The sequence below is a fragment of the Neobacillus cucumis genome (genome assembly GCF_016908975.1).
GTDB lineage: Bacteria > Bacillota > Bacilli > Bacillales > Cytobacillaceae > Neobacillus > Neobacillus cucumis.
The window spans coordinates 230687-430685 of record NZ_JAFBEX010000001.1 but is presented as its reverse complement, the minus strand read 5'-3'; the positions used below and the strand labels follow the sequence as shown (position 1 = coordinate 430685).

At 38.9% G+C, this 199999-nt stretch carries 193 protein-coding genes, 13 tRNA genes, 2 rRNA genes, 5 pseudogenes and 2 riboswitches (1 of these 215 only partly in view); of the genes and pseudogenes, 146 read left to right on the top strand and 67 right to left on the bottom strand.

Annotated elements, in window-relative coordinates:
- The 15 genes from JOC76_RS02080 to JOC76_RS02010 form a co-directional block, all read left to right on the top strand.
- Positions 1-95: ribosomal RNA gene (locus JOC76_RS02080) — 23S ribosomal RNA — on the top strand; the annotation flags it as partial.
- Positions 96-293: 198 nt separating this feature from the next.
- Positions 294-409, top strand: a 5S ribosomal RNA gene (gene rrf, locus JOC76_RS02075).
- 40 nt (positions 410-449) lie between these two features.
- Positions 450-524, top strand: a tRNA-Glu gene (locus JOC76_RS02070).
- Between the two features lie 36 nt (positions 525-560).
- A tRNA-Val gene (locus JOC76_RS02065) sits at positions 561-636 on the top strand.
- Between the two features lie 38 nt (positions 637-674).
- Positions 675-751 (top strand) — tRNA-Arg (locus JOC76_RS02060).
- A 7-nt stretch (positions 752-758) separates the two neighbouring features.
- Positions 759-835: transfer RNA gene (locus JOC76_RS02055), tRNA-Pro, on the top strand.
- A gap of 23 nt (positions 836-858) precedes the next feature.
- Positions 859-935 (top strand) — tRNA-Met (locus JOC76_RS02050).
- 14 nt (positions 936-949) lie between these two features.
- Positions 950-1042: transfer RNA gene (locus tag JOC76_RS02045), tRNA-Ser, on the top strand.
- A 257-nt stretch (positions 1043-1299) separates the two neighbouring features.
- Positions 1300-1373, top strand: a tRNA-Met gene (locus JOC76_RS02040).
- A 3-nt stretch (positions 1374-1376) separates the two neighbouring features.
- A tRNA-Asp gene (locus JOC76_RS02035) sits at positions 1377-1453 on the top strand.
- A 41-nt stretch (positions 1454-1494) separates the two neighbouring features.
- Positions 1495-1570 (top strand) — tRNA-His (locus JOC76_RS02030).
- A gap of 16 nt (positions 1571-1586) precedes the next feature.
- A tRNA-Gln gene (locus JOC76_RS02025) sits at positions 1587-1661 on the top strand.
- A 7-nt stretch (positions 1662-1668) separates the two neighbouring features.
- Positions 1669-1742 (top strand) — tRNA-Cys (locus tag JOC76_RS02020).
- Positions 1743-1751: 9 nt separating this feature from the next.
- Positions 1752-1825, top strand: a tRNA-Gly gene (locus tag JOC76_RS02015).
- Between the two features lie 4 nt (positions 1826-1829).
- A tRNA-Ile gene (locus JOC76_RS02010) sits at positions 1830-1903 on the top strand.
- A 305-nt stretch (positions 1904-2208) separates the two neighbouring features.
- Here the strand turns inward: JOC76_RS02010 and JOC76_RS02005 are convergent.
- Complete coding sequence (locus JOC76_RS02005) at positions 2209-3174, bottom strand: LacI family DNA-binding transcriptional regulator (RefSeq protein WP_205175668.1); 966 nt, start codon at positions 3172-3174, stop codon at positions 2209-2211.
- 331 nt (positions 3175-3505) lie between these two features.
- On the opposite strand from JOC76_RS02005, the gene desA reads away from it, so the two are divergent.
- Positions 3506-4537 carry a Delta(5) desaturase DesA gene (desA, locus tag JOC76_RS02000; protein WP_205175666.1) on the top strand — a complete coding sequence of 344 codons (1032 nt, stop codon included), beginning with the start codon at positions 3506-3508 and terminating at the stop codon, positions 4535-4537.
- A 72-nt stretch (positions 4538-4609) separates the two neighbouring features.
- On the top strand, positions 4610-5128 hold the full coding sequence (locus JOC76_RS01995; RefSeq protein ID WP_205175664.1) for a response regulator: 519 nt from the start codon (positions 4610-4612) through the stop codon (positions 5126-5128).
- Positions 5129-5326: 198 nt separating this feature from the next.
- Here the strand turns inward: JOC76_RS01995 and JOC76_RS01990 are convergent, their stop codons facing one another.
- From JOC76_RS01990 to JOC76_RS01975, 4 genes are all read right to left on the bottom strand, one after another.
- Positions 5327-5518 carry a hypothetical protein gene (locus JOC76_RS01990; RefSeq protein ID WP_239557474.1) on the bottom strand — a complete coding sequence of 64 codons (192 nt, stop codon included), beginning with the start codon at positions 5516-5518 and terminating at the stop codon, positions 5327-5329.
- 114 nt (positions 5519-5632) lie between these two features.
- Complete coding sequence (locus JOC76_RS01985; RefSeq protein ID WP_205175662.1) at positions 5633-6835, bottom strand: MFS transporter; 1203 nt, start codon at positions 6833-6835, stop codon at positions 5633-5635.
- Between the two features lie 12 nt (positions 6836-6847).
- Positions 6848-7231 (bottom strand): MarR family winged helix-turn-helix transcriptional regulator, encoded by a 384-nt coding sequence (locus JOC76_RS01980; protein ID WP_205175736.1) that lies wholly within the window; start codon positions 7229-7231, stop codon positions 6848-6850.
- Positions 7232-7405: 174 nt separating this feature from the next.
- Complete coding sequence (locus JOC76_RS01975) at positions 7406-7993, bottom strand: guanylate kinase (RefSeq protein WP_205175660.1); 588 nt, start codon at positions 7991-7993, stop codon at positions 7406-7408.
- Between the two features lie 433 nt (positions 7994-8426).
- On the opposite strand from JOC76_RS01975, the gene JOC76_RS01970 reads away from it, so the two are divergent.
- The 4 genes from JOC76_RS01970 (at position 8427) to JOC76_RS01955 (ending at position 11138) form a co-directional block, all read left to right on the top strand.
- Positions 8427-9062: a hypothetical protein gene (locus JOC76_RS01970; protein WP_205175658.1), complete on the top strand. Its 636-nt coding sequence runs from the start codon at positions 8427-8429 to the stop codon at positions 9060-9062.
- Positions 9063-9202: 140 nt separating this feature from the next.
- The gene (locus JOC76_RS01965; protein WP_205175656.1) at positions 9203-10168 is read left to right on the top strand and encodes a quinone oxidoreductase family protein; all 966 of its coding nucleotides are present in this window, start codon (positions 9203-9205) and stop codon (positions 10166-10168) included.
- Positions 10169-10183: 15 nt separating this feature from the next.
- Positions 10184-11026: an MBL fold metallo-hydrolase gene (locus JOC76_RS01960; RefSeq protein WP_205175654.1), complete on the top strand. Its 843-nt coding sequence runs from the start codon at positions 10184-10186 to the stop codon at positions 11024-11026.
- Positions 11001-11138: a hypothetical protein gene (locus JOC76_RS01955; protein WP_205175652.1), complete on the top strand. Its 138-nt coding sequence runs from the start codon at positions 11001-11003 to the stop codon at positions 11136-11138. The genes JOC76_RS01960 and JOC76_RS01955 overlap by 26 nt, the downstream gene beginning before the upstream one ends.
- Positions 11139-11190: 52 nt before the next feature.
- Here JOC76_RS01955 and JOC76_RS01950 read toward each other — a convergent pair whose 3' ends face one another.
- Entirely contained in the window at positions 11191-11943 is a 753-nt protein-coding gene (locus JOC76_RS01950) for a class I SAM-dependent methyltransferase (protein WP_205175650.1), read from the bottom strand.
- A 168-nt stretch (positions 11944-12111) separates the two neighbouring features.
- Between JOC76_RS01950 and JOC76_RS01945 the strand changes: the two genes are divergently transcribed.
- Positions 12112-12492, top strand: coding sequence for a TerB family tellurite resistance protein (locus tag JOC76_RS01945; RefSeq protein ID WP_205175648.1), 381 nt, complete (start codon positions 12112-12114; stop codon positions 12490-12492).
- 38 nt (positions 12493-12530) lie between these two features.
- Here the strand turns inward: JOC76_RS01945 and JOC76_RS01940 are convergent, their stop codons facing one another.
- Positions 12531-12686, bottom strand: coding sequence for a hypothetical protein (locus tag JOC76_RS01940; protein WP_205175646.1), 156 nt, complete (start codon positions 12684-12686; stop codon positions 12531-12533).
- A gap of 184 nt (positions 12687-12870) precedes the next feature.
- Between JOC76_RS01940 and JOC76_RS01935 the strand changes: the two genes are divergently transcribed.
- The gene (locus JOC76_RS01935) at positions 12871-14421 is read left to right on the top strand and encodes a bifunctional GNAT family N-acetyltransferase/carbon-nitrogen hydrolase family protein (protein ID WP_205175645.1); all 1551 of its coding nucleotides are present in this window, start codon (positions 12871-12873) and stop codon (positions 14419-14421) included.
- Positions 14422-14623: 202 nt separating this feature from the next.
- The gene (locus JOC76_RS01930; RefSeq protein WP_205175644.1) at positions 14624-16189 is read left to right on the top strand and encodes a catalase; all 1566 of its coding nucleotides are present in this window, start codon (positions 14624-14626) and stop codon (positions 16187-16189) included.
- A 57-nt stretch (positions 16190-16246) separates the two neighbouring features.
- Here JOC76_RS01930 and JOC76_RS01925 read toward each other — a convergent pair whose 3' ends face one another.
- Complete coding sequence (locus JOC76_RS01925) at positions 16247-16438, bottom strand: hypothetical protein (protein ID WP_205175643.1); 192 nt, start codon at positions 16436-16438, stop codon at positions 16247-16249.
- A 191-nt stretch (positions 16439-16629) separates the two neighbouring features.
- Here JOC76_RS01925 and JOC76_RS01920 point away from each other — a divergent pair, with 191 nt between their 5' ends.
- A complete protein-coding gene (locus JOC76_RS01920; protein ID WP_205175642.1) occupies positions 16630-17304 on the top strand; it encodes a DUF421 domain-containing protein in 675 nt (224 codons plus the stop codon).
- 47 nt (positions 17305-17351) lie between these two features.
- On the opposite strand, the gene JOC76_RS01915 is transcribed toward JOC76_RS01920, so the two are convergent.
- Together JOC76_RS01915 and JOC76_RS01910 are read right to left on the bottom strand one after the other, a co-directional pair.
- Positions 17352-18716: a S8 family peptidase gene (locus tag JOC76_RS01915; RefSeq protein ID WP_205175641.1), complete on the bottom strand. Its 1365-nt coding sequence runs from the start codon at positions 18714-18716 to the stop codon at positions 17352-17354.
- A 96-nt stretch (positions 18717-18812) separates the two neighbouring features.
- Positions 18813-19736: a PD-(D/E)XK nuclease family protein gene (locus JOC76_RS01910; RefSeq protein WP_205175640.1), complete on the bottom strand. Its 924-nt coding sequence runs from the start codon at positions 19734-19736 to the stop codon at positions 18813-18815.
- Positions 19737-19850: 114 nt separating this feature from the next.
- Between JOC76_RS01910 and JOC76_RS01905 the strand changes: the two genes are divergently transcribed.
- Positions 19851-20441 (top strand): MOSC domain-containing protein, encoded by a 591-nt coding sequence (locus JOC76_RS01905; RefSeq protein ID WP_307784676.1) that lies wholly within the window; start codon positions 19851-19853, stop codon positions 20439-20441.
- A 71-nt stretch (positions 20442-20512) separates the two neighbouring features.
- Here the strand turns inward: JOC76_RS01905 and JOC76_RS01900 are convergent, their stop codons facing one another.
- On the bottom strand, positions 20513-21217 hold the full coding sequence (locus JOC76_RS01900) for a DUF421 domain-containing protein (RefSeq protein WP_205175734.1): 705 nt from the start codon (positions 21215-21217) through the stop codon (positions 20513-20515).
- A 683-nt stretch (positions 21218-21900) separates the two neighbouring features.
- On the opposite strand from JOC76_RS01900, the gene JOC76_RS01895 reads away from it, so the two are divergent.
- On the top strand, positions 21901-22071 hold the full coding sequence (locus tag JOC76_RS01895) for a hypothetical protein (RefSeq protein WP_205175639.1): 171 nt from the start codon (positions 21901-21903) through the stop codon (positions 22069-22071).
- An 89-nt stretch (positions 22072-22160) separates the two neighbouring features.
- Here the strand turns inward: JOC76_RS01895 and JOC76_RS01890 are convergent, their stop codons facing one another.
- Positions 22161-22589 carry a DUF1284 domain-containing protein gene (locus JOC76_RS01890; protein WP_372441888.1) on the bottom strand — a complete coding sequence of 143 codons (429 nt, stop codon included), beginning with the start codon at positions 22587-22589 and terminating at the stop codon, positions 22161-22163.
- Between the two features lie 155 nt (positions 22590-22744).
- Between JOC76_RS01890 and JOC76_RS01885 the strand changes: the two genes are divergently transcribed.
- Both JOC76_RS01885 and JOC76_RS01880 read left to right on the top strand, forming a co-directional pair.
- Positions 22745-23284: a CcdC protein domain-containing protein gene (locus JOC76_RS01885; RefSeq protein ID WP_205175637.1), complete on the top strand. Its 540-nt coding sequence runs from the start codon at positions 22745-22747 to the stop codon at positions 23282-23284.
- 288 nt (positions 23285-23572) lie between these two features.
- Entirely contained in the window at positions 23573-25882 is a 2310-nt protein-coding gene (locus JOC76_RS01880; protein ID WP_205175635.1) for a YhgE/Pip domain-containing protein, read from the top strand.
- Between the two features lie 92 nt (positions 25883-25974).
- Here JOC76_RS01880 and JOC76_RS01875 read toward each other — a convergent pair whose 3' ends face one another.
- A complete protein-coding gene (locus JOC76_RS01875; RefSeq protein WP_205175633.1) occupies positions 25975-28650 on the bottom strand; it encodes a glycoside hydrolase family 3 N-terminal domain-containing protein in 2676 nt (891 codons plus the stop codon).
- A gap of 406 nt (positions 28651-29056) precedes the next feature.
- On the opposite strand from JOC76_RS01875, the gene JOC76_RS01870 reads away from it, so the two are divergent.
- The 5 genes from JOC76_RS01870 (at position 29057) to hpaB (ending at position 34850) form a co-directional block, all read left to right on the top strand.
- Complete coding sequence (locus JOC76_RS01870; protein ID WP_205175631.1) at positions 29057-30052, top strand: LacI family DNA-binding transcriptional regulator; 996 nt, start codon at positions 29057-29059, stop codon at positions 30050-30052.
- 1 nt (position 30053) lies between these two features.
- Positions 30054-30245 (top strand): RuvC family protein, encoded by a 192-nt coding sequence (locus tag JOC76_RS01865; protein ID WP_205175629.1) that lies wholly within the window; start codon positions 30054-30056, stop codon positions 30243-30245.
- Positions 30227-31675, top strand: a complete 1449-nt coding sequence (locus JOC76_RS01860) for a sucrose-specific PTS transporter subunit IIBC (protein ID WP_205175627.1) — start codon at positions 30227-30229, stop codon at positions 31673-31675. Before JOC76_RS01865 ends, JOC76_RS01860 begins: the two co-directional genes overlap by 19 nt.
- A gap of 61 nt (positions 31676-31736) precedes the next feature.
- A complete protein-coding gene (locus JOC76_RS01855) occupies positions 31737-33206 on the top strand; it encodes a glycoside hydrolase family 32 protein (RefSeq protein WP_205175625.1) in 1470 nt (489 codons plus the stop codon).
- 201 nt (positions 33207-33407) lie between these two features.
- On the top strand, positions 33408-34850 hold the full coding sequence (hpaB, locus tag JOC76_RS01850) for a 4-hydroxyphenylacetate 3-monooxygenase, oxygenase component (RefSeq protein WP_205175623.1): 1443 nt from the start codon (positions 33408-33410) through the stop codon (positions 34848-34850).
- Positions 34851-34915: 65 nt separating this feature from the next.
- Here hpaB and JOC76_RS01845 read toward each other — a convergent pair whose 3' ends face one another.
- From JOC76_RS01845 to JOC76_RS01830, 4 genes are all read right to left on the bottom strand, one after another.
- Entirely contained in the window at positions 34916-35698 is a 783-nt protein-coding gene (locus JOC76_RS01845; RefSeq protein WP_205175732.1) for an ABC transporter permease, read from the bottom strand.
- Positions 35699-35756: 58 nt separating this feature from the next.
- Positions 35757-36530: an ABC transporter ATP-binding protein gene (locus tag JOC76_RS01840; protein WP_205175621.1), complete on the bottom strand. Its 774-nt coding sequence runs from the start codon at positions 36528-36530 to the stop codon at positions 35757-35759.
- 170 nt (positions 36531-36700) lie between these two features.
- Entirely contained in the window at positions 36701-37720 is a 1020-nt protein-coding gene (locus JOC76_RS01835; RefSeq protein ID WP_205175619.1) for an ABC transporter substrate-binding protein, read from the bottom strand.
- Positions 37721-37733: 13 nt separating this feature from the next.
- Positions 37734-39191 (bottom strand): aryl-sulfate sulfotransferase, encoded by a 1458-nt coding sequence (locus JOC76_RS01830; protein WP_205175617.1) that lies wholly within the window; start codon positions 39189-39191, stop codon positions 37734-37736.
- A 443-nt stretch (positions 39192-39634) separates the two neighbouring features.
- On the opposite strand from JOC76_RS01830, the gene fabF reads away from it, so the two are divergent.
- From fabF to JOC76_RS01805, 5 genes are all read left to right on the top strand, one after another.
- Positions 39635-40879, top strand: a complete 1245-nt coding sequence (gene fabF / locus JOC76_RS01825) for a beta-ketoacyl-ACP synthase II (RefSeq protein WP_205175731.1) — start codon at positions 39635-39637, stop codon at positions 40877-40879.
- A gap of 206 nt (positions 40880-41085) precedes the next feature.
- A complete protein-coding gene (trpB, locus tag JOC76_RS01820) occupies positions 41086-42255 on the top strand; it encodes a tryptophan synthase subunit beta (RefSeq protein ID WP_205175616.1) in 1170 nt (389 codons plus the stop codon).
- Positions 42256-42328: 73 nt separating this feature from the next.
- Positions 42329-42407, top strand: a riboswitch (ZMP/ZTP riboswitch).
- A gap of 148 nt (positions 42408-42555) precedes the next feature.
- Positions 42556-43755, top strand: coding sequence for a phosphoglycerate dehydrogenase (locus JOC76_RS01815; protein WP_205175614.1), 1200 nt, complete (start codon positions 42556-42558; stop codon positions 43753-43755).
- 398 nt (positions 43756-44153) lie between these two features.
- On the top strand, positions 44154-44600 hold the full coding sequence (locus tag JOC76_RS01810) for a YaiI/YqxD family protein (RefSeq protein ID WP_205175612.1): 447 nt from the start codon (positions 44154-44156) through the stop codon (positions 44598-44600).
- 191 nt (positions 44601-44791) lie between these two features.
- A riboswitch (cyclic di-GMP riboswitch) is annotated at positions 44792-44879 on the top strand.
- Positions 44880-44912: 33 nt separating this feature from the next.
- The gene (locus tag JOC76_RS01805) at positions 44913-45785 is read left to right on the top strand and encodes an amidase (protein ID WP_205175610.1); all 873 of its coding nucleotides are present in this window, start codon (positions 44913-44915) and stop codon (positions 45783-45785) included.
- 70 nt (positions 45786-45855) lie between these two features.
- On the opposite strand, the gene JOC76_RS01800 is transcribed toward JOC76_RS01805, so the two are convergent.
- From JOC76_RS01800 to JOC76_RS01785, 4 genes are all read right to left on the bottom strand, one after another.
- Complete coding sequence (locus JOC76_RS01800) at positions 45856-47058, bottom strand: glycerophosphodiester phosphodiesterase (protein ID WP_205175608.1); 1203 nt, start codon at positions 47056-47058, stop codon at positions 45856-45858.
- A 733-nt stretch (positions 47059-47791) separates the two neighbouring features.
- Positions 47792-49321, bottom strand: coding sequence for an alkyl hydroperoxide reductase subunit F (gene ahpF / locus JOC76_RS01795; RefSeq protein ID WP_205175607.1), 1530 nt, complete (start codon positions 49319-49321; stop codon positions 47792-47794).
- 218 nt (positions 49322-49539) lie between these two features.
- Complete coding sequence (gene ahpC / locus JOC76_RS01790; protein ID WP_205175606.1) at positions 49540-50103, bottom strand: alkyl hydroperoxide reductase subunit C; 564 nt, start codon at positions 50101-50103, stop codon at positions 49540-49542.
- A 313-nt stretch (positions 50104-50416) separates the two neighbouring features.
- Positions 50417-51589 carry an MFS transporter gene (locus JOC76_RS01785; RefSeq protein WP_205175605.1) on the bottom strand — a complete coding sequence of 391 codons (1173 nt, stop codon included), beginning with the start codon at positions 51587-51589 and terminating at the stop codon, positions 50417-50419.
- Positions 51590-51733: 144 nt separating this feature from the next.
- Here JOC76_RS01785 and JOC76_RS01780 point away from each other — a divergent pair, with 144 nt between their 5' ends.
- The 7 genes from JOC76_RS01780 (at position 51734) to JOC76_RS01750 (ending at position 59166) form a co-directional block, all read left to right on the top strand.
- Complete coding sequence (locus JOC76_RS01780; protein WP_205175604.1) at positions 51734-52378, top strand: hypothetical protein; 645 nt, start codon at positions 51734-51736, stop codon at positions 52376-52378.
- Entirely contained in the window at positions 52378-54078 is a 1701-nt protein-coding gene (locus JOC76_RS01775; RefSeq protein WP_205175603.1) for a GMC family oxidoreductase N-terminal domain-containing protein, read from the top strand. The genes JOC76_RS01780 and JOC76_RS01775 overlap by 1 nt, the downstream gene beginning before the upstream one ends.
- 76 nt (positions 54079-54154) lie before the next feature.
- Positions 54155-54682: a DUF3231 family protein gene (locus tag JOC76_RS01770; protein ID WP_205175600.1), complete on the top strand. Its 528-nt coding sequence runs from the start codon at positions 54155-54157 to the stop codon at positions 54680-54682.
- A gap of 214 nt (positions 54683-54896) precedes the next feature.
- A complete protein-coding gene (locus JOC76_RS01765; protein WP_205175598.1) occupies positions 54897-56459 on the top strand; it encodes a spore germination protein in 1563 nt (520 codons plus the stop codon).
- Positions 56456-57661: a Ger(x)C family spore germination protein gene (locus tag JOC76_RS01760; RefSeq protein ID WP_205175596.1), complete on the top strand. Its 1206-nt coding sequence runs from the start codon at positions 56456-56458 to the stop codon at positions 57659-57661. Before JOC76_RS01765 ends, JOC76_RS01760 begins: the two co-directional genes overlap by 4 nt.
- Positions 57658-58782, top strand: a complete 1125-nt coding sequence (locus JOC76_RS01755; protein WP_205175595.1) for a GerAB/ArcD/ProY family transporter — start codon at positions 57658-57660, stop codon at positions 58780-58782. The genes JOC76_RS01760 and JOC76_RS01755 overlap by 4 nt, the downstream gene beginning before the upstream one ends.
- A gap of 192 nt (positions 58783-58974) precedes the next feature.
- Entirely contained in the window at positions 58975-59166 is a 192-nt protein-coding gene (locus tag JOC76_RS01750) for a hypothetical protein (protein WP_205175593.1), read from the top strand.
- 318 nt (positions 59167-59484) lie between these two features.
- Here JOC76_RS01750 and JOC76_RS01745 read toward each other — a convergent pair whose 3' ends face one another.
- From JOC76_RS01745 to cysT, 4 genes are read right to left on the bottom strand one after another with little or no spacing between them, the layout of a single operon-like run.
- On the bottom strand, positions 59485-60549 hold the full coding sequence (locus tag JOC76_RS01745) for a sulfate ABC transporter substrate-binding protein (protein ID WP_205175591.1): 1065 nt from the start codon (positions 60547-60549) through the stop codon (positions 59485-59487).
- 22 nt (positions 60550-60571) lie between these two features.
- Positions 60572-61651: a sulfate/molybdate ABC transporter ATP-binding protein gene (locus JOC76_RS01740; RefSeq protein WP_205175589.1), complete on the bottom strand. Its 1080-nt coding sequence runs from the start codon at positions 61649-61651 to the stop codon at positions 60572-60574.
- Positions 61641-62450, bottom strand: coding sequence for a sulfate ABC transporter permease subunit (locus JOC76_RS01735; protein ID WP_205175587.1), 810 nt, complete (start codon positions 62448-62450; stop codon positions 61641-61643). The genes JOC76_RS01740 and JOC76_RS01735 overlap by 11 nt, the downstream gene beginning before the upstream one ends.
- Positions 62447-63253: a sulfate ABC transporter permease subunit CysT gene (cysT, locus tag JOC76_RS01730; RefSeq protein ID WP_205175585.1), complete on the bottom strand. Its 807-nt coding sequence runs from the start codon at positions 63251-63253 to the stop codon at positions 62447-62449. Before cysT ends, JOC76_RS01735 begins: the two co-directional genes overlap by 4 nt.
- A gap of 412 nt (positions 63254-63665) precedes the next feature.
- On the opposite strand from cysT, the gene JOC76_RS01725 reads away from it, so the two are divergent.
- Positions 63666-63827 carry a hypothetical protein gene (locus JOC76_RS01725; protein ID WP_205175583.1) on the top strand — a complete coding sequence of 54 codons (162 nt, stop codon included), beginning with the start codon at positions 63666-63668 and terminating at the stop codon, positions 63825-63827.
- 82 nt (positions 63828-63909) lie between these two features.
- Here JOC76_RS01725 and JOC76_RS01720 read toward each other — a convergent pair whose 3' ends face one another.
- Together JOC76_RS01720 and JOC76_RS01715 are read right to left on the bottom strand one after the other, a co-directional pair.
- The gene (locus tag JOC76_RS01720) at positions 63910-64545 is read right to left on the bottom strand and encodes a histidine phosphatase family protein (protein ID WP_205175581.1); all 636 of its coding nucleotides are present in this window, start codon (positions 64543-64545) and stop codon (positions 63910-63912) included.
- Between the two features lie 354 nt (positions 64546-64899).
- The gene (locus JOC76_RS01715) at positions 64900-65685 is read right to left on the bottom strand and encodes a HipA family kinase (protein WP_205175579.1); all 786 of its coding nucleotides are present in this window, start codon (positions 65683-65685) and stop codon (positions 64900-64902) included.
- A gap of 264 nt (positions 65686-65949) precedes the next feature.
- Here JOC76_RS01715 and JOC76_RS01710 point away from each other — a divergent pair, with 264 nt between their 5' ends.
- From JOC76_RS01710 to JOC76_RS01680, 7 genes are all read left to right on the top strand, one after another.
- Complete coding sequence (locus tag JOC76_RS01710) at positions 65950-66339, top strand: GntR family transcriptional regulator (protein WP_205175576.1); 390 nt, start codon at positions 65950-65952, stop codon at positions 66337-66339.
- A complete protein-coding gene (locus JOC76_RS01705; protein ID WP_205175573.1) occupies positions 66332-67234 on the top strand; it encodes an ABC transporter ATP-binding protein in 903 nt (300 codons plus the stop codon). The genes JOC76_RS01710 and JOC76_RS01705 overlap by 8 nt, the downstream gene beginning before the upstream one ends.
- Positions 67209-69161, top strand: a complete 1953-nt coding sequence (locus JOC76_RS01700; RefSeq protein ID WP_205175571.1) for a DUF6449 domain-containing protein — start codon at positions 67209-67211, stop codon at positions 69159-69161. Before JOC76_RS01705 ends, JOC76_RS01700 begins: the two co-directional genes overlap by 26 nt.
- A gap of 12 nt (positions 69162-69173) precedes the next feature.
- The gene (locus tag JOC76_RS01695) at positions 69174-69680 is read left to right on the top strand and encodes an RNA polymerase sigma factor (protein WP_205175569.1); all 507 of its coding nucleotides are present in this window, start codon (positions 69174-69176) and stop codon (positions 69678-69680) included.
- A gap of 309 nt (positions 69681-69989) precedes the next feature.
- Positions 69990-70451, top strand: a complete 462-nt coding sequence (locus tag JOC76_RS01690; protein ID WP_205175568.1) for a hypothetical protein — start codon at positions 69990-69992, stop codon at positions 70449-70451.
- A gap of 240 nt (positions 70452-70691) precedes the next feature.
- Positions 70692-71231 (top strand): hypothetical protein, encoded by a 540-nt coding sequence (locus tag JOC76_RS01685; protein ID WP_205175567.1) that lies wholly within the window; start codon positions 70692-70694, stop codon positions 71229-71231.
- Between the two features lie 27 nt (positions 71232-71258).
- Positions 71259-71399, top strand: coding sequence for a hypothetical protein (locus JOC76_RS01680; protein ID WP_205175566.1), 141 nt, complete (start codon positions 71259-71261; stop codon positions 71397-71399).
- Positions 71400-71484: 85 nt separating this feature from the next.
- Here JOC76_RS01680 and JOC76_RS01675 read toward each other — a convergent pair whose 3' ends face one another.
- The 3 genes and pseudogenes from JOC76_RS01675 to JOC76_RS01665 form a co-directional block, all read right to left on the bottom strand.
- Positions 71485-71748, bottom strand: a complete 264-nt coding sequence (locus tag JOC76_RS01675) for a hypothetical protein (RefSeq protein WP_205175565.1) — start codon at positions 71746-71748, stop codon at positions 71485-71487.
- Positions 71749-72572: 824 nt separating this feature from the next.
- Positions 72573-73460 (bottom strand): annotated as a pseudogene (locus tag JOC76_RS01670) (CPBP family intramembrane glutamic endopeptidase).
- 64 nt (positions 73461-73524) lie between these two features.
- Entirely contained in the window at positions 73525-74022 is a 498-nt protein-coding gene (locus tag JOC76_RS01665) for a cytochrome c biogenesis protein CcdC (RefSeq protein ID WP_205175564.1), read from the bottom strand.
- Positions 74023-74238: 216 nt separating this feature from the next.
- Here JOC76_RS01665 and JOC76_RS01660 point away from each other — a divergent pair, with 216 nt between their 5' ends.
- From JOC76_RS01660 to acpP, 4 genes are all read left to right on the top strand, one after another.
- Positions 74239-75360, top strand: coding sequence for a sensor histidine kinase (locus JOC76_RS01660; protein WP_205175563.1), 1122 nt, complete (start codon positions 74239-74241; stop codon positions 75358-75360).
- 34 nt (positions 75361-75394) lie between these two features.
- On the top strand, positions 75395-76051 hold the full coding sequence (locus tag JOC76_RS01655; RefSeq protein ID WP_205175562.1) for a response regulator transcription factor: 657 nt from the start codon (positions 75395-75397) through the stop codon (positions 76049-76051).
- 154 nt (positions 76052-76205) lie between these two features.
- The gene (locus tag JOC76_RS01650; RefSeq protein ID WP_239557472.1) at positions 76206-77774 is read left to right on the top strand and encodes a flavin monoamine oxidase family protein; all 1569 of its coding nucleotides are present in this window, start codon (positions 76206-76208) and stop codon (positions 77772-77774) included.
- Positions 77775-78029: 255 nt separating this feature from the next.
- Positions 78030-78257, top strand: coding sequence for an acyl carrier protein (gene acpP, locus JOC76_RS01645; RefSeq protein ID WP_205175557.1), 228 nt, complete (start codon positions 78030-78032; stop codon positions 78255-78257).
- 221 nt (positions 78258-78478) lie between these two features.
- On the opposite strand, the gene JOC76_RS01640 is transcribed toward acpP, so the two are convergent.
- The 3 genes from JOC76_RS01640 to JOC76_RS30370 all read right to left on the bottom strand — a co-directional run bounded on the left by JOC76_RS01640 (position 78479) and on the right by JOC76_RS30370 (position 79403).
- Positions 78479-78631 carry a hypothetical protein gene (locus JOC76_RS01640; RefSeq protein WP_205175555.1) on the bottom strand — a complete coding sequence of 51 codons (153 nt, stop codon included), beginning with the start codon at positions 78629-78631 and terminating at the stop codon, positions 78479-78481.
- A gap of 225 nt (positions 78632-78856) precedes the next feature.
- Positions 78857-79000, bottom strand: coding sequence for a hypothetical protein (locus JOC76_RS01635; protein ID WP_205175553.1), 144 nt, complete (start codon positions 78998-79000; stop codon positions 78857-78859).
- Positions 79001-79271: 271 nt separating this feature from the next.
- The gene (locus tag JOC76_RS30370; RefSeq protein ID WP_275591314.1) at positions 79272-79403 is read right to left on the bottom strand and encodes a hypothetical protein; all 132 of its coding nucleotides are present in this window, start codon (positions 79401-79403) and stop codon (positions 79272-79274) included.
- Between the two features lie 422 nt (positions 79404-79825).
- Between JOC76_RS30370 and spo0A the strand changes: the two genes are divergently transcribed.
- The gene (gene spo0A, locus JOC76_RS01630) at positions 79826-80593 is read left to right on the top strand and encodes a sporulation transcription factor Spo0A (protein WP_239557471.1); all 768 of its coding nucleotides are present in this window, start codon (positions 79826-79828) and stop codon (positions 80591-80593) included.
- A 155-nt stretch (positions 80594-80748) separates the two neighbouring features.
- Positions 80749-81375, top strand: a complete 627-nt coding sequence (locus JOC76_RS01625; RefSeq protein ID WP_205175549.1) for a metal-dependent hydrolase — start codon at positions 80749-80751, stop codon at positions 81373-81375.
- A gap of 120 nt (positions 81376-81495) precedes the next feature.
- Here JOC76_RS01625 and JOC76_RS01620 read toward each other — a convergent pair whose 3' ends face one another.
- On the bottom strand, positions 81496-82050 hold the full coding sequence (locus tag JOC76_RS01620) for a hypothetical protein (RefSeq protein ID WP_205175547.1): 555 nt from the start codon (positions 82048-82050) through the stop codon (positions 81496-81498).
- A gap of 149 nt (positions 82051-82199) precedes the next feature.
- Between JOC76_RS01620 and JOC76_RS01615 the strand changes: the two genes are divergently transcribed.
- The 5 genes from JOC76_RS01615 (at position 82200) to JOC76_RS01595 (ending at position 84589) form a co-directional block, all read left to right on the top strand.
- On the top strand, positions 82200-82859 hold the full coding sequence (locus tag JOC76_RS01615) for a DUF429 domain-containing protein (RefSeq protein ID WP_205175545.1): 660 nt from the start codon (positions 82200-82202) through the stop codon (positions 82857-82859).
- Positions 82860-83051: 192 nt separating this feature from the next.
- Positions 83052-83447 (top strand): transcriptional regulator SpxA, encoded by a 396-nt coding sequence (gene spxA / locus JOC76_RS01610; RefSeq protein ID WP_205175543.1) that lies wholly within the window; start codon positions 83052-83054, stop codon positions 83445-83447.
- A gap of 17 nt (positions 83448-83464) precedes the next feature.
- Positions 83465-83599, top strand: coding sequence for a BA3454 family stress response protein (locus JOC76_RS01605; protein WP_205175541.1), 135 nt, complete (start codon positions 83465-83467; stop codon positions 83597-83599).
- Positions 83600-83758: 159 nt separating this feature from the next.
- Positions 83759-84172 (top strand): RrF2 family transcriptional regulator, encoded by a 414-nt coding sequence (locus JOC76_RS01600; protein WP_205175539.1) that lies wholly within the window; start codon positions 83759-83761, stop codon positions 84170-84172.
- Between the two features lie 105 nt (positions 84173-84277).
- Positions 84278-84589, top strand: a complete 312-nt coding sequence (locus JOC76_RS01595) for an IDEAL domain-containing protein (protein ID WP_205175537.1) — start codon at positions 84278-84280, stop codon at positions 84587-84589.
- Between the two features lie 67 nt (positions 84590-84656).
- Here JOC76_RS01595 and JOC76_RS01590 read toward each other — a convergent pair whose 3' ends face one another.
- The 5 genes from JOC76_RS01590 to JOC76_RS01570 form a co-directional block, all read right to left on the bottom strand.
- Positions 84657-85859: a CynX/NimT family MFS transporter gene (locus JOC76_RS01590; protein WP_205175535.1), complete on the bottom strand. Its 1203-nt coding sequence runs from the start codon at positions 85857-85859 to the stop codon at positions 84657-84659.
- A gap of 87 nt (positions 85860-85946) precedes the next feature.
- Positions 85947-86519 carry a 5' nucleotidase, NT5C type gene (locus JOC76_RS01585; protein WP_205175533.1) on the bottom strand — a complete coding sequence of 191 codons (573 nt, stop codon included), beginning with the start codon at positions 86517-86519 and terminating at the stop codon, positions 85947-85949.
- 520 nt (positions 86520-87039) lie between these two features.
- Positions 87040-88128 (bottom strand): bifunctional diaminohydroxyphosphoribosylaminopyrimidine deaminase/5-amino-6-(5-phosphoribosylamino)uracil reductase RibD, encoded by a 1089-nt coding sequence (ribD, locus tag JOC76_RS01580; protein ID WP_205175531.1) that lies wholly within the window; start codon positions 88126-88128, stop codon positions 87040-87042.
- A 65-nt stretch (positions 88129-88193) separates the two neighbouring features.
- The gene (locus JOC76_RS01575) at positions 88194-88925 is read right to left on the bottom strand and encodes a GTP cyclohydrolase II (RefSeq protein ID WP_205175529.1); all 732 of its coding nucleotides are present in this window, start codon (positions 88923-88925) and stop codon (positions 88194-88196) included.
- A 34-nt stretch (positions 88926-88959) separates the two neighbouring features.
- Complete coding sequence (locus JOC76_RS01570; protein WP_205175527.1) at positions 88960-90057, bottom strand: FAD-dependent monooxygenase; 1098 nt, start codon at positions 90055-90057, stop codon at positions 88960-88962.
- A gap of 214 nt (positions 90058-90271) precedes the next feature.
- Between JOC76_RS01570 and JOC76_RS01565 the strand changes: the two genes are divergently transcribed.
- The gene (locus JOC76_RS01565; RefSeq protein ID WP_205175525.1) at positions 90272-90592 is read left to right on the top strand and encodes a winged helix-turn-helix transcriptional regulator; all 321 of its coding nucleotides are present in this window, start codon (positions 90272-90274) and stop codon (positions 90590-90592) included.
- A gap of 244 nt (positions 90593-90836) precedes the next feature.
- On the opposite strand, the gene JOC76_RS01560 is transcribed toward JOC76_RS01565, so the two are convergent.
- Complete coding sequence (locus JOC76_RS01560; RefSeq protein ID WP_205175524.1) at positions 90837-91805, bottom strand: NAD(P)-dependent alcohol dehydrogenase; 969 nt, start codon at positions 91803-91805, stop codon at positions 90837-90839.
- A gap of 236 nt (positions 91806-92041) precedes the next feature.
- Here JOC76_RS01560 and JOC76_RS01555 point away from each other — a divergent pair, with 236 nt between their 5' ends.
- Positions 92042-92479: an SRPBCC family protein gene (locus JOC76_RS01555; RefSeq protein ID WP_205175523.1), complete on the top strand. Its 438-nt coding sequence runs from the start codon at positions 92042-92044 to the stop codon at positions 92477-92479.
- 66 nt (positions 92480-92545) lie between these two features.
- On the opposite strand, the gene JOC76_RS30365 is transcribed toward JOC76_RS01555, so the two are convergent.
- Both JOC76_RS30365 and JOC76_RS01550 read right to left on the bottom strand, forming a co-directional pair.
- The gene (locus JOC76_RS30365; RefSeq protein WP_275591313.1) at positions 92546-92680 is read right to left on the bottom strand and encodes a hypothetical protein; all 135 of its coding nucleotides are present in this window, start codon (positions 92678-92680) and stop codon (positions 92546-92548) included.
- Between the two features lie 227 nt (positions 92681-92907).
- Positions 92908-93675: a class I SAM-dependent methyltransferase gene (locus JOC76_RS01550; protein WP_205175522.1), complete on the bottom strand. Its 768-nt coding sequence runs from the start codon at positions 93673-93675 to the stop codon at positions 92908-92910.
- 142 nt (positions 93676-93817) lie between these two features.
- Between JOC76_RS01550 and JOC76_RS01545 the strand changes: the two genes are divergently transcribed.
- On the top strand, positions 93818-94678 hold the full coding sequence (locus tag JOC76_RS01545) for a LysR family transcriptional regulator (RefSeq protein ID WP_205175521.1): 861 nt from the start codon (positions 93818-93820) through the stop codon (positions 94676-94678).
- A 43-nt stretch (positions 94679-94721) separates the two neighbouring features.
- Here the strand turns inward: JOC76_RS01545 and JOC76_RS01540 are convergent, their stop codons facing one another.
- Positions 94722-95306: a M15 family metallopeptidase gene (locus JOC76_RS01540; RefSeq protein ID WP_205175520.1), complete on the bottom strand. Its 585-nt coding sequence runs from the start codon at positions 95304-95306 to the stop codon at positions 94722-94724.
- A gap of 351 nt (positions 95307-95657) precedes the next feature.
- Here JOC76_RS01540 and JOC76_RS01535 point away from each other — a divergent pair, with 351 nt between their 5' ends.
- Positions 95658-96890, top strand: coding sequence for an MFS transporter (locus JOC76_RS01535; RefSeq protein WP_205175519.1), 1233 nt, complete (start codon positions 95658-95660; stop codon positions 96888-96890).
- A 131-nt stretch (positions 96891-97021) separates the two neighbouring features.
- Positions 97022-97669 carry a pentapeptide repeat-containing protein gene (locus JOC76_RS01530; protein WP_205175517.1) on the top strand — a complete coding sequence of 216 codons (648 nt, stop codon included), beginning with the start codon at positions 97022-97024 and terminating at the stop codon, positions 97667-97669.
- 670 nt (positions 97670-98339) lie between these two features.
- Here JOC76_RS01530 and JOC76_RS01525 read toward each other — a convergent pair.
- On the bottom strand, positions 98340-98504 hold the full coding sequence (locus tag JOC76_RS01525) for a hypothetical protein (RefSeq protein WP_205175515.1): 165 nt from the start codon (positions 98502-98504) through the stop codon (positions 98340-98342).
- 405 nt (positions 98505-98909) lie between these two features.
- Here JOC76_RS01525 and JOC76_RS29750 point away from each other — a divergent pair.
- Positions 98910-99053, top strand: a pseudogene (locus JOC76_RS29750) (hypothetical protein); the annotation flags it as partial.
- Here the strand turns inward: JOC76_RS29750 and JOC76_RS01520 are convergent.
- From JOC76_RS01520 to JOC76_RS01500, 5 genes are all read right to left on the bottom strand, one after another.
- Entirely contained in the window at positions 99043-99561 is a 519-nt protein-coding gene (locus tag JOC76_RS01520; protein ID WP_205175513.1) for a DoxX family membrane protein, read from the bottom strand. The pseudogene JOC76_RS29750 and the gene JOC76_RS01520 overlap by 11 nt on opposite strands.
- A gap of 218 nt (positions 99562-99779) precedes the next feature.
- Positions 99780-99968, bottom strand: coding sequence for a hypothetical protein (locus tag JOC76_RS01515; RefSeq protein WP_372441887.1), 189 nt, complete (start codon positions 99966-99968; stop codon positions 99780-99782).
- A gap of 227 nt (positions 99969-100195) precedes the next feature.
- A complete protein-coding gene (locus JOC76_RS01510) occupies positions 100196-101074 on the bottom strand; it encodes a DMT family transporter (protein ID WP_205175511.1) in 879 nt (292 codons plus the stop codon).
- A gap of 113 nt (positions 101075-101187) precedes the next feature.
- On the bottom strand, positions 101188-101886 hold the full coding sequence (locus tag JOC76_RS01505) for a DUF421 domain-containing protein (protein ID WP_205175509.1): 699 nt from the start codon (positions 101884-101886) through the stop codon (positions 101188-101190).
- Between the two features lie 120 nt (positions 101887-102006).
- Positions 102007-102576, bottom strand: a complete 570-nt coding sequence (locus JOC76_RS01500; protein WP_205175507.1) for an HAD-IA family hydrolase — start codon at positions 102574-102576, stop codon at positions 102007-102009.
- Between the two features lie 318 nt (positions 102577-102894).
- Between JOC76_RS01500 and JOC76_RS01495 the strand changes: the two genes are divergently transcribed.
- Both JOC76_RS01495 and JOC76_RS01490 read left to right on the top strand, forming a co-directional pair.
- The gene (locus tag JOC76_RS01495) at positions 102895-103776 is read left to right on the top strand and encodes an aldose 1-epimerase family protein (protein WP_239557470.1); all 882 of its coding nucleotides are present in this window, start codon (positions 102895-102897) and stop codon (positions 103774-103776) included.
- Positions 103777-103902: 126 nt separating this feature from the next.
- On the top strand, positions 103903-104490 hold the full coding sequence (locus JOC76_RS01490; RefSeq protein WP_239557469.1) for a LysE family translocator: 588 nt from the start codon (positions 103903-103905) through the stop codon (positions 104488-104490).
- 82 nt (positions 104491-104572) lie between these two features.
- On the opposite strand, the gene JOC76_RS01485 is transcribed toward JOC76_RS01490, so the two are convergent.
- From JOC76_RS01485 to JOC76_RS01455, 7 genes are all read right to left on the bottom strand, one after another.
- Entirely contained in the window at positions 104573-105037 is a 465-nt protein-coding gene (locus JOC76_RS01485; RefSeq protein ID WP_205175503.1) for a GyrI-like domain-containing protein, read from the bottom strand.
- A 62-nt stretch (positions 105038-105099) separates the two neighbouring features.
- The gene (locus JOC76_RS01480) at positions 105100-105753 is read right to left on the bottom strand and encodes a TetR/AcrR family transcriptional regulator (protein WP_205175501.1); all 654 of its coding nucleotides are present in this window, start codon (positions 105751-105753) and stop codon (positions 105100-105102) included.
- A gap of 11 nt (positions 105754-105764) precedes the next feature.
- Complete coding sequence (locus tag JOC76_RS01475) at positions 105765-106871, bottom strand: ABC transporter permease (RefSeq protein ID WP_205175500.1); 1107 nt, start codon at positions 106869-106871, stop codon at positions 105765-105767.
- Positions 106868-107590 (bottom strand): ABC transporter ATP-binding protein, encoded by a 723-nt coding sequence (locus tag JOC76_RS01470; RefSeq protein ID WP_205175498.1) that lies wholly within the window; start codon positions 107588-107590, stop codon positions 106868-106870. The genes JOC76_RS01475 and JOC76_RS01470 overlap by 4 nt, the downstream gene beginning before the upstream one ends.
- 152 nt (positions 107591-107742) lie before the next feature.
- Positions 107743-109617, bottom strand: coding sequence for a PTS fructose transporter subunit IIABC (locus tag JOC76_RS01465; protein ID WP_205175496.1), 1875 nt, complete (start codon positions 109615-109617; stop codon positions 107743-107745).
- 12 nt (positions 109618-109629) lie between these two features.
- Positions 109630-110547, bottom strand: coding sequence for a 1-phosphofructokinase (gene pfkB / locus JOC76_RS01460; protein WP_205175494.1), 918 nt, complete (start codon positions 110545-110547; stop codon positions 109630-109632).
- On the bottom strand, positions 110544-111293 hold the full coding sequence (locus JOC76_RS01455) for a DeoR/GlpR family DNA-binding transcription regulator (RefSeq protein ID WP_205175492.1): 750 nt from the start codon (positions 111291-111293) through the stop codon (positions 110544-110546). The genes pfkB and JOC76_RS01455 overlap by 4 nt, the downstream gene beginning before the upstream one ends.
- A 305-nt stretch (positions 111294-111598) precedes the next feature.
- On the opposite strand from JOC76_RS01455, the gene JOC76_RS01450 reads away from it, so the two are divergent.
- From JOC76_RS01450 to JOC76_RS01440, 3 genes are all read left to right on the top strand, one after another.
- Complete coding sequence (locus tag JOC76_RS01450) at positions 111599-112231, top strand: hypothetical protein (protein WP_205175490.1); 633 nt, start codon at positions 111599-111601, stop codon at positions 112229-112231.
- 133 nt (positions 112232-112364) lie between these two features.
- A complete protein-coding gene (locus tag JOC76_RS01445) occupies positions 112365-113207 on the top strand; it encodes a pentapeptide repeat-containing protein (RefSeq protein ID WP_205175488.1) in 843 nt (280 codons plus the stop codon).
- A gap of 99 nt (positions 113208-113306) precedes the next feature.
- The gene (locus JOC76_RS01440) at positions 113307-114008 is read left to right on the top strand and encodes an MOSC domain-containing protein (protein ID WP_205175487.1); all 702 of its coding nucleotides are present in this window, start codon (positions 113307-113309) and stop codon (positions 114006-114008) included.
- Between the two features lie 38 nt (positions 114009-114046).
- Here JOC76_RS01440 and JOC76_RS01435 read toward each other — a convergent pair whose 3' ends face one another.
- Positions 114047-114382 (bottom strand): YqzG/YhdC family protein, encoded by a 336-nt coding sequence (locus JOC76_RS01435; RefSeq protein ID WP_205175485.1) that lies wholly within the window; start codon positions 114380-114382, stop codon positions 114047-114049.
- 85 nt (positions 114383-114467) lie between these two features.
- Here JOC76_RS01435 and JOC76_RS01430 point away from each other — a divergent pair, with 85 nt between their 5' ends.
- The 16 genes from JOC76_RS01430 (at position 114468) to JOC76_RS01355 (ending at position 125929) form a co-directional block, all read left to right on the top strand.
- A complete protein-coding gene (locus JOC76_RS01430; RefSeq protein WP_205175483.1) occupies positions 114468-114983 on the top strand; it encodes a GNAT family N-acetyltransferase in 516 nt (171 codons plus the stop codon).
- Positions 114984-115133: 150 nt separating this feature from the next.
- The gene (locus JOC76_RS01425; protein WP_205175481.1) at positions 115134-115310 is read left to right on the top strand and encodes a hypothetical protein; all 177 of its coding nucleotides are present in this window, start codon (positions 115134-115136) and stop codon (positions 115308-115310) included.
- Positions 115311-115561: 251 nt separating this feature from the next.
- On the top strand, positions 115562-116803 hold the full coding sequence (locus JOC76_RS01420) for an MFS transporter (protein WP_307784674.1): 1242 nt from the start codon (positions 115562-115564) through the stop codon (positions 116801-116803).
- A 135-nt stretch (positions 116804-116938) separates the two neighbouring features.
- Complete coding sequence (locus JOC76_RS01415; RefSeq protein ID WP_372441890.1) at positions 116939-117391, top strand: DUF2269 family protein; 453 nt, start codon at positions 116939-116941, stop codon at positions 117389-117391.
- Positions 117392-117569: 178 nt separating this feature from the next.
- The gene (locus JOC76_RS01410) at positions 117570-118001 is read left to right on the top strand and encodes a DUF4395 domain-containing protein (RefSeq protein WP_205175477.1); all 432 of its coding nucleotides are present in this window, start codon (positions 117570-117572) and stop codon (positions 117999-118001) included.
- A 138-nt stretch (positions 118002-118139) separates the two neighbouring features.
- Positions 118140-119123, top strand: a complete 984-nt coding sequence (locus tag JOC76_RS01405) for a glutathione S-transferase family protein (protein WP_205175475.1) — start codon at positions 118140-118142, stop codon at positions 119121-119123.
- 26 nt (positions 119124-119149) lie between these two features.
- On the top strand, positions 119150-119668 hold the full coding sequence (locus JOC76_RS01400; RefSeq protein WP_205175473.1) for a GNAT family N-acetyltransferase: 519 nt from the start codon (positions 119150-119152) through the stop codon (positions 119666-119668).
- 315 nt (positions 119669-119983) lie between these two features.
- Positions 119984-120154: a YezD family protein gene (locus tag JOC76_RS01395; protein ID WP_205175471.1), complete on the top strand. Its 171-nt coding sequence runs from the start codon at positions 119984-119986 to the stop codon at positions 120152-120154.
- Positions 120155-120335: 181 nt separating this feature from the next.
- On the top strand, positions 120336-120944 hold the full coding sequence (locus JOC76_RS01390; RefSeq protein WP_205175727.1) for a flavin reductase family protein: 609 nt from the start codon (positions 120336-120338) through the stop codon (positions 120942-120944).
- Between the two features lie 602 nt (positions 120945-121546).
- Positions 121547-121819, top strand: a complete 273-nt coding sequence (locus JOC76_RS01385) for a hypothetical protein (protein ID WP_205175469.1) — start codon at positions 121547-121549, stop codon at positions 121817-121819.
- A gap of 196 nt (positions 121820-122015) precedes the next feature.
- Positions 122016-122237 carry a hypothetical protein gene (locus tag JOC76_RS01380; protein ID WP_205175467.1) on the top strand — a complete coding sequence of 74 codons (222 nt, stop codon included), beginning with the start codon at positions 122016-122018 and terminating at the stop codon, positions 122235-122237.
- Positions 122238-122407: 170 nt separating this feature from the next.
- Positions 122408-123115, top strand: coding sequence for an MBL fold metallo-hydrolase (locus tag JOC76_RS01375; protein WP_205175465.1), 708 nt, complete (start codon positions 122408-122410; stop codon positions 123113-123115).
- 13 nt (positions 123116-123128) lie between these two features.
- Positions 123129-123701 carry a TetR/AcrR family transcriptional regulator gene (locus JOC76_RS01370; protein WP_205175463.1) on the top strand — a complete coding sequence of 191 codons (573 nt, stop codon included), beginning with the start codon at positions 123129-123131 and terminating at the stop codon, positions 123699-123701.
- Between the two features lie 132 nt (positions 123702-123833).
- Positions 123834-124274, top strand: a complete 441-nt coding sequence (locus JOC76_RS01365; RefSeq protein ID WP_205175461.1) for an Rrf2 family transcriptional regulator — start codon at positions 123834-123836, stop codon at positions 124272-124274.
- A gap of 125 nt (positions 124275-124399) precedes the next feature.
- On the top strand, positions 124400-125002 hold the full coding sequence (locus JOC76_RS01360; RefSeq protein WP_205175459.1) for an exonuclease domain-containing protein: 603 nt from the start codon (positions 124400-124402) through the stop codon (positions 125000-125002).
- 129 nt (positions 125003-125131) lie between these two features.
- A complete protein-coding gene (locus tag JOC76_RS01355; RefSeq protein WP_205175457.1) occupies positions 125132-125929 on the top strand; it encodes an endonuclease/exonuclease/phosphatase family protein in 798 nt (265 codons plus the stop codon).
- Positions 125930-126069: 140 nt separating this feature from the next.
- On the opposite strand, the gene JOC76_RS01350 is transcribed toward JOC76_RS01355, so the two are convergent.
- Both JOC76_RS01350 and JOC76_RS01345 read right to left on the bottom strand, forming a co-directional pair.
- The gene (locus JOC76_RS01350) at positions 126070-126495 is read right to left on the bottom strand and encodes a VOC family protein (RefSeq protein ID WP_205175455.1); all 426 of its coding nucleotides are present in this window, start codon (positions 126493-126495) and stop codon (positions 126070-126072) included.
- 194 nt (positions 126496-126689) lie between these two features.
- Positions 126690-127220, bottom strand: coding sequence for a DinB family protein (locus tag JOC76_RS01345; protein ID WP_205175453.1), 531 nt, complete (start codon positions 127218-127220; stop codon positions 126690-126692).
- A 181-nt stretch (positions 127221-127401) separates the two neighbouring features.
- Between JOC76_RS01345 and JOC76_RS01340 the strand changes: the two genes are divergently transcribed.
- The 10 genes and pseudogenes from JOC76_RS01340 to JOC76_RS01295 all read left to right on the top strand — a co-directional run bounded on the left by JOC76_RS01340 (position 127402) and on the right by JOC76_RS01295 (position 139590).
- Positions 127402-127890 (top strand): hypothetical protein, encoded by a 489-nt coding sequence (locus JOC76_RS01340; RefSeq protein WP_205175451.1) that lies wholly within the window; start codon positions 127402-127404, stop codon positions 127888-127890.
- A gap of 184 nt (positions 127891-128074) precedes the next feature.
- On the top strand, positions 128075-128908 hold the full coding sequence (gene licT, locus JOC76_RS01335; protein ID WP_205175449.1) for a BglG family transcription antiterminator LicT: 834 nt from the start codon (positions 128075-128077) through the stop codon (positions 128906-128908).
- 358 nt (positions 128909-129266) lie between these two features.
- The gene (locus JOC76_RS01330; RefSeq protein ID WP_205175447.1) at positions 129267-131132 is read left to right on the top strand and encodes a beta-glucoside-specific PTS transporter subunit IIABC; all 1866 of its coding nucleotides are present in this window, start codon (positions 129267-129269) and stop codon (positions 131130-131132) included.
- A 102-nt stretch (positions 131133-131234) separates the two neighbouring features.
- Positions 131235-132671: a glycoside hydrolase family 1 protein gene (locus tag JOC76_RS01325; protein WP_205175445.1), complete on the top strand. Its 1437-nt coding sequence runs from the start codon at positions 131235-131237 to the stop codon at positions 132669-132671.
- A gap of 295 nt (positions 132672-132966) precedes the next feature.
- Positions 132967-134138, top strand: a pseudogene (locus JOC76_RS01320) (IS256 family transposase).
- A gap of 410 nt (positions 134139-134548) precedes the next feature.
- Positions 134549-135961, top strand: coding sequence for a glycoside hydrolase family 1 protein (locus JOC76_RS01315; protein WP_205175443.1), 1413 nt, complete (start codon positions 134549-134551; stop codon positions 135959-135961).
- A 108-nt stretch (positions 135962-136069) separates the two neighbouring features.
- Positions 136070-137299 carry an SWIM zinc finger family protein gene (locus JOC76_RS01310; protein WP_205175441.1) on the top strand — a complete coding sequence of 410 codons (1230 nt, stop codon included), beginning with the start codon at positions 136070-136072 and terminating at the stop codon, positions 137297-137299.
- Complete coding sequence (locus tag JOC76_RS01305) at positions 137262-137732, top strand: hypothetical protein (protein WP_205175440.1); 471 nt, start codon at positions 137262-137264, stop codon at positions 137730-137732. The genes JOC76_RS01310 and JOC76_RS01305 overlap by 38 nt, the downstream gene beginning before the upstream one ends.
- Before the next feature lie 283 nt (positions 137733-138015).
- Positions 138016-139008, top strand: a complete 993-nt coding sequence (gene mgrA / locus JOC76_RS01300) for an L-glyceraldehyde 3-phosphate reductase (RefSeq protein WP_205175439.1) — start codon at positions 138016-138018, stop codon at positions 139006-139008.
- 189 nt (positions 139009-139197) lie between these two features.
- Complete coding sequence (locus JOC76_RS01295; RefSeq protein WP_372441886.1) at positions 139198-139590, top strand: globin domain-containing protein; 393 nt, start codon at positions 139198-139200, stop codon at positions 139588-139590.
- Between the two features lie 321 nt (positions 139591-139911).
- Here the strand turns inward: JOC76_RS01295 and JOC76_RS01290 are convergent, their stop codons facing one another.
- From JOC76_RS01290 to JOC76_RS01280, 3 genes are all read right to left on the bottom strand, one after another.
- Positions 139912-141210 carry an ABC transporter substrate-binding protein gene (locus tag JOC76_RS01290; RefSeq protein WP_205175437.1) on the bottom strand — a complete coding sequence of 433 codons (1299 nt, stop codon included), beginning with the start codon at positions 141208-141210 and terminating at the stop codon, positions 139912-139914.
- Between the two features lie 78 nt (positions 141211-141288).
- The gene (locus JOC76_RS01285; protein ID WP_205175436.1) at positions 141289-142116 is read right to left on the bottom strand and encodes a carbohydrate ABC transporter permease; all 828 of its coding nucleotides are present in this window, start codon (positions 142114-142116) and stop codon (positions 141289-141291) included.
- Positions 142116-143075 carry a carbohydrate ABC transporter permease gene (locus JOC76_RS01280; protein ID WP_205175435.1) on the bottom strand — a complete coding sequence of 320 codons (960 nt, stop codon included), beginning with the start codon at positions 143073-143075 and terminating at the stop codon, positions 142116-142118. The genes JOC76_RS01285 and JOC76_RS01280 overlap by 1 nt, the downstream gene beginning before the upstream one ends.
- Positions 143076-143294: 219 nt before the next feature.
- On the opposite strand from JOC76_RS01280, the gene JOC76_RS01275 reads away from it, so the two are divergent.
- The 23 genes from JOC76_RS01275 (at position 143295) to JOC76_RS01170 (ending at position 177069) form a co-directional block, all read left to right on the top strand.
- Positions 143295-145115, top strand: coding sequence for a sensor histidine kinase (locus JOC76_RS01275; RefSeq protein ID WP_205175434.1), 1821 nt, complete (start codon positions 143295-143297; stop codon positions 145113-145115).
- Positions 145112-146692 carry a response regulator gene (locus JOC76_RS01270; protein ID WP_205175432.1) on the top strand — a complete coding sequence of 527 codons (1581 nt, stop codon included), beginning with the start codon at positions 145112-145114 and terminating at the stop codon, positions 146690-146692. The genes JOC76_RS01275 and JOC76_RS01270 overlap by 4 nt, the downstream gene beginning before the upstream one ends.
- A 224-nt stretch (positions 146693-146916) precedes the next feature.
- Positions 146917-147939, top strand: coding sequence for a LacI family DNA-binding transcriptional regulator (locus JOC76_RS01265; protein ID WP_205175431.1), 1023 nt, complete (start codon positions 146917-146919; stop codon positions 147937-147939).
- 96 nt (positions 147940-148035) lie between these two features.
- Positions 148036-149262 carry an ABC transporter substrate-binding protein gene (locus JOC76_RS01260; RefSeq protein ID WP_205175430.1) on the top strand — a complete coding sequence of 409 codons (1227 nt, stop codon included), beginning with the start codon at positions 148036-148038 and terminating at the stop codon, positions 149260-149262.
- A gap of 132 nt (positions 149263-149394) precedes the next feature.
- Positions 149395-150261, top strand: a complete 867-nt coding sequence (locus JOC76_RS01255; RefSeq protein WP_205175725.1) for a carbohydrate ABC transporter permease — start codon at positions 149395-149397, stop codon at positions 150259-150261.
- Entirely contained in the window at positions 150261-151082 is an 822-nt protein-coding gene (locus JOC76_RS01250) for a carbohydrate ABC transporter permease (RefSeq protein ID WP_205175429.1), read from the top strand. The genes JOC76_RS01255 and JOC76_RS01250 overlap by 1 nt, the downstream gene beginning before the upstream one ends.
- A gap of 20 nt (positions 151083-151102) precedes the next feature.
- On the top strand, positions 151103-153304 hold the full coding sequence (locus JOC76_RS01245) for an alpha-galactosidase (RefSeq protein WP_205175428.1): 2202 nt from the start codon (positions 151103-151105) through the stop codon (positions 153302-153304).
- Between the two features lie 258 nt (positions 153305-153562).
- Positions 153563-155359 (top strand): sensor histidine kinase, encoded by a 1797-nt coding sequence (locus JOC76_RS01240; RefSeq protein ID WP_205175427.1) that lies wholly within the window; start codon positions 153563-153565, stop codon positions 155357-155359.
- On the top strand, positions 155334-156926 hold the full coding sequence (locus JOC76_RS01235) for a response regulator transcription factor (protein ID WP_239557468.1): 1593 nt from the start codon (positions 155334-155336) through the stop codon (positions 156924-156926). Before JOC76_RS01240 ends, JOC76_RS01235 begins: the two co-directional genes overlap by 26 nt.
- Positions 156927-156963: 37 nt before the next feature.
- Positions 156964-158295, top strand: coding sequence for an ABC transporter substrate-binding protein (locus tag JOC76_RS01230; protein ID WP_205175426.1), 1332 nt, complete (start codon positions 156964-156966; stop codon positions 158293-158295).
- Positions 158296-158539: 244 nt separating this feature from the next.
- Positions 158540-159442, top strand: a complete 903-nt coding sequence (locus JOC76_RS01225; protein ID WP_205175720.1) for an ABC transporter permease — start codon at positions 158540-158542, stop codon at positions 159440-159442.
- A gap of 24 nt (positions 159443-159466) precedes the next feature.
- Complete coding sequence (locus JOC76_RS01220; RefSeq protein WP_205175424.1) at positions 159467-160351, top strand: carbohydrate ABC transporter permease; 885 nt, start codon at positions 159467-159469, stop codon at positions 160349-160351.
- Between the two features lie 37 nt (positions 160352-160388).
- Positions 160389-162023 (top strand): ABC transporter substrate-binding protein, encoded by a 1635-nt coding sequence (locus JOC76_RS01215; RefSeq protein ID WP_205175422.1) that lies wholly within the window; start codon positions 160389-160391, stop codon positions 162021-162023.
- A gap of 94 nt (positions 162024-162117) precedes the next feature.
- Entirely contained in the window at positions 162118-163098 is a 981-nt protein-coding gene (locus tag JOC76_RS29745; RefSeq protein WP_239557467.1) for a carbohydrate kinase family protein, read from the top strand.
- Between the two features lie 6 nt (positions 163099-163104).
- Positions 163105-164580, top strand: coding sequence for a glycoside hydrolase family 32 protein (locus tag JOC76_RS29740; RefSeq protein WP_239557466.1), 1476 nt, complete (start codon positions 163105-163107; stop codon positions 164578-164580).
- A 127-nt stretch (positions 164581-164707) separates the two neighbouring features.
- Entirely contained in the window at positions 164708-165832 is a 1125-nt protein-coding gene (locus JOC76_RS01205) for a Gfo/Idh/MocA family protein (RefSeq protein ID WP_205175420.1), read from the top strand.
- A 121-nt stretch (positions 165833-165953) separates the two neighbouring features.
- Positions 165954-169682, top strand: coding sequence for a GH32 C-terminal domain-containing protein (locus JOC76_RS01200; RefSeq protein WP_239557491.1), 3729 nt, complete (start codon positions 165954-165956; stop codon positions 169680-169682).
- A 218-nt stretch (positions 169683-169900) separates the two neighbouring features.
- Positions 169901-170986, top strand: coding sequence for a Gfo/Idh/MocA family protein (locus JOC76_RS01195; RefSeq protein ID WP_205175416.1), 1086 nt, complete (start codon positions 169901-169903; stop codon positions 170984-170986).
- Between the two features lie 248 nt (positions 170987-171234).
- On the top strand, positions 171235-172248 hold the full coding sequence (locus JOC76_RS01190) for a LacI family DNA-binding transcriptional regulator (RefSeq protein ID WP_205175414.1): 1014 nt from the start codon (positions 171235-171237) through the stop codon (positions 172246-172248).
- Positions 172249-172260: 12 nt separating this feature from the next.
- A complete protein-coding gene (locus tag JOC76_RS01185) occupies positions 172261-173574 on the top strand; it encodes an ABC transporter substrate-binding protein (RefSeq protein WP_205175412.1) in 1314 nt (437 codons plus the stop codon).
- Positions 173575-173727: 153 nt separating this feature from the next.
- Entirely contained in the window at positions 173728-175011 is a 1284-nt protein-coding gene (locus JOC76_RS01180; protein WP_372441889.1) for a carbohydrate ABC transporter permease, read from the top strand.
- 42 nt (positions 175012-175053) lie between these two features.
- Positions 175054-175881: a carbohydrate ABC transporter permease gene (locus JOC76_RS01175; protein WP_205175409.1), complete on the top strand. Its 828-nt coding sequence runs from the start codon at positions 175054-175056 to the stop codon at positions 175879-175881.
- A gap of 111 nt (positions 175882-175992) precedes the next feature.
- Positions 175993-177069, top strand: coding sequence for a Gfo/Idh/MocA family protein (locus tag JOC76_RS01170; protein WP_205175407.1), 1077 nt, complete (start codon positions 175993-175995; stop codon positions 177067-177069).
- 326 nt (positions 177070-177395) lie between these two features.
- Here the strand turns inward: JOC76_RS01170 and JOC76_RS01165 are convergent, their stop codons facing one another.
- Entirely contained in the window at positions 177396-178169 is a 774-nt protein-coding gene (locus JOC76_RS01165; RefSeq protein WP_205175405.1) for an AraC family transcriptional regulator, read from the bottom strand.
- 125 nt (positions 178170-178294) lie between these two features.
- Here JOC76_RS01165 and JOC76_RS01160 point away from each other — a divergent pair, with 125 nt between their 5' ends.
- From JOC76_RS01160 to JOC76_RS01140, 5 genes are all read left to right on the top strand, one after another.
- Positions 178295-179065: a sugar phosphate isomerase/epimerase family protein gene (locus JOC76_RS01160; protein ID WP_205175403.1), complete on the top strand. Its 771-nt coding sequence runs from the start codon at positions 178295-178297 to the stop codon at positions 179063-179065.
- A gap of 101 nt (positions 179066-179166) precedes the next feature.
- Positions 179167-179892, top strand: coding sequence for a ThuA domain-containing protein (locus JOC76_RS01155; RefSeq protein ID WP_205175401.1), 726 nt, complete (start codon positions 179167-179169; stop codon positions 179890-179892).
- A 1-nt stretch (position 179893) separates the two neighbouring features.
- On the top strand, positions 179894-180922 hold the full coding sequence (locus JOC76_RS01150; protein ID WP_205175400.1) for a Gfo/Idh/MocA family protein: 1029 nt from the start codon (positions 179894-179896) through the stop codon (positions 180920-180922).
- Positions 180923-181254: 332 nt separating this feature from the next.
- Entirely contained in the window at positions 181255-182223 is a 969-nt protein-coding gene (locus JOC76_RS01145; RefSeq protein ID WP_205175398.1) for a sugar phosphate isomerase/epimerase family protein, read from the top strand.
- 35 nt (positions 182224-182258) lie between these two features.
- A complete protein-coding gene (locus tag JOC76_RS01140) occupies positions 182259-183929 on the top strand; it encodes a glycoside hydrolase family 13 protein (RefSeq protein WP_205175396.1) in 1671 nt (556 codons plus the stop codon).
- A gap of 67 nt (positions 183930-183996) precedes the next feature.
- Here the strand turns inward: JOC76_RS01140 and JOC76_RS01135 are convergent, their stop codons facing one another.
- Together JOC76_RS01135 and JOC76_RS01130 are read right to left on the bottom strand one after the other, a co-directional pair.
- Entirely contained in the window at positions 183997-185358 is a 1362-nt protein-coding gene (locus JOC76_RS01135; RefSeq protein WP_205175394.1) for an MATE family efflux transporter, read from the bottom strand.
- A gap of 194 nt (positions 185359-185552) precedes the next feature.
- Positions 185553-185945 carry a YuzC family spore coat inner layer protein gene (locus tag JOC76_RS01130; RefSeq protein ID WP_205175392.1) on the bottom strand — a complete coding sequence of 131 codons (393 nt, stop codon included), beginning with the start codon at positions 185943-185945 and terminating at the stop codon, positions 185553-185555.
- A gap of 177 nt (positions 185946-186122) precedes the next feature.
- Between JOC76_RS01130 and JOC76_RS01125 the strand changes: the two genes are divergently transcribed.
- The 3 genes from JOC76_RS01125 to JOC76_RS01115 all read left to right on the top strand — a co-directional run bounded on the left by JOC76_RS01125 (position 186123) and on the right by JOC76_RS01115 (position 187890).
- Positions 186123-186449, top strand: coding sequence for a YnfA family protein (locus JOC76_RS01125; RefSeq protein ID WP_205175716.1), 327 nt, complete (start codon positions 186123-186125; stop codon positions 186447-186449).
- Positions 186450-186530: 81 nt separating this feature from the next.
- Positions 186531-187502 (top strand): bile acid:sodium symporter family protein, encoded by a 972-nt coding sequence (locus JOC76_RS01120; RefSeq protein WP_205175390.1) that lies wholly within the window; start codon positions 186531-186533, stop codon positions 187500-187502.
- A 154-nt stretch (positions 187503-187656) separates the two neighbouring features.
- Positions 187657-187890 carry a hypothetical protein gene (locus JOC76_RS01115; RefSeq protein WP_205175388.1) on the top strand — a complete coding sequence of 78 codons (234 nt, stop codon included), beginning with the start codon at positions 187657-187659 and terminating at the stop codon, positions 187888-187890.
- A gap of 261 nt (positions 187891-188151) precedes the next feature.
- Here the strand turns inward: JOC76_RS01115 and ade are convergent, their stop codons facing one another.
- Both ade and JOC76_RS01105 read right to left on the bottom strand, forming a co-directional pair.
- Positions 188152-189894: an adenine deaminase gene (ade, locus tag JOC76_RS01110; RefSeq protein WP_205175386.1), complete on the bottom strand. Its 1743-nt coding sequence runs from the start codon at positions 189892-189894 to the stop codon at positions 188152-188154.
- 24 nt (positions 189895-189918) lie between these two features.
- The gene (locus JOC76_RS01105) at positions 189919-190389 is read right to left on the bottom strand and encodes a nucleoside deaminase (protein ID WP_205175715.1); all 471 of its coding nucleotides are present in this window, start codon (positions 190387-190389) and stop codon (positions 189919-189921) included.
- Positions 190390-190787: 398 nt separating this feature from the next.
- Between JOC76_RS01105 and JOC76_RS01100 the strand changes: the two genes are divergently transcribed.
- The 13 genes and pseudogenes from JOC76_RS01100 to JOC76_RS01050 all read left to right on the top strand — a co-directional run.
- Complete coding sequence (locus JOC76_RS01100) at positions 190788-191849, top strand: XdhC family protein (protein ID WP_205175384.1); 1062 nt, start codon at positions 190788-190790, stop codon at positions 191847-191849.
- On the top strand, positions 191846-192718 hold the full coding sequence (locus JOC76_RS01095; protein WP_205175381.1) for an FAD binding domain-containing protein: 873 nt from the start codon (positions 191846-191848) through the stop codon (positions 192716-192718). The genes JOC76_RS01100 and JOC76_RS01095 overlap by 4 nt, the downstream gene beginning before the upstream one ends.
- 15 nt (positions 192719-192733) lie before the next feature.
- Complete coding sequence (gene pucD, locus JOC76_RS01090) at positions 192734-195025, top strand: xanthine dehydrogenase subunit D (RefSeq protein ID WP_205175379.1); 2292 nt, start codon at positions 192734-192736, stop codon at positions 195023-195025.
- The gene (locus JOC76_RS01085; protein ID WP_239557465.1) at positions 195016-195558 is read left to right on the top strand and encodes a (2Fe-2S)-binding protein; all 543 of its coding nucleotides are present in this window, start codon (positions 195016-195018) and stop codon (positions 195556-195558) included. Before pucD ends, JOC76_RS01085 begins: the two co-directional genes overlap by 10 nt.
- Positions 195558-196967 carry an allantoinase AllB gene (gene allB / locus JOC76_RS01080; protein WP_205175378.1) on the top strand — a complete coding sequence of 470 codons (1410 nt, stop codon included), beginning with the start codon at positions 195558-195560 and terminating at the stop codon, positions 196965-196967. Before JOC76_RS01085 ends, allB begins: the two co-directional genes overlap by 1 nt.
- Positions 196968-196989: 22 nt before the next feature.
- Positions 196990-197160: pseudogene (locus tag JOC76_RS01075) on the top strand (urease subunit gamma); the annotation flags it as partial.
- Positions 197151-197456, top strand: a pseudogene (locus JOC76_RS01070) (GTP-binding protein); the annotation flags it as partial. The pseudogenes JOC76_RS01075 and JOC76_RS01070, both read left to right, overlap by 10 nt.
- Complete coding sequence (locus tag JOC76_RS31055; RefSeq protein ID WP_504739412.1) at positions 197457-197648, top strand: urease accessory protein UreD; 192 nt, start codon at positions 197457-197459, stop codon at positions 197646-197648. It begins immediately after the preceding pseudogene.
- Positions 197649-197650: 2 nt separating this feature from the next.
- On the top strand, positions 197651-197986 hold the full coding sequence (locus JOC76_RS29735) for an urease accessory protein UreD (RefSeq protein ID WP_307784673.1): 336 nt from the start codon (positions 197651-197653) through the stop codon (positions 197984-197986).
- Between the two features lie 22 nt (positions 197987-198008).
- The gene (locus JOC76_RS29730) at positions 198009-198269 is read left to right on the top strand and encodes an urease accessory UreD/UreH family protein (RefSeq protein ID WP_239557464.1); all 261 of its coding nucleotides are present in this window, start codon (positions 198009-198011) and stop codon (positions 198267-198269) included.
- A gap of 96 nt (positions 198270-198365) precedes the next feature.
- Positions 198366-198827 (top strand): SRPBCC family protein, encoded by a 462-nt coding sequence (locus JOC76_RS01060; protein WP_205175377.1) that lies wholly within the window; start codon positions 198366-198368, stop codon positions 198825-198827.
- A 61-nt stretch (positions 198828-198888) separates the two neighbouring features.
- Positions 198889-199824 (top strand): dipeptidase, encoded by a 936-nt coding sequence (locus tag JOC76_RS01055; protein ID WP_205175376.1) that lies wholly within the window; start codon positions 198889-198891, stop codon positions 199822-199824.
- 24 nt (positions 199825-199848) lie between these two features.
- A protein-coding gene (locus JOC76_RS01050) for an excisionase family DNA-binding protein (protein WP_205175375.1) crosses the window boundary here: on the top strand, positions 199849-199999 show its 5' portion. The gene runs 80 nt beyond the window's last position; only the first 151 of its 231 coding nucleotides appear in the window; it begins with the start codon at positions 199849-199851; the stop codon falls past the right edge of the window.

The window sequence follows — 199999 nt, the reverse complement described above, 5'->3', positions numbered from 1 at the left end:
AAGATCCCTGAAAGATGATCAGGTTGATAGGTCAGAGGTGGAAGCGTGGTGACATGTGGAGCTGACTGATACTAATCGATCGAGGACTTAACCAAAACGAAAAGCGGAGGCGACTGTTCTGCCTCGAAATGCGCTGGAGCTTCTGGCGGAAAAGTCGATAGACTTTGACAGAAGAAGCGAAGCGACTCGAGAGGCAAGGAGCCGAAGCTGGACATGTAAGTGATTGAACTCGTTTTTACAAACTTCTTCTACATTATCTAGTTTTGAGAGAATGAACTCTCTAGTTTAATAAGTCTGGTAATAATGGCGAGAAGGTCACACCCGTTCCCATACCGAACACGGAAGTTAAGCTTCTCAGCGCCGATGGTAGTTGGGACCTTGTCCCTGTGAGAGTAGGACTTTGCCAGGCTTTGCCCCTTTGGGGCTATTATTTTGTCAATTTTACAAATGGCCCCTTGGTCAAGCGGTTAAGACACCGCCCTTTCACGGCGGTAACACGGGTTCGAATCCCGTAGGGGTCACCAATTACTCGCGACAGCGAAAATAACTATCATTAAAATGGAGGATTAGCTCAGCTGGGAGAGCATCTGCCTTACAAGCAGAGGGTCGGCGGTTCGATCCCGTCATCCTCCACCATGATTTTTTCATGAAAGTGAAAATAATCGCCATTATTTGCGCCCGTAGCTCAATTGGATAGAGCGTCTGACTACGGATCAGAAGGTTATGGGTTCGACTCCTTTCGGGCGCGCCATATATATCGGGAAGTAGCTCAGCTTGGTAGAGCACTTGGTTTGGGACCAAGGGGTCGCAGGTTCGAATCCTGTCTTCCCGACCAGTCGAAGGTTAATAAATGTTTATGGCGGTGTAGCTCAGCTGGCTAGAGCGTACGGTTCATACCCGTAAGGTCGGGGGTTCGATCCCCTCCGCCGCTACCATATAGTTTTTTTACGGAGGAATACCCAAGTCCGGCTGAAGGGATCGGTCTTGAAAACCGACAGGCGGGTTAAACCGCGCGGGGGTTCGAATCCCTCTTCCTCCGCCATATTTTTTTCTTAGAATGAATATTTCTATTATCGCGGGGTGGAGCACGATCGAATAAACTTCTTCGATTACTCTACAGCGCACCGATTGAACTGCTACTTGGTTAAGCATTCTGAAATCGGTGCGACAGAAGAGCGTTGCTTCAAAGAATAATCTGCGAGTTGTACCCATCGAGCTGCTGCTTGAATAAGCTTTCTGAGATGGGGACAGTCAGTAACAAAACATGGAGCATGCTTCAAACATTATACTTCTTATTATCGCGGGGTGGAGCAGTCCGGTAGCTCGTCGGGCTCATAACCCGAAGGTCGCAGGTTCAAATCCTGTCCCCGCAATTTGGTCTGGTAGTTCAGTTGGTTAGAATGCCTGCCTGTCACGCAGGAGGTCGCGGGTTCGAGTCCCGTCCAGACCGCCATTTTTAGACTAGTAGTTTGAATTCTATTTATATACATTTCGGCGGCTGTGGCGAAGTGGTTAACGCATCGGATTGTGGTTCCGACATTCGTGGGTTCGATTCCCATCAGCCGCCCCATTCTTCTTTTAAATATTGGGCTATAGCCAAGCGGTAAGGCATCGCACTTTGACTGCGACATGCGTTGGTTCAAATCCAGCTAGCCCAGCCATTTTTAAGGCAGCATAGCCAAGTGGTAAGGCCGAGGTCTGCAAAACCTCTATCCCCGGTTCGAATCCGGGTGTTGCCTCCAAATTAATATGCGGGTGTAGTTTACTGGTAAAACCTCAGCCTTCCAAGCTGATGTAGTGGGTTCGATTCCCATCACCCGCTCCAATAGGGGCCTATAGCTCAGCTGGTTAGAGCGCACGCCTGATAAGCGTGAGGTCGATGGTTCGAGTCCATTTAGGCCCACTAAAAAATACCTGATTCCAATATAGGAGTCAGGTGTTTTTTTATGCGTGTATATTTTGAATTTTATTGGTTTTAGAAAACAAGTAATGTCCTCATCAATATCGAAAAAAATGATTTGTTTATTCATCATCTATACCTCAGAATCAATACAACACCGCCGTAACGCTCAGGGAACCCTGATCACGCCGACTAGATGTTGTATCTTTTTGCATTTAAAGAATATTGTATGAAACGCGTTTCAGGTCAAGGGCTTTTTATTTTTTACATAAGAAAAGGACTTTACTACGGATAAGTCCTATATAAAATCATACGGATTCACGTTCAATTAACATAAGGGGCAACTCTTGAAAACTAATTTTGTCACTATCATGAATCCCCTGCAAAAATAGTTTCCTGCCAATCTCCATTAGCGGGATTTCGATCGTTGTAATATTCATCATTTCGGCAATGGGCTGATTATTAAATCCAATAATGGCTAAATCATTTGGAATTGAGATATTCCGATTTTGCGCGCTGGTCACAATCCCGGCTGCCACCTCATCACTTGTAACCAGCAAGGCTGAAGGAGGATTGGGCATTTGTTGAATCAAATCAACTACTTTTTTTCCATCCTCAAAGCGAAAACAGTCACTAATAATATATTTAGGATCGAACGGGAGTTGATATTTTTCAATAAAATGCAGATAGGCCAATGCTCTATTTTTACTATTAGTACCTGTGCTGCGGTAAATACAATACCCAATTTTTCGATGCCCTTTATGATATAAGTATTCAAGAGCGGTCATAAAACCTTGATAGTGGTCTACAAAAGTAGAGGATACATTTCTTCCCCGAGTATCTTCGCATAAAATAATCGGTCCATAGACCAAATATTCTTTAATCAACGACCAATCGGAGATTCGTGAACAGATAATTAAGGCATCTATCTGCTTTTGTTTTAGCATTTTTAGTGCTTCAAGTTCCTTTGCCTTCTCATAGTTGGTTTGGAAAAGGACAAGTTTATAGTTATTTTCTAAGGCTTCCGCTGCAATCCCCTTCATTAAAAGAGAAAAGTATGGATGGTCAATAAAGGGTACGACGACACCAATTAGAAAAGTCTTTCCCATACTTAAATGGATCGCATTAATATTTGGATGATACTTGCTCTCATTAATAGCTGCTAGAACAGCATTTCGTTTTTCCTCACTTACATATGGATGGTTATTAAGAACCCGCGAAACGGTTGTTACCGACACCCCAGCCATCTTGGCTAAATCCCTAATATTAGTCAATACATCACCTTCTTTTATTACACCTGTTTAGTACGATTATAGTGCATAAGGTAAATAATCAAAATAAAGAGAGACTAAAACAGCGCCTTTTGCCTGAAATGGATACCGAGAAAAGAAGAGTCAACAAAAAAACTTGAAATTTCATTATGTAATTTATTCCAGATAATCCTCCATAAACCGAGTAAAATCAATGGTGCCTGACACCATTTTTAATATTTCCACTTTAAATATGACAATTATCATGGTTGTCATATGACACCTGCTACTAACATGGACAAATCCCTTCCTTTATAATTAAAAAAAAGACAACGAAGGAAGGGAATTTACTAAAATGACCTTACATGATACGAAAAATTTGAGAAAACAAGTAGCTCCGTTTGAAAAGTCAACGACTAAGGAAAGTGTCATACAAATCTTCAACACTGTAGTCCCATTTATTGCCCTTTGGTATATAGCTTACTTAAGCCTATCGGTTTCTTATTGGTTAGCATTGGTACCGATGGTGATAGCAGCGGGCTTTCTGACAAGAATTTTCATTATTTTCCATGATTGCACCCACTATTCTTTCTTTAAAAGCCGCCGTGCCAACCGTATTCTTGGAACGTGTATGGGTGTATTAACCTTACATCCTTTTGATCAATGGGGGCATGACCACTCTGTTCACCATGCAACAAGCGGCAATTTAGATAAGCGCGGGACAGGAGATATTTGGACCCTTACGGTTGAAGAGTATATCGCTGCACCGCTGAGAACCCGTTTAGCCTATAGGTTCTACCGCAATCCTTTGGTTATGTTTGGACTTGGTCCCATTTATGTATTCCTTTTAAAAAATAGATTTAACCGTAAAGGTGCAAGAACAAAAGAACGTAACAACACGTATCTGACGAATGTTATCATCGTTGCGTTAATTGCATTGCTTTGCTTAGCAATCGGCTGGCAGTCATTCTTAGCAGTTCAAGGAACGATTTTCATGATTTCAGGCGCAGCAGGAATTTGGCTGTTCTATGTGCAGCACACCTTTGAGGATTCTTATTTTGAGCATGATAAAGAGTGGGAATATGTATTAGCTGCGGTGGAAGGAAGCTCTTTTTACAAGCTGCCGAAAGTATTACAATGGTTAACAGGAAATATTGGTTTTCACCATGTGCATCACTTAAGTCCAAGAGTGCCTAATTATAAATTAGAAGAGGTACACAAAAATACAACACCATTACAGCATGTTCCAACAATCTCGCTAGCGACAAGCCTCCGTTCATTACGCTTCCGTCTCTGGGACGAAAAAGCGAAGAACTTTGTTACCTTTAAAGACATTAAAGCTGTAGTAAAAAAGAGGATCTCTGTTCAAGCAAAACCAGAACTATAAATTGTTGACATCTTTTTCGCTAAGAGAGAGTTGTGGTTTATTACCAAGCCGCCAGATAAGGAGAGAACTTATGTGATTCGAATTGTGATAGCGGAAGATCAGGAAATACTATGTGAAACCATTAGTTCCCTTCTCAATTTGGAAGACGATATGAAGGTAGTTGGACATGCGGCAAATGGGGAAGAGGCCATTAACCTGGTACATGCTTTAAAGCCTGATGTTTGTCTGATGGATATAGATATGCTGATTATAAGTGGACTGGAAGCCGCCGAGATTTTAAAGTCATTAGGCTGCAAGGTGATAATATTAACCACTTTTGCTAGAAAAGGCTATTGGCAGAGGGCGCTAAAAGCAGATGTTAGAGGATATTTACTGAAAGATAGCCCCAGTGAGGATTTGGTTTATTCCATTCGCAGGATTATTTCCGGCAAGCGGATTTATTCTCAAGAACTGATGGATGAAGAGTGCAATCGAACGGAGATAGCAGAAGAGCCAATTATAATAGAAGCAACAGATAGCAAGCCGATGTTACGAACTGTTAGAGGGTATCTTTCAACCATCCGAGAAAAAATGAAGCTCCTAACAGGGTGATTTCAGAAAAAGAAGCCTTACAACGCATTTGGGTAAGGCTTCTTTTATTTGGGAAACTAATCAAACGATTGTTAGAAGTGTGAGCTCTTAATATAAAAGGGCTTTTTGGAATTAATTAAACGTTTGATTAAAAAATGTAAAAAACTAACCAAACGTTTAATTAAATTTTCTAAGCCCTCAAATAAGCCTCCAGCCATTTCAGGTTTCTAACACAATTTGTTTCTCTTTTTCCACTTCCATTGCTGACACAATATAAGCAAAACCATTCATTAAAAAAACCATCATATTCGATTGAAGCCGTTCACTTTCTCCTAAATAAGTATTGATCAAGATAAAAACGGAATACAAAATGACAAAGAATAATGCCAGCTTATTTAAAATGGCCATCATCGAACAACTCCTTTATTAGGATGCTTATTTAAGCATATTGCCCGTAAACAGGTCTTATGCAAAGGTAAACATGTATAAAAAAAGAGGCGAAAGCATTTCGCCTCTTACCTATATCTATGCCGCTGTTTTAAGATTTGCTCTTAAATCATGCTCCTTTTTCCCATGTAAGAAATAATAAAGAACCGTAGATAGGAAGACAACAATCCCAAGGATGGCATACAACGATCTATAACCTGTAACTGGAATAATAAAACCCAGTAGATAGGGTCCAAAACCAAGCCCAGCATCAAGTGCAATAAAAAAGGTAGAAGTGGCTAATCCCATACGTTGCGGTAATGTTAATTTTACAGCAATGGCCTGTGTGCTTGATTGCATATTCCCAAAGCCAAGACCAATTAAGGCTCCGGCCACAAGTAACATTATACCTGTGTTAACTGAACTTAATAACACCATTCCACCAGCTAAAATAACAAAGCCAGGATACATAATATAGTTTGCGCCTTTTGTATCCATCAAGCGACCTGTAAATGGGCGTGAGAATAAAACAGCAATGGAATAAACAAGAAAGAAAAAGCTTGCCGCACTTACTAAGTTAATTTCATTTGCATAGAATTTAATAAAGGAAAGGACACTTGAATAACAAAATGAAATCACAAGAGTGATGATGGCAATCGGCACTGCCTTTGGCTCAATAAATTGAGAAAGAGTAAAGCTTTTTGGCTCGGCCACAGGTTGTTTTGCCGTAACGGTAAGGGCTGGTATATAGACGAACAAGGAAGTAATGAAACTAATAACCCCTAATACACTTGAAAAAATAAATATCATATGGAAAGTGGTATGCTGCGTCATAAAAAGACCGATAAACGGACCTACGGCTGTTGCAAGAGTAGTACTCATGCTAAAATAACCAATTCCCTCTGCTTTCCGTGCAGCTGGAATAATTTGTGCTGCCACTGTACCAGTAGCCGTTCCCACAATACCAGCAGCTATACCATGTAATAGACGGGTTGTTAGCATAATACCGATATTTGAACTAATTAGATAGAGAAGTGTGGTCAAGATAAAGAAAATTAGACCAATAAATAAAGTTTTTCTGCGGCCAAGTGATTCAATAAAGCGACCGGTAAAAAGCCTGCCAATTAGTGAACCAATGATGAAGATACCTGTTACTAGACCGGCCTCACTCGTTGAGGCATGAAACTGATCTACTGCATACTCCCCAATAATGACTATAAGTAGATAAAACACAAGATTAATTAAAAAGTTAATACCTGAAATAATGATAAAATCTTTTGTCCATAATCGTGATGAATTCACTTTATTAACACCTTACTTTGTAATATTTTTTCGTATTTCTTCCATGATCCGGATAGTCTCCATTTGCTCCTGCTCTGTAATCCCTTCTAAAATAGCCTGCTCGTAATCGTCAATTGTTACCCGAACATCCTTATAAACTTGTTTACCTGCTTCAGAAAGCTGCATTCTCTTTTCACGCTTATCCTTACCAGGTACATGCTCGACATATCCCAATTCCTCTAAGCGGCTCATTGTTCTAGTAACGGTAGGTTTTTCAACCCCCATATAATGGGATAGTTCCACAAGCGTTACTGAACCGTTATGGGCCAAGTAGTACAATATCGTCCATTGAGCTCGATACAGCTGGTGCTCAGCGAGATGAACATTAAGCCTATTTTCAAATGGCCGGTAGAGCATCAATAATTGATGAAAGAACTTTTGAGAAGTTTTAATTCCTAACACCTCTTTAATATAAATAGTTACCAACAGTAATAGTTATCCTAGGTAACTATATCATATTTATTTTCCTATGTCCAGTGCACTAAAAAAGACAAACTGCTTAGTGCACAGTTTGTCTTTTTTAGGCTATTATTAATCCGTTATGGTTAAATTCCTGTCTAAGAATGATTCGATTAACTCACTGATTTGATAGGCTACTTGTGGGGAATCATAATTTTCATAGGCATATTCACAGCTATTTTTGTAACCCAGGGTTTCGTCATAGTGGGTCATATGCCGCTCAATCGCATCATCGGGATCCTGCCGAGCATGCTGCCTTTGGATAACGGTATCACGGTCAGCATAAATGAAAATTCGGACTACATTATCACCATACATCTTTTTTAACTTTTCAGTTCCTTCAGGATTTAAGGTTAAATAGACGTAGTCATGATTTTGAAAAGCATCAACGATGTCCTTTTCACGAATTCCATAATGAATACCATCGATCTCAACACTTTCAAGAAATTCTTCTTTTGAATCCATCTGTTTAAAATTTTCTTCGCTAACAAAGTGGTAGTCTTCACCATCTTTTTCATAGTGTCGTGGCGAACGGGTGGTGTAAGAGATGACAGTTTCCATATCAAACGCGGTAGCGACCATTTTCGCAATTGTCTTTCGCCCCGATCCATCAGGTCCAGTATAAACAAATATTTTTTCTTTTCCTTTGATTTGATACATATTGGAGCCTCCTTTTGATATTTAATGAAAAATAGTTTTTTGTGGGTTCTATGTAGGAATTTAGGAGAATACAACCATTATATCAAAGATGAAATAGAAATAGATGGGCTTTTTGGATGATTTTTGAAAAACCAAGAAGCATTCAATCCGAGATAATCATTGTTAACCACAGATAGTATTCCCACTTAGAACATATTCTTCATTACTATGGCAGTGCTTTTTAATCGGCTTATGTGTCCATTTTTGTCCTGTTATGATTAGCTTACCCAAAAAAGCCGGGAATCCACTAGTAAGCAAAGGCATAGGGTATTTTTTTAAAGAGAAGGATGAGTCCTCTAGATAGAGAATGCTATGAATATCTTTTGAAATCTTAGTAGATTTGAGTCTCCTATATTGTACAATAGAATGTAGATCATACATTTAGGAGACAACCATGGATAAGAAACAGCATTCACTATTAAATTATTATTATGAAAAATTGGTGGGAAACACCTTTGATGAAAAAGATATTTATGGTTTTTTACCAGCTATCCGGAATAAAAGTAAAGAGATTCAGAGCATAGATGAGCTGGCTGATTTTGTGATGGAGCGTGAAGAACATCAGGGTTTTGTGAAACAATACCTTTTCGAAACGAAAAAGAGATTTGAAAGTCTCGGGAAAACAAAATCAGCTTTTCGAATTGAAGATGTCTTTTCATTTAAAGAAATTAAGAATGGCATCAATAAGGCTTTGGCAGCTGCTGAGTTAAATGGGTTATCAAATGAGCAGGTGAATGATTTTGTTACCTGCCTGATTTCACTTCTACAGCAGGTGAAAATCATCGAGGATGACCGTGAAATTGGGAAATTATTTTTTGCTCTTTCCAATAAACAAATTATTTTAATGGCAGAGCTTGAGATTACCCAGAATTTTTTAAAGAAAACAAACGCGGTGTTTCCAGTCCTGACAGCAAATAATACTTATGTCGATATCAAAAAGCAAGACCGTTACGATACACCGTATTTGTTTGATGATAAGGTGGTTGAGATCACGAACCTCGAAGGTAAATTGGAAATTACGATTCCTTGATTGAAAGTAAAGGCGGCGGGTGTTATCCTGCCGCTTTTTCGTATCTAAGAAGATTGAATTCCCTTTCTTGCTTTCTATACGGGATTTCTAAATAATATAAGGGAGTAATGATAAAAAATTAGAATGAATGAGGGAATCATTTGAAAGCACTTGTGTTTAATCAATTTGGGGGACCGGAAGTTTTGGAATACACGGAAATAGAGCCACCTGCTATCGGTCCGGATGAAATTTTGTTAACAATGAATGCAATTGGATTGAACTTTGCGGATATATACAGAAGAAAAGGAAACTATCATTTGGAAGGAAAACCTCCATATATTTTAGGTTATGAGGGGGCTGGAATTGTAAAAGAGGTGGGAGCCAATGTAGAAGGTATCAAAGAGGGTGACCGAATCGCTTTTGCCGATGTACCCTATGCGAATGCTGAACTAGTCGCTGTTCCTTTTGAAAAAGCAATCCCCGTTCCGGATACGGTCCCATTGAATGATGCAGCATCCGTATTGCTTCAAGGGTTGACCGCACACTATTTAACTCGGGATAGCTATGCTGTGAAAAGGAATGATGTTGTATTGGTTCATGCAGCGGCGGGTGGTGTTGGACAGTTACTCATCCAGATCGTAAACCTGCTCGGGGGAAGGGTCATTGGATTAACTTCTTCCGAAGAAAAAGCTGCCGCTGCAAAAGAGGTTGGTGCAGAAGTGGTTTACTTGTATCAGGATGATTGGAAAAAGCAAGTTTTCGAGTACACGGGCGGAAAAGGGGTGAATGTGGTCTATGAATCCGTCGGTTCAACGCTTTTTGACAGCTTTGAGGTTACATGTATTGGTGGAACAGTTGTTTTCTATGGAATGGCAGGTGGAGACCCGGCACCAGTGGATCCTAGAATGTTAATGGATACGTCCAAGACCCTGACAGGCGGAGATTTATGGAATGTACTAACTTCCCGTGAAGAACGGCTGATTCGTTCAAAGGAGTTATTTAGTTGGATGGAAAAGGGGAAAATGAAGTTAATAGAGCCGACCATTTTTAGACTGAGTGATGGCCAAGAAGCACACCGGTATCTTGAGAGCCGTAAGAGCACAGGAAAAATTTTATTGATTCCTTAGGAAGAAGGAGAAGTCATGATTCAATTTCAAAATGAGTCCATTACTGTGTTTCAAAGTGCGTTATTTCAGACTACCTGTACGGTGGTAGTGACAAGGGACCTCGTTCTCGTAGTAGACCCGAATTGGCTGCCTCACGAGATCGAGGAAATTAGGCAATATGTCTCTCAGGTTCGTGAGGATAGGGAAGTGTATTTGCTATTTACACATGGTGATTTCGACCATATCATCGGATATCATGCGTTTCCAGGCGCGAGGGTAATCGGCAGTATAGGGCTAGAAGAGCATCCTGAAAAGATGAAAAAGTTAGGTCTGATTCAGCAATTTTATAATGAGTATTATATTGAGCCACCTTACGAGATTGGCTTTCCGGAAGTGGATTTCGTGATTAGTCAAGATGGACAGCAGTTAGTGTTCGGGGAGACAAAGCTCACCTTTTACCTTGCGCAAGGGCATACTCATGATGGTTTATTTACATTGGTAGAGCCGCTTGGGCTATGGATCGCGGGTGATTATCTCTCTGATTTTGAGCTGCCTTTTATTTATCACAGTGCAAAAGCATATGAGGAAACACTGTGGAAGGCAGAGCAAGTTTTGGTAAATCATCAGGTTTCCGTAATGGTGCCTGGGCATGGACAAACGACGACTAATCGGGACGAAATTCAGCGCCGAATTCAACAATCGCAGGATTATTTGAGTCGTTTGATTGCGGCTGTAGTGGAAGAGGAAGTAGAAACGCAGTGCTTATTGGAAAAAGAAATGCCGTTTTCGTCCAATTTTACGAAGCAATGTCATGAGGATAATGTGGCGATTATCCGGAGGGAGTATGTTGGTGATGAAGGACAATCCGGTGGGGCGTAAACTCAAAAGTGTCCTTCATCTAGTCGATGAAGGACAAATCGGGATGCGTAAATTTAAAAATGTCCTTCATCAAGATTATGAAGGACAAAAAGGGAGTGTTCAAACACAATAATGTCCTTCAAAAAATCCATCCCCTATACGTCTATCAACTCTAAATAATCACCTTACACATTCCGATACAAATACAGACCAAATCCTAATGTATCCCGTCCCCATTGCAAATAGGTCCGTCTCCAGGAACGAATACGCCCTAGCATAGCATCCACATCCGGGTCAGCTGGGTTTTCCAAACAATAATTTTCAATAGATAGGGAATAGAGCCATTCGTAATCATCCCATTCCTCATCACTTGCCACATATGACCAGAGAGGAATTAAACCTAAATCCTCGCCAACTTTAACCGTATCAGCATGACTTTTACATTCTGATTCCTCTGCACCGCCTAGCGCCAATAAATAATCAGAACTTGGGGACTGCTTCCAATAACCTTCCCCAACCAAAATATAACCATTTTTCTTAACCAGACCCTTAAGTGCCCCGAGCGTTGCTTCTAATCCACCCAAAGCATGAGTGGAACCAATGCAAATACCTAAATCAAAACTATCCTGTTTAAATTCCAGGACAGCGCTCTTAGCATCTGCAACCAAATAGTCAATACTACCCACAGGTATCCTGCCCGCTGCATTTCGTTTTGCCTCGTCAATTGCCCCTTCATATAACTCAATCGCGACAGCCTTCACTTGATACTTTTCCACTAAGCGGATTAACAGTTCACATTTTCCAGCACCGATATCAATCACCCTATCTTGCGGCTTTGGAGCGGCAATGCCAATCATTTTCATGAGCTTTGTTTCATTTATAGGATTTGCGAATGCGTGCTGCCGGTGGGCTACGCTTGAAAATTTATTTCGATCCAAAGGTTTTTTCTCCTTCTTTTCACTATTATTGGATAAACTAAACAAAGATTGTACTAATTAATTATAATACGACACGTGAGCAACTAATCTGTTCAATCTTTAAAAAAAGTTTGAAACTTAGTCCCATTTTTTTCGTATATATAAGAAAGAGGAAAAGGAGAGGTAGCGATGTTTTTAGAAGAACTTCAGCCAGAAGAAAAGACAGCATTTCTTGAACTTGCTGTTATGATTGCATCCAGTGATGGCAATGTATCGATATTCGAAACGACCGTACTGAACAAGTATCAAAAGGAATTGGAACTAGAGGATTATAAGCCGACAGGAATGGCTGTTGGGGAGATTCTAAAGACCTTTAAAAGTGAACGATCTAAAAATATCGTGTTAACCGAACTTTTTCAGCTGATCTATGCAGATGGAGTTTTTCAAGACGAGGAAGGCGAATTTGTCCGGTTGATAAAGGAACACTTTGGATTTGAAGAAGATGAATTTAACAGTTTTAAGGATTGGATTGAAAAAATAAGAGAATTATCTTTAACGAAAGAAAAATAAGTTAGGATCCAGTATACATAGGTACTGGGTCCTTTTTTTTATTTTAACTGATCTTTCTTTATTTCTGTGAGCAATTCAACAATTTTGTCATTTGTTCTATTGAGCTTCTTTAGCTGTGTTTCTATCGATAAAATCGTGGCAATCACCAATAACGTAATTAATAATCCCAAGATTCCCAAGATAATCATCATCATCTAACATCATCCTTTCACCCATCAGTATATCTTATAAAGTGTATTCTTCAACCTTTCAGACATATCCTTCTTTATTAAAAATGGCAAGGTATATGTAATTAAGTATTTCATTGGGAACTATAAATAGAAAATAGTTTATTTTTTTAAAATAAGGGTAAGTCTCTAATTGAGAGGATGTGTGAACGTGACAGAGACAGATGTATCTAAATACGAAAAGAAAATTATTATCCGCAACATTAGGATGGAAGATATTGATGCGATTATTCAACTTGGTAAAGTATGCTTCCCGAACATGGAGCCATGGAAACGCGAACAGCTGCGCAGTCATATTAGGATTTTTCCTGAAGGTCAATTCTGTGTGGAATACGAAGACAAAATTGTTGGTTCATGTTCCAGTTTAATTATCAATTTTGATGAATACAAAGACCAGCACACATGGAATAACATTACGGACAACGGTTTTATCACCAATCATGACCCAGATGGATTTAACCTGTATGGAATTGAAGTAATGGTTGATCCCGAATACCGCCGGATGAAGCTCGGCCATCGGCTTTATGAAGCGCGTAAAGATCTTGCCCGTCAATTAAACCTGCAAAGCATTATCATAGGCGGCAGGATACCCAATTATCATTTATACAAAGATCAGATGACAGCTAGAGAGTATGTCGATGCTGTTGAAAAACACAGTATCTATGACCCCGTGTTATCCTTCCAGCTTCTGCAGGGGTTTAGGATTAAGCGCATTAATTCACGATACCTGCCAGATGATAAGGCATCAGAAGCATTTGCGACACTGATGGAATGGAACAATATCGATTACCATCCGAAGTCCCGCCGTAGCTATCGGGCAGCCTATCCTGTCCGAATCTGTGCGATTCAATATATGATGAAAAAGATTGACTGCTTTGACGAGTTTACCCGCCAGGTTGAATATTATGTCAATGTGGCTTCTGATTTTGGTTCCGATTTTGCGGTGTTTCCTGAAATTTTCACCACTCAATTGATGTCCTTTTCAGAAGAAAAAAGACCGGATCAGGCTGTACGGCTTCTAGCAACCTATACCGATCAATATATTGAACTGTTTACGGAACTAGCGGTTCGCTACAATGTTAATATTGTTGGGGGCTCCCATTTTGTTGAGGAGAATGGAGAGGTGTTTAATGTTGCCTATCTATTCCGTCGGGATGGAACCATTGAGAAACAGTCAAAACTTCATATCACACCGAATGAGCGAAAATGGTGGGGAATTTCTGAAGGGAATGAATTTAACGTATTTGAGACAGATTGCGGAAAAATTGCGATTCTCATTTGCTATGATATTGAATTTCCTGAGCTTGGACGGATGGCGGTCGATATGGGGGCGAATATTATTTTCGTTCCATTCTGTACCGATGACAGACAAGGTTATTTACGCGTCCGTTATTGTGCTCAAGCACGGGCGATTGAAAATCAAATTTATACCTGTATTGCCGGAACTGTGGGCAATTTAACACATGTAAAAAATATGGATATTCAATACGCGCAGTCAGGAATCTTTAGCCCGTCTGATTTTGAATTTGCCCGAGACGGCATCGTAGGGGAATGTGATGCAAATATTGACACGGTAGTTGTAGGGGATGTGGATATTGAAAAACTAAGACGCTCTCAAAAATCAGGATCCGTTCGCCAGCTTCAGGACCGCAGACGTGACTTGTATCGAATAGAATGGAAAAATATATTGCGTGAATCTTAAGAGAGAGCGGACAGTTAATTTCTGTCCGCTTTTAAAATAATACTTAATGATATTCATTGGAATAGAATTGAAAGTTATTTCTGCCGCGTTCCTTTACATAGTCTAATTTGGTTATGCTTAAAATCATTTTCCATATAAATACATACTGACTTTGTAGTTTGGAGAAACTCACTAATGTTGTTAAATATTGGGGAGGAGTATTATGAATAAGAATCCAAACTCACACATTGAATCTGAAGATACATTAACTAACCAGCAGGGGCATCCTGTAACGAATAACCAAAGTGTTCGAACTGTAGGAAATAGAGGCCCAACAACATTAGAAAACTATGATTTCTTAGAAAAAATAAGCCATTTTGACCGTGAGAGAATTCCTGAGCGTGTCGTTCATGCCCGGGGTGCCGGTGCCCATGGTTACTTCCAATCCTATGGAACTGTAAATGGTGAACCCATTTCGAAGTATACGAGGGCAAAAGTGTTTACAAACAGGGAGGTTCAGACACCCGTATTTGTACGGTTTTCGACGGTTGTTCATGGTGGGCATTCTCCGGAAACCTTACGTGATCCTAGAGGGTTTGCCATTAAGTTTTATACTGAAGATGGAAACTGGGATTTAGTGGGTAACAATTTAAAAATCTTCTTTATCCGTGACCCATTAAAGTTTCCAGACATGGTACATGCCTTCCGTCCAGATCCAGTGACAAATGTGGCAGACCCTGAAAGGACATTTGATTTCTTATCACAAAGTCCTGAATCAGCCCATATGGTGACGTTTGTTTTTTCACCATGGGGAATCCCTGCAAATTATCGGCAAATGCAAGGGTCCGGTGTACATGCATATAAGTGGGTCAACGAAGAAGGGAAAGCTGTATTGGTAAAATATCACTGGGAACCACTTCAAGGGATTAAAAACCTTACGCAAAAAGAAGCAGATGAAATCCAAAAGAAAGATTTTAATCATGCTACCTTAGATTTGTATAAGGCGATTGAAAGCGGAGATTTTCCGGAATGGGAACTTTATGTTCAAATTATGGAAGATGAAGAACATCCCGAATTAGATTTTGATCCGCTTGATCCAACGAAGTTGTGGTATAAAGAAGATTATCCATGGCATAAGGTTGGAAAAATGGTTCTTAATAAAAATCCGGAAAACTATTTTGCGGAAGTAGAGCAGGTTGCCTTCGGTACAGGAGTATTGGTGGATGGTTTAGATTTCTCAGATGATAAACTTCTTCAAGGGAGGACCTTTTCTTATTCCGATACTCAACGTTATCGTGTAGGCTCAAACTATCTGCAATTACCGATTAATCGTCCTAAGAAACATGTGGCTACCAATCAAGAAGGGGGCCAAATGGATTATAGAACAGATTTCGGTAAAAATAAGAATCCACATGTTAATTATGAGCCTTCTATCATTGGAGGGTTAAAAGAGGCCCAAAATCCTGGGAAAGAACATGAGCCCTACATTGAAGGGAATGTAAAAAGGGAAAAGATTTCTCGTGAGAACAATTTTGGACAGGCTGGCGAAACCTATCGAAGATTTAGTGACTGGGAACGTAACGAATTAATCTCTAATCTAGTAGGTGCTTTATCGACCTGTCGAAAAGTGATCCAAGAGCAAATGGTCGAAATCTTTACCCAATGTGATGAAGAATACGGAAGAAGAGTTAAAGAGGGACTTGATAAGGCGGGAACGGATGTGGATACCAAGATGGAGGAAGCCGTTTCTAAAGCTGAAGAAATGGGAAATCCTTCTGATCCATATTAATAGAATTTAATGGGCTGATCTATAAAGGTTCAGCCCATTATTTTTATTAATCGAATTTCAATTAACGGGATGTTTTAAAAATCGATCAATATCTGCGATACGAAATCCTTTTTTGATGACTGATTTTTTAATGAGTATAATTTCATTGAACATTGCTTTTGAAAGGATGCCTTTAGCTATATTGTTATTAATATGATAGTAAAATTGAGCTAAATGATCGATTGATAATTTATCATATAAGTTTGTCAAAAAATTATTTCCTCCAATGGGACTTAATTATATAAAAGATACCACATCTAAAGTAATAAAGATATTTAATTTTTGTAAATATTTCGTTAATTTATTTTTCGATATTAAAGTATAGACCCATCATAAAAAAGCTTAGGTGTTGGCAACAATATATATGAGAAGAATAAGGACTACTAATAGGAGAGAAATAAATGTACTTAGACATAGCTATAGAATTGATTGTCGGCTTTCTAACGCTTCTTGTGATATTGAAATTTTTAGGGAAAATTCAGTTTTCGCAGATTACCCCATTTGATTTTATTACAGGATTGGTTATGGGGAATTTCGTAGGGGATGCCGTATTTGATGATAAGATTAATATACCAATAATCGTCTTTACGGTAGTCATTTGGGGGCTGTTAATTTACCTTGTAGAAAAATTAACACAAGTTTCTTCATTCTTTCGGTTAGTGTTTGAAGGCAAACCAACACTATTGATTAAGAACGGGCAAATCCTCTATCAAAACTTAAAAAAGAACCATGTTGATTTAAATCAGCTGCAACAGCTGCTAAGAAAGCAGGGTTATTTTTCTGTCTTTGAAGCGGAGTATGTCATCTTAGAGAGGGACGGACAAATTAGTGTGGCCCCGAAACATGATTATGGGGCTCCGACGAAAAAGGATTTGAAAATACCAGTAAAACAAGTGAACTTGCCATTTGCTTTTATCATGGATGGAAAAGTAATCGCCCCTAATCTTAAAGAAGCGGGATTGACAGAAGATTGGCTTCAAAAGCAATTATCACAAAGCAACATTAAGGAATATAAAGAAGTATTATATGCAGAGTGGGAGAAAGAAAGTGGATTAAAAATATCTAAATATAATTGAAGTAAAAGAAAGAGGCTGATTGTTTCAGCCTCTTTTAAAATGCGGGACTATTTTTTATTTTTCGCCGCCATTTGCAATGCTTCAAGGTTGTTGATGATACCATTTCCAAAGTAGGGACTTTTCTTGTTTGAATTTAATCCTTGGGCACTGCTGGTGATGATTTTCGTTACATCTGTATTTTTTAGGTTCGGATTAATGGAACGGATTAGACCGGCTAAAGCGGCAACATGTGGTGCCGCCATGGAGGTACCGGAAAGAGCCGCATATTCACCATTTGAGAAAGTGCTAGGGATTTCAACACCGGGTGCAGCAACATCCACATAATCCCCGAAATTCGAGAAGTTTGCACGCTTTCCATCCGAATCAACGGCCGCCACTCCCAAGACACCTGGATAGGCAGCGGGGTAGCTGCGTTGGCTGGTATTATCGTTTCCAGCAGCCGAGACGACGACAACATTTTTTTCAAGGGCATAGTCGATGGCGCTTTCTAAAATGTCACAGCTTTGATAATTCCCAAGGCTTAAGTTAATCACATCAGCCCCATGATCCACAGCCCAACGGATTCCTTTTGCGACGTAAAAGGAACCACCCGTTCCTTCAGCGTCCATGACTTTTACAGGGATAATCGGATTGTACCATGTAATCCCAGCCATGCCCTCCCCATTATTGGTATCCGCTGCAATAATTCCAGCGACATGTGAGCCATGACCATTATCGTCATCGGGGTTATTGTTATTGTCGATGGCATTATAGCCGGCTATTAAACGGTGGGCGAGGTCGGGATGATCAAGATCCACCCCCGTATCGACTACAGCAATTTTTACATTTTTGGAACCGCGGGTCATATTCCAACCCTTTTCAGTTCCAATCGCAGGTAAATTCCATTGATAGCTTTGATAATAAGTGTCATTTACTTCATTTGGCAAAAAGATATAATGGGGTTCTGCATATTCAACCGATTGCTTTTGGATAAAATATTTTTCAAGCTCATTGGTTGTTTGGCTTTTGGATTTGAAGTTATAAACGGTTTCATGTCTTTCCCTTAAAGTCCCATTAATATCTTTAAGATACTGATTTATTTTTTCTTGGGGTGGGATGGTCTTAAAATTTACGACGATTTCATTCTTGTAGTAATGGCTTTTATCCTTCTTGTTATGATTGATTACTTTGATGGAAGGGCTGTTGTTTAATCTTTGTACCAATTGATGGTTGGCCTTAATCATATTAATTCGTTGTATATTTCCATTTCGCTGCTGTACATTTTGCACTTGAAAGAGTCTGCCAGTGTTATTGGTCTCGGTGATCGTATTGTTCCGCTGCTCGCCTTTATCCAAGAAAAAGGGACGCATTGTAGCAAATAAAATAAGGCCTAAACCCAAAGAAAATAACCCGTAAATCACGCTTCTACGCATACATACACCTCAACATGTAATAGTTTTACTATTAGCATGTTTCTTTATAGAACTTTTTATTATGGTGCCTGTCACCATTTCTACTGTTTAAGTAGTTTAAACTCCACATTTTTCTTTGAAGTTGCAGCGCTGACATTTGTTTGATGTGTTCATCTGGTATTGGTCTATGTTTAAAGGCTTATTTCTAGCAGGATTCTCGAGATAGCCCAACATGTGGTAAATGCTGTCGTTCATTAGTTGCCCAGCAGCGTTGATCTCGAACTGGGTTAATTTATATTCCAGACTTTTGCCGGTTAACAAATATTCATTCCGTAAAATGATGTCTTCAATTGGGATGTTGTGCTGCTGTGAAAGAAACAGGGCATAGAAGGCCAGCTGTTTCCGGTCTTCCTCGGACTCTTTTCCTGTCTTCCAATCCACGACAATCCATTTTTCCTGGTGAACATCCTTATAAACAAAGTCCAGAACAACAAACACATCCACACCGTTTACTTCAAAAGTTTGAAAATCCTCTGAATGGAGAACATGCATTTCAAGTTTCGTCAAAATATCTTGATATGTCTTGCTCTTAAAGAAGTTGCTAACACATAAACGCAGCTTCGTTTTTGCAGAGGCAATCACATCAGGGCTAAGCCCATCCCCATAATAAATTTCATAGAGCATCTGATAACGTTTTGGCTTATGAAACCAATGCTGACGAAACTTAGTGGAGTCAAGATAAGCCTTATTAAGCATCTGCGTTACAAGGGCAATCATTTCATCCTCAGTAAAAAGTCTTTTGCCATCAAGAAAAAGCTTAAGCTGCCGGTCAATCACCTTATGGATTTCATCTCCCAAAAGGAGCGGGATGTTCTTAATATTTTTCAGTCGGTAAGCCGCTTTGTTTTCTTCAGGGGCTTCATATTCCCAGCCATTATGGGCTTCATAATATTGATGGTAATACTTCCGGACACACTCTAAAAAGGTCTTATGCCTGGAATTGGACCAGGAAAATTCCGGGTAATCACGGTAAATGTACATAGTTTTTTCCTCTTCGCTTTTATTATAATAGCTTCATTGTATTGGCAGAGGATTGTAAAAATCAATTGGCATGTTTTGGTGAAGCATTAATGGTAAAATGAAGGCAATATTTATGTGACAGAGAAATGGGGTTATGTTTTGAAAAAAGCACAGGCAACGATTCAAGCATTATTAATTGCCGATCTTCCAGAAACATTCGTGACAAGACGGATTCCCGAAACGGTCTTTGAATTCGGCGGAATTAGAGGCGACCGCCATTTTGGAATCACTAGTAAGGCGGATACGAGACAGCCTATGTATCCTCGAGGAACGGAGATTCTAAATCGTCGGCAGATTACAGTGGTGTCGGAGGAGGAATTAGAGCAAATTGCTAAGGAACTAGAAGTTGAAACCGTGCTGCCAGAGTGGTTGGGTGCAAATCTGTTGGTTAAGGGCTACCCTGAATTAACAAAACTCACGCAAGGGTCACGAATTCTATTCCCGAGTGGTACCGGCTTAATTTGTATGGGAGAAAATATGCCTTGTATATTTCCAGGAGAAGAAATCCAAAAGCATTATGAAGGCCATGAGAAACTTGCGGCTAGGTTTGTCAAAGCAGGCTATAAGCGGCGGGGAATTGTTTGTGCAGTTGAAAGACCAGGGATTGTTCATGAAAAGGACGAGGTGCAAATTTTAATTAATGATTTCTCAAACCCAATGCAATAAAGAGCCTTATGGCAAAAGAGATTTCAAGTAAAGTCTAGTATAGCGGCTGACTCACTTGTTGAGTCAGCTGCTCAGTTATATAAGAAAACCTTCAGATTATCCTTCGAATCAAGGGTTGCCAGCAGAACATTTTTGACTTCCGTATGATATACACGTTCTAAAGCCGAAATAACCCAGGTCTCGTCCTTATGTATTTGTTTTAGCTCCTCTAAATTAAATCTGCCTTCTTTTATAACTGTTCTGGGCAATTCAAATGGGTCTGTTTTCATTTGGCAGGTAGCTGGTGTGAGCGGCGCGTGTTTTGGATCCATAAAAACAGAAATTTTTCCGTTTGCTTCCCAGATTGCAAGGGCTACCTTTTGTAGATCAATAACCTGTTGTTGGCGCATTTCGTCTAATAGGACATCAACGGTTATCCTTGCCTTTTTTAATCCTTTAAATAGAATTTCACCGTTCTGAATGAGCGTGATTGGAGAATGGTTAACCAGCCTTCTAAACCATGTCCATTTAAGGTTCAGATAAATACCAACAAGATATAACACCGCCAATACAATTGTGGTGGTCATAGAACCCTTGAGATTAAGATGGTCGTCAGATAAAGGATGGGCAATAATATTTCCGATGACTAATGCGATCACGAAATCAAGGAGTCTTAATTGGGAGATGGTCCGCTGCCCTAGAATTTTTGCTACAATCAGTAAAAAAATAAAAACTACGATTGCTCGAAGTATCCACTCAGTTATTGTTAATGTATCCTGAGCTTGAGCAAAATCCATAAACGACACATCCTTCATCCATAAACTCCCACTTAGTTTATCACCGATGCTTATTTCATAATCGTTGTTTTTTAAAATTAGAAAGCCCGGGTTTAATGGCACCGGGCTTCTCTTTCTTATGAAAAATAAAGGGACAGATGGGTTCGGGGCTAATTACTCATCATCTGTATAGGCTTCTACTGTTGTATCTCTACATTCCCAGCATTCAGTCCTATTTCTCTCCATAATTGATAATTCTTTTCCACAAGAAATGCAAATATCCATAGGTCCAGACACCCCTTTCTAGTGAAAATGTTTTACAAGTATATGAGTATAAATATTTAAATATGCCATAGTACTAACATATTATGCCGGGGCTAAACTTTTGTCCCTGTCAGTTTCGATTTTTTTAGGCAGGAGTAGCATGTATGGGACATTTGGCTGATGTAGCGTTTGGAGATATGGGGTGGGGGATTTAAGGACAGAGAATGGTGAATAGTGGGATTAAGATGACTAGGCGGATTAGAAATTCGAGCATTTCTGGCACCTCCACAAATAATTACTTTCTACCTACAGTATAGGGAAGGTTTGTAAACGGACGATAATCCAATTGTAAATTAATTGTCAATTTTTTGTGATGGGTTATTTATAGAAAGCCAACGGATGGCACATAATAAATTCATTAAAAGTTCAAGGAGAAGCAAATGGACATAAATAATTACGATCCTAATCTTAATCCAACATCTAAAAAGAACCAAAAAGACAACCTTGAAATAAGTTCGACTGGTTATGGACTTGAATCAGTAACGAAAGAGGCTCAAAGTCAGCAAAAACAAAGGGAGCAAACCCATCCTGCGGAGGGCTATAACCCGTAAGTAAAGCAAATCCCCAAATCTTAAAGGTTTGGGGATTTTAATATAAATATTCTTTAAAAGAAGCCATCGTATAATAACCTCGTTTTAGATTACTTTTTTACATATTTCTCCCGTAAATCAGCAATCCCCTCTTTGCAAACGCCATAGGATAGCCAGGAACATCCCTTACATAAATAATCCAGATCATCTGGCTCAACTTTTTCAGCTGTTATTTGAACTAAATAGGATTTATTATAAATGGCTCCTTCGATTAAATCCAGTTGTCGAATAACATTATGGTCCATTGTTAGGACATGTTCATTGGATCCAACGCCAGCTTCGCAGGTGGTTTTTCCCTTATGGGGGCAGGTACAGCAGGTATCATCTAATTCGGCTGCCACTTGGATAGGGAAGTCTATTTGATCATCTCGGACTTGCCCGACAATTTCACTCATTTTTTTTACAAATTCGGGACTGTAGCCCATACCACGGAAGCCGTGAACGCATAATAAATGATGTCCCCGTAATTTCAAACTCAACCCAATCACTCCTTTTTTTCATTATACCTGTTTTTTTCTGGATATTTTTTTAAAAATATAGGTTATGATTCACCAATAAATGTTCTATGATTATATATGGACTTATCCAACAAAATATTAATTTATGAAGATATTTTAATAGGAGGTAAGAATGAATGACTCAGCATTTGTATTCTATTGTTATCATTATTGCAATTGTAATATTTGCGATTTATCGACGGGTGCGTCGAAACATTGGCTGGCAGGAGTTGCATTCCCGTAAATTGATTATCCGGACGTGCATTTTATTTATTATTGGGCTAGTCTTTTTATCAGTCGGACTTATGCATCCAATCAGCTTAATCTCAGATGTTGTCGGGATTTTACTTGGTATTCTTCTTGCGTATTATGGAGCTGGATTAACCATCTTTGAAAAAAGAGAAAAAAATTTGTATTATCGTCCAAATATATGGATTGGCAGTACGGTCACCATTATTTTTTTAGCTCGATTAATCTATCGCTTTTATGGGATGTACACATCGGGTATCCTTACAACCACTGTCTCACCAGAACAAGTAAATGGTTACCAAAATATTAGTGCAGCTGTTGGAAGTTCTTGGTCAGCGGGATTATTACTCATTATGTTTGCTTACTATATATTCTACTATTTAATTTTATTAAGAAAAAAGAAACAATTAACACAATCCGAAAATTAACATCTGCGAAAAGACCTCGAAATCTTTCGAGGTCTTTTCGCAATGAAGCAGTTGAAACTCAAAATAAGTTGTGATAAAATAACACAGATTAATAAGTGACCAAAATGCTAAAATAGTCAATTGAAGGGTGATGTTCGAAACAAAGGGCTGATAAACCTCATTTTCTACTTTTTTAAAAGTCTTTTTTTATTCATAAAAATGACCAAATGAATATTATAGTCAATGAGGATGAAAATAATAGATGAGGTGAACAAGTTGAAAGCTTTCACATCGGTTAAAAGTGAATTTATGAAAATTTTACGCACACGCAAATTGCTGATTGCTATTATCGGTGTGATGACGATTCCGGTACTTTATAGTGGAACTTACTTATGGGCCTTTTGGGATCCATATGCCCACTTGGATCGAATGCCTGTAGCCATTGTCAATAACGACCAGGGTGCCGTGTACAAGGGTGAAAAGTTAGCGATTGGTAATAATTTAGTAAAGAATTTAAAAGAGAAAAAAAGTTTTAACTGGGTATTTGTAAGTGCTAGCAAGGCAAAAGAAGGTTTAAAAAAACAGGATTATTATTTAGAAATTGAAATTCCAAAGGATTTTTCGAAAAATGCGACGACATTACAAAGTGATAATCCTCAAAAACTGAATCTGGAGTATACCGTTAATGAAGCCAATAACTATTTGTCTTCAAAAATTGGCGATTCAGCCATCGAAAAGATAAAAGAAGAAGTGTCGGCTTCCGTAACAAAAACATATGCAGAATCAATGTTTGATAGTTTAAAAGATGTCGCTGATGGATTAAATAAAGCAAGTGACGGTGCCGGGGATCTCACTAATGGCGTGGCTGATGCCAAAGATGGGGCCGGTAAATTAGAGGATGGAATTATAGCAGCCGGCAGCGGAGCAGCAAAATTAGCAAATGGTGCAAAAACAGTTGATTCCGGTGCTAAAGAGTTCAAGCAAAACCTGGAAGTTTTAGCAGAAAAATCAGTTGCTTTTTCAAATGGGGTTGAATCGGCTTTATCTGGTTCGCAGCAACTTCAAAGTGGATTACAGCAATTCAGCTCTGGGCTCACACAAATGAAAGAGGCTAATACGAAGCTGGAAGCAGGTTCATCTCAAGCAGAGGCCGGGACAAAGCAATTAACAGAAGGCTTAGATTCGGCTGCAGAAAATCTTCCAAGTCTGCAGAACGGTTCCAAACAGCTTGCAAATGGTTCTTCACAGCTCTCGGCTTCCTTAGAAAACTGGAAAACAGGAGCGGATCAAACGAAGTCTGGGGCTGATACCGTAAGCCTTGGTCTGCAACAGGTGCTCAACCAAGTAAGCAGTATGGTGGATAGTACAACTGATCCAACTGAAAAGGCACAATTAAGTGCTTTAAAGGACAGTTTGTCACAATTATCGCAAGGCAGCCAGCAGGTTGCTGCCGGCGTAGGCACTTTGTCTAGCAGTGCAGCACAAATCAAGCAAGGCTCTGATTCATTAGCATCTGGCGCTAATCAGTTAAATCAAGGACAAGAGAAATTAGCAGATGGTGTGAATCAATTATCAGCCGGGGCAAAACAGGTAGTAACAGGTCAAGGACAGATCACACAAGGACTTGCCCAGTTTGGCACGAAGCTCGATGAAGCCCAAACAGGATTTAGCCAAATTGTGAATGGTTCAAGCAACCTAACATCTGGATTAGGGCAATTAGCATCCGGGGCGGTACTGTTACAGGATGGGACAAATAAGCTGGCACAAGGAGCGAAACAATTATCAAATGGCACTACTTCGCTTTCTACGGGTGGGCAAGAACTAAATAATGGGATGTCCAGCCTTACTAGCGGATCTAAGGAATTAACGAGTGGAATGGATCAGCTTGCGGTGGGTTCGAAGAAGTTGAGCACCCAATTGGCTGATGGAGCGAAGGATGCGGGTGATGTAAAAGCAAACAATAGCGTTTATGATATGTTCGCAAAGCCAGTAAATCTTACGAATAATAAGATGAATCATGTTCCAAACTACGGCAGTGGATTGGCACCTTATTTCATATCACTAAGTCTTTTTGTCGGGGCACTGATGCTCTCTGTAATCTTTCCGATGTTTAATCCTGCCTCAGAACCAAAGAACGGATTTAGCTGGTTCTTGGGAAAAGCAGGGGTGATTTTAGCCGTAGGAATTGGTCAGGCGCTTCTCGTCGATGCGGTCATGTTGTTAGGTCTCGGACTGGAAGTCAAAAGTGTTCCATATTTTATTATGTTAAGCATCATTACTAGCTGGACATTCTTGGCTATCATTCAATTCCTAGTTACAGCACTTGATAATCCAGGACGTTTCTTAGCCGTTATTATCTTGATTTTGCAATTAACAGGCAGTGCGGGAACGTACCCAATTGAACTAGGACCAAAATTCTTACAACAAATATCACATTTCTTGCCAATGACTTATACCATATCAGGCTTCAGGGCAGTCATCTCAAGCGGAGACTATGGATTCATGTGGGAAAATATCGGATATATTGTGGTATTCTTCAGCCTATTCCTAGCCGCAACCTTAACATTCTTTACAGTCAAATTCAAAAGGAATCACGGGGACGGTTCTCTTGCTTCATAAAGGTGGAATCATGAGGACGGTTCTCGTGATTCCATAAAGAAACATGGGGACGGTTCTACTGCTTCGGAAGCAGTAGAACCGTCCCCATGATTTTATTTTGTGAGAGAATCTGTAAATTTAGAGGTAGACATTTTCATTGTACATATATTCTTTACTGCTGTTCTCATTGCGTTGCCGAAGTTTACGGGGTCTTGATTGTATTGAGCTGTCATGGTTGCAATAACATCAGGTTTTTGCCAAGCGTATACGCCTGAGAGCATGGCATCATTACCAGCATAAACAGCCAATACTGGACTCATATAGTTAGTGTTAGTTTTCCATGTATATTGGAAGAAATCAGTGACAACAAAGCCATTGAAGCCCCATTCTTTCCGAGCAAGATCTGTTAATAGAGGTTTGCTTGCACCAGCCCAGGTTTGCCCAAGGCTATTAAATGATGACATAATGCCCATGGCGCCGCCCTCTTTAATGCTTATTTCAAAAGGTTTCAAATAGACTTCACGAAGAGCCTGTTCATCTACCCAAGTAAAGACACCATTATCATCACGGTGAGTTTCCTGATCATTCGCTACAAAATGCTTGATGGTCACGACGAGCCCCTTGCTTTTTGCTCCAGCAACCACAGCCGCCCCCGTATTACCTGCAATCACTGGGTCTTCGGAGTAATATTCAAAGTTACGTCCGCCCATTGGACTTCTATGAGTATTCATAGCCGGTGCATACCAAACCTGTGTGCCAAGATCTTTTGCTTCTTGACCTACAGCTACACCCATGTCTTTAGCAAGATTTGTGTTCCAGGTTGATGCCACAGCGGTTTCCACTGGCCAAGCCACACCTGAATCGGTATAGTTAAATCCATTCGTCCCTTTAACAGCAGCAGGTCCATCATTATCGGTAGTTGCGATAATGCCATACTTATCAAGTCCTGCTGTTTGGTAACCGTCATTGGCAATTAAGTCGATCATTTCATCTAAAGTTAACTGATCCAGGAATTTGTCCCAAAGAGAATGATCTTTGTATACGTCCTGAAGCGTAATGACCTTATCATAGGAAACGCCTTGTTTCGCTGCATTCGTTTTATCTGATGTTGTGGTCGGAAGGGTATGAATGGTGCTCGGATCCACACCATAATCAGCTAAAGTTTCATTTCCACTTGGAGATGCAGGATAAGTAGCTTTAGTTGAAGCTCTTGATAAAGTTGTCATCCCCTTATATGTTGTGTCATTTTGGAAAAGGTTTTTAATGGTGGTTCCAGTTTTATTATCTTTATCTAGGACACGTTTTTTGGCAAGATTATAACTTCCTACTGAAGTGGTATGTTCCACATCTGATCCAATCATAATTTCATACTTGCCTGTATCCATTACATATGCGCCATCGCCTTCATTTTTATCATAGGAAGCCATATCGGTTGTAGCATATTGAATGGTTAGTGTCTGTGCTTCGCCAGGCTGTAATTCTTTCGTCTTAGCATAAGCTGCTAAGTCAATCGAAGACTTTTCGACCTGTCCAGCTTTCCAAGGTGCAGAATAATATACTTCTACTACATCTTTGCCAGCTGTATTTCCAGTATTTCTTACTTTAACTTGAAGAGTAATGGTGTCATGGTTCTGGTCAAATGAGACGACATGCTGAGAGAAGTTTGTATAGGAAAGGCCATAGCCGAATGGATACTGAACTTCTTTTTGCTTCCCAAAGGTCTCATAGTAGCGGTAACCTACATATATCCCCTCTTTGTAATCTACATGAAAATACTTCCTTGCAGAATTCGCATTATCTGCATAAGCATAGTCCCCAAAGTTTTGATAGGAAGGAGCTGATTCGACATCATACGCAACGGTATCTGCAAGCTTACCGGAAGGATTCACTGCTCCAGTTAGGACTTCTCCTACGGATTTCATTCCAACCTCGCCGGGGGACCATATGATTGCTGCGGATGTAATTTTGCTGGAATCAATAAAATATGCAGGTGCATTTGTTGTGGAGGTTTTACTTGAATCACCCAGTGCAGTAGTAATAGTCTGAATACCATTTGAATTTGAATAGGTAAGTGTTTCATCCTGTGACAGCCAGCCCATTTCGAGTGTGTTACTGATATTCAATAATACGATTACATTTTTAAAATTTGCCGTCACTTTTGACAGCATTGCGGCCTCATTTTGCTGAAGTTTTAAATCATTCTTTTTTAAATCTGAGCCTTCACTGCCGGAGCGGCTTATCATGACTACAGCTGTATCAGAGTAGTCCTGATACGATTGCCAGTCACTACCAGAGATTTCCGTCATTGGCATCTCGGCATGTGCGGCGGAACTTAGGAACATACCGGTTGCTCCTCCTTCGCCGCTAGAGGTACCGTCAGTCTTATGTTCAGCATACCAATTATTATATTTTTCGTGTAAATTGGAATTGTAACTAATTCCTGCAGCATCGAGTGAATTATAAAAAGAAACAATATTATCGCTCTTTATCGCACCGGATCCGCCTCCGCCGTAGAAAGGATCGATGGTACCAGTGCCAAAGACATTCACCTTAATCCCTTTTTTGTTTGGTGCTTTTAATGGAAGAGTATTTTTTACATTCTTCAGTAACACAATTCCTTCATCTTCAATCTGCTTTGCTACCTTGGAAGCAGCTGCTTTTGTAGCAGGAGTTTCAAGATTTCCGCTAGATGCATAGACTGTCTTTTTCATCATGGGGCCAGAGAAAAGCATAGCTGCTGACAGGGCTAAAACTAATGAAGTTTGTCCAATTTTTTTTATTTTCTTCATTTTTCCCTCTTCTTTCATAATTGAGATTTTTTTAGTTTCATTCAAGAACTTAAGAAACTATGTAGTTTTCTAGATTTAAAGTTGCTCCTTTCTTTATTAGTGGAATCGCTTACATAATAATCATAAACCGCTACTCTAAATCACAGATTAGGAAAAGCATGGACAATATTGCTAATAGCTGGATTATATTGTCATAGGATCATGGGTGGAATCATAGGGACGGTTCTCTTGATTCCATAAAGAAAATACGGGGACGGTTCTACTGCTTCGGAAGCAGTAGAACCGTCCCCATGATTTTCCCCTGATTATTTTACATTCTAAATGACTATCCTAAAGGGAAAAAAGCTTTTATACTAAATAAGAAAATGAAAAAGAGAATTGTTCAGATGAAAATGGGGATGAAGATATGAAGACCATTGCAGACATAGCCCGTTTGTCAGGTGTTGCAAAAAGTACGGTTTCTAGGTATTTAAATGGTGGGTCTGTCGGTGAACTAACTAAAAAAAAGATTGAAAGAGTAATAAAAGAAACAGGTTATGTTCCCAATACATTTGCCCAAAGCTTAAAGGCTAAGAAACCTAATATTATCGGGACAATCGTCCCTCGGCTTGATTCTTATGCTACCTCGCAAACTTTAATAGGAATAGACGAACAGCTAAGAGAACTGAATTACCAAATGCTCATTTCCAACACGAGTCAGGATCTAGAACGAGAAATTGAAAATATATATACGATGGCCAGACAAAAAGTGGCGGGTATTATCTTGTTAGCCACCCAAATCACGGATACACACATCGAAGCTTTCCAGACATTGCAAATACCCATTCTCCTCGTTGGGCAGCAGCATCAAGATGTATATAGTGTCATTCATAACGATTTTGAAGCTGGCTATGATATTGGCAAATATGTAATGGCCAAAGGACATCGGAAAATAGCCTTTTTAGGTGTGACAGAAAACGATATTGCAGTCGGTGTAAACAGAAAAGAAGGATTTAAAAAGGCTATTCAAGAGGCCGGTGACTGTGAAGTAAAATATTATGAGACAAGCTTTAGGATGGCAGAAGCGATTAGAAAAGCACCAGAAATTATTGATGAGTTCAATCCTTCTATCCTAGTTTGTGCCACCGACAACATAGCGCTCGGAGTTATAAAAGCTGCCCATTTAAAAGGGATTCGAGTACCAGAAGACATATCCGTTACCGGATTTGGAGGATATGATGTAACAGAGATTATCCATCCCAGCTTAACAACGGTTCAGTTTTTCTATAAAGAGGCAGGACAATTGGCTGCCCAAAGTATGGTGAAATTAATTAATAATGAAGAATTAACTCCCCTTCTTGTATCAAAACATAAAATAATTGAACGAGAAAGCGTTGACAAATTAGCGAATCATAAATTATAATATGTTTGGAATCGGTTCCAAAAAGAACCGTTTTTCAAAACATAAAAATAGAACCGGTTCCAAAACTTGTGAACCTCTTTTTTTAACCCTCAATGGAACCGGTTCTATTTTTAGAAAATTTATCAATGATTTGGGGAAACATACTAAAAAACCTATAACAAAGGAGAATGAATCATGGACCACAAAAAGATAGCTAAAGCTATTTTGGAAGCAATTGGCGGTAAAGAAAATGTCTCAGCTGCAGCACATTGTGCTACTCGACTCCGTTTAGTATTACATGATGAAGAAAAAGTAAACCAAGAAGCATTAGATGCTATTGAGACGGTCAAGGGGACGTTTTCTACAGCTGGACAATTTCAAATTATTTTAGGTTCGGGGATTGTCAATGAAGTATATAAACGGCTTGTAAATCTTACAGGGATAAATGAGATGACAACGAGTCAGGTGAAAAATGCTGGGGCGAAAAAACAAAACCCATTATTGCAATTAGTAAAACTGCTTTCTGATATTTTTGTTCCCATTATTCCAGCCATTGTTGCGGGCGGTCTATTGATGGGATTAAATAACTTACTTACAGCTAAAGATTTATTTATTGATGGAAAGTCTTTAATCGATGCCAACCCAGGAATTGCCGACCTAGCGGCGATGATTAATACGTTTGCGAATGCCGCATTTGTATTTTTACCAGTATTAATAGGGTTTTCTGCAACAAAACGATTTGGCGGAAATGCTTATTTAGGAGCCGCTCTTGGCATGATTATGGTGCATCCGGATTTGTTAAATGCGTATAGCTACGGAGCCGCTTTAGTGGATCATAAAGTACCCGTCTGGCATATACTCGGATTTGATATTGAAAAGGTAGGATACCAAGGCACAGTGTTACCCGTGTTAGCCGCATCTTTTATTCTAGCAAAAATTGAAATTAGTTTACGTAAGGTAATTCCTTCTGCATTAGATAATCTATTGACACCACTATTATCGATTTTGGTAACGGCTGTTTTAACTTTTACCCTTGTAGGACCAGTTATGAGGACAGCTGGCAACCTCTTTACGGATGGACTTGTTTGGCTGTATGACACAACAGGATTTGTCGGCGGTGTAATTTTAGGGCTATTCTATGCACCAATCGTAATCACAGGTATGCATCAGAGCTTTGTGGCTGTTGAAACACAACTTATTTCTGATATCGCCAAAACGGGTGGATCGTTTCTTTTCCCAATCGCGGCGATGTCTAACGTAGCTCAAGGTGCGGCAACTCTTGCAGTATTACTTGTGACCAAAGATAAAAAGCTTAAGAGTCTTGCTTCAGCTTCAGGAATTTCAGCACTACTAGGTATTACTGAGCCTGCGATGTTCGGAATCAACTTAAAACTGAAATATCCGTTTATAGGAGCGATTATTGGATCTGGTGTCGCTTCAGGCTTTGTCACATTTTTTAAGGTAAAAGCGATTGCGTTAGGAGCTGCGGGTCTTCCTGGAATCATTTCAATGAAGCCTGGTTCCATTCTATATTATGTGATTGGAATGGTCATTTCGATAGCTGTAGCCTTTACTGTTACCCTTATATTAGCGAAGTATGATGCTAAAAAAAATAATGTGAATATTGAGAAGTCAGTAGCATAAATCAATCAGGATGAGGGGGAATCAGATGATTCTCCTTTATTGGTTAAAGGAGTTTGACAGCATGGAATGGACTAAGGAACAGCGTTATCGAAAAATAGAGGATGCCAGCAAGGAAGAATTATTGAAATTGCGTTCGGAAGTGATGGAATGTAAGTGGCGGCAAACCTTTCATATCCAACCTGAAACAGGTCTATTGAATGATCCAAATGGTTTTTCTTACTATAACGGTGAATATCACTTATTTTATCAATGGTTTCCATTTGGACCAGTACACGGGTTGAAGTATTGGTATCACACGAAGTCAAAGGATTTGGTTCATTGGTCGAACGTTGGGATTGGAATTGAACCATCTAATCGCTACGATAGCCATGGTGCTTATTCAGGAAGTGCCATCGAACATGATGGGAAATTGCATTTACTTTATACCGGCAATGCCCGTGATGAGGAATGGGGAAGACACCCTTATCAATGCCTTGCCACTATGGATAAAACAGGGAAAATTGAAAAGTCGTCGGAGCCTGTGATTGATAAGGTGCCGATTGGTTATACGGACCACTTCCGTGACCCTAAAGTCTGGAAAGAAGGAAAGGAATTTTATGCGGTCATTGGTGCACAGCGGGAAAATGAAACTGGTTGTGTAGTTTTGTATCGCTCATTAGATTTACTTCATTGGGAATTTGCAGGGGAAGTCCAGACCAATTTACCTTCGTTTGGCTATATGTGGGAATGCCCAGATTATTTTGTACTGCAGGATAAAGGTGTCTTGATTTTTTCTCCTCAGGGGTTAAAACCGGATGGCGATCATTACCATAATATTTATCAATCAGGTTATCTTCTTGGTACTCGCTTGGATGTAAAGGATCGAACATTTACGCATAATGCTTTTCAGGAGTTAGATAGAGGCTTTGATTTTTATGCTCCACAAACAATGATAGCACCAGACGGCCGCCGAATTTTAATAGGGTGGATGGGATTGCCGGAAATTGATTATCCGACAGATCAAAGCGGTTGGGCCCATTGCTTGACGTTACCCAGGGAAGTAACGATTCGCGGTGACAAACTAATCCAACAGCCAGTAAAGGAACTTCAATCTCTCCGTAAGGAACAACAACAGATTCGAGATGTCTTGGACCAGGAAAAGAAGGTGTATAATCATTTCACTGGAACGACCTTTGAAATGGTTTGTGAATTTGAAGATTTTGATGCGGATGAATTTGGTATAGAGTTCAGAGCAGGAGATAATGAAAGAACCATTCTTAAATATGATGCACGCCAGAAAAAGATTGTATTAAATCGGACTCATTCTGGGGCACCGGTCGGGGAAGCATTCGGGACAGAACGGAAGTGTTCACTGGATGCCCCTAAAATTAAGTTTCATTTATTTGTGGATATCTCTTCTGTAGAAATTTTTATCAATGATGGAGAAGAAGTATTTACGAGCCGGATTTTCCCTAAAACAGACAGCAGAGAAATTCGTTTCTTTGCGGAGGGTGGCAGCACGTTATTCCATGCGGCCAAATGGGATATTTAGAATCTTGGAATCATGGGGACGAATCATGGGGACGGTTCTACTGCTTCGGAAGCAGTAGAACCGTCCCCATGATTCCCATGTTTTCACCCATTTTAAAACAAGGCTTTTCCAACAGGAACAAGCTGTCCTTACTTTCAATAAAATAAGACTAACTATGCTAGTACGATTTGGAAGTATCTCACATAAGGGAGTAAGGAGAAAATGGGAATCATTAATGGAAAAGAGTTTATTGATCGTTTAAATAAGATGAAAAATGAAATTTGGGTTGATGGGGAAAAGGTCAAGGGGAAAATATCTGAGCACCCTGCCTTTAAAGGGATACTGAACTCAAAGGCATCTCTTTATGATTTGCAAAATGACCCTTCTCTTAAACCGGAGATGACTTTCTTTTTACCAAATAAAGAAGAACCGATTGGCATGTCGTATTTGCAGCCAAAAACAAAAGAAGATTTAAAGAGTAGAAGAAAGATGATTGAACAATGGGCGCTTTCTACCCATGGATTAATGGGAAGAAGTCCGGATTATATGAATACTGCAATTATGAGTTTCGCCTCATCAGCACCCCTATTAAAAAATAGAAAAAATTGCTTCCCTGAAAATATTCAATCCCTATATGAAAGAGCCATGGATGAAGACCTCTCGTTCACACATACATTTATTACACCCCAAGTAAATCGTTCCCAAGGCTATTTGGAATACTCTGACCAGCCAATCTCAGCTAAGGTTATCGATCGAAATGAAAAAGGAATTGTCATAAAAGGGGCTCGGTTACTTGCTACTCAAGGTGGTTTAACGGATGAGGTGTTGGTCATTTCGGCTCCAAGTTTATTTCTTGATACCGATGAAGCCTTTGCCTTTTCCATTCCTTCCAATACAAAAGGATTAAAATTTATTGGCAGAGAGTCTTTTGTGGGGGGAGAATCATCTTTTAATCATCCGCTTAGCTCTCGTTATGAGGAAATGGATTCGATTGTTGTTTTTGATAATGTACTAGTCCCATGGGATCGAGTATTCTTCTACGATAACGTGGAAGCAGCGATAGATTTCATGAATCGAAGTTCCTTTCATACCTTTGCTTACCATCAAGTTGTCACAAGACAAATCGTTAAAACAGAATTTATCCTTGGCGTGGCTCAACTTCTGGTCCAAACGATAAATGTAAGTGAGTATCAACATATTCATGGGAAACTATCCGAAATCATTGTAGGTCTTGAAACGTTGAAAGCGCTGTTAGAAAAGTCAGAGAATGATGCAGAAATAGATGAGTGGGGGTTGATGCGTCCTAGTATGATGCCCCTGCAGGTAGCCTGTAACATTTTCCCGCAAATATATCCCCGTTTCAGCGAAATTGTTCAATTGATTGGGGCTAGCGGGATGGTGTCATTACCAAGCGAGAAAGCCTTTGATTCTGAAATTAGGGCAGACCTGGACCAATATCTCCAAGCACAATGTATGACGGCTGAGAACCGAGTTAAGGTCTTCCGCTTGGCATGGGATCTTACTATGAGCTCATTTGGTACAAGACAAACCCATTATGAACGATACTTTTTTGGTGATCCTATCCGCTTATCCAGTAGTTTATATAGAACCTATTCAAAAGATCGCTATGTTGATAGAATAAGTGAATTCTTAGAGTTAGATTGAAGTGAAGGAATCAAAGGGACGGTTCTCCTGCTTCCGGAAGCAGGAGAACCGTCCCCATGATTCTATTACTTTTTGACGACTTGATATCGTTTGAGTACGACTTTCCCAATTAGGGTTAGGACCCGGTCCATGAAAAAGCCCATTAAGCCAAGTGTGACGAGGCCGACGAAGATCCAGTCGGTTTTAAAGTAGAGTCTTGCATTCCAAATCATGTAGCCAATCCCTTCATTCGCGGCAACCATTTCAGCTCCCACGATGGCCATGAAGGAGGAGCCCATTGCAAGTTTAGCTCCAGTGAAGATATAGGGTAGTGAAGCAGGAATGATAATATGGAACATGATTTGCACTTCTGATGCTCCCATGCTTCTTGCGGAACGAATTTTATCTTCTTCCACAAACAGGACGCCAGTAATCGTATTGATGATTACGATAAAAAAGGTGGCATACATAATTAAAAAGATTTTGGATTGCTCACCAATTCCGAACCAAAGCATGAATAAGGTAATAAAGGCAAGGGGAGGAATAAAGCGAACAAAGTTGATAATCGGATCGAGCAAAACTCTAAGACCTGTGAATCGACCAATCAATAAACCAATTGGGATGGCAATCAAATTCCCTAGCGTCCAACCAATAATCACCCTTAAAAAGCTGGCCCACATGAAATAGAACAAGGATCCATCTTTGCTAAGGTCCACCGCGCCTTGCCAAACGACTAATGGACTCGGCAAAAACTGGGGATCAGAAAGGGCAGCAGCAATGCTCCAAATCAAAAGGACTACTAGCCAGCCTAACAAGCCACTCTTTAAGATCAGTTTTATAAGAGAAAACTGGAATCGAATTTTCGGCATGGAAGTTTGGTTTCTTTTTATTTCGTTTCTTTGTGCGTACACTTCTTTTTCCCTCCTTTTAATCAAAATGTGATTGGATTTGTTGATAAAGATGATGAAATTCTTTGTCTGTGAAATCTCTTGGATAGGCTAAAGGAATTTCATATACTGTAGAGATATTGGAAGAAGGACCAACAGACATAACACCAACTCTTTGACCAAGTAAAAGTGCTTCTTGAATGTCATGGGTAACAAAAATAATCGTTTTATTCGTTTCTTTCCAAATTCTCACCAATTCTTGCTGCATCGTTCGTCGGGTCATGGCATCTAGAGCGCCAAAAGGTTCATCCATTAGTAGAATATCAGGGTCATTGGCTAACACCCGTGCTAATTGGACACGCTGCTTCATTCCTCCAGAGAGTTCCTTTGGAAATTTCCCTTCATGTCCTTTTAAGCCAACAAGTTCAATAAAGGAGGAGGATTTTTCCTCCCGAATGGTTTTTCGAACTTTCTCCATTTTTAACCCGAACTCCACATTTTCTTTAACGGTTAACCACGGAAAGAGGGCGGAATCAGCTTGCTGGAAGACAACGCCACGATTTCTACCAGGCTTATGGACTTTTTCATTATCTACTAAAATATCTCCAGCCGTATTTTTAATAAATCCTGCTATGATGCTAAGCAGTGTTGACTTTCCGCAGCCGCTGGGACCTAGCAGGATATAAAATTCACCGCGTTCAATCGTTAAATTTACATTCTCTAAAATATAGGTAGAATTCCCATTAAACGATTGAGATAACCCAGAAATAGAAATTACTGGGGGATTTTCAATTTCTTTAAGGGCAGTATTCATAAGGCCCCCTCCTTTTTTAATAGTATAAAAGTTTTGGACTTTGAGAATTGTCTAGCACTAGCGCCTAGCCCTGGATGGTCAACAGCCAATCTGTCCAAAAGGTTAAAAAGCAACCTTTCGGGCGGCTGGTCTTATGCTGGACAGGGCTGATCAAGGCACTTATGCTTTTCTTAATAGTTAACAGACTCAGGTAATGCCTTTTTAAGTGGATCTAAACTCAACTTATCATCCAAATTAAAAGACTTGCTCAATATCCCTTTATCTTCCATCCACTTTTTCATATCCTCTAAATGGGCAGCATCTTCCTTGGTAAAGCCGAGAACATAATTATTTCTATCAAGATCCTTTAAAACACCGTCTTCTGGTAGTTTTAGTTGTTCAAATGCAAGCTTGGCTGTGTCTTCTTTATGATCTTGAACATATTGGACCCCTTCGTTGAGGGCTTTTAATGCATTTTCAACGGCTTTAGGATTTTCTTCAACCAACGATTTCTTAGCAAGAAGATAACTATCAATCGTTACTCCAGCTCCAGTTAAATCATCAATTTGATGAACACCGCTAATGCTTTTAAATTTTTCTAAAAGGGCACCGCTCACCCATACTGCATCAATATCTCCTTTTTTCACACCAACAATCGCTTCATCTGGTGTACTATAAGGAACATAGGTGACATCTTTTTCGCTTAAATCATGGGCTTTCAGATACTGCGCCCAAACGTATTCATTAACGGTTCCTTTATTGACTCCTATTTTCTTTCCTTTTAGGTCAGCAGCGCTTTTAATATTGCCAGTTGCAAGCAGTTGATTGGCCTTTTGAGTCTTTTCATTTCCTCTCGTTAGGGTTGCTACTACTACCAAATCTCCCTTTGCCAATGAATTAATGGCAACATAATCAGCGGCAATGCCGGTATCTGCTTGCTCTGTTAAAACAGCATTGATCGTATCTACGCCCATGGCAAAATTGGAAAGCTTAGCATCGACATTTTGTTGTTTAAAAAAGCCTTGTTTTTCGGCTTGCCTAAATTGAAGCGAGCCTCCTGCAGCTGTATCGATGGCCATTCGAATGGTATTGGATTCTTTGCCGTTTGCTTTTGCACTCCCCGAACTTTGATTCGAGGAGTTAGAGCATCCGGCTATTAGTAAACTAGTAAATATAGAAAATAGAATAATAGAAGATTTTATCTTTTTCATTTTATTCAGCCCCTTAGCTATTATCTGTTTGGCGTTTAATGGTTTCATCTATTCTTGCAACGCAAAGTGCTCCTTCTTCATAAGATTCTTCGGTACCTGCAACCGAAACGACGGAATCGGTGCCGATACCTGCCGCATTCGGTACTCTAAATGTTGCCACATCGAGAGGCACAATCTCCTTTTCATCTGGTTTTTCAAGCTGTGGCACCCATTCGTATGGCAGGCGGTATGCACGATAAACCATATTGGAGTTTCGACCGTTTTTATAAGGGGAGATATACTCCCAAACAAGTTCATGTTCGCGTGTTACCTCGAATATTCTGCCGTCTGCTCCTTCCGTTATCAGCGTGTTTCCATTAGGAAGCCTTTGGGCTGAACTGATATACGGGCTGTAAAACCGGTATGAATCTAGTGGTGCTTGGAACCCAGCTTCCGTAGGGGTATATTGCCATTCAATTTCAAGTGTTACTGGATTGATTTCTAAGATTCTTGAGTGGTCACGAACCGCATTTTTTATACCATAAGGAGATGCAGGATTCGGATTACCATAACCACCCCAGCCGCCATTATCAAATACAAGCAGATTTCCTTCACCTGGCAAGCCTTGCGGAATAATATGGGCATGATGCTGCCCGATAATCCATCCGATATGCTTCACATCTGGAGTCGAATAATCCGGTCCAAGTTTCCAAACGATTTTTCCTGACTTTTTATCAATAATCGCAATGATATTGGATTCTCGGGCATCCCAGATAATGTTATCGGGATGGAATCGTTCGTCACCTTGATCGTAAAATTTATTAGGTCCAATTGTAGACATGGAGTTAATATGCATCCAATCTCCGTCTGTATCATTTCCGAAGCCCCTTAAATTCGGATCACGGAATAAAACATTTTTGGCACTTTCATCAAATCCAAGCTCATCGAAATGATCACTTACAGACCATTCCCAAAGGATATTTCCTTCCCAATCAACTTCAACGATAACGTCATCTAAGAGTGGTTTGTCAGAGATTTCAGGCTTATGGACGTTTCGGTGAGCTAAAATCAGGGTATTTCCGCTGTTTACTTTTGATTCTAATCCCGGAACATAGTATCCAACGGGGTTTCCTTCACGCTGGTAATCATGATGGGCTCTCGCCATCCATTGTGGTTCATGACCGGGGTCCTCAATGTACTCAAGCCCGTCAAATTTCCAAACAATATTACCATCCCAGTCTACTTGAACTAAATCTGCTTCATCTTGAAAACTAAATTTAGGATCCCGTTGTTTTGTATGCCCCAAAACATAACCACCTGGGAGCACTTTATTCGGAAACCCGCGAAGCCCTTTCCATAAGTGAACTTCTTTTCCATTCATATCAATTAATAAGGCGCCATGATCGGCTGCTTGAAAAATCGTGTAACCGCTCCAAGCTTTTTGAGGATTAAAAACAGTTGCTCCTGTTGGATAAATAGATGGATGACCCATAATAAACACTCCTTGTTTTAAAATGTGATAAATAAAAAAGGATACAGAGATGATTAAGAAACTATCATTTCCATATCCTTTGGTTGACCAGTGGGATAAGTTTGCTATTTTATTTTTTACAAGATCCCTCCTGTTTTATAGAAATAAAAAAGGATACAGAAATGAATGAAAAAAATCATTTCCGTATCCTTTGGTTGACCAATTGGATATTTCTATTACCGTGTTAGAAATCTTTTATTAGTTGTTAGTTTAATCTAATTATTCCGATTAATCAAGTAGGTTTAATAAACTTTTGGGAATTTTTTTAAAACGAACACGGGGACGGTTCTCCTGCTTCCGGAAGCAGAAGAACCGTCCCCATGATTCCCCATGATTCCCTATTTGTCCAACTACCCTGAATTAGTTAAAATGTAATGGAATGATAAAAAAGGGTGGGAGAGAGCATTAACATGAAGAGAGTTGTGATTACAGGTATTGGAGCTGTCACTCCTTTGGGGAATGATGCTTTTACAACATGGGATAACATTAAAAATGGAGTATCAGGTATTGGACCTGCGACTTTGTTCGATGTAGAAAAAGTGGATGTTAAAATAGCTGCGGAAGTAAAAGATTTTGCACCAGAAGCTTTTATGGATAGAAAAGAAGCAAGAAGAGTGGGGCGTTACAGTCAGTTTGCCGTGGCTGCAAGTAAAATGGCTGTTCAGGATGCAGGAATTAAAATCGGTGTCAATATACAACCGGAACGGGTCGGTGTTTGGATTGGATCCGGAATTGGAGGCTTAGGAGAATTCGAGGAACAGCATCAGAAATTTATTGAAAAAGGCCAAAGAAGGGTGAACCCTTTTACTATTCCGATGCTTATCCCAGACATGGCTGCAGGACAAGTTTCTATTGAACTTGGAGCCAAAGGAATGAACAATTGTTCCGTTACAGCATGTGCGTCCGGGGCCAATTCGATTGGTGATGCCTTCCGCGTCATTCAAAAGGGAGATGTGGATATGATGATTGCCGGTGGCACAGAAGCGACGATTACAGCAATGACCGTTGCCGGTTTTTCAAATATGACGGCTCTATCAAAAAATCCAGATCCAAACACAGCGAGCCGCCCTTTTGACAAAAACCGGGATGGATTTGTCATTGGTGAAGGTGCTGGAATTTTGGTCCTTGAAGAATTGGAGCATGCTTTATCCCGTGAAGCTCGGATATACGGTGAACTGGTTGGCTATGGGGCAACAGGTGATGCCCATCATATTACAACCCCTGCTCCTGAAGGAGAAGGTGCCCAGCGTGCTATGAAATTAGCGTTAGCGGATGCCGGAATCGCGCCGGAACAAGTGGATTATATCAACGCACATGGTACATCCACCGCTTATAATGATTTATATGAAACAATAGCCATTAAAGAAGTGTTCAAAGAACATGCGTATCAACTTTCTGTGAGTTCTACTAAATCAATGACAGGTCATATGTTAGGGGCAACGGGTGCAATTGAGGCTATATTTTCACTTTTAGCCATTAAGGAAGGCATTATCCCGCCAACTATTCACTATGAGACACCTGATGAACAACTTGACTTAGATTATGTTCCAAACGTGGCAAAGAAAAAGGATGTACAAGTCGTTCTTTCCAATTCATTAGGTTTTGGCGGACATAATGCAACATTAATTTTTAAGAAATTTTCCGAATAACAATAGCTGCTTTTCAGATTTCCTCAAAGTCTAAAATAGGTACCTTTGGTCCATTCCCAAAGGTACCTTTCTCATTTTTAAATCATTTATTATTTCCAAATAAAAATAGTTTGCTAGAAAGAGGTAAGATGATAGAATAATAAAATAATAGTTAGAATATTCCGCAATCAATTTTTGAGGACAGATTCAAAGGAGACGAGAAGAGCATGGAGAAGGTAAGTGTCGAGAAAAAGGGATACTTTGGTGAGTTTGGCGGAAGTTTTATTCCAGAGGATTTACAGAACGTCATGAACGAACTGGAAGAACAGTTTTTGCGCTATAAGGATGACCCGGAATTTATTAAAGAATATAAGTATTACTTAAAAGAATATATAGGAAGAGAAAATCCTCTAACATACGCCGAAAATATAACGGAAAAAATAGGCGGTGCAAAAATTTATTTAAAACGTGAAGACTTAAATCACACAGGAGCCCATAAAATCAATAATGCCATTGGGCAGATTTTACTAGCCAAACGAATGGGCGTTAAAAGAATTATTGCGGAAACAGGCGCAGGTCAGCACGGTGTCGCCACTGCAACCGCATGTGCTATGTTTGGAATGGAATGTGTAATCTATATGGGCAAGCTAGACACCGAACGCCAAGCCCTCAATGTTTTTCGCATGGAATTACTTGGCGCTAAGGTTGTTCCAGTTTCAAAGGGCCAAGGCCGCCTAAAGGATGCTGTGGATGAGGCATTAGGAGATTTAGTCCAAAACTATAAGAATACCTTCTATTTATTAGGATCAGCTGTTGGACCGCATCCTTATCCGACAATGGTCAAACATTTTCAATCAATTATTAGTGAAGAATCCAAACGCCAGATCCTTGAAAAAGAAGGGAAACTGCCAACTGCTGTTATTGCATGTGCTGGTGGTGGAAGTAATGCGATCGGCGCATTTGCCCATTATATTGATGAAAAAGATGTCCGCCTAATTGGGGTTGAACCAGCGGAAGCACCAAGCTTAAGTGAAGGAGTTCCGGCAGTTATCCATGGGTTTAAATGTTTGACACTGTTGGATGAAAATGGTGATCCAAAACCAACTTACTCGATTGCAGCGGGACTTGACTATCCTGGAATAGGTCCAGAGCACAGTTACTTAAAAACAAGTGGAAGAGGCGAGTATGTAACGGTTACAGGACAGGAAGCGTTAGATGCTTTTCTATTCCTTAGTAAGACAGAAGGGATTATTCCAGCTCTAGAAAGTTCTCATGCGGTAGCTTACGCTGTTAAACTAGCAAAAGAATTAACAGCGAATGATGTGTTAATTGTGAACTTATCCGGACGTGGGGATAAAGATGTAGAGCAAGTTTTTGATATGTTAAAAAATAAATAGGATCTGCCCATAAAGTGAAATTTTTACTAATTGAAAAGTATTCGAATATTTGATATTATAAAAACAGTTGAAAAAGGCTATGTGTGACTGGCGAAACACGGATCACCGTGAGGGAGCACATAGTGTCGAAGCCGTTCGCCTGGGCAGAGGTAAGGGAATCATTGTTTTCCCTTACCTCTTTCTGTATATTAGGAGGCGGTCACCTGTAATCTTCTATTTATGTGAAAAATAGGATTTTTCTATGACGTTAGGATGAATGAAATTTATTAAAAATATCATATCTAAAGAGAGGTATACAAGATGAGCACACTAGTGGTAGACAACGTGAAAACAATTAAAACATTGAATAACATCGCAGAAAGCGGGTTAAAGGTATTTAAAAAGGGAAACTTTACAATTGACAATGAAAGTGAAAACCCTGATGCAATTGTTGTTCGTAGTTTTAATATGCATTCACTCGAATTCGGTGATCAATTAAAGGCAATCGCTCGTGCTGGGGCGGGTACCAATAATATTCCTGTCGACAAATGTACTGATAAAGGAATTGTTGTTTTTAATACACCAGGTGCTAATGCAAATGCGGTAAAAGAAATGGTATTAACTACATTGATTTCTTCATCTCGTAACCTTTTTGACGGTGTGGCTTGGACAAAGACGTTGGTAGATGAGGGCGACCAAATTCCGAAGCTTGTAGAAGCAGGTAAAAAACAATTTGTAGGAAAAGAAATAAAAGGAAAAACGCTTGGTGTTATCGGATTAGGTGCCATTGGTGCCCTTGTAGCAAATGATGCACTTGACCTTGATATGGACGTAATCGGGTTTGACCCATTCATCTCCGTCGATACTGCTTGGAACTTGTCACGTAATGTACAGCGTGCGATGACAATGGAACAGTTATTTGCTGAATCGGACTATATTACGGTTCACGTTCCATTAACAAATGATACAAAAGGAATGTTTAACCAAAAAGCATTCAGCATTATGAAGCCTGGTGTTCATATCCTAAACTTCTCACGTGGTGAATTAGTGAACGAAACGGATATGGGTGTTGCATTAGAAGAAGGAATCGTTGGTAAATATATTACGGACTTCCCGAATGAAACAGTGTTAAAATTGAAAAACACCATTTCCATACCACATCTTGGAGCATCAACAGCAGAATCAGAAGAAAACTGTGCAATTATGGCAGCTCGTCAGTTGAAGGAATTTTTGGAAACAGGAAACATCAAAAACTCAGTTAACTTTCCAAACGCTGAGCTTCCATATACCGGACAAAGACGTGTCGCAGCTTTCCACAAAAACATTCCAAATATGGTTGGACAGATCACTTCAGCTATTTCAAGCTACAACCTGAACATTGCTGACATGGTAAATCGCAGCCGAGGCGGATATGCATATACAATGATTGACATTGAAGATCAAGTAAACGGCGAAATCATTCCTGGATTGGTAGAAAAAATCAACCAAATTGAAGGAATCGTAACAGCTCGTATTATCTAATTAATTAAATTAGAAAAGCGAAAGCGCCTTGATCAGCCCCGACAAGCTTAAGACGCTCCCAAATGGAAGGCGCTTTTTGCCTTCATTTTGGGAGTGGCTTAAGACCTCGAGGGGCTAGGCGCTGAAGCTAGACAATTCTCGAAGTGATTTTTATACTTTCTTATAATTATAAAAAAAGCACAGGGACGGTTCTCCTGCTTAAAGAAGCATTAGAACTGTCCCTGTGCTTTTTCATTATGAATTGGTGACTTTCATAATAGACTCTAATTTGTTGCCGTTTTCATAATTCTCCTGCTCTAGAAGCAATAGAACCGTCCCTTTGTTTACCCCATTTGACAAAAGCTCAATTAATCAATAGTATCACTATTAATTCGAACTTCATTACAGGAGAGATAGAGATGAAAGTTTATGTAGATGCTGACGCCTGTCCAGTAAAGGATATTATTATTTCTGAAGGAAGGAATGCAAACATCCCTGTGATCCTAGTAACAAGCTTTTCCCATTTTTCCAATGTGGAACAACCATCAGGAGTAGAAACTATTTATGTGGATTCTGGTGCTGATGCTGCCGATTACCGAATTATGAAGTTAGCAGAAATGGGAGATATTATTGTGACGCAAGATTATGGTCTTGCATCGCTAGGATTAGCAAAAAAATGTATAGTCCTTCATCATAAAGGATTTAGCTATACAAATGAAAACATTGATCAATTATTACAAACAAGGTATTTAAGTGCAATGGCTCGAAAAAGCGGAAAGCGAACAAAGGGGCCCAAACCTTTAACGGAAGAAGATCGGGAGCAATTTAGAAAACTTTTTAAACAAGTTATCCCACATTATGGTTGAAATCATGGGGACGGTTCTCCTGCTTCCGAAGCAATAGAACCGTCCCTTTGATTCTATTAAGCCACTCCCAAAATGAAGGCAAAAAGCTCCTTCCTTTAGGGCACGTCTTACGCTTGTCGGGGCTGACCAAGGCGCTTGCGCTTTTCTTATTCCAGGATATTAAAAAGTAAAGTATAATAAAGAAAATATAATTTTGAAAAAGGCAAACTTCTCCTAAAGGGAAGGACGCAAAGCCATGGGCCTAAGTGTAGTAATACGTATGGTTGTCAGGTTCCATTCTGTGAGCCTTGGGTTACAGAGTGGAGGATTAAAATGAAAAATGTAGTGATGGCAGCGGTTATTTTTTTCGCCATTTTTGCAAATGGTTGGGGAGGTAGTGCCAAAGCTTCGGAAACGGAAACACGTGCGACCTGGTTATGGAACCCTTGGGAAATTGTGAATGATGAAGCAGGCACACTCACTTTTCTTAAAGGCAAGAACGTGAACAAAGTGTATGTGCAAATTGATCGTGATATCCCAATCACTGTTTACCAGAGCTTTATTGAAAAAGCATCTGCCAAAGGCATGAAGATTTACGCACTTGAAAGCGGTCCGAATTGGGTTGCGCCAAAAGGCGATCAAAACTTAGATCAATTGATGAACTGGCTAAAGACTTATCAAAATGGATCTTCCGAACTTCAAAAGTTTGATGGCGTCCACTTAGATGTTGAACCATATTTATACAGCGGCTGGTCCACAAACCAGGCTGCAACCATTAAATCTTATCAAGCCTTATTGTTAAAGGCGAATAGCAGTGCAACAGGTATGGGCCTTCCACTTGAAGCAGACATCCCGTTCTGGTTTGATGGAGTTCCCTATAAAAACATCTATGGAAAAGGGACTCTTGCTGAATGGGTGATTATAAATACAAATAGCATTACAGTTATGGCTTATCGGGATTCAGCCTCATTGATTATGGACCTGGTTAAAGCTGAAATCTCTCTTGCTGGAAAATATAATAAGCAGCTAGTAATTGGAGTGGAAACAGGACAGACCGATGAAGGTGATGAAATCTCCTTTTTTGAAGAAGGAGAAGTGTATATGAATCAGGAGCTAGCCCAAGTTGAAAGCTTTTATGACAATACAGCTGGGTTCGGCGGAATAGCAGTTCACCATGTGGACAGCTGGAAGACCATGAAACCTTAAAACAGAAGCAGCAACCATCGATGTGATGGAGCTGCTTTTTTTATGATTAGATCATGCTAATCTCAAATGCTTATCTACTATTTTCAGCTGGGGCCGTCCGAAAAGAACCAGTCACCATATATTTGCTGGATCCTACATGGGCACGGTAAAAATATTTGGTATTAGGTTTTAAATGGATAAACTCTATACTTACGATAAAATCATGCTTATCATCCGCATGGCTCGTTTTGGCAATGGTATTGGTTTTAAAAAGCCTGTCAGTGGAAATTTCAAATTGAACGTTTGCGTCTCTATTGGTTCGTGTCCATAAAATCACTGATGTGTCGGTTACATCCCCATTAGCAACTCCGTGTGTAATTAATGGCTTTTCCAGTAAATCCACAAGCCGATCGGTATTATTGGTAAATTGACCGTCAACGCCAATTGAAAGCAAGGAAACCATTTCGTTCTGTGAATTAACAGTCCATGGATGAACCAAAAGATAATTTTGATGGGCGGCCTTTATCAACTTGCGTCCAACAAGTTCTTTATAAGGACCTACACCAAAAGCATAATCCGAAATTCGTTTGAACTCTTGGTCAATCTCCTTGCCTGCAAGCATATTTCTGTTATACAGCTGAATTAGCTTTAAATTAGGTTCAAGAGTTTTCAATTTTCGAAGGCTTTGCTCACTGAAGGATTCGAGGAAGAGCTTTCGGTCATCCAGAGCATTGGTCTTTTTTAAGACTTCAATTACTTTCTCTTCCATTCCTGGGTAAACGCTTGGTGCTTTTGTTTCAATGTAAAGACCGGCATTTCCGTATCTATATTGTTTGACACATTCAATCGCCTCTTCAAGGGTAGGGACATGCTGCTTAGTGTATTCAACTCTTGCCTGTTTCGGATTCGCCTTGTTAAACCATGAACCTGCGTCTAGACGGCGGATTTCTTCTAGTGTAAAATCCTTTACTCTCCATGGTGAGCGGTTCGGAAAAATTTCTTTGGCATTGGTGGTTCTAGTGAGTGTTTCATCATGAATGGCAATCAACTGACCATCTTTAGTCATTTGTAAATCGATTTCTACATAATCAGCCTTCATCATGATGGCCTGTCGATAGGAGGACAGGGTATTTTCCGGTCCGTAATTAGATGCCCCTCGATGCGCAATGACCATGATATCGTTTGAAATTGGACGATAATCATTATCTGTACTAGGAAGTGGCAGTGCTAAAACAGAATAGGGAAATGCTGTGATAGATAGGCAAATAAGACAGACAAGTAAGTTCTTTTTCATTCCTCATTCAACTCCTGAAAAACCAGTCCTTTTCTTATATAAAACAGTTAAAATGATTATATTTGTTTGGAATATTATACTATCCCAGAAAAGGTTGAATTATTAGTATAGGTACAGATTATCTAGTGATTTAGAGGCTAGTGCCATGAGCTCTTTGGATGGGTGACAAAAAGATTTTCTCCCGAGTGTGGAAAATACTCTCGGGTGAGGGGAGATTATTCTCGGATAAGAAGGGATTACTCTCGAACGTGGAGAATACTCTCGGATAAGAAGGGATTACTCTCGGATGAGTGAAATTTACTCTTGGATAAGGAGTGATTACTCTCGGAAGAAGAGAATTTACTCTCGAACGTGGAGAATACTCTCGGATGAGTGAAATTTACTCTTGGATAAGAAGAGATTACTCCAGTACTTTCTGTAATCCCCCAGAGGGAAAAATTACCAATATAAAATAACCCACCTTTAACTATGAAGACCATAATAGAACGATTAATTGCCGGGTGACTAAAACCTTCGTTAGAGGGAAGTTAGTATTTGATTTAGATGAAGGAATTATAGGTAAGCCAATTGGACAATTTATATCTTCCCAGGATGCTTTTAATATTCGAAAAATTCACTCATGAATTTCTTTAAAGAGGGGAAATAGGAGAAATCATATTTTTAAATCTCAATTTAAAATCTAAAAAGGGGAATTGGTTGTATCCAATTCCCCTTTTTGTTATGACATATAAAATTAATTTCGAATCAAATAATCAAATGCACCCAATGCTGCAGTCGCACCTGAACCCATTGAAATAATGATTTGCTTATACGGGCTATTCGTACAGTCTCCTGCCGCAAATACTCCAGGGATGCTTGTTGCGCCATGATTATCTACAACAATCTCACCAATGCGAGTACGTTCAAGTGTTCCCTCAAGCCAATCTGTATTTGGTACAAGACCGATTTGAACAAAAATACCTGCCAATTCAATATGATGCTCAGTACCTGTTTCACGATCAATATAAGTAATCCCATTCACCTTGTCAGTTCCGGTAATTTCCTTTGTTTGAGCATTCTTGATAACCGTTGCATTAGGAAGGCTGTTCAAACGCTCTTGAAGGACAGAATCAGCTTTTAATTCTGGAGCAAACTCAAGGACGGTTACATGGTTCACAATGCCTGCAAGGTCAATTGCTGCTTCAATGCCAGAGTTACCGCCGCCAATAACAGCTACGTCCTTTCCTGCAAACAATGGACCATCACAATGCGGGCAGTAGGCTACCCCTTTGTTCTTGAATTCCGCTTCACCTGGGACTCCAACATTACGCCAGCGGGCACCAGTTGAAAGAATGACGGTTTTACTTCTTAAAATTGCACCGTTTTCGAGTTCGATGGCAATAAGATCCTTCTTCTCTAAACGCTTAGCACGCTGTAAATTCATGACATCCACATTGTACTCTTTGACATGTTCTTCAAGACTTGCTGCAAGTTTAGGACCTTCTGTATATTTCGTACCGATAAAATTCTCAATACCCAAGGTGTCCATGATTTGGCCGCCAAAGCGTTCAGCTACAATACCTGTACGAATACCTTTACGTGCTGCATAGATAGCTGCACTTGCACCAGCAGGGCCGCCCCCAACAACGAGCACGTCAAATGGTTCCTTGTCAGAAAGCTCAGATGCATCAGAACCACTGCCCATTTTAGCGAGGATTTCCTCAAGTGTCATACGGCCACTGCCGAAGGATTCACCGTTAAGAAATACAGTTGGAACCGCCATGATTTGTTTGCTTTCTACCTCTTCTTTAAACGCTCCACCATCAATCATGGTGTGCGAAATGCTAGGGTTAAGCGTGCTCATGATGTTTAATGCTTGTACCACATCAGGACAGTTGTGGCAAGTAAGGCTGATATAGGATTCGAAGTGATATTCGCCTTTAATATTTTTCACTTGATCAATAAGCTTTTGGTCAACCTTAGGGGCTCTGCCGCTAACTTGTAATAGAGCTAAAACTAATGAAGTAAATTCATGTCCTAGAGGAACACCAGCAAAAGTCACCCCAGTGTCTTCTCCAATACGATTCACACTAAAGCTAGGAGTTCTTTGTAACTCGGTTTTTTCAACTTTAATGTGAGAGGACATAGTGGCTAATTCATCCACTAAAGCCAGCATGTCGCTAGAGACGCTATCGGTTCCTGCACTTACTTTTAGGAGTATATCGCCTTCCATCAATTGCAGATATTGGGCTAATTGTTCTTTTATATCTTTATCTAGTACCATTAATCTCTCACTCCTTAATTTATCTTATGAGTCAGTTTATAATTAATTAATTTATATTAATTCTAATACAATAATTATTATCATATAGAAGTGATTATATTGTCAAGCGGAAAATACGTATATAATAGGCTTTATAATATAAAAACATTTTATGTACTGAAAAAGGGAATTGGATACTTCCAATTCCCTTAGTATTTTTAACCTTACAAAAGTAATCCTTAGATTTTACCTACAAGGTCAAGGCTTGGCTTAAGTGTTTCGCCGCCTTCTTGCCATTTAGCTGGGCAAACTTCACCTGGATTGTTACGAACATATTGAGCTGCTTTAATCTTGTTTACAAGAGTGCTTGCATCACGGCCAATGCCATCTGCATTGATTTCAACAGTTTGAACAATACCGTCTGGATCGATGATGAAAGTTCCGCGTTGAGCAAGACCTGCTTCTTCATCTAGTACATCAAAGATACGAGAAATCTTTTGAGAAGGGTCACCAACCATAATATATTCGATTTTGCTAATAGCAGGTGAGTTATCGTGCCATGCTTTATGAGTAAAATGAGTATCTGTGGAAACAGAGTAAACTTCTACGCCAAGCTCTTTTAATGTTGCATATTGGTTTTGAAGGTCTTCTAGTTCAGTAGGGCATACGAAAGTGAAATCTGCAGGGTAAAAACAAAAAACACTCCATTTGCCTTTTAAGTTTTGTTCAGATACAGTGATGAAATCACCGTTTTGATAAGCCTGTGCTGTGAATGCTTCTACTTCTTTTCCGATTAATGACATAGTGGAAATCCTCCTAAATATGTTGTTAATAATAATTCTAATTCAATAAATATTATCATATACAGGTGATTATTTTGTCAAGCAATATACATTAACTTTATAAACACTTTACTATTAATGTTTTTCACCAAATGTACCATGACAAGTGGAAAAATCAAAATCCCTCAATTATCCAATATTATTCTCAGTTAGATAACCTAGTGAGAACCTAATTGCTAAAAACTCACAATTTCTATTATTTCCATGATCGTGGACAAATATAGATGATTTAAAAAAAATGAATGGAAGCAATGGGGACGGTTCTCTTGATTCCTTAAATAGAAACAGCAGCTTCTTTTTTATGCTCTAATTTCCGATAACCTAGAGCAAGCAGCATGGATGGTATGGTACAAACAACCATCCCGATAAAGGCGTACCTTGGCTCGATTTCGTAAAGGTACCCGCCAAAAATTGTGAACACCGCGGTACTCCAGCTAAGAGCGAGTGCGGAATACATACCTTGCGCTTTTGGTATTTGCGCATGTGGAATATTTTTAATTAAATATTTCATAAAGGCATAATGCCCCATTGCAAAAGAGCATGCGTGCAAGGTTTGGGCAATCGAAAAAACAATCACATTTGGAAAGGCAAAGATTAATATCCAGCGTACTGTTGAACCAAGTGCCGCAAGAGCCAATATGGCTCCAACTGAAAAGTTTCGAAACATCTTATCAGCAATTGAAAAGAAAAAGATTTCCGCGATTACTGCAATGTTAATAATTACGCCAATTAGATAGCGGGGTGCATGGATTTCTTGGAGAAAAATATAACCATAATTATAATAGGAAGCGTGTGCCGCTTGCAGTAAAATCACGATAATCATGACTAAAATAAAGTGCTTCACACGAAATAAACTTAATATGCCAGCTTTTTTTGAATGATTTGTATTTGGTTTATCCGATAAAACAACCGGTGCAGGCATCAAACTAAGACACACAAAAACCGATATGCCCAATAGCAAGGCCCATACGATCACTTTATCTCCGAGCGCTCCTGTAAAAATGGTTAAGATCATGCCCGCGACGACAAAACCGATAGAACCCCATAATCGGCTCTTTCCGTAATTTTTTAATTGTTTGCTCTGTACAAGAATCCCAGCTGCACTGTCTAATGCAGGCATCAACGCCGGATAAAAGAAATGAAAAATTAAGTTCGCCACCAGCAGGGCAGCAAAGGAACTTGCTGGGATACAACAAAGAATAGCAATGATTGTGCCAATTCCTGCTCCATTTAATAATGTCTTACTACTAAATCTACTTGATAGATACGGAAACGCAAATAAAGTAGAAAGACCTCTTGCTACCAATCCTATGCTCATAATAAAACTCGCTTGTGAAACCGAAATCCCTTTTGTATGAATCATCCAGCCTGTCCAATAGGGAAGAAACACGCCCCATGTTACATAAAAACTAAAAAACTGTCTGCTCATCCAGTGTTGTGTGTTCATTTGTGAATCCCTCCATTGTTTACATATTATCATTTCAATCCCTAGAATTGGCTACAAAAAACTTCCTGACATAGAAAAAAGAGCAATTAAATAATATTTAGGAATGGTAGGAATCACTGTGAAGTAATTGAAGGGGAGCTAATGATGGGGACAAAAGGAAGTGACAGAACTACCGATTGTTATATCAGATCCACTTTTCAGTCGCTTGTTCAAGCAATTATCCCAGCCAACCCTCTAACAGCGAAACCTGTTCAAGTGCCAGGAGCATTGGAAATGAAGGTTTATGAATATGTCATTTGGATTTTGAACCATTCAATTAGTCCTTTTGTTAAAACAAGAATAAACACAAAGTCAATGGCGAGGTCAACTGCTGAATTGTTAGACATAGGCGCCACCCAACTTATTCAGACAGGACAAAATGTGTATCCGCCTCAAATTAATCATTCTAAATGTAGAGGGCCATTCTCACATTTATCACTGATAGATCGACTCCAATCCATTACTCTTATCGAACGCCTTGAAGTCAATCTTGAAATCTTAAGTCCTCCTTATCAAAATAATCCGGCACTTGTCTGCAGTATGGTGGATTCAATTAATCAACTAACACTATTTGGCTTTTATTCAGAATGGGCGGGATACGGAACAACACGTTTGTTTACACCTGAGTTTAGAAGAGAGGAACATTTCCCACTTGGGTGGCTGCAATCTAATTATCCTGGCCCTTCTTTTGCTTATCGTGATTTTCGTGGGTTTTTAGCATTGATGCCAGATGAAAAGGGGAAGGCCTAATGGGAAATCAGGATGTGATTATTATTGGGGCAGGCGGCGGGGGAGCTGTTATGGCTAAAGAGTTGGGGGAAAAAGGATTAAAGGTGTTAGTTCTGGAGGCAGGTCCGTGGTATGGTAACAAAAGGTGGCCCGATCCAAATGGAGAACCTGGAGATCAATTAAGCACATCCCCTGCTGATTTGGATGTGAATTTATATAAACAACTATTAAATAAGTATGAAATGAATATGAATGACCTGGTTTCTGGAAGGTTTCGCTGGGGTCCCGCTGACCGAAGCAAGGCCCCATGGTTTCGAAGGTCAAATCAGGAAGGATTTATTTGGCAATGCGCAGGTGTCGGAGGTACAACTCAAACCTATACAGCTAATTGTCCCCGGGCCTATCCAATGGCTGTAGATCATGTATGGCCGATTTCTTACCGAGAACTGATTCCTTACTATGAAAAAGTAGAAGCGGAATTACCAGTAAAATTTGCGGCAGTAACCGCCAAGGAAGAATTATTTTATCATGGTGCTAAGAAGGCAGGATGGCAGATGATTCCGGCACTGGATATAACAGTCCCCGGCTATAGACTGCAACCCAATGCCATCTTACCGCCAAATAAACATATCACCAATCCAAAGATTTCGAATGAACAACTAGCCTGGATGGAAGGGTGCACACTTGCAGGACACTGCATTAACGGCTGTCCGCATGGTCCATCAATCGATAAAATTGCAAAGCGATCCACAAATGTTAGCTATGTTCCTCAGGCCTTACAAACCGGAAATGTCAGCATACGTCCAAATGCTTTTGCAATCAAAATAATGACTGAAAAAAACAGTTCAGATGGATTGAAAGCCATTGGTGTAATCACAAGGGACACTTGGACAGGGGAACGGGAAGAGATAAAAGCCAATATAGTAGTAATGGCTTCGGGGGCAATTGAAAGTCCACGCCTATGGTTAAATTCAGGCTTGCCCGAAAATCCTTGGGTGGGAAGAGGGTTAGTTAGCCATTATATGGACTGGGTGTCTGGTGTTTTTGCCGAAAAAGATTTGCTTTCAATCGTGGGAAGTACCGAAATTAATCCGTTTGTAGGAAATACTTGTGGAGCAAGACTGGATATCCCAGGGCTTGGCACATTACAAACGGTTGGGATGAGTCCGGGATTAACGGCATCATTTTATGGAATTAGTGATTCTGGGTATTCTTTTTTAAACACTCCTAAACTTGAAGATCCTTGGGATGTGAAAGGTCGTCTTTTTGGCTTTGAATTAAAGGAGGTGATGGCCTCTTACCGACAAACGTTAGGTATTTTAGTATCTACTGACGATGAAGCGATTCAACAGAACGGGGTGACAGTGGATCCATTGATTAGAGATGAAAATGGACCAGTCCCTGTCATAAGCTATAGCCCCACCCAACGGTCTCGTGGAAAGCGCAAAGAGTTGGTAAAATTGGCAGCTGAATTATTACGAAAAGCGGGTGCCAAAAAAGTCATTTGGTCTAATTGGCCTCCAGGCATGATGATTCATATGGAAAGTACAATGAGAATGGGCTTTGTAGTGGATGAAAATGGTGAAGCATTCCAAGTAAAACGGCTATATGTTACGGATAATAGTGTTCATTTTAATAGTTTAGGTGGGCCAAACCCTACACTTACTACACAAGCTTTGGCAGTACGCACGGCAGAAAAGCTTTTTCAAAGTTATTTTTAGTTTGTATGTTTTTGTATTCATGTGGAAAAATACCTTCAGAACAAAATATATCCAATGTTTGGTGGGATTTATAAGCATGAATCTATTTGAAGTCATACATGATGCATTTCAACCTTTTATAGACGGAGAAAAAAGACCATTGAACGTGATGGAAGTATCCAATCTTTGGTTTTTTCTATTAGGGACGGAAACGAGCTTGCGAAGTGAAGAAATACATTACAATCTCTCAGAAGACCCGGAACTGAAGCAACTATTAATGGATATAAGGGAAACGGTGCATATCCCCATTAGAAATGAAATTAGAGAGTTTCTAATCAAAGAAGGGATTCCATTGCCGCAAACGACTCCGGAAAAACCAATCGGTGATTTTCCAAATATTCCGGAAGGGGCTGCCTTAAATGATGAAGAAAGAGCCAATTTAATGTCCTATAATCTTGCTTCAGGTGTGATGTATGCAGCCAGGGGACTTTCAGAGTCGATTCGGGCAGATGTTGGTTTGCTTTTTTCAAAAATTATGATAAAAAAGACGATGGCAGGTTTAACTGTAAAGGATTATTTGAATCGGCATGAGTGGCTCAGGGTTCCACCTTATTACAAAGGATAGTCTCCTATTTTCTATGGCTTATAAAATAAAGATAATTTCCTCATTTTATGTATTTAACGGTTAACTGTTAAATGCGTAGATGGGGTTTTTTTGTGTAGAACCCTTGGTAACTTTTTCTTTCATTTTTTAATCTCCTTAGAGTAGATAAACCTGATTTGGGAGGTATATTTAACCAACTAAGGAGGAAAATAGTTTTGAATGGGGGATATCGAATATGCGATTTTTTCGAAAGCTGAGCAAAAACAACACCGATAGGTATAATTCCTCATCTTCAAAAAACGACGAATTAAGTGCCGCAGTGTCCTCTAATGAGCAGATGTTAAGAGATCAATTCGCTATGTGTAATGATATTGAATTCCGTTCCGTTCCTTTAGATAATCATTCAAAAATTTTATTAGTTTTTCTCACTGGTTCATGCGATACCAAGACATTAGATGAAATTGTTTTAAAACCTATACTATTTGGGGGGCTTGCACAGAAAAATATATCATCAATCAGGGAGATTATTCGCTTACAGCTTATTCCTATTGCAAAGGTGAAAGGTGTTTCGAAAATATCTGAAGTAGTGGATGAAGTGTTAATGGGCAACGCAGCTTTTCTAATTGAAGGAGAAAGCACGGCATTGATTGCCGAACTAGGGAAATTAGAAAAAAGGGGCATAGAAGAGCCTCCTTCAGAAACCGTTATTCGCGGTCCGAGAGATGGTTTTACCGAAACACTTAGAATCAATACGAGCTTAATTAGGAGGAGAATAAAATCCCCTAAGCTTAAAAATGAATCATTTACTTTAGGAGAGTATACAAAAACTTCAGTAGAAATTTTATATATTGAAGGGATTGCGCAGGATTCGATTGTGGAGGAAGTAAGAAAACGAATCGGTCGAATTCGGATTGATAGTGTATTAGAGAGTGGCTATATAGAGGACTTCATTGAAGACGTCCCTTTTTCTCCTTTTCCACAAGTTCAAAATACGGAGCGGCCGGATGTCGTATGTGCTAGTTTATTAGAAGGTAAAGTAGCCATTGTTGTTGATAATACTCCTTATGTTTTGATTGTACCGATGACTTTTTGGACAGGATTACAATCGGCAGAGGATTATTATGAACGCTCTATATACACAACCTTTATTCGATGGATTCGCTTCACTTTATTAAATATCGCCTTATTATTTCCATCCCTTTATGTGGCGATTACTACCTTTCATCAACAACTGATTCCTACAAATTTATTAATCAGTGTGGCCGCCGCACGGGAGGGTGTTCCATTTCCAGGAGTGATTGAAGCGCTGTTGATGGAATTTATGTTTGAAGCTTTGCGTGAAGCAGGGATTCGGCTGCCAAAACCAGTCGGTTCGGCGGTTAGTATTGTCGGGGCTCTTGTCATTGGCCAGGCGGCGGTTCAGGCAGGAATTATATCTGCCCCTATGGTTATTGTCGTCGCAACAACAGGGATTGCATCGTTCGGAACTCCGCGTTATAACTTGGGATTTGCCTATCGTATCCTTCGTTTTCCTATTTTGGTGCTTGCAGGTATGTTTGGTTTCTATGGAATTGTCATTGGAGTCGTTTCTATTCTCATTCATCTAATTAATCTTCGCTCTTTTGGTGTCCCCTATTTAGGCCCTGTAGCTCCACAAAGTAGTGGTGTAATTAGAGATGTGTTCTTACGTGCGCCAAGGTGGAGCATGAATGAACGTCCTCTGTTATCAGGTGAGAATAAACAAAGGATTCCAGAAGGGCAAAAGCCAAGTGTAAACAGAGGGAAGGAAACAAAATGAAAAATTCAAGAATCGTTTTATTTCTTTTGCTTATCGTCACCCTTATAACTACAGGCTGCTGGGATCGACGTGAACTAAATGACCTGGCCATTGTTTTGGGGTGGGGTATGGACCTTAATAAAGATGGTACTTTTACAAGTAGTGCACAAATTGTGGTCCCAGCAAAACTTGGTGCTTCAGGTGGAGGCGGAAAGGGAAGCACCTCTGCAGGGCAGGGATATTTTCTAGAATCAGCTACGGGTAAAACAGCCACTGAAACTTCGCAGAATATGCAAAACAAACTTTCACGAATGATATTTGCCAGTCATAGAAGGGTGATTGCCTTTGGGGAGGATTTAGCCAGGGATGGGATTGCCAAAATTGCAGATGAATTTAGCCGTAACCCAGAAGTCAGGATTCGGACAGATTTATTTGTCGTTAGAGAATCCACTGCCCAGGAATTTTTATCGGTTCCCTACCCATTAGAAAATATCCCCGCTTTAGCACCCTTGAAAATCCTAGAAAGAATTAGTGGAAGAGCAAGCTCCTCCTATAAACAATTTTTGATAGATGCCAATGCGGAAGGCAGTAATGCAACTCTGCCGATATTAGAAATCATCCATTCTTCAACTAAAGGGGACAGTGGGCAAGTACCGCCAAAGACCATCAGAATAAGGGGAAGAGCGATTTTTAATAATAAACTTCAAATGATTGGTTCTTTAACCTCGTCTGAAGTAAGAAACTATTATTGGGTTAGAGGGGAATTAAAAAGGAACACTTTAACCGTTTATATACCTGAAGGGAAGGGGTTTATTAGCTTCGTCGGAAGAAAATATAAAAGTAAAATAAAACCCTCTTTAAAAGGGGATAAAATAAAATTTAACATTTATCTCTCTGGAAAAGGGGTTATTAGGGAGAATAATACAAATTTAGATTTAAAAAATCCCAGTCATCTAAAGGCCGTTGAACGAGCTTTAAATAGAGATGCACAAAAGAAAGTGACTCAAACGATTTCGCGTATTCAGAAAGATTATAGGGCAGATATCTTTGGACTAGGAAATGCTTTTCATAGGAAGTATCCAGTTTACTGGAAAACAATAAAAGCTAATTGGGAGAAAGAGTTTGCAGCGGCAGATGTGAAGGTGACAGCGGATTTAAACGTAGATCAAGTGGGATCAACAGGTCCACCATTACATTTAATGGAAAGTGAGATAAAGAAATGAAGATTTCCCCCAAGCAATTATTTTGGATTATTGCTATCTTGGATATAGGAATGACCCTTTTATTGACGCAAACACCTGCCATTGCTGCGGCAAAACAAGATGCATGGATTTGTTTCGCTATTGCTGGGGCAGCTAGTATAGGGTTAACCATTATTGCAGGTAAATTGAGCTTGCTATACCCAAATCAAACATTTATTGAATACTGTCAAACCATTTTAGGAAAATGGCTGGGAAGGATTATTGTGATTCCTTATTTCATCCAACTCATACCTACAATGGGAATCATCCTTCGGGAATCATCTGATTTTATCCAAATGACCCTATTTAGAAATACTCCATTGCTGGTATTGATTCTATTGATGATCTATCTTATGGTGTATATTACATATAAAGGCGGGATTGAAGGTATTGCGCGATGCAGTGAGTTCATTGGTCCTGTTATTTTCCTCGTGATTATCTTTACGATGTTACTTAGTTTAAGCAATATAGAGTGGAAACAAATATTTCCTATTTATGCTGACTCTGGATGGCGGAAAATTGTAGAGGGAAGCTTTGCACCGGTTGGTTTTTTGGGAGAGACTAACGTCATCATGATGCTTCTCTTTTTTACGAAAGACCCTAAGAAAGGTGTGAAGATTACCATCGGAGGCATTGCCATGGTCTCGTTTATTATCATGTTAAATACGTTAGAGGTCATTATGGTGTTTGGAAGTGGTCTAGCATCAAGATTATGGTATCCATATTTTGAGATGGTACGCTACATTTCCGCTTTGGAATTTCTGCAAAATGTCGAAATTTTTCTAACTGTAATCTGGATGTTAAGCGTTTTTATTAAACTTTCAACTTTCCTGTTTGTTACAAGTCATGGAATTGGTCAATTATTTCATTTAAAAGATTGGAGAAAGGTCATTTGGTTCATTGCCATAGCCCTGATTCCTCTTTCAACAAGCCTTTATCCTAATATTGATGTTTCATCAGTGGGCTACCCAAAAAGATTCTTTATTCCATACGTTGTTCCTATCAACATGATTGTTATTCCCATGCTGCTCTTGGTTGTGGGAACCATAAGAAAAAATAGAAAAGAAAAACGAGGGCCACTGGCTACTAGTGGTTCTTCATGAAGCAATTACACTTGACAGGGAAGCAAGGGGGACGGTTCTCTTGCTTCTTTTTTTGTGGAGCAAGAGAAACTGGTCAGGTAACAATCGTGAGGTGTGTCTTCCATAGGATTTGCAATATATAAATTATTTAAATAAAGATTATTCATGCTATACTTGGGGAACGGATTTGAGTTATGAAAGGAGTTAAGTATTTTGAAGTATACGAAATCGCAAATGCAGCAGCTGATCAAGGATAATAAAGAATTGCATACACGATTAAAAGATTTGAAAGCAGAACACGGTCTTGAAAAAAACAATGCCCTCAAAGCTTTGTACCATTCAGAAGTGGCTGATGGAGGAAAGTACCAGTTAGCTTATCAAGCACTTGACCAGCCCAAAAAGTAGACTAACTTAAGGAATCAAATAGGGACGGATCGCTTGATGAGGTGTTGCCAAAACCATATTTTCATGACCCGCTAGTGGGGATACTTGAAAATGCAGGGGCGGAACATCCTCAATGTGAAGGTTTTGAGACCGACCACAATTATATAAATAAACATAAAGATATCGCTCTAACACTATACAAATACTTAAACCACGTCCTATATCATTCCTTTAAAAAGGAAGCACAAAAACAAGAAAGGCTTGGTTTTCACCAAGCCCTTTAGCTTCTTATAGTCTAATCTGAAAAGGAGTGGATGTAATTGTTAACAAATCTAGCTTTTATTTACCAGCTACAACTTGATCCCAAATCCCGCCGTCACCGTAAAGGTCTTCTCCAACCTTTGTCCAGCCTCCTAAATAACTTGTATCAAACAGCCCCTCTGGTTGTTTAAACTTATCAGCATAGGCTTTGGCAACATCAGCATCTACAGAACGGAAGCCGCTCTCAGCAAACACTTTTTGTGCTTCAGGTGTCCAAAGGAAATTTAGAAAAGCTTCGGCTACCTTACGTGTTCCGTGCTTATCAACATATTTATCGACAACAGCTGCTGGGTTTTCAATAGAAGTCGTGTACTTAGGAATAACTTCCTCATATTTACTGCCAGAATTAATACGGTCAAGTAACTCATTTTCATATGTGATGATAATATCTCCAGTCCCCTTGTCGAAGGTTGACATGGATTCTTCACCGCTTTTATCTAACGATTTCACATTTTTATAAATTTTGCTAAGTAATGCTTTTGCTTGTGCAGGATCTTGCTTACCTGATTGTTCCTCACTTATTTTCAAACCAGCTCCATAAATAGCATTAACATCCCAACGGGCTCCACCAGAAGTTTTAGGGTTTGGAAATACTACTTGAACACCAGATTTAGTTAAGTCAGACCAATCTTTAATGTTTTTAGGGTTTCCTTCTCTGACTCCAAATGCTGCAATGGAGTCTGTAATAATACCATTGTGTGGTGCGCTTTTCCAATCATGGGTGATTAATCCTGCTTTTACAATCTTGTCAATATCTCCTTCAAGAGATAAAGCAGCTATATCGGCCTCAAACCCATTGGTAATATTGAGTGCTTGTGATCCTGAGCCTTGATAGGATTCCTTAAATACGACTGTTTGGCCAGTCTCTTTCTTCCATTCCTTTTGGAATAGAGGGAATATCGCTTCAAATTCGTCTTTGATTGTGGAATATCCTCCAATCGTAAGTGTAACTGTTTCATTCGTCGAAGTTGAAGAAGTTGATCCCCCCGATTTTTCGGACTTACTACTTGAATTCGAGCAGCCAGAAAGTGCCACTGACGCAGATAATAAAATTGCTGTGGAAATTAAAGATACTTTTTTCATGTTTTTTCTCCCCTTCTATTTGTTATATAAAAACAGGCATTGGATCGATTTTAGCACGATTCTCCAACACTCTAGTTTCTGTAGGTGTAAATACCGAAAGCTTGTGAATTAGTAAGTTAACCTTGTCACCAGGTTGAAACACTTCTTGATTAATTGCTTGGTAAGCAAATACCTTTAGACCTTCCGTAATCTCTATTTCTATGAACCAAGAGTCACCGCGAAAGTGTACGTGCTTAACCGTTCCTTCTTGACCAGCGCTTTTAAGATGGGAAGTATTCTCAGGACGTACTTCAATCCATTCTGGTCGAATCAGCACCTGTATATCAGAATTTGAATTTGGATAATCCGCCAATTCTGGAAATCCAGTAAGAGAAACTGGAACATCTAGTTTGTTAGATTCACCAATAAAAGAAGCGACAAAAGATGATGCTGGCTTGTTGTAAATGTCCCATGGAGTTCCTTGCTGTTCAATGGTTCCCTTTTGAACAATAAGAATCTGATCAGCCACTTCAACTGCTTCATCTTGGTCATGTGTAACAAAGATAGTCGTGATACCGAATTCGTTAATTAGGTTTCGCAGCCAAATACGCAGCTCTTTACGGATTTTTGCATCGATTGCCGCAAACGGTTCGTCTAGTAAAAGGAGCTGAGGCTCGGGAGCAAGTGCTCGAGCAAACGCCACCCGTTGTCTTTGTCCGCCTGAAAGCTGATGGGGAAATTTGTTTTCTTTACCTTCAAGCTCCATCAATTTGAGCAGGTAAGAGACTCTTTCCTTAATGGCTTCGCGCTTTTGCTTTTTTACCTTCAAGCCGTAAGCGATGTTATCAAATACGGTCATATGCTTAAACAAGGCGTAGTTTTGAAAAACAAATCCAATCCCTCTATCTTGAACGGATAAAGAGTTCGCTAATTTACCATTAAAATAGATTTCCCCTGAATTTGGCTGCTCAAGTCCGGCAAGCATGCGTAAAAGGGAAGTCTTTCCACCGCCGCTAGGTCCCAGTAATCCGACCAGCTGGCCTTTCTCAATTTGAAAACTAGTATTATGAATGGCTTGAAATTTGCCAAAACTTTTCTCTAAGTTTTTAACCTCAATGTGCATGAATTTTATCTTCCTTTCTTCTTTTCATCCATTCCAAAAAGAGCAGTACCGCAACCGAAAAGAGTCCAAGCAGCAAAGCTACACTGTTTGCAGCGATAACATTGTTATCTACAGAATCTTGATAAACTAAAGTGGTTGCCGTTTGAGTTTGATTGATAATATTCCCAGATACCACTAACACCGCACCAAATTCACCCACGGACCGAGCGATTGTCAGAACTAAACCGTTATAAACGGACCAGCAAATGGATGGCCAAGTAACTTGGAAAAAGGTACGAATCGAACCTGCTCCTAATGTCGCTGAAGCCTCCTCAGAACTAATTCCTAGCTCTGTTAATACAGGTACAATTTCTCGAATCATCAGTGGGAAGGTTACAAAAACCGTTGCCATTATCATGCCTGGCAGGGCATAGGTGATTTTTATTCCTGCATTCTCAAAGAACGTTCCTAATATGGTGTTAGGACCAAATAGGAGAATGATCATTAAGCCTCCGATAACGGGCGAAACTGAAAAAGGTAGGTCAATTATGACGTTTATGATCGGACGGACCCATTTGGATTTCCAAGTGCCACGAGTAATTTCAAGAGAAAGCCAAACACCAATTAACGTATTTAGAACAACTACAAATAGGACGATAATGAGACTCACTTTAAAGGCATGTAGGGCCTCAGGTCTCTTAATTGCTTCGAAAAAAGGACCCACTCCCTTTTGAAAAACACTCATGACAATACTTGAAAATGGAAGGATGAGTATGAGCGCAAACAATAGGACTGTGATGGCAATATAGACTCTTCTCATACTTGGATGCCCCTCCTTTTTTGAAAAATGTTAACAAGTAATAAAATGATGAGAGAAAAAGTGACAAGAACAATGGACACGGCAGCCGCCCCTTGTGTATTAAAGTTTTCAATTTCACCGTATATAAAGACAGAGGCAACTTGTGTTTTTCCCGGAAGATTACCGGAGATTAGTGAAATAGCTCCAAATTCAGAAAGTGCACGGGAAAAGGTCAGCATGCTTCCTGCAAGTATTCCAGGTACAACAGATGGAAGGAGTATTTTGAAGAAAGTAAAGACTTTCCCTGCCCCTAAGGTGTAGCTTACCTGTTCTTCATATGGGTCAATTTGTTCAATCATCGGTTGTACCGTACGGATAACGAATGGAAAGGTAATAAAAACCATTCCAATCACTATGGCCGCTTGATTATAGAGCAAATCAACCCCAATTCCTTGCAGCCATTTTCCAATAGGACTCAGCGGTCCCAAAAGTGTAAGCAGCATTAAACCTGAAACAGCAGTTGGCAGGGAGAATGGAAGATCTACGAAACTGTTTAACAAACTCTTACCTAAGAATTGATAGCGAACCAGTACAAAAGCAATAAATGTTCCAATGACAGCTTGGATTAAGGTAGTTAAAATACTAAGTTTAAAGGTTAAGAGAATGGCACTCCAGGCAATAGGGCCAGAAACTGTTTTCCAAAAGGGACCCCATCCAAGTGAAAAACCATTTTCGTAAACTGCAGATATGGGCAATATGACAAGGATAAGTAGATAGCTAATTAAAATTGATCGCATTGCGATCCGATAACTTTTTATTTTCATAAAAACAACTCCAATTTAGTATCATATAAATAATTTATTGAATTTTCAGATATTGCCTTAAAAAAATAGACACCTATCCCGTGGTGGAGTAGGTGCCTTTGGTGGTCCAATCGGCCTATCGATATGTTATTAAATTAATAATATACTTTACTATTCCGATGAGTCAAGTATGATTTTAAAAAAATAATTGAAAATTTTTTGAATAATAACAATTTTGAAGTTTAACTCCGGTCTTGAAAACCATGTTAGGAATTCTTACGAAAGAGTTAACAGAAGGATGGCAAAGCTGTATAGTCGATTCATAGGAAGGAGGAAATCAAAAACTTGGGATGGATTTACGCTTTGTTTAATTTTAGATAGTTAAATTAGGACCAATACACAAATCAATCTGCTAAATCAGGGAGGGCTATCAATGAAATTTCATACACATGATAAAGTCATTAGAAAGGGTCGTTTTGATGGAAACATCGGAGTGGTAATTCAGCCTTGTTATTTGAAAACTGGTTTAGTGCTTGTTCGTTTTGATCGTGGTGTATACACCGCTAATGAACAGGATTTGGTTTTATACCATTAAAAAAGGAGCATCCATGGGGGTGCTCTTTTTTAGTGATGGGCAAATCGGCGTTTAAAAGTAGAACGTGAAATGCCGTTGCAATTTATTTTTTTAGATAGTGCTTATCTCTAAATGTTGTGTCAGCAATACTCTCAACATGAAAACTATCTTCAAAATATTTAACGATAGTGATACTGCAATTATCATGGTGAGTATAATGGCTCGCTTGCAATAATTGCTTTAAGTAGTTGGCGATGGTTACCCCGTGGGAGAATACGAGAATATTTCCACCATCATATTTATGCTTTTGAATTATGTCATTAATAACAGCCTTTGTTCGTGAAAAAAGCTGGATATATGATTCTCCTTCTGGTGCTGACATATTTAAATCTTTGTGCTTAAATAATTTATCGAGTATATTCCCATATTTTGCGATAATTTCCGATTCTAGTAATGATTCTAGAGCTCCAAAGTTCATTTCCTTTAGACGCGGATCAGTGATGATAGGAATTTTTCGATGGCCAATAGCATGATTAGCAGTATCGATTACTCGCTGACTTTCACTGGCGTATACAGCTTTAAATTCTATATCAGACAACCCCATTCCTACAGATTTAGCCTGTGCAATCCCATTATCTGTAAGTGGAGAATCACAAAATCCCTGCATACGTTTTTCTACATTATATTGGGTTTCCCCATGCCGTACAAAATAAAGCCTTACTTCTTTTTCAGAGGACAAAATTAAACACCTGCTTCTTAATAGAATTTATATTATTGTTTATAACTTTAACAGAAGAATCGGCTTTCTTGTTTCATTTTCATCCAAACCAGTTAAAGAGCCTATCTGAATAAGAGCATTGATGCTGGTGTATAGCAAGATAGCCATAAATAGGCTGCGATTTTTTTAGTTTTTAGCGATTCATGGATGGCTATCGGGAAATTTTCTCAACGAAAGGTTTCCGTTGCCAAGAAGAAACAAGGCTTTAGATAAACAAAAAAAGGGGACTAATCACCAGCACCTCATATGTTGCCACATACACTCGGGATGTATAGAGTTTCTGTGACTAAATATATTTAGGCAATCAATTAATTTTCAGACATTCCCAAATTTCCTTATAAACTTATATACCGAATCGGCAAATGTTTTTTTCTGTTCTTTGAGATAGGTAATTAGCGCTTCTCTGTCTTGGAGCGATACGTCCCAGTCCTCGGGAATTTCCATGATTACTTCTTTGATTGACTCTTCTGGCAAAGCCAAGATTTGTTCAATATATGAAGAGACGATCGTTAAATCTTCCTGCAGCCCTGCTGCCCAAATATGAACGATCGAATCTTTCTTAAATTTTTTATTCTTTTGCAACGTTGCCTCATTCCATTTGTATCCTCCCGAAAAACATTTTCCGTGATCAATCATATGAATATTATATTTGCCCCCCGGAAGCTGCTCCAAAAGAATGTTCCTTTTTGTCCGATCGCGGTTATGCACCCAATGGTCGAAGACGAAAATTCCGGCCAATACCTCGTGATTGTTGACTTCATCTTTAGTCGGATGAGGAGGTTCCTTAGATAGGCCGATGCAATTTTCTAAAAATAGACTAGCAAACTGGCTGCCTGATTTGTAATAGGAAGAAAACTTCTTCGGGATAGTCTGAATCTGCCCCTTGGACATTTGGACAATTTCAAATGGTACGACAGGTAGAGAAAGCAGCTGCCCTAATCTGGCGACAACGAATTCGTTGACTAGCTCCCTAGTTCCGTGAAAATTGTTTTTACATTTTACCACATAACGATTTCCATCATTAAATAAAAATAAATGTGCAGCGTCTCCAGATAGGGTCTCCAAATATTTTACAGGTTTTAAAGACGTTATAGTTCCCACCCTCCTCCCATTAATAGAATCTACTTTACTATATTCAAAAGAAATGGAAGAGTTTTGGACAAAAGGGATTTTAGACCTTTTTCTTGTGAAAAGGACCATGTGACAGGTATATATAGAATCCGAGTATGAAAGTGAATTACGAGATTCTCTTTATAGATTTTTGAAAAAATTGAAAAAAAATCTTCCTTTTTGGAAAGTATTGGAATATAATCAAACTGTACTGCGGATAATAGTACACTTAGTACAGATTGGGGGCACCCCGCCATGTTTGAGCTAGACATAAGGAGCCGCAAGCCGATATATGAACAGTTGGTGGATAAAATGAAGGAGCTTATCATGAATGAAATATTAAAAACAGATGAACAGCTGCCATCAGTAAGAACATTAGCAACAGAACTAACAATCAATCCGAATACGATTCAAAAGGCTTATCGCGAATTAGAAATCCAAGGATTTATCTACTCCATTAAAGGAAAAGGCAGCTTCGTCAATCCAAACAATCAAATAAAGGATGTAGAGAAAATAGAGGCTGTACAAAAGGATCTTGAAAAACTAGTCTTGGAAGCTTTGTATCTGGGCATCTCAGCTAGTGACATCATCAAAATAATTCAAGACCTTGATAATGCAAAAGGGGGAGGCGAAGGCAATGATTGAAATGAAAGGTGTTAGCAAGAAATTTAACCGTTTTACCGCACTAGAAAATGTCAATATATCCATTAACAAAGGCTCCATTTTAGGTCTGATCGGATCGAATGGCGCTGGGAAAACCACATTAATTAAACTGTTAGCAGGAATATATCGCCAGGATTGTGGAGAAGTAACCATTAATAAGGAAAGTGTATTTGAAAATATCAGTTTAAAGCAAAAGATCTTTTACATACCGGATTATCCCTATTTCTTCTCGCAGTATACAACAAAGCAAATGGCCCGTTTCTATAAAAGCTGCTACCCAACCTGGGAGGAAGAGCGGTTTCAAAAGCTGGCGGAGCTATTTGAGTTGAATGTGAATAAAAAAATTCATACCTTCTCAAAGGGGTGGCAAAGACAGATTGCCTTCATTCTTGCCCTTTCCGCCAACCCGGAGATCCTCCTTTTGGATGAGCCATTGGATGGTCTTGACCCTGTTGTCCGGAAAAAGGTGAAAAATTTGTTAATTCATGATGTCGCCGAAAGAGAAATGACCATTTTGATATCATCACATAATCTTCGTGAAATTGAAGACATTTGCGATCATATCGGGATTATCCATAAAGGCTCTCTCTTAATCGAAAAAGAATTGGATGATCTGAAAGCAGATATTCATAAAATACAGGTTGCCTATAAAAATGGAACTCCTCCAGACAAGCTGCTATTAAATCTTAATCCACTTCATACAGAAAAAAGAGGAAGTGTGTTCCTTTTCATTGTCAGAGGTGATGGGGAAAAAATAGAGAAACAAATTCTCCAAACAACCCCTGTTATTTTTGACCTGCTGCCTCTAACTCTTGAGGAGATCTTTATATATGAAATGGGGGATATCGGCTATGCCATCAAGAACGTCTTGGTTTAATAAAGAAGTGCTGCTCCAAATTGGGCGAAGTACTGGCTGGGTTTCGATTGTTTATTTTTTAGGCTTGTTATTTATTCTGCCAATTCAGCTATTAATGATCTATTCTGATAAGACTAAAAGTTATTATCCAGAACCTAACAATCTTTTTCTCATTAATTTTACCTTTCAAATTGGGCTAATGGTGATTGTCCCTGTCATCCTGGCGGTATTCTTGTTTCGCTTTCTTCATGTGAAGCAAGCAGCAGACCTTATGCACAGCATTCCGCTTAAAAGGAGAAGGATTTTTCATCATTATGCTTTAACCGGGATGGTCTTTTTAATCTTACCAGTAGCTTTAATTACGTTTCTCATCCTACTTATACATAACACCTTGGACTTCAGTAACTTATTTAATGTTAAGGATATTTTCTACTGGGCTGGTACAACTTTAGTAATCACGTTGCTTTTATACTCAGCCACTGTTTTTATTGCCATGATGACAGGAATGTCAATCATCCAGGTTGTTCTAGGCTATGTTTTTCTCTTTTTCCCAATCGGGATGACGATGTTGTTGTTTTTTAATTTAAAAATAGTACTCTATGGATTTCCAAGTGATTATTTTCTCAATCGACAGCTGGAAAAATTGTCTCCCATTACGTATGCGGCTGTCCTCGACAGCAGGAAGTTTCAATGGAATGATGCAATGGTTTACATAATCTTCACCATAGTGCTCTATGGAGTTTCACTATTTTTCTATAAAAAAAGAAACCTAGAAGCAGCCTCAGAAGCGATTGCCTTTCCAAAAATACATTCTGTTTTTAAATATGGGGTTACCTTTTGTATGATGCTTCTGGGTGGTTCGTACTTTCAAGAAGTTTCCTATAGAAGTTTTAGCTGGACCATTTTCGGTTATGTCATCGGGGCTGTGATAGGCTATTTAGGAGCTGAAATGATTTTAAGAAAAACGTGGAGGGTTTTTGGACGAATAAAAGGATTAATTGTTTATTTAGCGATAACCGCCGTCGTTGTTATAGGAGTTCACATTCTAGGAATCTATGAAAATAAAGTTCCTGAAGAAGCACAAATCAAAAACGTCATTTTTTCCAATCAATTTGTTTTTAATCCAAATGGTGATATTTATGGAGAATACTATACGCCATTGCCGATGAAGGAAAAAGCAAATATAGAGGCCGTTCGCAGACTTCATCAGCAACTTCTCACTGATAAAAATATCAATCAGCAGAAGGAAAACTCCCAATCAGTGAATTACTATGTCCAATATGAATTAAAAAATGGAAGCAAAGTGACAAGGGAATACAGTGTAAATGAACGTCTGTATGAGGATTTTTTCAAACCAATCTATGAATCAAAGGAATATAAGCTTTCCGCTAATGAGGTTTTTAAATTAAAGGAAAATAAGATTAAAACTCTGACCATTGGATCAGGACCAGTTTCAAACGGAGTCACCTTGTCTAATTCAAAGGATATAAAAGAAGTGATAGAGGCTTTAAAGAAAGATATACTGGCAGAATCATATGAAGATAGCCGTTACTTCAAGGGCTCAAATATTGAAGTCTATCTAGGCAATGACTACTCTCTGAGCTTGGAATTTAAGCCTAACTATCAAAATTTGACTGAATGGCTAAAGCAAAAGGAATTACTGAAAGACGCAACGCCAAATTCAGATGATGTTACTCATGTACTTGTAGCCAAAGGTGGAATCAAAAATCTAGAAGATATTGAAAAAGTGAAAACGGACATAGAAAAAAGCACAGATACCTTGGATGTAACCAATAAGGGGCAAATTGAACGAATGCTAAATAACACAAGCACGGATTCCAATAACGATTACACTGCAGTCTTTTATTTCCGCACTGGCCATTATTATGAAGTCTTGTTTTTTGATGAAAAGCATGCTCCTGATTTTATAAAGGATCATTTTAAATAGGGGAGCCGATAAATGAGTACGATTGATTTTAATCAAGTTTATAATAAGTACGCAAACCGTCTGCTGTATATTGCTTTTAAGTACACACATGACAGGCTATGGGCCGAGGATATCGTTCAGGAAACATTTATAAAAGCATTTAAAAAAATAGATACAATCGAAGATACGAAAAAAATAGGTGCCTGGCTGTCTACCATTACAGCCAGGACTGCAATTGACTTTTTAAGATCAGAAAAAAGATGTAGATGTCTGCTACTTGGCTCTATCCAAATGGAACCAACAATGAGCCATCATATAAATTGGGTGAACACTGAGGAAGCGGTCGCTATACGCCTGTTTCAAAAAGATGTGGACCGGTCAATGAAAAGTTTATCTAAGGAATTTCAAGAAGTGCTGGTCCTCAAAGTGAAATATGGTTTAAAGGAAAACGAAATCGCCCGCTTGCTCGATTTGAAATCGACAACTGTCAAAACCCGGCTATATCGGGCAAGAAAACAACTAAAACAAGCCTTTGTATAGAGGAAGCAAGGGGACGGTTCTCTTGCTTCTTTTTTGTTAAGCAAAAGAATTGTCACATTGTTGTCAAGGGTATTTATTGAAAACCAAGGGATTTGCTGTAAACTGAAAGTAGTTTCATCCTCAAATTCTTCGATTAACATAACCTTTTTTCTATCACATCTAGAATAGACTTCTATTTTCTTCAACAATCTTCTGTTACCTTTTACTTTCACTTTTTAACTTCGTTTTACATTCAAATTACTTCCAATAAGTAACAATCAAGTCGAGTTTATTACAAGAGTTCATAATATTAAAGGAGAGAATTAATTCGTGGCATCTAATATGTATGCACTAAAATGCCCATGTTGCGGACGTTCGGCAATTGAAGATTATTATTACAAAACAGATGAGAAATACACTTTTTGCCTGAGGTGTGGTTATTATTACACCAAAACGATTGAATCCTATAAGGCAAATGATGTTGAATACAAGGAAGAAAAGAATGATGGACACGGGGTTTTTATTTTGACAGATAAAAACGGAAGTCGTAAAAAAATGATGTTGAATGGACGTTTGTCAGATGCGCAAATAGAAGAGTATAAAGCATCTTTCATGGATGGCATTGTAGATCAAAAGAAGAGCTACTTAGTTTCATATGAAAACGGAGTATTTAAAATATTATTAGGTAATCCTCCTGAAAATTTTTATCTATCATTTGATGAATATAGGGAAAAGATGTTTTCTAAATATGGAGTGCCTGAATATGATTTCATGGTGCCTATTGAAGAATAGTTATAAGGCTTTTAAATGAGGTATTTTAATCAGGAATATTGAGGGAAACAGGAATACTATTTTAAAAAATATAAAGCCTACTCTTGTTTAGGTTAGTTAGAGCAAGAGTAGGCTTATTATCTGAACATGTTAACATTATAAGTTGCTTTCAATTGTGAATAATTTTGATACTTTTTTATAACAAAGAAGAAGAGGATTCGAAGTGTAACAAAATGAATAAAAATAATATGGGTGATGAAGATGAGTGATTGGTTCCTAAATGTTAGTTATAGGTCAGATTTTGATGAGGATCTAAACTTTATTGATTATAGGGCGGACCTAAATCTATTAAATATAGAAACCGAAGACCATATTAATATAGGTCATGCTAGTTTTCTGTTATATAATACTTATCATTTTAATGATTGGTTGGATGTTGTTTTTAGTGGTGATGGTTTATCAGGAGATGCCTATGAAGTACTAGATGTTCTTACTGGGTTTAGAGAGACGGAAGAAATTTATGGTCTAATAATTATTTTAAATACTCTTAAGATTGATGAAAAATTTCAGATGCAGGGTTGGGGATCGATTGCAATGGAAGAATTTTTGAAATATTGGTCGTATATAGGAGCAGAATATTTAGCACTAAAACCTGCACCACTTGAAAGTAATATTGGAGGTCTTGAAAGAAAAAAGTATATAAAACGGTTAACAGAATTTTATAAAAGGTTTGGATTTAAAATATTAAAAACACAGGAAAGGGAAGAATTATGTATGGGAAAAAACCTTACATATTTATAAATTACCAAGAATTTTGGAGGGATATTATTGTCAAATCAGGAATATCAGGAAAAGGTAGAAAAGAAATTTGGTAAACCTCTTAAAGAAATAATGTACCATTTATGTGTTATAAAAGATATCGTGCCATATGAGGGAGCCTCAATATTAGATGTTCCAAGGTCTGTATAGATGCTTACTTTAGAAAATTGAAAGCAAAGGGTAGGCGGTTCTCTTGTTTCTTTTTGTGGCAACAAGAGATTCTACCCCCTTTTTCTTAAAAGGGTAGATTGTCATCTAAAATAAACTCTGCAGATCTTGAATTTGGGACACTTTTTTCATCACTACAAATTTCACCACATTTTTCACAACTTATAAATGTGTCATTGAGATGGTAGCCTACATATCCATGTGTACACTCTTGTATATCCCATATCGTCTCCCAGTCGACTTCAAATTTGTGATTACATTTAGAACAATAAAATTCGGCACTACCAAAGTTCTCTTTATTCTTTTGCTTAGATTTCTTCCTTTTCCCCATATGATTTTCTCCTTTAAAATATTTGTAATTCATCAGAATGTAGTTGGAAAATTTTAAAAATTTCAATATCAAAAAAGTAAGTAAGTAGTTGGTGAATCGAGGCTTATGGGTTTTTGAAACTATAAATTTTAGGCATAATATTATAGGAATATCTGGGTTAGCTCAAATGATCAGGTTAGATTGTAGAGTATCCAGAAGATATTGACTGGTAGCAACTTCATTATCTCACAAATCAATTAAATAATATACAATACGGGAGAGCTAGATGATGGAATATAATAAGTTGTTAGATTTTATACCCTACTTTGAACATGAAAATATAGAATACTATAATTGGGCTCCTGGATATTCACAGTACGATAGAAAGTTTGATCAATTTATTAAGAGCGCATATCAAACTGAAATATTAAAAAGTGATTATCTTGAATATCTGGATGAAAAGGGTATAAATGATAAACTCGCCACCACTAGCAAATTTTGTTTGCATGGATGTCTCTGTTATTACGGAATGTTGATTTCACTGTGTTTGAAAAATAAACGGTAAAATTCCGTTTAAATTGGGAAATATCCATATTTCCCTAAAAATAAAGGGAGTTTTTCCGTTTATATTCTCCAAATCTTTGGATTTCGTCTTATTTTGAGCAGTTAAGCGGAAAATCTCCGCTTTATCTGCTTTCTTAGCTATTTCCATATACATTAGCCGGAAATTCTCCGTCTATTAACTTTCATACCTACACGAACATCAACAATGAAAAATAACAGAGCCTATTTTTAAAAAAAATTAGCAAATTATCATAAAGGGCAAATGGATCTTTCCATTTATATTATTTTGAACTGGAGTTGTATCCAAGCTGACCACTAGTAGTAATAAGAATGAGTAAAGCTAGACCCCAAAATCCTATAAGGAACGGTAAATCCGTGGTAGTCAAATTTGGTCCTGAAAGATGTGATTGGATTATGCTAAGACCATTGATGCTGGTGTGCAGCAGGGTAGCAAAAAATAGGCTGCCCTGCGTATGATTGTAAACCCAGGTAAAAATGATAGAAATCGCTATACACAACACAATGAAAATCGGTAAATTGATATAAAAAATAGATGAACTGGTCCCTGGTCCTCCCCTTTGAGTATTTGTTATAAAATGCGGCAAATGCCATAAGGCCCACAATACTCCCATCAATAGAGATGCTTTCAATGCTCCAAATCTTGATTGCATTCGCGTTAAGGCGAAACCGCGCCACCCTAGTTCCTCAGACAATGGCCCACAAAAAAGGAAAATAATAACAAATTGGATTAGATATCCAATAAAGAAAGAAGATATTAGCCCATGAAAGCTCGGCAGTGTTCCACCGTTTAAGGCGATGATCCCTAAAAACATCACAGCAGGAACGCCAATAAGAATGAATAGATACCATTTTAAGCCAGCTTTGATTTCTTTCAAGCTTTTTCTTATATCTAGCCAGGCCTCTTTTCCTCCTATCGTTTTGTGCATGATATACGATGCTAATAACGGCCCGGCAAACGAATTAAGAGCAAAGAAAACCGAAAATGCTTGTGTATTGGGAAAGATATTTCACTGGGATAAGATATAAGGAATGAGTGTTATCCATGAAAAAGCATATGACATGACAAAGAATGAAAGCAATGGTCGGCGTTCTAACAAGTTCTTCAAGCCTGAGGATGAGGCAAGTTGAGTTTGTACCGAAGAATTCATTACATACAGTCCCTTTAATTTAGAATATATAAATAATAAAAATGGCTACTTCAAGGATTAGAATTTAGGCTTTAACGGATGGAAGCACATCATCCAAGGTTTGTGACATTTTTACCTTTCGAAATTTTGCAAAGGAAACAATCCTCCAAGGTACAACGTAGCTAAAGGCAACTGTAAAGAAAAGCATACTTAAACTTGTTGGGTCAATATCGAAAAAAAACTGTCTTAACACGATACGAATAGCTGCAATAGCAATTAATGCAATAAAAAAGCTTTTATTTTTCTGTGCATAAATCTGTCCGTCTTGGCGAATTTCATATTTTGTAGTAAACATAAGCGGAATTGAAAGTAATACCCCGAATAGAGCTGCAATAACAATCTCCCATGCTTTCAATTGCACAGGCAGTTCTGAAAACAGAGTTAATACGGGAGATATATAGATAATTGGGAGTAATATTTTGATTCCTGATCCTTGAATTGGTCGAACCATCGCACTTATACGACTCCAATCCACTAAACCTACAATCAAAAACATCAATCCATAAATTCCTGATCCGTTCATTTTTCATTCTCCTTTTTAAGTGGGTTTATTTAAAATTGGTCTTGATTTCCTTATCACACCTTGATTATAAGGGTGCTGACCACCTCCGATGTAGTCACCTTCGTCAACAATTGCTATATGACTTTAGTCATCATTTTGATATGACGATGGGTTATGTCCTTTCAAGTAAATGAAATAGTATAATAGTTTTATATAGAAAATTTTGGAGGAGAGAGGATGCTTAACAGTAAGTCTGGGAAGATGCTTTGGGCCTTTAAAACAGTGCTTATCTTATCCATTTTTTATGATATTGTGACTCGGGATGGCCTTTCAGTTGAAATGAAAGCGGCGTGGATAACGGGTATTTTGTTGATGCAAGCGAATGATTTTTTCAGAACCCGCTATCGCTTATGGAATCGAAATCGTCTTCTTTATACGGTCTCCATGCTAGTGAACATTGCCCTGATCGGTATCTATATGGTGATGTTTGATAATGCTGCAACGAGTGTTTATTATGTTTTTCCTCTTGCAGAGATATTTTTATCCGGCGGGTCGATCCCGAAAGGTATTGTATCAATTCACGTATTGGTTTATTTGGCCGGAATGATAGCGGCGAAAGCGGATGTCCAAACTTCATTAATCTCCTACATTGCGATATTCATGTTGGTCTATTTATTTCGGGCCGTCAGTTTGGAGAGAGAAAAAGGACAACTGTTAAATGCTGAATTGGTGGAGGCGCATGCCAAACTGAAAGAAATTACGATTGTAAAAGAAAGAACAAGAATTGCACAGGAAATGCATGACTCCATTGGACATTCTCTGATTGCCCTGCGCATGCATTTGGAGTTTGCGGAAAATATGATGGAGGTGAACTCTCAGAAAGCTGGGGAATCCATTGCGAAAGCCCATGAGTTTTCACGAAAATCGATTAATGAACTCAGGAAGGCAGTAGCCATTTTGAAAGATCAATCGGTAAGCAGCCAAATTGAGCTTGGGGAATTACTGAATGATATGATAGAGAGCTTGGAAACCTCAGGAAAGCTAAAGTTTACGCTGAATTTTGATGAAGAGGTAGAGACTAGCAGTCAGGATATGAAAAATTGTATTTATAATTCAGTTCGGGAAGCGGTCACCAACGGTTTGAAGCACGGCAAGGCCCAACAGTTTCTAGTCGACATTACTAAAAGTGGTGAAAAGATAAGAGTTGCTGTGGAAGACAACGGCGAAGGCTGCGGTCAAATCAAAAAATCTAATGGTCTGCAAGGAATTGAAGATCGCATTGGTTTACTGAATGGGACAGTGAGTTTTTATTCGGAAAAAGGGCGAGGATTTAAAATGCTTGCGGAAATACCTGCTTAAAAGATAACAATGATAGAAAGGTGGAGCGAATGAAATGACAGAAATCATGATTGTCGATGACCAGGAGATGGTTAGAGAAGGTTTAAAGATGATTTTGAGCCTACACGAAGAAATTGAAATAGTAGGAGAAGCCTCGAACGGGGAAGAATTGCTTGCATTATTGGAGAATAAGCTGCCTGATATTATTCTCATGGATATTCGGATGCCAGTGATGGATGGCATCGAGACGTTAAAGATCGTGAAGGAAACTTATCCGAGTTTAAAAGTCATTATTCTAACTACCTTTAATGAAGATGAGTATATATTCAATGGACTTAAATATGGTGCGGATGGCTATGTTCTCAAGGACTCCAGCTCCAAGGAGATTATCAAAGCAATCAAGTCGGCTTGTGAGGGCAGTATGTTGTTAAATTCGCAAGTCAGCTCAAAAATTTCCAAAGTACTCCACTCCATGGAACAGACATCTAGTAATCAAAACAGCATAAAAGATCAATTGAGCAATACGTTGACACCGAGGGAAATCGAAGTCGTGGAACTGATTATGCAAGGAAAAAGTAATAAACAGATTGGGAGTGTGTTATTTTTAACGGAAGGTACGGTCAAAAACTATATTTCCAGGATTCTCGACAAGTTTGAGCTCAAAAACCGCACAGAGCTGGTGTTATATTTACAGAAAAGCAGAAAGCAGTAAGATGCAATCGGAGTTTAAAGGATGTTAAATCGGCCCCTCTCCTATAGCAAATAAAAGAAACCATGCATATTTTATTGAAAGAACAATTACTATCGCACGATAGGTTTTTCAATAAATAAGCATGGTTTATTTTTTGCATAAAGGAGCTGGTTTCTTGGCACGAACACCATTAGCAAGTATCCTGCAGAAATCATTTGTATTGGCAGGAACAGAATGGAAAAAACAAAATTTTAGTGGACAAGCTGCTCAACCGGAAGGCAATAGTCCTCAAATAGAACTTGTTTCTATTGAAAAGGAAAGACAACCGTCATCTAAATTCCATGGCGATGTAAAAAAGGCTTCAAGAATTGTTATTGTCGGAGCAGGTTTGGCGGGACTTACTTGTGCTTATCGGCTGAGGCAGGGTGGAATCACCTCTACTATTTATGAAGCCGCGGACCGGATTGGGGGACGGTGTTGGACAAGAAGGGGTATTTTTAATGAAGGGCAGATTGTCGAGCGCGGTGGTGAATTCATTGATACATGTCATATAGAGATTCAGGGTTTGGCCAAAGAGCTCGGACTAGAATTAGATCATTTAACCATGGCAGAACCTAGAGGTACCAAACCATTTTATTTTATTGATGGGGCCGATTATTCCTTTCAAGAAGTGACAGAGGATTTTAGAAAAATCTATCCCAAACTTCAAAAGGATCTAAAAGAAGCAGGTGAAACGACACTTTATCATTGTTATACAGAGCGGGGATTTGAGTTAGACCATATGTCCATTGTTGACTATATCAATGAAATCGTCCCAGGAGGCATTCATTCGAGATTTGGTAAATTATTAGCATTGGCCTATACGATTGAAAATGGCGCTGATGCCAGTAAGCAAAGTGCCTTAAATCTACTTTATTTATTAGGTTTTGCTCAAAGGGAACAATTTCAAATTTACGGAGACTCAGATGAATGCCTTCATATTAGGGGTGGAAATGATCAGCTCCCGAACATTTTGGCACAGAATCTTAATGGTCAAATTAGACTTAATTCCAGGCTTAAAAAGATTGAACATGATGGCCAAAATGAAATACGGCTTGTTTTTCAAAATGATGAAAAGGAATGGGAGGTTTTTGCGGACAAAGTCATTCTCGCAATACCTATTAGTATTTTAAGAACGATAGATTATGAGAGTGCAAGCTTCTGCCCGTTAAAAAAAATGGCGATTGAAGAGCTAGGTATGGGAGTCAATACAAAGCTGCATGTCCAATTCGTCAGCCGATTTTGGCATGAGCTTGGAAATAACGGTGACACGTTTGCAGATGCGGGCTATCAGCAGACATTCGAGTCATCACGAGCCCAACAAGGTAAATCAGGAATTCTGGCTAACTTTACAGGAGGAGAAACGGCTGCCAAACTGTTGGTGTTAACAAATGACAAAATAGAGGAAATGACTAAAAAATTTTTGGACAAGTTAAACCTCGTTTTGCCAGGAAGTATAAGCAATTGGAATGGACTAGCCACGGTCGATCACTGGCTTAGCAATTTATGGACCAAAGGCTCCTATTCCTATTTGAAGGTGGGACAACATACCAAATTTGCTGGTGTTTTGGAACAAAGGGAAGGAAATATTTTCTTTGCGGGTGAACACACATCCATTAAATATCCAGGCTATTTAAATGGTGCAGTTGAGTCTGGGGAAAGGGCTGCACAAGAGGTATTTGAGGATATTTTGAAAAAGGATTAAAAGAAGCCAGCTATACACCCAACACATGTGAGTGTGTATATAATATTTTGCGCTAAAAACTGTAGAAGCAAATATCTGCAGTTTTTTGTTTATTCTACTCAGAATGAGAGAGCTTGTATAAAGTATAATTAGACGATAGTGTAGAATAAACCTCTATTTTATAAATTTTCGTTCGAACTGGTAATACTTGCATGTTTTACCTTTTGAATTAGGTTGCTATAATGATGGTTATGATATAGCTAGGAGGATGCCCCAATGACTACATATGAAAAATTAAAGCCTTTAATTGCAGACAGACTTGGTGTCAAAATGGAGAATATCAGACCAGATGCTTCATTCAAAGAGGATTTCGATGCTGATTCGTTAGATATGGTGAACCTGACAATGGAAATTGAAGATGAATTCGCAATCGAAATTAGTGATAAAGTGGCAGCGACTCTTCAAACAGTCGGTGATGTTGTAAACTATATTGAAAAACGATAACAAATAGGGAAGGCGGATAGCCCTCGCAGCAGAGGGCTATCCGCCTTCCCTATTTTACAGATATACTCTTAATCGCTTATTTGTTTAAAAAAAAGGGCATCGTGTTGACGCTATAACTTAACGACCATAACTCAACAGGATTTAGCTCATATTGATTGTTTAACGACTGTCCTAGTTATTTTGAAATCTCGCTTGGAAAATGCCGCTTCTTTTTGCGGTTGTCACTTTTGTTTAGCCTTTAATCGTTTTAATTTTCTTTTATGGGTTCTTACGGCTGTTTCCTTATCTTTTAAACTTGAGGTAACCACTCCATTGCTTTCTACTATCACCAAATTATTAATACCGCCTTCATAGTTTCTATAGGAAATATACATTAATATCATCCTTCCTTTATGAATACTATTTTACTTGCCTTATTTTTGGGGTTATTTCATCGGATTCTTTGCATAATTCTAGTCTTTAATTTTTGAGTTTAGATTAAAAAACAGTAAAGTTTTCTTTAAATAAAAAAGGCCCTACTCCTGTTGGAGATAGAGCCTTATAGAATCTTCACTAAACAAGATGGCAAAAGCCGTATCGTTCATTTATCATTTTGATCCCTATTGACCAGAACTTCCATCTCCACTTTGAGAACTATCGTCTGTTTGCGAACCATCATCGGTTTGCTGGGTGTTTGAATCATCCGTTTTTGAACTAGTACTCGAGCATGCAGTAACGGCTCCAAGTAACAACAATGCTGACATCAAAGTAAATAACCATTTTTTGAAAGTTTTCATTTTTATTCCTCCTTGAATGCTTGCATTTTGTAGTACAGTCCTATAATACAAGCTTTCAAGTAAAAAAGAATATGATTTTCCAATTCTTAACATAAGTTTACCGTTTCATAAATCGTTTGAAATATTTATTGTTGAAGATTTACAGTGTATTAACTCAATTTATAAGTGAGTGGGCTTCTCTAACACAATACTAAACCCCTTCTCGCTCGAGAAGGGGTTGTATTATATAAGGTTAATATTATGCATCCAAATTGTTAGAGTCGTTAGAAAAGAAATCAAAAAAAGCATGCACAATTTCAAATGATTGATAGGTCAGTAATGATAAGGCTGTTACACTAAATAATACAATGGGAATGAGCCGAATCCACATTTATTTCCCCTCCCTTATATTTCGAGTTACTAAATATTAGAACGCTAATTATCATAAAGGAAACTCATTTAAAAGTAAAAGGCTTTGCATTCAGATTGTATATTTTCTTTTAGCCAATTGTGGATAACAATGGAATGCAAGCGATTCAATTATAAAGAAAGTATTTTCAGCAATCCTAGATGAAATAGGAAACACAAAAGCGCTGAAACATACCAGACTTTAATGAATTCATGTTACATATTAACTAGTAAGAAAGTTCCTTTCTATTTACAGTATTTCTTACATATCGACACCAAACATCAATTTATTATTAATATATGTTCAAAAGTAAAAATCCTGTTGGAATATTTTCCTTGTTTTTATATATGAAATTGTCAAAAATAATGAATGTCGAAGAATATTTATTTGGGGGAACAAGAGAGATGATAAATGTAGCAGTAATTGATGATAATGTTCAACTAACTGAGTTAATTAAAGAACACCTATCCACTTTGGATGACATGGAGATCGTCGGAACTGCCCATAATGGATTTGAAGGAATAAAGTTAGTGAAAAACGAACATCCCGATGTGGTCATATTAGATTTAATCATGCCCCATTCGGATGGACTTTCTTTAATGGAGCAAATTAACCTAGATAAAATAGATACAAAGGTGTTAATGTTAACTGCAATGGGGAGAGAGGATATTATTCAAAAGGCTAATAGTTTAGGCGCATCCTATTTTTTATTGAAGCCATTTGAACTGGATCAGTTATCAGATGCGATAAGAACTATTTATCCTCAACATGGTTATTTTAAAAAAGACCAATCAATGGAACAGAAGCAATCGAAATTAGATAATAATTTAGAAATAAAGATTTCTAACATTCTGCGTTCAATGGGAATTCCAGCGAATTTAAAAGGGTATCTATTTTTGAGAGAAGCGATTCAAATCGTTTTTCAAAATCTCGAGTTAATAAATGGTGTAACAAAAGTAATTTATCCTTCCATTGCAAGCAAATTCCATACAACCCCAAGTCGCGTGGAAAGAGCCATAAGACATTCAATAGAAGTCGGGTGGAATAGAGGGAATCTTGAGCAATTAAATTTTGTTTTCGGCAACACGGTCAGCCCATTAAAAGGAAGACCAACTAATGCTGAATTTATAGCACTCATTGCAGACCATTTGAGGTTACAAAAAGTGTGTTAAAGTAATTAATTGAAATCGAATAAGTTGGGATATGCGCCATTCATTCAAATTTCTAATCTAAGGTCTATTAAAAATGACTAAACAGAACAGATGTTTTGGTATACAATAGTTAATGTCTGTTTTGTTTTACTACATTTTTTTAAGGTGGAATTACATTGAATGGTACATCACATGCAGTAATTGGGTCGGCAACAGGATTTATTATTGCTAATTCATTTCAAACCTCTCCGTCCGTGACCCTCTTGTTTATCGGATTAGGAGGAGTCTCGGGATTAATGCCTGATTTAGATATTGACGGGAAGCTTCGCGGAAAAATTACTTTGTCCCATAAGGTGATTCGGCTATCTGCTCTGATAATTGGATTGATGCTGATTTTATATAGTTTTATGGAGAAAGCAGTAGAAGAGAGATGGCTGGGAGTCGGAATCGGATTTTTGATTGTAGTGGTTTCATCCTTAATTAAGCAAAAACATATGTTAACCATTACTGGAATTGCGGTCATAGTGGGAGGTTTCTCTTTAGGGGAACTATGGTTAATTCTACTAGGAATCTATATTGTAATTGCTTCTTTTACGTCTCACCGCAGCTATACCCATTCAATCTTAGGTATTGTTTTCTTTGGAATTATTGCTTCTAATTTAGAGGCTTCACTTGAAATCCAGGGTGTTTCTTATACATGTATTGGAGGTTACATCAGTCACCTCATAGCGGATTTAAAAATACTGCCCTTTAATAAACGGGGGATTAAGCTGTTTTTACCACTGTCATCTAAGGAAATCTAACGCTGAGTACATAAATGATTAGTTTATCTTACATTTGAAATTCTTCATCTTTTTGAAAAGAAATGACGTGTGCCAATGCACACGTCATTTCTTATGCTATTTATTAAGAATCCTATTAATCTATGATTTGACCTTTATTCCGGCAACTATCAAGCCAGTCCCTGTAAAAACGGCCCCCATGACCTCAATGATTGTTTGATAATCACCTGCTACACTGGCTGCTGCAAACACAATCGTCCCAATGAGCAGTAAATAGCCTGAAAAAGTGGGTAGTACTTTTACGCGAATAATCGAAACTGCTAAAAGAATCATTCCAATTACAAACAAAAGAGGGCCGAACGTATGGATGGGTTCATTAACGGCTGTGGTGAAGACGAAGCTTGCTTTTTCAGTTGAGGCCTCAGCCATTTCAACATAAACAATGGCTGTGACGATGATATTGCCAATGTTTCCAAGTAACATAGCTAAAAATCCAATCACTCCACTGGTTTCCCCTTGATAAATATATAAACAAAAAAATACGAAGATAAGAATCAAATGTGCCAGGAATGTAAGAAGACTCCCAGAAGTTGAGCCAAAGTGGCCCGCCAAAAGATTCAGTGTATGGGCAATAATGAGAAGAATTCCTGCAAGAATTGATGTGATTTTTCCGAGAAGTGCAATTGATTGATTCATTTTAAATCACTCCTTTAAAATGAAGAAAATAACAATCCCTTCTTTATCCATTTACGGTTAAAATATAAAATGAATCTATGAAAAGTAAATAAAATTTTTCCAGAAGATAAGAGCTTTTGGAATAGATCTATAGAAATGGGTGATTAGATATGAGAATCATGGGCATTGATTTATCAGGTCCAAATAATCATAGAGATACAGTACTTACTGTATTTGAAAAACAAGAAAATCAATTGAAGTTTGTTAAATGGAAAAATAATATAAGCGATCAGGATATTTTAAATGAAGTAACAGAACAAGCTCATTTAGGAGAAGTCGTGGTCGGCATGGATGCCCCTTTATCTTATGAAGATGGAGGAGGGGACCGGCAAGGTGATAGGGAGCTGAGAAAGTTTATTGTTGGATTAGGGATGAAGCCGGGATCGATTATGCCCCCAACTCTAAATAAAATGGTCTATTTAACACTAAGAGGAATAAAGCTAACCAGAGAAATCGAGAATCTAAATGTTCCTTATCCTGTATCCATCGTTGAAGTTCATCCAGGGGCTGTTATTGGATCTAGACTCTCTAAAAGTGATTTTGCCAATGTATTAACCTACAAACAAGATTTGTCTGTACGAAGGTTTATTTGGAACTGGCTTGGTCACCAAAATTTAATGGAACTTCCTGATATGTGCGAGGAGCCAAGTCATTGGATCGATGCCTGTGCAGCTGCATTGGGTGCATGGCATTGGAAAGGCCCACATTACAAACCAAACTGGGTATTTCCTGCAAAGCCACCGCTCCATCCTTATGATTATTGCTGTTAAGTCCAAAAAGAAAAAAACAGTTGACTTTACTAACTGTAAATATTATTATTACAGTACAACATAAATAATACGTAGTATTTGCAGAATTAAATATAGTAATAAAAAAGTGTTTTTGTCGTTGAACTGTAAGTTTTTTTATTACATTTTAAATGATTTGAATTTCCATTTCAATCTTAAGGAGTGTGTTAAATTATGGTGACTCTTTATACAACCCCAAGCTGTGGCTCTTGCCGAAAAGCGAAAGCATGGTTTGAAGAACATCAAATTGCCTATATTGAAAGAAATATATTAGCCAACCCGCTTACCGTCGATGAAATAAAATCAATTCTTCGATTAACAGAAGAAGGGACAAGTGAAATTATTTCAACGAATTCGAAGACATTTCAGGAATTAAATATTAATATTGAATCTCTTCCGCTCAATGAATTCTATCAATTAATCAAGGAACACCCAAAAATGTTGCGCCGCCCAATTATCTTGGACGAAAAAAGATTACAGGTTGGATATAATGACGAGGAAATCCGCAGTTTTTTACCTCGTAAGCTTCGCACATTTTTGAACTCTGAAATGCAAAAAATGGCCAATTGAACAAGGAGGTAAAACAGATGATTGAAGTTTTCGTTACCGTTAATTATAAAGATCGTAAGTATCATACCAATGTCATCGTGGAAAAAGAAATGACTTGGGATTACATTAAGAGGATAGCTGAAGAACAAGTAAAAAAACAATGGAATAGCTAATAGAACGAATATGACTGTGCACGAGAGCACTGGTGTTTAATTACTTGACTTGTTAATCTGTAACGTTTAGTATTACAGTGCGTTAAAAAACATGATTAATGATGCTAATAATAGATGAAATAGTGATTAGCAGTTTAAAAATTTTAAGGAGGGCAGGCCATGAATAGTGATTTTACACTAGCCATTCATAGTTTAACTTTTCTTGCGCTGCAGCCCGACCGGATGTCAACCAGTGATGCCATTTCAGCGAGCGCCTGTGTACACCCTGTGCGGATTCGTAAAGTGCTAAGTTTGTTAAAAAAGCATGGATTTATCAAATCTAAAGAAGGAACAGGCGGAGGATTTATTTTTGCACTGGAGCTAGATGAAGTAAATCTCAAGGATATTTATAAAATAACCTCTGAAGGTGCACTGCAGCCTAAGTGTCCTGATTCAAATCAGCGATGTATTGTAGGTGCCAATATGCAAAGAGTCTTATTTTCGGTTTTCTTAGGTGCGGAAGAACATTTGTGTGAATATTTAAAGGACTATACACTAAAAGAAGTAATCGATCTTATTAATCAAGAGGAATAGCGATATTTGGTCGCACATTTCTTTTTAATCAAATTGTAATAAAAAAAATTACAGTTTGATTCGATATGAATTTCTGATGACTATATAGTTAAGAAGGTGAACAGAATGTTATTAAAAACAGGTGATTGGGTTAAGGGAACATTACGGGACGGGGAATTAATCATAGGTTATATTGACTCGCTGGATGTTTACGAAGTGGTGAAAGTAACGGTCGTTACCAGTGACAATCACGAGATTATTGGAAAAACAGTACCCATTTTAAGTGGAAGTGTTAAGAAACTTCCTAAATCTAAAGTAAACAACAAGGCCCAAATTCAATTTCTAATTGACTTGGCTTTAGCTACAGGGGATGAAGAATGGTTTATTGATCTTTCTTCTAAGTTAAACACCATGAATGAGCTTGTAAGTCAATTATAAATCAAGTCTTTAAAAACCAAATGCTTAATTACATTTAAAAAGCCAGCAGTGATGCTCACTGTTGGCTCTATACATATCGATTTTGGCCTGATAACATCCCAAATACTGTCATGATTGTCGAGATCATGGTTAGAGCAACCAGTGGAATGGTCCACAAATGGGTCAAATCAAACAAATACCCAATCAACATAGGACCAATGGCGGCTAGGATATATCCTGTTGATTGTGTCATACCAGATAACTCTGCAGCACGGTGGGCGCTCTTGGAACGAAGTCCGATGTAGCTTAGTGCCAGTGGGAAATTGCCGCCTAATGCTAAGCCGATAAAAATAATGCTAATGATTAGGATGGGATAAGAAGAACCAAACAATAATCCAGCATACCCGATAATAGATAACAACCCTAAAATAAATGCAATCCATACCTGAGAACGGAAACGTCCTGCGATTACAGGAATAAAGAAACTTGCAGGCAATCCAACTAGCTGGGAAATGGACAACATCCAGCCAGCTGTGCTCATACTCAGCCCATGACTTTGTAAGATTTCTGGTAACCAAGATACAGTTACATAAAACAAGAAGGACTGAAAACCCATAAATATGGCAATTTGCCAGGCTAAAGGTGAACGCCACATTTCCGCAGAACTAACAGCCGGCTTTTTGATACCAGCATGACTTTCTTGATTAAACTTGAGAAGATAGCTCCATAACAATATTGCGATTATAACGGGTGTTCCCCACACGAGGAGTGCTCCCTGCCAGCCAAGGTTTAAATCTGTGGCTAAAGGAACACTTAATCCAGATGCTAATGATGCAACTAATCCCATTGAAGTAGAATAGACACTTGTCATTAGGCCAAACTTCTCGGGGAATTTATCCTTTACGACAGCTGGCAAAAGGACATTTCCAATTGCAATGCCTGCTCCAATAAAAAGTGTCCCAGTGAAAAGGAAGAACGTGATTGGGATGGACCGAATTCCTATACCGATTAAAAGTGAGATCAAACCCACTAGTAATGTCCGCTCATTCGTTATCCGATTCGCTATTTTTGGAACAATAGGGGACATGGCAGCGAAAACAAGTAGTGGAAAGCTCATTAATAAACCCGCGCTCCAATGGGCAAGTCCAACATCATCTTGGATCATGCCAACTAAGGGGCCTACGGAAGTAATAGCCGGACGCAGATTAAAAGCTACTAGAACAATTCCAGTAATTAAAAATACGATATAAAATGATTTGGTTCGTGCATTTGATTCATGTTGTAACTCCACAGGTGTAACTCCTCTCTTAAAAACAAACCTTTAATAGTATATCATAATGGGTTTGTGATGGAGCAAATGGGGAAACGATGGCTGGTTTTAGTCTGCTAAGAGTTTAATAAATTCTTGATAATCCGGCCAATTGACAATCCGTGGCATTGTTTCATGCCGGTTATAGGATTGATCTTTCAGATACACTTTCACAGCTTCTTCTGAAAGGGTATTTAAAATCTCAGGCTTGTCGTCAAAGTAAAAATCTAAGTGTAATTTTTTAATAATATTCACCTTTTCATGGTCCTTCATTCCCCAGAAGAAACGCTCATCATGAACAGGAAATTCGTGATCGATTAACCATTTTTTTGTCGGCTCGCCATGCTCCTGGTATCGAGCGGTTATATAAAAGATTTCATGTCCTTGTCTGTCAAGCTCCTGAAGTAGTTCCACTGCACCAGGAAAGGCTGGACAATCAGTGTAGTAAATTTCCTCTAGGGTATTTTTCCACATCTGTGATCCTTCTTCCGCCGTCATTCCAAATAGCTCATGAATCTCCACTTTGTTTAAGGCGTTGAAAACCTCAAGGCCGATTTCTTGCCCTAATTTTTTGTTATAAATGTGAAAGGCATGCTCTCTTAAATTGATTAATGTATCATCAATGTCGAAACCAAATCTCATCTAAATCCTTCTTTCTTTTTTTTTAGTTCATTTACCAAGAGGATACTCTTTTTTGGGTTTCGGTAAATGAAATGGACTGTCATTACCCATAGGAGAGTCCCAAAATCGATTTGGGTAAATGAAAAGGTCTTTCATTGCCCGTAAGAGTGTCCTATCTCCGATACGGGTAAAAGAACAGTCAGTTCATAGCCCCAAAGAGTCCAATTGATCCCTTTTCGGTAAATGAATTTCTCGCCTGATAAAAAAAAGGATGGTGCCTGACACCGTCCATTTTCTTAATTATAAGAAAGTATAAATTTCTACTTCGAGAATTGTCTAGCTCCAGCGCCTAGCCTCTCGTGGTCTTAAGTCACTCCCAAAATGAAGGCAAAAAGCGCCTTCCTTTTGGGAGCGTCTTAAGCTTGGCTACAGAAAACTATCGTTTTCTGTTCGCATTAAGGGAGACTAATCTCTGGCTTCGCTTTTCTTGCCATCGATAAATCTCCCTATATCGGGGCTGACCAAGGCGCTTGCGCTTTTCTTAGTAAATAGGATATCCAATAAATTTAAAGTCTTTCCCGATTGGCGTAACAGTTAGATTTTCTAACTCAACGGCATCGCCCATCTCAGCCATTCCCGTTCCTTCTAAGAAGGTGGGGGCTTCCTTACCGCCAACTAGCTTCGGAGCCGTATATAAGATTACTTTATCGATTAATTGTTTTTCAAAGAGAGCAGCATTAATTGTCCCGCCAGCTTCAATCAACACGGAGGAAACTAGCTTTTCTCCTAAGATACTCATCACATCTGTTGGATCGACCTGATTTGACCCGCTTGTTACAAAGACTGGGATTCCAAGATCCTCTAAATGCTGACGTTGTTCTTTGTCATAATTTTCACTCGTAAAAACCCACGTTGCGGCCTGCTGATCCGTAACAACCTTCGCATCCAAAGGAATTCTAAGAGAAGAGTCTAAAATTACGCGAATCGGATTCCGGCCATTTGGAATTCTTGACGTCAACTCTGGATTGTCCTCAATCACCGTATTGACCCCAACAAGGATCGCCATATTTTCACTTCTCAGTTGATGGACATCGCGCCGTGCATCTGCTGAGGTAATCCATTTGCTGCTTGCTGTATGGGTAGCAGTTTTTCCATCTAAGGTGGTGGCGGCTTTTAACGTAACAAAGGGTTTTTTCTCAACAATAAATTTATTAAATACTTCATTCATCTGGCGGGATTCTTCCTCACAAATCCCAATTACTACTTCAATTCCAGCATCCTTAAGGATTTTCACACCGTTTCCTGCAACAACTGGATTAGGGTCCAGTGTCGCAATCACGACTTTTTTAATTCCTGCCTCGACAAGTGCGACTGCGCAAGGACCTGTTCTGCCATGGTGGGAACAAGGCTCAAGTGTTACATAAATGGTCGCGCCCTTTGCGTGATCCCCGGCCATTCGAAGTGCATGAATTTCGGCATGTGGTTCGCCGGCTTTCATATGAGCTCCAACCCCTAAGATACGGTTGTCATTAACAATGACAGCCCCAACCAGCGGATTCGGATCCGTCTGACCTTTCATGGCTTGGGCATTTTTCAATGCCAGTTGCATATAAAATTCATCATTCATCATCCAACCATATCCTCCTGCCAAATCAGGATGGGATTAACACCATCCCGTTAATCTTCTTGCCCAAACTACTCCAAGTGTCCTGATTTTTTGACTTTTGTCTTTAAGTATTTCTCATTATACTCGGAAATATCGCCCCATAAAGGAGTTCTGCCAGCAAGGGGGGCACCTGCATTTTTCAAGGCTTTAAGTTTTTTCGGATTGTTTGTAATAAGTGTGACTGGCTTGGATCTTAAAGCTTTCAGCACTTCGATGGCATCATCATAGTTTCTTGTATCATCAGCAAAACCTAAGCCTTCATTCGCTTCAACTGTATCATATCCATTTTCTTGAAGAATATAGGCCATCGCTTTGCTAAATAAGCCAATTCCTCTGCCTTCGTGGTTTGCAAGATAGAACAGTGCACCAGTTCCATGCTCTACGATCATTTTCATCGACTGTTTTAGTTGGAAACCGCAATCACAGCGCTTACTGCCAAAAATATCACCCGTGTGACAGATAGAGTGCATTCTAATTAACGCATCTTCGTTATATTCAAAGTCCCCATAAACAAGGACGCTTGATTGTTGAAATTCTGCTAGTTTTGCAGATGATAATTGATGAATGACTTGTTGGAAATCATCGGTTACATTTTCAGTCTTTAGCCAGCTGTACCATTTAAACTCAATGGTTTCCCCATATAAATTAACCGGCAGTTTAATTGGACCGACTAGATAAATAGCTTCCATATCTTTTCTTATTAATTTGATTTTATCTTCTAATAATGAAAGGACATTCTCCTTTAATTGAACCTGTTCCATCATTCATTTCCCCAATCTCGTTTTATTCTTTTTATTAGGTTAAAGCAGTTACCTTAAAATTGTCTTGATAAGTCTTTTCTTTTACCAACTGCTGCATCTGTAATCTTTCTACGTCAGCACGTCGCTGTTCTATTTTTCTTAATTGAGTGGTACTCACATCATTTATGTCGAGTGCTTCTTCAACCACATCGGCTAACGCATCTGCATCTAGTAGGGCGCAGTTAATCCCAAAGGCACCTGTTGGACTCATGGTATGTGCTGCATCTCCCATTATAACAACTCCGTCCTTTGCCCAGGTAGAAGATTGACTGCTTTGAACTTTTAATAAAATAAAATCATCCCATGAATTGATGTGCCGATGTACAGTTTCAGCTAATTCTGGAAATGCTTTAATCACTTGCTCAATAAACGGAGCAAAGGATTGCTTTTTCAATGCTGGATAGGAATCCTCTTCAATGTTCCAGCCAATTTGAATAAATCCGCCATCCTGAGTAAATAAAGCTAGCTGCTTTCCGTCGACCAGTGCATTTTTTATCGTTGGCTCCCATCCTTGTGGGCTCGGAATTTTTGCCCAAAGAAGGTCATACCCATGTTTAATGGTTGAAAAAGGAATCTCCGAAAGTCTTCGAACCGTTGAAAAACGACCATCAGCACCAACGACAATCTTACTTTTTATAATCAGTTCTTGATCGTCTTTTATGGCTTTCAATCCTGTTACATACCCATGTGTATTAAAGGATAACTTAGTTAGTTTTGTCCCCATCAAAAGCTTGTAATTTTGATATGGTTTAGATTCATTAATCAAAACACTTAGTAGATTTTTCTGAGGGACATGGATACCGACATGCTGTTCTCCATTTGCTGGTGTAATGGCTTTTAATACCTGACCATCATGACAATATTCAACCCGTTCCATTAAAAGTAATCCAGCTTCTTGTACTTTATTATACAAATTATATTTTTTTAAGACACGTTCTCCGTCTTGGTTGAGATGTTCGCCCCGAAATTCTTTGTCTACACTTGAGTGACGTTCGAGAACGATGGTTGAAATACCCTTCTTCGCAAGCAAATATCCTAATAGAGCGCCGCCTGGACCACCACCGACAATACAAACATCTGTTGCAAGATTCATGATTGAGGACCACCTTATTTAATATCGTGTTTATCAGATCTATTGTTAAGAACTTGAGTTTCTTGTATTATGTTTTTATCCTAAAATTAAATAACTTACTTACTTTATGTAACTAATTATATTTTTGAAACTTAGTTGTGTCAAATAAATTTATTATGTATTGTAATTTTGTTGTTATTTGTAATATGATAATTATGAATAGGAGGGGGAAATCATGAATCAGCCGGAAATTTGTCCTCGATTCGAGAAAGCTATGGGATTGCTGAGTCAGCGCTGGACAGGTCTTGTTATTTATCAGCTGCTTACAGGGTCAAAACGCTTTTGTACATTAGAAGCTTCCATGGGGATAAGTGGTAGGGTTCTTTCGGAGCGTCTTAAAGAGCTAGAAAATCAAGGAATTGTTAAACGTGAAGTGTTCCCCGAGACACCAGTTCGGATAGAATATTCCCTAACTGATAAAGGGCTAGCGTTAGAGCCAATTATTAGAGAGATTGAAAAGTGGTCACAAACTTGGCTGCCCTTTGATTCTGATTAATAACAAAATCTTTCGGATGGTGAGAACCATTCGTGTTTTTTTATATACTGGGATGGAAGGTATAGACATTGTCCGATGCAGGGGTAAATCGGACAAATTGATTCGAACAGGGTGAGACGGAAAAAATTAAGTGCTGTCCGAATGCAAGGGTGAATCGGACAGCAGGCTGGAAATAGCCAAGGCGAGTCCGAATACAAATGTAGCACAGACAAACTCCCCCTAATAAAACCAATAAAGCAAAAAATCAAACAGTGATAACAACCTTACCCTGCGCGTGTCCTTCCTCAAAATACCTAAAGGCTTCATGAATTTCGCTCAACTTATAACTTCTATCAATAACTGGCTTTACCTTACCCGTTTCTACCAGTTCTTTTATATAAATCAAATCTTGTTGGTTTGCCCTTTGTAAAAAACTGCCCATTTTTTTCTTCCCCGTCATTGAAATCCACGGTCCCAGTGCCATAGCTTGAAACATTTGCGAACTGGAACCACCGACATGCACAAAAATCCCATTAGAACTTAAAACACGCTTATAGGCTGACATAGCGTGATGACCGTTCACACCAAGAATCAGGTCATAACGGTCTATACTTTCCGTGAAGTTTTCTTTTGAATAATCAATAGTATGGTCTGCTCCAATCGATTCCAAAATATCCAGATTTCTTGTACTGCATACACCGGTTACCTCGGCACCCAATGATTTGGCAATCTGTACGGCAAATGTCCCAACACCGCCAGAGGCGCCATTAATCAATACCTTATGTCCTGGCTGTACTTTGCCTTTATCGCGTAAACTCTGTAGCGCTGTAACGCCGGCCATAGGTACTGCAGCCGCTTCCTCAAAAGACAAATTGGCAGGTTTTATAGCTAATGCATTTTCAGGAACCGATACATATTCGGCAAATCCACCCCAGCCGGAGAGTGATAGATCCCCAAACACCTCATCTCCTTGTTGAAACTGCTTCACATTTTTGCCAACCGCTTCTACTCGACCAGCTATATCGCCCCCTGGGATAGAGTATTTTGGTTTTAAGAGGCCGAAAGCAAAGCGAGCTAAAAACGGTTTTCCTTTTAAAAGAACGAGATTACCATAGTTCATAGAAGCTGCATGAACCTTTACCAATACTTGCTTGTCCTCAAGGATGGGTTTTTCCACTTCCGTCAACTTAAGAACATCAGGCGTTCCATACTTGTTATAAACGATAGCCTTCATTTGGTCCTCCTATTTTTCTAAAAAATTTACACCTTAATTATTAATAACTTATCAGTACACTAAAAAGAACGATAAAAGAACTATTAAATTGAAATTTACTTAAATTTTAAGAAGGGGGGAGGAAAAAATCCAGCGAATTAGTAAGAGAATCGCTAACACAAAAGCAACCAGGTTTAAGAAATAGATTCAAGTACAAAAATTATAAGAGTTAAACTAAAAAAGGGATGATCCAGTCTATGAATAATGTGACAAAGTTTAAAATACAAAAGCCAGCTAATGAAGTATTTGAAGCGTTTGTAGACCCAGCGAAAATCGGGAACTTCTGGTTTTCATCGAGTTCTGAAAGATGGGAAGAAGGTAAAATCATTACAGTCAGATATGAGGAGTACAATGCACAATTGGATATAGAAGTGCTCCAAATCGAGACTAATAAGAAAATCGTGTACCGGTGGGGGGCAAATGGAGAGGGGCATATTGTCACCATTACTCTTAAAGAAGTAGCTCATTCTAGTACCATTATCGAGATAGTTGAAGAAGGGTTTAATGTAGAGGATGAGAATTTCGTCGCTCAGGTGTTAGATAATAAAGAAGGCTGGGTATTTATGCTGAGCTGTTTAAAAGGCTATCTGGAATTCGATGTGTCAAAATTAAGAGGAGGGTTAGTAAAGGATTAAACTTTTAAGAGAACCAAATTTAACAAGCTTCTTCGACTTTTTTCCAAAAAAAAAACGAATCTCTACTTATCTTTGAGAATCGTTTCTAAACAAACTTACCATAAACTCTAATTCCTTTTTGCTGCATGGTTTTAATGAGAATGTGGATGCCGCCATATATTTACCATAAGTATTCATAAAGTTTTCCATTGCCTTTTTCATTTTATTACCACCTTTCAAAATTTATATGTTTATTATCTTACATAAAAGGCTTAATTGACAAAGTTCCAGAAAACGGAAACATTTGCCATGAAAACGGGAATATTTCCAATGTAAGCGTGCATCTTATAGTTTTTCTCAGTTTTTCTTTAAATTTCTATCGTTTTTATTTGTAAAAAAAACATAATCTGGAGAAAAGTAAAGAAGGGCAAACTAAAGCCCTTCTTGCCTTATTCCTTAATCCCAATCACACGTATCCTTTTATAATCTACTATCCACCTATCGTCAATATATAAATCGCTTTTTAAATTGTTCTCCACGCCCTTAATGATGCCATCTTTTTTAGCATCTGGGACACCCTCCAACATACTGCTGCCAAACATTTCAATCCAGTTTCTAATTCCGCTCTCTCCATTAAGTGGGGTAGGCCGATCGAAATGTTGAGCAAAAGTGACTCTAAATCCTGCTTCCTCCATTAGAGTTGAATATTCAGCTATACTCGGAAAAAACCAAGGGAATTGTTCTGTTTTAAAATGGATACCTGCCGCTTCAATTTGTTTAATGATTTCCTTATATAGACCTTCCACATTACCTTTACCGCCAAATTCAGCAACAAATCTACCGCCTTTTTTTAGGCTATGATAAATACTATCTAATGCTTGCTTCGGTTGTTTAATCCAATGAAGCGCAGCATTCGAAAACACGGCATCAAATTCTTCACGAAATTCCAACTCTCTTGCATCATGGACAATGAAGCGGATTTGGGGGTATTTATTTATTGCTTGTTTAATCATTTGTTCTGATTGGTCCACACCTGTCATCTCTGTCCCTAAATCAGATAACTGCTTTGTTAAATCGCCAGTTCCACAGCCAAGATCAAGGATCTTTTGTCCTTTCTGGGGTGCTAATAGTTGAAATAGACTCTCCCCATACATCGATACAAATGAATGTTTAGTATCATATAAAGATGCATTCCAAGTGTCTTTTATTTTCTCCATAGTACAACGCTCCCTTTTATAAGAAATTTTAAAATAAACTAACAATTACTGTTGATTCGATTATAATAAAGGTGTTAAAGAATGGATATTAACAAAAAATGAGGATGTTAATAACAAACTGTTATTAACTTGAGGGAGCACTATGGATATTAAGTGGCTTAGAACTTTTATCATTTCTGCAAAATATGAAAACTTTCGAGAAGCATCGGAGGAACTTTTTCTGACGCAGCCTGCAGTAACCAAACATATTAAAAGGCTCGAGGAAAGTCTTTACATCCAATTATTTGAGAGAATCGGAAAAAAAGTGGTCCTCACACCAGCTGGCCATAAATTTTTATTCTATGCCAGGGAGTTAATTTCGAATTATGAACAGGGGATGCAGGACTTCGAAGCTTGGAAACAGGGTTATAATCGAAAGTTAATCATTGCAGCGGCACCACAGGTTGCATCGTCATTTTTACCTGCTTTATTAAGAAGATTTATGGATGAGAATCCAAATATCGAAGTGCTGATTAATGTCCTAAGCTCGTTTGAGATTGGTAACGTCATAAGCCTAGGAAAGGCGGATTTAGGTCTAACCCGTATTCTGCCTGTTCAGACCAATGTTAAAGCTGAGACGGTTCACAAGGAATCCGTCATCTTAGTTGGACCTAACGAATCTTCGCTGGATGAAAATATTGCCCTACATAAATATAGGTTGATCACCCATAATCATCCCGATTATTGGGATGATTTTTTGAACGAGATTAAGAGACATTATCCCAACGTACAAACGATGAAAGTTAATCAGGTAGAAGTAACGAAACGGTTCATCGAAGAAGGGCTTGGGGTTTCCTATTTACCTCTTACAGTGGTGAAGGAGGAAATTGCTTCGAAGAGACTTGTGGAAATTAAACCAGATAAAATCATCCGTCCTACATCTTCAACTTATCTATTAACAAAAGCAGCTACAGATGAGGTGTTAATTTTTATTGAGTTTTTGAAACGATTTATTCCCTTTTAAAAAACAAGAAAGCACCGCAGTTGCGGTGCTAATCATCCTAGCATTAATTGTCAAGTTCTGCTGTCACAGTTGTACCGGCAGGTCTCTCACCGTTTTGTAAATCAGCGATCGAGAGGCCAAAATTCATTTCTAAATGGGGATAGTCTTTAAATCCGTTCCAATCCCCGCCCCAGTCAAACCCTAGCGCTTTCGCCATTTGAACTACCTCTGCCCAATCTGCTTTACTATTGCCATTTCCATCATATTGCCGATCCCAAATCACATCACCTGAAGAGGTTTGCAAGGCAAAATCAATTGCAAGTCCATAATTATGATAGGATTCTCCGCCTTTGGCATTTGTGACGATATTGCCAGTCGTTGTACGGCCTTGTTGATAAAGTTTGTCTTGGTCTGCCGAACTGCGGAAACCATCTGTTATAACGACGACAATTCCTTTCCTAGCCGCCTGCTGTATTAATTGATCCGTCCGTTCTTTCACAATCGGATTAAGTTCAGTTGGTAATGGAACAGAGCTACTTTTATCTTTTTCTGTAGAAGTCGAGGGTTTAGAGTCCAAATAGAATAGGATAAAGATTAATACTAGAATGATAGTAAATAATACACTACCTATCCGTTTTAGCTTCAACATGCTAACTCCTTTCGAAAAATTATTTTATATGAACAAGTCCTAATTGTTTCAAATATTCATAGAGTCTTAAATATATTATCCATTTCATTATTATAGCTTAAAAAATGGTCAAAAATGAGGATAATAAAGGGGATTTTGCTTGAAAATAATTTGAATTGTGCGGAAAAATGTTGGATTTCCATGGAAATAATTAAAAATTGAGGAAAAAGCATATATTTTAGGAAATGATGTAGGTAATTCTGAGAGGGTACCTTATTTTGTATTTGCTTAAAGAACGGAAGGAATGAATTCAGACGAGAAAAGGAGTATAATGGACGCTAGAAAATTATAGTTATAATTGAATAAAAGGACGTGAATTTTGTTTTGCTTCATTCAGGTGAATCACTTTTTAGAGAACCATCTTTTAGAAACTATTGGATTTCAAGAATATTAGCATCCACTTCATTCCAAATGCTGTCTGTTGCCATCGGATGGCAAATGTACGACTTAACGCATGATCCTTTCAGTTTAGGGTTAGTGGGTCTCGCCCAATTTATTCCGATGGTTTTGCTAACATTTGTTGTTGGTCAGATTGCGGACCAGTTTGACCGTCGAAAAATAGTGTTCATTTGTCTGATGATCGAAAGCTTTATTGCTGCAATGCTTTTATATGGAAATCTAAGCGGATGGTTGGGACGTGAACAAATTTTGGTAGCAGCGGCCATACTTGGGGCTTGCCGTTCATTCGAAGGACCAACCTCGGCAGCACTTTTGCCGCAACTGGTACCAAATAAAATTCTTCAGCAAGCTATTTCCCTAATCACAACCGCTGGACAAACCTCGCAAATTTTAGGACCAATGATAGGAGGTTTGCTTTTTTCATTAGGAGCCTCTTATGTTTACAGTACAGCGACTGTCGCGTTATTGATTGGAGCCATTCTTACCTATCTGGTTCGTCCTGAACATGAATTCGTACGAAAATCGGAGCCAGTTTCATTTCGTTCGATTTTTCTTGGACTAGAATTTATCTATCGCCATCCCGTTATTCTAGGGACAATTTCATTGGATCTTTTCGCGGTGCTGCTTGGTGGAGCGACAGCATTGTTACCTATATATGCACAGGATATTTTGCGTACAGGACCATGGGGGCTGGGATTAATGAGAACCGCACCAGCTGTGGGGGCCTTATTAGTATCGCTAGTGCTGGCTTATTATCCACTTAAAAATAATATTGGACTTAAATTGTTTGGAGCTCTGGCGGTTTTTGGTTTGGCAACGATGTTGTTTGCCATTTCATCAAACTTGATTGTTTCTTTAATTGCGTTGCTACTAATCGGGGGATCAGATGTTATAAGCGTAGTCATTCGCTCTTCCCTCGTACAACTGCAAACGCCTGACGAGATGCGCGGCCGGGTGAATGCCGTGAACTCGCTTTTTATCGGGACTTCCAATCAGCTTGGTGAGTTTGAGTCAGGAACGATGGCCGGTCTTATGGGGACGGTTCCAGCAGCCTTTATTGGCGGAGTTGGGACGATTCTTGTTGCCGGTATTTGGATGTATTTGTTTCCTTCATTAAGAAGAATTCGTTCATTATCGGAGAGTTAATTAGGAAAAAGAGATTGGAGGACCTCCAATCTCTTTTCGTTTGACATAATTATTTCAAAATTAAAAGACTTATTATAGAATGCTGACTTGTGGTATGGTTACTTAAAAATAACTTAATAAAGGGTGTTCTTATGTCTAAAGGCTTTAAAATAGAAGTTCCCAAAATCTCGTCCAACTTAGCGAAGGCAAATTTCGAGGATATTTACTATGAAGAAGACCCTCAGCTTATAAATTGCTTGATTTCAAACGGACAGGTAGATGAGTTCGAGGCAGATAGAGTTATCTTTTTTGGAGTGGTTTTCAAACATGTATCTTTTATCAATGCCAAATTACATCGAATTGATATGACAGATGTTGTTTTTGAAAATTGTGACTTATCTAATGCTTGTTTTACCGAAGGGGTTATCCATCGTGTAACCTTTAAGGACTGCAAATTAATGGGTGTGGATTTTACCGATGCAAATCTGGGAAATGTTACGTTTGACAATTGCTTGGTAAATTTCAGTGAGTTTGTTGATGCTAAATTAAAACAGGTTATTTTTGAGCAGAGTACATTGAAGAGCGCAAACTTTTATGATACTAAACTTAACAAAGTAAAGTTTACTGAATGTGACCTAAATGATGTTCATTTTGAGCAGACGTTGTTGAAAGGCATTGATATTAGTACTTGCCGATTTGAAAAGCTTAATGTTGCGATCGAAAGTCTGGCTGGTTGTGAAGTCTCACCTGAGCAAGCAATCGTGTTCTCTTCCTTGTTGGGGTTAAAGGTTAAGCAATAATACTCGAACTCGATATAAAATATAAATTCCTATACAGGAATAAATGACTACACCAAAGAAGAGCCCCCAGTACTTTATGGTGTCTGACCTAATAGGGTTACTGAATTTCAAAGGTAAAATATTCACCAATATGGTCAAATAATCTGATAAAAACCCAATATAGTGAATAGGAGTCCCAGTAATCCCAGCCATTTTTAAATCTAATAAATCCTGCATAGTCTTTTAGAAAAACTTCGATTGAAAAAATTAATGTAAGTGTAATAAAGAAAAATGGCAAGGTCCTTATATAGGTCTATACCTAATTATAAACAACGCAAAGAAGCTGTAGCTTATGGAAACAACTGGAAGAACAAGTGGAAGAGGGAGGACAAATCGATAAAAGTCCATGAAATAAAACGAGAGGCATAAACATGATGTAACGTCAAACTTATGATTAAAACCATGCCATAACGCAGTGGATTTTTCCTTAGAATTAAATAGCATCCTACAGTATTAAAGATAAGGGCAATGAATAAAATAGTATAGTTTAAAGCTAATTGATTAATTCAAATTTAACTCCTATTTTATTAGGTTTAATATTCATTAGTTTTGTTTATTATTGGGAATTTAAACCTCATTGGTAAAAACAAAAATAAACTAGGGAATTACTAGAAAAAAATAAAGCAACCTTTTATGGTTGCTTTTCGTCTTTACGATGATTTAATTTTGATTCTAGGTTAGTATCGCTTAATGCAGAAGTGATGTTTGCTTTGGTAATGTCAAGGTTTTCGTCTGTAGCAGTATCCCAGATACTATACTTCATTTGATTTCCTCCATCGATGTCTGCTTTTTCCATAGGTTTCATTCACCTCCATTTATAGCTTGCTTAAAGCTGCAGAAAATATTTAAGCAAGCTTAAACAAAAGGTCATATAGAATTGAATGTCATGGTGTCGTCATTTTACAAGTGAAACATATCAAAAGAATTCGAAATGATAGTAGAAAAAATATAGGGATTGAAAAAAGTCAGATAATCCTGCCATCCCTTCTATGTACCGGCTCCGCCTACGCCCAATACCATGGCAGCCACGCATGCTGCCCCCACTAACAAAAAGTTTAAAGCATCAATATTAACAAAGTGTGTCTTAATTGTTATGGGCATATTAATTGTTTATTAAAATAATATGAAAGCATTTAAAATAGGGGTGGGAATCAATTAGGAACATGAATTAAAATATTTTATTAAGAAGTGTGACCAAGCCAGAAGGGCAACATATTTATTTAAGAAAAATCAACAGGGCGAATGGCTATGTGCCATCGACAACTCGTATGGGACTGATTTAATAAATAATAAAAAAGACGATTCGGAATTCCCGAATCGTCTTTTAATCTGTTTTATATTGTAGCTTTAGATTTCTCAACATCAGCATTTTTGTTGCTTAATTTTCTAAAGAAAGGAACAACCCAACGGTCTAAACCAATTCTACCCGCGTTATAGCCAGCAGTTAAGATGATGAAGCCTAAGAAGATGTCTCTAGGGTTGTGAGATACAGTCCCTGCAAGGAAGAAAGTAAAGTTCATCACTAGACCAAAGAATGCTGCTGCAGTAGTTAAGCAGCCTAAGATTAAGCCTAAACCGATTAATGTTTCCCCAACAGGTACGATTATGTTAAACACATCAATATTTGGAAGTGCAAAATGTTTTAAGAAGTCCACATACCAGCTAAATACCACTGCACCATCTGGACCTTTTACTGGATTGGCAATGGCTCCTTTTATGAAGCCAGAAGCATCAAATCCGCCGCTTGTTAATTTACCAATACCAGCTGTGATCCAAGAGTATCCAAGATATAAACGTAATACAGTTAAGATCACTGCAGAAATTTTATTCTCTCTTAAAAATTTGTTAAACATGAATGATTCCACCCTTCTTTTTCTTTGTTTATTTGTTTGTTCTTTATGGTTCTACTATATTCCTTTTTCACTTAAAAAACATGGCAATAGGGAGAAGTTCAAAGTTTGTTCGAAATGTTTTTACAGAATTATGAACTTCCTAAAATCTACTGTTTTGTAAGAAGAATTCCAGAAATAAAAAGACGATCCGGAGCTCCGAATCGTCTTTACCTGTTATGTTAAGCAGTTGCTTTATGTTTTGGATTATCAATTTCTTTTTTAGCCATTTTTCTGAAGAAAGGAACAACCCAACGGTCTAAACCAATTCTACCAGCGTTATAACCAGCAGTTAAGATGATGAAGCCTAAGAAAATGTCTCTAGGGTTGTGAGATACAGTTCCTGCAAGGAAGAAAGTAAAGTTCATCACTAGACCAAAGAATGCAGCTGCAGTTATCCTTTTCTCACTTTAGTAACATGGCTATAGTGATAAGTTCAAAGTTTGTTCGAAATGTTTTTACAATATTTTGAACAACCTTTATACAAAAATAGAAAGGAACTAAACAAACGTTTAATTAAACCTCTAGACACGTTGATAAAAAAGGGATGGTGAAACTAAACAAACGTTTAATGAAATACAAATATAAAAGACTCCCATTAAGGAGTCGTAGTGGGAGTCTTGATTTTTAGCTCTAGTTTTTCACTTAGAAAGGTTGATCCGAGTATCAGAATACCACCAATCATTTGAAATACCGTCATATTTTCACCCAAGAAAATAGCGGCGATAATGACAGCCGATATCGGGTCAATATAACTTAGAACGGCGATAGTGGAGACCTTTAAATCTTGTATCGAAGTAAAATATAAAAAATAAGCAAGCCCTGTATGAACAATACCAAGGATCAGGATAAAGATAACAGAAGTAGAGTTTAGCCCTGAAAAAGTAAGATTTCCCTGCCATCCAATATAAGGCAAGAGAACAATGGCGGCCGCCATTAATTGGACCAATGTAATCTCAAAACCAGATAAGTTTTTAATAAATTTGTTCATTAGGATTACGCTAGCGTATAGTGCCGCTGCTAATAAACCATAGAAAATACCAAGAGTGTGATTTTGCCCCTCACCTCCTGGGTTTACGATTAAGAATAATCCAATCATAGCTGCTATAATGCATCCAATCTTAATGGGTGTTAGTTTTTCTTTTAACACCCAGGGCGCTAGAATCATGACAAAGATAGGTGCAAAGTAATAGGAAATGGTGGCGTTAGAAATCGTTGTATAACGATAGGATTCGAACAAAAAAATCCAATTAAGACCGATTGCCCCTCCAGATAATAAGAGTAAAAGTGCATTTTGCTTTAGTGATTTAAGCGATGGTTTATGCTTTACAAGTATACTCGTACCGAGTAAAAAAAGGCTGCCGATTATCCCTCTTAAAAATGCAATTTCACTTGAAGACATTTCAATATTTTTGACAAAAACTCCAATGCTTCCAAAGATGAGCATGGTCGTGATGAGTCTTATTTTCCCTCTCAAGTCAAACCCCCCTAGTCATATTTTATAGAATCATAAAATACCTATTTTCACAACAGTTTTGTATAAACAATGGGAAGTTAGGAAGTCCTTAATAGAAAATAATAGCAGTCATCTTATTTTGATGGCTGCTGATGATCTTGAAATAAATCAATATATATATTTCCTTTTGTCCCGACGACCGCATAGGCGATTTCGGACACTTGGATATTTCTTTTCCTTAGTTCCGTATTTAGCCATTCTTCGTTGTATGGGGAGTTGGAGAGATTATAGGACAAGACCTTGCCATCCATGATCAATTCTATTGGAATTCGGTATGATGGAGGGTTCATGTTTAAATCCTTCAGGGTAATAGCCTGATATTCTGCTTTTTTCAAAACAGACAGGGACCCATTTACTTCTAAAATCGCCCACTCGACTTCATCGATGTTAAAGACATCTTTTCCCCGTAATGCTTGTTTTAGCAAATCAATTGAAAAACCAATTTTTTGTAATGAGTCTTCAAGAATTTTTCCCTCTTGAATGAGGGTAGTAGGTTTTCCAGCTATCCGTTCACGAAGCCGCCTGCTTTTGACAGCGAGGAGATTTAAGGCGAAAATAACGGAACCCATGATGACGAAGGAAAGGATAAAGTATTGGTATTTTAGTTTATAATTAAACGCTAAGTTTCCTGCAATTGTACCCATCGTAATCGTAGCAATAAATAGATGGTAGGCTTTTTGAAAAATAGTTTGTTTCCCGAGTAAATGGATAAATATCCACAATATAATAAAAGCAGTTATCGTTCTAATAATAATTTCTAAAAATCCCGACATTACTTTTCTCCCAGATGACAATTAGTTTGGGATAGTTTGTACTTTCAGAATGTGAATTATTCTTAGTAGAAAAGGCCCTTCCATAGAGGTATGAAGAACCTTTAATTGGGATTGACCTCTTTATAATTGATTTAATACCTTCGGGATAAAATCTGCATAATTAACAAGGTGGAAATCTGCAGCAATGTTTGGATTTTGAAAAGCCACTGTCTTTATGTTGAGATTACGAGCAGGAATTAAATCTAGATCTCGGTCTCCCACCACCAAATCAATATGGCGAGACTTTAGAATATATTCATAGGAAGCGGTATGCGGCTTCCTAGTAAATCCTTGCTCTTCAACGGAAACGACTTCTTGAAAATATTTTAATAAATCAAATTTCTCAAGCAGCATCAAGGTGGATTCTTTATCGCGATGTGTCACAATAACATTTTGATCGACCGCTGCCAATACCTTCTCAACGTCATCAAAAGGCAGGCTGTTTACAGAGTGCAAATTATATAATCTTTGGTATTCACCACGCAGGTCTTCAGAAATGCCGTAATGCTTAAAGGCAGTTTTGGAATCCTTTTTCAGCCATCTCAATACCTCGGTGCGATCCAAGTCTCTTTGACTTAAACTGACGAAACCCTCCACAAGAGCTGGGTATGTATCAAAAAGGGTGCCATCAAAATCCCAGAGTAAATTCATCCTTAATTCCTCTTTTCTAAAAAGTTTTTCACTTTCCTTATCCTATAAAAAAATCAGACTATATTCAATTATTCCAAACCTTTCCTCTCATACATAAAGGAAGCATGGGGACGGTTCTCTTGATTCTCTGGAAGCAGAAGAACCGTCCCCATGCTTCCATTCCAGCTATGGCAGCGGATGTTCATTGTAAACGAAAGAAGCATTTTGCATTTAAGGTTACAGGGATTTAAGATAAATTATAGACTCTTTTCTTTTGGGAGGAGTCTTTCAGTATAATAAAAGTATGACATTCCAGACCATAGAGAAGAGGGAATTAAGATGATGATTGAAATTGAAAATGATTGGCTGAAGGTAGGGATAGCAAGTAATGGAGCCGAAGTACGATCGGTAAAGCATAAGAAAAATGGGCTAGACTATATGTGGACAGGGGATAGCGCCTACTGGGGACGCGTCTCGCCGGTCTTATTTCCGATTGTAGGGCGTTTAAAAGAAGACCGATATGAACTTAATGGAAAGGTCTATGAGATGTCACAACATGGCTTTTTACGTGACGTTGTATTTGAGGTGCAAAAGCAAACAGCAGCAGATGTTTCTTTTGTGTTTGAGTCTGCTGGACGTTACCTGGAAGTGTATCCTTACGAATTTAAAGCGATTATTCGTTATATACTCAATGAAGAATCACTGGTTGTTCAATGGGAAATTGTGAATGAAAATAAGGAAGAAATGTATTTTTCGATTGGTGCTCATCCCGCATTTAGGCTGCCGCTTTTAGAAAATGAAACCATTGAGGACTACAGATTGAACTTTACTCCTGCTGAAAATAAGAGTGTGATGGAATATGAGCTAAAGAATTCTCTTATTCATGAGAAAGGGGATGCGAGTGATATTTCGACGATTCCACTCACTGCTTCTCTATTTGTAAATGACGCTCTTGTTTACAGTAATATCGATAAAATTACGCTAGAATCAAATCAATCAAGTCATGGTGTAGAAGTCATGTTTGATGGATTTCCTTTTGTTGGAATTTGGTCGAAGTATATGGAAGCAGAGGGGACTATGGCTCCATTTGTTTGCATTGAGCCATGGTATGGTATTGCTGATACCTATTATACATCAGGGAATCTGAAGGAGAAATTTGGAGTGAATGTGCTTGAATCAGGAGAAACATTCCAGGCTCAGTATAAAATGAAGTTTAAGTAAGAACTCTTCATTATCTATGGGAAGCACATGGACGTAATATATTACTTAAAGTTCATGTACTTCCCATAATTTAATTTTATAAGAAAGGTTGGTTTGGTATTGGTCACCTTTATATTCATAGTTCTCATGTTATTTCTTATTCCAGGTCCAGCTGTTTTATTAACCATTTCGCAGACTGCAAAAGGCGGTAAAAAGAATGGATTGTTAACCGGGCTGGGAATTGCAGCAGGAGACTTAATCCATACGTGTGCCTCTGTTCTTGGTCTTTCTGCTATTCTAATGACATCTGCATTTGCTTTTGAAATAGTTAAATATTTAGGTGCTGCCTACCTATTTTACTTAGGAATTAGAGCTTTGCTTGAAAAGAAGAAAAAAGTCGAGAAACCAGAAATGCAGATGTTGAAATCCAATGGGTTCTTTCGCCAGGCATTGTTAATTGAATTGCTAAATCCCAAAACTTCATTATTCTTCCTAGCATTTTTACCTCAATTTGTTCGGAGTAACGGTACTCCCGTTACCATACAGCTTTTGCTGCTCGGTTTAACATTTGTACTAATGAGTATCATTTATACGACACTGTTAGTGTTCCTTACCAACTTAATTGGCAATAAGTTAGTCCTAAAATCCACACTGAGCGAAAAATGGCTTGGAAAGGCAATAGGGGTAGTCTACGTTGGTTTAGGATTAAAGTTAGCTCTTCAAACACAAGAATAATGCTTCAAGAGCCGGTTAATTTTGCTTACTTAAAGACATAAAAAAAGCGATGCACAAGAGGGCATCGCTTTTTAAGAATGTATTATTTTAGTGGAATCCAAATTTCAGAGTAATAATCCGGGCTCCAAGGATCCCCATTAGTGTAGACCTCTAATTCAGGACCTGCCGCATGTTCATAATGACTTGATGGAAACCATTCCGAGAAAATTTGTTTCCAAGCATTCTGCATGGAATCTGGCATTGCACCATGAACTTCAAATACTCCCCACTTGGCTGCTGGGATATCAAGGATCTCTAAGCCCTCTGGCTTCGGACCTTCATATTCTGCTGCAATCCAGTAATCCATAAATTCAGGCTTCATAGCACGTTTGTCGATACAAACTCCTACTAAACCATTAATTTCTCCATTATTCAGTTCAACTAATAAGTCACTTGTGCCATTAGCATGAACCTCTTTCCACATATTAGGGATTTCCCTAAGGTTTTCGCCATTCACACAGGAAAACTCCCGCTTAACCCCGACTACTTGAAAACTTCCTCGTTCCATAATTTTATAATTCAACCTGTTTAGTTCCTTTCCACTCTACCATATTGAAAAAATGATTAGGCCTATTCTTCTTTTTTTCCTAATCCATGCATAATAAATTGAATCGTACGCTCTATCTCCAGATCATCATCCCACGGGGCATCTGGGAACAAGATATATCTTGAGAATAGGTATCCCATAACATTGGTCATCATGAGACGGGCCACACTAGCGGCAGGTATTTCAATAATTTGACCTTTTTGTTGATAGCCTTCAATGATCTTCGATACACGGCCAAATAAATTTTTAGCCACAAGGTCAATAAATTGCTCTCTTAATTCTGGTTGAAAGGGAATCTCTTGAAGCATGATTTTTACAACAGGCAGAAGCTTCCTTAACACCTCTCTGCGGTTTTCGATGGTAGCCCTTAGAAAATCTTCAACGCGGTCATATTGCTTGTTTAGCACCTTATCAAAATCATTCACAATATAGGGACCAACCACTTTCGCCATGATGGGGACCACAATAGCCATCAATAAATCCTTTTTGGTCTTATAATGACGGAAAATCGTTCCTTCCGCTACGCCAGCTTTTTTAGCAATCTCATTTGTCGAAGTGGAAGCATACCCTTTTTCAGAAAAGGATTCAATCGCCGCAAGAAGTATCTTCCTTTGCTTTTCCGTTAATTTTTCCTCATCAAACAGCTGCTGAATCAGCATTTCTTCTTGTTCAAACATGGCTATCTCCTTTAAATTTTACGATACTTCTTCAAAGCTACTATATTTAAGATAATAAAAACAAGAGCAAATCCTAACAAGACAAGAAGGTCCTTGATAATATCGCTGAAACCTAAACCCTTATACATAACTGAAACCAATGCATCCCCGCCATAATAGAGAGGCATAATTTTTGCAATGACTTGCATCCAGTCCGCCATCCCTTCGAATGGGAAAATCCCTGCAAAAAAGACTTGTGGAACAATGGCGATGGGGATAAACTGCATCATTTGAAATTCAGAATTGGCGAAAGCCGATAAAAGAATCCCAAGGGATAATGCAACGAGTGCCAGGCATAGGTTAATAATAACAACATTCCAAAACGAGCCAACGAGCATAATATCTAATACTTTGACCGAGTAAACGACAACAATAAAGGTTTGGATAACTGCAAATAAACCATAACCTGATAGGTAACCGAAAACAATGTCTCTTCTTTGAATCGGTGTGGCAAGGAGGCGGTCCAATGTTCCGGTGGTCCGTTCCCGTAGTAGAGCAATACCGGAAATAAGAAATACAAAGAAGAAGACAAAGAACCCAACTAAAATAGGACTTAACTGATCAAAAAAAGTGGTATCCTCATCACCGTAAATGTAGGTCGTTTTAATACTTGGAGCCTTCGCTTGCTCGATGGTAATTGGTGCCCCTTGAAGCTTACTCTGAACTTGCCCGAGGAATTGGGACATTTTTGCTGATTGTTTTTTGGCATTTTCCGCAGCAATCGCCTGTTGGATTTTAATTAATAGGGCTTTTGTGGCGGAAGGTTGGTCATTCACTAATGTTAAACTAATCTTAGTATCTTGGACTTGAAGAATCGCATCTATATTGTCATTATCAATAAGTTGTTTCCAGTTGGAATGCTCCTTATATTCTTTAACAATAATATCTTTACTTTTTAGTTGTTTCACAAGGGAAGCGTCTGCTCCAGTAACTGCTATTCTCGGGTTAACCGTATTACTTGCAAGCAGATAATGGAGCAGGGTGAGAATTAATAGGGGTGCCACCATCATTAGGGCAAGCGCCCGTTTGTCACGTAGCATTTGATGAATAATCCGTTTCACTAAGGCAAGAATCCTCATTTTTTACCGCCCCCAGCTTTTAAAAATACCTCTTCTAATGTGGCTATTCCATACTGTTTCTTAAGTTCCTGCGGTGATCCACTTGTAATAATTTCGCCATCTCGAACCATAGCAAGATAATCGCATTTTTCCGCCTCGTCCATCACGTGAGTCGTGACTAAAATGGTTTTACCCTCGTGCTTTAAACGCCGGATTTCAGCCCAAATGGATAACCGAAGCTCAGGGTCGATTCCGACAGTTGGTTCATCTAATACAAGGACTTGGGGGTCTTGAATAAGGGCCACTGCTAATGACAGCCTTCGCTTCATTCCACCAGAGTAGTCTTGAACTTTCTTTTTTAAATCAGGAGTAAGATTGACCAAATTAGCGGCATAAGCAATTCGTTCTTTTTGTACGTCTTTTTTCAGCTTAAAAAGGGAAGCGAAGAAAGCTAAATTTTCTTCTCCGGTCAGGTCAGTGTATAGAGCATCTGCTTGGGCCATATAGCCAATTTTTTGTAATAGGTTTAAGTTAGGGACGTTTGTATTTAATACCTGTACATTCCCTTTGGTGGGTCGGTCCATTCCCACGATCATTTTAACCATGGTGGTTTTACCAGAACCAGACGGTCCAATTAGACCATAGATCTGTCCCGGCTCTACCGATAAATTAACATTATGCAAAACTTCTTTTTTTCCAAAACTTTTACTCACATCTTTCAAGACGATGGATGCTGTCATCCAAAAACCCCCTTCGGGAATAAAATGAGTGATTACTCACTTTTATTATAAAACCGATTAGGAAATAAGGTCAAATGGTTTTGAAAAAGTAATAAAAGGGATGGACATGAAAAAAGCTCGATTACCAATGTGGAAATCGAGCTTTGAATCTATTATTCTGTTACAGGCTTTTTCAAGATACCAAGTAGCAAGGCTGAAACGACTGCTCCAATTACAACTGATAACAGGTATAATAACCAGTTGCCGCTTACAAGTGGCATTACGAATACGCCGCCGTGAGGAGCGCGTAGGCCGATATGGAACATCATGGATAGGGCACCTGCGACAGCTGAACCCACCATTACAGAAGGGATAACGCGAATCGGGTCTGCTGCTGCAAACGGAATCGCACCCTCAGTGATAAAAGATAGTCCCATAATGTAGTTAACTTTACCAGCTTCACGATCTTGCTTACTGAATTTCTTTTTAAATAAAGTGGTTGCAATCGCAATTCCTAGTGGTGGAACCATACCAGCCGCCATGATTGCAGCCATTGGCCCATACACACCATTTGCTAATAATCCAGTACCGAATACGTATGCTGCCTTGTTGATAGGTCCGCCCATATCAAAGGCCATCATTGCACCAAGGATAATTCCAAGTAAAACAGCATTTCCAGTTCCAAGATTTGATAACCAGTGAGAAATCCCTTGGTTAAGAGCTCCGACAGGTTTGTTGACAACAAATAACATGATAAATCCAGTTAAGGCGATACCTAATAGTGGATATAAAAGAATCGTTTTAATACCTTCAAGAGAAGCAGGCATAAAAGTTAAAACTTTTTTCAAACCTACTACCAAATATCCAGCAAGGAAACCTGCGATAAGTCCTCCAAGGAAACCAGCGCCGCCGGCATTTGCCAGCATACCGCCAACCATACCAGCTGCAAATCCAGGACGGTCTGCAATACTCATGGCAATGAAACCAGCAAGAACAGGAACCATAAGTGCAAAGGCATTACCGCCACCGATTGTCATTAGGGCTTCAGCAATCGGATTATACGTTGGATCATCCGGCTTGAAGGCATTAAAGCCAAACATGAAACAGATTGCGATTAAAATACCACCGCCGACAACGAATGGAAGCATGTTGGAAACACCGTTCATTAAGTGTTTATAAATCGTTGCACCAACACCTCTGCCTTGTTTTCCGCTTTCATTGCTTGCAGCAGAACTAGTACCATGATAAACAGGAGCATCTTGGTTTAAGGCTTTTTCAATTAATTCCTTTGGTTTGCGAATTCCGTTAGCAACCGCAGTTTCAATCACGTGTTTACCGTTGAAACGGGCCATTTCTACTGTTTTATCAGCAGCGACAATAACAGCAACAGCGTTTTCAATTTCTTCCGCTGTCAGGACGTTTTTCGCTCCGCCAGAACCGTTGGTTTCGACTTTTATGTCGACACCCATTTCCTTCGCTTTTGCTTTTAAGGAATCCGCTGCCATATACGTGTGAGCAATTCCAGTTGGGCACGCGGTAACGGCAACAATAAACTGACTTTTCCCAGTCATGGACTGTGTTTCTTCTTCATCTTCTTGATCATACTTGTTGATGATATCTAACACTTCATCTTCGGATTTTGCTGCAAGCAGCTGCTTGCGAACATCCTCATTTAATAAAATCGTTGATAACCTAGATAATGCTTCTAAGTGAGTATTGTTAGCACCTTCAGTTGCTGCAATCATGAAGAAAAGGTGGGCTGGCTGGCCATCAAGAGATTCATAGTTTACTCCGCCAGTTGATCGACCAAAGGCAATCGCAGCTTGCTTAACTGCTTTTGTTTTTGCATGGGGAATGGCAATTCCTTCACCAATCCCTGTTGTACTTTGCTCTTCTCTGGCTAAAATCGCTTTTTTATACTCAGCTTTGTCTGCTAATTTGCCAGCATGATCCAATACTGTAACTAACTCTTCAACAACATCTAATTTTTGTGTACCATTTATGTTTAGGTTAATCGTATTTTTGGTTAGAAGCTCTGTTATTTTCATAGACATTCTCCTTTAGAATAATTTTGTTTCGAGCTTTACTTGCGGTAGTAAACCTTCAATTTTTTCAGGTGTACATAGACCGATTGAAAATGCTGTTGCACTCCCTGAGGCAACACTGAAGCGGAAGGCCTCTTCAATCGATTTTGTTTTCTCATAGGTTGCTAAGAAGCCTGCTACCATTGAATCCCCAGCACCTACTGAGCTTTTGACTTCCCCTTTTGGTACGGTAGCAATGATGGCTTGATCCTTGTTAATAAGGACGGCACCTTCACCTGCAAGTGAGATAATCACATTTTGTACACCTTGCTTGATGAGCTCTCTTCCATATGGAATGACTTCTTCACAAGTGGAAAGTGTTGTATTAAATAAGTCACCAAGCTCATGATGATTAGGTTTGATTAAGAATGGCTGTAATGGAATGACCTTTTTTAATAAGTCTCCTTCCGCATCAACCACAAATTTTATGCCTTTTTCATTACAAATTTTCGCTAGTTGTTCATATGTGTTTGTTGGCATTGTGGAAGGAATACTTCCTGCCAAAATAATGGTATCTTCGCTTGTTAGTTCATTAATTTTTTGCTTTAAGGCTTCGAAGTTTTCATTCGAAAGGTTAGGACCTGATGCATTGATTTCCGTTTCCGAATCAGACTTTACCTTTACATTAATTCTGGTATCTCCATCGATTCTGATAAAATCGGTGTTAATTTCAAGCGACTTTAAGTAGTTTTCAATATAATCTCCTGTAAAACCACCGATAAATCCAAGGGCTATGTTCGTCATCTCTAGTCTTTTTAAGACTTGGGATACGTTAATCCCTTTACCACCAGGCAATTTAGTTTCTTTTTTCGTCCGGTTTAATCCGCCTACAGTGACTTGATCCAGCTCAACAATATAATCGAGTGAAGGATTTAACGTTAATGTATAAATCATGAAGTAACCACCTTTATCTTTGTCTTACTAGAATACTGCTCCTTCGTATCGAGGTCTAACTCATTTGTGAGGATCATCGCTTCATGAAGGTCAGCTATTTTGGCAAATGCAATCTCTGAGAATTTAGACTCATCTGCTAAAACATAGGCTTCACGAGATAGACTAATAGCTTGCTGTTTAATCATGGCCTCTTCTTGGTCCGGAGTTGTGTACCCTAATTGGGAGTGTATTCCGTTTACGCCCATAAAGCATTTATCAAAACGATACTGCTCTAGGCTCTCAAATGCACCGCGGCCTATCATGGCTTTGGTAGTTGGTTTAATATACCCACCTAGTAAAAATGTTTTTATATTTTTCTCAAGTAGCTCATTTGAATGCATAAGTCCGTTTGTGACAACAACAATATTTGTAGGGAGGAAAGGAATCATTTCAAAAACAGTGGATCCTGCATCCAAATAGATACAATCTCCTTCTTCTACTAGGCTTGCAGCGTATTGAGCGATCACTTGCTTTGCTTGAAGGTTTTTGAAAGATTTTTCGGTCATGCTAGGTTCTTGCAGCTTTCCTTGAAGTCTGGCTGCACCACCGTGGACCCTTTTTAAAAATTTCCCTTCTTCTAATTGAGTTAAGTCTCTGCGAATGGTTGATTCTGATGAATTCGTTAACTCTACTAGCTCTTGAAGTTTAACCGTATTCTTATTCTTTAATGCTTCTAGAATGATTTGATGGCGTTCTGGCTCTAACAAATGTATCCGCCTCCTAAAACGCTTTCATGAATTACTTGGTGTTTTTATCATACTCACTTTTTAGATAAAAATCAACCATAATCATTCATAAACATTCTTTACCAATCAAAAACATTCACAATCACGCCATATTTTTTAACTATAGTATTGTAGATAAATGTTGATTAATACCATCTCACGGTTATTAATCTGGTATAATAAATTTAATATTGGCAAATTTTACTCGTAAATTGAATGACTGTTTCTTAACTAGTTTTACCTGTTTTTTAATAAAATCATGGGTATTTTGGAAGGGAGTCATTGGCGTGTTATCTTTTGAGGAAAAAAAGGCTATTTTTCATTCATTTAAGTTAAAGGAAAAGACGATTGGAAATGGAAAGGTAAGCTTTGTATATCCTGAAAGTGTTCAAAAGGGTCAGGTATTGGCCACGCAATTACATCCAAGTGGAAATGGCTACGTGATCGGGAAGTATATGTCGGAGGAAACCATAAAGAAGCATGGTTATCAGGTTGATCCGCGTGGGTGGATCTCCATTAAAGTTTTTTCAAAGGAAGAGATAGCAAAGGTAATAACAGAAGCGATGAAATCGATGTCCGGGATACATGTTGGCAACGTGTTTAAGGAAGTTGTAAATGAGGATCGACCGGATGAATCTGTTGAGGTTTCTGAAGCGGTGGCAATTGTAAATAAAGCGATTAAGGTTACTGAAAAAGAAGTCAATCAGTCATTGGATACGTTGGAAAAGCTGGACCTAGAAAAAATGGCTGCAGGTGAAGCCGATGGAAAGCAGAGTACATATGATTTTTATCCGGGTTCCTATCTATTTGATTGGATGGGATTAGCGTTATCGACTATGGAGTACGGGTATTGGGTATGGAGGAAGGCATTTAGGAGTTATATAAGTATGTCTTCTTCTGATTCAAAAACTAATCAGTAGGATTCATTCATACACAAGCGATTCTGCGGATCGCCTGTGTATTTTTTATTTTTTTTTTGAAGCGACAGGAAACTACTCCCATCACATACAGATTTGTTTTATAGTAATAGGTAATTGAAAGGAAGTGAACATTTTGCCCAATCAGCTAGCTAGCTCACGGAATGGACATTCTAGCGAGAAGCTTCATGCGAAGTGTGAGGACTGCTTCGGCTTATGCTGTGTGGCCCTGCCGTTCGCCGCTTCTGCGGATTTTGCATTAGACAAAGAAGGTGGCACACCATGCAAGAATCTACAACCAGATTTTCGCTGCGGCATCCATCAGAACCTTAGACAAAAAGGATTTAAAGGCTGCACAGTCTATGAGTGTTTTGGAGCTGGACAAAAAGTATCACAAATCACATATCAAGGAAAAGACTGGCGGAAACATCCCGAAACAGCCAAAGAAATGTATGCTGTATTCCCAATCATGCAGCAGCTTCATGAAATGCTTTGGTACCTAACAGAAGCACTGTCATTGAAAGAGACCGAAATGATTCACTCCGAACTCCTTCAAGCCATCGATCAAACGGAAAAGCTGACACTACTTAGTTCTAAATTACTCAAAGAGCTCGATGTATCGAAGCATAGAGCGGAAGTAAATACATTACTATTAGAAACAAGCAAACTCGTCCGTGCCGGGTTTCAGCAAAAACAAAAGAAAAACCGAGGTGCCAACCTCATCGGAGCTAAAATGAAAAAAGCAAATCTAAGAGGAGTGAACCTGAGAGGGGCCTATCTCATAGCAGCTGACCTTAGGGAAGCGGATCTTCGAAATGTAGATTTTATTGGAGCTGACCTTCGCGATGCCAACCTGAGTGGATCAGACCTGACAGGGAGTATTTTTCTCACTCAGGCTCAAATTAATGCTGCAATAGGAGACGCCAAAACAAAGCTGCCTCCATCACTTACAAAACCAATCCACTGGGAAGCTGAATAAGTAAAAAACGTAAAGGAAAATGAATTGGAGTGTTTAATATTATTTTTATAATGAACCATTAATATGCTTACAAAAGCATTACGTGAGGAGAGATAGGAGATGCGATTACAAAAGGTTTATGCTGGTTTGCCAAAAACAGTTGGAATAAAAAATGCCAAACAAGCGATGGACCGAGAATGGACTAGTGCTATTTTCAAAGAACCAGTAACAGATGCGGTCTGGGTTGGAAAAACAGGGTTGACAGGTGATGAGCAATTTGATCAGAAAAATCATGGCGGACCGGAGAAGGCTGTTTTTGCTTATTCTTCTGAACATTATACATACTGGCAAACGGATCATAACATTACCAACATTTCCATTGGAGGAATGGGTGAAAATTTTGTTCTGGAAAATATGAATGAAGATGAGGTTGCCATCGGTGATATCTACCAAATCGGTGAAGCTATTGTTCAAGTCTCACAGCCAAGGCAGCCTTGCTGGAAACCCGCACGCCGCTTTAAAACGAAGAACCTTGCACTGTTAATCCAAAACACTGGACGAACTGGCTGGTATTTTCGTGTCCTAAAAGAAGGTTCAGTGAAGGCTGGCGAAGCTTTCACCTTATTACAGCGACCATATCCACAATGGACCATCGGAAAATGCAACGAAATCATGCATGGTCAAAAACAAGACTTCGAACAATTAAAGGAACTGGCTGCCTGTGAGTTTTTAGCTCCAAGCTTGCAAGACACTTTACAGCGACGAGTAGAAAAACAAGAGACACCAGACATCCAAAATCGAGTATTTGGTCCAAATGCATAACTAAGATAGAAGAAGGACAACAAAATGTCCTCCTTCATTTATCGTGTGGTTTCTTTAAAAGTAGTCTTAATCACTTCGTTAGTGGTTGGGTTAAATTCAATGTCCACAAAAACACCGAATTCTTTTTGATTATCTTTTAACCAAAGCTTGAATTTCTCAGTGGTGGAATGTGGACCTGTTACTCTGCCAACATGAAGATAATCGATTATATTGGCATTGGGATACCTTTCTTTTGTTTTTTTCATTGCTAAAGTACCCCATTTTGCATAAGACGGAATAGGTTTCTGCTGAGCAGCGGCCTCATGGGGAAGCTGTAATAAACCTATATCCAAATAACCAAACGTGATGATTAAACTGAATAAGAGTTTTCTCACAATATGACCCTCCTTTTTCTATGATTCGATATCAAGCTGTAACTTATGTTGACAAAATATTGGAGGTAAAAAGGAGAGCGAGTAAATGGAAATACGGTTATTAACCTCTAAGGATGCTAAAACCTACTGGACACTAAGACTAGAAGCATTAAAGAACCATTCTGAGGCATTTTTATCTAGTTATGAAGAATCTGTTCAACGGGAAAATCCTGTGGAACAAACGGCCCGAAACTTTACTGCAAAAGGGAACTACACGTTTGGTGCTTTTGCAAAGGGTGAACTGATTGGGATGGTGACATTGCTTCAGGAGGAACGGATAAAAGTCCGTCATAAAGCGAATATTTTTGCCATGTATGTAACCCCAAGCAAGCGAGGAATCGGAGCAGGGAAAGCATTGTTGACAGCGGCCATTAATAAAGCCAGGGACCTTTCTGAAGTTGAACAAATTAATTTAAATGTAACGGCAAGTAATCATAGTGCTAAACAGCTTTATGCTAACCTCGGCTTTAAGCAGTTTGGGCTAGAGAAGAAGGCTTTAAAAATAAACGAGAAATATTATGATGATGCTTATATGGTTTTACATCTCAAAAAGGAAAAGTAAGTAGGTTTAAAACAACGGTACGTATCAAAGGAAGAGCGTTGTTTTCTTTTATTAAAATCAAATGAAAACGCTACCAAAATAAGGTGCTTTTGATATAATGAACTAGAGGGGCTAGTATGTCAATTCTTAACAGGAGAGGGGTCGTTGAGTATGACGGAAAGCATTTATTCACATTTAAGAAAAAGAGGGTTAGTGGTTCCTGAACACTATATTCAGCCTCTAAAGGCACAATGGGATGTATACCAGCTTTTAAACAATAGTCCTAATCTCAATAATTATACAGAGTATAACCTTAAACACTTGGCTGAGGAGCTTACTGAAGAATAATTCTTCAAAAAATTGGAAATTTACCTTGAAGAGCCATTAGGAATAAAGTAAAATAAATTTACGTCTTTATGAAAGGGTGTTCTAAGTCCAATGTTTGACTAATCCTATTTTTGGAGAAAATTCAGATAATACGAACAAATTCTGGATAGGATTAGTGCGGGCTTTTTTAAATAGTGCGAAGTAATTGGGTTGCTTTGCCTTTTTGTGTCTGTATTATCTCCTGTCTGAATAGTCGGTCAGGAGGTTTTTATGTGGAACAAGCAAATGCAAATGTTACAATGGGGGCTTTATTTCGGAATCGAGTCATCCAAACTTTATTGCTCTCGACCTTTTTTCTCCAAATAGGGATTTGGGTGCGGAATTATTCCATCCTGTTATATGTGGTGGAAAAAACGAATGAGGATCCTGTCGCAGTGTCATTAATTTCGGTAGCGGAATTTGCGCCCATCTTCCTGTTTTCTTTTATTGGCGGGACTTTCGCTGACCGCTGGAAACCAAAACGAACGATGATTTGGTGTGATTTTCTCAGTGCGATTTCGATTTTTGTAGTCCTGCTGGCCCTATTCTTTGGCGGGTGGAAGGTCATCTTCTTTGCGACATTGGTATCGTCTATTCTGTCGCAGTTTTCACAGCCTGCCGGTATGAAGCTGTTTAAACTTCATGTAGAAGAAGAACTGATCCAAATGGGGATGTCTATTTACCAAACCATTTTCGCTTTGTTTATGATCATTGGTCCGGTAATTGGCACCTTTGTGTACCAACATTTTGGCATTAATGTGGCGATTGCCATTATGGGAGTAGCCTTTTTACTTTCGGCAGGGATTTTAATTAGGCTTCCGACAGACTACGAAGTAGAAGCCAATTCTGAAGAAACAACCGTCCTTCAAGAGATGAAGGCAGGATTTAAATATGTCTGGCAGAGCAGGGCTCTTACCTTGCTTAGTGGTTGTTTTGCGGCAGCAGGATTGGCCTTAGGTCTTACTCAGCCGTTAGCTGTTTTTCTAGTTACTGAACAGCTCGGTTTGCCAAAGGAGCAGCTGCAATGGCTAATGGCGGCATTTGGAATTGGCATGATTCTGGGTGGGGGACTAACGGTCGGCGTTGCGAAAAAGACTCCTCCGCAGATTCTGCTTGCCATTGGAATGAGTGTCAGTGCGCTCGGGTTTTTCATCATGGGGTTCTCCGAGTTGTTTTGGTTAACGCTCGCAGCACAATTTATCAGTGGTTTGTTTATGCCGTGTGTCCATATCGGGATTAACACCATGATTCTTAAGAATACAGATTCAGCTTTTATTGGCCGGGTTAACGGGATTTTAAATCCGATATTCATGGGATGTATGGTGATTACGATGACAACAAGTGGTTGGCTAAAAAAGACCTTTTCCTTAGTCGCCATTTATGAAACGACCACACTGCTTTTCGTGCTTGGAATTCTATTTCTTGTTCCACTTTTCAAAGGGTCAAGGGTATTAGAAAAAAGTGAAGAAGCCTAGAGGGGCTGTTTCGATAATTTCACCTTAAAGGGAGCTTGGAAATCCAAGCTCCTTTTAAGGTTTTATAAAGATGTTGAGAATATAATTATGGTAGAATGGAAACGTCAGGTTTGATAATGGAGGTTTTTGGTCGTGATTACATTCTACAAAATGGTTGTATTTATTCATATTTTTTCTGCAATCATCGGTATGGGTCCGGGTTTTATTTTAACAACTGTGGTGAAGGCTGGAACTAATATGACCGAACTGCGTCATTCCTATAGGCTGAGACATAAGCTCCATATATTTGTGATGGTTGGCGGGGCGCTCCTGTTGGTTACGGGTTTAACATTAGGTTTTTTAAATCCAAGTCTATTTCACACGGGATGGTATGTAACAAGTCTTGTGCTATTTTTGGCAGCCCTTGCGATTGGACCAATCGTTTTATCGCCAATGTCCAAACCTGTAAAGGCTTTGTTGGACTCCTATCAAGGTGAAAAAATTCCTGATGAATACTGGCGTTTATCAAAAATTTTATTTCGTTATGAAAACCTTGAAAATGTAATTTTTATCATTATCATCGCCCTTATGATACTAAAACCATTTTAAGCATAGAAGGTATGGCAAAATAACTTTGCCTGCCTTTTTTTTATGATCTAGGACATATTAATAAGTGGATAACATGATTAAAGTAGTTCGGGCGTTTTAGTATACAAAAGATTAATTTCCATTTAAACTGGATGGAAGATTAAACATACAATTCCAATGAGAAAGGTAGGTATTTTAATTGACTGACAATATTCGTTCGATTCCTAGGCCTCTAGTACGAACAAACCAGTGGGTTATTGTTTTAAGCGTGGTGCTCACATGGGTCACTGGTATAGAATGGCTTTTATTAATACCGCTACTTTCTGGTTTAAGTGGACTATTATTCGGGTTTAATCCAATTATGCAGCTTGCCAAACGATTCTTAAGGAAAGAGCCTGAGGCATATCTTCCTGAAGATTGGGAGCAGCAGCAGTTTAATCAAAAAATCGCTGTATCTTGTCTGGCAATCGGTTTTATTAGCTTCTTTCTAGGCTGGAATACGTTGGGCTTTACTTTTACGATCCTAGTTGGGGTGGCAGCATTTGTAGCCATTTTGGGCTTTTGTGTTGGCTGCTTTATCCATTACCAATGGGGGCAGTATCAATACAGGCGTTCTATTAAAAAAATTTAGAAAACCAGACCTTGCTAGAAGCAAGGCTTTTTTTTTGAACTTCATTTTCGAAAAATTTCATAAAGTCAGTTATTTGTGTTGACTAATAAAAGTAAACCCCCCTAAAATTAATTCCATATATAGGAGGGGATGTTGATCATGTCAGAAAGTGTACGTGAAATTAAAGCTGATGGTTCATTTAACCGACAGAAGAATAGATTTACTGCTCCGTTTGGGCACAATGAGGGTGAGCTGCCGATTGAGGAGGGGAGATATCGGCTATTATGGTCAGCGGTCTGCCCTTGGGCACATAGGTCCGTCATTGTTCGAAGTTTGCTTGGTTTGGAAGAGGTCATCAGTTTAGGGACTGCGAGCCCAATGAGGCCGAAATTGCCGCATGTGGATTGGGAATTTTCTTTGGACAAGGATGGGGTCGATCCTGTTTTAGGGATACGCTATATAAGTGATATTTATTTAAAAACCGATCCGGACTATTCAGGGCGCCCTACAGTCCCTGTTGTCGTCGATCTTGTGGAGCAAAGGGTCGTCAATAACGATTATTTTAAACTTACCAACTATTTTGAAACCGTTTGGGCGCCATTTCACCGTGAGAATGCCCCAGATTTATATCCTCTGCATTTGCGAGAGCAAATTAATCAGCTAAATGATGTTATTTTCCATGAAGTAAATAATGGAGTTTACAAATGCGGGTTCGCCCAGTCACAAGAGGCGTATGAACAAGCATATGATACGTTATTTGCTAGATTAGATGCATTAGAAGAACTCCTCTCACACCAACGATTCTTATTTGGTGATTATATTACTGATGCCGATGTTAGACTCTATGCCACGCTCGTCCGTTTCGATGCAGCCTATTATTCTGCCTTCAAGGCCAATCGGAATCGAATTGTTGATTTTCCAAACCTTTGGGGTTATTTGCGGGATTTATACCAAACACCAGGATTTGGCGATACAACTGATTTTGATGCAATTAAAAGACATTATCATTTATCGAATCATATCGCCAACAATGATCAAAAGAGCTTTCATATTCTACCGAAGGGGCCGGACCTTTCAGGACTATTTTCTCCGCATAATCGTGAAGTTTTAAGTAATAAGTTAGAAAAATTTTTAATAAAATGAGAAAGCGGATGGAGGAGTATAGGAACATGTTAATACGAGATGCTTTAGTTGAGGAATTTCCGCTGATTCGAGAGCAAAGGGTACGTGCTTATGAAGTCCATGTCAAAAACATTCCAGAAGACCATTGGAAGGCACTTAAGGCAGCTATTTCTTCCGATGCTAATTTTAATTCGGATATTGAGCGAATAGTGGCTGAATTAGATGGGAAAATCATCGGCAGTGTGGTTTTATATCCAGCCCATTCGGATGCTTATGAAGGGAATGTGGAGCAGCTGGATTATCCAGAAATTCGGATGCTCGCTGTTGACCCCGAAGCTCAAGGTAGAGGGATTGCAACCGCGCTGATTTCTGAATGTATCGAACGGGCAAAAGCAAAAGGTCATTTGGCTATTGGTTTGCACACAGGAGCATTTATGAAAAGCGCAATTAGCTTATACGAACGGTTTGGATTTGAGCATATCTCACAATACGACTTTGAACCTGCCAATGATGGCATTATTGTAAAAGCGTATCGCCTCAACTTTGAAAAAATTCCTAATTTATAAAACCTAAAAATTTAGAATTATTTCAAAACCCACTTGACACCTCGGAAAAGTCAGAATAAAATAAAACTAATTCAAGCTTATATTGAACAATAAACAAATATGATAGAGCTGATTGGACCACCAAAGGCTTATACTCCCCGCTTTTTAAAGTGGGGGTATAAGCCTTTTTTAATCGAAAGGAGTGATGGTGAGTTGGCTTATCCTATTAGTAAGTGCAGTCCACATTGTTGTCTTTCTGATCGAAACTTAAAATTTTTTGTCTATAAAACCAAGTATTCTGATGTGATATTAATAAATTAGAGGGAGTGTTGAATGATGGCAGTAGTCGATCAAGAAAGAACAAAGGTGATTCTAGAAGCATTAAAGAATATTGAGTTTGGTTCTATTACGATAACGATTCATGACGGTACTATCACGCAAATTGATCGAACGGAGAAGACCCGATTTGAATTAAGAAGATCGCCTGCAAAAAGTCAAAGAGTATAAGCCTAGATTAAAAAAGCTTTACTTCAAAAGAAAAGAGGTAAAGCTTTTTTTATTTTTATGTACAAATTCCATTTTGGCAGCTTTTTTGTGTTAATAAAATTCCAAACTGCATAAAATTGGGGAATAATATAAGAATAAGTTGAATGTACGCTAAAACACTGGGTAAGGAGAGGATTTTATGATGATTGCTATTGACCCTTCTAAAAATACGGAGAGAGATAATTATAAATTTTTAATTGGAAGTATTATCCCTAGACCGATTGCTTTTGTTACTTCCTTGTCAAAGGATGGAGTGTTGAATGGTGCTCCGTTTAGTTATTTTAACATTGTATCAGCCAACCCACCGATGATTTCATTAGCTGTCCAACGTTCGGGAGGAAGACAAAAGGATACAGCGAGAAATATAATCGACAACAAAGAATTTGTGGTACATATTGTTGATGAAGATAATGTTGTTTCCGTCAATCAAACAGCTGCCAGCCTACCGCCTAATCAAAGTGAAATCGAATTAGCGAATTTAACTCCTGTAAAAAGTATCAAAATCGCTACTCCAGGGGTTAAGGAAGCTAAGATTAGAATGGAATGTAGAGTAGAGCATACCCTTGAATTGGGGGGGACCGATTCTCCTGGCTGCGATCTTATCATCGGCAGAATTGTTCAATATCATATTAAAAGTGACATTTATGAGAATGGAAGGATTGATCCCCAGGGCTTAGCTGCAGTAAGCCGACTGGCTGGTAATTATTATGCGAAAATCGGAGAGATGTTTGAAATAGATCGGCCTCAATAGTTTTACAAATAAGTTCCGAAGGGATGGAATTTATGTACTTCCTCTACTTTTGGGTGAAATTCAAACATTTTCGACTTTGCAAAGGGGGCTGCATTCGTGCAGTCTTTTTTTATACAAAAAAATAGATTGGTGCTGGCACCAATCCAAAATGGGAAGTTTAAGAAATGAGCTCTAGTCGAACTAATTTCCTAATTAAGATGCTTTTATAATAGTGAAAACTTGTGTAGATAATGGGGGGAAGTTATGTGGAAGTTGTGAAGATTCGTTTTGAAAACAAAAAAATAGATTGGTGTTGGCACCAATCCAAAATGGGAAGTTTTAAGAAATGAGCTCTGGTTGAACCTATTTCCTAAATAAGATGCTTTTATCATAGTGGAAATTTGTGTGGAAAATAGGGGGAAGTTATGTGGAAGTTGTGAAGATTATGTTTTTAAGTTGGCCTCCTTTTAACCTCAAAAAAAGTAAATCACAAATTTTAAATGACAATAAATTTTCCAACCTATTATAGTTCAAAATTATTAAGTTCTGAAGGTTTAGGATAATTACCTATTCCGATTTTGTCATGTAGACATACACTAAAGTGACAAAGGAGGGGAATTAGAATGGAGAGACAATATGGTGTACCGGGTCAAGCTTACCATCATGGACATGGCGGCTATTATCCGGGTTATGGATATCATCATGGACACGGTGGCTATTATCCAGGTCATGGATACCCATATGGATACGTCGGCTATCCAGGTCAAGCTTATCATCATGGGCATGGCGGTTATTATCCGGGGTATGGCTACCATCATGGACATGGCACCTATGTTCCAGGGCATGGTTACCACCACGGCCATGGAACATACCAACCAGGTCAAAGGGAAAAATAACATTATGAGCAGAGTAAAAAAAGTGCCTGACACCCTTTGGGTGTCAGGCACTTTTTTACTTTTGAATAGTTGTGTTTATTGGAGTTTGACATATAATAGAATTATCAGTGTTCACAAAATTGTCTAAAATCCACTATTGTTATTGTTTAAATAGGATATATGAATCCAAAGAAGGCAAATTAGGAGGTATAGGCTAATGGTAAAAGCAGCTGTTGCGGGAGTAGTTGGTTTTGTACTTATTTTTATTGAATCGATGATTGTAATGAAATTAAAAGGCTATGAAACAATTGAGTTTGGAGGCATTGTACCGTTCGTAAATGTATGGGCCATGAATTTCTTTTTTACATATTCCATTCTCACACAGGTTACCGCTTGGTTTGTAAATAAACAAGAATTGAATGAGGATAATAGTTTTTAAAGCCAATGCTGTTTCCTAAAAGTCCTGAATAAAAAAGCGCCTCTGACTAATATAAAGAAGGAGACGCTTTTTTTAGTGCGTTTTTAAAAGAAATTGTTGATTTAACTAATAGTATTAGTTAAAATAAAACCATAAAACTAATGGGATTAGTTAAAAGGGGGATGGAATAAATGAGGGTAATAAAAAAGGGTTTTCTGTATCAAGTAACATTTATGGCGAAGGTTTTTCCAGTTAACTGCTATTTAGTGGAGGAAGCTGATGGACTAACGCTAATTGATGCTGCGCTTGGTTTTTGTGCAAAAGGTATTTTGCAGGCTGCTAGAACAATAGGGAAGCCAATCACAAAAATTATTTTAACACATGCTCACGAAGATCATGTGGGGGCACTTGATATGCTTAAAGAAGCCCTGCCTGAGGTGCCTGTTTATATTTCATCCCGAGATTACAGACTAATGAATAATGACCGTTCCCTTGATCCGCATGAAGATCAAACACCGATAAAAGGGGGAGTACCGAAAAGCTTAAAAACCCGGGCCAATATCTTGCTCAAGGAAGGCGAGTTAGTAGGTTCATTAACAGCAATAGAAACTCCGGGGCACACACCTGGATCAATGTCATTCCTGGATTTACGGACTAAAGCATTAATTGCAGGAGATGCTTTCCAAACAAGAGGAGGCATTGCTGTTGCTGGTGATCTGAAACCATGGTTCCCATTCCCTGCGTTTGGAACTTGGAGTAAGAAAACAGCATTGGCTAGTGCAGGAAAAATGATCAGCTATCAGCCGAAGCTTTTGGCAGTTGGTCACGGAGAAATGGTGGAAGAACCTATGTTTATGATGGAAAAAGCAATCGATGCTTTTAATCGGAAAATGGAATAAAGGAGTTATAGTTATGTCACCAAGACCCAAAGTTGGACTCGAATTGACGGCGATTTTAGATGCCGCAGGAGAAATCGCTGACCAACTAGGAATACCCGAGGTAACACTTGCAAATTTGGCAAAAAAATTAGGAATTCGTCCTCCCTCACTATATAACCATTTTGATGGTCTGCAAGGTTTACGAAAAAAATTAGCCATTTATGGGATAAACCAACTATATGAGGAAATTGCAGATGCTGCTATTGGAGAAGCTGGACCCAGAGCTGTTCTAGCCATGAGTAAAGCCTATGTAAATTTTGCTCGAAACCATCCGGGGATTTATGAGGCAACGCTTCTTGCACCAGACCCTGAAGATGAAGAGGTACAAGAGGCAGGGGCAAAAATTGTTAATCTATCCATTCGTGTACTGCAAGTATATCAGTTGGAGGGAGAAAGGGCCTTGCATACTGTCCGAGGTTTACGCAGTATTTTGCACGGATTCTCTGCATTAGAGCAAAAAGGCGGCTTTAAAATGAATTTGGACTTAGACGAAAGCCTGACCATCATCATACAAGGATTTTTAAAGGGGATGGGGAACAATAATTAATTGGAAATAAGGGGAAAGCAACGGCAAAATGACTGCTTTTTTGATTGAAACCAGGCTATTGCGGTATAATAAACATGTAATCGGAATAATTACATGGAGAAATGTTTTTAAATGAAAAGGAAGGTGGCATATGTGTCTATAAGCAGTCGGTTTGCTGTTGGCATTCATATATTATCCCTTATTGAGATAAATAAAAGTGGGGTAAGTACATCTGAGTATTTAGCAGGTAGTGTAAATACGAATCCAGTAGTAATTAGAAAAATTATGGGGATGTTAAAAAACGCTGGACTGGTAAATGTACGACCTGGGGTTGCAGGAGCTGAATTAGCGAAGGATTTATCACAAATTACTTTACTTGATGTTTATAAAGCGGTTGATGTAGTGAAGGAAGATGAATTATTTAGTATCCACGAACATCCAAATCCTGCTTGTCCAGTGGGAAGAAATATTCAAGATGCAATCGGCCCTTTCTTTTCAATCGCCCAGACTGCATTGGAGAAGGCGCTTGGGAATGTGACCATTAAAGATGTTGTAAAGGATATAATCGAAAAAGAGCAACTAACTGAAAAATAAGACGGAAGACATTCTTATTCTGTGGGAATGTCTTTTTCCTTTTTTTAGCACTTGGTAGAATGGTTATGTTTTAAAATCTTAGCTTTGTTATAATGTAGTTAATTATATTTTAAGGAATGATCATGATGCAAAGATCGGAACAATTTGGACTATTATTGGACGTTGAAACAACTGGTTTGGGACCAACAAAGGACGAAGTGATTGAACTAGCTTTGAAATTATTTACTTACCGAAAGGAAACAGGGAAAATCATCGAGATTATTGAGGAAGATTCCTTCCTGCGAGAGCCTCTTTCACAGACAGCTCGGAATAACTATAATACCGCTTTTCGAGTACATGGGATTCCTTATGAGTTAGTCAAAGGAAAAAGTTTTTATGATGTAAAGATCAAAACCTATTTCCATCGGGCTGATGCGGTATTTGCCCATAATGCTTCCTTTGACCGCAGCTTCTTATACCACATGTATCCTGAAGTTAATGAATTAAAATGGTATTGCACGATGAGAAATATCCCTTGGAAGAATTACGGATTCCCGAACGGAAAACTTTTGACATTATTACAGGCCCATGATATTACTAATCACCAAACACATAGAGCGCTCGATGATATTACATATCTAATGGACCTGCTAAAGAAAACAAGCCCACAAGGAAACCTTTACTTACAAGAAGTACTCGAAAAAGGTCCTATGAGAAAGTACCAACCAGCATCTGCCCGCACCAGCTAATGATGTTATAAATGGTGCCTGTCACCATTAATGGTATTCACACAATAATAATGTAAGAAGCTCATTTGATTTTACCCGTTAGCTGAGTATGGTAAAATACGGGTTAAACGACATCGGGGTGTGGTGAATATGAAGCTTTTAACATTAAATTGTCATTCTTGGAAAGAGGAACATCAACTTGATAAGATTGTACATCTAGCAAAAACGATTAGCGGAAACTCGTATGATGTAATTGCATTGCAAGAGGTTAGTCAAGCAATCGCGGAAGAGTATGTGGATGGGAAAGTAAAAAAGAACAATTATGGCTATGTACTTCTGCAGGAACTAAAAAAACTCGGTAACGAAGAATATTCGTTTGTGTGGGATGTAACCCACTATGTTAATAATGGAACTTATGAAGAAGGGATCGCCCTCTTAACTAAGCATCCGGTTCTCAAACAGCACTCCTTTTATGTCTCGCAAAGCGAGGATTATGCTGGTAACTGGAAGACAAGAAGAACTGTAGGAGCGACAATCCTTTATGAGGATAAACCTTACACCTTCTATTCTTGTCATATGGGATGGTGGCATGATGAGGAGGAGCCCTTTAAAGTACAGGTGGACAAGTTACTGAAAGAAATGAATTGGGATGAACAATTCTTTCTTATGGGGGATTTTAACAATGATGCTGCTCTCAAGGGTGAGGGATATGAATATTTACTAAGTCACGGTCTTTATGACACCTACCATTTGGCTAAGGAAAAGGATGAAGGTACTACAGTTAAGGGAAAAATTAAAGGCTGGAACGATAATGAGAATGACCTGCGAATCGATCTAATCTTAAGTAATAAGCCAGTTGAGACATATTTTTCAAATGTAATCTTTAACAATACTAATAAACTGATTGTATCCGACCATTTTGGAGTAGAAGTAAAGGTTCATTTATAACGGCCATAATTTTATTCTTTATAAAAAATGAAAAACCGGCTTTGCGGCATGAATTACATGCTGCAAAGCCGGTTTTCTATTGTATTATTCCTTTATGTATATGTCTTAAGCTGAATGAAACGTTTCGGAAAGTGTTGGAATTATTGTCTGCCCTCAGTAAAGATTTGAAAGTTGACACCGAATTTATCCGTTACAGATCCGTAAGCTGGACTGAAAAAGGTTTCTTGAAGCGGCATGCCTACTTGCCCGCCATCCTGTAAAGCATCAAAGAACTTGCGTGCCTGTTCAGCATCATTCGTAGAAAGACAAAGAGTTACCTGATTTCCGCTCTGATGTGGTGTACCAGGGAAGTTATCAGAAAACATTACTTCTGTCTCACCAACCTTAATGGTTGCGTGACTAACAAGGTCTTTTGCATCTGCAGGTAGAGGGAATTCTGGATTTTCCGGCATCTCTCCAAACGATTGGCTAAAGAGAACCTGAGCATCTAAAGCCTTTTGATAAAATTGAATTGCTTCCTTTGCATTGCCATCCATTACTAAATAAGGGATCAAACGTAATGACATAATCTCCATCTCCTTAGGTTAGTTCTATTTCGATAACTGGAAACAAGGAATGCTTCAAGAATTTTTGCTTGAACAACAAATCCATGAATCCCATTTCCTATTATTACCGATATTTCAATTATAAAACAAAGAACAAATGTTCGCAATTAAAAAGGAAACCAAAATGGAGGTTTCCCCTATAACTTGATGCCAAATCATTTAATGGTGCCTGTCACCAAATAGCGCTCATTTATTATTTTGAGGTGGTGGAGTGCGTGACCTGCGATGATGTAGGCAATGGCACGGGTGGTGATTTCTGTGTTGTTTGCGAATCCTATTTTCTCCCATGCGTTTTCTGGCAAATTGTTAATTAGGGTGATGGTAGCATTGCGTACGGCGGTGAAGTCTTCTAAAAGCTTTTTAATAGGAAGTCCATCAAAATTAGATTCTGCAATATAGTCGTTCTCATTAAAGCCCGCAAGTGGTGTTTTATCGCCACGGCCAACTCGAAGCAGACGGTAGCTCATAATTCTTTCCGTGTCAGCCATATGACCAAGGACTTCTTTGATACTCCATTTTCCTGTGGCGTAACGGTACAGTCCCTTTTCTTCAGATAATCCTTCGAATAGTGCAGTTGTTTTCTCAAAATTATCTTTTAAAATTTCTAGCAAGTCGCCTTCTGGAACTAACTTTACATACGGAACATAATATTCCGGAAATTCATTTGCTTCTGGTCGTAGAATCATTTTATTCGCCTCCTATTAATGATTATAAATTTTGAAAAATTAAATCGCTACCTATCTGTCTCAAAGAACACAATTAAAACAATTTCGAAACTTCTATTGAATATAGGATTTATTTTCCAAGATAGTAAATAATACCACTAAGTATTGTGCATATTAAAAATAAAAAAAGGAATGGCGATTGATGAAATATAATAAATGGATATTACTAGTGATGATGCTGGTCCCATGGCTGTCATTACCAATGTTAGGAAAAAGAAACTTCAAACGCTATTTACCTGGGGCCTTTTTTATCATCGTTTGGATTTCTGTCGAAAGCATAGTGGCTAAAAGGAGAGCTTGGTGGAGATTTTACGAAAAACTAATTCCTAATGTAATGGGAGAATTGCCTCTCCTATTTGGTCCTTTTTTTATAGGATCGATTTGGATATTAAAATTTACCTTTGGTAAATTCTTTCGCTATCTTCTTGTGAATTTAGTCATGGACGTTTTATTTAGTTATCCAGGAATGTACGTGTTAAAAAGAATGGGGATCGCCTCGCTCGTTCGTTTAAAGCATTACCAAATGGCTATTCTCTTTATGGCCAAATCGGTCCTTATGTACGTGGTCCAAATGATTGCTGAGAAAGTCCGAAAAAAACCAAAATCACTAATTAAAAGACTACTTCCATAAAAAGATGGGGTCTATTTTCCTATCCTGTGTAGGTTAAATATTGATTGTCTGTATAATTGGTGATAGAATTTTAGTTAAATTTATAGGATTGTAACTGTTAAATCAGGCAAAACCTAAGACTAATGTTATTGACGTTAGTTTTAGGTTTTATTTTTTAGAAAAATAACATTCAAAGGTGATTGACATGAAAATCGCAAAAGTAATTAATAACAATGTTATCAGTGTGATCGATCCCAACAATAAAGAACTTGTCGTTATGGGCAGGGGGATTGCGTTTCAAAAAAGACCTGGTGATCTTGTAGACGAATCAAAGATTGAGAAGATTTTTAAATTAGACAATAAGGATGTCTCGGAAAAATTTAAAACGCTTCTGTATGATGTTCCCATGGAATACATGGATATTTCTGAACAGATTATTTCATATGCGAAGGAAAAACTGGGGAAAAAATTAAATGACAGCATATATGTATCGTTAACGGACCATATCACCTTCGCGATTGAGAGAAACCAAAAGGGCTTAACCATCTCTAATCCATTGCTCTGGGAAATCAAAAGAATTTATTCGGATGAATATGAAATCGGTTTAAAGGCGTTAAAGATGATAGAAGAGGCGCTTGGAATTTCGCTTCCTGAGGATGAGTCGGGATTTATTGCCATGCATATTGTCAATGCTGAGCTGAATGAAGAAATGCCAAACGTTGTTAATATGACCAGATTAATTCAAGATATTTTGAATATTGTTAAATATCATTTCAAAATAGAGCTTGATGAGGAATCATTAAACTATTTCCGTTTTCTTACCCATCTCAAGTTCTTTGCGCAGCGGTTGTATACGGAAACTACCCACAAAAGCGGGGATGACTTTCTCTATGAGATGGTAAAAGAGAAACAAAAAGAAGCTTTTGCATGTGTGGAGAAAATTCGCGATTTTATCAAAAAAACACATAACCATGAACTAACAAAAGAAGAGATGGCCTATCTTACGATTCATATTGAACGTGTAGTGAATAGATCCTAAATTATTTGAAAGAAAGCGTTGACTTATATTGAAAGCGTGTGCTATTATAAATTCACAAATTAATATTCATTTAATAGGATTGTTACTGATCAAGCAGGCAAAACCTAAATTGTATTGTCATATAACTATGATTGTTTATGGCATTCAATTTAGGTTTTTTTTATTCCTAAATGGAAGTTTTGTAAGGACTGACTAGCTCTTACAAGTGACTTCGGCAGTTTTACTAGTTTAATATTTTTAACACAGGATTGTTACTGGTAATGCAGGCAAAACCTGAGGAACAAAGGGAGGACCATAGTGCCAAGTCCATCTCTTGTTACTCAGGTTATTTTTTTACAAAAAATCAGGAGGAAAAATCATGGACTACAAAAAAACAGCTATAAGCATTGTAGAACTTGTTGGTGGTGAAGGTAATGTTCAGAACGTTATTCACTGTATGACAAGATTACGTTTCAATTTACATGATCAAAGCAAAGTTGATCGTAAAAGTTTAGAAAAGGTTCCAGGAATCATGGGGACGAATGTCAGCGGTGACCAATTTCAAATTATTATCGGAAACGATGTTCCAAAAGTATATAACGCTATTTTAGATAACAGCTCACTTAAGGCAGACAGCACTAATAAGAAATCTCAAAAAAGCAAAAACCCAATAAATGCAATTTTTGATGTAATTTCAGGTGTGTTTACACCCATCTTGCCAGCGATTGCTGGTGCGGGTATGATCAAAGGGATTCTCGCGATTGCCCTAACGTTTCACTGGCTGTCAAATACGAGCCAAGTTTACACTATCTTAAATGCGATTGGTGATGGTGCATTTTACTTCTTGCCAATCTTGCTGGCAGTAAGTGCAGCTAGAAAGTTTGGCAGTAATATTTATGTGGCAGCGGCCATAGGAGCAGCGCTGTTACATCCAAATATTACAGCATTATTAAGTGCAGGTAAGCCGGTTCACTTCCTTGGTCTACCTGTAACGGCAGTTACCTATTCTTCCACTGTTATCCCGATCTTACTTGCCATCTGGATTGCAGCCTATGTAGAAAAATGGGTTGACCGAATTATTCCTAGCATGTTCAAACTAATCTTTGTTCCAACATTAACATTATTGATTGTGGTCCCAGTTACTTTAATTGCTGTTGGTCCATTAGGTTCGATTATCGGAAACTGGCTATCTGCAGGAGTAGGAGCATTATTCGATCACGCAGGACTATTTGCAGGAGCCCTATTAGGTGGTACATGGTCCTTAATCATTATGACAGGTATGCACTATGCGTTTTTACCAATTGCCATGAACAATATTGCCACTAAAGGTTATGATGTTATTATGCCTTCGATGTTTATGGCCAACATGGGACAAGCGGGAGCAACATTTGCAGTATCATTACGCTCTAAAAACAAATCTTTTAAATCTTTAGCAATGACAACAAGCTTAACGGCTGTTATGGGTGTTACCGAGCCGGCTATGTACGGTGTCAACATGCGCTTAAAGAAACCATTTATTGGTGGTCTTATCGGTGGTGCCGTTGGGGGAGCTTACTACAGTGCCCTTGGCGTAAAATACTTTATCCTTGGTGGTAATGCCGGTTTACCAGGATTAGCTTCTTTTGTCGGTGATACATTTGTCTGGGCAGCTTTAGGTTTCCCAATTGCTTTTGCAGCTGGTGCAGTTGCAGCCTTTATTATGGGCTTTGAGGATGTAGAAAGTGAAGAGGATCAAAATACATCACCAGAAACTGAAACAACTCCAGTTGACACTAAGTCTGAATTAGTAGTAGCAGCAGAAAAAGTCTTCAGCCCACTAAAAGGCGAAGTAAGAGCATTAAGTGAAGTCAATGACCCAACGTTTTCAACTGAAATCATGGGTAAGGGGCTAGCAATCCAGCCGCAAGAAGGAAAGGTTGTATCTCCTGTTATTGGAAAAGTAACCACTATTTTTAAAACAAAACATGCTATTGGTATTACTAGTGATAATGGAGCTGAAATCTTAATCCATGTTGGTTTAGATACTGTTAAATTAGAAGGAAAACACTTCACCGCACATGTGAAAAACGGTGATTTGGTGGAAGTGGGTCAAACACTTGTAACGTTCGATATGGATGCCATCAAGGCAGAAGGATATGACTTAATTACCCCTGTCATTATTACCAATACGGACCGTTATCAATTAATTGAACCGATTAAGCAAGGGAAAATCAACACTCGTGAAGCTTTCCTAGCATTACAGTAATTCCAAGCCAGGGGAAATCCAAATTCCCCTGACTTGCTACATAATATTTAGTTTAAAAACTAACTCTAACCAATGGAGTTATAAAAATTAATGAGGTGTCTGATGATGAATCGTAAATTTCCAGAAGGTTTTCTATGGGGTGGAGCAACCGCTGCTAATCAATTAGAAGGAGCATATCAAGAAGGCGGTAAAGGTTTAAACCTAGCTGACGTGCTTCCTGGTGGAAAAGTTCGTTTAGAACTTCTTATGAAACCTGGTTTCAATTATGAGATTGACGAAAGTAAGTATCACTATCCAAACCATGAAGGTATTGATTTTTACCATCGCTATAAAGAAGATATTGCTCTTTTTGCAGAAATGGGTTTTAAGGTATACCGTATGTCGATTGCTTGGTCACGTATTTTCCCAAGAGGAGACGAAGAAACTCCTAATGAGGAAGGCTTAGCTTTTTACGACCGCGTATTTGATGAGTTACACAAACATGGGATTGAACCAGTAGTGACTATTTCTCACTATGAAACACCGTTACACCTTATTAAAGAATATGGTGCTTGGAAAAATCGAAAATTGATTGGCTTTTTTGAGCGCTATGTAAGAACCATTTTTGATCGATATAAAAATAAAGTAAAGTACTGGATGACATTTAACGAAATTAATGGAGCAACACATTTCCCACTTTTCGGCTTAGGTTTTTCTGCATCAAGCGAAGAAGCTCGTTTACAAGAAAGTTTCCAAGGATTGCATCATCAATTTGTAGCTAGTGCCTTAGCTGTTAAAATTGGACACGAAATCATTCCTGGTTCACAAATTGGATGTATGCTTGTTTATGCACCAGTTTATGCTTTCGATAGCAACCCTGAAAATGTCATGTATGCTCTAAAAGAGGAACAAATTTTCAACTATTATTGTGGAGATGTTCAGGTTCGTGGTGAATATCCTGCATTTGCCAAACGTTATTTTGAGGAAAATGGGATTAAATTAGACATTCAAGATGGAGACTTGGAGATCATTAAAGAAGGTACGGTTGATTATATCGGATTTAGTTATTACATGTCCCGCACTGAAAGAAAAGAAAAAACGAATGAAGAAAGTGCATCCGGTAACATTATCGGCGGTGTGAAAAATCCATTCCTTAAAGCTAGTGACTGGGGCTGGGAGATTGACCCAGAAGGTCTTCGTATCTCATTAAACAAACTCTATGACCGTTATCAAGTACCTTTATTTATTGTAGAAAATGGTCTAGGGGCTAAAGATACAGTGGAAGCAGATGGCTCCGTCAATGATGATTATCGTATTGATTATTTAAGAGACCATATTAAAGCGATGGCTGAAGCGATTGAAGATGGTGTTAACCTGATGGGATACACTCCTTGGGGCTGTATCGACCTAGTGAGTGCCTCTACTGGTGAAATGTCTAAACGTTACGGATTTATTTATGTTGATAGACACGATGACGGCAGCGGTACATTAGAACGCAGCAAGAAAAAGTCTTTCTACTGGTATAAAGATGTTATTGCTACGAATGGCGAACAGCTTTAATACTGAAGCTTGCCGGTAAGCCATGATGGCTTCCGGTTTTCTTTTTTATAAAAAGTGGTTGGCTGGTTCATAACGCTAAAAGGAATTAAAGTTAGTTATCTTCTGTTGACGAAGGGCTCATAACTCCCAAAGACCAGGGATAACGGGAAGTTCGGTAGATAAGAAGGGTTCAAAACCCCCGAAAGCCATGAAGTGAGGATAGAGTCCGTATAATTGTGTAAAAAGAAAAGGAGTCAAATTAATTCCTCTAGTCAACAATGTTAACAGCGACGAAAACATGAGGAGGAAATTAATTATGACTCAAATTCAGTTTAACCTAAATATTGAGGATTTAAAAGACTACGTAATGAATTCGGATTTAAACGCTGTTGTTAAAGCTTCCGTAGTTCTAGTTTTAAATTCAGTTATGGAAAAAGAACGTGATGACTACTTACAGGCTGGGACTTACGAACGTACATCGGATCGTCGTGACTACCGAAACGGTTACTATGAACGGGAGTTACTATTGAGTATCGGTAAAATTCCTTGAAAGTGCCTCGTACGCGAAATGGAGAATTTTCACCAACTATATTTGAAAAATATTCCCGGTGTGACCAAGCCTTTGCCCTTTCCATGCTTGAAATGGTTGTAAATGGGGTGTCTACTCGTAAGGTAAAAAATATTGTGGAACAATTATGTGGGGAGAACGTCTCAAAATCTTTTGTTTCTTCTCTAACAGAGAAGCTTGATCCAATTGTTAATACATGGGCTAATAGGTCTCTTAACACAACATATTATCCATATATTTATGCTGATGCCATGTACATCAAAGTCAGGGAACATCACCGTGTGGTGTCTAAGGCTGTTTATATTGCCACGGCGATTAATGAACAGAATGGCCGGGAAATCTTAGGTTTAAAGGTAGATCACACGGAGAGCTATGAAGCCTGGCAGAGATTTTTTCAATACTTACAATCACGTGGTCTCCAATCACCTAAATTAATCATATCAGATTCACATAAGGGCTTAAAAAAGGCTATTGCGGAAGAATTTGTAGGGACTACTTGGCAACGCTGCACGGTACATTTTAGACGCAATATCTTTAGTCAATTGCCTAAAAAAGACATGGAAGATGTGAAAATAGGCTTAAAGAGAATATTTGATGCTGTAAAAGTTGAAGATGCTAGGAAATTCAAAGAAGAGTTTTTAAAGAGTTTTGGAGAAAATCCAAAACTGGAAAAGGCTATAGAAACATTAGAAAATGGCTTCGAAGATGCCATTCAATACCTCAACCAACCTTCTAAATATCGCCTATTTATTCGTAGTACAAATTCGTTAGAACGATTAAATCAAGAGGTTAGGAGAAGGGAACAAGTTATACGAATTTTCCCCAATACACAATCAGCGTTCAGATTGATTGGAGCAGTATTGATGGATATTGCAGAAGAACTAGCAAATAAAAGATTATTACCTGTAGGAAATGAGTAAACACACATGTTCGTTAGGTCCCGATTGGAATCAAATTATCTCAATTTTGAAATACTTAAGAAAGTAGTTTTAGGGTGTGGTGGATGGCCTAATTTCGAATTGACATTGAGCCTCTGCGGGCATGATGTAAAGCCAGGAAGCCAGGAGTTTAACAACCCCTGGCTTGCCCTCCAGGCTATCATGCCCGCCACTCAATGTTAATTCGAAATATGTGAAGTCCACTTATCATAATTTTATGTAAGCCTAAGTTTCATTGTTGACAATTTTTACACAATTTACTGGACTTGACTGAAGTGAGTAGGTTCGGTAGATAAAGAAGGGTTCATAACCCCTGAAGACCAAGAATAAAGAGAATCTCGGTCAATAAAGACCAATTCTGAAAAAACAATTTGAAACTGGAGGAACTTTACATGAAACACTCTAAACTTAAACCATTCTCAAAGGACTTTTTCTGGGGCGGTTCCACATCAGCATATCAAATCGAAGGGGCCTGGAATGAAGATGGAAAAGGTCCATCTGTCATCGATATGGCGAAATACCCAGAAGGCACTACCGATTTTAAAGTTGCCAGCGACCATTATCATCATTACAAAGAAGACATTGCGCTATTAGCCGAAATGGGATATAAAGCCTATCGCTTCTCAATTGCTTGGACAAGACTCTATCCGAATGGTTCTGGAGAACTGAATCAAAAAGGAATCGAGTTTTATAATAATTTAATCAATGAAATCGTTGCACATGGGATCGAACCGATTGTGACGATGTACCATTTTGACTTGCCATATGCCCTACAGCAAAAAGGCGGCTGGTCAAACCGCGAAACCATTGATGCCTTTGAAGTTTATGCCCAAACCTTATTTGAAAACTTCGGTGACCGGGTAAACTATTGGTTAACTATTAACGAACAAAATATGATGATCCTGCATGGTGATGCGATTGGTACCGTTGACCCTAACTTAGAAAATCCTAAAAAGGAATTGTATCAGCAAAACCACCACATGCTCGTGGCGCAGGCAAAAGCGATGAATTTGTGCCATCAAATGCTGCCAAATGCAAAAATTGGTCCGGCACCGAACATTGTCTCCATCTATCCAGCAAGCTCTAAGCCGGAAGATATTATGGCTGCTCAAAATTATTCAGCGATTCGTAACTGGCTTTACTTAGATATGGCTGTATTTGGCCGTTATAATACAACTGCTTGGAACTACTTTGAAGAAAAAGGCTATGTTCCAACCATTCTTGATGGTGATATGGAAGTTTTAGCAAGTGCGAAGCCTGACTTTATTGCTTTTAACTATTATACTTCCCAAACGGTTGCGGCAAGTGAAGGAGACGGTACAGATGTTGGTCACACAGGAGACCAGCATATCACGATTGGAGAGCAAGGTGTTTATAAAGGTGCAACCAATCCGAACCTGAAAAAGAATGAGTTTGGCTGGGAGATTGACCCGGTTGGTTTTAGAAACACATTAAGAGAAATCTATGATCGCTATAACCTTCCATTGATTGTTACAGAAAATGGATTAGGTGCATTCGATAAGCTCGAGGAAGGTGATGTGGTAAACGATCCTTATCGCATTGATTTCTTACGAAAGCATATTGAGCAAATGCAATTAGCGATTACCGATGGTGTCGAGGTATTTGGATTCTGCCCATGGTCAGCCATTGACCTTATTAGTACGCATCAAGGTTGCAGCAAGCGTTATGGTTTTATCTTTGTGAACCGCGAAGAGTTTGATTTGAAAGACTTACGCCGTATCCGTAAGCAAAGCTTTTATTGGTATAAAGAGCTTATTGCTACAAATGGTGAGAAATTAGAATAAGTTTAGCAAGAGTTTGTCCTGAGTGTGGACAAGCTCTTTTTGTCTTAGAAGACTTAAGAAGATTGAAAATGATAGAATAGTAATTAATTTATCTCTTGGGGTGAGCGTATGAAATTAACTAATTTTGAGCAGTGGATGGATGATAAAATTCTCGAGCGCGGCCTAGCTTATTTAAAAAAAGGGAAAGTCCTAAATCTTACTACTTCAGACGAAATTCATTATAAAGCCCTAGTAGATGGCTCGGAAGTGTATCATGTTGACATATATCTAAATGATGAAGTTGTAGTCAATGCTTATTGTGATTGTCCTTATGACTTGAACGAATATTGTAAGCACAAAGCAGCTGTTCTATATGCGTTAAGAGAGAAAAAGCCTGAAAAGGAAGGAGTAACAACCATCGTGAAACCAGAGGAGAAGGGTGTTAGGTCCATCCTGCTAAATCAAACCAAGGAAAATCTAATTAAGATTATTCTTGATGTAATAGAGGAATTTCCAGATATCGAAAAACGATTGATGTTTCAATTTAGCTCTGATGAAGAGGAAATCACTTCAGCTAAAAAGCTGATTCAAGAATATATTAATAGAGCTAAACACAGAGGATTTATTGATTGGCGCCATTTGGGTCAAGCATTACAAGGAGCTGAAATGACTTTGCAAAAGGCGCGTAACAAACTAGAAATGGGTAATTCACAAAGTGCTGTATTGTTATCTCTTACGGTCTTATCGCCCGTCGTTAAAATGCTTCAGCATTCGGATGACTCAGATGGCTCTGCCGGAGGTATCATCAATTGGGCTTTAAGACTAATGGACGAAGCTGTTATAGCGAGTTTAGACTTTTTTTCTGAACAAGATCAAAAGAAGCTTTTTGAAGCTATTTTAAAAGAAGCACAAAAAACTCTTTATAATGACTGGAGCGATTGGCGCTACGACCTTTTAAGGATTTGTACTCATTTTTTAAATCAAAAAGAATTAAGAAAGAAATTAGAAAAGCAATTAGATACCCTTTTAGAGAAGGCAGGAACCTCTTGGAATGCTAAATATGATCATAAAGAAGTGAAACTGCTGCAGCTTGACATTATCGAAAAATGTGAAGGATTGGAAGCTGCCAAGCAGTTTATTTATGAAAATATCAATATTAGTGAGTTCCGTAAAAAGGCCATTGCTTTGGAGTTCCAATTGGAAGAGTATAAAAAGGTTGTCCAGCTTTGTATAGAGGGGGAGGCAGTAGATAAAGACTATCGCGGTCTTGTGAAAGATTGGAAGGAATACCGCTATAAGGCTTATGAAATGCTTGGTGAGGTTGAAGAGCAGACAATTAGCGAAAGAACTTTTATTTAAAGGTGAATTTATATACTATCAAGAGCTAAAAAAACTGTATTCTTCAGGTGAATGGGAAACGGTTTTGAAAGAAATATTGATCGAATTTGGAAGGCAAAAGTACCAGCCGTCTGCTTATGTTTCCATCTTAATTCAGGAAAATTTGACAGCAGAGCTTTTGCGCTATTGTCAGGATAATATTCTGACGATAACCGAGTATTATCCGTATTTAATGAAGGATTACCTAAAAGAAGTAAACGATTTGTTTATTCAATATATTATGGCATCTGCCGATGAAGCGACGGATCGAAAAAAATATCGTAAAGTGTGTGCTTTAATCAAGACCTATAAAAAGGCATGTGGGACGATCCATTCTCATCAGCTTATTACAGAGCTAAGAGAAAGACATAAAAGAAGACCGGCATTTTTGGAAGAATTGGAGAGAATTAGATAAAGGGGAAAAATGATTTCATTTGCAAAGGACTATTGCATCCAAGAGTCGGTCAAGGTTTCTTTGATAGAAGATTTGAAGGACAAAATGGACCTGAGGAACGAGGAAAGTGTCCTTCAATAAGGGGATGAAGGACAAAATGCCGCCCGAGAACGTTTAAAGTGTCCTTCATCAAACAAATCAAGGACACAAATCCCCCCCATCAAATCAATTAAAGTGAAAAATAAACCAAATTTTATTATAATATTGGAAGGGTTTACATAGAGAGAAGAGAGAGGGGATTACTATGGTTTATCAGGCTGATGACAATCGTTATGAAACTATGAAATACAATCGTACTGGGCGTTCAGGTTTATTGCTTCCGGCAGTTTCCTTAGGTCTATGGCATAACTTTGGCGGCATTAATACATACGAAAATGGCAGGGATATGCTAAGAAGAGCCTTTGATTTGGGAATTACCCATTTCGATTTGGCCAATAACTATGGTCCACCTAAAGGATCTGCTGAAGAAATGTTTGGACGTATGTTAAAAACGGATTTTGCTCCATTTCGCGATGAAATGGTTATTTCCACAAAAGCCGGCTATACTATGTGGCCAGGTCCATATGGAGATTGGGGTTCTAGAAAGTATCTAATCTCAAGCTTAGATCAAAGTCTTAAACGAATGGGACTCGATTATGTGGATATTTTTTACTCACACCGTCCAGATCCAAATACTCCAATAGAAGAAACCATGATGGCGTTAGATTCTATTGTCCGTCAAGGAAAAGCGCTCTATGTCGGAATTTCTAGATACAGTGCGGAACAAACTGCAGAAGCAATTAAAATCTTGAACCAGCTTGGTACACCACTATTAATCCATCAGCCTAAATACTCAATGTTTTACAGAGAGATTGAGGATGGTCTTCAAGATGTGCTACAAGAAAATGGTGTTGGATCAATTGCCTTTAGTCCGTTGGCACAAGGCTTGTTAACAAATAAATACTTAACTGGAATTCCAGCAGACTCCCGGGCAGCTAGTTCAACAGGATTCTTAAAGAAGGAACATGTCACCCCTGAAGTAATTGAACAGGTTCAAAAATTAAACGAAATGGCGTCCGAGCGTGGTCAAAGCTTATCACAGATGGCCCTTTCATGGGTACTACGCGGTGGAAAAGTAACATCCGTTCTAATTGGGGCGAGCAAAGTGAGTCAAATCGAGGAAAATGTTGCCGCTTTGGAAAACCTTGAATTTACTGACGAAGAATTAGCTCGAATTGAGGATATTCTTCATAGCTAAAAGAACTGCCAGCCGCTGCGAGGCGCTGGCAATTTTTTCGATGATAAGAAAGAATAAAATTGACTTCGAGAATTGTCTAGCTCCAGCGCTTTTCTTTCCTTAAAGTAGTGATTTATATCACAAAACTCCATCCCTTTTTTCTTTATTATTAATTATATTGGGGAAATATAAAAGTGGATGGTGAGAAACTTGGATAACAACTTTAAATCACTTTATAGTGAAATTGGCGGGCAGGAAACGATTGATAAGCTAGTAGAAGCCTTTTACCCAAGAGTTTATGCGGATCCCGTCTTGGCACCATTATTTCAAGGTGACATGGAAGAAATTAAAAGAAAACAGCGTATGTTCTTGCCGCAATTTTTAGGAGGACCTGCCCTATATAGTCAGGAATTCGGGCCGCCAGCCATGAGAGCACGGCATCTGCCTTTTGAAGTAACACCTACAAGAGCAAAGCATTGGCTACAATGTATGAAAGAAGCTTTTCATGAAATCAGGCTCGATCGGAACCCAGCAGGACAAGCTTTTTATGAACGATTAACACAAGTGGCCGGTATTATGGTGAACACTCCGGACAGCGAATAAAATAAACAAAGGCTCTTCTCATTATGAGAAGAGCCTTTATTCTAAAATAGGAAAGTATAAATTTCGACTTTGAGAATTGTCCAGCTCCAAGCGCCATCGGCTCGAGGTCACAAGCTTATCCAGTTGCGGCTCCTTGGGACTCAAGGCATAAGCCACCCCCTGAAGAAGGCAAAAAACGCCTTCTTACATGGTGCGTCTTATGCCTCCGTCCCAAAACAAAAACAGTCGCCTCCACATTTAGATCAATCCGTCCAAAAGGTTAAAGAACAACTTTTCGGCCGGCTCGTCTTGTCGCCGAAATCTAAGCGCCTTGCGCTTTTCTTATTTCTTCAACTTAGCCCATGTTGCATCAAGTGCTTTCATGGCCTCTGCTTTCGATTTTTGGCCGCCAACATATGCTTGTAATGTAGCACCAAATTCTTGTCCAGCGCCATCAGGATACTTCATGAACTGCCAAGAGTAAGTCTTACCATCTTTCGAGTACTTTTGAAGGTCTGCGCCTAGTGGGCCAATATCTTCAGCTTTTGCTTCAATCGTTTTGAATGCTGGAACATATTTAAAGTCTTTCACAAGTGCGGTTTTACCTTCGTCAGATGTGACCATCCAGTTTAAGAAATCTTTTGCGGCCTTTTTGTCTGCTTCTGGTGCTTTGTTATAAACTACCCAGTTCGTTGGAACGTCCACCATTAGTTTATCTGCTTGAGCTGCATCGTCTGTAAGTGCTAGTGGAATAAAGCCCACTTCCATACCAGGATTTAATTTATCTAACATCGGCTGAATCCAGTTACCTTGTTGAATCATTGCTGTCTCACCATTAGCAAATTGAGTGACTTCTGTATTGTAGTCAGTTGTTAATGGATTTTTGTTACCATACTTAACGGTTAGGTCAACAAGCTTAAAATAGTCTTCAAAGTATTTGTTGCCAGCAATTTTTGAGGTCCCCTTATTTAACCCATCAATGAAATTCGGTTCATCTGCTTCTTCGTAAGCGAATGGCACGTTAAGACCATGGTTTGCTAATACCCACCATTCCGCATAACCGACTGAGAATGGAGTGATACCGGCAGCTTTTAACTTTTTCGCTGCCGCTTCTAACTCGGAGTAGGTTTTAGGCAGCTCCGTAATTCCTGCTTTTTTAAATAATTGCTTGTTATATGCAAAACCGTAACCTTCCATATTAACGGGTTGGCCATAGATTTTTCCATCCATTGTCATTGGTTTTAAGGCATCTTCATATGCATCCTTTACCCAAGGCTGATCTGATAAATCTTCTAATTTATCTTTCCAAGTAATCGCTTCTTGATAACCGCCGTTTCCAAAGATATCAGGAGCTTTATTGGAGGCGAATTTTGCTTTAAGGGCTGCAGCACCATCAGCACCGCCTCCGACTGATTCGATATTAAACGTAACGTTTGGGTGTTCTTTTGTATATTTATCTGTTAACGCTTTCAGTTGGTCTGCAATTTCAACTTTTCCGTTGAAGATATCAACTACTACTTTCCCATCTTTGCTGCCACTATCCTTTTTTGTACCGGATGCACTATCGCTGTTACCGCATGCACCTAAAAGAAGTGAAGCCGATAAAATCCCCGCTGCGATTGAATATTTTTTAAATGCCATTTTTGTTTGCCCTCCTGATATTATCTATTTAATTTATATATCTCCCTGCTGTCAAATATAGGACAGCAGGGGCCAATCTTACTTAATAGAACCGCTAGTGATTCCTTTGATAATGTGTTTCTGCATCGAAAAGAAGAATATTAACAAAGGAATAATTCCTAGAACGAGTGCTGCTAATGCTAAATCCCATTGCTTTGTATACTGTCCAAAGAAGAAGAAGGTAGCTAAAGGAATGGTTCGATATTCAGGATTTTGAAGAACTAATGATGGTAATAAATAGTCATTCCAAATCCATAAGCTGTTGAGAATAACGATTGTTACCGTGATAGGCTTCAATAATGGAAAGACAATTCTCCAAAACACTCCTAGTCTAGAACATCCGTCAATGATGGCTGCTTCTTCTAGTTCTACTGGAATCCCCTTAATAAAACCGTGATATAAGAAGATGGTCATTCCTGAACCAAACCCTAGGTACATAATGACAAGTCCCCAGATGCTGTTCAATAATCCAAAATTTCCTGCCGTTTTAATCAGCGGGATCATGAGGGATTGAAAGGGTATAATCATCGCGGCAACAAAGATCATAAAGATGATATTGCTGATTCTTTTTTTTGTTCGAACAAGCATATAAGCCGCCATTGAACAAAAGATAATCAGAACAATATTACTTAATACCGTAATAATTAAGGAATTAGAAAATACTTTTAGGTAGTCCAATTTTTCAAAAGCATTAATATAGTTATCAAGCATAAATACTTTTGGTAATGCAGATGTATTTGATAGTATCTCAGCGAACGGTTTCAAGGAGTTTGATAGCAAATAATAAAATGGAACTAAAAAGACTAGACCCAGCAGGATAGCAAATATCTCCAGGACAAAAGTTTTACTTGTATACCTGTTACCCATTAGGATTCAACCTCCCTTTTCTTCGAAATCGTTACTTGGAGGACGGTAATCGCTGCAACTACGATAAAGAAGATTAAGGCCTTTGCTTCACCGATACCGTAGCGGTTGTTAACGAAAGCTTCAGTATAAATATTTAGTGCTAACATCTCAGTTGATTTAAATGGACCGCCGCCAGTTAATGATAGATTGGCGTCGAAGATTTTAAATGATGAAGCTGTAGTTAAGAATAAACAAATTGTCACAGCCGGTGCAACTAGCGGCATGGTAATGTGTCGAAGAATTTGCCAGCGATTCGCTCCGTCGATTTTGGCTGCTTCAATCAATTCTTGGGGAACATTTTGTAATGCTGCAATATAGATGATCATTATGTAGCCGGCTCCCTGCCAGACACTGACGATCACAATTCCCCAAAATGCCGTATTAGCATCCCCTAACCATGGTAATTGGAAAAATGGAATATGTGTTAATTGCCCAAGTGAAGAGAAACCCTTTACAAAAATAAACTGCCAGATAAAGCCTAATAAAAGACCGCCAACCATATTTGGCATAAAGAAAACGGTCCGGAGGATGTTCCTTGTTTTAAACATTTGTGTAACGAGTATGGCCAATCCAAAACCAATGACATTTGTTAAAATAATCGCCACAACGGTATATTTGGTGGTTAGGATAAAGGAATCCTGAAATTGTTGGTCCTCTGTAAACAGGTATTTAAAATTATCAAGACCAACCCATTTGATGTCTCCTGTGATACCATTCCAATCGGTAAAGGCGTAATAAATACCCGTAAAGAAAGGGATTAGGACAATAACTGTAAATGCCAACAACACGGGACCGACAAATAGAGCAAATAATCCTGCATCCTTGAGCTTCTTCCTTTTATTTAAAGAAGCTGACTCTGAAATCCTGATACTAGTTTTGCCAGATAAAGTTGAACTTTTTAATTCACTTTGATGATTCACTGACTGCACCTCCTATAATGTGATTCTAGGGGTTCTTTGAAAAATATGAAACGGCTTACATTGACCAGTAGGGTGGAAAATATTGAACATGGCATTTTTTTAGATTAATGTAGACACCCTGTAATGCAAGAACACTTATGCTAAAATGAGGGAGAATTCAGGATAAAACCGAAAAGGGGGGAGGCTAGTTCGAGTGAACAGGAACTAGCGCATGAGCTTATGCAATGGGGGATTCGGAAAAAACTAATTATTACTTTAATGGCTGTGATGATACTCCCTTTTGGAATAGCCATTACAATTACTTATTATCAAACAACCAAGTCTATTAATGACCGATTTGTAACCACGAATCATGAGTTAATTGTAAAGGGGGGAGCGGAGCTTAGTACCTATTTAGAGGACGTCGCACAATTGTCGACCGTTCTATATCGGTATACGCCTTTTATGTCAGTAATGAGGGTTGGGATTTCGGAAAACATAAGCAGTAATCAAGAGGAAGTACGAAGAATGCTTGCTTATACATTTAATTCCCGGCCGGAAATTGAACAGATGCTTCTATATATAAATAAAGGAAAAGATTCTTATACCAATTACCACTCGACAATCAGCGGAAGAGTGAAATACGAGAATATATTGTCCAATCCTTTCTATGCACGCTTAAGCAAATCACATGACTTTTCTGTAATTGAACCACCCCATGAGATTTATAGCTACAATAACTTGTCCGTGATTCCTAACTCAGAAAAGAATCAAGTTTTAAGTTTTCATACCATTATAAGAGATGTACCGTTAGATGACATTTTAGGTTTTGTATCGATAGATATAAATCTTTCCAAGATAAGAGACATTGCTGGTCGATTATACACTCCTGGGGTTGAAGACTTATACATTATGAATGATGAGGGTGTTATCGTATACTCCTCAAAAAACAATGCCATTGGCAAGCGCAATAATGAAGAATGGTTTAAACAAATAAAGAAGCAACCGAAGGAGAGTGAAAGTCTAGAACGGAAAGATGATAAGTTTTCGGGAGTAATTGTCTACCAACAATTTTCTGATTCCTTTAAAAACTGGTACATTGTTAAACGAATTCCTTATGATGTCCTTTACCAGGGGGCAAGGCAGACTGTATTTACTAATATTATCATTGTTATGATTACGCTTATTATTGTATTATTTGCTACCATGTTCATTTCATTTAAGCTCACAGCTCCAATTAAAGTATTAATAGCGAATATGAAAAAAGTAGAAAAAGGTGTGTTTGAAGCAGATTTTGAGTCATTAGGAAATGACGAAATCGGGATGTTGGGAAGGCATTTTAAACTGATGATTGCAAAAATAAATGAATTAATAGAACGAGAATATAAGCTGGAGATTGAAAATAAATCCTCCCAATTAAGGGTTCTTCAGTCACAAATAAATCCGCATTTCCTATATAATGCCTTTCAATCGATAGGAACACTTGCATTAAAATTGAAAGCGGTACCGGTTTACTCGCTATTAAATTCATTATCAAATATCATGCGTTACAGCATGAATATGAAGGATGATATTGTCCCATTATTAGCGGAAGTCAACCATGTTAAATCCTATCTTACGTTACAAAAACAAAGATTTGATGATCAGTTTGAATTTGAGCTGGATATTGAGGAAAGTGTAGAAGAGATACGAGTACCGAAAATGATTTTACAACCCATTGTGGAAAATTGCTTTAAACATGGCTTTGATCAGCAGGTCGAAACAGCAACGATTATGATTTCAGCAAAAGGTGAATCTGATGACTTTTTCTCCATAACGGTTAAAGATAATGGAATAGGTGTTGAAGAGGAAGAGCTTAAAAATATTCGCCGAGAATTATCGGATGTCGGGAGAAGTGAATATCAGAAGGGTGAAGGAATAGGGTTGAAAAATATTTATGAACGTTTAATGATTTATTATAGTAACCGGGTAGAAATGGTTGTCACTAGTGGAGGAGAGAGCGGCTTTACCGTTACGATTATGATACCTAAAGTTATTCATAATGAGGTGATACATCCATGAAGGTCTTAATTGTCGATGATGAAAAACATGTTCGTGAAGGCATTAAGCTTCTCGGTGCATGGGAGCAGAATGGGATCACGGAGATTTATGAAGCGGGGAATGGTGAGGAAGCCATCCAGCTTATTCAAAGGCTTCGACCAGAAATTATTTTTTCCGATATGAAAATGCCCAAGATGGATGGAACACAGTTATTGGAATGGATTAAGGAAAATCAGCCTACCAGCAAAACCATTGTTGTAACCGGATACGATGATTACCACTATATGCGTAAAGCGATTCATTTTGGCAGTTCTGACTATTTATTAAAGCCCATTGATCCTGACATTTTAAATCAAACGTTAGATAAAGTGGTAAAGGAGTGGAAGAAAGAGGAAGAGGATAGAGAAAGAAAGACGACCAGTTCCCTGCTAATTAATGAAATGAAGCCAGTCTATCGAGATCGAAAGCTAACTCAATTAATGAATGATAATCTTAAGGAAGAATTGTTTGAGGAATTTGGGTTTTCTAGAGCGCAAAATTATCTCGTCGCGCTTGTTCGTTTAAATAGAAAGGCAATTGAGGCATTTCAAGGTGACCGTGATTTAACCTATTTTACAATTCTGAATGTGATAAATGAAGTTTTACACGAAGAAGAATGTGGAATTGCTTTTCGGTACCTAGCTCAAAAGGGTGAAATTTTGATTGTTTTTTGGAAGCAATTTGCTCAAATAGAAAAGCGATTAGAACGAATCTTTCAAGCAATAAAGAGAACTATTGGTGTGGCGTGTCATATTTCCGTTGGTATAGAGGTAACGGATAGGAAAAGATTAATTCTTTCCTATCAGCATGCAAAACAGGTTTTATTAAACAGCAATATTTTAGATGATGAAGAAACCAAAGTTTACAAACAAGATGTACTTCAGACACCATTAATAAAAAACTTATTTGTGTATTCCTCTGAAATTGAGCTAGCGATTCAAACAGGTGAAATTAGAGCATTCAAAGATTTGATTACCAAAATTGTTAAAGATTATTCAGAGGGAAACTATTTTTCGTGGGGGCAGCTGCTCCAACTTGAAAATGAATACCTTGTGATGAGTTATCATTGGTTTGAAAATTATCAGATACCTATAAAAGTTTACAATCTTATTCAATACAGAGTTGATCAATTTTTTGATGAAAACGGAACATTTCAGCTGCAGGGCTATGTTAAGCGAACTGTCCGTGAAATTGCTATATTCCTAAAAAGAGTGAAGCGCAAGTCAATTCAGAAAAACAATAATGTCATTTATGAAATTGAAAAATATTTACAGGCCAACTTCAATCGTGATGTAAAACTGCAGGAGATTTCGGGTCATTTCTATATTAGCAGAGAATATATTTCTAGAAAGTTTAAGCAGGAGTTTCATGTAAATATTTCTGATTATGTTGTGAAGATTCGAATGGAGCGGGCAAAATCCTTATTAAAAAATAGTGAGATGAAGATCTATGAAATCGCAACGATGGTTGGTTATCAGGACGATAAGTATTTTCGGAAGGTTTTTAAGAAGGTGGAAGGTGTAACACCGAACGAATATAGAGAACTACATTTTCAATAAGCTAGATTTAGATAAAAAGAGTAAACATAACTAATATTTTAGTTATGTTTACTCTTTTTATATTAACTAATTAACGAAACTAATGAAAAAAAGCGCAATTATACAAAAAAAATGAAAGAAGATGTATGATTTTATAAAAAATATGTTGAATGAAAGCGTAATCTCTGATATATTGATAATATAAAATTTAGTTAATTTAACTAAAAAGAGATGGTGGAGAGAAAATGGCAACAATAAAAGATATTGCCGATCAGGCAAATGTGTCGACGGCGACGGTATCTAGGATATTAAACAATGATCCCACACTTTCCGTATCAGATGATACAAGAAAACGAGTAATTGAAATCGTCAATGAGTTGAATTATAAACCATTACGCAAAAAGAGTGGAAAAACAGAGAAATCGAATGAGGTTTATAATATCGGCGTCATCATGTTAAATGATGAAACAATTGACCCGTATTTCCAATCCATTCGCCTTGGTGTAGAAAGTACATGTAATCAATATTCGCTAAATATCGTCACGACCATGATGGTCGGAAAGAGCAATATTACCGCTGAAGCCCTAAGCGGTCTTGATGGACTAATTGTTCTAGGAGATGTAGATATCGGAGATTTAAAAGAGATTTACTATGAAAATAACCATATTGTTGCGGTAGACTATTTGCCTCTAGATTCAAATGTTGACGTGGTGATATCGGATTTTGAAGGAGCTACACAAAAAGTACTGGAGCATTTGATTGGGCTTGGTCATACTGATATCGCTTATTTAGGCGGAAGAGGGATGGTTTTTGGTGTAAGCCATCAAAAGACGAAAGAAAAAGAAGATTCAAGGAAAATGACCTTTGAAAAAGTTATGAGAGAAAAGGACCTTTACAACCCAGATAAAGTCTTAATAGAAGAATGGGGACCAACAAGTGGATACAATTTAACAAAACAATTACTTGAAAACGGTCAAGCGCCAAGTGCGATTGTAGTCGGCAGTGACCCGATGGCATTGGGTGTTCTTCGTGCTTTACATGAAGCCGATATGAAAGTGCCTGAGGATGTATCAGTCTTTAGTTTTGATGATATCGAAGCAGCGGCATTCATGAATCCGCCTCTTTCAACTGTAAAAGTTTATGGAGATGAAATGGGGAAAACAGCAGTAAAGTTGCTTTATGACCGTTTGAAAGGAAGAACAATTCCGTTGAAAGTGACCATTCCAACGGACCTTGTTTTAAGAGAAAGTGTAACTGTTAAAAAATAATAAAAGAGAAACGGCGGTTCCATTCACCTTGTAACCGCTGTCAGCCCTTTTGTTAGATTTTATATAAAAAATTATTAATATCATGGAGGGTTTTCTATGAAAAAATCAATCTCAGTAGTGGCAGCTGGTATGATCGCACTTTCTATGTTAGCGGGTTGTGGGAGTAATGATGAAGCTTCAGGCAGTTCTAATGGCAAGGTGAAAATTGAGTTTCTGCAATACAAAACAGAAGCAAGAGGCACCTATGATGAACTGATTAAAAAATTTGAAAAAGAAAATCCTACAATTGATGTCGTTCAATCTAATCCACCTGATGCAACAACTGTGTTAAAAACACGTGTAGCAAAACGTGATATTCCTGACGTAATGGGAACAGGCGGAGATATCTCCTATTCTGACATTGCCAAGGCTGGTGCTTTTAAGGAAGTTACGAACGATAAATTATTAAACGATATTCAGCCTGCATATATCAGCATGTTAAAAGATATCTCTAAACAAGATAAAGTTTACGGCATCCCCTATGTAGCTAATGCGGATGCAGTTATTTACAATAAAGCTATTTTCAAAGAGTTAGGTCTGCAAGTTCCGAAAACCTGGGATGAATTTATTGCCGTCGCAGAAAAAGTAAAAGCTGCTGGTAAAATCCCATTCTATTTTACTTTTAAGGATGCATGGACAGCGTTACCAGCTTATAACGTATTAGCTGCTAACACACAAGAAAAAGACTTTTTCAAAAAGTTAGATGCTAAGAAAGCCACATTTGTAAAAGGTCATCAAGAAGCAACTAAAAAGTTTTTAGAACTACTTAAGTACGGAAATAAAGATCAAACAGGTAAAGCGTACAATGATGGAAACGTAGCATTTGCAAAAGGTGAATCAGCTATGTATCTTCAAGGAATTTGGGCAATACCGGAAATTAAAAAGGCTAATCCAAACATAGACCTAGGTGTATTCCCATATCCAGTAGGCGATTCCAAGGTTGTATCCGGGGTAGACGTAGTCCTTACACAATCATCTCAAACGAAGCATCCAAAGGAAGCTAGAAAATTCATTGAATTCCTTTTACGTGACGATAACATGAAACAATACCTTAAAGAGCAGAATGCCTTTTCAGCAAAGAAAGGGATTGTACAGGAAGCGCCTGAGTTAGAAGGATTAAAAGATAGTATTGCAAAAGGTGCACTAGTAGATTTCCCAGATCATTATGTACCTTCAGCTGTTGCGCTTGATAAACAATTACAAATGTTAGTACAAAACAAAGATACAAAGCAATATTTATCAACTTTGGATCAGGAATGGGAAAAGGTAGCAAACCGACAATAATGAGAGGGAGGAATTGGGGAATCTCAATTTCTCCGTTTTCAATAAGGGAGTGTAAAAATGGGTAAAAACGAGCTTGCCTTAAAAAATCTTAATAAGACTACCACTATTGAATCGGGTGAAAAGAGGAAAAAAATGAAAAGTAAAGACATTCCTTTCTATTTGATGACTGTGCCTGCTTTTCTTCTTTTTCTTGTTTTCCACACATTTCCGGCGTTACAAGGCATTTTTTATTCTTTTACAAACTGGGATGGATTAAGTTTAGATTACAACTTTGTCGGATTAAAAAATTATCTGAATCTATTTAAAGATGGAAATATATTAAATTCATATCTCTTTACTTTTAAGTTTGCCATTGTCTCTACCATAATCGTAAATGTTTTGAGTCTCCTTATTGCGATGGGATTAAACGCCAAAATTAAAGGAAAGAACTTTTTCCGTGCTGTATATTTCTTGCCTAATGTACTAGGCGTATTAATTGTTGGATTTATCTTCAATTTTATTTTTTCTAATGTTATTCCACAATTAGGGACCAAACTGGATCTTGGATTTCTGACAGCGAATATTTTAGGTAGTGAAAAATTCGCCTGGATAGGAATCGTCATTGTGGCTGTTTGGCAAGCATGCGCCTTCAATGTCATTTTGTACTTATCAGGTTTACAGACGGTTCCAAGTGAATTATATGAGGCATCAAGTCTTGATGGAGCGAATAAATGGCAAGAATTTTGGAAGATTACCTTTCCGATGATTGCTCCATTCTTTACGATCAATATGGTTCTATCGATGAAAAACTTCTTAATGGTCTTTGACCAAGTTGTTGCCCTGACTAATGGTGGACCTGGACGGGCTACTGAGTCGATTTCACTCTTAATCTTTAAAAGTGGTTTCGCTGGTGGAGAATTTGCCTATCAATCTGCAAACTCGGTTATTTATTTTATCGTCATTGTAGTAATCTCTGTATTCCAAATTAAAGTATTACAAAAAAGGGAGATGGATATGTAATGTTAAGACAGAAGACAAATTGGACCGTTACCACTTTAATAGCTCTAGGTTCATTATTTATTCTCTTCCCTTTGTATATCACTGTTTCCATCGCTTTAAAATCACCGTCTGAATTAGCTGACTCAGTTTTATCTTTACCGACTAGGCTGCATTTTGAAAACTTTACAAGGGCAATTGAAGCAACGAACTTTTTTTCCGCATTTAAAAACAGTGCGATTATTACGGTCGTCACCGTTGTTTTTACGATTTTAACGAATTCAATGGTTGCTTACGCCATAGCAAGAAATTTACACCGTAAATTCTTTAAAGGACTCTACTACTATTTTGTAAGTGCTATGTTTATTCCTTTTCCCATTATCATGTTACCACTAGTAAAACAAACTTCCGCTCTTGGGATGGATAATCAAGGTGGATTAATATTTTTATACATTGTGTACGGTGCTGCTTTAAATATTTTTATTTACACAGGGTATATCCGCTCGATTCCAAAAGAATTAGAAGAGGCTGCGATTGTGGATGGATGCAGTACGTGGGGAGTATTTTGGAAGGTCATTTTCCCATTGTTAACCCCAATCAATGCGACAGTAGGCATTTTAACATGCTTATGGGCTTGGAACGACTTTATGCTTCCGTTAATTATTTTAAATGATCCATCTGACGCGACTTTGCCTCTAGCCCAGTATATCTTCCAGTCTCAATTTGGTACTGACTTTAACCTAGCGTTTGCGTCTTACTTATTAGCTTTATCCCCAATGGTTATCGTGTATATCTTTGCACAAAAATGGATTATTGGCGGTGTTGTAAAAGGTGCAATTAAATAGTATTAGGAGTTGACTTGTGCGTGGGAATTCAATTTGATTCAAAAAATAAAATATTTCATTTAAAGGCGAAAAACACAAGCTATGTGATGGAGGTTGTCCGTGACGGCTATTTATTGCACCGTTACTGGGGCCGCAAAATAAATACTTTTCATAACTCTAATTTTCTACAGCTTTTAGACCGTGGTTTTTCCGGCAACCCTTATTTGCATAAAGATGAACGGACCTTCTCGCTGGATACTCTTCCGCAAGAGTATCCCCAGTATGGGAACACTGATTTCCGAAAACCGGCCTATCAAATTCAGCAGGAAAATGGCTCAACAATTACAGACTTGAGATACCAATCACATTCCATATTTAAAGGAAAGGAACCTTTAGAAGGATTACCAGCAACTTATGTAGAGAGCGAAGATGAGGCAGAAACACTTGAAATTACGATGGTAGATTCACTAATCGGTCTAAAAGTGATCTTAAGTTATACTGTCTTTGAACGATTAAATGTTATTACCCGTTCGGTCCGCTTTTTAAATGAAGGATCTGAAGAATTAAAGCTTTTACGTGCATTAAGTATGTGTGTTGATTTTCGTGATGCGGAATATGAGTTTTTACATCTTCACGGTGCACATGTAAAAGAAAGACATATCGAGCGACAGCCTCTTCGCCATGGCATTCAATCGGTTGAAAGTACGAGAGGGGCCAGTTCCCATCAGCATAATCCATTTATAGCATTGTTAAGAAAGGGTACCACTGAAGATTTTGGTGAGGTATATGCATTCAACTTTGTGTACAGCGGGAATTTTCTGGCCCATGCGGAAGTAGACCAGTTCAGTAATACACGTGTCACGATGGGGATCAATCCATTTGATTTCAACTGGAAGCTGGAGGCCGGGGAAAGCTTTCAGACGCCGGAAGTAGTGATGGTGTACTCTGCTGAAGGTCTTGGAGATATGTCACGAACGTACCATGAATTGTACCGAACGTGCTTGGTAAGAGGGCACTTTCGGGATCAAGAACGTCCAATCTTAGTGAATAACTGGGAAGCGACTTATTTTGATTTCAATGCTGAAAAAATTCTCGAGATTGCCAGGGCTGGAAGTAAGTTAGGGATAGAATTATTTGTCCTAGATGATGGCTGGTTTGGGAAAAGAGATAATGATAAGTCTTCGCTAGGAGACTGGTTCGTCGACCATCGAAAGCTTCCTGAAGGATTGGATGATTTGGCATCAAAGGTCAAGGATATGGGGATGGAGTTTGGAATTTGGTTTGAGCCGGAAATGATATCTGTTGATAGCAATCTTTACCGTGAACATCCAGATTGGTGCCTCCATGTACCAGAACGACTTCGTTCAGAGAGCCGCAACCAGCTCATTCTAGATTTTTCACGGGAAGATGTTTGCGATGAAATTACCAAGCGAGTTAGCGATATTTTAGAAAGTGTGCCGATCACTTATGTGAAATGGGATATGAATCGTCATATGACAGAAATTGGTTCGGCCTCTCTTCCTGCAGATAGACAAAGAGAGACGGCACATCGATACATGCTCGGTTTATATAAAGTGATGGAAAAAATCACTACATCTTTCCCTCATATTTTATTTGAAAGCTGCTCAGGTGGTGGGGGAAGATTCGACCCAGGAATGCTCTACTACATGCCGCAGGTGTGGACTTCGGATAATACAGAAGCTGTCTCACGTTTAAAAATTCAATATGGTACGAGTTTGGTTTACCCTATCGTTACCATGGGCTCTCATGTATCTGCGGTTCCGAACCATCAGGTGCACCGTACCACTTCCATGGAGATGCGCGGTGATGTCGCGATGTCCGGAAACTTGGGATATGAACTGGATTTAACAAAACTATCAGATGAGGAAGAAAAAATCGTCAAACAGCAGGTCGCTCACTATAAAGAGATTCGTAAACTAATCCAGTTTGGTGATTTTTACAGGCTGCAGAGCCCATTTGAGGGAAATGAAACAGCCTGGCTTTTTACTACTAAGGACAAGTCTGAAGCCGTTGTCTACTATTTCCGGGTATTAGCTGAACCAGCTGCGCCAACAACTGTATTAAAGCTTAAGGGAATTGATGATACGAAACAATACCAAGTGATTGGAACCGATAAAATATTTGGCGGGGATGAGCTGTCCTATGTAGGTTTAAGTATTCCTGCTAATATACATGGAGATTTCCAAAGTTACGTTTGGCATTTAAAAGCGTGCAGTGAATAAGAGTCGTATCGAAAACAATGAACAACGGAAGAAATGTTGCTCATCGTTTTTATGTGATTTATTTTAATATAAAGCAGTGACCCGAAGGAGATCCATCTCCATTTTGGGTCACTTTTATTTTTGTGTAAGACCTAATTTCCCAATAAAATTACAATGGTATGATAGGAAAGGATATGTTAAATTAAATTAAAATTAAAACTAGATTAGTAGAGATGTATTATACTGTAAGGGCTTACTTAAGCCTTCAGGGGGACTGATATGTTTTTTTCCTTACGTAATCGTTTATTTATCGTATTTACTTGTTTATTAACAATCCCGTTAATTATATTGTCTTTTATTATACCAAGCTGGTTTACATCCATCATTGAGGAACAGACTCAGGAACTGACAGTGGAGGCTATGGACCAATATTCGCTTTTTATTGATTCCATCACAACGCAAGCGAAAGATTTAGGGAATCAGGTACTCGTGAACCAAACGACACAAAAATGGATCAAACTAGAAAGCAAGAATACCAATATATCCGATGGACAGAGGCTGCTACAGAAGAATCAACTCAAAATGTTGTTATCGTCAATGAGGGTAAACAATTCAAATGGCATGTCGATTTCAGTTGTTTTGAATGATGGTACAGGGACCTGGGGAAATATCCCAAACTTAAATCAAGTAGATTGGTATAAAGACTATTCTCAAAATAAAACGCGATATATTAGGTCACATGTTGATCCATTTCAGCCAACTCAGGGTCACATTAATAGCTATATTTTACCCCTCTTTGATATGAATACATTTGTTTCATATGGAATGATTAAGGTGAATTTTCCTTCAGAATTGCTTGAAACATCATTGAATAAAACCAAGATTGGAACAAACGGACATGCTTATTTGATCAATCATAATGGCGAAAATATTCTGCCTGGAAAGATCCGAACTCCTAAAATGGTTTTGAAACAAAGCTTAATTAAATTAAGCGATGATAAAAATCAAAAGGGATTAATCGAAACGAATGATCATGGAGAAACCTATTTAGTTTTTTATCAAAAGTTAGGGGTAGGCGATTGGGTTTTAATTAGTGAAGTAACCAAGTCTGAATTATTCGCTAAGGTCATGCGTTTACAACGGAACCTGCTGTTAACTAGTGCGATCGTGTTTTTAATTACGATTGTAGCTTCTTATATGATTTCTTCGAATATTGTTAGCCCTTTAGGTAAATTGGCAAAAGCAATGAGGTATATTGAAAACGGTGATTTTTCTGGTGCCAAACGCTTTATGCCGACCATAAAATCAGCTAATAACGAAGTGGGTTACCTAATAACAGTTTTTAATCAGACGATTGATCGGTTGAAAAATTTAATTGAAACAGAATATGAGGCAAATTTACGCCAAAAAGATGCGGAATATAAAGCCTTATTATTACAAATCAATCCACACTTTTTAAATAATACGCTTGAAATTATTGGTGGATTAGCTATGCAAGGGAAAAATAAACAGGTTATGGATGTAAGTGTTCACTTAGGCCGAATGATGAGATATTCCTTGAATACTCATAGTGATGTAGTAAATTTGGGAGAAGAGTTAAAGTATATCCGCAGTTACACTGAAATATTGAAGCTAAGATATGAAGATGTTATATCAATTGGGATTGAAGAAGATTTAGAGATAAGAAGTCTTCCTATTATTAAATTTATTTTGCAGCCGCTCGTCGAGAATGCTGTGAAATATAGTTTTATTGAAAAGACATCCGCAGAAATTTTTATTAAAACCAAGCAAAGTAATCATTTGGTGTTTATTGTAATTGAAGATAAGGGGATTGGAATGTCTGAAGAAGTGATCTCTGATCTAATGAGTGTCGTAACGAAGAATGATATAAATAGTATCCTTAAGAGTAAAGGGAGCAGTATTGGACTAAGAAATGTACTAAGTCGTTTGAAACTTTACTATGGTCCAAATTTCTCGTATATGATTGAATCTGAAAGGAATGCAGGTACAAGGATTACGTTATGTATCAATACAGATCGGGGTGATAGACATGTTGAAGGTAATCATCACAGATGATGAGATTCAGATTCGTAAAGGCTTACGAATGAAAGTGAACTGGGAAGAAGAAGGATTCCAAATAGTTGGAGAGGCCTACAATGGAGTAGAAGCGCTTGAATTGCTTCGGTATTTGAATATCGATTTGGTTATTACGGATATGAGGATGCCGATTATGGATGGAATTGAATTAGCGAAACGTTGTCAACAAGAATTTCCGAACGTAAGGGTAGTTGTTTTATCGGGTTATTCTGATTTTGAATATGTAAGAGGTTCATTGAAAGAAGGGGTAAAAGACTACTTGTTGAAACCCGTTGCCCCTGATGAATTAATAGAGGTATTGAGTAAGATTCGTAAGGAAGTGGAAGAAGAGAAGCGGATCCAAGCAGAATCGGCTCGATTGCGCAGGCTTGTTCATTCTCAGCTTCAAGAAGTTCAGGAGCAATATTTACTCTACCTTGTAAAAGAGGAATGGCTAGAGCTAAACATGGTAACAGAGAGATTGCGCCAATTGCAGTTAGAAGATCTTGTAAATGAAGAAGGAGAAGTACAATTTGTTACGGTAGAAATAAGAGAAAAAGAATACAATCCGAATCGATTAAAGGAACTATGGCTTCCCTTTCAGATGTTATGTAAAGAAATTGCAAAAGATCATCCCAAAACGTATTCGTTTTATGACCCTAGTTATGCAAATATGATTCAATTTTTACAGGTTCTCGATTCCGACAATAGAGACAGTCCTTCAAGACTAGTAAAGGAAATACAACAGACGGTTAAGAGACTCTTGAAATTAGAAACGGTTGTAGGAATTGGAAATGTGACTTGTGGAATTACAAATTTTAAGACTGGTTATATTTCGAGTTTACTTGCATGGAGCCAAAGCCAACTCGGCTCACAATCACAGGTATTGGATGGGTCGAATGTAAAAGAAGAAGTATTTGAGTTTTCACCCGAGATTGAAAGAAAGTTAACTAATGGAATTGAAAGTGTCAATTACGAGGTATTTAAAGAAAATATATACATTTTATTGGAAGGGAACCGAAACCACTCAATTATGTCCTTTACCTTTGCGGCTAATCGAGTGTTATTTTTGTTAGGCTCACTCGCAAGGAAATATAATATCGAAACAAATGATTTTCAAAGGGGAATGTGGAATTGTCAGCAAAGCATTTGGGAACTCAATTCGCAAACTAAAGTAATCGAGCATCTTCTTCAATTAGCGAAGCTAATTATCGAGAAGGTCCATGTAGCGCGTTTTTCAAACGGAAAAGTTATCGTAGCAAGTGTTCAGCAATATTTGGAACAGCATTACGCAAATGAAATTTCCCTTTCCATGCTATCGGAACTCTTTCATATCAATAGTGCACATTTATCTGAAACGTTTAAACATACTGTTGGACAGAATTTCAGCGATTATCTTGTTCAATTAAGACTACAGAAGGCTCGGCAGTTCCTTAAAGATAAAGAGCTTAAAATCATTGATGTGGCAAACTTGACTGGCTTTTCTAACTCAGGGTATTTTAGTACCGTTTTTAAAAAGTATTTTGGACAAACCCCTGTTGAGTTCCGAAACTCACTAGATTCATAAGTTTGATTTTTTTAAGCAGGAAGGTGAGGAAATGTAGATGAAAAAATGGTTATCTTTGATTATTTTTGCCATTTTATTTATAAGTAGTTCCTTGTATGTGCTATCTTTTTTTGATACATTCTCTAGCAGTAAATCAGAAAATGTTGAAAAACGAAATAAAACAAACCCAATCGTGCTAACCTTCTGGCGCAATAATGGAAACGCAGCAGAAAATAAAGCATATGAAAAATTAGTTTCTTCTTTTGAAGCGGCTCATCCTGGTATTAAAGTCCATATGAAATCATTTCCTTATAGTGATTATGAGATAAGACTGCGAACCGAGCTGGCCACTGGAAACCCTCCGGATGTGCTGACAATTGACAGCCCGACCTTGGCCCTTTATGCCAATACAGGTTCCTTATTATCACTAGATTCATATATGAGAAAAGAGGGACATATTGAGGATATCCCTGAATCGACATTAAAAGGAATGAGTTTTCAGGGTGCCATTTACTTGGCTCCTCTCGTTGAATCTAGTATTGCATTATTTTATAATAAGCGGCTTTTTAAAAATGCAGGCATACCTCTTCCTTCAGGCGATCCCAATAAGCCAATGACATGGGAGGAAGTGCTGCAGATTGCCAAAAAACTAACCCATCCTGAAAAGGGAGTTTATGGGATTGATCCAGCACAGGGCTTTAATGATGGCGAGTCTCCTGCTTATTTTAAAATGCCTCTCCTTTGGCAGTTTGGAGCGGACGTGCTAAGTCCAGATGGAACAACTGCAAGCGGGTATTTGGATTCAAAAGAGGCTTTAAAAGCCCTGCAATTTTATCAAGATTTATATTATAAAAATAAAGTGGCCGGTTTTGAATTACCGCCAGACCCATTTATATCAGGGAAGCTCGCGATGACTGTTCTTGGATCTTGGACATTGAAGGATCTGGAGAATAATTCCAAATTTAAATTAGGCGAAGATTTTGGGGTTGCCCCTTTGCCAAAAGAGAAGTACCAGGTTGTTCCAAATGGAGGCTGGGCCCTCGGTATCTCCTCCAAAACTAAAAATTCAACCGAAGCTTGGGAGTTTATCAAGTATGTTACAAGTTATGAAGGGATAAAAATGTATGTGAAGGAAACGGGTGATATACCTGCTAGGTACTCTGTTGCTAAAGACTTTCCTGAATTTAATCAATATCCTAAAAATATCTTTTTGCAACAAACGCAAAAATTTTCTAAAAACCGCCCGGTTACCCCGGCTTATCCTGTGATCAGCGACGCCCTAAAGACCTTATTTGAAGAAGTTGGACTTGGCGGAAATGATGTAGGGGCTTCTGCAAAGGAAGCGGTGGAGAAAATTAACACTAGTTTAAAACAAATACAGAATCCATAAAAAGTATCCTCTAGTTCAAAACTAGAGGTTTTTTTATTATTTGTTCAAGTGTAACCGATTTCAAAGTGCCGAAGATATTAAATACCTTAATCCGAAAATATTGAAATATTCATAGGAGTCATTTTGTTAAAGTAAAGTCAGAAGAAGAAAATACCCCTGAGAGGAGGAAGCAATTGTGGAACAGATATACCAAAAGGTAGAGAATGGTTCAAACGAAATAAGGAAAGCAGAAGTGGGCACCAAAATGTCGAGGAATTTAAAGTATATGAAGACCAATTATCAATTATATCTCCTTGTTCTTCCAGCCTTAATCCTGCTTATTGTTTTTAAATACGTACCCATGTACGGAGCCATAATTGCCTTCAAAGATTTTAATCCACTACAAGGAATTATGGGGAGTCCGTGGATTGGATGGAAGAATTTCGAGAAATTTATGAGCACCCCAGATTTTATGGATCTCTTAAAGAACACCCTAAAATTAAGTGCCTTTGGATTAATATTTGGCTTTCCTGTACCTATTATTCTAGCACTTATGATTCATCGAATTAAAAGAGTGTCCATTAAGAAAAATATTCAATTAGTCTTATATGCTCCAAATTTTATTTCAGTCGTTGTGGTAGTCGGGATCGTTTTTATTTTCCTATCACCGGTTGGACCTGTTAATCGATTCATCACTTTTTTGGGTGGAGACAGTATCTCTTTCATGACAGAACCTAGTTATTTTAGGTCGATCTATATTATAAGTGATATTTGGCAATTTGCAGGTTGGGCCTCGATTGTTTATTTAGCAGCGCTTTCCAATGTAAGCCAAGACTTAATTGATGCTGCAAAAATAGATGGAGCTAATATATTGAAGCAAATACGTCATATCGATTTGCCAACGATTAAACCGATTATGGTGATTCAATTTATTTTAGCTGCCGGAAACATCATGAGCCTTGGGTTTGAAAAAGCTTATTTATTGCAAACATCAATGAACCTTCCTACATCTGAAATATTGCCAACCTATGTTTATAAAATTGGCTTGCAGATGGGGGACTATGGTTACTCAACTGCAATTGGGCTTTTCAACGCTGTGATTAATGTCATTTTACTAATCAGCGTTAACCAAATCGTAAAACGGTTAAACGAAGGAGAAGGTATATAAATCTACTAGATGGAGGTGAGAGGTATGTTTAAGCATCAAACGAGGGCTGATAAAGCCATCTTAACAACAAACGGGATTATCCTGACCTTAATCGTATTTGCTATTTTAATCCCATTAATTTATGTCATTTTGGCATCGTTTACAAATCCAGCAACTTTGTTAAACAGTGGGATTACCCTTAATCCATCCAAATGGACACTTCAGGGATACTTACGAGTATTTAAAGATGGATCACTATTAATAGGTTTTAGGAATTCACTTTTTTACTCCACTGCTTTTTCGATTATTTCAGTTACAATCACGTTATTCGCCGCTTATCCATTATCAAGGAAGGATTTTGTCGGCAGAAAACTGATGATGACTCTCTTTATTATTACGATGTTTTTTGGCGGGGGATTAATCCCAACGTATCTGCTAGTCAAAAATTTAAATATGCTGGATACGATTTGGGCCATTTTATTACCAGGAGCTGTAAATGTATGGAACATTATTTTAGCAAGAGCCTACTTTCAAGGCATCCCAGATGAATTACGAGAAGCCGCTATTGTTGACGGTACATCAGAAATCCAGTTTTTCTTTAAAATATTGCTTCCACTAAGTAAACCAATCATAGCTGTATTAGTGTTATATCAATTTGTCGCACAGTGGAATTCTTATTTTGATGCCATGATTTATTTAAAAAGCGAGAATTTACAGCCTTTACAAATTGTCCTTCGATCAATTCTTGTTCAAATGCAGCCTAGACCTGGCATGATTCAAGACGCACAAAACACAGCTCAGCTGCAGCAAATTGCGGAGATGGTAAAGTATTCAAGTATTGTCATCTCCAGTTTGCCGCTAATCATAATCTATCCATTCTTCCAAAAGTACTTTGAAAAAGGAGTAATGGTGGGTTCAATAAAGGGTTAAAAAATTAATTTTAAACTATTAAATGGGGTGAAAGATCATGAAGAAAAAGAAAAAGATGAGTTTTTTAATAACAGCAGCGCTCATTACAAGTTTACTAGCTTCAGGTTGTTCGAATTCCGCCAGTTCGAAAAAAGAGGCAGATGGGGCCAATTCATCACCAAAGTATGAACTGAAAAATATCAATTTTCCATTAGATAAAAAGGTGACACTTAAATTTTTAACACAAAGTTCACCAATTGCGCCAAAGGATCCAAATGATAAATTAATTTGGAAAAGAGTAGAAAAAGATACAAATGTTCATATCGATTGGACGAATTATCCTTGGGAACAATTTGGAGATAAAAGAAACTTGGAGCTTGCTAGTGGTGATCTACCGGATGCCGTTTTTCATGCTGGCTTAAGTGATAATGATATTCTGAGATACGCCAAACAAGGAGTTATTGTCCCTGTAGAAACACTAATTGATAAATATATGCCAAATTTAAAGAAAGTTCTAGATACTCGTCCGGAATATAAAAAATTAATCACTGCTTCGGATGGACATATCTATTCCTTCCCATGGATAGAGGAACTTGGCAGTGGGAAAGAAGCGATTCAAGCGTTAGATGACATACCTTGGATTAATAAGAAATGGTTAGATGAGTTAGGTTTAAAAATGCCGACAACTACTGATGAGTTAGAAAAAGTCTTAATTGCGTTTAAAGAAAAGAAGCCTGAGGGGAAAAATGATATCATTCCGATGTCGTTCATGATCAACCATGGCGGTGAAGATCCGGCTATGCTCTTAGGTGCCTTCGGATCAGGCGATAACTATGATCATTATGTAGTATCAGAAGATAAGAAAGTCATGTATACAGCAAACCAAGAGGGATATAAAAAGGGAATTGAATGGCTTCACCAGCTTCAACAAAAGGGTTTAATCGATAAGGAGGCCTTTACGCAAGATTGGAATACGTATGTGGCCAAAGGGAAAAACGGTCGCTACGGCTTATACTTTACGTGGGACAGAGCCAATATTTCTGGTAATAATGAAGATTATGTTCCACTTCCGCCATTAAAAGGACCAGATGGGCAGATCAATGTAGCAAGGACCAATGGATATGGTTTTGATAGGGGCCGAATGGTCGTTACAAGTGCAAACAAGAATCTTGAATTAACAGCAAAATGGATTGACAAGGCTTATGAACCAATTCAATCTGTACAAAATAACTGGGGTACTTATGGAGATAAGAAGCAACAAAATATCTTTGAACTTACCAGCAATGGTTCTCTAAAACATTTACCGCTTGGTTCCGCTTCACCTTGGGATATAAGACAAAAAACAAATGTTGATGGACCTTTGGCCGTTTTAAATAACTACTATGGAACGGTAACGACCATGCCAGATGATGCTGCTTGGAGACTTGATATCTTGCATAAAATATATGTTCCCTTTATGAAAGCAACCTATAATTATCCACCAATTTTCTTAAGTAAAGACAATCAAGATCAATTAACACAACTAGAGACAGTGGTAAAACCATATGTGGAAAGAAAGAAAGCGGAATGGATTTTAAAAGGCGGTATTGAAAAACAATGGGACGACTATTTAAAACAATTGGACAAAAACGGACTTCCAAAACTATTAGACATTAAACAAAAAGCTCTAGATAAGTATAATGCTGGGGAATAAGTTAGTAAATTATTAAATTAAAGAATGACCTTCCAAGCCGAAACAGAATTTCGTTTCTGTTCGGCTTAGTTTTTATAAAGTTAGGTGAGTAGACATGTTCGATGTAACGGCAGTGGGTGAATTATTGATAGACTTTACGCCAGCAGGTAAATCAGAAAGTGGTGAAGTTCAGTTTGAAAGGAATCCAGGAGGAGCCCCAGCAAACGTTCTTGCAGCACTAGCTAAGTTAGGAAAAAAAACTGCGTTTATTGGTAAGGTAGGTAATGATCAGTTTGGTCATTATTTACATTCTGTTCTAGGGAGAAATAACATCAACATGAAGGGTCTTGTGTTCTCGAATGAGACAAATACAACACTAGCTTTTGTACATTTAGATGAACAAGGGGATCGGTCTTTCAGTTTTTATCGTAATCCTGGGGCGGATATGATGTTAAAGGAGCAAGAAGTCAATCTAGAGTTATTAGATCATACGCGTATCTTCCATTTCGGGTCGATATCAATGACACACGAACCTGCTGCTTCTGCCACTTTAATGGCGATAAAGTATGCGAAAGAAAAGGGTCATCTCATCTCTTTTGATCCTAATTTAAGAGTGAATCTTTGGGAGAGTTTAAGTCATGCAAAGGCTATGTTTAATGTAGGTTTACAATATGCCAATGTTTTAAAAATATCTGAAGAAGAGCTTGAATTTATCTCCGGCTCGAAAGACCCTCATACAGGAACGGATTATATTTATAAACAATACCATACCGAATTAATCTTTGTTACGATGGGGGCTGAGGGTTGCTATTTTCGATTAGGAGAAAAAGTAGGAAAATGCGGTGGTTATAAGGTGGAGTCAATCGATACAACAGGTGCAGGCGATGCCTTTTTAGCGGGCATCCTTTATCAAATACTTGAGAATAATCGTTTGCTATCTAATTTGAGTTTGGAAGATGTAGAGCAAATGGTATCATTTGCAAATACGGTAGGAGCATTAGCAACAACGAAAAAGGGGGCGATCCCGGCTATGCCATCCGTGGAAGAAATTAATGCATTAAGAGACAACCAAATTCTATATGAACAGGAGAATTGAATCATAATGAATAAAATTGATGTGAAAGAAAAATTTCGTCCGCAGTATCATTTCTCACCGGAATCAAACTGGATGAATGATCCAAATGGGATGGTTTACTATGCCGGGGAGTACCATTTGTTTTATCAGCATCATCCTTACGGAACAACATGGGGTCCGATGCATTGGGGCCATGCCGTAAGTAAGGATTTAATCCAATGGGATCACCTTCCTATCGCATTGGAACCTGACGGGCATGGTGATATTTTTTCTGGCAGTGTGGTAGTTGATTGGAATGATTCAACAGGATTTTTTCAAGGTGCTTCTGGTCTAGTAGCGATTTTTACACATGCTGACCAATATCCGGATTCAGATCGATCAAGGCAGAGACAGAGTCTTGCCTATAGTAAGGATCATGGCCGTACTTGGACTAAATATGAAGGGAATCCCGTATTAACGGAGGAATCTATCACTGATTTCCGTGATCCGAAAGTATTTTGGCATGAGGATAAGAATAAGTGGATGATGGTTCTGGCTGCGGGGAACCATGTAAGGTTTTATAGTTCAGACAACCTAATATCTTGGGAGTTTGCTAGTGAATTCGGTGCTCAAGCTGGATCCCATGCTGGTGTCTGGGAGTGTCCTGACATCTTTAAGTTACCGGTTGACGGAAAAAAGGATTCGAGCAAATGGGTGATGATTGTAAGTATTGGTAATGATACTGCATTTGCCGAGGGTTCAAGAACACAGTACTTTATCGGTGAATTTGATGGTATCTCGTTTACCAATGATAACCCTGATGACACAGTTCTTTGGCTTGACCATGGAAGAGATAATTATGCTGGAGTAACATGGTCAGATATTCCACATGAAGATGGACGGCGGCTCTTTATTGGCTGGATGAGTAATTGGAAATATGCGAATGAAACCCCAACCGTCGGGTGGAGAAGTGCCATGACCCTTCCGAGGGAGTTATCATTAAAAGAAACCTCCGATGGCGTTAGACTTATTCAAGCTCCAGTGGCTGAGCTTGAAAAAATCAGAGGGGAAAAACAGTCATGGGATCAGTTCATTCTTGAACCAGAGAAAAATGTTTCAGTTGACGTTAGTGGAAATCTTTTAGAAATTATTGCTGAATTTGAACTGCAGTCGGCAACAGAATTTGGTATCAAAATTCGAAATTCTGATTCAAACGAGACCAAAATAGGATATGACGCTGTAAATGAATTCCTTTTTGTTAATCGGATTAACTCGGGGGTTACTGAATTTAACGAATATTTTCCTTGTATGCATGGAGCTTCGTTAAAGTCGGAAAATAATAGAATTAAACTGCAAATTTTTGTTGATAGTTCATCCGTCGAAATTTTTGCGAACAATGGCCAAATGGTGATCACGGATTTAATCTTCCCTGATCCTAAAAGTACAGGGATTGAATTATATACCACAGATAAGAAAGTTAAATTAGCCTCGTTAGCGATCGTTCAATTGGCTTCGATTTTTTAATGACTAGCTTTTTCTGAACTGCTGAAGTTAATTGTTATTTCAAATTAAATGAATTATTTGAGTAAGGGCAGATTTGCCCTTTTTCAGTCATTAATTGAGCATAAAACACATAATAGGAGGGCATTTCATGCAATTAGGCTTCATTGGATGTGGAGTTATTTCAATTGAGCATGTTGAAGGATTAGTGGAGTTAAAGAAAAAAGGACTTGAAACATTTGAATTGTCAGCAGTATGTGACATTCAGGTTGAACGAGCTGAATATTTTGCCTTAGAGGTGGAAAAACGGTTAGGAAAACGGCCTGCTGTATATTCTGATTATCGTGTAATGTTAGAAAAAGAACAATTAGATGCGGTTTCTATTTTGGTTAATCATGATTTGCATCATACAGTAGCTGAAGATTGTTTTGATGCGGGGGTAAATGTGCAGATACAAAAGCCGTTAGCCATTTCCCCGTCTTTTGGTCACAAAATGATTTCTGATGCCCAAAAGTATAATCGTGTTCTAACGGTTTCAGAACCAAGCTTATTAGGTGCAGCAAATGTCGCGATGGTAAATGCCGTAAAAGATGGAATAATTGGTTCTGTTTCTTTCATTATGGATTATGCGACAGTTTCTTTAAATCGAGGATTTTTCGCTGGTACTCCGTGGAGGCATATGAAGGGTAAGGCTGGGGCTGGCTGGATTAATGATCACGGTGTACATCGAGCACACTTCTTTACTGAAATTAATGGTGCGATTGATGAGGTTTTTGCCTATACAGAAATTTTTGAAAAAGAATTAAGTAATGGTGAAGTGACAATTAAACCTACTGGAGAAGATACTGCGGTCACTGTATTTAAATTTAATAATGGGGGACTGGGACATTGGATGTGTGCCACATCGGCTCATGGTGAAAGAACTGGAGGTGTATGGATTTATGGAAATAAAGGATGTCTTCGTCCGGGACAGCATGTAGCACTTGAAGATGGAAAAAGAATTTTAATACCAGAGCTAATTGAAAGATATGCATCGGATATTGTTAAACATCCATTTGCCCATTCCTATGTGGAATTATGGGATGCAATAGTTAAAAATAAGACCCCTATTTCTAGTGCTCAGAGAGGTCTAGAAGCATTAGGCGTTGTATTTGCTGCACTAGAATCCGCAACTATTGGCCTGCCTGTCAAAGTTAAAGACATCCTAAATGGTAAAAAGCACAAATATGAAGATACAGTTTTTGATGAGATGGAATCTAAAAAAGTGAATTTATAATCGGCCCTAATAAAGATATGAATCTAGTAATTAATGTAATTGGAAGAGAGGAAAAAGGATGCAATCGACTTTGAAAAAATGGACTTTTGTATTTTTGTCAATCGTGCTAATCACGGCTGCAATGGGAACGATTTTTACTCATCCTACGACAGGCAGGGCAACTGTATCGACTGAAAGTGGGGAGGGGTCAACTATTAATGAAAGCACAACCAAAGCAAATACAAATCTAACAGACTGGCAAGTGAAAGGGAAAGGCATATTAGAAGACACTGAACAGGGACTTTTGCTCACTTCAGAACCTAAAGAAAATGTCATGGCGATATCGGGTGTTACTTCGGAAGATTTTATTTATGAAGCCGATGTAAAACTCATCGACAAGAACGCAGATGCCACATTAGTGTTCCGATCAAATGAAGATGGCTGGGACTCGTACATGCTGCAAATCGTGCCAAATGCTGGAATTATTCGTCTTCGTGATGCTCGTGATGAGTCGAGATTAAAAGTCGAACACCAAGTGAATTTGCAAGAAGAAGGGATCTATCATCTGAAGGTAAAGGCGGTTGGTGATCATCTCCAAGTTTATTGGGGGGATCATTATGCTCCTGTCATTGATATTCATAACAATCTATATAAGAAGGGATTACTTGGACTCAACGTATGGGATGGATCAGCCTTATTTCAAAATGTAAGCGTTAGCAAACTTTCTGCTAATCTAGGTTCTCCTCAATATGAGGAAGGAAGCTGGGAACCCGCCATCAAAGGTCTGAAGGGAATGGCGGTTGATGGTGTGAAAGCAAAGAAAATCTATAATAAGAGTGAAAGCGACTTTGTTCTTGAAGGAAATATATCCTTTGATGAAGATCAATCGGAAGCAGCTCTTTTGTTTCGTTCAAATGAGCAAGGAACAACTGGATACCAGGCGGTGCTAAGAAAAGAAGGAAGCACTGTCCAAGCACAATTGGAGAAAGCGGACGGTACTGTACTTCAGACATCTGACCGTACCTATACGACTCAGAATGGTACCAAACACCATCTTGAAATTATCACAAATGGCAGTCAAATTGAGCTGTATATTGACGGATATACCGATGCAGCTGTAAAGGTGACGGATACGACCTTCAGCACTGGCTTTGCCGGTTTTACCGTTAAAGCAGGTACTGCATACTTCCAAGATGCTTATCTTGTTCCAGCATCCAGCTACTATACGGAAAAATATCGACCAGATTATCATTATACACCGGCTCGAGGATCTGTAAGTGATCCGAATGGGCTTGTATATTTTGAAGGCGAGTATCACTTATTTCATCAGGATGGGGGAACCTGGTCACATGCGGTAAGCAAGGATTTGGTGACTTGGAAGCGTCTCCCGATTGCTTTACCATGGAATGACCTTGGGCATGTTTGGTCAGGGTCTGCAATAGCAGATGAAACGAATGCTTCCGGTTTATTCACCAATACGGGTGGTAAGGGGCTTATTGCGTATTACACTTCATTTAATCCAGATGGACCAAACGGTAATCAACGGATTGGTCTTGCCTACAGTACAGATGATGGACGTACATGGGAGTACTCAACGGAACACTCCATTGTCATTGAGAATCCTGGCAAGAATGGCGACGATCCAGGCGGATGGGATTTCCGTGACCCGAAAGTGGTTCGAGACGATGCAAACAATCGGTGGGTCATGGTTGTATCCGGAGGAGACCACATTCGCTTCTTTACTTCAACTAATTTAATAGAGTGGAAGCTTACCGATAATTTTGGTTATGGAGATTATGTTCGCGGCGGTGTTTGGGAATGCCCTGATCTTTTCGAACTTCCGGTAGACGGCACAGGGGAGAAGAAATGGGTTCTGATGATCAGTACAGGAGCCAATCCGAAGACACAAGGATCCGATGCGGAGTATTTTATTGGTAATCTAACAGCTGAGGGGAAATTTATTAATGATAATCCAGCGGGTGCGGTACTGAAAACGGATTACGGGAAGGAGTTCTATGCGTCGACGTCCTTTGCCAATATGCCTGATAACCGCCGTGTAATGTTGGCGTGGATGACCAACTGGGATTACCCATTCGCCTTTCCAACGACAGGATGGAAGGGAGAACTGACCATTCCAAGAGAGGTAAAATTGGTGAAAACTGATGATGGAGTCAGACTTGCACAAGCACCGATTAAAGAACTGCAGTCTATTCGCAGTACCCTATTTCAGGCGCAAAATAAAGTAGTCAATTCGACCAATGCTTCCAGCTTGATGAAGGGAATCTATTCAGGCGCTTTTGAAATAGAAGCGGAGGTCGAAATCCCTGCAGACAGTAAAACAACTGAATTTGGTTTTCATGTTCGTGAGGGGGCTGACCAAAAAACAGTTGTTGGGTACAAAACAGAGGACAATCAATTATTTGTCGATCGTGCAAAATCAGGAGAGACTGATTTCTCCAGCCTTTTTTCCACTTTACATGAAGCACCTTTAAAACCAGATAATAAACATATCAAACTGAATCTATTTGTAGATGATTCTTCGATTGAGGTATTTGCTAATGATGGGAAAGTAGTTTTTTCTGATGTGATTTTTCCCGATCCATCAAGTCGAGGCATCAACTTCTACACAAAGGGCGGCGAGGTGAAGGTTGTATCCTTAAAAGTCCATTCGCTCTCCAATACTTGGAACCCATACGGAGATGAGGCCACCAGTATTGTTATGGATTCAAATCAAAGAGAGATGAATATTGGTGATTCGCTTACTTTATTTGCTTCCGTGAAAAATGGAAAAGGAAGGGGAGCTCAGCCAATTGAGTGGAAATCGAGTAATCCGAATGTAGTGAAGGTTGCCTCCGCAGCTGACTCCAAAGCCGTGCTTAAAGCAGGAAGCAAAGGAGAAGCGACTATTACTGCCACTTTACCAAATGGAAAGGCTTCTTCAAGTGTTGTTATAAAAGTGTATGATGGTGAATTCTATACCAATCTAACAGGATGGAAATCAGATCTATCTTCCTCCCACTGGACCATAACCGAAAATGGAATTCGTGGTACGTATACAAGTGATGCAAACTATGTGGCAAAGGAAACAGCGGGAGACTTTACGTATGAAACAGATATGATGCTGGGACAATCAGGAGGAGCAGGTTCTATTCTATTCCGGGCAAGTGAAGATGGCAGAAGCGGTTATTACTTCAATCTTGATCCAAATATGAAATCGTTCCGTCTTTTTTACAAAATTGACGGCCGCTTTGAGGACCGTATGGTTATTGCAAAAGTGCCATCCTTTATTCAACCAGGTAAGACATATAAAGTAAAAATAGAAGCGAAAGGTCCTCACATCCAGATTCATGTAGATGGACAAAAAATTATCGATTTACAAAATGGGACCTTTGCAGAAGGACATTTTGGGTTAAATGTATTTGGAGGGCAAGTTTCCTATCAGAATGTGAATGTCAGCAATCCTTCCTCAGCTGATTTAACTGTTACGAGCTTTACAAATAAAGTACTGGGCAAAGCACTTTATACAGCTAAGTCAGAGAACGGTGAGCCTGTGACAATAACTGATGCTGACAAAGCTACAGATTGGACTTTAATTCCAACTGGTGACGAATACGGTTCTTATTCGATACGTACTGAGGGCGGCAGGGCGCTTGACCTGGATACGGGGCAATATAAAATTCAGCTCTATAATTATCTAGGCTATAACAATCAGCGCTGGATTCTTACAAAAAATGAGAATGGAACTGTAACAATTACATCTGTTCATAACGGGAGGGCACTTGAAATATCCGAAGAGGGTTTCTTGACACTAAACGATTGGAATCCAGATTTAGAGCGCCAGCAGTGGACCCTTTCAACTGCAATTAGATAAAGTTCCAAAAGAAAAGCATTCGAAGCGCGTACCGCACGAAATGCTTTTTCTTTTGTGTTCGTAGGAAGCCCGATTGCAAAAATAGCAAAATAGTATATGTTTCCATTAAATGGTCTATGTTTTATCTATTCTGTACCATGTATGATAAGTTTATATTTTTTGAGCGCTTTCTTTCTGGGGGATAAAACAAGACAAAGGAATGGATGGAGGAAACGAACATGACTAAAAAATTAAGGGTAGGTATCATTGGATGCGGTGGTATTGCGAAGGGGAAACATATGCCTAGTTTGGCAAAACTATCACAGGTAGAAATGGTAGCTTTCTGTGATATTGAAGAAGAGCGTGCCGATGAAGCAGCTACTAAATATGGTGCTGAGGGTGCTGCTGTTTATATGGATTATAGAGAACTATTAAAGGATGAGACGATTGATGTGGTTCATGTTTGTACACCTAATGATTCGCACGCAGATATCACCGTTGCGGCATTGGAAGCGAACAAACATGTCATGTGCGAAAAACCAATGGCCAAAACAGCTGCCGATGCTAGAAGAATGGTTGAAGCTGCAAAAAGGGCAGGAAAGAAATTAACAATCGGGTACCAAAACCGTTTTCGTACGGATAGTCAGTACTTGCAAAAGGTATGTGAACGTGGTGATTTAGGCGAGATTTATTATGCGAAAGCCCATGCGATTCGCCGCCGTGCCGTTCCAACTTGGGGTGTATTCCTTGATGAAGAGAAGCAAGGCGGTGGTCCGTTAATTGATATTGGCACACACGCACTGGATTTAACCCTATGGATGATGAATAATTATAAACCTAAAGCGGTATTAGGTAGTATCTTTCATAAGCTTGGACAAAAGAAGAATGCCGCAAATGCTTGGGGACCGTGGGATCCAGAGAAATTTAAGGTCGAAGATTCGGCCTTCGGATATATTACGATGGAAAATGGTGCCACCATCATGCTTGAATCCAGCTGGGCCATTAATATGCTGCAGACAGGAGAAGCCAAATGTACACTGTGCGGGACAGAAGGCGGTGCAGATATGTGGGATGGTCTTCGCATCAATGGAGAGGATTTCAGCAAGTTATATACAAATCACATCAATTTGGATGCCAAAGGTGTTGATTTTTATGATGGTGAAACGGAAAGTGCTGCTGAACTTGAGGCAAGAATGTGGATTGAAAGTATCTTAAATGATACGGAACCGGTCGTTAAACCCGAGGAGGCACTTGTAGTTACTGAAATTTTAGAAGCCATCTATAAATCTGCTCAAACAGGTGAGGCCATATATTTTAGTAAATAAAAAGTACCGAATAATGGTATAAGATACTCCATTATAACCCTGGTTTAATGTCAACCAAGGTTATTTGACTTGAATATTTAGATAGATTTTAAGGCTATTATATAAACTTTGAAATCTATTACTTTTATAAAAAATTATGTTGAAATTGGGAGGTAAATCCATTAAAGTAAAAAATGTAATCGCTTACTTGAAATCGATTACAAGTAGAGAGAAATCTTTTTAAGAGGAGGGAAAAGGGGGAATTTTGTTTGGCAACGATTGCTGATGTAGCAAAAAGAGCAGGGCTTTCAAGAGCTACCGTTTCAAGGGTACTTAACAACCACCCAAATGTAACGGAGCATAAGAAAAGGTTGGTTCGGGAAGCAATGGAATCGTTAAAGTATGTTCCAAATACAACTGCTCAAAGGCTTCGGAACCAAAGAACAGACACCATTGCGATAATAGTTCCGGTCCTTACCAATCCATTTTTCGCCTATTTACTAGAGGCGATGGATATGGTAGCAACTACGAACCATTTTCAGTTACTTATTTGCCAAACAAGATATAGTAAGCAAAAGGAACTGGATTTCCTGGAACTATTAAGAACAAAACAAGTAGATGGTTTAATATTAACTTCCTATGAAAATGATTGGAAACAAATTGAACCATATTCAGCGTTTGGCCCCATGGTCCTATGCAATGAATATGAAAGAAACTCAAATGTACCAATTATTCGGATGGATCAATTTGAGGCGAGCTACATAGGAACACGGCACTTAATTGAACAAGGTCATGAAAGAATCGCGTGTACCTGTGGTGATAAAAGTAACTTAGCTAAAGATCGACAGGCCGGTTACAGGAAAGCTCTTGTTGAAAGTGGACTTTTGGTTCATGAGGAATGGATATTTTCAAATGTATTCGACATTGAGGACGGTAAAAGGGTATTCAGAACGATGATGAATTTGAAAGATGCACCTACAGCCGTTTTTACTGGGAGTGACCAGGTCGCAGCGGGAATGATTATGGCAGCTAAAGCGATGGGTAAAAATGTACCAAGTGATATTGCCATCCTTGGTTTTGATGACCAGCCCATTGCTAGAGTGGTAGAGCCGGCTCTCACAACCATTAAACAACCCATTGAAGAACTTGGAAAGACAGCAATGGAAGTAATGATTGATTATATTAACTTAAAAAAAGATGTCACCCACCAAGAGATTCTATTACCCTATGATTTGGTAATTAGAGATTCAACTATGTCAAAATTGAAATCGATTTCAATATAAGGGGGAAGAACATTGAAAAAGACGAGAAAAGCAAAACTTTTAGCCGTATTTGCTACATTATCCTTGGCACTAGCTGCTTGTAGTTCCGACCAAACAAGTTCACAGGAAAAGTCAGCTGGAGATAAGACCAAGACAGCAACAGAGCAAAAAGTAAAATTAGTATATGCGCGTGGGAAGGATGTAACAAAGGGAACAGAAAAAATGGTGGAAGCCTTTGAAGCGTCCCATCCAAATATTGATGTTGAGTTCCGGGAAATGCCGTCCGATACAGGAAAGCAGCATGATGCATATATTACGGCTTTTAATGCGAAATCTTCTGAAATTGATGTTATTGATATGGATGTTATTTGGCCCGCTGAATTTGCCCAGGCTGGTTATGTGCTTCCACTTGACCGCTTTATCCAGCAGGATGGAATTGACTTAAGTGAATATAACCAGGGAGCTTTAAATGCAGCCCAGTTTAACGGCAAACAATGGGCCCTTCCTAAATTTGTTGATGCAGGTCTACTATACTATCGAAAAGACTTAGTTAAAGCAGACGAAGTCCCAAAAACCTGGGATGAGTTATTGGCAAAGGCAAAGGAAAAGAAGGGACAAGGTAACACACAATTTGGTTATGTATTCCAAGCTAAACAATATGAAGGTCTTGTGTGTAATGCTGTAGAATTTGTTGCTTCTTATGGCGGAGCATTTATTGATAAAAATGGCAACGTAGCCGTTAATAGTCCAGAAGCAATTAAAGGTTTAAAGAAATTAGTTGAGGTAGCTAAGTCAGAGGTAGTACCAGGTAATGTCACAACCTTTACTGAAGTGGAATCAGACCAAGCCTTTATTGAAGGCCAAACTGTATTCTTACGTAACTGGCCATATGAATATGCTAGTGCAAATGATAAAGACAAGTCCAAGATTGTAGGACAGGTTGGTGTAGCACCGCTTCCAGCAGGTGATAAAGGATCTGCGGCGGCACTAGGCGGTTGGATGGCTGGTATCAATAAGTATTCCAAGCATCCTAAAGAAGCTTGGGAATTCTTAAAGTTTATGGCAGGAGCTGAGGGGCAAAAGATTGATGCCATCTACGGCGGACACGCTCCAACTATTACAAAGCTTTACCAAGATCCAGAGATTCTTAAAGCGAACCCAACTTTTGCTGATAAAGGCTTCGTAGAAGGCTTAAGTGCAGCAGTTTCTCGACCAGTCGCTCCAAATTACCCTGAGATTTCTGAGATTATTCAAATTAATATTTCAAAAGCCATTGCAGGGGAACAAACCGTGGAACAAGCGGCTCAAAATATGGAAAAAGAAATGAAGGCAGCCCTTAAGAAGTAATAGTTAGAAGCTGGGATTAGCCTTCCTCTTGGAGGGCTAATCCGTTTAAATCCCTAAAAAGGAGGGGTTAACGTGAAAAATAGTGCCCTTAAAGTAGAAACAGATGATTATAAAGCACCCATTAGAAATACCTCTATGACCTCGAAAAAGAAAATGAAAAAACTCTTTACGGAGAAAACGGCAGGATATTATCTTGTGGCACCTGCTATGATCTTAATCTTCCTCATAGCCATTTGGCCTGTATTGCAATCCTTTTATTTTAGTTTGTTTGATTTAAAATTAAACAATCCTACAAAATCAGAAGTCCATTTAAGTTATGATATCGACCTGGAACGCTATCTGAATAACTATCCGTTTTTAATTGGAGCCATTGACAATGAAATCAAGAATGGAAATGGCGCCAAAGAGCTTCAACCCATTAAAAATCAACTTCAATCCTTAGATAAAAAGATTCACAGTAAATCTGATATCAGTTCAAAATATGATTCCGTTAACGATAAGTTAATGAATTTTGAACAGGTTAGCTCCGATTTAAGCATTGTAGAAATTAACAGAACAATGGCTAAGGAATATGAAAATACATCTGAAATTATCGATAATAAAATCCAGAAATTATCCCTTAAGGTTAAGTTTTCTCAAGAGAAGAAACTCCTTGGTTTAGCTTCAGGATATGGAGACGCGCTTATACAGCCTAATTTTATCGGCTTCCAACATTATAAAGAGAATTTAACCTCAAGCAGAATGTGGAAGGCAATCGGAAATACTACCACATTTACAATTATCTCAGTCTTTGTGGAACTCGTTCTTGGACTAGCGATTGCCCTTTTAATCAATAAGGCATTCATTGGACGTGGTCTCATTAGGGCAAGCATTCTGATTCCTTGGGCTATTCCTACCGCAGTTTCCGCACTTATGTGGAAGTTTTTATACGATGGTCAAAATGGTATTGTCGCCAAAATTTTTGCCGATATTGGGTTAGTTGATAAGATGGAAAAACTTCTTGTAACTGACACGGGAGCTATGTTTTCGGTCATCTTTTCTGATGTATGGAAGACCACTCCGTACATGTCTTTGCTGCTATTAGCGGGGCTCCAAACCATTCCGGACTCCCTTTATGAGGCAGCTTCCATTGATGGTGCAGGAAAATGGAAACAATTCATGAAAATTACTTTGCCTTTATTAAAGTCAAGCATACTTGTTGCACTTCTATTTAGAACACTTGACGCTTTCCGCGTATTTGACTTGATTTACGTTCTAACCGGTGGTGGACCTGCCAACTCTACTGAAACCATTTCTATTCTCGCTTATAAAGTGATGTTTTCTCAAACGAATTTTGGTGATGGTTCTGCCCTCTCTGTCATTGTATTTATTTGCGTAGCCATTATTTCAATGATTTATATCAAGTTTTTGGGCAGAGATTTACTAAATGACCGATAAGGGGAATCGACCTTACACCATTTTTTAAGGGGGGATTTTAACATGCAGAAAAAAGCAAGTCCATTGTTTTATGTGTTTCTCATCTTGTTTGTCTTTGTTGTCATGTTTCCATTTTTATGGATGCTGATTAGTTCCATAAAACCAGCTACTGAATTGTTTGGGGATAAGGCATTCACACCTTACACCTCACATCCGACATTGGAGAATTATCAATCGGTTTTCTTTGAACATCCGTTTTTACGATATTTATGGAATAGTACAGTGGTTTCAACCATTACAACGGTGTATGCCGTTATCGTTGCGTCGTTTGCTGCATATGCCATTGCGAGACTCCAATTTAAAGGAAAAACATTTATCCTTGGGATTGTTCTATCAGTCTCGATGTTTCCACAAATTGCAACGATTACACCCATTTATATCTTTTTAAAGAATCTTGGACTCACCAACTCCTATTTAGGACTGATTATCCCATATTCAACCTTCACGCTGCCGCTGTCGATTTGGATCTTAGTAACCTTTTTCCGTAAAATACCGCTCGATCTTGAAGAAGCGGCCAAAATAGACGGGGCCACTTTGATGCAAACCTTTTGGAAGGTTATTATGCCGCTTGCATTACCAGGAATATTTACAACCGCTATTCTTGTTTTCATTGCAGCATGGAATGAGTTCTTTTTTGCCCTTACCATCAATACAGACGATAAGTATAAGACGGTACCGATTGGAATTGCTATGTTCCAGGGGCAATTTACCATTCCATGGGGTGAAATTGCAGCCGCAACAGTCGTAGTAAGTGTTCCGCTCGTCATTATGGTTCTCATATTCCAAAGGAGAATTGTATCAGGATTAACTTCTGGTTCTGTAAAAGAATAATAGCAAAATAGTATATGTTTTCATTAGATGGTCTATGTTCTAGCACCTATAAACCATATAAGATTAATTTAGAAATTAAAACGATTCCACGTAAAAAAAGGAGAATCAAAAATGACAAGTCAAAACTATCATTTAGTTATTGTAGGTTATGGTGGTATGGGGAGTTATCATGCAAAACACCTATTAAAAGGAAACCAAAACATAGAGGTAAGTGGAACTTATGACATATCGGAGGATAGAAGAACAGCTTCCATGGCTGATGGATACAAGACCTATGAAAGCTTAGCTGCTGTTTTATCTGATGATGCGGTTGATTTTGTTCTTATTGCCACCCCTAATGATGTACATAAAGATATTGCCATCGCAGCTTTGAACGCCGGAAAGCATGTTATTTGTGAAAAACCCGTTACTATTTATAGTGCTGATTTAGTAGAAATCATGGAAACTGCTAAAATAAATGACCGTGCATTTATAGTGCATCAAAACCGCAGATGGGATGAAGACTTTCTCACGATGAAAAAGATTTATGACGAACAGATTATCGGAGATGTTTTTCATATTGAATCTCGGGTTCAAGGGGCGAATGGGATTCCTGGAGATTGGCGCCACCTGAAAGAGTACGGCGGCGGGATGCTACTAGACTGGGGTGTCCATTTATTAGATCAACTCTTATTTATGATTGATAGCAAGATTACCAGTGTCTATGCTAATTTTAGTTATATTTTAGGAGACGACGTAGATGATGGGTTCCAAGTGTTTATCACATTTGAGAACGGTATCACTTCGTTAGTGGAAGTTGGAACCACTAACTTCATTCAACTGCCGCGTTGGTATACAAAAGGAACAAAAGGTACAGCGGTCATTCATGATTGGGATATTAATGGTAAAATTGTGACTCAAAATTCGGGAGAAGTAGAAGCCCCAAAACCGATTAAAGCAGGGCAGGGCTTAACAAAGACCATGGCTCCTCCATCTGAAAAAGCCGTGAGTACATCTGATTTGCCTAAAGTCGTAAAAACGATGGAAAGCTTTTATGAAAATGTAGTATCAGTGGTTGAAGGAAGTGCTGAACCAATCGTGAAAAACGAGGAAGTTTTACGTGTCCTTCGATTGATGGAAACCATTTTTAAATCTGCTGAAACAAACCAAGTCATTCAAGACTTTGATCTTGTACCAGCAAAAAACTAGATAATAAGAAGAGGAAAGGCTAGAAAAACGGATGTTTTTAGCCTTTTTTACAAGAATGTATAAATTTGGACTTCGAGAATTGTCCAGCTCCAGGCGCCATCGGCTCGAGGTCACAAGCTTATTCAGTTGCGGCTCCTTGGGACTCGAAGTCTAATCCCCCCCTGAAGAAGGCAAAAAGCGCCTTCTTACAGGGTGCATCTTAGCCTAGAGTCCCAGAACAGTCGCTTCCACATTTAGATCAATCCGTCCAAAAGGTTAAAGAACAACCTTTCGGCCGGCTCGTCTTGTGCTTGTCGCCGAAGTCTAAGCGCCTTGCGCTTTTCTTATTATTCCATCCGGCGGTACATTCCAGGGGCAACACCATATTTCTTTTTAAACACTCGGTGAAAATAAGGATAGGTACCAAAACCGCAGTCCTCAGCGATTTGTTCAAGTGTATGGGTCGTGTATTTCATTCGCTCGAGGGCAGCGGCCAAGCGGATTTCCTGAGTGTATTCCATAATAGTTTTCCCGACAGAGCTTTTAAATAGATGAACGGACCTTGAGACACTAAGTCCGGCATGTTTTGCGACATCCTCCACTTTAAACGCGGTTGTAGCATGCTCCTCAATATATCGCATCATCCGTGTAACTGGATAAGGATAATGGTAGGAGGGGACGGTTTCACTGACAGCTCGTTCCAGGGTTAAACAAAGTGCCCGGAATAAATACTCGGTGAGCTCTTCGTTTTGGTTAGAGTCAGGGCGGCGTTTTTCCATCATGATTTGGCGCCATAGAACCAGCAGCTTTTCATCCAAATCAATGTGAGATATGGGCGGTTTATCTGAGCGGTTCCACCATTCGTCGAGCCACGTTCCCTCACAGCCTATGTGATAGTCTCCGCTGATTTGATCATCTAAGACAAGAAGTTCATAATGATCTCCCGGTTTAATAAGGAGGAGATCACCTTTTTGTAGTTTTATTTTTATTCCTTTTACGACTACCTCACATATTCCTTCTGTTTGCAGACGAAACAGATAGGATGGGTATCCGGCTTTATATTGGGAGTGATAGCCCTTTGTATGATAGGAATAGCCGCAAAAAAGGATATTTGTAGTCATTTTTTTCCTCGCTTTAAAAAATGTAGCAAAATAGTAGATATTTAAATTATATCATCTACGTGTAACTATAGATAAACAAAATAAGCTGTTATCAAATAGTGAGTTTTTGAAATGGAGGAGTAAGGATGAGAAACATACCAGTAGCATTACAAATGTTCACATTACGTGAAGAAAGTGCGAAAGATTTCGCAGGTACTTTAAAAAAGGTGGCAGAGCTTGGTTTTGATGGTGTTGAGCTTGCTGGGTTTAACGGATTAACAGCAATGGAATTAAAAGGTTTATTAGATGAAGTCGGACTTAAGGCTGCAGCCTGTCACGTTCCACTTGAACAATTGGAAAGCAATCTAGCACAGGTGATTGAAGATCAAAAAATATTAGGAAGCAAATATGTGGTAGTACCCTATTTAATGCCAGATCGACGTAGTGAAAATGACTATAAAGCACTTTTTTCGATTTTAAACCAATTAGGTGAGACTTGCCGCCGTGAAGGGATTTCGCTTTGCTACCATAATCACGATTTCGAACTAGAGCGTTTATCTGACAGTCGCATGGTACTTGAAGCCATTTTTGATAAAACAAACCCTGAGATGGTCAAGGCAGAGTTTGATATTTATTGGCTGACTAAAGCGGGCCAAAAGCCGGCAGAGTGGATAGAAAAATATAAGAATCGAACACCGCTTATCCATTTGAAAGATATGACCACAGATGAAGAACAATTTTTTGCGGAACTTGGTACAGGGGGTGTCGACCTTGAAGCAGTGCTTCAAATGGGAGAAGAAACGAATATTCAGTGGTGGATTGTTGAGCAAGATGTAAGCAGGCGTACCCCATTTGAAAGTATCGAAATGAGTATGAATTATTTAAAAACAAAGCATCCTCATCTGATAAGTAAATAAGATTGTTCAATATTTTGCACCCTGTTTGTCAATGTAAGCAGTTTCAATTATTCTAGCATTCTTTAAAATTAAAAGTGGACATTGAAAAGGAGTGACCAATCATGTTGAAAATAACGGTATGGAACGAAAACCGTCATGAACAAAAAGATCCAGTCGTAAGAGATAATTATCCTAAAGGGATCCATGGAGCAATCGCTGGCTTCCTCGAGTCTGAAGGTTTTGATACAAAAACAGCTACTCTTGATGAGCCGGAACATGGTTTGACAGATGAAGTTCTAAATAACACCGATGTATTAGTATGGTGGGGACATCTTGCACATAGTGAAGTAAAAGATGGAATTGTCGAGAAGGTTAGACAGCGTGTTCTTAATGGGATGGGGCTAATTGTTCTTCACTCCGGTCATTTTTCAAAGATCTTTAAGACCTTAATGGGAACAAGCTGTGATTTAAAATGGAGGGAAGCCGGTGAAAAGGAACGCCTTTGGGTGGTGAGTCCAAGTCATCCTATTACCGAAGGAATCCCTGAATATATTGAATTAGAACATGAAGAAATGTATGGGGAGCATTTTGATATCCCGCAGCCTGATGAACTGATTTTTACCAGTTGGTTTGAAGGTGGAGAAGTCTTCCGCAGCGGTTGTACCTACAAGCGCGGAAACGGAAAAGTATTTTACTTTAGACCCGGTCATGAAACATATCCGACTTATCATAATAAACAAATTCAGCAAGTGATCATTAATGCGGTGAAATGGGCAGCGCCCGTTAAACGCGAGCGGCCAGTTTACGGAAATGCTAAACCACTCGAAGAAATTAAGGGAGGAAACTAAGATGAAAAAGTTAAGAATTGGTGTTATCGGTTGCGGAAGTATCGCTCAGCATCGCCATTTGCCAGAATATCAAGTCAATCCCAATGTGGAACTTGTGGCTGTTTGCGATATCAATCAAGAACGGGCAATGGAAGTAGCGGAAAAATATGGAGTTATTTCCTATACAGACTATAACGAGCTTTTGAAAAGTGGCGAGGTGGAGGCAGTGAGTGTTTGTACACCAAACTACCTTCACGCGCCTATCTCGATTGCTGCCTTAGAGGCTGGGCTCCATGTGCTATGCGAAAAACCAATGGCAACTTCTAAAGAAGAAGCAGAGGCCATGATTGCTGCTGCAGAAAAAAACGGAAAAAAATTAATGATTGGTCATAATCAGCGCTTTGTACCTTCCCACCAGAAAGCCCGTCAATTGATCCAAAGTGGAGAAATCGGCAAGATTTATAGCTTCCGCACAGCTTTTGGCCATGGTGGTCCGGAAAACTGGAGTGTCGAAGGAAAAGAGGGCTGGTTCTTTCAAAAGGAAAAAGCATTCGTCGGGGCCATGGGAGACTTAGGTGTCCACAAAGCGGATTTAATTCGATATGTACTTGGTGAAGAAATTACGGAAGTTGGTTCATTTGTTGAAACAAATGCAAAGGATTTTGCCGATGTGGACGACAATGCCGTTTGCGTACTGAAAACAGAAAGCGGCATCATCGGTACACTTGCGGCAAGCTGGGCCTATGTGAGCAAAGAAGATAATTCAACGATTATTTATGGGGAGAAAGCGATCCTTCGCCTAGAAGATGATCCGATTAATTCTCTTGTTGTTCAATATAGCACTGGTGAAGTCGTTAAATATGAGCTAGGAAAAATCCAATCGAATGATGCTGGAGGTCAGAGCAATTCCCACGTCATCGAGAAGTTTGTTAATGCCGTTCTACAAGATCAAGAGCCTGCTGTAACGGGTGAAGAAGGAATGAAGTCCTTAGAGGTGATTCTCGCCGCTCTTAAATCAAACGAAACAAAGCAAATTGTTCAAGTAAGATAGATTTTTAAAATGCGATTGTTGATTTTGTAACGATGTTGATTGGAGCGGAAGGCGCTCGACTCCTCGAAAATGCTATCGCATTTTCTTCGTGCGCGGGCGGATTCGAGGAAGAATTCCAATGTCCTGCGGGAGTACGGGGCAGGGGAGACCCCGCAGGCGCAAAAGCGCCGAGGAGGCTCGCGCCGGCACGCCCGCGGCTTTGCTGAGCGCCTGGAGCGGAAATCAACATCTATGTTAACAAAAGCATAAAAATAGAGTTGGCAGCAGTTCGCGGTCAACTCTGTCCTTTTTATATTAAAATCACAACTATTAAAAAGTGAGGAGATATTCATATGAAACTAGGCGTCTTTACTGTATTATTTGCGGAAAAATCCTTCGAGGAAATGTTAGATACTGTCCAAAAAGCAGGTTTACATGCAGTTGAAATCGGCACCGGCTGCTATCCTGGGAACAGTCACTGTGATTTAGATTTATTATTGGAAAATGAAGAGGCAAGACGGGCATATATTCAAAAAGTGGAAGAACGCGGTTTAATCATCAGTGCGTTCAGCTGCCATGGAAATCCCATTTCCCCAGAAAAAGAATTTGCTGAAAACTCACGTTTAACACTTTTAAAAACCATTAAATTGGCATCGTTACTGAATGTTCCCGTTGTAAACTGTTTTTCAGGTACAGCAGGTGACCACGAAGGAGCCAAGTATCCAAACTGGCCTGTTACTCCATGGCCAAATGAATACGGTGATGTTCTGAAGTGGCAATGGGAAGAAAAGCTGATTCCTTATTGGAAAGAAGTTGGCCAATATGCAAAAGAAAACAATGTGAAAATTGGACTTGAACTTCATGGGGGCTTTTTAGTTCATACACCTTATACATTATTAAAATTGCGCCAAGAAACATGTGATGCAATTGGAGCTAATTTAGATCCGAGCCACTTATGGTGGCAGGGAATTGACCCAGTAGCAGCGATAAAAATTTTAGCAAAAGAAAATGCGATCCATCATTTCCATGCAAAGGACACTTACATTGATCAAGAAAATGTGAATATGTATGGGTTAACAGATATGCAGCCATATGGAGAGGTGCAGTCACGGGCATGGACCTTCCGTTCGGTAGGCTGTGGACATAGCTTAAAAGAATGGTCTGACATGATGAGCGCCCTTCGCACATATGGATATGATTATGTAGTTAGTATTGAGCATGAAGATCCAATTATGTCCATTGATGAAGGATTCGCAAGAGCTGTGACCAATTTAAAATCTGTCTTAATTGAACAGCCTGTTTCTCAAATGTGGTGGGTATAACCCTCAGGAAAAACATCAAGTATTAGAGGTGCCATATGAATAAAAAGTGGTGGAAAGAAAGTGTTGCCTACCAGGTCTACCCAAGAAGCTTTAAGGATAGCAACGGCGATGGAATCGGTGATTTAAAAGGTGTTACTTCCAAGTTGGATTACTTAAAAGAGCTTGGAATTGATGTTATTTGGTTATCGCCAATGTTCAAATCTCCCAATGATGATAATGGCTATGATATTTCCGATTATCAAGATATTATGGACGAATTTGGGACAATGGCTGATTTTGATGAACTCCTTGAGGGGGTTCATCAGCGTGGAATGAAATTAATCTTAGACTTGGTTATTAATCATACAAGTGACGAGCATCCTTGGTTTATTGAATCACGTTCATCTAAGGATCATCCAAAACGTGATTGGTATATCTGGAGAGATGGTAAGGATGGAAAAGAACCAAACAATTGGGAGTCGATTTTCAGCGGTCCGGCTTGGAAGTATGATGAGGAAACGGATCAATATTTTATGCATATCTTTTCCACTCGTCAGCCAGATTTAAATTGGGAAAACCCTGAAGTCAGAAATGCTTTATATGATATGGTCAATTGGTGGCTGGATAAAGGGATTGACGGTTTCCGTGTAGATGCCATTTCCCATATTAAAAAAGAACCGGGATTCCCTGATATGCCAAATCCTAAAAATTTGGATTATGTATCTTGCTTTCCAAAGATGATGAATGTGGAAGGAATTGATGAATTTCTTACAGAATTCTCGCAAAAAACCATCAAAAACTACAACATCATGACTGTTGGTGAAGCAAACGGTGTAGGGCTTGATGATGCTGATAAATGGGTCGGGGAAGAAAACGGCTATTTCAATATGATTTTTCAATTTGAATTCTTAAGTCTTTGGGATAAAGATGGCGATGGACGTGTGGATGTACGTGCATTAAAGAGAAATTTAACAAAATGGCAAAAGGGCTTAGAAGGCAGAGGTTGGAATGCCTTATTCATCGAAAATCATGACCAGCCGCGCCGCGTTTCAAGCTGGGGAAATGACCAAAAACTTTGGAAAGAAAGTGCCAAAATGCTGGGGGCCTTATACTTCCTCATGCAGGGTACACCATTTATTTATCAAGGCCAGGAAATTGGGATGACTAATGTTCAATTCCCATCTATTGAAGATTACAATGATGTTGGAATGGTTAACTATTATAGGGTGGAAACCGAAAAGGGACGCTCACATGATGAAATAATGCCGATTATTTGGAAACAGTGCCGTGACAATGCCCGGACTCCAATGCAATGGGATGCATCTCATATGGGAGGATTTACGACTGCTAATCAAACATGGTTAGGGGTAAATCCAAACTATAAAGAGATTAATGTTGAGTCTCAAATAAATGATCCTGACTCCATTCTATCTTTTTATAAAAAGTTGATTCAGTTACGGAAAGATAACCCACTGTTTGTATATGGAACCTATGAGTTGCTATTACCGAATCACAAGCACTTATTTGTTTACACTCGTCGTCTTGGGGGACGTAAAGCGATCGTGATTAACAATTTTAGTGAAAAATCAACTAGAATGAAAGTTCCTGCCAATGTCTTGTATTCTTTCTCTGAATTGGTTTTGCATAATTATGATACTGCCGATAAGAAATTAAGAAGAGAAAGTACCTTAAAGCCATATGAAACAAGGGTCTATTTCTTGAAATAAAAATGGAGAGCTAAATCAAAAAGACGATTCAAATTCGAATCGTCTTTTTACATGCGGCCATTACTATTTATATGGTAACTTCAGCCTTTGCCAACTTGCGGCGCTCCCATGGTTTCATTAACCACCGCTTTAAAGCGAAACATCCCCGCAGCCATTCGTCCGTACCTGAGGCAAGCCAAACACCTACTAATCCTAGACCGTAATGCACTCCAAGCAGGTAGCTCAGTGAGACCGCAATCCCCCACATAGACAAGATGCCGATTACTACTGGGAAACGAACATCGCCAGCTGATTTAAGTGAACTCATCAAAACAATATTCATGGCTCTTCCTGGTTCCACAAAGACAATGGCCCATAAGACAGGTAGACCGATCGCAATGATTTCTGGGTTCTTAGTAAAAGTTTCTAATATAGGAGAACCAATCAATGCAATGACCAAGGCTGTTAGTGTTGAGGCAGCCATGGCAATTTTTAAGGTGCGAATACCGCGCTTTAATGCACGGTCAAACTGCTTGCCTCCAATGTATCGGGCAACTAACAACTGTGTTCCTTGGGCAATGGCCACAGTAAACAGGAAACAAATATAGTTGATATTTAACACATAAACACGTGCTGTAAGGGAAGCAGTGCCCATTGATACAACGATACTGGTAATAATCAACTGAGAGAATTGATAGGAAAGATTCTCCCCTGCTGACGGGATGCCAATACCCAGCAGCCCTTTTATATTTTCCTTTTTAGCACTCCACACATCCTGTATTTCCAGTTTTAAAGCCAGGCGGTTATATACTAGATAAATTAAGGCTAAAACGGCAAAAGCACGTGCAATCACAATGGCCCAGGATACTCCTGTTACACCGGTAATGGGTAAACCAAAAATCCCGGTAATCGCAAGGATATTTCCGCCTATACTGATAAAGTCCATCATCATCGTTACGAGCATCGATTCTTTTGTATACCCATGGCTCCGTAAGACGGCACTAAGGGCAAGAGAAATGGATTCGAAGAAGAGGGAAATGCCGCAAATCCGAAGAAAGGTTAATCCATAGTCAAATACTTTACCATGAATATTGAACAGTTGTAAAAGCTGTTCACCGAAGAAGAAAACGATTGCCGCCACGATGAGACCAAACCAAACGTTCAAGGCAAAAACTGTACGTGCCAACTCTCTAGCATTTTTTAGGCGGCCAGCACCAAGGTTCTGGCTGATTAAAACAGTCCCCCCAATGGAAGTTACATTAAACACAAGAATAAAGATATTTAATAGCTGATTGGCCACCCCTACTCCTGCTGCGGCTGAATCCGAGTAATGACCTATCATGAAGGTGGCAATAATGCCGATCCCCATATGTAACGAAAGTTCAATAAAAAGTGGCCAAGAAATACTAAACAGTGTTTGTTCTTGGTATTGATTAGATTTATCCTCCAAACCTGTGTCCCCTTTGCTCTATTAACTTATTAAATACAGATTACATTGTACACCCAACTGTCCGATAACAATAGTAGGAATTCACCTGTGGTCTCTTTTACCATATTCTTTGAAGGCTTGTATAAGACATTAAGAAAAAATATAGCCGCGCTAGCTTTTGGAGCGGCAGCTATTTCCTAAAGCTAGTTGGCCTGTTAGTGTCCCCACTGCATCGCAACCGTCAAGGTACAGCAGTGAATCGGCTGCTGCTGAGTAACTTGTGTGGTTAGGGTAAAGTTTACGCCAGTTGGTGTAAAATGAGTTACAACCGGCACTTTTAAACCGATTGTTTTAATTAATTGATCTACTTCGGCATTTTTTCCCTGCTGTGCCGCACTCATAATTTTTCGCGCAAATGAAACATTTCCTAGTCGGTCTAATAAGATACTTCCTTGTTCCATTAACAGGCGAAACGATTTGATAGATCCTTCAAATATCTTTGTATCAACGGAAGGATACGTACGGGAGACTGGATAATTAACGGTATATGTCGGGTATGCTGGAGTGGGAGGACCAACCGGGTAATAATGATAAGGGTTGAAGTACATGTCTTTCTCCTTTCTTTTCAAAAAACAAGGCAATATACCCTATGAAATAAGGAGGAATATGGTTACTTATGGGTTGGATGTGGACCTTGGAAAAGGGGGAGATTGCCCAAGAACAATTAGTTGTAGGATAATGTATAGATTGAAATAGATTATAGATTTTAAAGGTGAGTGGTTCTTATTATACAAGCAATCATATTGTTTATTTTTGCTGGATTAGCTGAAATTGGCGGGGGATACTTGATTTGGCTATGGCTGCGGGAGGACAAGCCATGGTGGTATGGGGTCGTAGGCGGAATGATTTTAGTCATATATGGAGTAATCCCTACTTTTCAACATTTCCCATCGTTTGGAAGAGTTTATGCTGCCTATGGGGGCGTCTTTATTGTACTAGCTGTGTTATGGGGCTGGGGAGTCGATAAAAAGACTCCTGATCTATTCGATTGGATTGGTGCCGTGATATGCCTGCTTGGTGTGACTGTTATTCTTTGGGCTCCAAGGCATTAAAGAAAATTTTTCGATATCCGAAAAATTTTCCCTTCCCGTCTATAAAATTGTGTTATCTTTGTTACGGGAGGAGAGACGTTCATGCTGCAAAGTTTAAATAAACGACTTGTCAAAATTATGCCACTTATTACCCCAGTTGGTGTTGTTTTAGGTGTGCTGCTCAGCACTTATTTAAAAGACTTTTCTTTTTTAATTCCATGGTTCTTTGCCTTTATGACCTTTGAAGGCAGTTTGAGTTCAAGTTTTCGCTCATTGAAGGATGTTATTACGCATCCATTTCCTATTATCTTAGCGTTGTCGATCTTACACATTCTTATGCCGCTTTGGGCATGGGGTGTTGGTCATATTGCCTTTTCAGGAGATGTGTATACAATTACAGGTCTTGTTCTAGGTATGGTCATTCCAACAGGGGTCACGAGCTTTATTTGGGTTTCTATTTATAAAGGGAATATCCCATTGGTCTTATCGATTATTTTAATAGATACATTATTATCTCCAATCATTGTTCCCTTGACTCTTTCCTTGCTTATTGGGCAAAAGGTAGAGATGGATACGTTTAGTATTATGAAAGGAATGCTGGGAATGGTTGTCATCCCATCATTGTTGGGTATGACGTTAAATCAGCTTACAAAAGGGAAGGTTAAACAACAATTTGGTCCCACGCTTGCTCCTTTTTCAAAAATTTGCCTTGGAATTGTTGTGATGTTGAATGGAGCAGTTGTAGCTCCATATTTGAAAAACTTTAATCTGAAGCTGGTTGGTATAATAGTAGTAGTCTTTTTCATTGCGTTAACAGGGTATTTATTTTCCTTCTTCATAGGACGATTAATGAAAAGGGAACAGGGGACCGTCATTACTCTAACGTTTACAGGTGGGATGAGAAATATTAGCGCGGGAGCTGTTTTAGCTGTTTCCTTTTTCCCTGCAGCGGTGGCTGTCCCGGTTGTAGTTGCTATGCTGTTCCAGCAGATACTCGCCTCGTTAAACGGCTATATGGTTGACCGTTATTATAGTAAAAAAGTGGTTAGTAATCAGGAATCGATTGCTTTATAGGATTTTAACTATCATTGGGATTTTAGACAGTCTGAGGAGAGACTAGGTTTAAGCAGGGTAATTGGTCAGGAGAAGGGAAAGTTCAGTCAGAACTGTCCGAATGATCCGTTGAATACAGACAGTCCAAGCCCCCAAATGGAAGGTCTCTGTCCGAATGGACAGGGTATTCGGACAGCTCAAGCCCAAAATCTACGGTCCCAGTCCGAAAGAGCCGGGTATTCGGACAGTTCAAGCCCCAAATGGAAGGTCTCTGTCCGAAAGAGCCGGGTATTCGGACAGTTCAAGCCCCAAATGGAAGGTCTCTGTCCGAAAGAGCAGTCTATTCGGACAGTTCAAGCCCAAAATGGAAGATCCCAGTCCGAAAGAGCCGGGTATTCGGACAGTATAAGCCCAAAATGGAAGATCCCTGTCCGAATGCCCCATAGATTCAAGAAGCTAAGACTAAACCCAACGCCCCCTGTCCAAACCATCCATCCATCCAAACACCCCAAGACTATAGCTGCAAATCTCAATTTGAAAACTCCTCAAGCTCTAACATACATCATCTCCGCCAAACTAAACAAAAAACACACGATACCTTCAAAACTAAAAATGTATCGTGTGTTCTTCTACAAAAAATGAAGATTTAAACATCTCTCTAGTTAACGCGCTATTTGAATACATCATTACTAATATGCTTAAATGCTGAAACCTGAAACAGACCTTGATCCGTGAGCTTTAACTCCGGTATGACTGGCAGGGATAAAAAGGATAGCGTTAAAAATGGATTAAAGTGACCGTGAGCTCCTAACTTAGAAAGAGCCGCATTAATCTCATTTAGTTTCTTATACACTTCCATATAAGGGCGATCAGACATTAACCCGGCGATCGATAGTTCTAAAGAGGCAATAACTTCTCCTTGATTCACTACGACCATCCCACCTTGCATATTTTTTATTGTCTTAGCCGCCACTATCATATCAGAATTGTTCGTTCCCGCAATAATAAGATTATGAGAATCATGGGCAATGGTGGTCGCTAAAGCACCTGATTTCAGACCTAGACCTTTCACAATACCCAAGCCAATGAATCCAGTCATATGATGACGTTCAATAACAGCTAACTTTAATTGATCGTTCCGAACCGACGCTTGAAAAAATCCATCATCCGAGGTTTCAACCTGTTCAATTCTATGGTTCGTTACCAGGCTATTAGGAATAATCTCAATGATATTTGCCTTGCTCCCCTTTAAAGGGATATCAAACTTACTTTCGGTTAAATCTGCAAAATGAACAGATTTCTTAATCGCTTCAGATATAGAGGGAATGTTGTTGTTAACTTCAATGCACAGTAAACCGTCCTTCACGACTGCCAATCCATCCTTATATACCTCTGTTATCTTGATTGTTTCGAGGTTATCCAAAAAGATGAAGTCCGCTTTATACCCAGGGGCAATGGCTCCTTTATCCGTAAGACCAAAACATTCTGCAGCATTTATAGAGGCCATTTGAATAGCAGTTAAAGGAGAGAGCCCTGCAGCGATGGCCAGCCGAACATTGTGATCTATACTACCTTCGTGAACAAGGTCATCAAGGTGCTTATCATCTGTTACAAATAGACACCGGCGGGCATTGCGCTCATTCACGGCCGGAATTAACTGATGCAAGTCTTTCGCTACCGTGCCTTCACGAATCATCAAATACATGCCCCTACGAAGACGCACTTTTGCTTCATCAGCCGTGGTACTCTCATGATCGGTTCGAATACCTGCGGACATATATACATTTAAATCACTCGTCTTTAAACCTGCTGCATGCCCATCTACTTTTTTACCCAAATCTGTTGCGTCAGATATTTTTTTTAGCATATCATGATCCATGTTTACAACAGCGGGGGAATTCATTACTTCTGCTAATCCTAGAACGCGCGGGTGATTATAAAAAGGCTTTAAATCCTCAGCTGTAAGGATCGCACCAGAATGTTCGAAGGCTGTTGCGGGAACGCAGGAAGGAAGCATGAAATAAAAGCCAAAAGGAAGGTTTTCAGTGGAATCAAGCATATATTGAATGCCGGAAACACCTGATACATTTGCAATTTCGTGCGGATCACATATCACGGTCGTAACTCCGTGTAAGAGAAGGACCTTAGCAAATTCCTTGGCTGTTACCGTAGAGGATTCAATATGAACATGACCATCAATGAAAGCAGGAGATATATAACTGCCTTTTGCATCAATAATGTTTTTTCCACAATAGTCTCCAATCCCTGCAATATAACCATCTACAATGGCGATATCTCCTTCTATGATCTCCCCATTAAAAACATCGATAATTTTTCCGTTTTTAATGACAGTATCAGCAGGTTCTTTTCCAGATGCAACAGAGATTCTTCTCGTTATTTGATTTCTCTCCATTATTCAACATCCTCTTTTGTTAGATTAATATTCAACTTTGTTTTGTGACTTCTCCCACGTTCTAAATGGCAGGTCGCCATTGGCAGGGAAAATTTGTTTCATTGGGATTTTACGATACTCCATAGGGAGTGCGAGTTCCTCATATATAAATTGATCATCAAAGCCAATTTTCGCTGCGTCTTCTTTTGTGCAGGCATAATAAACAGCCTTTGGACGAGCCCAATAGATGGCACCAATGCACATGGGGCATGGTTCACAGCTCGTATAGATTTCACAATCATCAAGCTGAAAGGTGTTTAGATGCTGGCAGGCTTCACGAATCGCTTGTACTTCAGCATGGGCGGTCGGATCGTTTGAAGCTGTCACTTCATTACGCCCTCTTCCAATAATCTTTCCTTCTTTTACAACAATGGCACCAAATGGTCCACCATGGCTGTTCATCACATTTGTTAGAGCTACATCTATGGCTTCCTCCATAAATTTATCCACTGACATAATAATCTCTCCAATCTTTTCTAAATTAAACATTTATCTTTTTGAAATGAGGAAAAAGCACTTTTTTCCTTTTAAACTTGAAATATATTATTCAATAACTCACACATCTTTTCTTTATTGATGTAAGGATTTCTTACAGACTTTTTTCGGTTTTTACTATTAAAATCTAGAGGTATTTTCTCATATCCATAAATTTCATGTTAGGTTTTATGACACCAATGTAGAAGCTATCTCCCCATTTGGATATTATTAGTGCAAAGCTGATGAAAGAAAGTTTAACACTTACCATTAAGTACATATTCTCACTATTCCATTCTGAGACCCAAATTAGAGAAAAAGGAAATGGATGTTTTTAGGAGGTCTATTATATAAATAAAAAAAAGAAAGAGGGTCTCGTAATGGAAGAGATTCATGAGATTTTAGAGGCAATTGAGGAGTTTGCCCATAACAGTGTTCTTGCTACGATCATTCGTGTAGAAGGGTCAGCTTATCGAAAAGAAGGTACTTCTATGTTGTTCCGAGGAGATGGAGCTCAAATAGGTCTTTTAAGTGCCGGCTGTCTTGAGACGGATTTGTCGTATCAGGTGCATGAAATCATTAACCAAAGAACTACCAAAACGGTGGTTTATGATTTAAGGGCGGAAGACGATCTTTCATGGGGGGCAGGCTGCAATGGTGTCATCAGCGTCCTTTTGGAACCAATTGATGCCTGCCTTCGTGAGCATCTTTCTAAATTAAAATTCCATCTTGAAAATGGAAAAAGAGTAACAATGATAAAAAAGTTAACCAAAGATTATTCTGTATCCGATTATTTGTTTATCACAGATGATCAACAACTATTTGGCAAATGGCATGGCAGAGTATCCTCACAAATGAAAAGACTTTTAAATGAGTTGCATCAAAGCACTCCAAAAAGCGGAATTACCTGCTTTTCGGAATTATCAGCTGATTTTTATATCCATTGCTTTGAGCCTAAACCGCGTTTAATTGTCTTTGGAGCTGGTAGGGATGCAGTCCCATTAGTCAAGATGGCATCTCTAGCCGGCTTTTCTGTACTTGTGGTGGATTGGCGCTCATCGTTATGTAAGAAGGAATTTTTCCCAGATGCAAATCAAGTAATCGTGGGTTTTCCCGGTGAAGTGATGCCCATGCTTGCATTGTCCAATCAAGACTTTGCCATCGTCCTTACACATCATTTTCAAAGAGATCAAGAATTGCTGAATCTTATAAAAGATCAAACGTTAGCTTATCTAGGTATACTGGGTTCCAAAGAAAGGACACAGCGCCTGCTTGAGGGCAGTGAAATTCCTCCGGACATTAACAGCCCTGCTGGATTATCTATCGGGGCAGAAGGACCAGAAGAAATCGCCATCAGTATAGTGGCCGAACTAATACAAAGAAAGAATTCTCAGAGTGTAGAAATGGTTGTAGCTAAAGAAGGGAGCTGGTCCGACATATGATTAGGCAGGGAGCGACAATGCTAAACTCACCTGCAGTTTGGTTTCCAGATAATGTTGTCAGCGCCTGGCAATTAAAACAACAATTAGGCTCTGATGCGTGTATCATCGCGGGAGGAACACTCTTGCAGACTCAGTGGCAAAAAGGGATGGAATATCCCGGGCATTTAATTAGTTTGGAACAAATGAAAGAAATGCAGGGCTGTGAGAATGTCATTTTTAACGGAGAAGCTGGTATCCGTATTGGTGCATTAACTACACTAGCGGCGTGTAAGGATCATCCTTCACTTATCAAAAAAATCCCCCTATTAGAGGAAGCAGTAAAAAATGTAGCGGCACCAGCAATACGTAACCGGGCAACGATTGGCGGGAATATTGCAGGTGGATTTGGAGATTTAATTCCCGCCCTTTTCGCCCTCGATGCTTCCGTTTCCTTTTACAATGGAAGCGATGTTCAATCTGAAACGTTATCAACGTGCAGATATTCCTCAAACGACCTGATTCTGACTACTATATTCGTACCAGATCGTCTTGAACTTGATAGGAAAAGCTTCTTTTATAAAAAGCACGGGTTTAGAGAGGCGTTTACCCCTAGTATTGTTACAATCTCCGGCTGTTGCCAGCTAAATGAGCAAAAGGAGGCAGTGTATGTGCGGCTTGCGGCAGGAGGAGGTACAACACAGCCTCAAAGGCTGTACGAATGTGAAGAATTATTGCAAGGTTCAACTTTAACAAATGAATTATTAACCAACCTTTTTCAAGCAATAAAAGCAGAGTTTCATGCTGACACAGATGCATTTACAACTGAGGATTATAAAAAAACAGTCGTAGCCAATATGATTGTTTCAAAGATTGCGAGTCTCGCTGGTTAATAAAGGAGGGATCTTATGAGCATACAAACCAGCCTATCAGAGATGAAAAGAAGGGTACGCCCTGATGGTCACGAAAAAGTAACCGCCAAAATGAAATACCTGACTGATTTATCGTTTCCTAATATGCTGTATGGAAAAGTTTTAAGAAGCAGGGAGCCACATGCCGAGATCCTCTCCATCTCCGTCGAGGAAGCTAGGAAACTCCCTGGAGTAAGGGCCGTTGTGACATACGAGGATATACCTGGGTTGAACGGCTTTGGACTTATTTCTCCAGATCAGCCAGTTCTTTGTGAAGACCGCGTCCGGTATGTCGGAGATGCTCTTGTAGCAGTTGCAGCAGAGACAGAGGAAAGGGCTGAACAGGCTTTACGTTTAGTGGAGGTAGAGTATAAAAAGCTTCCAGTAATTGATAGTCCTGAAAAAGCTTTGAAGCCGGATGCTCCGCTGCTTCATCCAGGAGGAAATATTCTTCATCATCCCTATTATCAAAAAGGAGATGTGGAAACAGGTTTTCAAGATTCAGCGATTATCGTCGAGGAAACTTATGAGTTACCAAGACAAATGCATGCGTATATGGAGACAGAGGGCGGTGTGATTGTTCCAGAACCAGATGGGAAACTAACAGTTTACGTCGGTACGCAGCATGGTTTTAAGGATCGTTTCCAATTGGCGAGAATTCTTGATATGCCAGAAACGGATATTCGGGTGGTTTCGAGTCCAATGGGTGGATCTTTTGGAGGGAAGGATGAATTAAATATTCAACCCTATGGGGCGCTGTTGGCACTCGTCACAAACTGCCCTGTAAAGATCCATAACAGCAGACCAGAATCTGTCAGGGCCGGTATTAAACGCCACCCTATGAAAATAACGATGAAGACAGGAGTAGATCGAGAGGGAAATATTCTTGCACATAAGGTGAAAATTATTGCCGATACTGGGGCCTATGCCACATTAGGTCCGGCTGTTTTAGATTTTGCGGTTGAGCATGCACCAGGTCCTTATATGATCCCTCACGTTGAGATCGAGGGATTATCTGTTTTTACCAATAACGGTGTAGCTGGTGAGTTTCGCGGCTTTGGCGGGAATCAGATCACTTTTGCATTAGAGGGGCAAATGGACCGGCTTGCCGATAAGCTGAACATGGACCCTTTTTTATTCCGTTTAAGAAATATAAGGAGGCCTGAAGATCCAGGTCCATTAGGTCAAAAAATAGCACCCACAAATGGAGCATTAGACGTTCTTCAAGCAATTGAACGCGTCTCTAAAGAGAAGGCTAAGGACTGGAAACAGGGAACACCCGATAAATGGAGGGTGAGAGGGACAGGGATCGCCCTTACGATGCACGGAGGAGGACTTGGTATCAACCGCATCGATCCTTCCGGGGGCCGGCTTTCTTTTACAAAAGGAGGGAAGATTGAGGCAGCATTTGGATTTGAAGAGTGCGGTCAAGGTCTGTTGGCTGTGATTGAAACTCTATTAATAGAAGAATTCGAGTGTACAGAAACAGATATTAAGATTGTGATAGGGGACACCACTTTGGTACCGGTCAGCGGTTCATCGACTGCTTCCAGGTCCACCAGTATGGTATGGCATGCACTGCAAAGAATGAAGGATTCCTTTCGGAAACAGATTCTTGAACTTGCACACCTTATTACAGGAATTTCTTCAGACCTGCTTCGAATGGGACCGGGCGGATTATGGAGGAGTGGTGATATGGAGGGATCAAGTCCTTGTATCACCTTTACAGAGCTGGCAGAGAAAATGCCAAATGGTCATTCCATTACTATCCATACTTCGTTTAACTTTCCAACAAGTCCTGATGCAACGGTTGGTGGCAGCCATTATCTGTATGCCTTTGCAGCTGTAATGGCCCAAGTTGAAGTGGATTTGTTAACAGGCAAGGTAAAAGTAGGAGCCATCGACCAAGCGGTGGCAGCAGGTCCGGTTGTCAGCTCTCTGGGGTATCTAGGTCAAATTGAAGGCGGAGGTGTCATGTCCTTAGGTTACACCTTGATGGAGGAAGCCATTATGGAGAAGGGACTCTACTTAACCGATAATTTTGATACCTATTTTATTCCGACCATTTGTGATGTTCCATATAAAACACATGTTGAGGCGATTGAAAAATTGGTGGAAGGTGACACATTTGGACCAAGAGGGGTAGGAGAAATTGGGACGGTTGCGGTTGCTCCGGCAATCGTTCGAGCGATTTATGATGCGACGGGCTGCTGGGTGAACAAATTACCTGTTTCTCCTGAATTCCTACTGAAATCTGTCAGTTTAGGAGAGATGCAACAATGGATATGAAGAATGTCACCCAGAGTATAGAAGAATTACAGCCGAAAAGCACCAAAATAGAGCTTGAACTTAGGGTTAATGGTGTCCAGCATCGATTACAGACAGCACCTGCAGCAAGACTAATGGATATTTTGCGAGAAGATTTGGGGTTATCTGGAACCAAAATGTCCTGCGAAATTGGCCGCTGTGGTGCTTGTGCCGTTCATTTGAATGGCAAACTAGTAAACTCCTGTTTGGTTATGGCATATCAGGTCAATCATGCATCCATTTGCACGATTGAGGGATTAGAGGGAGCGGAAATTCACCCGATTCAAAAGGCGTTCTTAGAAGAAGGAGGATTTCAATGCGGCTATTGTACCCCAGGGATGATTATGGCCGTTAAGGCTCTGCTGGATTCCAATTCCAATCCGACAGGGCAACAAATTCAGGAAGCCCTCTCAGGGAATTTATGCCGCTGCACGGGATATGGTGGAATCATTCGAGCCGTTGAAAAGGCGATTGCAAGCTTAAAAGAAAAAGAGGTTACTAACATCGAGGAGTGATGGATCAGATGACAAAAGTGCTGACAGATGAAGTTAAGGAGGATAAGAAAATAACCGAGCTATTAGTAAAGAATGGTTTGGTTTTTACTGGAGACGGCTTTCAGGAGATGACCATCAGAATTGTGGACGATAAAATTGCTGATCTTGTTGAAGGGGAAGCAGGTCCCATTCTTGAGACCAAGGAGAATATGATTGATGCTAGCGGCTGCCTCGTGGTTCCTGGATTTATTGACGCCCATGTTCATTTTAATGATCCCGGGAGAACGGAATGGGAAGGGATTGAGACAGGGAGCCGAGCTGCTGCAATGGGTGGAACGACCACGATTTTTGATATGCCGCTGAATTGTTCTCCGTCTACGATTAATTTAGAAAATCTACTTAACAAGAAAGAGTATTTAACCTCTTTATCCCATATTGATTATGCTCTCTGGGGCGGAATGACTGCTACTAACCTTCACAATAGACAAGAATTAGCGCAAATGAGTGAGGGTGTGATTGCCTGGAAGTCATTTATGAGTGAGAGTGGAATTGATGATTTTCAACACTTATCTCCCCAGGATTTGAAAAAAGCGATGCAAGCGGCAAAAGAGCATGAAAAAATCCTTGCCCTTCATGCAGAATGGGAACAGGATATTGTTAAACTTACAGCGATTAATAAGCAGCATCCATGGCGGAATGAACGTATTGCTTATTTAGCAAGCAGGCCTATTTTAGCAGAAGAAAGGGCAGTAAGCTATGCCTTAGAGCTGGCCGCTAAATATGGCACAGCTCTTCATTTTGTTCATATCAGTTCACCAAAGGTAATCGGTCTCATCGAGGAGGCTAAAAAAAGTGGTGTAAATGTAACCGTTGAAACCTGTCCCCATTATTTGGTTTTTGATGAAGAAGATTTTCTTAGAGAAGGAGCTATTCTTAAATGTGCACCTCCTTTAAGACCGCGCAAAGAGGTGGAGGGATTGTGGGAATGTATGGCAAGCGGCATGATTGATACGATTGGTTCCGATCATTCACCATGTCTTTATTCCATGAAAGAAACCAATAGTATATGGGATGCCTGGGGTGGTATTCAAGGGGTTCAATTTACGTGGCTTCCCATGTTAGATGAGGCGCTAAAACGAAAAATTCCTCTGAAACAGATTTTGCCTTTAGGAACCTCTAATGTGGCAGACCGCTTTAGGATAGCGGGCAGAAAAGGCAGAATTAGCCCAGGATTAGATGCAGATTTAGTTTTCATTTCCTTAGATGAAACAACTATTGCGAGTAAGGAGTCCTTTGGATTTCGAAATGTCTATTCTCCTTATGAAGGTCGGGTATTTTCAACAAGGGTTAAAAAGACAATGCTGCGAGGTAAAGTGATTTATGACGATCAAAATGGAGTAACAAATGAAAAAATGGGTGTCTGTCTGTAATGAAGGAAGAGAGGTAAAGGAAATGAAGCTTACCCAGCGAGAGCAGGAAAAATTAATGATTGTTGTGGCTGCAGATTTAGCTAGGCGCCGTAAGGATCGAGGTTTAAAACTCAATTACCCGGAAGCAGTTGCACTGATAACGTACGAGATTATGGAAGGAGCAAGAGATGGTAAGTCTGTAGCGGTGATAATCTTGCTGCTACCTTTAGTCCGGAACTGGTCGATTTCTCGATTTACATTATCGATGTGGCCCAAGGGGAAAAAATTCCACGTAAAGGCGGTCAGGGGATGATTAAATCCGACTTGTTTATCATAAATAAGATTGATCTAGCTCCTTATGTGGGGGCTAGTTTGGAGGTCATGGAGGCAGATACAAAGACAGCCAGAGGAAACAAGCCATTTATCTTTACCAATTTAAAGACGGATACAGGTCTAGACCAAGTTATGGATTGGATCAAAAGGAATGTATTATTGGCAGGTTTAGAATAGGTGGAAGTCCTGACTGGATACTTAAGCTTAAAAAGTGTAAGAAAGGGAGAGAAAACAATCTTAAAAGATTCCTATACGGAGGGAGCTTTTAAAATAACGCGACCTGTGTACCTTACGACCAGCGGAGAGGCTTATTTCTATATCATGAATCCCGGTGGAGGGTATGTTGACGGAGATACTAAATTGACATAAGTGTGGATGAGGCTGCAAGAGCGGTTGCGACGACACAATCATCAACAAAAGTGTATAAAACTAGGAATTGCCCGCCTCTACAGAAGACCCATATCTATTTGAATAGTGGCAGTGTCTTAGAATACTTGCCAGACCCGGTAATCGCCTATCAGTATGCACGCTATAAGCAAAACATGGTTGTTAGGATGGAGCAAGATGCATCTTTTATTTGCTTAGATATTTTCACCCCGGGCTGGGCCCCTGATGGTACCTATTTTCAATATGATTTCCTCCAGTCAAAGATGGAAATTTATATGGAAAATAGGCTGGTAATGTTTGATCATATTAAATTAGAATGATAAAGATATTAACATGCTTGGTATGTTGGAGGGTTACACTCATTTTGGATCAATGACTGTGATTGATTATCGGGTTAATACAGAAATTGTGGATGAGCTGCAAGTAGTTTGCGAAGCATTCACGACAGTAAGAATTGGTCTTGCGATGCTTTCTGTTCCAGGATTTGCCCTAAGGATATTAGCGAGTTCGACCCAAGAGATTGAAAAGGTGCAATCCATCTGTCATGAAATCATTCGGCGGAGAATCTTAAAACTAGATCCTGTTTTTCTTAGAAAATATTAATAGGCATTTGGTTAGGTGAACCATCGCCGATTTTTTCTTTTTAGAGCAGAGTGAAGTATAATAGATTTATTAATATCACAAGTTTTGGAGGGTTATATGACAAAGTTATTTGTGGACAAGGCGATTGAAATTAATGCTCCTGCAACAATAGTTTGGGATGTTTTAACGCTTAGTGAGTATAATGGTCAATGGGCGGTGGAATTTTCAAGCGGCGGGCCGCAGTTTCATCTTGAATCGACATGGGAGCTAGGCAGTCCGGTTTATTGGAAGGGTCAGGATGGGACCGTGATTGTGGAAGGAAATGTAACCGCTGTAGAGAGAGATAAACTTCTTCGATTTACTGTATTTGATGTTCGTATGGAGGAAAGGCCAGCTGTCACAGACGAAGATGGAATTACTTTTCAACTAGCGGAAGAAGAGGAACAGACCACGCTCCATATTCTGCAAGGGGATTTTTCAACGATGACAGATGGAGCGAAGTACCGCGATGCAAGTGCCGAAATCTGGGATAAGGTCCTGCCAAAGGTAAAAAGGATGGCTGAGGAAATGAGAGGCTAGGTATTTTTTATACTTGGCTTTTTTTATTATAAAATTTAAATAAAAAGGAGTTTTGGAAAATATGTATATTATCGATTTGCACTGTGATGCATTGATGAAACTCCAAGAGGGTAGAGGCGTACTACGATTTGCTGATGCCGAAGAACTTGATACCAATAAGAAACGGTTACAGGCCGGTCAAGTCAAAGTTCAATGCTTTGCAATCTTTATTGAGCCGGACATCAAAGGTGATCAGAAATTCCAAGTGGCACTTGAGCAAATTGATTATTTTTATAAGGAAGTGCTCGGAAAAAATCCGGATATGGTTCATATTAAAGAGTGGTCTGATTTTGACCGGTTGCAACCGGGACAAATTGGAGCGATGTTAACTCTTGAGGGTGTTGATCCAATCGGCAATGATTTGGCAAAGCTTCATATTCTCTATCAGCTTGGGGTTCGCTCGGTGGGATTGACCTGGAATCAAGCGAATCTGGCTGCTGATGGCGCTGGTGAACCGCGCGGAGGGGGATTAACCTTGTTTGGTAAGGAGATTGTGGCGTTTAATAACGAGCATCAGATCCTGACAGATGTTTCTCATCTTAGTGATAATGGGATTTGGGATGTTATCGAATTAGCGAAGTATCCGATTGCCAGTCATTCCAATGCCCGTGCTCTTTGCGAGCATCCCCGGAATTTAACGGATGAACAGGCGAAAGCGATGTTTGCGCGGGGCGGGTTAATTCATGTGGTCTATAATCCTCCGTTTATTAAGGAAAGTGGAGTGACCACTATTTCAGATCTGATTAAACATATTGATTATTTTTGTTCATTAGGCGGCGTGAAGCAAATTGGACTTGGTTCAGATTTTGATGGAATTTCTACTTTTGTTATTGATTTAGAGGATGCCTCAAAAAGTCAAAATTTGATTAATGAATTGTTGAAGCAGTTTAAGGAAGAAGAGGTAAGAGGCTTTGCTTATGAGAACTTCCTAAATCATCGGCCTGGATTTAAACTTTAATTTGTTTTAAAAGGAGTTATGGATGTGTATTTAACTATAAAAGAAACTGCAGAGTATTTATCGGTACCAGAGGGGAAGGTCAAGAGCCTCATCCAACTAAAGAAAATTCGTGCCCTGTTTGATGGTGAACAGTACCTCATCTACAAAGATCAATTTGCCACCCATCTAAAGCAAG

Bases quoted from the DNA above. Each gene is read 5' to 3' on its own strand.
- desA (WP_205175666.1), top strand. From the start codon at position 3,506: ATGACCTTACATGATACGAAAAATTTGAGAAAACAAGTAGCTCCGTTT.
- JOC76_RS01990 (WP_239557474.1), bottom strand. From the start codon at position 5,518: ATGATGGCCATTTTAAATAAGCTGGCATTATTCTTTGTCATTTTGTAT.
- JOC76_RS01980 (WP_205175736.1), bottom strand. From the start codon at position 7,231: ATGCTCTACCGGCCATTTGAAAATAGGCTTAATGTTCATCTCGCTGAG.
- JOC76_RS01975 (WP_205175660.1), bottom strand. From the start codon at position 7,993: ATGTATCAAATCAAAGGAAAAGAAAAAATATTTGTTTATACTGGACCT.
- JOC76_RS01970 (WP_205175658.1), top strand. From the start codon at position 8,427: ATGGATAAGAAACAGCATTCACTATTAAATTATTATTATGAAAAATTG.
- JOC76_RS01960 (WP_205175654.1), top strand. From the start codon at position 10,184: ATGATTCAATTTCAAAATGAGTCCATTACTGTGTTTCAAAGTGCGTTA.
- JOC76_RS01955 (WP_205175652.1), top strand. From the start codon at position 11,001: ATGAAGGACAATCCGGTGGGGCGTAAACTCAAAAGTGTCCTTCATCTA.
- JOC76_RS01945 (WP_205175648.1), top strand. From the start codon at position 12,112: ATGTTTTTAGAAGAACTTCAGCCAGAAGAAAAGACAGCATTTCTTGAA.
- JOC76_RS01940 (WP_205175646.1), bottom strand. From the start codon at position 12,686: ATGATGATGATTATCTTGGGAATCTTGGGATTATTAATTACGTTATTG.
- JOC76_RS01930 (WP_205175644.1), top strand. From the start codon at position 14,624: ATGAATAAGAATCCAAACTCACACATTGAATCTGAAGATACATTAACT.
- JOC76_RS01920 (WP_205175642.1), top strand. From the start codon at position 16,630: ATGTACTTAGACATAGCTATAGAATTGATTGTCGGCTTTCTAACGCTT.
- JOC76_RS01915 (WP_205175641.1), bottom strand. From the start codon at position 18,716: ATGCGTAGAAGCGTGATTTACGGGTTATTTTCTTTGGGTTTAGGCCTT.
- JOC76_RS01910 (WP_205175640.1), bottom strand. From the start codon at position 19,736: ATGTACATTTACCGTGATTACCCGGAATTTTCCTGGTCCAATTCCAGG.
- JOC76_RS01900 (WP_205175734.1), bottom strand. From the start codon at position 21,217: ATGGATTTTGCTCAAGCTCAGGATACATTAACAATAACTGAGTGGATA.
- JOC76_RS01895 (WP_205175639.1), top strand. From the start codon at position 21,901: ATGGACATAAATAATTACGATCCTAATCTTAATCCAACATCTAAAAAG.
- JOC76_RS01885 (WP_205175637.1), top strand. From the start codon at position 22,745: ATGACTCAGCATTTGTATTCTATTGTTATCATTATTGCAATTGTAATA.
- JOC76_RS01880 (WP_205175635.1), top strand. From the start codon at position 23,573: ATGAAAATTTTACGCACACGCAAATTGCTGATTGCTATTATCGGTGTG.
- JOC76_RS01875 (WP_205175633.1), bottom strand. From the start codon at position 28,650: ATGAAGAAAATAAAAAAAATTGGACAAACTTCATTAGTTTTAGCCCTG.
- JOC76_RS01870 (WP_205175631.1), top strand. From the start codon at position 29,057: ATGAAGACCATTGCAGACATAGCCCGTTTGTCAGGTGTTGCAAAAAGT.
- JOC76_RS01865 (WP_205175629.1), top strand. From the start codon at position 30,054: ATGTTTGGAATCGGTTCCAAAAAGAACCGTTTTTCAAAACATAAAAAT.
- JOC76_RS01860 (WP_205175627.1), top strand. From the start codon at position 30,227: ATGGACCACAAAAAGATAGCTAAAGCTATTTTGGAAGCAATTGGCGGT.
- JOC76_RS01855 (WP_205175625.1), top strand. From the start codon at position 31,737: ATGGAATGGACTAAGGAACAGCGTTATCGAAAAATAGAGGATGCCAGC.
- hpaB (WP_205175623.1), top strand. From the start codon at position 33,408: ATGGGAATCATTAATGGAAAAGAGTTTATTGATCGTTTAAATAAGATG.
- JOC76_RS01845 (WP_205175732.1), bottom strand. From the start codon at position 35,698: ATGCCGAAAATTCGATTCCAGTTTTCTCTTATAAAACTGATCTTAAAG.
- JOC76_RS01840 (WP_205175621.1), bottom strand. From the start codon at position 36,530: ATGAATACTGCCCTTAAAGAAATTGAAAATCCCCCAGTAATTTCTATT.
- JOC76_RS01835 (WP_205175619.1), bottom strand. From the start codon at position 37,720: ATGAAAAAGATAAAATCTTCTATTATTCTATTTTCTATATTTACTAGT.
- JOC76_RS01830 (WP_205175617.1), bottom strand. From the start codon at position 39,191: ATGGGTCATCCATCTATTTATCCAACAGGAGCAACTGTTTTTAATCCT.
- trpB (WP_205175616.1), top strand. From the start codon at position 41,086: ATGGAGAAGGTAAGTGTCGAGAAAAAGGGATACTTTGGTGAGTTTGGC.
- JOC76_RS01815 (WP_205175614.1), top strand. From the start codon at position 42,556: ATGAGCACACTAGTGGTAGACAACGTGAAAACAATTAAAACATTGAAT.
- JOC76_RS01810 (WP_205175612.1), top strand. From the start codon at position 44,154: ATGAAAGTTTATGTAGATGCTGACGCCTGTCCAGTAAAGGATATTATT.
- JOC76_RS01805 (WP_205175610.1), top strand. From the start codon at position 44,913: ATGAAAAATGTAGTGATGGCAGCGGTTATTTTTTTCGCCATTTTTGCA.
- JOC76_RS01800 (WP_205175608.1), bottom strand. From the start codon at position 47,058: ATGAAAAAGAACTTACTTGTCTGTCTTATTTGCCTATCTATCACAGCA.
- ahpF (WP_205175607.1), bottom strand. From the start codon at position 49,321: ATGGTACTAGATAAAGATATAAAAGAACAATTAGCCCAATATCTGCAA.
- ahpC (WP_205175606.1), bottom strand. From the start codon at position 50,103: ATGTCATTAATCGGAAAAGAAGTAGAAGCATTCACAGCACAGGCTTAT.
- JOC76_RS01785 (WP_205175605.1), bottom strand. From the start codon at position 51,589: ATGAACACACAACACTGGATGAGCAGACAGTTTTTTAGTTTTTATGTA.
- JOC76_RS01780 (WP_205175604.1), top strand. From the start codon at position 51,734: ATGGGGACAAAAGGAAGTGACAGAACTACCGATTGTTATATCAGATCC.
- JOC76_RS01775 (WP_205175603.1), top strand. From the start codon at position 52,378: ATGGGAAATCAGGATGTGATTATTATTGGGGCAGGCGGCGGGGGAGCT.
- JOC76_RS01770 (WP_205175600.1), top strand. From the start codon at position 54,155: ATGAATCTATTTGAAGTCATACATGATGCATTTCAACCTTTTATAGAC.
- JOC76_RS01765 (WP_205175598.1), top strand. From the start codon at position 54,897: ATGCGATTTTTTCGAAAGCTGAGCAAAAACAACACCGATAGGTATAAT.
- JOC76_RS01760 (WP_205175596.1), top strand. From the start codon at position 56,456: ATGAAAAATTCAAGAATCGTTTTATTTCTTTTGCTTATCGTCACCCTT.
- JOC76_RS01755 (WP_205175595.1), top strand. From the start codon at position 57,658: ATGAAGATTTCCCCCAAGCAATTATTTTGGATTATTGCTATCTTGGAT.
- JOC76_RS01745 (WP_205175591.1), bottom strand. From the start codon at position 60,549: ATGAAAAAAGTATCTTTAATTTCCACAGCAATTTTATTATCTGCGTCA.
- JOC76_RS01740 (WP_205175589.1), bottom strand. From the start codon at position 61,651: ATGCACATTGAGGTTAAAAACTTAGAGAAAAGTTTTGGCAAATTTCAA.
- JOC76_RS01735 (WP_205175587.1), bottom strand. From the start codon at position 62,450: ATGAGAAGAGTCTATATTGCCATCACAGTCCTATTGTTTGCGCTCATA.
- cysT (WP_205175585.1), bottom strand. From the start codon at position 63,253: ATGAAAATAAAAAGTTATCGGATCGCAATGCGATCAATTTTAATTAGC.
- JOC76_RS01725 (WP_205175583.1), top strand. From the start codon at position 63,666: ATGAAATTTCATACACATGATAAAGTCATTAGAAAGGGTCGTTTTGAT.
- JOC76_RS01710 (WP_205175576.1), top strand. From the start codon at position 65,950: ATGTTTGAGCTAGACATAAGGAGCCGCAAGCCGATATATGAACAGTTG.
- JOC76_RS01705 (WP_205175573.1), top strand. From the start codon at position 66,332: ATGATTGAAATGAAAGGTGTTAGCAAGAAATTTAACCGTTTTACCGCA.
- JOC76_RS01700 (WP_205175571.1), top strand. From the start codon at position 67,209: ATGCCATCAAGAACGTCTTGGTTTAATAAAGAAGTGCTGCTCCAAATT.
- JOC76_RS01695 (WP_205175569.1), top strand. From the start codon at position 69,174: ATGAGTACGATTGATTTTAATCAAGTTTATAATAAGTACGCAAACCGT.
- JOC76_RS01685 (WP_205175567.1), top strand. From the start codon at position 70,692: ATGAGTGATTGGTTCCTAAATGTTAGTTATAGGTCAGATTTTGATGAG.
- JOC76_RS01675 (WP_205175565.1), bottom strand. From the start codon at position 71,748: ATGGGGAAAAGGAAGAAATCTAAGCAAAAGAATAAAGAGAACTTTGGT.
- JOC76_RS01665 (WP_205175564.1), bottom strand. From the start codon at position 74,022: ATGAACGGATCAGGAATTTATGGATTGATGTTTTTGATTGTAGGTTTA.
- JOC76_RS01660 (WP_205175563.1), top strand. From the start codon at position 74,239: ATGCTTAACAGTAAGTCTGGGAAGATGCTTTGGGCCTTTAAAACAGTG.
- JOC76_RS01655 (WP_205175562.1), top strand. From the start codon at position 75,395: ATGACAGAAATCATGATTGTCGATGACCAGGAGATGGTTAGAGAAGGT.
- acpP (WP_205175557.1), top strand. From the start codon at position 78,030: ATGACTACATATGAAAAATTAAAGCCTTTAATTGCAGACAGACTTGGT.
- JOC76_RS01640 (WP_205175555.1), bottom strand. From the start codon at position 78,631: ATGTATATTTCCTATAGAAACTATGAAGGCGGTATTAATAATTTGGTG.
- JOC76_RS01635 (WP_205175553.1), bottom strand. From the start codon at position 79,000: ATGTCAGCATTGTTGTTACTTGGAGCCGTTACTGCATGCTCGAGTACT.
- JOC76_RS30370 (WP_275591314.1), bottom strand. From the start codon at position 79,403: ATGTGGATTCGGCTCATTCCCATTGTATTATTTAGTGTAACAGCCTTA.
- spo0A (WP_239557471.1), top strand. From the start codon at position 79,826: ATGATAAATGTAGCAGTAATTGATGATAATGTTCAACTAACTGAGTTA.
- JOC76_RS01620 (WP_205175547.1), bottom strand. From the start codon at position 82,050: ATGAATCAATCAATTGCACTTCTCGGAAAAATCACATCAATTCTTGCA.
- JOC76_RS01615 (WP_205175545.1), top strand. From the start codon at position 82,200: ATGAGAATCATGGGCATTGATTTATCAGGTCCAAATAATCATAGAGAT.
- spxA (WP_205175543.1), top strand. From the start codon at position 83,052: ATGGTGACTCTTTATACAACCCCAAGCTGTGGCTCTTGCCGAAAAGCG.
- JOC76_RS01605 (WP_205175541.1), top strand. From the start codon at position 83,465: ATGATTGAAGTTTTCGTTACCGTTAATTATAAAGATCGTAAGTATCAT.
- JOC76_RS01600 (WP_205175539.1), top strand. From the start codon at position 83,759: ATGAATAGTGATTTTACACTAGCCATTCATAGTTTAACTTTTCTTGCG.
- JOC76_RS01595 (WP_205175537.1), top strand. From the start codon at position 84,278: ATGTTATTAAAAACAGGTGATTGGGTTAAGGGAACATTACGGGACGGG.
- JOC76_RS01585 (WP_205175533.1), bottom strand. From the start codon at position 86,519: ATGAGATTTGGTTTCGACATTGATGATACATTAATCAATTTAAGAGAG.
- ribD (WP_205175531.1), bottom strand. From the start codon at position 88,128: ATGATGAATGATGAATTTTATATGCAACTGGCATTGAAAAATGCCCAA.
- JOC76_RS01575 (WP_205175529.1), bottom strand. From the start codon at position 88,925: ATGGAACAGGTTCAATTAAAGGAGAATGTCCTTTCATTATTAGAAGAT.
- JOC76_RS01570 (WP_205175527.1), bottom strand. From the start codon at position 90,057: ATGAATCTTGCAACAGATGTTTGTATTGTCGGTGGTGGTCCAGGCGGC.
- JOC76_RS01565 (WP_205175525.1), top strand. From the start codon at position 90,272: ATGAATCAGCCGGAAATTTGTCCTCGATTCGAGAAAGCTATGGGATTG.
- JOC76_RS01560 (WP_205175524.1), bottom strand. From the start codon at position 91,805: ATGAAGGCTATCGTTTATAACAAGTATGGAACGCCTGATGTTCTTAAG.
- JOC76_RS01555 (WP_205175523.1), top strand. From the start codon at position 92,042: ATGAATAATGTGACAAAGTTTAAAATACAAAAGCCAGCTAATGAAGTA.
- JOC76_RS30365 (WP_275591313.1), bottom strand. From the start codon at position 92,680: ATGAAAAAGGCAATGGAAAACTTTATGAATACTTATGGTAAATATATG.
- JOC76_RS01550 (WP_205175522.1), bottom strand. From the start codon at position 93,675: ATGGAGAAAATAAAAGACACTTGGAATGCATCTTTATATGATACTAAA.
- JOC76_RS01545 (WP_205175521.1), top strand. From the start codon at position 93,818: ATGGATATTAAGTGGCTTAGAACTTTTATCATTTCTGCAAAATATGAA.
- JOC76_RS01540 (WP_205175520.1), bottom strand. From the start codon at position 95,306: ATGTTGAAGCTAAAACGGATAGGTAGTGTATTATTTACTATCATTCTA.
- JOC76_RS01530 (WP_205175517.1), top strand. From the start codon at position 97,022: ATGTCTAAAGGCTTTAAAATAGAAGTTCCCAAAATCTCGTCCAACTTA.
- JOC76_RS01525 (WP_205175515.1), bottom strand. From the start codon at position 98,504: ATGGAAAAAGCAGACATCGATGGAGGAAATCAAATGAAGTATAGTATC.
- JOC76_RS01520 (WP_205175513.1), bottom strand. From the start codon at position 99,561: ATGTTTAACAAATTTTTAAGAGAGAATAAAATTTCTGCAGTGATCTTA.
- JOC76_RS01505 (WP_205175509.1), bottom strand. From the start codon at position 101,886: ATGTCGGGATTTTTAGAAATTATTATTAGAACGATAACTGCTTTTATT.
- JOC76_RS01500 (WP_205175507.1), bottom strand. From the start codon at position 102,576: ATGAATTTACTCTGGGATTTTGATGGCACCCTTTTTGATACATACCCA.
- JOC76_RS01495 (WP_239557470.1), top strand. From the start codon at position 102,895: ATGATGATTGAAATTGAAAATGATTGGCTGAAGGTAGGGATAGCAAGT.
- JOC76_RS01490 (WP_239557469.1), top strand. From the start codon at position 103,903: ATGTTATTTCTTATTCCAGGTCCAGCTGTTTTATTAACCATTTCGCAG.
- JOC76_RS01485 (WP_205175503.1), bottom strand. From the start codon at position 105,037: ATGGAACGAGGAAGTTTTCAAGTAGTCGGGGTTAAGCGGGAGTTTTCC.
- JOC76_RS01480 (WP_205175501.1), bottom strand. From the start codon at position 105,753: ATGTTTGAACAAGAAGAAATGCTGATTCAGCAGCTGTTTGATGAGGAA.
- JOC76_RS01475 (WP_205175500.1), bottom strand. From the start codon at position 106,871: ATGAGGATTCTTGCCTTAGTGAAACGGATTATTCATCAAATGCTACGT.
- JOC76_RS01470 (WP_205175498.1), bottom strand. From the start codon at position 107,590: ATGACAGCATCCATCGTCTTGAAAGATGTGAGTAAAAGTTTTGGAAAA.
- JOC76_RS01465 (WP_205175496.1), bottom strand. From the start codon at position 109,617: ATGAAAATAACAGAGCTTCTAACCAAAAATACGATTAACCTAAACATA.
- pfkB (WP_205175494.1), bottom strand. From the start codon at position 110,547: ATGATTTATACATTAACGTTAAATCCTTCACTCGATTATATTGTTGAG.
- JOC76_RS01440 (WP_205175487.1), top strand. From the start codon at position 113,307: ATGCGATTACAAAAGGTTTATGCTGGTTTGCCAAAAACAGTTGGAATA.
- JOC76_RS01430 (WP_205175483.1), top strand. From the start codon at position 114,468: ATGGAAATACGGTTATTAACCTCTAAGGATGCTAAAACCTACTGGACA.
- JOC76_RS01425 (WP_205175481.1), top strand. From the start codon at position 115,134: ATGACGGAAAGCATTTATTCACATTTAAGAAAAAGAGGGTTAGTGGTT.
- JOC76_RS01405 (WP_205175475.1), top strand. From the start codon at position 118,140: ATGTCAGAAAGTGTACGTGAAATTAAAGCTGATGGTTCATTTAACCGA.
- JOC76_RS01400 (WP_205175473.1), top strand. From the start codon at position 119,150: ATGTTAATACGAGATGCTTTAGTTGAGGAATTTCCGCTGATTCGAGAG.
- JOC76_RS01395 (WP_205175471.1), top strand. From the start codon at position 119,984: ATGGCAGTAGTCGATCAAGAAAGAACAAAGGTGATTCTAGAAGCATTA.
- JOC76_RS01390 (WP_205175727.1), top strand. From the start codon at position 120,336: ATGATTGCTATTGACCCTTCTAAAAATACGGAGAGAGATAATTATAAA.
- JOC76_RS01385 (WP_205175469.1), top strand. From the start codon at position 121,547: ATGGAGAGACAATATGGTGTACCGGGTCAAGCTTACCATCATGGACAT.
- JOC76_RS01380 (WP_205175467.1), top strand. From the start codon at position 122,016: ATGGTAAAAGCAGCTGTTGCGGGAGTAGTTGGTTTTGTACTTATTTTT.
- JOC76_RS01375 (WP_205175465.1), top strand. From the start codon at position 122,408: ATGAGGGTAATAAAAAAGGGTTTTCTGTATCAAGTAACATTTATGGCG.
- JOC76_RS01370 (WP_205175463.1), top strand. From the start codon at position 123,129: ATGTCACCAAGACCCAAAGTTGGACTCGAATTGACGGCGATTTTAGAT.
- JOC76_RS01360 (WP_205175459.1), top strand. From the start codon at position 124,400: ATGCAAAGATCGGAACAATTTGGACTATTATTGGACGTTGAAACAACT.
- JOC76_RS01355 (WP_205175457.1), top strand. From the start codon at position 125,132: ATGAAGCTTTTAACATTAAATTGTCATTCTTGGAAAGAGGAACATCAA.
- JOC76_RS01350 (WP_205175455.1), bottom strand. From the start codon at position 126,495: ATGTCATTACGTTTGATCCCTTATTTAGTAATGGATGGCAATGCAAAG.
- JOC76_RS01345 (WP_205175453.1), bottom strand. From the start codon at position 127,220: ATGATTCTACGACCAGAAGCAAATGAATTTCCGGAATATTATGTTCCG.
- JOC76_RS01340 (WP_205175451.1), top strand. From the start codon at position 127,402: ATGAAATATAATAAATGGATATTACTAGTGATGATGCTGGTCCCATGG.
- licT (WP_205175449.1), top strand. From the start codon at position 128,075: ATGAAAATCGCAAAAGTAATTAATAACAATGTTATCAGTGTGATCGAT.
- JOC76_RS01330 (WP_205175447.1), top strand. From the start codon at position 129,267: ATGGACTACAAAAAAACAGCTATAAGCATTGTAGAACTTGTTGGTGGT.
- JOC76_RS01325 (WP_205175445.1), top strand. From the start codon at position 131,235: ATGATGAATCGTAAATTTCCAGAAGGTTTTCTATGGGGTGGAGCAACC.
- JOC76_RS01315 (WP_205175443.1), top strand. From the start codon at position 134,549: ATGAAACACTCTAAACTTAAACCATTCTCAAAGGACTTTTTCTGGGGC.
- JOC76_RS01310 (WP_205175441.1), top strand. From the start codon at position 136,070: ATGAAATTAACTAATTTTGAGCAGTGGATGGATGATAAAATTCTCGAG.
- mgrA (WP_205175439.1), top strand. From the start codon at position 138,016: ATGGTTTATCAGGCTGATGACAATCGTTATGAAACTATGAAATACAAT.
- JOC76_RS01290 (WP_205175437.1), bottom strand. From the start codon at position 141,210: ATGGCATTTAAAAAATATTCAATCGCAGCGGGGATTTTATCGGCTTCA.
- JOC76_RS01285 (WP_205175436.1), bottom strand. From the start codon at position 142,116: ATGGGTAACAGGTATACAAGTAAAACTTTTGTCCTGGAGATATTTGCT.
- JOC76_RS01275 (WP_205175434.1), top strand. From the start codon at position 143,295: ATGCAATGGGGGATTCGGAAAAAACTAATTATTACTTTAATGGCTGTG.
- JOC76_RS01270 (WP_205175432.1), top strand. From the start codon at position 145,112: ATGAAGGTCTTAATTGTCGATGATGAAAAACATGTTCGTGAAGGCATT.
- JOC76_RS01265 (WP_205175431.1), top strand. From the start codon at position 146,917: ATGGCAACAATAAAAGATATTGCCGATCAGGCAAATGTGTCGACGGCG.
- JOC76_RS01260 (WP_205175430.1), top strand. From the start codon at position 148,036: ATGAAAAAATCAATCTCAGTAGTGGCAGCTGGTATGATCGCACTTTCT.
- JOC76_RS01255 (WP_205175725.1), top strand. From the start codon at position 149,395: ATGAAAAGTAAAGACATTCCTTTCTATTTGATGACTGTGCCTGCTTTT.
- JOC76_RS01250 (WP_205175429.1), top strand. From the start codon at position 150,261: ATGTTAAGACAGAAGACAAATTGGACCGTTACCACTTTAATAGCTCTA.
- JOC76_RS01240 (WP_205175427.1), top strand. From the start codon at position 153,563: ATGTTTTTTTCCTTACGTAATCGTTTATTTATCGTATTTACTTGTTTA.
- JOC76_RS01235 (WP_239557468.1), top strand. From the start codon at position 155,334: ATGTTGAAGGTAATCATCACAGATGATGAGATTCAGATTCGTAAAGGC.
- JOC76_RS01230 (WP_205175426.1), top strand. From the start codon at position 156,964: ATGAAAAAATGGTTATCTTTGATTATTTTTGCCATTTTATTTATAAGT.
- JOC76_RS01225 (WP_205175720.1), top strand. From the start codon at position 158,540: ATGTCGAGGAATTTAAAGTATATGAAGACCAATTATCAATTATATCTC.
- JOC76_RS01220 (WP_205175424.1), top strand. From the start codon at position 159,467: ATGTTTAAGCATCAAACGAGGGCTGATAAAGCCATCTTAACAACAAAC.
- JOC76_RS01215 (WP_205175422.1), top strand. From the start codon at position 160,389: ATGAAGAAAAAGAAAAAGATGAGTTTTTTAATAACAGCAGCGCTCATT.
- JOC76_RS29745 (WP_239557467.1), top strand. From the start codon at position 162,118: ATGTTCGATGTAACGGCAGTGGGTGAATTATTGATAGACTTTACGCCA.
- JOC76_RS29740 (WP_239557466.1), top strand. From the start codon at position 163,105: ATGAATAAAATTGATGTGAAAGAAAAATTTCGTCCGCAGTATCATTTC.
- JOC76_RS01205 (WP_205175420.1), top strand. From the start codon at position 164,708: ATGCAATTAGGCTTCATTGGATGTGGAGTTATTTCAATTGAGCATGTT.
- JOC76_RS01200 (WP_239557491.1), top strand. From the start codon at position 165,954: ATGGGAACGATTTTTACTCATCCTACGACAGGCAGGGCAACTGTATCG.
- JOC76_RS01195 (WP_205175416.1), top strand. From the start codon at position 169,901: ATGACTAAAAAATTAAGGGTAGGTATCATTGGATGCGGTGGTATTGCG.
- JOC76_RS01180 (WP_372441889.1), top strand. From the start codon at position 173,728: ATGAAAAAACTCTTTACGGAGAAAACGGCAGGATATTATCTTGTGGCA.
- JOC76_RS01175 (WP_205175409.1), top strand. From the start codon at position 175,054: ATGCAGAAAAAAGCAAGTCCATTGTTTTATGTGTTTCTCATCTTGTTT.
- JOC76_RS01170 (WP_205175407.1), top strand. From the start codon at position 175,993: ATGACAAGTCAAAACTATCATTTAGTTATTGTAGGTTATGGTGGTATG.
- JOC76_RS01165 (WP_205175405.1), bottom strand. From the start codon at position 178,169: ATGACTACAAATATCCTTTTTTGCGGCTATTCCTATCATACAAAGGGC.
- JOC76_RS01160 (WP_205175403.1), top strand. From the start codon at position 178,295: ATGAGAAACATACCAGTAGCATTACAAATGTTCACATTACGTGAAGAA.
- JOC76_RS01155 (WP_205175401.1), top strand. From the start codon at position 179,167: ATGTTGAAAATAACGGTATGGAACGAAAACCGTCATGAACAAAAAGAT.
- JOC76_RS01150 (WP_205175400.1), top strand. From the start codon at position 179,894: ATGAAAAAGTTAAGAATTGGTGTTATCGGTTGCGGAAGTATCGCTCAG.
- JOC76_RS01145 (WP_205175398.1), top strand. From the start codon at position 181,255: ATGAAACTAGGCGTCTTTACTGTATTATTTGCGGAAAAATCCTTCGAG.
- JOC76_RS01140 (WP_205175396.1), top strand. From the start codon at position 182,259: ATGAATAAAAAGTGGTGGAAAGAAAGTGTTGCCTACCAGGTCTACCCA.
- JOC76_RS01130 (WP_205175392.1), bottom strand. From the start codon at position 185,945: ATGTACTTCAACCCTTATCATTATTACCCGGTTGGTCCTCCCACTCCA.
- JOC76_RS01120 (WP_205175390.1), top strand. From the start codon at position 186,531: ATGCTGCAAAGTTTAAATAAACGACTTGTCAAAATTATGCCACTTATT.
- JOC76_RS01115 (WP_205175388.1), top strand. From the start codon at position 187,657: ATGGACAGGGTATTCGGACAGCTCAAGCCCAAAATCTACGGTCCCAGT.
- ade (WP_205175386.1), bottom strand. From the start codon at position 189,894: ATGGAGAGAAATCAAATAACGAGAAGAATCTCTGTTGCATCTGGAAAA.
- JOC76_RS01105 (WP_205175715.1), bottom strand. From the start codon at position 190,389: ATGTCAGTGGATAAATTTATGGAGGAAGCCATAGATGTAGCTCTAACA.
- JOC76_RS01100 (WP_205175384.1), top strand. From the start codon at position 190,788: ATGGAAGAGATTCATGAGATTTTAGAGGCAATTGAGGAGTTTGCCCAT.
- JOC76_RS01095 (WP_205175381.1), top strand. From the start codon at position 191,846: ATGATTAGGCAGGGAGCGACAATGCTAAACTCACCTGCAGTTTGGTTT.
- pucD (WP_205175379.1), top strand. From the start codon at position 192,734: ATGAGCATACAAACCAGCCTATCAGAGATGAAAAGAAGGGTACGCCCT.
- JOC76_RS01085 (WP_239557465.1), top strand. From the start codon at position 195,016: ATGGATATGAAGAATGTCACCCAGAGTATAGAAGAATTACAGCCGAAA.
- allB (WP_205175378.1), top strand. From the start codon at position 195,558: ATGGATCAGATGACAAAAGTGCTGACAGATGAAGTTAAGGAGGATAAG.
- JOC76_RS29730 (WP_239557464.1), top strand. From the start codon at position 198,009: ATGTTGGAGGGTTACACTCATTTTGGATCAATGACTGTGATTGATTAT.
- JOC76_RS01060 (WP_205175377.1), top strand. From the start codon at position 198,366: ATGACAAAGTTATTTGTGGACAAGGCGATTGAAATTAATGCTCCTGCA.
- JOC76_RS01055 (WP_205175376.1), top strand. From the start codon at position 198,889: ATGTATATTATCGATTTGCACTGTGATGCATTGATGAAACTCCAAGAG.